General features: G+C 51.6%; 207 protein-coding genes, 3 tRNA genes, 1 other RNA gene, 1 pseudogene and 1 riboswitch (1 of these 213 cut by a window edge). Of the genes and pseudogenes, 101 read left to right on the top strand and 111 right to left on the bottom strand.

The window, feature by feature from the left end:
• The 7 genes from arnT to rpmE all read right to left on the bottom strand — a co-directional run.
• Positions 1-1,330, bottom strand: the 5' portion of a protein-coding gene (gene arnT, locus CLC93_RS04415; protein WP_095504738.1) for a lipid IV(A) 4-amino-4-deoxy-L-arabinosyltransferase. Its footprint begins 341 nt before the window's first position; the window shows 1,330 of its 1,671 coding nt (coding positions 1-1,330); it begins with the start codon at positions 1,328-1,330; the stop codon falls past the left edge of the window.
• Positions 1,331-1,371: 41 nt separating this feature from the next.
• On the bottom strand, positions 1,372-2,292 hold the full coding sequence (gene arnD / locus CLC93_RS04410; protein WP_095504737.1) for a 4-deoxy-4-formamido-L-arabinose-phosphoundecaprenol deformylase: 921 nt from the start codon (positions 2,290-2,292) through the stop codon (positions 1,372-1,374).
• Between the two features lie 27 nt (positions 2,293-2,319).
• Positions 2,320-4,299, bottom strand: a complete 1,980-nt coding sequence (gene arnA / locus CLC93_RS04405) for a bifunctional UDP-4-amino-4-deoxy-L-arabinose formyltransferase/UDP-glucuronic acid oxidase ArnA (protein WP_095504736.1) — start codon at positions 4,297-4,299, stop codon at positions 2,320-2,322.
• An 8-nt stretch (positions 4,300-4,307) separates the two neighbouring features.
• Entirely contained in the window at positions 4,308-5,306 is a 999-nt protein-coding gene (gene arnC / locus CLC93_RS04400; RefSeq protein WP_095504735.1) for an undecaprenyl-phosphate 4-deoxy-4-formamido-L-arabinose transferase, read from the bottom strand.
• Positions 5,307-6,458: a UDP-4-amino-4-deoxy-L-arabinose aminotransferase gene (arnB, locus tag CLC93_RS04395; RefSeq protein ID WP_095504734.1), complete on the bottom strand. Its 1,152-nt coding sequence runs from the start codon at positions 6,456-6,458 to the stop codon at positions 5,307-5,309.
• A gap of 189 nt (positions 6,459-6,647) precedes the next feature.
• A complete protein-coding gene (locus CLC93_RS04390; protein WP_095504733.1) occupies positions 6,648-7,898 on the bottom strand; it encodes a malic enzyme-like NAD(P)-binding protein in 1,251 nt (416 codons plus the stop codon).
• A gap of 175 nt (positions 7,899-8,073) precedes the next feature.
• On the bottom strand, positions 8,074-8,289 hold the full coding sequence (gene rpmE / locus CLC93_RS04385) for a 50S ribosomal protein L31 (protein ID WP_095505016.1): 216 nt from the start codon (positions 8,287-8,289) through the stop codon (positions 8,074-8,076).
• 272 nt (positions 8,290-8,561) lie between these two features.
• Between rpmE and priA the strand changes: the two genes are divergently transcribed.
• From priA to hslU, 5 genes are all read left to right on the top strand, one after another.
• Positions 8,562-10,766: a primosomal protein N' gene (gene priA, locus CLC93_RS04380; RefSeq protein ID WP_095504732.1), complete on the top strand. Its 2,205-nt coding sequence runs from the start codon at positions 8,562-8,564 to the stop codon at positions 10,764-10,766.
• Positions 10,767-10,846: 80 nt separating this feature from the next.
• On the top strand, positions 10,847-12,595 hold the full coding sequence (argS, locus tag CLC93_RS04375; RefSeq protein WP_095504731.1) for an arginine--tRNA ligase: 1,749 nt from the start codon (positions 10,847-10,849) through the stop codon (positions 12,593-12,595).
• A gap of 4 nt (positions 12,596-12,599) precedes the next feature.
• The gene (locus CLC93_RS04370) at positions 12,600-13,178 is read left to right on the top strand and encodes an SPOR domain-containing protein (protein ID WP_095504730.1); all 579 of its coding nucleotides are present in this window, start codon (positions 12,600-12,602) and stop codon (positions 13,176-13,178) included.
• Between the two features lie 210 nt (positions 13,179-13,388).
• Entirely contained in the window at positions 13,389-13,913 is a 525-nt protein-coding gene (gene hslV / locus CLC93_RS04365; protein WP_095504729.1) for an ATP-dependent protease subunit HslV, read from the top strand.
• 28 nt (positions 13,914-13,941) lie between these two features.
• On the top strand, positions 13,942-15,270 hold the full coding sequence (gene hslU, locus CLC93_RS04360) for an ATP-dependent protease ATPase subunit HslU (protein WP_095504728.1): 1,329 nt from the start codon (positions 13,942-13,944) through the stop codon (positions 15,268-15,270).
• A gap of 103 nt (positions 15,271-15,373) precedes the next feature.
• Here the strand turns inward: hslU and CLC93_RS04355 are convergent, their stop codons facing one another.
• Complete coding sequence (locus tag CLC93_RS04355; RefSeq protein ID WP_095504727.1) at positions 15,374-16,765, bottom strand: SLC13 family permease; 1,392 nt, start codon at positions 16,763-16,765, stop codon at positions 15,374-15,376.
• Positions 16,766-17,023: 258 nt separating this feature from the next.
• Here CLC93_RS04355 and CLC93_RS04350 point away from each other — a divergent pair, with 258 nt between their 5' ends.
• The 13 genes from CLC93_RS04350 (at position 17,024) to CLC93_RS04290 (ending at position 27,748) form a co-directional block, all read left to right on the top strand.
• Positions 17,024-17,404 carry a gamma-butyrobetaine hydroxylase family protein gene (locus tag CLC93_RS04350; RefSeq protein ID WP_095504726.1) on the top strand — a complete coding sequence of 127 codons (381 nt, stop codon included), beginning with the start codon at positions 17,024-17,026 and terminating at the stop codon, positions 17,402-17,404.
• Between the two features lie 93 nt (positions 17,405-17,497).
• Positions 17,498-17,983 carry a ribonuclease E activity regulator RraA gene (rraA, locus tag CLC93_RS04345; protein WP_095504725.1) on the top strand — a complete coding sequence of 162 codons (486 nt, stop codon included), beginning with the start codon at positions 17,498-17,500 and terminating at the stop codon, positions 17,981-17,983.
• 60 nt (positions 17,984-18,043) lie between these two features.
• The gene (locus CLC93_RS04340; RefSeq protein WP_095504724.1) at positions 18,044-19,069 is read left to right on the top strand and encodes a formimidoylglutamase; all 1,026 of its coding nucleotides are present in this window, start codon (positions 18,044-18,046) and stop codon (positions 19,067-19,069) included.
• A gap of 119 nt (positions 19,070-19,188) precedes the next feature.
• A complete protein-coding gene (gene ubiE, locus CLC93_RS04335) occupies positions 19,189-19,944 on the top strand; it encodes a bifunctional demethylmenaquinone methyltransferase/2-methoxy-6-polyprenyl-1,4-benzoquinol methylase UbiE (RefSeq protein ID WP_095504723.1) in 756 nt (251 codons plus the stop codon).
• Positions 19,944-20,549, top strand: coding sequence for a ubiquinone biosynthesis accessory factor UbiJ (locus tag CLC93_RS04330; RefSeq protein ID WP_095504722.1), 606 nt, complete (start codon positions 19,944-19,946; stop codon positions 20,547-20,549). The genes ubiE and CLC93_RS04330 overlap by 1 nt, the downstream gene beginning before the upstream one ends.
• A gap of 23 nt (positions 20,550-20,572) precedes the next feature.
• Entirely contained in the window at positions 20,573-22,222 is a 1,650-nt protein-coding gene (ubiB, locus tag CLC93_RS04325) for a ubiquinone biosynthesis regulatory protein kinase UbiB (protein WP_095504721.1), read from the top strand.
• A gap of 48 nt (positions 22,223-22,270) precedes the next feature.
• Positions 22,271-22,498 (top strand): Sec-independent protein translocase subunit TatA, encoded by a 228-nt coding sequence (gene tatA / locus CLC93_RS04320; RefSeq protein ID WP_095504720.1) that lies wholly within the window; start codon positions 22,271-22,273, stop codon positions 22,496-22,498.
• A 6-nt stretch (positions 22,499-22,504) separates the two neighbouring features.
• Positions 22,505-22,924, top strand: a complete 420-nt coding sequence (gene tatB, locus CLC93_RS04315) for a Sec-independent protein translocase protein TatB (protein WP_095504719.1) — start codon at positions 22,505-22,507, stop codon at positions 22,922-22,924.
• A complete protein-coding gene (tatC, locus tag CLC93_RS04310; protein WP_095504718.1) occupies positions 22,925-23,680 on the top strand; it encodes a twin-arginine translocase subunit TatC in 756 nt (251 codons plus the stop codon).
• 37 nt (positions 23,681-23,717) lie between these two features.
• Positions 23,718-24,269, top strand: a complete 552-nt coding sequence (locus CLC93_RS04305) for a hypothetical protein (protein WP_095504717.1) — start codon at positions 23,718-23,720, stop codon at positions 24,267-24,269.
• Between the two features lie 6 nt (positions 24,270-24,275).
• Positions 24,276-26,162: a sensor domain-containing diguanylate cyclase gene (locus tag CLC93_RS04300; protein ID WP_095504716.1), complete on the top strand. Its 1,887-nt coding sequence runs from the start codon at positions 24,276-24,278 to the stop codon at positions 26,160-26,162.
• Positions 26,163-26,192: 30 nt separating this feature from the next.
• Complete coding sequence (gene hemB, locus CLC93_RS04295) at positions 26,193-27,212, top strand: porphobilinogen synthase (RefSeq protein ID WP_095504715.1); 1,020 nt, start codon at positions 26,193-26,195, stop codon at positions 27,210-27,212.
• Positions 27,209-27,748: a thioredoxin family protein gene (locus CLC93_RS04290; RefSeq protein WP_095504714.1), complete on the top strand. Its 540-nt coding sequence runs from the start codon at positions 27,209-27,211 to the stop codon at positions 27,746-27,748. Before hemB ends, CLC93_RS04290 begins: the two co-directional genes overlap by 4 nt.
• A 75-nt stretch (positions 27,749-27,823) precedes the next feature.
• On the opposite strand, the gene CLC93_RS04285 is transcribed toward CLC93_RS04290, so the two are convergent.
• Positions 27,824-28,750: a Ppx/GppA phosphatase family protein gene (locus tag CLC93_RS04285; RefSeq protein WP_095504713.1), complete on the bottom strand. Its 927-nt coding sequence runs from the start codon at positions 28,748-28,750 to the stop codon at positions 27,824-27,826.
• Complete coding sequence (gene rhlB, locus CLC93_RS04280; RefSeq protein ID WP_095505015.1) at positions 28,728-30,011, bottom strand: ATP-dependent RNA helicase RhlB; 1,284 nt, start codon at positions 30,009-30,011, stop codon at positions 28,728-28,730. Before rhlB ends, CLC93_RS04285 begins: the two co-directional genes overlap by 23 nt.
• Before the next feature lie 145 nt (positions 30,012-30,156).
• Here rhlB and trxA point away from each other — a divergent pair, with 145 nt between their 5' ends.
• Both trxA and rho read left to right on the top strand, forming a co-directional pair.
• Positions 30,157-30,483 carry a thioredoxin TrxA gene (trxA, locus tag CLC93_RS04275; RefSeq protein ID WP_095504712.1) on the top strand — a complete coding sequence of 109 codons (327 nt, stop codon included), beginning with the start codon at positions 30,157-30,159 and terminating at the stop codon, positions 30,481-30,483.
• 214 nt (positions 30,484-30,697) lie between these two features.
• Positions 30,698-31,963: a transcription termination factor Rho gene (rho, locus tag CLC93_RS04270; RefSeq protein WP_095504711.1), complete on the top strand. Its 1,266-nt coding sequence runs from the start codon at positions 30,698-30,700 to the stop codon at positions 31,961-31,963.
• Between the two features lie 64 nt (positions 31,964-32,027).
• Here the strand turns inward: rho and CLC93_RS04265 are convergent, their stop codons facing one another.
• On the bottom strand, positions 32,028-32,543 hold the full coding sequence (locus tag CLC93_RS04265) for a hypothetical protein (RefSeq protein ID WP_095504710.1): 516 nt from the start codon (positions 32,541-32,543) through the stop codon (positions 32,028-32,030).
• Between the two features lie 137 nt (positions 32,544-32,680).
• On the opposite strand from CLC93_RS04265, the gene ubiD reads away from it, so the two are divergent.
• Together ubiD and fre are read left to right on the top strand one after the other, a co-directional pair.
• The gene (ubiD, locus tag CLC93_RS04260; protein ID WP_095504709.1) at positions 32,681-34,168 is read left to right on the top strand and encodes a 4-hydroxy-3-polyprenylbenzoate decarboxylase; all 1,488 of its coding nucleotides are present in this window, start codon (positions 32,681-32,683) and stop codon (positions 34,166-34,168) included.
• A gap of 22 nt (positions 34,169-34,190) precedes the next feature.
• Entirely contained in the window at positions 34,191-34,886 is a 696-nt protein-coding gene (fre, locus tag CLC93_RS04255) for an NAD(P)H-flavin reductase (protein ID WP_095504708.1), read from the top strand.
• Between the two features lie 66 nt (positions 34,887-34,952).
• On the opposite strand, the gene hemE is transcribed toward fre, so the two are convergent.
• Positions 34,953-36,017 (bottom strand): uroporphyrinogen decarboxylase, encoded by a 1,065-nt coding sequence (hemE, locus tag CLC93_RS04250; protein ID WP_095504707.1) that lies wholly within the window; start codon positions 36,015-36,017, stop codon positions 34,953-34,955.
• Between the two features lie 428 nt (positions 36,018-36,445).
• Here hemE and rsd point away from each other — a divergent pair, with 428 nt between their 5' ends.
• Positions 36,446-36,913, top strand: a complete 468-nt coding sequence (rsd, locus tag CLC93_RS04245) for a sigma D regulator (RefSeq protein WP_211286806.1) — start codon at positions 36,446-36,448, stop codon at positions 36,911-36,913.
• A gap of 68 nt (positions 36,914-36,981) precedes the next feature.
• Here rsd and acnB read toward each other — a convergent pair whose 3' ends face one another.
• The 9 genes from acnB to ampD form a co-directional block, all read right to left on the bottom strand.
• Positions 36,982-39,579 (bottom strand): bifunctional aconitate hydratase 2/2-methylisocitrate dehydratase, encoded by a 2,598-nt coding sequence (gene acnB / locus CLC93_RS04240; protein ID WP_095504705.1) that lies wholly within the window; start codon positions 39,577-39,579, stop codon positions 36,982-36,984.
• 177 nt (positions 39,580-39,756) lie between these two features.
• A complete protein-coding gene (locus CLC93_RS04235; protein WP_245837080.1) occupies positions 39,757-42,024 on the bottom strand; it encodes a patatin-like phospholipase family protein in 2,268 nt (755 codons plus the stop codon).
• A gap of 91 nt (positions 42,025-42,115) precedes the next feature.
• Positions 42,116-46,600 carry an EAL domain-containing protein gene (locus tag CLC93_RS04230; RefSeq protein WP_095504703.1) on the bottom strand — a complete coding sequence of 1,495 codons (4,485 nt, stop codon included), beginning with the start codon at positions 46,598-46,600 and terminating at the stop codon, positions 42,116-42,118.
• A gap of 178 nt (positions 46,601-46,778) precedes the next feature.
• Positions 46,779-48,209, bottom strand: coding sequence for a dihydrolipoyl dehydrogenase (gene lpdA / locus CLC93_RS04225; protein WP_095504702.1), 1,431 nt, complete (start codon positions 48,207-48,209; stop codon positions 46,779-46,781).
• Between the two features lie 122 nt (positions 48,210-48,331).
• Complete coding sequence (aceF, locus tag CLC93_RS04220; RefSeq protein ID WP_095504701.1) at positions 48,332-49,984, bottom strand: dihydrolipoyllysine-residue acetyltransferase; 1,653 nt, start codon at positions 49,982-49,984, stop codon at positions 48,332-48,334.
• A gap of 11 nt (positions 49,985-49,995) precedes the next feature.
• Positions 49,996-52,659, bottom strand: a complete 2,664-nt coding sequence (aceE, locus tag CLC93_RS04215; protein WP_095504700.1) for a pyruvate dehydrogenase (acetyl-transferring), homodimeric type — start codon at positions 52,657-52,659, stop codon at positions 49,996-49,998.
• Positions 52,660-53,412: a pyruvate dehydrogenase complex transcriptional repressor PdhR gene (gene pdhR / locus CLC93_RS04210; protein WP_095505014.1), complete on the bottom strand. Its 753-nt coding sequence runs from the start codon at positions 53,410-53,412 to the stop codon at positions 52,660-52,662.
• A 242-nt stretch (positions 53,413-53,654) separates the two neighbouring features.
• Positions 53,655-54,518, bottom strand: coding sequence for a beta-lactamase regulator AmpE (ampE, locus tag CLC93_RS04205; RefSeq protein WP_095504699.1), 864 nt, complete (start codon positions 54,516-54,518; stop codon positions 53,655-53,657).
• 23 nt (positions 54,519-54,541) lie between these two features.
• Positions 54,542-55,117, bottom strand: coding sequence for a 1,6-anhydro-N-acetylmuramyl-L-alanine amidase AmpD (gene ampD / locus CLC93_RS04200; RefSeq protein ID WP_095504698.1), 576 nt, complete (start codon positions 55,115-55,117; stop codon positions 54,542-54,544).
• A gap of 245 nt (positions 55,118-55,362) precedes the next feature.
• Between ampD and nadC the strand changes: the two genes are divergently transcribed.
• From nadC to yacG, 8 genes are all read left to right on the top strand, one after another.
• Complete coding sequence (gene nadC, locus CLC93_RS04195) at positions 55,363-56,220, top strand: carboxylating nicotinate-nucleotide diphosphorylase (RefSeq protein ID WP_095504697.1); 858 nt, start codon at positions 55,363-55,365, stop codon at positions 56,218-56,220.
• A 437-nt stretch (positions 56,221-56,657) separates the two neighbouring features.
• Complete coding sequence (locus tag CLC93_RS04190; protein WP_095504696.1) at positions 56,658-57,110, top strand: pilin; 453 nt, start codon at positions 56,658-56,660, stop codon at positions 57,108-57,110.
• 107 nt (positions 57,111-57,217) lie between these two features.
• Positions 57,218-58,921: a type IV-A pilus assembly ATPase PilB gene (pilB, locus tag CLC93_RS04185; RefSeq protein ID WP_095505013.1), complete on the top strand. Its 1,704-nt coding sequence runs from the start codon at positions 57,218-57,220 to the stop codon at positions 58,919-58,921.
• Positions 58,922-59,076: 155 nt separating this feature from the next.
• Complete coding sequence (locus CLC93_RS04180; RefSeq protein WP_095504695.1) at positions 59,077-60,321, top strand: type II secretion system F family protein; 1,245 nt, start codon at positions 59,077-59,079, stop codon at positions 60,319-60,321.
• Between the two features lie 31 nt (positions 60,322-60,352).
• The gene (locus CLC93_RS04175) at positions 60,353-61,228 is read left to right on the top strand and encodes a prepilin peptidase (protein WP_095504694.1); all 876 of its coding nucleotides are present in this window, start codon (positions 60,353-60,355) and stop codon (positions 61,226-61,228) included.
• Between the two features lie 20 nt (positions 61,229-61,248).
• Positions 61,249-61,869: a dephospho-CoA kinase gene (gene coaE / locus CLC93_RS04170; protein ID WP_095504693.1), complete on the top strand. Its 621-nt coding sequence runs from the start codon at positions 61,249-61,251 to the stop codon at positions 61,867-61,869.
• A 3-nt stretch (positions 61,870-61,872) separates the two neighbouring features.
• Entirely contained in the window at positions 61,873-62,616 is a 744-nt protein-coding gene (locus tag CLC93_RS04165) for a cell division protein ZapD (RefSeq protein WP_095504692.1), read from the top strand.
• Positions 62,616-62,831 carry a DNA gyrase inhibitor YacG gene (yacG, locus tag CLC93_RS04160; RefSeq protein WP_095504691.1) on the top strand — a complete coding sequence of 72 codons (216 nt, stop codon included), beginning with the start codon at positions 62,616-62,618 and terminating at the stop codon, positions 62,829-62,831. Before CLC93_RS04165 ends, yacG begins: the two co-directional genes overlap by 1 nt.
• On the opposite strand, the gene ubiA is transcribed toward yacG, so the two are convergent.
• From ubiA to lptM, 8 genes are all read right to left on the bottom strand, one after another.
• Positions 62,828-63,697: a 4-hydroxybenzoate octaprenyltransferase gene (gene ubiA / locus CLC93_RS04155; RefSeq protein ID WP_095504690.1), complete on the bottom strand. Its 870-nt coding sequence runs from the start codon at positions 63,695-63,697 to the stop codon at positions 62,828-62,830. The two genes, yacG and ubiA, sit on opposite strands and share 4 nt — an antisense overlap.
• 73 nt (positions 63,698-63,770) lie before the next feature.
• Complete coding sequence (uvrD, locus tag CLC93_RS04150; RefSeq protein ID WP_095504689.1) at positions 63,771-65,942, bottom strand: DNA helicase II; 2,172 nt, start codon at positions 65,940-65,942, stop codon at positions 63,771-63,773.
• A 66-nt stretch (positions 65,943-66,008) separates the two neighbouring features.
• Complete coding sequence (locus CLC93_RS04145) at positions 66,009-66,725, bottom strand: HAD-IA family hydrolase (protein ID WP_095504688.1); 717 nt, start codon at positions 66,723-66,725, stop codon at positions 66,009-66,011.
• Complete coding sequence (gene xerC, locus CLC93_RS04140) at positions 66,722-67,642, bottom strand: tyrosine recombinase XerC (protein WP_095504687.1); 921 nt, start codon at positions 67,640-67,642, stop codon at positions 66,722-66,724. Before xerC ends, CLC93_RS04145 begins: the two co-directional genes overlap by 4 nt.
• A 2-nt stretch (positions 67,643-67,644) precedes the next feature.
• Positions 67,645-68,328 carry a DUF484 family protein gene (locus tag CLC93_RS04135; protein WP_095504686.1) on the bottom strand — a complete coding sequence of 228 codons (684 nt, stop codon included), beginning with the start codon at positions 68,326-68,328 and terminating at the stop codon, positions 67,645-67,647.
• The gene (dapF, locus tag CLC93_RS04130; RefSeq protein WP_095504685.1) at positions 68,325-69,155 is read right to left on the bottom strand and encodes a diaminopimelate epimerase; all 831 of its coding nucleotides are present in this window, start codon (positions 69,153-69,155) and stop codon (positions 68,325-68,327) included. Before dapF ends, CLC93_RS04135 begins: the two co-directional genes overlap by 4 nt.
• A gap of 32 nt (positions 69,156-69,187) precedes the next feature.
• Positions 69,188-70,432 carry a diaminopimelate decarboxylase gene (lysA, locus tag CLC93_RS04125; protein ID WP_095504684.1) on the bottom strand — a complete coding sequence of 415 codons (1,245 nt, stop codon included), beginning with the start codon at positions 70,430-70,432 and terminating at the stop codon, positions 69,188-69,190.
• Between the two features lie 11 nt (positions 70,433-70,443).
• Positions 70,444-70,614, bottom strand: a complete 171-nt coding sequence (lptM, locus tag CLC93_RS17810) for an LPS translocon maturation chaperone LptM (RefSeq protein WP_245837079.1) — start codon at positions 70,612-70,614, stop codon at positions 70,444-70,446.
• An 83-nt stretch (positions 70,615-70,697) separates the two neighbouring features.
• On the opposite strand from lptM, the gene cyaY reads away from it, so the two are divergent.
• Complete coding sequence (gene cyaY / locus CLC93_RS04120) at positions 70,698-71,018, top strand: iron donor protein CyaY (protein WP_095504683.1); 321 nt, start codon at positions 70,698-70,700, stop codon at positions 71,016-71,018.
• Between the two features lie 45 nt (positions 71,019-71,063).
• On the opposite strand, the gene CLC93_RS04115 is transcribed toward cyaY, so the two are convergent.
• On the bottom strand, positions 71,064-73,112 hold the full coding sequence (locus tag CLC93_RS04115) for a class I adenylate cyclase (RefSeq protein ID WP_095504682.1): 2,049 nt from the start codon (positions 73,110-73,112) through the stop codon (positions 71,064-71,066).
• Positions 73,113-73,319: 207 nt separating this feature from the next.
• Between CLC93_RS04115 and hemC the strand changes: the two genes are divergently transcribed.
• Genes hemC through CLC93_RS04095 form a run of 4 tightly spaced genes read left to right on the top strand, consistent with a single transcriptional unit; the run spans position 73,320 to position 77,501 of the window.
• Positions 73,320-74,249 (top strand): hydroxymethylbilane synthase, encoded by a 930-nt coding sequence (gene hemC / locus CLC93_RS04110; protein ID WP_095504681.1) that lies wholly within the window; start codon positions 73,320-73,322, stop codon positions 74,247-74,249.
• Positions 74,250-75,038 (top strand): uroporphyrinogen-III synthase, encoded by a 789-nt coding sequence (locus tag CLC93_RS04105; protein ID WP_095504680.1) that lies wholly within the window; start codon positions 74,250-74,252, stop codon positions 75,036-75,038.
• Positions 75,001-76,335 carry a uroporphyrinogen-III C-methyltransferase gene (locus CLC93_RS04100; protein WP_095504679.1) on the top strand — a complete coding sequence of 445 codons (1,335 nt, stop codon included), beginning with the start codon at positions 75,001-75,003 and terminating at the stop codon, positions 76,333-76,335. Before CLC93_RS04105 ends, CLC93_RS04100 begins: the two co-directional genes overlap by 38 nt.
• Positions 76,332-77,501, top strand: coding sequence for a heme biosynthesis HemY N-terminal domain-containing protein (locus CLC93_RS04095; RefSeq protein WP_095504678.1), 1,170 nt, complete (start codon positions 76,332-76,334; stop codon positions 77,499-77,501). The genes CLC93_RS04100 and CLC93_RS04095 overlap by 4 nt, the downstream gene beginning before the upstream one ends.
• A 115-nt stretch (positions 77,502-77,616) precedes the next feature.
• On the opposite strand, the gene CLC93_RS04090 is transcribed toward CLC93_RS04095, so the two are convergent.
• The 3 genes from CLC93_RS04090 to CLC93_RS04080 all read right to left on the bottom strand — a co-directional run bounded on the left by CLC93_RS04090 (position 77,617) and on the right by CLC93_RS04080 (position 77,895).
• Positions 77,617-77,693, bottom strand: a tRNA-Pro gene (locus CLC93_RS04090).
• Between the two features lie 20 nt (positions 77,694-77,713).
• Positions 77,714-77,789 (bottom strand) — tRNA-His (locus CLC93_RS04085).
• Between the two features lie 29 nt (positions 77,790-77,818).
• Positions 77,819-77,895: transfer RNA gene (locus CLC93_RS04080), tRNA-Arg, on the bottom strand.
• A gap of 208 nt (positions 77,896-78,103) precedes the next feature.
• Here CLC93_RS04080 and CLC93_RS04075 point away from each other — a divergent pair.
• A complete protein-coding gene (locus CLC93_RS04075) occupies positions 78,104-79,654 on the top strand; it encodes a putative bifunctional diguanylate cyclase/phosphodiesterase (RefSeq protein WP_095504677.1) in 1,551 nt (516 codons plus the stop codon).
• Here CLC93_RS04075 and rep read toward each other — a convergent pair.
• A complete protein-coding gene (gene rep, locus CLC93_RS04070; RefSeq protein WP_095504676.1) occupies positions 79,651-81,669 on the bottom strand; it encodes a DNA helicase Rep in 2,019 nt (672 codons plus the stop codon). The genes CLC93_RS04075 and rep overlap by 4 nt on opposite strands.
• A 207-nt stretch (positions 81,670-81,876) precedes the next feature.
• On the opposite strand from rep, the gene CLC93_RS04065 reads away from it, so the two are divergent.
• The 4 genes from CLC93_RS04065 to ubiK all read left to right on the top strand — a co-directional run bounded on the left by CLC93_RS04065 (position 81,877) and on the right by ubiK (position 87,078).
• Positions 81,877-82,434 carry a TetR/AcrR family transcriptional regulator gene (locus CLC93_RS04065; RefSeq protein WP_169902809.1) on the top strand — a complete coding sequence of 186 codons (558 nt, stop codon included), beginning with the start codon at positions 81,877-81,879 and terminating at the stop codon, positions 82,432-82,434.
• 20 nt (positions 82,435-82,454) lie between these two features.
• On the top strand, positions 82,455-83,564 hold the full coding sequence (locus tag CLC93_RS04060; protein ID WP_095504674.1) for an efflux RND transporter periplasmic adaptor subunit: 1,110 nt from the start codon (positions 82,455-82,457) through the stop codon (positions 83,562-83,564).
• Between the two features lie 10 nt (positions 83,565-83,574).
• Positions 83,575-86,664, top strand: coding sequence for a multidrug efflux RND transporter permease subunit (locus CLC93_RS04055; RefSeq protein ID WP_095504673.1), 3,090 nt, complete (start codon positions 83,575-83,577; stop codon positions 86,662-86,664).
• Positions 86,665-86,829: 165 nt separating this feature from the next.
• Positions 86,830-87,078: a ubiquinone biosynthesis accessory factor UbiK gene (gene ubiK, locus CLC93_RS04050; RefSeq protein ID WP_095504672.1), complete on the top strand. Its 249-nt coding sequence runs from the start codon at positions 86,830-86,832 to the stop codon at positions 87,076-87,078.
• Here the strand turns inward: ubiK and mutT are convergent.
• From mutT to CLC93_RS04035, 3 genes are all read right to left on the bottom strand, one after another.
• Positions 87,075-87,473 carry an 8-oxo-dGTP diphosphatase MutT gene (mutT, locus tag CLC93_RS04045; RefSeq protein WP_095504671.1) on the bottom strand — a complete coding sequence of 133 codons (399 nt, stop codon included), beginning with the start codon at positions 87,471-87,473 and terminating at the stop codon, positions 87,075-87,077. The two genes, ubiK and mutT, sit on opposite strands and share 4 nt — an antisense overlap.
• Positions 87,474-87,543: 70 nt before the next feature.
• Positions 87,544-90,264 (bottom strand): preprotein translocase subunit SecA, encoded by a 2,721-nt coding sequence (gene secA / locus CLC93_RS04040; RefSeq protein WP_095504670.1) that lies wholly within the window; start codon positions 90,262-90,264, stop codon positions 87,544-87,546.
• A gap of 64 nt (positions 90,265-90,328) precedes the next feature.
• The gene (locus CLC93_RS04035; protein WP_095504669.1) at positions 90,329-91,231 is read right to left on the bottom strand and encodes a M23 family metallopeptidase; all 903 of its coding nucleotides are present in this window, start codon (positions 91,229-91,231) and stop codon (positions 90,329-90,331) included.
• Positions 91,232-91,263: 32 nt separating this feature from the next.
• Here CLC93_RS04035 and CLC93_RS04030 point away from each other — a divergent pair, with 32 nt between their 5' ends.
• Positions 91,264-91,707 carry a DUF721 domain-containing protein gene (locus tag CLC93_RS04030; RefSeq protein ID WP_095504668.1) on the top strand — a complete coding sequence of 148 codons (444 nt, stop codon included), beginning with the start codon at positions 91,264-91,266 and terminating at the stop codon, positions 91,705-91,707.
• Positions 91,708-91,722: 15 nt separating this feature from the next.
• On the opposite strand, the gene lpxC is transcribed toward CLC93_RS04030, so the two are convergent.
• The 19 genes from lpxC to rsmI form a co-directional block, all read right to left on the bottom strand.
• Positions 91,723-92,634, bottom strand: a complete 912-nt coding sequence (gene lpxC, locus CLC93_RS04025; RefSeq protein WP_095504667.1) for a UDP-3-O-acyl-N-acetylglucosamine deacetylase — start codon at positions 92,632-92,634, stop codon at positions 91,723-91,725.
• A gap of 112 nt (positions 92,635-92,746) precedes the next feature.
• Positions 92,747-93,916 (bottom strand): cell division protein FtsZ, encoded by a 1,170-nt coding sequence (gene ftsZ, locus CLC93_RS04020; RefSeq protein WP_095504666.1) that lies wholly within the window; start codon positions 93,914-93,916, stop codon positions 92,747-92,749.
• A gap of 60 nt (positions 93,917-93,976) precedes the next feature.
• A complete protein-coding gene (ftsA, locus tag CLC93_RS04015) occupies positions 93,977-95,212 on the bottom strand; it encodes a cell division protein FtsA (protein ID WP_095504665.1) in 1,236 nt (411 codons plus the stop codon).
• 21 nt (positions 95,213-95,233) lie between these two features.
• Positions 95,234-96,028, bottom strand: a complete 795-nt coding sequence (locus CLC93_RS04010; RefSeq protein ID WP_095504664.1) for a cell division protein FtsQ/DivIB — start codon at positions 96,026-96,028, stop codon at positions 95,234-95,236.
• Between the two features lie 8 nt (positions 96,029-96,036).
• A complete protein-coding gene (locus CLC93_RS04005) occupies positions 96,037-96,963 on the bottom strand; it encodes a D-alanine--D-alanine ligase (RefSeq protein WP_095504663.1) in 927 nt (308 codons plus the stop codon).
• Positions 96,960-98,414, bottom strand: a complete 1,455-nt coding sequence (gene murC / locus CLC93_RS04000; protein ID WP_095504662.1) for a UDP-N-acetylmuramate--L-alanine ligase — start codon at positions 98,412-98,414, stop codon at positions 96,960-96,962. Before murC ends, CLC93_RS04005 begins: the two co-directional genes overlap by 4 nt.
• A complete protein-coding gene (murG, locus tag CLC93_RS03995; RefSeq protein ID WP_095504661.1) occupies positions 98,411-99,502 on the bottom strand; it encodes an undecaprenyldiphospho-muramoylpentapeptide beta-N-acetylglucosaminyltransferase in 1,092 nt (363 codons plus the stop codon). The genes murC and murG overlap by 4 nt, the downstream gene beginning before the upstream one ends.
• On the bottom strand, positions 99,499-100,710 hold the full coding sequence (gene ftsW, locus CLC93_RS03990) for a putative lipid II flippase FtsW (protein WP_095504660.1): 1,212 nt from the start codon (positions 100,708-100,710) through the stop codon (positions 99,499-99,501). Before ftsW ends, murG begins: the two co-directional genes overlap by 4 nt.
• Positions 100,703-102,010: a UDP-N-acetylmuramoyl-L-alanine--D-glutamate ligase gene (murD, locus tag CLC93_RS03985; protein ID WP_095504659.1), complete on the bottom strand. Its 1,308-nt coding sequence runs from the start codon at positions 102,008-102,010 to the stop codon at positions 100,703-100,705. Before murD ends, ftsW begins: the two co-directional genes overlap by 8 nt.
• A 7-nt stretch (positions 102,011-102,017) precedes the next feature.
• Positions 102,018-103,103 (bottom strand): phospho-N-acetylmuramoyl-pentapeptide-transferase, encoded by a 1,086-nt coding sequence (gene mraY, locus CLC93_RS03980; RefSeq protein WP_095504658.1) that lies wholly within the window; start codon positions 103,101-103,103, stop codon positions 102,018-102,020.
• On the bottom strand, positions 103,103-104,473 hold the full coding sequence (locus CLC93_RS03975; RefSeq protein ID WP_095504657.1) for a UDP-N-acetylmuramoyl-tripeptide--D-alanyl-D-alanine ligase: 1,371 nt from the start codon (positions 104,471-104,473) through the stop codon (positions 103,103-103,105). Before CLC93_RS03975 ends, mraY begins: the two co-directional genes overlap by 1 nt.
• Positions 104,473-105,951: a UDP-N-acetylmuramoyl-L-alanyl-D-glutamate--2,6-diaminopimelate ligase gene (gene murE, locus CLC93_RS03970; protein ID WP_095504656.1), complete on the bottom strand. Its 1,479-nt coding sequence runs from the start codon at positions 105,949-105,951 to the stop codon at positions 104,473-104,475. Before murE ends, CLC93_RS03975 begins: the two co-directional genes overlap by 1 nt.
• Positions 105,948-107,705 carry a peptidoglycan D,D-transpeptidase FtsI family protein gene (locus tag CLC93_RS03965; protein WP_095504655.1) on the bottom strand — a complete coding sequence of 586 codons (1,758 nt, stop codon included), beginning with the start codon at positions 107,703-107,705 and terminating at the stop codon, positions 105,948-105,950. The genes murE and CLC93_RS03965 overlap by 4 nt, the downstream gene beginning before the upstream one ends.
• Positions 107,702-108,022 carry a cell division protein FtsL gene (gene ftsL, locus CLC93_RS03960; protein ID WP_095504654.1) on the bottom strand — a complete coding sequence of 107 codons (321 nt, stop codon included), beginning with the start codon at positions 108,020-108,022 and terminating at the stop codon, positions 107,702-107,704. The genes CLC93_RS03965 and ftsL overlap by 4 nt, the downstream gene beginning before the upstream one ends.
• Positions 108,022-108,966 carry a 16S rRNA (cytosine(1402)-N(4))-methyltransferase RsmH gene (gene rsmH, locus CLC93_RS03955; RefSeq protein ID WP_095504653.1) on the bottom strand — a complete coding sequence of 315 codons (945 nt, stop codon included), beginning with the start codon at positions 108,964-108,966 and terminating at the stop codon, positions 108,022-108,024. The genes ftsL and rsmH overlap by 1 nt, the downstream gene beginning before the upstream one ends.
• An 8-nt stretch (positions 108,967-108,974) precedes the next feature.
• A complete protein-coding gene (gene mraZ / locus CLC93_RS03950; RefSeq protein ID WP_095505012.1) occupies positions 108,975-109,433 on the bottom strand; it encodes a division/cell wall cluster transcriptional repressor MraZ in 459 nt (152 codons plus the stop codon).
• Between the two features lie 254 nt (positions 109,434-109,687).
• A complete protein-coding gene (locus tag CLC93_RS03945; RefSeq protein ID WP_095504652.1) occupies positions 109,688-110,404 on the bottom strand; it encodes an HDOD domain-containing protein in 717 nt (238 codons plus the stop codon).
• Between the two features lie 223 nt (positions 110,405-110,627).
• An RNA gene (gene rnpB, locus CLC93_RS03940) (RNase P RNA component class A) lies at positions 110,628-110,996 on the bottom strand.
• 42 nt (positions 110,997-111,038) lie between these two features.
• Entirely contained in the window at positions 111,039-111,890 is an 852-nt protein-coding gene (gene rsmI / locus CLC93_RS03935) for a 16S rRNA (cytidine(1402)-2'-O)-methyltransferase (protein ID WP_095504651.1), read from the bottom strand.
• Between the two features lie 80 nt (positions 111,891-111,970).
• Between rsmI and CLC93_RS03930 the strand changes: the two genes are divergently transcribed.
• From CLC93_RS03930 to dolP, 4 genes are read left to right on the top strand one after another with little or no spacing between them, the layout of a single operon-like run.
• The gene (locus CLC93_RS03930) at positions 111,971-113,797 is read left to right on the top strand and encodes a penicillin-binding protein activator (protein WP_095504650.1); all 1,827 of its coding nucleotides are present in this window, start codon (positions 111,971-111,973) and stop codon (positions 113,795-113,797) included.
• On the top strand, positions 113,794-114,129 hold the full coding sequence (locus CLC93_RS03925) for a YraN family protein (protein WP_095504649.1): 336 nt from the start codon (positions 113,794-113,796) through the stop codon (positions 114,127-114,129). Before CLC93_RS03930 ends, CLC93_RS03925 begins: the two co-directional genes overlap by 4 nt.
• A gap of 35 nt (positions 114,130-114,164) precedes the next feature.
• The gene (locus CLC93_RS03920; RefSeq protein WP_095504648.1) at positions 114,165-114,758 is read left to right on the top strand and encodes a phosphoheptose isomerase; all 594 of its coding nucleotides are present in this window, start codon (positions 114,165-114,167) and stop codon (positions 114,756-114,758) included.
• Between the two features lie 12 nt (positions 114,759-114,770).
• Positions 114,771-115,349, top strand: coding sequence for a division/outer membrane stress-associated lipid-binding lipoprotein (dolP, locus tag CLC93_RS03915; protein WP_095504647.1), 579 nt, complete (start codon positions 114,771-114,773; stop codon positions 115,347-115,349).
• An 82-nt stretch (positions 115,350-115,431) separates the two neighbouring features.
• Here dolP and trpS read toward each other — a convergent pair whose 3' ends face one another.
• From trpS to rpe, 3 genes are read right to left on the bottom strand one after another with little or no spacing between them, the layout of a single operon-like run.
• Positions 115,432-116,430, bottom strand: coding sequence for a tryptophan--tRNA ligase (trpS, locus tag CLC93_RS03910; protein WP_095504646.1), 999 nt, complete (start codon positions 116,428-116,430; stop codon positions 115,432-115,434).
• A gap of 9 nt (positions 116,431-116,439) precedes the next feature.
• A complete protein-coding gene (locus tag CLC93_RS03905; RefSeq protein ID WP_095504645.1) occupies positions 116,440-117,114 on the bottom strand; it encodes a phosphoglycolate phosphatase in 675 nt (224 codons plus the stop codon).
• A gap of 1 nt (position 117,115) precedes the next feature.
• Positions 117,116-117,781, bottom strand: a complete 666-nt coding sequence (gene rpe / locus CLC93_RS03900) for a ribulose-phosphate 3-epimerase (RefSeq protein ID WP_095504644.1) — start codon at positions 117,779-117,781, stop codon at positions 117,116-117,118.
• 216 nt (positions 117,782-117,997) lie between these two features.
• On the opposite strand from rpe, the gene CLC93_RS03895 reads away from it, so the two are divergent.
• From CLC93_RS03895 to CLC93_RS03885, 3 genes are all read left to right on the top strand, one after another.
• Positions 117,998-118,642: a TorF family putative porin gene (locus CLC93_RS03895; RefSeq protein WP_095504643.1), complete on the top strand. Its 645-nt coding sequence runs from the start codon at positions 117,998-118,000 to the stop codon at positions 118,640-118,642.
• Positions 118,643-118,729: 87 nt separating this feature from the next.
• Entirely contained in the window at positions 118,730-119,035 is a 306-nt protein-coding gene (locus tag CLC93_RS03890; RefSeq protein WP_245837078.1) for a hypothetical protein, read from the top strand.
• Between the two features lie 3 nt (positions 119,036-119,038).
• Entirely contained in the window at positions 119,039-119,224 is a 186-nt protein-coding gene (locus CLC93_RS03885; protein ID WP_095504641.1) for a DUF2970 domain-containing protein, read from the top strand.
• On the opposite strand, the gene CLC93_RS03880 is transcribed toward CLC93_RS03885, so the two are convergent.
• The 9 genes from CLC93_RS03880 to CLC93_RS03840 all read right to left on the bottom strand — a co-directional run bounded on the left by CLC93_RS03880 (position 119,221) and on the right by CLC93_RS03840 (position 128,250).
• Positions 119,221-120,045, bottom strand: coding sequence for a Dam family site-specific DNA-(adenine-N6)-methyltransferase (locus CLC93_RS03880; RefSeq protein WP_095504640.1), 825 nt, complete (start codon positions 120,043-120,045; stop codon positions 119,221-119,223). The genes CLC93_RS03885 and CLC93_RS03880 overlap by 4 nt on opposite strands.
• 43 nt (positions 120,046-120,088) lie before the next feature.
• Positions 120,089-121,588: an AAA family ATPase gene (locus CLC93_RS03875; RefSeq protein WP_095504639.1), complete on the bottom strand. Its 1,500-nt coding sequence runs from the start codon at positions 121,586-121,588 to the stop codon at positions 120,089-120,091.
• On the bottom strand, positions 121,585-122,670 hold the full coding sequence (gene aroB, locus CLC93_RS03870; RefSeq protein WP_095504638.1) for a 3-dehydroquinate synthase: 1,086 nt from the start codon (positions 122,668-122,670) through the stop codon (positions 121,585-121,587). The genes CLC93_RS03875 and aroB overlap by 4 nt, the downstream gene beginning before the upstream one ends.
• Positions 122,671-122,694: 24 nt before the next feature.
• Positions 122,695-123,210 (bottom strand): shikimate kinase AroK, encoded by a 516-nt coding sequence (gene aroK / locus CLC93_RS03865; RefSeq protein WP_095504637.1) that lies wholly within the window; start codon positions 123,208-123,210, stop codon positions 122,695-122,697.
• 180 nt (positions 123,211-123,390) lie between these two features.
• A complete protein-coding gene (locus CLC93_RS03860; RefSeq protein WP_245837100.1) occupies positions 123,391-125,373 on the bottom strand; it encodes a type IV pilus secretin PilQ in 1,983 nt (660 codons plus the stop codon).
• A gap of 79 nt (positions 125,374-125,452) precedes the next feature.
• Positions 125,453-125,980, bottom strand: coding sequence for a pilus assembly protein PilP (locus tag CLC93_RS03855; RefSeq protein ID WP_095504635.1), 528 nt, complete (start codon positions 125,978-125,980; stop codon positions 125,453-125,455).
• Between the two features lie 7 nt (positions 125,981-125,987).
• Positions 125,988-126,602 (bottom strand): type IV pilus inner membrane component PilO, encoded by a 615-nt coding sequence (locus CLC93_RS03850; RefSeq protein WP_095504634.1) that lies wholly within the window; start codon positions 126,600-126,602, stop codon positions 125,988-125,990.
• Entirely contained in the window at positions 126,599-127,183 is a 585-nt protein-coding gene (locus tag CLC93_RS03845; protein WP_095504633.1) for a PilN domain-containing protein, read from the bottom strand. Before CLC93_RS03845 ends, CLC93_RS03850 begins: the two co-directional genes overlap by 4 nt.
• Positions 127,171-128,250 (bottom strand): pilus assembly protein PilM, encoded by a 1,080-nt coding sequence (locus tag CLC93_RS03840; RefSeq protein ID WP_095505011.1) that lies wholly within the window; start codon positions 128,248-128,250, stop codon positions 127,171-127,173. The genes CLC93_RS03845 and CLC93_RS03840 overlap by 13 nt, the downstream gene beginning before the upstream one ends.
• Positions 128,251-128,493: 243 nt before the next feature.
• Here CLC93_RS03840 and CLC93_RS03835 point away from each other — a divergent pair, with 243 nt between their 5' ends.
• A complete protein-coding gene (locus CLC93_RS03835; protein WP_095504632.1) occupies positions 128,494-131,049 on the top strand; it encodes a penicillin-binding protein 1A in 2,556 nt (851 codons plus the stop codon).
• Between the two features lie 41 nt (positions 131,050-131,090).
• Here the strand turns inward: CLC93_RS03835 and CLC93_RS03830 are convergent, their stop codons facing one another.
• On the bottom strand, positions 131,091-131,735 hold the full coding sequence (locus CLC93_RS03830; RefSeq protein WP_095504631.1) for a TetR/AcrR family transcriptional regulator: 645 nt from the start codon (positions 131,733-131,735) through the stop codon (positions 131,091-131,093).
• A 74-nt stretch (positions 131,736-131,809) separates the two neighbouring features.
• On the opposite strand from CLC93_RS03830, the gene waaA reads away from it, so the two are divergent.
• Positions 131,810-133,084, top strand: a complete 1,275-nt coding sequence (waaA, locus tag CLC93_RS03825) for a lipid IV(A) 3-deoxy-D-manno-octulosonic acid transferase (RefSeq protein ID WP_095504630.1) — start codon at positions 131,810-131,812, stop codon at positions 133,082-133,084.
• Positions 133,085-133,092: 8 nt separating this feature from the next.
• Here the strand turns inward: waaA and CLC93_RS03820 are convergent, their stop codons facing one another.
• Positions 133,093-133,791, bottom strand: a complete 699-nt coding sequence (locus CLC93_RS03820) for a 3-deoxy-D-manno-octulosonic acid kinase (RefSeq protein WP_095504629.1) — start codon at positions 133,789-133,791, stop codon at positions 133,093-133,095.
• Positions 133,792-133,915: 124 nt separating this feature from the next.
• Here CLC93_RS03820 and CLC93_RS03815 point away from each other — a divergent pair, with 124 nt between their 5' ends.
• The gene (locus tag CLC93_RS03815; RefSeq protein ID WP_095504628.1) at positions 133,916-135,004 is read left to right on the top strand and encodes a glycosyltransferase family 9 protein; all 1,089 of its coding nucleotides are present in this window, start codon (positions 133,916-133,918) and stop codon (positions 135,002-135,004) included.
• A gap of 14 nt (positions 135,005-135,018) precedes the next feature.
• Positions 135,019-135,501 (top strand): pantetheine-phosphate adenylyltransferase, encoded by a 483-nt coding sequence (coaD, locus tag CLC93_RS03810; RefSeq protein WP_095504627.1) that lies wholly within the window; start codon positions 135,019-135,021, stop codon positions 135,499-135,501.
• Between the two features lie 38 nt (positions 135,502-135,539).
• Here coaD and mutM read toward each other — a convergent pair whose 3' ends face one another.
• From mutM to CLC93_RS03770, 8 genes are read right to left on the bottom strand one after another with little or no spacing between them, the layout of a single operon-like run.
• Positions 135,540-136,352, bottom strand: a complete 813-nt coding sequence (mutM, locus tag CLC93_RS03805) for a bifunctional DNA-formamidopyrimidine glycosylase/DNA-(apurinic or apyrimidinic site) lyase (protein ID WP_095504626.1) — start codon at positions 136,350-136,352, stop codon at positions 135,540-135,542.
• A gap of 23 nt (positions 136,353-136,375) precedes the next feature.
• Entirely contained in the window at positions 136,376-136,813 is a 438-nt protein-coding gene (locus CLC93_RS03800; protein WP_095504625.1) for a hypothetical protein, read from the bottom strand.
• A gap of 6 nt (positions 136,814-136,819) precedes the next feature.
• Entirely contained in the window at positions 136,820-137,815 is a 996-nt protein-coding gene (gene moaA, locus CLC93_RS03795) for a GTP 3',8-cyclase MoaA (RefSeq protein WP_095504624.1), read from the bottom strand.
• 12 nt (positions 137,816-137,827) lie between these two features.
• Positions 137,828-139,633 (bottom strand): bifunctional molybdopterin-guanine dinucleotide biosynthesis adaptor protein MobB/molybdopterin molybdotransferase MoeA, encoded by a 1,806-nt coding sequence (locus CLC93_RS03790; RefSeq protein ID WP_095504623.1) that lies wholly within the window; start codon positions 139,631-139,633, stop codon positions 137,828-137,830.
• Positions 139,634-139,640: 7 nt separating this feature from the next.
• Positions 139,641-140,237 carry a molybdenum cofactor guanylyltransferase MobA gene (mobA, locus tag CLC93_RS03785; protein WP_095504622.1) on the bottom strand — a complete coding sequence of 199 codons (597 nt, stop codon included), beginning with the start codon at positions 140,235-140,237 and terminating at the stop codon, positions 139,641-139,643.
• Complete coding sequence (locus CLC93_RS03780) at positions 140,230-140,925, bottom strand: ABC transporter ATP-binding protein (RefSeq protein WP_095504621.1); 696 nt, start codon at positions 140,923-140,925, stop codon at positions 140,230-140,232. The genes mobA and CLC93_RS03780 overlap by 8 nt, the downstream gene beginning before the upstream one ends.
• Before the next feature lie 9 nt (positions 140,926-140,934).
• The gene (locus CLC93_RS03775; protein WP_095504620.1) at positions 140,935-141,642 is read right to left on the bottom strand and encodes an ABC transporter permease; all 708 of its coding nucleotides are present in this window, start codon (positions 141,640-141,642) and stop codon (positions 140,935-140,937) included.
• Positions 141,643-141,663: 21 nt separating this feature from the next.
• Positions 141,664-142,491, bottom strand: coding sequence for an ABC transporter substrate-binding protein (locus CLC93_RS03770; protein ID WP_095504619.1), 828 nt, complete (start codon positions 142,489-142,491; stop codon positions 141,664-141,666).
• Between the two features lie 294 nt (positions 142,492-142,785).
• Between CLC93_RS03770 and CLC93_RS03765 the strand changes: the two genes are divergently transcribed.
• On the top strand, positions 142,786-144,156 hold the full coding sequence (locus tag CLC93_RS03765) for a sigma-54-dependent transcriptional regulator (protein WP_095504618.1): 1,371 nt from the start codon (positions 142,786-142,788) through the stop codon (positions 144,154-144,156).
• Between the two features lie 3 nt (positions 144,157-144,159).
• On the top strand, positions 144,160-146,295 hold the full coding sequence (locus tag CLC93_RS03760; RefSeq protein WP_095504617.1) for a sensor histidine kinase: 2,136 nt from the start codon (positions 144,160-144,162) through the stop codon (positions 146,293-146,295).
• Here CLC93_RS03760 and CLC93_RS03755 read toward each other — a convergent pair.
• Positions 146,250-147,149: a helix-turn-helix transcriptional regulator gene (locus CLC93_RS03755; protein ID WP_095504616.1), complete on the bottom strand. Its 900-nt coding sequence runs from the start codon at positions 147,147-147,149 to the stop codon at positions 146,250-146,252. The genes CLC93_RS03760 and CLC93_RS03755 overlap by 46 nt on opposite strands.
• Complete coding sequence (locus CLC93_RS03750) at positions 147,146-147,973, bottom strand: formate dehydrogenase accessory sulfurtransferase FdhD (protein ID WP_245837077.1); 828 nt, start codon at positions 147,971-147,973, stop codon at positions 147,146-147,148. Before CLC93_RS03750 ends, CLC93_RS03755 begins: the two co-directional genes overlap by 4 nt.
• 475 nt (positions 147,974-148,448) lie before the next feature.
• On the opposite strand from CLC93_RS03750, the gene CLC93_RS03745 reads away from it, so the two are divergent.
• From CLC93_RS03745 to CLC93_RS03675, 15 genes are all read left to right on the top strand, one after another.
• Complete coding sequence (locus tag CLC93_RS03745; RefSeq protein WP_095504614.1) at positions 148,449-148,919, top strand: DUF3305 domain-containing protein; 471 nt, start codon at positions 148,449-148,451, stop codon at positions 148,917-148,919.
• Positions 148,916-149,476, top strand: a complete 561-nt coding sequence (locus tag CLC93_RS03740) for a DUF3306 domain-containing protein (RefSeq protein WP_095504613.1) — start codon at positions 148,916-148,918, stop codon at positions 149,474-149,476. Before CLC93_RS03745 ends, CLC93_RS03740 begins: the two co-directional genes overlap by 4 nt.
• Positions 149,477-149,609: 133 nt before the next feature.
• Positions 149,610-151,259 (top strand): 4Fe-4S binding protein, encoded by a 1,650-nt coding sequence (locus CLC93_RS03735; protein WP_095504612.1) that lies wholly within the window; start codon positions 149,610-149,612, stop codon positions 151,257-151,259.
• Positions 151,260-151,271: 12 nt separating this feature from the next.
• The gene (locus CLC93_RS03730) at positions 151,272-151,919 is read left to right on the top strand and encodes a TorD/DmsD family molecular chaperone (RefSeq protein WP_245837075.1); all 648 of its coding nucleotides are present in this window, start codon (positions 151,272-151,274) and stop codon (positions 151,917-151,919) included.
• An 88-nt stretch (positions 151,920-152,007) separates the two neighbouring features.
• A complete protein-coding gene (locus CLC93_RS03725) occupies positions 152,008-152,205 on the top strand; it encodes a formate dehydrogenase (RefSeq protein WP_095504611.1) in 198 nt (65 codons plus the stop codon).
• Between the two features lie 63 nt (positions 152,206-152,268).
• A complete protein-coding gene (locus CLC93_RS03720; protein ID WP_095504610.1) occupies positions 152,269-155,118 on the top strand; it encodes a molybdopterin-dependent oxidoreductase in 2,850 nt (949 codons plus the stop codon).
• Between the two features lie 20 nt (positions 155,119-155,138).
• Positions 155,139-155,726: a formate dehydrogenase FDH3 subunit beta gene (fdh3B, locus tag CLC93_RS03715; protein WP_095504609.1), complete on the top strand. Its 588-nt coding sequence runs from the start codon at positions 155,139-155,141 to the stop codon at positions 155,724-155,726.
• 53 nt (positions 155,727-155,779) lie between these two features.
• A complete protein-coding gene (locus CLC93_RS03710; RefSeq protein ID WP_425439838.1) occupies positions 155,780-156,766 on the top strand; it encodes a formate dehydrogenase subunit gamma in 987 nt (328 codons plus the stop codon).
• A gap of 476 nt (positions 156,767-157,242) precedes the next feature.
• Positions 157,243-157,437: a formate dehydrogenase gene (locus tag CLC93_RS03705; RefSeq protein WP_095504608.1), complete on the top strand. Its 195-nt coding sequence runs from the start codon at positions 157,243-157,245 to the stop codon at positions 157,435-157,437.
• 18 nt (positions 157,438-157,455) lie between these two features.
• Positions 157,456-160,311 carry a formate dehydrogenase subunit alpha gene (locus CLC93_RS03700; protein ID WP_095504607.1) on the top strand — a complete coding sequence of 952 codons (2,856 nt, stop codon included), beginning with the start codon at positions 157,456-157,458 and terminating at the stop codon, positions 160,309-160,311.
• 31 nt (positions 160,312-160,342) lie between these two features.
• Entirely contained in the window at positions 160,343-160,924 is a 582-nt protein-coding gene (gene fdh3B / locus CLC93_RS03695) for a formate dehydrogenase FDH3 subunit beta (RefSeq protein ID WP_095504606.1), read from the top strand.
• A 48-nt stretch (positions 160,925-160,972) separates the two neighbouring features.
• Entirely contained in the window at positions 160,973-161,944 is a 972-nt protein-coding gene (locus CLC93_RS03690) for a formate dehydrogenase subunit gamma (RefSeq protein WP_095504605.1), read from the top strand.
• A 237-nt stretch (positions 161,945-162,181) separates the two neighbouring features.
• Positions 162,182-163,519: a coproporphyrinogen III oxidase family protein gene (locus CLC93_RS03685; protein ID WP_095504604.1), complete on the top strand. Its 1,338-nt coding sequence runs from the start codon at positions 162,182-162,184 to the stop codon at positions 163,517-163,519.
• Positions 163,520-163,542: 23 nt separating this feature from the next.
• Positions 163,543-164,382, top strand: coding sequence for a PfkB family carbohydrate kinase (locus CLC93_RS03680; protein ID WP_095504603.1), 840 nt, complete (start codon positions 163,543-163,545; stop codon positions 164,380-164,382).
• Positions 164,383-164,476: 94 nt separating this feature from the next.
• Positions 164,477-164,887, top strand: coding sequence for a GNAT family N-acetyltransferase (locus tag CLC93_RS03675; protein ID WP_095504602.1), 411 nt, complete (start codon positions 164,477-164,479; stop codon positions 164,885-164,887).
• Positions 164,888-165,058: 171 nt separating this feature from the next.
• On the opposite strand, the gene elbB is transcribed toward CLC93_RS03675, so the two are convergent.
• Positions 165,059-165,709 carry an isoprenoid biosynthesis glyoxalase ElbB gene (gene elbB / locus CLC93_RS03670; protein ID WP_095504601.1) on the bottom strand — a complete coding sequence of 217 codons (651 nt, stop codon included), beginning with the start codon at positions 165,707-165,709 and terminating at the stop codon, positions 165,059-165,061.
• 383 nt (positions 165,710-166,092) lie between these two features.
• On the opposite strand from elbB, the gene polA reads away from it, so the two are divergent.
• Positions 166,093-168,825, top strand: coding sequence for a DNA polymerase I (gene polA / locus CLC93_RS03665; RefSeq protein WP_095504600.1), 2,733 nt, complete (start codon positions 166,093-166,095; stop codon positions 168,823-168,825).
• A gap of 370 nt (positions 168,826-169,195) precedes the next feature.
• On the opposite strand, the gene CLC93_RS03660 is transcribed toward polA, so the two are convergent.
• Both CLC93_RS03660 and CLC93_RS03655 read right to left on the bottom strand, forming a co-directional pair.
• Positions 169,196-169,876 carry a DNA-3-methyladenine glycosylase I gene (locus CLC93_RS03660; protein WP_095504599.1) on the bottom strand — a complete coding sequence of 227 codons (681 nt, stop codon included), beginning with the start codon at positions 169,874-169,876 and terminating at the stop codon, positions 169,196-169,198.
• Positions 169,863-170,321: a MarR family winged helix-turn-helix transcriptional regulator gene (locus tag CLC93_RS03655; protein ID WP_095504598.1), complete on the bottom strand. Its 459-nt coding sequence runs from the start codon at positions 170,319-170,321 to the stop codon at positions 169,863-169,865. Before CLC93_RS03655 ends, CLC93_RS03660 begins: the two co-directional genes overlap by 14 nt.
• Before the next feature lie 101 nt (positions 170,322-170,422).
• On the opposite strand from CLC93_RS03655, the gene hmgA reads away from it, so the two are divergent.
• Positions 170,423-171,718, top strand: coding sequence for a homogentisate 1,2-dioxygenase (gene hmgA, locus CLC93_RS03650; RefSeq protein ID WP_095504597.1), 1,296 nt, complete (start codon positions 170,423-170,425; stop codon positions 171,716-171,718).
• Positions 171,719-171,727: 9 nt separating this feature from the next.
• Positions 171,728-173,038 carry a fumarylacetoacetase gene (gene fahA, locus CLC93_RS03645; RefSeq protein WP_095504596.1) on the top strand — a complete coding sequence of 437 codons (1,311 nt, stop codon included), beginning with the start codon at positions 171,728-171,730 and terminating at the stop codon, positions 173,036-173,038.
• 48 nt (positions 173,039-173,086) lie between these two features.
• Here the strand turns inward: fahA and CLC93_RS03640 are convergent, their stop codons facing one another.
• Positions 173,087-173,545, bottom strand: a complete 459-nt coding sequence (locus tag CLC93_RS03640) for a WbuC family cupin fold metalloprotein (protein ID WP_095504595.1) — start codon at positions 173,543-173,545, stop codon at positions 173,087-173,089.
• 135 nt (positions 173,546-173,680) lie between these two features.
• Between CLC93_RS03640 and CLC93_RS03635 the strand changes: the two genes are divergently transcribed.
• The 8 genes from CLC93_RS03635 to prpF all read left to right on the top strand — a co-directional run bounded on the left by CLC93_RS03635 (position 173,681) and on the right by prpF (position 182,763).
• A complete protein-coding gene (locus CLC93_RS03635; protein ID WP_095504594.1) occupies positions 173,681-173,941 on the top strand; it encodes a hypothetical protein in 261 nt (86 codons plus the stop codon).
• A 132-nt stretch (positions 173,942-174,073) separates the two neighbouring features.
• Positions 174,074-174,979, top strand: a complete 906-nt coding sequence (locus CLC93_RS03630) for an acyltransferase (RefSeq protein WP_095504593.1) — start codon at positions 174,074-174,076, stop codon at positions 174,977-174,979.
• The gene (locus CLC93_RS03625; protein ID WP_095504592.1) at positions 174,973-175,914 is read left to right on the top strand and encodes an acyltransferase; all 942 of its coding nucleotides are present in this window, start codon (positions 174,973-174,975) and stop codon (positions 175,912-175,914) included. Before CLC93_RS03630 ends, CLC93_RS03625 begins: the two co-directional genes overlap by 7 nt.
• A gap of 267 nt (positions 175,915-176,181) precedes the next feature.
• A complete protein-coding gene (locus CLC93_RS03620; RefSeq protein WP_095505008.1) occupies positions 176,182-176,844 on the top strand; it encodes a GntR family transcriptional regulator in 663 nt (220 codons plus the stop codon).
• Positions 176,837-177,727 carry a methylisocitrate lyase gene (gene prpB, locus CLC93_RS03615; RefSeq protein WP_095504591.1) on the top strand — a complete coding sequence of 297 codons (891 nt, stop codon included), beginning with the start codon at positions 176,837-176,839 and terminating at the stop codon, positions 177,725-177,727. The genes CLC93_RS03620 and prpB overlap by 8 nt, the downstream gene beginning before the upstream one ends.
• Positions 177,728-177,737: 10 nt before the next feature.
• Positions 177,738-178,862: a bifunctional 2-methylcitrate synthase/citrate synthase gene (prpC, locus tag CLC93_RS03610; protein ID WP_095504590.1), complete on the top strand. Its 1,125-nt coding sequence runs from the start codon at positions 177,738-177,740 to the stop codon at positions 178,860-178,862.
• Between the two features lie 58 nt (positions 178,863-178,920).
• On the top strand, positions 178,921-181,521 hold the full coding sequence (acnD, locus tag CLC93_RS03605) for a Fe/S-dependent 2-methylisocitrate dehydratase AcnD (RefSeq protein WP_095504589.1): 2,601 nt from the start codon (positions 178,921-178,923) through the stop codon (positions 181,519-181,521).
• Positions 181,522-181,581: 60 nt separating this feature from the next.
• A complete protein-coding gene (gene prpF, locus CLC93_RS03600) occupies positions 181,582-182,763 on the top strand; it encodes a 2-methylaconitate cis-trans isomerase PrpF (protein WP_095504588.1) in 1,182 nt (393 codons plus the stop codon).
• Between the two features lie 77 nt (positions 182,764-182,840).
• Here the strand turns inward: prpF and CLC93_RS03595 are convergent, their stop codons facing one another.
• The gene (locus CLC93_RS03595; protein WP_095504587.1) at positions 182,841-183,386 is read right to left on the bottom strand and encodes a hypothetical protein; all 546 of its coding nucleotides are present in this window, start codon (positions 183,384-183,386) and stop codon (positions 182,841-182,843) included.
• A 203-nt stretch (positions 183,387-183,589) separates the two neighbouring features.
• On the opposite strand from CLC93_RS03595, the gene CLC93_RS03590 reads away from it, so the two are divergent.
• Both CLC93_RS03590 and CLC93_RS03585 read left to right on the top strand, forming a co-directional pair.
• On the top strand, positions 183,590-184,567 hold the full coding sequence (locus tag CLC93_RS03590; RefSeq protein WP_095504586.1) for a phosphotransferase family protein: 978 nt from the start codon (positions 183,590-183,592) through the stop codon (positions 184,565-184,567).
• A 126-nt stretch (positions 184,568-184,693) separates the two neighbouring features.
• The gene (locus tag CLC93_RS03585; protein ID WP_095504585.1) at positions 184,694-184,927 is read left to right on the top strand and encodes a cell division protein ZapB; all 234 of its coding nucleotides are present in this window, start codon (positions 184,694-184,696) and stop codon (positions 184,925-184,927) included.
• Positions 184,928-184,944: 17 nt separating this feature from the next.
• On the opposite strand, the gene CLC93_RS03580 is transcribed toward CLC93_RS03585, so the two are convergent.
• The 4 genes from CLC93_RS03580 to CLC93_RS03565 form a co-directional block, all read right to left on the bottom strand.
• A complete protein-coding gene (locus CLC93_RS03580; protein ID WP_095504584.1) occupies positions 184,945-185,148 on the bottom strand; it encodes a DUF1107 family protein in 204 nt (67 codons plus the stop codon).
• 290 nt (positions 185,149-185,438) lie between these two features.
• The gene (locus CLC93_RS03575; protein WP_095504583.1) at positions 185,439-186,050 is read right to left on the bottom strand and encodes a thiol:disulfide interchange protein DsbA/DsbL; all 612 of its coding nucleotides are present in this window, start codon (positions 186,048-186,050) and stop codon (positions 185,439-185,441) included.
• A 69-nt stretch (positions 186,051-186,119) separates the two neighbouring features.
• Positions 186,120-187,112, bottom strand: coding sequence for a serine/threonine protein kinase (locus CLC93_RS03570; RefSeq protein WP_095504582.1), 993 nt, complete (start codon positions 187,110-187,112; stop codon positions 186,120-186,122).
• On the bottom strand, positions 187,109-187,408 hold the full coding sequence (locus tag CLC93_RS03565; protein ID WP_169902806.1) for a DUF3630 family protein: 300 nt from the start codon (positions 187,406-187,408) through the stop codon (positions 187,109-187,111). The genes CLC93_RS03570 and CLC93_RS03565 overlap by 4 nt, the downstream gene beginning before the upstream one ends.
• A 146-nt stretch (positions 187,409-187,554) precedes the next feature.
• Here CLC93_RS03565 and CLC93_RS03560 point away from each other — a divergent pair, with 146 nt between their 5' ends.
• The 3 genes from CLC93_RS03560 (at position 187,555) to CLC93_RS03550 (ending at position 190,119) form a co-directional block, all read left to right on the top strand.
• The gene (locus tag CLC93_RS03560; protein ID WP_095504580.1) at positions 187,555-189,000 is read left to right on the top strand and encodes a protein adenylyltransferase SelO; all 1,446 of its coding nucleotides are present in this window, start codon (positions 187,555-187,557) and stop codon (positions 188,998-189,000) included.
• 115 nt (positions 189,001-189,115) lie between these two features.
• Positions 189,116-189,490, top strand: a complete 375-nt coding sequence (locus tag CLC93_RS03555; protein ID WP_095504579.1) for a nitrous oxide-stimulated promoter family protein — start codon at positions 189,116-189,118, stop codon at positions 189,488-189,490.
• A gap of 77 nt (positions 189,491-189,567) precedes the next feature.
• Entirely contained in the window at positions 189,568-190,119 is a 552-nt protein-coding gene (locus CLC93_RS03550) for a lipid-binding SYLF domain-containing protein (RefSeq protein ID WP_095504578.1), read from the top strand.
• 54 nt (positions 190,120-190,173) lie between these two features.
• Here CLC93_RS03550 and CLC93_RS03545 read toward each other — a convergent pair whose 3' ends face one another.
• Positions 190,174-190,623: a GNAT family N-acetyltransferase gene (locus CLC93_RS03545; RefSeq protein ID WP_095504577.1), complete on the bottom strand. Its 450-nt coding sequence runs from the start codon at positions 190,621-190,623 to the stop codon at positions 190,174-190,176.
• A gap of 226 nt (positions 190,624-190,849) precedes the next feature.
• On the opposite strand from CLC93_RS03545, the gene CLC93_RS03540 reads away from it, so the two are divergent.
• Complete coding sequence (locus tag CLC93_RS03540; RefSeq protein WP_095504576.1) at positions 190,850-191,164, top strand: YciI family protein; 315 nt, start codon at positions 190,850-190,852, stop codon at positions 191,162-191,164.
• Between the two features lies 1 nt (position 191,165).
• Here the strand turns inward: CLC93_RS03540 and CLC93_RS03535 are convergent, their stop codons facing one another.
• From CLC93_RS03535 to CLC93_RS03525, 3 genes are all read right to left on the bottom strand, one after another.
• Positions 191,166-192,374 carry a Bcr/CflA family multidrug efflux MFS transporter gene (locus CLC93_RS03535; RefSeq protein WP_095504575.1) on the bottom strand — a complete coding sequence of 403 codons (1,209 nt, stop codon included), beginning with the start codon at positions 192,372-192,374 and terminating at the stop codon, positions 191,166-191,168.
• 138 nt (positions 192,375-192,512) lie between these two features.
• On the bottom strand, positions 192,513-194,348 hold the full coding sequence (typA, locus tag CLC93_RS03530; protein ID WP_095505007.1) for a translational GTPase TypA: 1,836 nt from the start codon (positions 194,346-194,348) through the stop codon (positions 192,513-192,515).
• A gap of 201 nt (positions 194,349-194,549) precedes the next feature.
• On the bottom strand, positions 194,550-196,136 hold the full coding sequence (locus CLC93_RS03525) for an AbgT family transporter (protein WP_095504574.1): 1,587 nt from the start codon (positions 196,134-196,136) through the stop codon (positions 194,550-194,552).
• 423 nt (positions 196,137-196,559) lie between these two features.
• Here CLC93_RS03525 and glnA point away from each other — a divergent pair, with 423 nt between their 5' ends.
• The 4 genes from glnA to glnG all read left to right on the top strand — a co-directional run bounded on the left by glnA (position 196,560) and on the right by glnG (position 201,320).
• Positions 196,560-197,969 carry a glutamate--ammonia ligase gene (gene glnA / locus CLC93_RS03520; protein WP_095504573.1) on the top strand — a complete coding sequence of 470 codons (1,410 nt, stop codon included), beginning with the start codon at positions 196,560-196,562 and terminating at the stop codon, positions 197,967-197,969.
• Between the two features lie 228 nt (positions 197,970-198,197).
• Positions 198,198-198,722: a DUF4124 domain-containing protein gene (locus CLC93_RS03515; RefSeq protein ID WP_095504572.1), complete on the top strand. Its 525-nt coding sequence runs from the start codon at positions 198,198-198,200 to the stop codon at positions 198,720-198,722.
• Positions 198,723-198,837: 115 nt separating this feature from the next.
• Positions 198,838-199,905: a nitrogen regulation protein NR(II) gene (gene glnL / locus CLC93_RS03510; RefSeq protein ID WP_095504571.1), complete on the top strand. Its 1,068-nt coding sequence runs from the start codon at positions 198,838-198,840 to the stop codon at positions 199,903-199,905.
• Positions 199,902-201,320, top strand: coding sequence for a nitrogen regulation protein NR(I) (gene glnG / locus CLC93_RS03505; protein WP_169902804.1), 1,419 nt, complete (start codon positions 199,902-199,904; stop codon positions 201,318-201,320). The genes glnL and glnG overlap by 4 nt, the downstream gene beginning before the upstream one ends.
• 9 nt (positions 201,321-201,329) lie before the next feature.
• On the opposite strand, the gene fieF is transcribed toward glnG, so the two are convergent.
• Both fieF and CLC93_RS03495 read right to left on the bottom strand, forming a co-directional pair.
• Positions 201,330-202,289 carry a cation efflux pump FieF gene (fieF, locus tag CLC93_RS03500; protein ID WP_095504569.1) on the bottom strand — a complete coding sequence of 320 codons (960 nt, stop codon included), beginning with the start codon at positions 202,287-202,289 and terminating at the stop codon, positions 201,330-201,332.
• A 47-nt stretch (positions 202,290-202,336) separates the two neighbouring features.
• A complete protein-coding gene (locus CLC93_RS03495; RefSeq protein WP_095504568.1) occupies positions 202,337-202,798 on the bottom strand; it encodes a Spy/CpxP family protein refolding chaperone in 462 nt (153 codons plus the stop codon).
• 163 nt (positions 202,799-202,961) lie between these two features.
• Between CLC93_RS03495 and CLC93_RS03490 the strand changes: the two genes are divergently transcribed.
• Both CLC93_RS03490 and CLC93_RS03485 read left to right on the top strand, forming a co-directional pair.
• Positions 202,962-203,648, top strand: coding sequence for a response regulator (locus tag CLC93_RS03490; RefSeq protein ID WP_095504567.1), 687 nt, complete (start codon positions 202,962-202,964; stop codon positions 203,646-203,648).
• Positions 203,636-205,030 (top strand): ATP-binding protein, encoded by a 1,395-nt coding sequence (locus CLC93_RS03485; RefSeq protein ID WP_245837073.1) that lies wholly within the window; start codon positions 203,636-203,638, stop codon positions 205,028-205,030. The genes CLC93_RS03490 and CLC93_RS03485 overlap by 13 nt, the downstream gene beginning before the upstream one ends.
• On the opposite strand, the gene CLC93_RS03480 is transcribed toward CLC93_RS03485, so the two are convergent.
• A complete protein-coding gene (locus tag CLC93_RS03480; RefSeq protein WP_095504565.1) occupies positions 205,019-205,648 on the bottom strand; it encodes a TMEM175 family protein in 630 nt (209 codons plus the stop codon). The genes CLC93_RS03485 and CLC93_RS03480 overlap by 12 nt on opposite strands.
• Positions 205,649-205,776: 128 nt before the next feature.
• Between CLC93_RS03480 and trmL the strand changes: the two genes are divergently transcribed.
• Entirely contained in the window at positions 205,777-206,241 is a 465-nt protein-coding gene (gene trmL / locus CLC93_RS03475; RefSeq protein ID WP_095505006.1) for a tRNA (uridine(34)/cytosine(34)/5-carboxymethylaminomethyluridine(34)-2'-O)-methyltransferase TrmL, read from the top strand.
• Here trmL and CLC93_RS03470 read toward each other — a convergent pair.
• On the bottom strand, positions 206,238-207,671 hold the full coding sequence (locus CLC93_RS03470) for a cobyric acid synthase (RefSeq protein ID WP_095505005.1): 1,434 nt from the start codon (positions 207,669-207,671) through the stop codon (positions 206,238-206,240). The two genes, trmL and CLC93_RS03470, sit on opposite strands and share 4 nt — an antisense overlap.
• Positions 207,672-207,676: 5 nt before the next feature.
• Positions 207,677-208,069: a DoxX family protein gene (locus tag CLC93_RS03465; protein WP_095504564.1), complete on the bottom strand. Its 393-nt coding sequence runs from the start codon at positions 208,067-208,069 to the stop codon at positions 207,677-207,679.
• A gap of 105 nt (positions 208,070-208,174) precedes the next feature.
• On the opposite strand from CLC93_RS03465, the gene CLC93_RS03460 reads away from it, so the two are divergent.
• A complete protein-coding gene (locus tag CLC93_RS03460) occupies positions 208,175-209,080 on the top strand; it encodes a LysR family transcriptional regulator (protein ID WP_095504563.1) in 906 nt (301 codons plus the stop codon).
• 192 nt (positions 209,081-209,272) lie between these two features.
• On the opposite strand, the gene CLC93_RS03455 is transcribed toward CLC93_RS03460, so the two are convergent.
• The 5 genes from CLC93_RS03455 to yjeH all read right to left on the bottom strand — a co-directional run bounded on the left by CLC93_RS03455 (position 209,273) and on the right by yjeH (position 217,940).
• Positions 209,273-212,083, bottom strand: a complete 2,811-nt coding sequence (locus tag CLC93_RS03455) for a CHAT domain-containing protein (RefSeq protein WP_095504562.1) — start codon at positions 212,081-212,083, stop codon at positions 209,273-209,275.
• A gap of 20 nt (positions 212,084-212,103) precedes the next feature.
• On the bottom strand, positions 212,104-212,889 hold the full coding sequence (locus CLC93_RS03450; RefSeq protein WP_141237339.1) for a hypothetical protein: 786 nt from the start codon (positions 212,887-212,889) through the stop codon (positions 212,104-212,106).
• A complete protein-coding gene (locus CLC93_RS03445; protein WP_095504560.1) occupies positions 212,847-214,196 on the bottom strand; it encodes a CHASE2 domain-containing protein in 1,350 nt (449 codons plus the stop codon). The genes CLC93_RS03450 and CLC93_RS03445 overlap by 43 nt, the downstream gene beginning before the upstream one ends.
• A gap of 329 nt (positions 214,197-214,525) precedes the next feature.
• A complete protein-coding gene (locus CLC93_RS03440; RefSeq protein ID WP_095504559.1) occupies positions 214,526-216,367 on the bottom strand; it encodes a TonB-dependent receptor domain-containing protein in 1,842 nt (613 codons plus the stop codon).
• A 107-nt stretch (positions 216,368-216,474) separates the two neighbouring features.
• A riboswitch (cobalamin riboswitch) is annotated at positions 216,475-216,649 on the bottom strand.
• Positions 216,650-216,689: 40 nt separating this feature from the next.
• Positions 216,690-217,940 carry an L-methionine/branched-chain amino acid transporter gene (gene yjeH / locus CLC93_RS03435; RefSeq protein ID WP_245837072.1) on the bottom strand — a complete coding sequence of 417 codons (1,251 nt, stop codon included), beginning with the start codon at positions 217,938-217,940 and terminating at the stop codon, positions 216,690-216,692.
• A 191-nt stretch (positions 217,941-218,131) separates the two neighbouring features.
• Between yjeH and CLC93_RS03430 the strand changes: the two genes are divergently transcribed.
• Positions 218,132-219,274, top strand: coding sequence for a BamA/TamA family outer membrane protein (locus tag CLC93_RS03430; protein ID WP_095504558.1), 1,143 nt, complete (start codon positions 218,132-218,134; stop codon positions 219,272-219,274).
• Positions 219,275-219,286: 12 nt separating this feature from the next.
• Entirely contained in the window at positions 219,287-219,484 is a 198-nt protein-coding gene (locus tag CLC93_RS17580; RefSeq protein ID WP_141237338.1) for a hypothetical protein, read from the top strand.
• Positions 219,485-219,612: 128 nt separating this feature from the next.
• Here CLC93_RS17580 and tatB (CLC93_RS03425) read toward each other — a convergent pair whose 3' ends face one another.
• Positions 219,613-219,813: a Sec-independent protein translocase protein TatB gene (tatB, locus tag CLC93_RS03425; RefSeq protein WP_095504557.1), complete on the bottom strand. Its 201-nt coding sequence runs from the start codon at positions 219,811-219,813 to the stop codon at positions 219,613-219,615.
• Positions 219,814-219,817: 4 nt separating this feature from the next.
• Positions 219,818-220,030 (bottom strand): annotated as a pseudogene (locus CLC93_RS03420) (twin-arginine translocase subunit TatC); the annotation flags it as partial.
• On the opposite strand from CLC93_RS03420, the gene CLC93_RS03415 reads away from it, so the two are divergent.
• On the top strand, positions 220,015-220,377 hold the full coding sequence (locus tag CLC93_RS03415) for a hypothetical protein (protein ID WP_095504555.1): 363 nt from the start codon (positions 220,015-220,017) through the stop codon (positions 220,375-220,377). The pseudogene CLC93_RS03420 and the gene CLC93_RS03415 sit on opposite strands and share 16 nt — an antisense overlap.
• A 95-nt stretch (positions 220,378-220,472) precedes the next feature.
• Here CLC93_RS03415 and CLC93_RS03410 read toward each other — a convergent pair whose 3' ends face one another.
• Together CLC93_RS03410 and CLC93_RS03405 are read right to left on the bottom strand one after the other, a co-directional pair.
• The gene (locus CLC93_RS03410; RefSeq protein ID WP_095504554.1) at positions 220,473-221,390 is read right to left on the bottom strand and encodes a transporter family protein; all 918 of its coding nucleotides are present in this window, start codon (positions 221,388-221,390) and stop codon (positions 220,473-220,475) included.
• A 237-nt stretch (positions 221,391-221,627) separates the two neighbouring features.
• Positions 221,628-222,503 (bottom strand): LysR family transcriptional regulator, encoded by an 876-nt coding sequence (locus tag CLC93_RS03405; RefSeq protein ID WP_095504553.1) that lies wholly within the window; start codon positions 222,501-222,503, stop codon positions 221,628-221,630.
• Positions 222,504-222,652: 149 nt separating this feature from the next.
• On the opposite strand from CLC93_RS03405, the gene CLC93_RS03400 reads away from it, so the two are divergent.
• Positions 222,653-223,753: a dimethylarginine dimethylaminohydrolase family protein gene (locus tag CLC93_RS03400; RefSeq protein WP_095504552.1), complete on the top strand. Its 1,101-nt coding sequence runs from the start codon at positions 222,653-222,655 to the stop codon at positions 223,751-223,753.
• A gap of 102 nt (positions 223,754-223,855) precedes the next feature.
• Here CLC93_RS03400 and CLC93_RS03395 read toward each other — a convergent pair whose 3' ends face one another.
• Positions 223,856-224,731 (bottom strand): LysR family transcriptional regulator, encoded by an 876-nt coding sequence (locus tag CLC93_RS03395; protein WP_169902802.1) that lies wholly within the window; start codon positions 224,729-224,731, stop codon positions 223,856-223,858.
• A gap of 146 nt (positions 224,732-224,877) precedes the next feature.
• On the opposite strand from CLC93_RS03395, the gene CLC93_RS03390 reads away from it, so the two are divergent.
• Both CLC93_RS03390 and CLC93_RS03385 read left to right on the top strand, forming a co-directional pair.
• Positions 224,878-225,978 carry a dimethylarginine dimethylaminohydrolase family protein gene (locus CLC93_RS03390; RefSeq protein ID WP_095504550.1) on the top strand — a complete coding sequence of 367 codons (1,101 nt, stop codon included), beginning with the start codon at positions 224,878-224,880 and terminating at the stop codon, positions 225,976-225,978.
• A gap of 411 nt (positions 225,979-226,389) precedes the next feature.
• On the top strand, positions 226,390-227,361 hold the full coding sequence (locus CLC93_RS03385) for a linear amide C-N hydrolase (protein ID WP_095504549.1): 972 nt from the start codon (positions 226,390-226,392) through the stop codon (positions 227,359-227,361).
• A gap of 126 nt (positions 227,362-227,487) precedes the next feature.
• Here CLC93_RS03385 and CLC93_RS03380 read toward each other — a convergent pair whose 3' ends face one another.
• The 3 genes from CLC93_RS03380 to CLC93_RS03370 form a co-directional block, all read right to left on the bottom strand.
• Complete coding sequence (locus tag CLC93_RS03380) at positions 227,488-228,387, bottom strand: LysR family transcriptional regulator (protein WP_169902800.1); 900 nt, start codon at positions 228,385-228,387, stop codon at positions 227,488-227,490.
• Positions 228,388-228,541: 154 nt separating this feature from the next.
• Entirely contained in the window at positions 228,542-229,234 is a 693-nt protein-coding gene (locus tag CLC93_RS03375) for a hypothetical protein (protein WP_095504547.1), read from the bottom strand.
• A gap of 63 nt (positions 229,235-229,297) precedes the next feature.
• On the bottom strand, positions 229,298-230,377 hold the full coding sequence (locus CLC93_RS03370) for a linear amide C-N hydrolase (protein WP_095504546.1): 1,080 nt from the start codon (positions 230,375-230,377) through the stop codon (positions 229,298-229,300).
• Positions 230,378-230,686: the final 309 nt, after the last annotated feature.

Genomic DNA, 230,686 nt, shown 5'->3' with positions numbered 1-230,686 from the left:
CACCGGGTGCTTTGGTATCCACCACCGACTGGGGCGCTAAGAAAGGGACGAGCAACATAAACATCACAGGCATTAGGCCCAGCTTGAGCAGGGGCTTGTCTGTTGAGTTTTTGATTAGCGCCAGTGACAACGCCGCCCAGCTGCCAAACACCAACAAGCCCAGCACCATTTTCGGAATTTCAGACAAGCCATAGAGAGGGGCTTTTCCGATAATGCCCAGCATCGCTAGTACCAATGCAACCAACAGCAAACCCGAGAACACCAAGTTGATCCAACCGGCCCACTTAAGCAGCGACTGAGTTTGCTCTTTGATTTGATCAAGATAACGGTTTAGCCCCATCGCCAGCATGATGGCCAGCGGTGCAAAGCAAGGCAGAATGTAAGTCGGCAACTTGCCCTTGGCATAAGAGAACAGCAAAAACGGCATCAAAGCCCAGAACAGCAGGTACCAAGCAAAGTCTTTGTTGATTTGCCAAGGCTTACTCTTAATTGCTGCAATGGCCGCGCCCGTCCAAGGCAAGGCTCCCAACAACAACCAAGGCACATAAAACCAGAACGGCGCTTTGTGCTGAGCATCATCCGCGCTAAAGCGTCGAATGTGCTCTTCCCAGAAGAAGTAGTTCCAGTAATCCGGTTGTTGCAAGTGAACCGCAATCGCCCAAGGCAGGCTCACCAATCCGGCCGCCAATACAGCAATCGGTCCAAATTTAATCAGCTCCAGTAAGCGCCCCTGCACTATCATAAAGGGCACCAACGCCACCACAGGAATGGCTAACGCCACAAAGCCTTTGGTGAGAAAGGCCGCACCGCAAAAGATTCCAAACAAGGCGTAGCGAATTGCCCTAGAGCGCGCATTACTGGCCTCCAACAACCAATAAAAACACACAAAGGCAGCGGTCACCCAGAAGCTCAACATGGAATCGAGCGTCGAGTAGGTGCCAATCATGAACACGATGAAACTGGATAAGAAAATGCCTGACGCTAACAAGGCGGTGCGTCGGCATTGCAATACTCGTAGGGTTAGCCAAAATATCAGCACCGCTGAACCTGCCGCGGCCATCGCCGACATAAAGCGTACCGCAAAGGCATTGTCACCGAAGGTCATCAAGCTTACGGCGTTCATCCAATAGCCCATGATTGGCTTTTCGAAATAGCGAAGCTCTAAAAACTGAGGGGCGACCCAGTTACCGGTTTCCACCATTTCACGACTAATTTCGCCATAGCGAGTTTCGTCGGGCTCCCATAGCGGACGCTGCCCCAATGGAACCAAATACAGCAGAATAAACCCTGCTACTAACAACCAGCCAAAGCGATTTTTTAATGCCTGCATTGTTTTGCCTTGTTATTGCTCTTTGGAGTAATGCTCTTAAGCTATTGTGTTTCAAGGGCGGAGGCTTGCCAACCCACCCAGCCCTCGCGGCCTTCTAGTGGCCCAGTGACCAAACGGTCTTGTCTGAACTCGGTTTGCGCTTCTACCAGCTGCCCTAGGGGTACAAACTGAATATTGCGCGCCTTAGCCTCTTCCAGTAGTTGCTCAAATAGGTCGGCTTTGATACCACCTTCCACTTCAGCATGAATGGTATAGCAGTGAAACTGCCCCGGCACTATGCTATCCAGAATAGTTTGGTTGAATGCCTCTTCTGGGATTTTCTGGCCCACAATCTCATCATAGGTCGGCAGATTCACCGGCACTTGCGGTGCGCCCACGCTGCCATCGCCAAGCACAGGCTCAAACAACTGGTCACCGCGACAATCTGAGTTATAGCGAAAGCCAAATTCTTGCTTGATGTCCAAGGTGCGAGGATCGGCGCGCCAACCGGCGACGGCTGAGCAGTCCACCTTGCGACCGATAATGTCTTCAAGGGTGTCGACGCCCAGTTTAATCTGCTGGCGAAGCTCGTCATCAGACCAACGCTCAATGCGCGCCTGCCAGGCTTGATGATCCCAGGCGTGCAGGCCTATCTCGTGCATCCCCTGAGGTTGTGGTTCAGCCGCCGATTTGATGGTATCGCGCAAGCGCTGACCAATTTGAGGGCCGGGCCAAAAGGTACCGCAAAGCAAAATATCTAACCCGTAGAGACCCACAGCATTCGATCGCAGCATCTTCCACAGGAATTTAGGTTTTAATAAACGCCACACGTGACGGCCCATGTTATCCGGGCCTACCGAAAAGAAAAAACTGGCCTGGATTTGATGCCGGGCCAGTATTTCTAGAAGTTTGGGCACCCCTTCGCGGGTGCCCTTAAACGTATCGACATCAATTCGCAAACCCACCAAAGTCGGTTCGGTCATGCTTGTCCTCCGCTAATAATTGAAAGCCTACTTCTCGTCTACCGCGCTGTCTAAGAAGAAGTTTAGCGTCTTCTCGATGGTAGTTTCCATGCTATGGGTTGGCTCCCAATCGATCAAACGCTTAGCGTTGCGAATGCTTGGCTTGCGGTGTGACACGTCTTGGTAGCCGTCACCGTAAAAGCTGTGGCTTTCCACCACTTTAAAGCCGGCAAACGGAGGGAATTGGTCGCGCAATGGGTGCGCTTCAAATTTCTCCAGCAGCACTTCGGCCATGTGCTTAATTGAGGCTTCGTTTTCAGGGGCACCAATGTTGATGATCTGGCCATCACACAGGTTGTCCTTGTTAGCAACTATGCGGAATAGTGCTTCGATACCGTCTTCGATGTCGGTAAAGCAACGCTTCTGTTCACCACCGTCAACCAGCTTGATAGGCGTACCTTCAACCAGATTCAAAATCAGCTGAGTAATAGCGCGTGAGCTACCAATACGGGCTGAGTTCAAGCTATCTAGGCGGGGGCCCATCCAGTTAAACGGGCGGAACAGAGTGAACTTAAGGCCTTCTTTCTTACCGTAGGCCCAAATCACGCGGTCCAGCAGTTGCTTAGATACCGAGTAGATCCAACGCTGTTTGCTAATAGGACCAACGATCAGCTTAGACTTATCTTCGTCAAAGTCTGGCTCGTCACACATGCCATACACCTCAGAGGTGGATGGGAAGATGATGCGCTTGTTGTACTTCACACAGTAGCGAACGATGCGCAGGTTCTCTTCGAAATCCAACTCGAACACGCGCAGCGGGTTACGGGTGTATTCGATTGGAGTAGCAATCGCCACCAGCGGCAAGATCACGTCGCACTTCTTGATGTGGTACTCAATCCACTCGGTGTGAATCGAAATATCACCTTCAACAAAGTGGAAATCTGGGTGATCCATCAAGCGCTCAATCGCACTTGAGCCAATATCCAAACCGTAAACTTCAAAGTTTCCATCGGCCAACAGGCGCTCGGTTAAGTGGTTACCGATAAAGCCGTTCACACCCAGAATAAGTACCTTGGTCTTGCGATCCAAGTTCAACTGAGATGAGGCTTTCGGGCCAAAGCGCATGCCTTCAACTAGGTTCATTTCACGAGCTAACTGCTCGCCGTTGACGTACAAACCCGATTCGGTTTGACCCGCGTCGATTTGCAGTAAGCCTTCTTTACAGGCCACTTGTAGTGGGGAGGCGTTAACGATAGTCCCTGGTGCTGCGTCCGAGTTTTGCTCGACAACGGTGGATTTCCACACCAGGCTCTTGCGCTCACCGGTAAAGGTAAAGGCACCCGGGTACGGCTTAGTTACCGCGCGCACCAAGTTGTGCAGTTCATTAGCACTCTTGCTCCACTGCAGCTCGCCGTCTTCTGGGCGACGACCGCCGAAATAAGTGGCTTGCGACTCGTCTTGAGCGGTGTAGCTAACCTTGCCAGCGATTAGCTTAGGCAAAGTGTCAGCCAGCAGCTCACCAGCGGCGAGTTTAAGCTTGGCGTGCAAGTCTTTGGCGTTGTCCTGCGGCTCAATGGCCACTTTTTGCTGGGCAGCGATATCACCCGCATCTGGCTTAACCGTCATCTTGTGCAAAGTAACGCCAGTCTCGGTTTCACCGTTAAGGATCGCCCAGTTGGCCGGTACGCGACCGCGGTAGCGCGGAAGCAATGAACCGTGCAGGTTCAGCGCCGCTACTTTGGCACAGTCCAATACCGCCTGTGACAACAAGTTGCGGTAGTAGAATGAGAAAATGAAATCAGGCTCGATTTGAGCGATGCGCTCCACCCAAATTGGGTGGTTCACGTCTTCTGGTGCGTAAACAGTAATACCGCGCTCGGCGGCTAACTCGGCCACCGACTCAAAAAAGCGGTTTTCCGTTGGGTCATCCACGTGAGTGAAGATGGCCTCGACTTGAATGCCAGCGTCTAACAGGCGGCGAATACCTTCGCAGCCAATATCATGATACGCAAATACAATCGCTTTCATGCTTATTCCTATGCTTGTTGTGACTCGCGCTCGCTGTCGGAATCGCTGGATTCCTGAGGCGCTCGAATAATTTGTTGAATAAAGTAACGAGGACGGGCTCGCACATCGCTATAAATACGGCCTATGTATTCCCCTAGCAGTCCCATACCGACGAACTGGGCGCCGATAAACATGAACAAGAAGGCAAACAGGGTGAACACACCATCGCCGGCCCACTCGGCACCAAGAACTAGGCGAAGAAGTAGCAACAGCATGCCAAATAACAGGCCTAAGGCGGCAATCGCGCCTCCGGCTAGTGACAACAAACGAAGCGGCGCTGTGGTCATACAGGTCACCAAATCAAACATCAGGTTGATAAGGCGCATGAAGTTGTACTTAGAATCGCCGTGCTCGCGCTCGTTGTGGCCCACTTGAATTTCCGTGGTGCGGCGGGCAAAGCTGTTGGCCAGAACTGGAATAAAAGTGGAGCGCTCGTGACACTGCAACATGGCATCGATGATGTGACGGCGATAAGCGCGCAACATGCAACCATAATCGGTCATATCCACACCGGTGGCGCGTTGCACCGACTTATTGATAATCCGGCTTGAGTAGCGACGAAACAGCGTATCTTGGCGATTCATACGCTTAGTACCCACCACGTCATAACCTTCGTTGGCAGCAGCCACTAGGCGTGGAATCTCTTCCGGTGGGTTTTGCAGGTCGGCGTCTAGAGTGATGATCAAATCACCCTTGGCTTCTTCAAAGCCCGCCATAATTGCACTGTGCTGGCCGTAGTTGCGGTTAAGCATCAGAGCCACAAACGGACTGCCCGGCTTGTTGGCCGCGTCCACCAGCATTTGCGCTGAGCCGTCACGGCTGCCATCGTCAACCATGATGATTTCATAGCGACAGGTTAACTGAGCACAAGCCTTTTCAGTGCGCTCAAGCAGTTCTGGTAGACAATCCGCTTCGTTGTATACCGGAATAACCACCGACAAATGTTCGATGTCTTTATGTAAAAACACTTAAAGTTCCGCCTTAATCTGTTTAATGGCAGCGATCACACGATCCACATCCGCCAAACTCATGTCCGGAAACAGAGGTAAAGAACAAATCCGCTCTGAATTCCACTGGCTATTTGGCAAGGCTTGCGCCAAATCGCCAAAACGTTCTCGATAATACTTTTGGGTGTGCACTGCTCTAAAGTGAATGCCAGTACCAATATCTTTGGTCTTTAGGGCCGCCATGAATTGGTCGCGGTCCATGCCAAAGGCATCGGCTTCTACTCGAACAATCAGCAGGTGCCACGCGTGCACGAAATCATAACCATTAGGAATCGCTAATGGTGTGACCCCATCGACGTTTGCCAACTTGGATAAATAATATTGCGCCAACTCAGCGCGTTGCTGGTTTATCTCGCTCAAACGCTCAAGCTGACATAGGGCAATGGCCGCGTTGACGTCGGCTAGGTTGTACTTAAAGCCTGGGCTCAATACTTCGGCTTGCGGTGCGCGCCCTTGGGTTTGCCTGTCAAAGGCGTCCACCCCTAACCCATGAAATTTTAGCTGACGCACACGCTGTGCAAGCTCGGCATCATCAGTCACCACCATGCCACCTTCAGCGCAGGTCATGTTCTTAATCGCGTGGAAGGAGAAAATCGCGGTACCAGAGGCGCCAATCGGCTGGCCTTGATAGCTGGTACCAGCACTGTGAGCCGCGTCTTCGATGAGTGCGATTTGATGCTGCTTGGCTAACGCGCGAAGCGGCGCCAAGTCCAGCGCAGAACCGGCGTAGTGCACTGGGATGATGGCTTTGGTGTTGTCGGTAATTTTGCCCGCTATGGTTTCTGCATCCACCATCAAAGTGTCGCGATCCACATCCACAAACACTGGAGTGGCACCCAGCAAACAAATTAAGTTAACCGTGGATACCCAAGTCATACTCGGGGTAATCACTTCATCGCCGGGGCCGATATCCAAGGCCAGCAGAGTGACGTGCATGCCTGCTGTCGCTGAACTAACTGCAATCGCGTGCTCAGCGCCTATGCTTTCGGCGAACGCTTGCTCAAGCTCGGCGTTTTTAGGACCTGTGGTAATCCAACCACTGCGCAGGACTTCTGCCACTGCGTTAATTTCTGCCTCGCCCATGCTCGGACGAGAAAAGGGTAAAAAGCTCATTAGTCTGCCTAGGATCAGCCCTGTCGAAAAAGGCCAATGCTGCAATCAAAATTATCGCGCCTAAGTTTACCCGCAAAGTCGCGCAAACGCACGAAATTACAAGGGTTACTCTTGCGGGGCACAGCCAGATTTAACCTCGCAAAGGAACAAAAAAGGCGCCCCTGCGGCGCCTTAATCTGTGCTAAGCGATTACTCAGCCATGTAGTTCTCTGGCAGCTCTTCGATACCGGCAACGCCAGAGTCGATAGCCGCTTGGGCCACGGCTTTGGCGATACGTGGCAGCAAACGCGGGTCCATAGGTTTTGGCAGCACATAGTCAGCGCCAAACTCTAGTGAGTCCACTTCTGGGTAAGCTTGCAGCACTTGTGGCAATACCGGCTCTTTGGCCAACTGGGCCAAAGCGTGTACGGCCGCGACTTTCATCTCGTCGTTAATCGCGCTAGCGCGAACGTCCAGTGCACCGCGGAAGATAAACGGGAAGCACAATACGTTGTTGACCTGGTTCGGGTAGTCGCTGCGACCGGTACCCATGATCAAGTCTTGACGAGCGGCGTGAGCTACTTCTGGCTTGATCTCTGGATCTGGGTTTGAGCAAGCAAAAATCACTGGCTTTTCGGCCATCAGCTGAATGTCTTCGGCGGTCACCAAATCGGGGCCAGATACACCAACAAAAACATCGGCATCAGCAATCACGTCTTGCAGAGTGCGCTTGTCGGTGTTGTTGGCGAACATCTTCTTGTATTCGTTGATGTCGTCGCGACGAGTGTGAATCACCCCTTTGCGATCCAGCATGTAGATTTTCTCACGCATCGCACCGCATTTGATCAACAGTTCCATACAAGCGGTCGCCGCAGCACCTGCACCCATACAAACGATGATAGCGTCTTCGATGTTTTTACCTTGAATCTCCAGTGCGTTGATCATGCCTGCGGCAGTCACAATCGCGGTACCGTGTTGGTCATCATGAAAAACCGGCACAGCGCAGCGCTCAATCAAGGCTTTTTCAATTTCAAAACACTCTGGCGCCTTGATGTCTTCAAGGTTAATGCCGCCAAAGGTGTCAGCGATATTGGCCACTGTGTCAACAAATTCGTCGATTGTGCGGTGTTTTACTTCGATATCGATGGCATCTAGGTTAGCGAAGCGCTTAAACAGTAGTGCTTTACCTTCCATCACAGGCTTAGAGGCCAATGGGCCCAAATCGCCCAAGCCCAAAATCGCAGTACCGTTAGAAATAACGGCAATCAGGTTGCCTTTGTTGGTGTAACGGTAGGCATCGTTTGGGTTAGCGGCGATTTCGCGAACCGGCTCAGCAACACCAGGACTATAAGCCAATGACAGATCCATTGCGGTTTCAGCGGGCTTGGTTAGCTCAACACTGTACTTACCGGGTACGGGGAACTCGTGATAATCGAGGGCTTTTTGACGAAAATCTGTCATGACTGCAGTCCTGCAAAAAATACTTTGGGGTAATAGGGGGTTATTGCCGCTACGATACGCTTCCTTGAGGGAAATTCAAGGTGAATTAGCGAAAATTGATAAGTAGTCGGATCAGCGGGGATTAGAAACGACAAAGGCGCCAATCGGCGCCTTTGTGAACAAGTCGAAATTCGACTTATTTTTTGCTGCTAAGAGCGCCAAAACGCTTCTTAAAGCGATCAACACGACCGCCAGTGTCAGCAACTTTCTGCTTACCAGTGTAGAAAGGGTGGCAAGCGCTGCACACATCCAAGTGGATGTCTTTGGCGATAGTAGAACGAGTTTCGATTACGTTACCGCAAGAACAAGTTGCCTTGATGTCAACGTAGTTAGGATGGATACCATCTTTCATGGGGGTTACCTCAGTTAAGGCCGTGTCGCCATCTGATCCAAAGCCAGACACCACACGAGGTTACATAATAAATAGGGCGCGAATACTATCCCATTCCCAGCACAGCTTCAAGATAAATCTGTTTAAATTTGCGGCCATTTTCGCCTTAGCATCGGCCATTAGAACTAGGGAATCGCAATTCCAATCTGAATCGCTAGCCCACTCCACCACAAAGCTTTAGACTGGAGACTGATTTTTCAAGCGTTTTCGCACAAATATAACCATAGCAAACCGTGCCAGAGACCAAGCCCTTATACGTTGAAGTCGCACTCGCCGTGCCCTTGCGCCAAGTATTCTGTTACCAAGTGCCAGCAGGCCAAGCTCCTGCGGTGGTTGGGGCACGCGTACTGGTGCGCTTTGGGCCTAGAACTCAAGTCGGCTTGGTCACGCGTCTCGTGGACACGCCAGATTTCGACGTCAGAAAAATCAAACCATACCTCAAGGTGCTCGACGCTGAGCCGCTGTTTCCCGAATCACTTCTAAAGCTCAGCCAATGGGCGGCGCGTTACTACTTTGCGCCACTGGGGCAAATGCTCACTCAAGCGTTACCCGTCGCTCTTCGCCAAGACGCCAGGGCTGAGCTTGCCAGCGAGCGCTTTTGGCAGCTGACTCTCCAAGGCCAAGAATTCGATCTGGGCGAGCTCAATCGCGCCAAGCAACAACAAGCCCTGCTTCGAGCCCTCAGCGAGCGTGAGCACAGCGATGATGAGTTGGGTGAATTGGGTTTCTCCAAGGCGGTTATCAAGGCGCTGCAAGACAAACAGTTAATCCAAGCCGATGACAAGCCTTACCAGCCCGACCTGAGCTGGCGCGAGCAATTGCAAATGGGCGAAGAGCCGCTTGAACTTAATACCGAGCAGGCCATTGCCGTAGCACAGGTCAATCAAGGAAGTGGTTTTCAACCCTATCTGCTCGAAGGGGTCACAGGCTCGGGTAAAACCGAGGTGTATCTTAGCCTGATTCAATCTCAGCTTGAGCAAGGTAAGCAAGTCTTGGTGCTGGTTCCCGAAATTGGACTAACACCGCAAACCTTGGCGCGCTTTCAACGTCGCTTTAAGGTGCCGATTTCGGTGCTGCACTCGGCACTGACACCTCAGCAACGCCTAACCGCTTGGCTGAAAGCCCGTACCGGCGAGTCAGCCATAATTATTGGTACTCGCTCGGCGCTATTCACTCCCATGCGCTGGCCTGGGCTGATTGTGTTAGACGAAGAACACGACCTGTCGTTTAAGCAGCAAGATGGGGTGCGTTATCACGCGCGCGATTTGGCGGTACGCCGTGCCCACCTTGAAGGGGTACCTGTACTGCTTGGCAGCGCTACGCCGAGTTTAGAAACCTTGCACAACGCGCTGAATGGTCGCTACCAACATCTGAGCCTGACCCAAAGGGCTGGTAATGCCAAGCCGCCAAAGAATGGTGTGGTGGATATCACCCATGCGCAACTAGAAGCCGGGCTATCACCTGCGCTAATTGAGCGCATCGAACAAAAGCTCAAAGCCGGCGAACAAGTGCTGCTGTTTTTAAACCGTCGCGGCTATGCGCCGGCGCTAATGTGTCACGAGTGTGGTTATTTGCACGAGTGCCAGCGCTGTGATGCTTTTTATACGGTTCACCGTGCCAACGGCGAAATTCACTGTCATCACTGCGATGATGCTCGGCCTATCCCAATTCAATGCGCCAACTGTTCGTCCACACTGTTATTTGGCCAAGGGGTCGGCACCGAACAGCTCGAAGAGTATTTATCGCAACGCTTTAGCGACTATCCCGCGGTCCGCATAGATCGCGACAGCATACGGCGTAAAGGCGAGTTAGAAAGACGCTTAGAAGGCATTCGCTCGGGCAAGTACCGTTTGCTGATTGGCACCCAAATGTTGGCCAAAGGCCATCACTTCCCTGACGTGACTTTGGTGGCTTTGCTGGATGTTGACGGCGCCTTGTTTAGCGCCGATTTTCGCGCGCCTGAGCGCTTAGCTCAGCTGATTACCCAAGTAGCAGGACGCGCCGGTCGCGCTTCCAAACCGGGCGAAGTGCTACTGCAAACCCATCAAGCCCAGCACCCTTTGATTCAAGGCCTGCTCAGCCAAGGCTACACCGAGCTCAGCCGCGAGTTGCTACAAGAGCGAAGTGCAGCACTACTGCCACCCAAGCAGTTCATGCTGCAAATTCAAGCCGAGGCTCACAATAGCCAAGACGCGCTCAATCTTTTGCAATTTGCCGCCGAGCGCTTGGGCCACTATCAAGACATGGAACTGTTAGGACCCCTGCCCTGCGCCATTGAACGCCGCGCCGGTAAATATCGCTATCAGCTGTTATGCCAAAGCCAAACCCGCAACCAATTACAGGCGATCGTGGAGGCTGAGTTGGCCAACATCGAAGCCTCGCCGTATGCGCGCAAATGTCGCTGGAACCTAGACCGCGACCCACAAGATCTAAGCTAGCCAGATTCCAAAAGATTCTGCTAAAATGGCCGGTTCGTTTTTACGTTCAATTTTCCTGTCAAATATACGGCTGTACACCTATGAAACAACACATCCTGGAATTGCTAGAACAAAGCCTGGCAAAGCTAAAAGATCAGAGCATTATCGCAGCGGACTTCACCCCTCGATTGCAGCTGGATCGAACCAAGGATAAGTCCCATGGGGATTTCGCCACCAACTTGGCGCTAATGACCGCCAAAGCGGCAGGAAAACCACCACGTGATTTGGCGCAACTGCTGATCGACAATCTGCCAGCCTCTGAGCACATTGCCAAAGTGGAGATCGCCGGTCCTGGCTTTATCAACTTCTTCGTTGACGACAATACCCTGGCCAACCAACTGCAAGCGGCCTTGGACGACGAGCACCTAGGCGTGCCACTGCCTGAGTCGCAAACCATAGTGGTGGACTTGTCTTCGCCAAACCTAGCCAAAGAGATGCACGTAGGGCACCTGCGCTCATCCATCATTGGCGATGCAGTTGCCCGCGCCCTTGAGTTCTTGGGACACAAAGTGATTCGCCAAAACCACGTAGGTGATTGGGGTACTCAGTTCGGCATGCTGCTGGCCTACATGGAAGAGATGCGTGCGCAAAACACCGAAATCTCGATGGCACTGTCGGACTTAGAAAGCTTCTATCGCGCTGCCAAGAAGCGCTTTGACGAGAGCGAAGACTTTGCCAAACGCGCTCGCGAATTGGTGGTTGAGCTGCAATCTGGCGATGAAGATTGCTTGGCTTTATGGCGCGAGTTTAACGAAATCTCGCTAGACCACTGTCAGCAGGTGTACGACAAGCTCAACGTAAAACTGACCCGTGATGACGTTCGCGGTGAGTCAAGCTACAACCCGGACTTAGCCCAAGTGGTGGCCGACTTAGAAGCCTCAGGTTTGTTGACCGAAGACCAAGGCGCTAAATGCGTATTCTTGGACGAATTTAAGAACCAAAACGGTGACCCACTGCCGGTTATCGTACAAAAGCAAGGTGGCGGCTTTCTGTACTCCACCACTGACCTAGCCGCAATGCGCTACCGTCAGAATCAGCTAAACGCCGATCGCGCTCTGTACTTTGTTGACCAACGCCAAGGCCTGCACTTTCAGCAAGTATTTAGCGTGGCTCGCAAAGCCGGTTTTGTAAAAGACGGCTTAAGCCTTGAGCACATGGGCTTTGGTACCATGAACGGCGAAGACGGCAAGCCGTTTAAAACCCGTTCTGGTGACACAGTTAAGTTAATTGACCTGCTTAACGAAGCCGAGCAGCGCGCGTTTGAGCTAGTGAAGTCGAAGAACCCAGATTTGAGTGAAGACGAGTTGCGCGAAATCGCGTTAGCGGTTGGTATCGGCTCAGTGAAATACGCCGATTTGTCGAAAAACCGCAGCTCAGATTACATCTTTAGCTTCGAGCAAATGCTGAGCTTTGAGGGTAACACTGCGCCTTACTTGCTATACGCCCTGACCCGCGTGCGCAACATTCTGCGCAAAGCCACCGAAGCTGGCATCGACGCCAGCCAGTCACCAATTGCCCTTGAGCAAGAGAAAGAAGTGGAGCTAGCCAACAAGTTGGCCCAGTTCGCGGAAGTGATTAATCGACTAGCCGAGCGGGGTACCCCTCATGTATTGTGTGGATATCTGTTTGAGCTGGCGGGTGTGTTCTCAAGCTTCTACGAAGCTTGCCCTGTGCTAAGTGCCGAGCAGACCAGCGCGCGCGACAGCCGCCTCAAGCTGGCAAAACTCACCGAACGCACCCTGAAGACCGGACTTGAGCTACTGGGAATCAAAACGCTGGAGCGCATGTAATTCAATGAGCCAAAGGGACTATGCCAATCGCGGCAGACCAAAGAAAAAGAAGCCCTCTACTCGAAACAAACCGGCCCGCGCTGCAGCAAAGCCTGCAGCCTGGCTTAAGATTGCCCCTGCGGTCGTTTTGATCGCAGGTTTTGGCTACTTCCTATATCAGATTAGCGGCAGCGCGGACGACCCAAGCATAGCCACTAAACCTGATCCCATCGTTTTGCCGTCCAAGCCTAAATCCAACGCAGGCAGCGACAACTTACCGCCTAAGCCTCAGGAAAACTGGGATTATCTCGACCAACTGCCACAAAAGTCGGTCGAAGTGGACTTGCCAGAGAAAACCGAACCGGGTCGCCCTTATCAAATGCAGTGCGGCTCCTTTAGAAATAGCGACGACGCCCAAGCCATGCGTGCCACCATCGCCTTCCAAGGCCTAGAAGCCGAAGTCAAACGCACCGAAAGTCAAAAGAACGGCATTTGGTATCGTGTGCGCTTAGGCCCCTACGACAGCAAGCGCCAAGCCGAGCGAGATCGCCACAAGCTGCAACGCGCCGGCATGAACGGCTGCCAAATCTGGTACTGGACCTAAGCGGCTGTTAACGACCAACCCCGCAACTGCCAACCAGGGCAACCGCCACTAATACAAAACACGCCGATGCTAGCCCACAGCTTTGCGACGGCGTGGATCCTCACCAAAACAGCATCAAAATCTGAGCTAGGGTTGAAAAGCCAAAAGTCCTGCCCCATATAGTTATTAAACGCGGCATGCACGTCGCTAACACCATATGAGGATACACACGTGACGACCATAGTTTCAGTACGCCGCAACAACCAAGTGGTTATCGCAGGCGACGGCCAAGTCTCCTTAGGCAACACCGTCATGAAGGGCAACGCCCGCAAAGTTCGACGTCTTTACAACGGCAAAGTGCTGGCGGGATTCGCCGGCGGTACTGCTGATGCCTTCACCCTATTCGAACGCTTTGAAGCCAAACTAGAAATGCACCAAGGTCATCTCACCAAGGCCGCGGTAGAGCTGGCCAAAGACTGGCGCACCGATCGCATGCTACGCAAACTCGAAGCCTTGTTGGCAGTTGCTAACGAAGAAGCCAGCCTAATCATCACAGGTAATGGTGACGTGGTTCAGCCTGAGCACGACTTGATTGCGATTGGCTCTGGCGGCAACTACGCCCAAGCCTCGGCACTGGCTCTGCTTGAAAATACCGAACTCAGCGCTCGTGAAATTGCCGAGAAGTCACTGACCATCGCTGGTGATATCTGCGTATTCACCAATCAGCACAAGACAATCGAACAGCTGGACTACTAGTCCGTCTGTCAGCAAAAGAGAAAGCACTATGTCGCAAATGACACCCAGAGAAATTGTCCACGAGTTGGATAAGCACATCATTGGCCAGCAGGGCGCCAAAAAGGCCGTAGCGATTGCACTGCGCAACCGCTGGCGTCGCATGCAGCTCAACGAAGAGCTGCGCCAAGAAGTGACCCCAAAGAACATTTTGATGATCGGCCCCACCGGTGTCGGTAAAACCGAAATCGCTCGCCGCTTAGCCAAGCTAGCCAACGCGCCTTTTATTAAGGTGGAAGCGACTAAGTTCACTGAAGTGGGCTATGTGGGTAAAGAAGTTGAGCAGATCATTCGCGATCTCACCGATTCAGCGGTCAAGTTGACTCGCGAGCTGCAAATGAAAAAGCATCAGTTCCGCGCCGAAGAAATGGCCGAAGAACGCATTCTCGACGCCCTGCTGCCGCCGCCAAAAGACAACTGGGGCCAAGACGAGCAAGCCAGTAATTCCAGTACTCGCCAAGCGTTTCGCAAAAAGCTGCGCGAGGGCAAGCTAGACGACAAAACCATCGACATCGACATCGCGCAAAAGCCGATGGGTGTGGAGATCATGGCGCCTCCGGGCATGGAAGAGATGACCTCCCAGCTGCAAAACATGTTCTCTAACATGAATCAGCCGGCGGCCAAGCGTCGCAGCATGAAAATCAAAGACGCCTTTAAAGAGTTGGTGGAAGAAGAAGCCGCTAAGCTGGTCAACCAAGATGACTTAAAAGAGCAAGCCATCGAATTGGTTGAGCAAAACGGTATCGTTTTCCTCGATGAAATCGACAAGATTTGTAAGCGTGGCGACACCTCGGGTCCTGACGTGTCACGCGAAGGCGTGCAACGCGACTTGCTGCCACTGGTCGAAGGCTCAACCGTGTCCACCAAGCACGGCATGGTCAAAACCGACCACATTTTGTTTATCGCTTCAGGTGCGTTCCAAATGGCCAAGCCATCGGATTTGATCCCTGAGCTACAGGGTCGTCTGCCGATTAGAGTTGAGTTGGATGCGCTGTCTGCCAACGACTTCAAGCGCATTTTGACCGAGCCCGATGCCTCACTCACCGAGCAACAAGTGGCTCTGATGGGCACTGAAGGGGTGAGTTTGAGCTTCACCGAAGACGGTATCACGCGTATTGCTGAGGCTGCCTGGCAGGTTAACGAAACCACCGAAAACATCGGTGCTCGTCGTTTGCACACTGTCATGGAAAAACTGATGGAAGAGATTTCCTATTCAGCGGGTGATCGCGGTGATGAAAGCATCACAATCGATGCCAACTACGTCAACCAGCACCTAAACAACCTGGTGGAAAACGAAGATTTATCTCGCTTTATTCTGTAACACCTAATTCTGTAACACCTATGCTAGCGTCATCAGCCCTCAGCCAATCTGAGGGCTTTTTTTGGTTCATCGCTGACCAAATGCCGGCGATAAACCCTTCTAGTTAGAGCTCCCAGAACAGATTGGCTATCGCAAAAAGCCCCACCAGAGCCAACAGATTGATCGCCAAACCGACTCGCATCATTTGACTTTGTTTGATGAACCCCGAGCCGTAGACAATGGCATTGGGTGGCGTGGCAACTGGCAACATAAAGGCGCAAGAGGCAGCCATACCAATGATCACAGACAGCATTACCGCCGACACTCCAAGCCCCTCAGCAATAGCTGCAAACACTGGTATTAACAAGGCAGCGCTTGCGGTATTAGAGGCAAACTCGGTCAGCATGATCACAAAGAAGATGAGCACCAAAACAAACAGCGCCACGTGAAATGAGCCAAATAGCTCCATAACGCCATGCGCCAAAAAGACGCTGGTGCCTGTGGCTTTGAGCGCGCCGCTTAGCGTCAGACCACCGCCAAATAGCACCAGCACGCCCCAATCTGTGGTGTTTTCAATTTTCTTCCACTCGACCAGCTTGAGACCACCGAGCAGCACGACAGCCGAAAGCGCGACAATGGTGTCGAATTTAGCGATGCCACCAAGTGCTTGAGCAATCGGTTTGGAGAATATCCAGCAAACTACTGTCGCTAAGAAAATCAGTAGAGTCAGTTTGGCCGATGCGGTTAGTTCTGTGGCCTCTTGCGCAAGCTCGAACCTTTGTTGCAAGTCCGGTTTCACCGCCCAAAATAATGCCAACAACATCAAAGGCAAAAGGATGACGACGGCAATTAAGCCAAACTCAAGCCATTCACTAAAACTGATGCCCGCTTGGGCCGCGGCAATCGCATTAGGCGGCGAGCCAACCAAAGTACCAATGCCACCAATGTTGGCTGAATAGGCGATACCGAGTAATACGAAGACATAGGTGCGGCCTTTGTTCTCTCCCTCTAGCTGATTCAATATGCCTAACGCTAGCGGCAACATCATCGCAGCGGTGGCAGTGTTACTTATCCACATGGAAAGGCCTGCGGTTACGCCGAAAAGTACCAAGCAGGCAGTGGCGAGATTACCCTTTGATAGCGTAAGCACTTTGCGGGCAATCAAGCGGTCAATTCCTTGGCTGTGCAATGCCGCCGCTATCACAAAGCCACCAAAGAACAGGTAAATGATAGGGTTGGCGAAATTACTCAGAGCCTTGGTGGTATCAAAAATTCCCATGAACACTGCAAGTATGGGGATTAAAATAGCGGTCAAACTGATGTGAATGGCTTCGGTGAGCCACAGCAAGGCGGCAAAACTCAATAGCGCTAAACCTTGGTTAATGCCCTGTTCAAAAGGCAAAAAATTGAGTAGAGCAAAAAACAAAACGATAGCAGCCAGCAATATGCTGGGTTTTGGCTCAGCGCTGTTGGTCGCGAGCAGCTGGGTCGAAGACACTGTATTGGTTGCTTCCATAACCATAATTCCTTTGCGTGCTTGTTAAGTGCTTGTTGCGCTTTGGGTGTCACAAAAGTGCCTTAACTGACGCAATTCGACAAACGCTGCTGCAGATTTATGTGAGGTAGTTCACGCTGACTTTTAACCAGAAATGACTAAATTAGCGACTTTTCTGCGCAGAGTTCACACGGTTTTCCGAATCAAGGCACTAGAATTGGCTAACCGAGTGATAGCACCGTACAATTTAAGCCTCAGACAAAAAAATCGAGTGAAACCATGACGGTAAAAGCCACGGCGATTAAGCTCAAACGCCAATCGCGAATTCTGGAAGTTCAATTTGATAACGACGAGCAGCACCAACTCAGCTGTGAGTTCTTGCGAGTCCACTCGCCTTCTGCGGAAGTCCACCAGCACGGTAATCCGATTTTGGTGACCCACAAAAAAATGGTCAACATCGACAAAATCGAGCCGGTTGGCCATTACGCAGTGAAGTTGGTATTTGACGATGGGCACGACTCAGGCATTTATTCTTGGGAATTGCTATTGGATATGGGCCGCAATCAAGCGGATATGTGGCAGGCCTACCTAGCTCGCTTACGCGCCGAAAAGGGCTCGCGCGAGCCGCTGATCGACATTGTTGCTAAGTACACCCCATAACTGGCCAATCGTACTTTCCTTTTTACAAATCAGCGATATACTTGCCATCAGCGACCTTTGACCATGGGTGTTACACCCGCACGGAGCCGTCTTATGCAATACAACACTTCTGAACTTTGCGACATGTACCCAGAGCGCGTCGACGTGGTGGAGCCAATGTTCTCCAACTTCGGTGGTATCACCTCTTTTGGCGGCGCTATTTCAACCATTAAGTGCTTTGAAGACATAAGTTTGATCAGCGAAGTGGTGGCGACTCCTGGCAATGGACGAGTCTTGTTGATCGACGGCGGCGGTTCCTTGCGTCGCGCCATCTTTGACGCCCAACTGGCGGAAGTGGCACTAGAAAATGGCTGGGAAGGCGTCGTAGTTTATGGCTGTGTGCGCGATGTCGACGCCTTGGAAGACCTCGAACTAGGCATTCAGGCGATTGCGTCTATTCCGGTTGGCGCCGAGAGCTTGGGCTTTGGTGAGGGCGATGTACCGGTCAATTTTGGCGGCGTGACTTTTTTACCCGATGACCATTTGTATGCCGATAGTACCGGTATCATTTTGTCACCAGATCCACTAGACATAGAATAAGCTGAATCAAGCAAACAGCAGGCCGTTCTAACGGCCTGTTTTGCGTTGTAGGGAAGCCATATGCAACTAGCCAATAGCCACACACTAGAGCACTTTGTCCAAACTCGAGCGGGCGAAATTCACTTGGGTCAGCGCATGCACACCCCGTCTAACCAATGCCCCGATCTGCAACAGGCTCTAAGCCAGGCGTTGGACTCCGGCGTGCGCTTTGCCCTGATAGGCATCAATGAAGATCACGGCCCGCGCGCCAACCTAGGCCGCGGCGGCGCGGATCAAGCCTGGCAGGCAGCACTGACCCAGTTGGCTAACCTGCAGTCAAATCAGTTCCTCGATGGCAGTGAAATCATGGTACTGGGCAGCATCGACGCTATGAGCTTGCCCGCACAAGCCAGTACCGAACAACTCAGACTGGCAGTGGCCGAACTCGATCGCCGTGTGACTCGTGCGGTTCAACCCGTGATTGAAGCCGGTATCACGCCCATCGTAATTGGTGGCGGTCACAACAACGCACTGCCGTTACTGCAAGCCAGTTCACAAGCCCTAGGTCGCGCGGTTAACAGTGTTAACTTCGACCCCCACTCGGATTTTCGACCGTTAGAGGGGCGCCACAGCGGCAATGGCTTTAGTTACGCCGCAGAAAAGGGTTATCTGGATCAGTATCACGTAGTCGGACTGCACGAATCGAAAAATTCTCAGGCCAGCTTGGAACAATTGAGTGCCCACAATGCCAAATTCTATAGTTATCAATCGATTTGGCAGCGTCGCGAGCAAAGCTTGGAGGCGGCACTTGAGCAGGTCGAAGCTTGTTTAGCGCAATCGGCACCGTTAGCGCTTGAGGTGGATTTGGATGTCATCAATGGTATGCCCTCGTCAGCGAGCACCATTGCCAGTATTCCACTGAACGATGTCTTGTATGGCATCAGCCGCTTAGCACGCCAACCGGATGTCGCTTATTTGCACCTTGCCGAAGGGGCACCGGCTTGCGCACCGGAGGGGTTACAAGCCGGACTGCGCTCGGTTGGACAAGCCTTGGCCGAACTAATTTTGGCCTTTGTGCGTAGTCGAAACATGACCTGTGGCGAATAAGCCGGGCTAAGAGATTTATTCTATTGTGTGCATATGATGTAATGCGCAAAGTTTGAGTCACGAATTTACCGCCACTCTTTGCCTTCGAGTAAAGTGGAAAACCAAAGGATATTTGCCATATGGCAAACGATAAGCAAGACAAAACCCACTTCGGTTACAAAACCGTAGAAAGCGAGAAAAAAGAAGAACTGGTCGCCGATGTATTCCACTCGGTCGCCTCAAAGTACGACATTATGAACGACGTGATGTCCTTTGGCGTACACCGTCTGTGGAAGCGATTCACCATTGAATCCGCCGCAGCGCGCCCTGGGATGAAAATCCTCGACATCGCTGGCGGTACTGGCGACCTGTCCGCTAAGTTCTCTCAAATCGTTGGCGATAGCGGCCAAGTGATTCTGGCTGACATCAACGATTCCATGCTGAAAGTTGGCCGTGACAAACTTCGCAACCAGGGTTTTGTGTCTAATATTCGCTACGTTCAAGCCAACGCGGAAGCACTGCCCTTCCCTGATAACCAATTTGACATCATTACTATCGCCTTTGGACTGCGCAACGTAACCGACAAAGACGCGGCATTGCGCTCTATGCTTCGCGTTCTAAAACCGGGCGGCAAGTTGTTGATCTTGGAATTCTCCAAGCCAACCAATGAGATGATGCGAAAGGCTTACGACTTCTACAGCTTCAAAGTAATCCCCAAAATGGGGTCGATGATCGCCAATGATTCCGGCAGCTACGAGTATCTGTCTGAGTCGATTCGCATGCACCCGGACCAAGACACGCTCAAGCAAATGATGGACGAGGCGGGTTTTGACCAAACCGATTACATCAATATGACCAATGGTGTAGTCGCATTGCACCGAGGCTATAAGTTCTAATGCTAGCTGCCAATTTGGCGTGCGAAGTACTAGAACACGCCATCAACACTGCGCTTGCGCAGCACAGAGGCCAGGGTCCTTTGTTTGAAGGGGCAAGCGGCAAAGTGATCGAGCTCAAGCTCAAAGAGCTGACTTGGCCGCTGTTCGTTATTCCTCGCGCCAATGGAGTGAGTTTGCTGAGCCAATACGGTGATACTCCGGATGTGTCAGTAAGCCTGCCGCTTACCCAAGCGCAGGCCCTTTCCGATGGCAACCGTTTGATGGAACTTATCAAACAAGAGCAAGTGGCTTTGATTGGTGACCTAAACGTATTGCAAAGTTTTGCCAACCAACTCAAACGCTTGGATATCGACTGGCTAGCGCCCATCGCCGCTTTAGTCGGCGACCCAGCAGCGCATAAGCTCGGCGGCTTGTTTGCTGAACTGCGCCACAAAGGCAGTCGCTTCCAAAGCGGTGCCAGCATGCAGCTTAAAAACTGGCTGAGCGACGAAGCCAAGCTTGCACCTGGTAAAGCTGAGTTTTCCGGATTTCGCCAGCAAGTGACTCAACTCGAGCAAGCCACTGCAACACTAGAACAAAAAATAAAACAGCTGGTGTCGCGCTAGACATCAGTTTACAGGGAGTCTCAATGAGCTTAGCCAGCGTCAAACGCGCCTATCAGGTGTTGGCCACCGCTTTGCATCACGGCTTGGACAAGCTTTTACCCGCGCGCTTAAAGCCTTGGTGGTTCTCGCCACTGCGCGCTTGCCTGTTTTGGCTACAAGACCAACACCCCGACAAGCCAGCCGCTGAGAAAGTAAAACTAGCGATGCAGTCCCTTGGCGCGGTCCACATCAAATTCGGACAGATGCTGTCTACCCGTCGCGATCTTCTCGATGACGACTGGGCCGAGCACTTAAGTCAGCTGCAAGACCAAGTCCCACCCTTTGATAGCCAATTGGCCATAGAGGCGATAGAGCAACAACTGGGCGCAGGCATTAACAGCCTATTTGACGAGTTTGACCCAAAGCCGCTCGCCAGCGCCTCTATTTCCCAAGTTCACACCGCCAAACTCAAGCACACCGAAGCGCCCGTGGTACTCAAGATACTGCGCCCCAATGTGGAAAAGAGCGTCAAAGCGGACATTGAGTTGATGCAATCGGTCGCTAAATTAGGCCAGGCCTTGCTACCGGATGCACACCGACTGCGTCTTGTAGAAGTGGTAGAAGATTATCGTCAAACCATCATGGCGGAGCTCGACTTGCGCCTTGAGGCAGTAAACGCCACCAAGCTCAGAAACAACTTCATCGACTCACCTGCGCTCTATATACCGCGCATTTATCCAGAGTTCAGCCGCGAACGTTTGTTGGTAATGGAGCGCATCAATGGCATTCCCGTCACCGACATCCCGCAACTAAAAGCTCAGGGTACTAACTTTAAGTTGCTGGCCGAGCGCGGTGTGGAAGTGTTTTTCACCCAAGTGTTCCGCGACAACTTCTTTCACGCAGACATGCACCCGGGCAACATCTTTGTCAGTCGTGAAACTCCGGAGGACCCTCAGTACATAGGCATAGATTGCGGCATCGTTGGTCAACTCAGTGAAGAGGACAAGCGTTATCTAGCGGGTAACTTTCTGGCGTTTTTCAACCAAGATTATAAGCGCATCGCTCAGCTTTACATTCGCTCTGGCTGGGTATCATCGTCAACTGATATCGGCGCTTTTGAAGCGGCCATTGAAGAGGTGTGCCGACCGCTGGCAGACAAACCTCTGGCGGAAATATCCTTTGGCCAAGTGCTGTTAGACTTGTTCAAAACCGCCAGACGCTTTGATATCGTGGTTCAGCCCCAATTGGTGCTGCTGCAAAAAACCTTATTGTACGTGGAAGGGTTAGGCCGTCAGCTCTACCCTCAGCTCGATTTGTGGGCCACCGCCAAGCCCTTTTTGGAGGAATGGATGAAATCCCAAACCGGTTTAAAAGCCACCGCAGACAAGCTCGGTGAGCGCTTGCCTGAGTTTATGGAAAAGCTTCCAGAGATGCCGGATCTGATATACGACAATCTCAAAATGGGGCAAAACCTGCTCACACAACAGAAACAACTGTTAGCTCGTTACCTAGAATACAAGCGTCAACAACACAAAAGTTACTTTCTGCTGGCAGTGAGCGGCGTTTTAGTGATCTGTGCCAGCGTTTTATCTATACAAGAAGGTACACTAGGCCCTGCTATTGCTCTGGCGGTCATCTCAGGCGTGTTTGCGTTGTGGGGATGGTTTTCCAGACCGTCTAGCGATAAACTTTAGAAAGTAACGATACAAGCATCTTCGATTCGAAGTTAAAGAGGCAATACCATGGGTAATATCGGAATCTGGCAACTACTGATCGTGGCCGTGATCGTCATCCTGCTGTTCGGCACCAAGAAACTTCGCGGCATTGGCGGTGATTTGGGTGGCGCAGTGAAAGGCTTCAAGAAAGCCATGTCTGACGAAGACAAGAAAGAGCCGGAAGCCATTGAAAACGCCAGCGCCAAGAAAGAAAACGCTGACGAGACTGCTACCAAGAACAAAGAACAGGCTTAATCGCATATGTTCGATGGCATAGGTTTCATGGAGCTACTGATCATCGCTGTGTTGGCGCTGATCGTACTTGGCCCCGAGCGTTTGCCCACTGCGGTGCGGTCAATTAGCCGCACTCTAGGCAGTATCAAGCGCATGGCCTCCTCGGTGAAATCTGAACTTGAATCTGAACTCAAGCTCGAACAGCTGCATTCAGATTTGAAGAAGGCGGAAAACAAAGGCCTGAAAGACTTGTCTCCAGACCTACAAAACTCGCTGGACGAACTTAAGTCCGCGGCTCAATCAGTTAACCGCCCCTACCAAGAAAGCTCAGACACCCCTGCATCAGCTAGCCCTGCACCGGCAGGCTCAGCTTCGGTAAGCGACACGCCCGCCGCAAGCGATGCCAAAGCAGAAAGCACTGGTGACGCAAAATCTAAAGAGTCGTAAATGTCAGAACAGCTACCACTGATAAGCCACCTGCTGGAGCTTAGAGATCGCCTACTACGCGCTATCGCCAGCGTGTTTGTCGTGTTCGCTTGTATGGCCTATTGGTCAACTGACATTTATCACTATGTAGCGCAACCCTTACTACAAGTGATGCCCGACGCCAGTAGTATGATTGCCACTGATGTCGCCGCACCTTTTTTCGCCCCCTTTAAACTGACACTGGTACTGGCCTTTTTCATTGCCATTCCCTACGTCCTTTATCAAATGTGGGCTTTCATTGCGCCAGGGCTGTATCGCCACGAGCGCAAGCTATTAGTTCCCCTGCTCGTCTCTTCTACCTTGCTGTTCTATTGCGGCATGGCTTTCGCCTATTACGTGGTATTCCCGGTGATATTCGGATTCTTTACCAGCGTGGCGCCGGAAGGGGTTCAGGTGGCAACCGACATAAGCAGTTACTTAAGCTTTGTATTAAAACTGTTTTTTGCTTTTGGATTGGCTTTCGAAGTTCCAGTTGCAGTAGTATTATTGTGCAAAGCTGGCGTCACCCATCCGGACGACTTGGCCCAAAAGCGCCCTTACATTATTGTCGGTGCCTTTGTGGTTGGCATGCTACTGACTCCTCCAGACGTAATTTCGCAAAGTCTGTTGGCAGTGCCCGTGCTGATATTGTTCGAGGGTGGACTGATTGCTTCGAGAATAATAACGAAAAGCGACGCTCAACGAAAAGCTGCTGAAGGCGCCGAATCCGGCGACTAGTCCAGCCCAGAGCGGAGCCAAAAAGTGAAGGGATTCTATGCGCTCCAACTCTTGCCTGACGATTAGCACAACGCTTTTCTGCCTAGCTATTTCGACCTCAGCTTGGGCTAACTCCGCAGAGCTCAAAGACCAACTTCAAACTTGTTCAATCATCGCCGCCAGTGATGCGCGACTGCAATGCTTCGACGCTCTGGCTCAGTCCCTCAATCCGCCAAGCACGCAACCAGCCCCAACTTCTGTTCAACAAACTCAGCTGACCGAAAGCCCGGCCCCAGTGGCTAGCGCCACTGTGTCGTCAACCACACCGGCAAGCACAGAGTCGTTTGGCGCGGAACAGGTCAAAGTGGATAAGGCTGAAGACAAGCCAAAAGAAGAGTCGATCACCGCGACAATTGTGTCCACCAAGCGCGACGCCTACAAGCGCTATCGAATCACCCTGGACAACGGCCAGGTTTGGAAGCAAAGAGAAACCGTGCGCTTTAGTCTGCGCGAAGGACAAGAGGTGATTATTCGACGCGGTCTTGTGGGCAATTACTACCTCACCAAATCTGGCGGTGGTAAGAAGATCTCTGTGAATCGAGTAAAGTAAGCCGCCATGCAAAACCGACTTGTGCAACTCTTGCTAGCTGTTTGGGCTTTATGCCTGAGCAATTTCGCCATAGCTGCAGTCGAGATTTCTCCAAACGCGAAACAAGCTTTATCGCTAAACAACTATGCACAAGTGCTTGAGCAAAGCCCGAGTATAGACATTCAGCGACTGCTAACCAGTGGAGAGTCGCTTGCGTGGCGCAAAGACCACTCGGTGCTCGAAAGCTATTCTGTTGCCCCGCTTAAAGTTTGGATTAAACTGGACTTCAGCAACGCAAGCGGACAGGACTTGAAGCGAGTACTGCACATCAGCGGAGAGGCCAAAGGCCACGTCGCCGCTTACCTGACCCAAGACAGCCGCATTCTAGAGCAATGGCAAGTAGGAGCTACCCAGTCCTACTATGAGCGTCCCATCGCTCACCCGTCGGTACTAATACCGCTGGATTTTCCCAAACGGTCCAACACTAGCTTATACCTGAAAATCGACTCACGCGGCCTAGTCGAGTTACCTCTGACGCTAATGACCACAGAGCAGGCCATTGAGCACACCACCAATAAGGACATGCTGCAGCTACTGCAAATCGGCGGGTTATTGGCGCTTGGGATTTTCTCTGCCTTCATGAGCGCGTCCACCCGCTCTTATGCCTACGGTTATTTCTCAGCCCAAAACCTAACATTAGCCCTCGTATTAGCGAGCTTATACGGCTATGGGTTCCACTTCTTATGGCCGGACAGCTACACATTCCAGCAAATGTCGATCGGCCTGTTTCTGCCCATGCTGCTGCTATTTGGCACCCTTTTCTGCGAGAAGGTGCTGCAGCTTAAGTATTACAACCCCGGGCTTATTAAAATCACTCGCAGTCTGGCCGGCTTCTTTGCTTTTGTGATCCTCTATCACGCGGTTACGCCAAGTCACTGGCACGTTTGGAGTGAACTGCTGGCTTCCACTTTGTACTGGATGGCGATGTTTGCGATTGGGCTGTCGCAACTGCGCCAAAACAACGAATACGCCAAACCTTACCTGTTGAGCTGGTTGCTAGTGATTTTAGGTTGCTGCGTATCCCTGGCCCAGCGCCAGTTTGAAATGGGCGCTTTGTTGGGTTCGCTTCCCGTGGTGATGGGTATGACTGGGCAGGCGATTATTCAAAGTGCACTTTTGGCTGAGCGCTACCACAAAGAGCGTTTGGACAAACAGCTCGCCCAGCAGCGAGCACTCGAGCGCGAAGCCAGTCAACGTCAAGCCCACGAGGTTAAGCTCAAAGCCCAGGCGATTGCTCAACAGGACTTGGAGCAAAAGGTACAAGAGCGCACACTAGAGCTGGAGTTTGCTCTGCGCGAGCTCAATGACGTCAATCGCCAATTACAGCAGCAAAGCACCATAGATACTCTCACCGGTGTGGCTAATCGCCATGCGTTTGAGCATAAGCTAGAGGCCGAAGGGCGAATCAGTCGACGTCAGCAAAGTCCGATTGCGGTTATCATGTTGGATTTAGATTTCTTTAAGGAAATCAATGACCAGTTCGGCCACCTAGCAGGCGACAAAGCGCTGGTGCGAGTGGCTGAGGCAATTCAGTCACAGCTAAAGCGCCCGACGGATCTCGCCAGTCGCTACGGCGGCGAAGAATTCGCTCTGATTTTGCCGAATACCCCCATTGAAGGTGCGAAGCAGGTCGCAGAATCTGTACGTAAAGCCATCGAATCATTGCCCATCCACTGGGATGGCAATAGGATTAAGTTATCGGTAAGCATCGGCTTAACTAGCGCCGTTATTGATGACGACATCCAGCCAAGAGATTTGCTTCAGCTGGCTGATCAGGCGCTCTACAAAGCCAAGGCAGCGGGAAGAAACCAAGTAGTCATTACATCCCCTCAATCTGCTGTCGCTACGCCCTAGATTTCAAATCCTAATTGCAAGGAGACTAGCGTGAATATAATAACAAGCGCTTATCCACAACGTCGTATGCGCCGCATGCGTCGCGACGATTTCAGCCGCCGTTTGATGGCGGAAAACAGCCTGAGTGTTAACGACCTGATTTACCCTATGTTCGTGCTAGAAGGCAATGCCCGCACCGAACAGGTAGAGTCGATGCCGGGCGTCGAGCGCTACTCTATCGACCTACTTTTGAAAGAAGCCGCCGAGCTTGTCGAACTTGGCGTGCCTATGATTGCCATCTTCCCGGTTACACCTGCCGAGAAGAAATCACTGAATGCCGAAGAAGCCTACAACGCCGACGGTTTGGCTCAACGCGCAGTACGTGCGATTAAAGCCGAGTACCCTGAGCTTGGTGTCATGACCGACGTGGCATTAGACCCGTTCACGACTCACGGTCAAGACGGCATCATTGATGATGAGGGTTACATCCTCAACGACATCACCACCGAAGTGCTAGTAAAACAAGCGCTATCCCACGCCGAAGCCGGTGCCGATGTGATTGGTCCTAGTGACATGATGGACGGCCGTATCGGTGCGATTCGCGAAGCGTTAGAAGCCGCAGGCCACGTTAACGTTCGTATCATGGCCTACTCAGCCAAGTACTCGTCAAACTACTACGGTCCTTTCCGCGACGCGGTCGGCTCAGCGGGTAACATTAAAGGTGGCAACAAGCATAGCTACCAAATGGACCCAGCCAACAGCGATGAAGCCCTTCACGAAGTGGCATTAGACATCGCCGAAGGTGCGGACATGGTAATGGTGAAACCGGGTATGCCGTATCTGGATATCGTTCGTCGCGTCAAAGACGAGCTTGCAGTGCCGACCTTCGCCTATCAAGTGAGTGGTGAGTACGCCATGCACATGGCCGCCATTCAAAATGGCTGGCTGGCAGAGAAGCCAATTGTGATGGAATCACTGCTGTGCTTTAAGCGCGCCGGTGCCGATGGTATCTTGACCTACTTCGCTAAGCGCGTTGCTCAGTGGATCAAAGAGGAGCAACAAGCCAAATGAAGCCTTTGCTAATAGTCGCGTCTTTGGTCGCTGCATTTGGCATGACCCCACCTGCGTTGGCCGAGGGTGGCTGTGGTTTTAGCGATCCAAACAATCCATTTGCCACCTGTGGTAAAGAGGAGAAACAAGAATTGATTTTCACCGGCATTGTCACCGAGCAAAAGCTGCTAAATGAGCATCCCGACTTTGGCCCTGGCTATCAGGACTATCAAGTGGATACTCAACTGGCGAACAAGCTCAAGCAAGTATCAGAGCCGACCGAGGTGGTAGTGATCATTGGTACCTGGTGTCCCGATTGTCATCGCGAAACGCCGCGTTTTATAAAAATCATGGAAGCAGTCAACAACCCCAATATTACTGTTAAGTACATTGGTGTTGACCGTCAGAAAGCCGATCCAGAAATGCTGTCGGCTCAATACGACTTTAAACGCATTCCAACCTTTATCGTCAATCAAAAAGGCGAAGAGATCGGCCGCATCGTTGAGCGTCCAACGGTATCGCTAGAAGCTGACATGGTAGAGATTTTGGTGAATTAACCGATATTCTCAACCATTAAAAAACGCACCTAGAGGTAACTCAAGGTGCGTTTTTTGTTGGGTAGTATTCATTTCCTAGAGCAGGCTGGCTTGCGCCTCAAGTAATACGCCTTCGCGCAAGGCACCACCCGACAATTGCATCCAGTCGAAATTCAGGCGGGCCATTAAATGGCAAAGAATCACCAAGCCGGCGACAAAGGTAGGGCGGCGCTCTTCAAGCAGTCCATCAAGCTTTGGCGCTAACGGCGCTTGCCCGATGCACTCGCTTGCCAAAGCGGCCAGCCACTCACCGCTGAGGTGCTCGCTAACACCTCGGTGCCTCGCAATCTCAATCAGGGTTTGGACTATGCCCGACGCGCCCACCACAGAATCCCAATGCAGGCCTTCTAAATGATGCAATTGCCCGTCGATTTGCAGAGCGACCCAAGCATCGAGCTGAGCAAAATCCTGCTCGCTAAGCAGCGCTATGCTTTGCAATTGGCGATTGGCCACTACACAGCCGAGCGGCAAACTACACAAACTTTGCATCTGGTCATCGAGCCCAGCAATGAACTCAGTGCTAGCACCACCGATATCGATCACCAAGCGCTTTCCAGCACCTGGCGTCGTTGCTGTCATGCCTGCGAAAATTAACTCGGCTTCACGCTCACCGCTGATGATTTCTAACGGGTGACCGAGAATTGTTTCAGCCCGCTGGCAAAATCGCTCGGCGTCCTGGGTTTGACGCAAAGCCGCTGTGGCGAACACTTTGACCGCTTGAATTGAGTGCTTTGCCAGCTCATCAGCAAACCAACGCAAACAATCCAGACCGCGCTCAAATACGCTCTCGGTCAGACGCCCTGAAGCATCAATGCCTTCGGCCAAACGCACTTTACGCTTGTGCTTGGCGACAATTATCGGGAGAGGATCGGCGCTGGCCGCCAACAGCATGTTAAAGCTGTTGGAGCCTAGCGTAATAGCCGCCAGTTGCGGCGAGGGTTTAGCGTCTGCGGCGTCGGTCATTGCCGCGGCGCATGCCAGATTGGCGGTCTTTGAAACCACGGCCGTCGTGGCGTGGTTTGCGGTGCAACTTCACTGGTGGCGGAATGTCATTTAACAGTGCTTGCGGGTCGTACTCGCTCACTGGAATGGCGTGGTCGATGTACTGCTCGATGGCAGGTAGATTCAGCGCGTACTCTTCACAGGCAAAGCTGATTGAGTGACCGGTGGCACCAGCGCGGCCTGTGCGGCCAATGCGGTGTACATAGTCTTCGCAATCGTCTGGCAGGTCGTAGTTAAACACATGGGTCACATCCGAGATGTGCAAACCACGGGCGGCCACATCGGTGGCGACCAAAATGTCCAAATCACCCTTGGTGAATTGCTCGAGAATGCGCAAACGTTTTTTCTGCGGCACATCACCAGTCAGTAAGCCCGCTCGGTGACCGTCGCCTTGCAACCAGCCCCAAATGTCTTCGCAGCGATGCTTGGTATTGGCAAAAACAATGGCTTTGTCTGGCCATTCTTCTTCGATAAGCGACAGCAACAGGCGCATTTTGTCTTCCATCGACGGATAGAAGATTTCTTCTTGAATGCGAACTCCGGTTTTTTGCTCTGGCTCCACTTCGACCTTTTCAGGCTCGTTCATGTGCTCGTAAGCCAGCTCTTGAACTTTCATCGACAAGGTTGCCGAGAACAGTAAATTCAGACGCTCGTTGGGATCCGGCATACGACGGAACAAGTAGCGAATGTCCTTAATGAATCCCAGGTCGAACATTCGATCCGCTTCATCTAACACGACAGCTTGGATCGAGCCCAAGTGAATGGCGCCCTGCTTATAAAAGTCGATCAAACGACCTGTGGTGCCAATCAGGATATCAACGCCTTCGTCCAATACTTTGCGCTGCGCATCGTATCCGTCACCGCCGTAGACCAAGCCCATTTTTAGACCGGTCTGCTTAGATAGCTCCAAGCCGTCTTTGTGGATTTGAATCGCCAGTTCACGAGTTGGCGCCAGCATGATCGCTCGCGGCTGATTAAGCGTACGAGATTCAGAAACTGGAGTGGTCAACAGGTGGTTAAAAGTCGCGGTTAAAAAGGCCAGCGTCTTACCAGTACCGGTTTGGGCCTGGCCTGCCACGTCTTTGCCCTGCAACACAATCGGAAGCGACAATGCCTGAATCGGCGTACAATATTCGAAACCGCTGATTTTCAACGCTTTAGCCACTTGAGGCTGAAGCGAAAAATCTGCGAATTTTTGTTCGGAAAGGTGTGTCTGTTTCATGGCGGCAATCATACCACCAGAACACTCAATTAGATACAAATCCGTCAGAAATTGAACGGCTTTGACGATTGCCCCTTGAATTACAGCAGACCTGTCCCCATATTACAGGCATGGCCTGCTGGGCTATTTATTATTGGAGACGAGAATGAACGACAAAATTATTCAACTGAGCGATGACAGTTTTGAAGCCGATGTATTGCAATCCCAGCAACCGGTCCTAGTAGATTTTTGGGCTGAGTGGTGCGGACCTTGTAAAATGATCGCTCCAATCTTAGACGAAGTAGCCGACGACTACGAAGGCAAAGTCACCGTAGCCAAACTGAATGTTGACCAGCACAACCTGTCAGCTCAAAAGTACGGCGTACGCGGTATCCCAACGCTTCTTTTGTTTAAAAACGGTGAGCTGGTTGCCAATAAAGTTGGCGCGCTTTCTAAGACTCAACTGAAAGAATTCATCGACGCGCAAATCTAACGATTAGCGACTCGGTCAAATAAGCGCAGCAATCTAGGATTGCTGCGCTTTTTATTGACTAAAATCACTGGACGCTATCTGGCTATGGTGCTACTTTAATACTCAATTCAAATCCAAAAACTTTCCTTTTTGGGCTGGACCCTCCACCGGCCTATCCACGGACGTACAGACATCATTCCCACATATGAGCCAGGCAAAAGTAAGACCTTCTAAAATGAATTTAACTGAACTCAAGAAAAAACCCATCTCTGAACTGGTGGCTTTGACTGAGGCAATGGGGCAAGAAAATCACGCTCGTGCCCGTAAACAAGACATCATCTTTGCAATCCTAAAAGCGCACGCCAAAAGCGGCGAAGACATCTTCGGCGACGGCGTGCTGGAAATCTTGCAAGATGGCTTCGGCTTTTTGCGTTCTGCCGATGCGTCTTTCTTAGCCGGTCCTGATGATATTTATGTGTCTCCGAGCCAAATTCGACGCTTTAACTTGCGCACCGGTGATACCATTTCTGGCAAAATTCGCCCACCGAAAGACGGTGAGCGCTACTTCGCGTTGTTGAAAGTTAACCAAGTTAACTACGACCGCCCAGAAAACTCTCGCAACAAGATTCTGTTTGAAAACCTGACCCCACTGCACGCCAACGACCGCTTGCGCATGGAACGTGGTAACGGTTCAACCGAAGACATTACCGCCCGCGTTTTAGACTTGGCCAGCCCAATCGGTAAAGGCCAGCGCGGCTTGATTGTTGCACCGCCAAAAGCCGGTAAGACCTTGCTTTTGCAAAACATCGCGCAGAGCATTGCCTACAACCACCCTGAGTGTGAGTTGATGGTATTGCTTATCGACGAGCGTCCTGAGGAAGTGACCGAAATGCAGCGCCTGGTTAAAGGCGAAGTGGTTGCCTCGACCTTTGACGAGCCAGCCTCGCGTCACGTGCAAGTGGCCGAAATGGTTATCGAAAAAGCCAAGCGCTTGGTTGAGCATAAGAAAGACGTGGTTATCCTGCTGGACTCCATCACTCGTCTGGCGCGTGCCTACAACACAGTAATCCCATCGTCGGGCAAAGTACTGACCGGTGGTGTGGACGCCAACGCTCTGCATCGTCCGAAGCGCTTCTTTGGTGCGGCGCGTAACGTGGAAGAAGGCGGTAGCCTGACCATTATCGCCACGGCACTTATCGACACTGGTTCTAAGATGGACGAAGTGATCTACGAAGAGTTTAAGGGCACGGGTAACATGGAGTTGCACTTGTCGCGTAAGATTGCCGAGAAGCGCGTCTTCCCTGCCATCGACTTCAACCGTTCCGGTACCCGTCGCGAAGAGTTATTGGCCGGCAGCGAAGAGCTTCAGAAGATGTGGATTTTGCGTAAGATTTTGCACCCGATGCAAGAGATTGAAGCAATGGAATTCCTCATCGACAAGTTGGCCATGACCAAAACCAACGATGAGTTCTTTACGGCGATGCGCCGCGCTAAGAGCTAAGCCACAGAGCTATTAAGACAACAAAGCCCAGCGTTAGCTGGGCTTTCTGTTTTGAGCGAGCCTGTTATTGGGCGCGGTTCTTAATGGGCAGGTACCTTTGAGTGTCCCAGTCAAAATAATACAAGGTGCCTTGATGCAAGTATCGCACGCCTTTGTCGTCCTGAATTACACGCGCTTCATCAGGCAAACGAGTTAGCCCAGGCGGCGCAACTTTAAAGCTCTGGGTTGTAACCACCGGTGCTTCAATCACATTTGGCTTGGCTGGTTGACTGCGACGATAACGGTATGGCGAGCGCCAACCGTAACCCCAGCGATCACCCCAATAACTGTCGTAACCGCCCCAAAAGCCATCGTAATAACCCCAACCGACACCGTATTGCCATCGGTTCCAATTGCGCCAGCCGCGAGGGTAATAGCCCTTGGGATAGCGATACTTGTGCTTGGGCTTATAGCTGGGATAAGTAGGTACGCTAGCCTTTGAGTGAGGCTTGTATGAAAGGGCGTTTTTCGGAGGCGGAGTGGCCCAAACCACTGCGCTTAGCAAGCATGCCGATAGACCGGCAAATAGCGCATACTTCATTGATTCCTCCTTAGTATTGTTAGTTAAGTTTAGCCTGATTTAGCAAGGCTTCGCCAGCAGGCCCTGCCGAGGTATTGATGCGAATTTGTGATATAGTGAGCGCCACATCCAGCCAAGAAAAAATAAGCAGAGCAGCTGTGAGTTTTAAAGACCTAAGAAGCTTTATCGATCACTTAGAAGAAAGCGGCGAGTTGGTTCGCGTTTCACATCCGGTCGATACCCACCTGGAAATGACTGAAATTTGTGACCGCTTGGTGCGCAACGGCGGTCCTGCAGTACTGTTTGAGAATCCTAAGAATAGCTCCATGCCCGTGCTGGCTAACTTATTCGCCTCGGCCAAACGAGTGGCTATGGCGCTAGGGGAAACCGACACCAAAGCGCTTCGCGAAATTGGCAAGCTGCTAGCGGCACTAAAAGAACCCGAAATCCCGCGCGGCTTTAAAGATGCCATATCCAAAGTGCCCATGTTCAAGCAAGCGCTTAACATGCCACCCAAGCGAGTGTCTAAAGCGCCTTGCCAAGAAGTGGTACTCGAGGGTGATGATGTTGATTTAACTAAGCTGCCAATTCAGCACTGTTGGCCAGGTGACGTGGCCCCTTTGATGACTTGGGGACTAACCATTACCCGTGGTCCACGCCAACCAAGACAGAATCTGGGTATTTATCGCCAACAGTTGCTGGGTAAGAACAAGCTCATCATGCGCTGGCTCGATCACCGCGGTGGCGCACTGGATTTTAAAGACTTCAAAGAAAAGCACCCGGGTGAGAAATACCCTGTGGTGGTAGCGCTAGGCTCTGATCCTGTCACCATTCTTGGTGCTGTGACGCCGGTGCCAGATGGCATGAGCGAGTACGCCTTTGCCGGGTTGTTAAGAGGCGAGCGCACACAGGTAGCCAAAGCCCTCACCTGCGATTTAGAAGTGCCAGCTACCTCTGAGATGATTCTTGAGGGTTATATCGACCCAGAAGAGATGGCCACCGAAGGCCCTTATGGGGATCACACCGGCTATTACAACGAAACCGAGCGTTTCCCGGTGTTCACCGTGACCCATATCAGCCATCGACGCGATCCGATTTACCACACCACTTATACCGGCCGTCCACCGGATGAGCCCGCTATGCTGGGAGTGGCGTTAAACGAAGTGTTCGTGCCGATTTTGTGCAAGCAATATCCAGAAATTGTCGACTTCTACTTGCCACCGGAAGGCTGCTCCTACCGCATGGCAGTGATCTCGATTCGCAAGCAATACCCGGGACACGCAAAGCGCGTCATGATGGGCGCCTGGTCTTTCTTGCGTCAATTCATGTACACCAAGTTCGTGGTGGTGGTCGACGATGACATCAACTGCCGCGACTGGAACGATGTTATCTGGGCCATGACTACGCGAATGGACCCAGCTCGCGATACCGTGATGATCGAAAACACACCTATCGATTATCTGGACTTCGCTTCACCTGTCGCAGGCCTAGGCTCCAAAATGGGCTTAGACGCCACCAATAAAATGCCCGGCGAGACTGAGCGCGAATGGGGTGAACCCATAATACAAGACCCTGATGTTGAGCAACGCGTTGACGACATCTGGGACAAGCTGGGCTTAGATCCGGCACATAAAAATAAAAGATAATTAGAAAAACCCAAGGATCGAAATGAATACCACCCGCTGCAGTGTCGACTCTATCGTCAAGCTCAACGACTATGTGTATCAAGTCAAATTGACTCCAGCGTCGACAGTGGAATATCGCCCTGGCCAATACGCTAAATTGGTCTTAAGCGAAGACGACAAACGCATTTTCTCTATCGCGTCACACCCAAGCGCCGAGCAAATCGAATTGCACATAGGCGCGGCCGAAGGCGATGAGTACCCGCTACAAGCCATTGCTCATCTGCAAGCCAACCCACAGGTCATTATGGAAATCGGTGAGGGCGATGCCTTTTTACGCGAACAACAGCAGCGCCCTCGCCTCTTGATTGCCGGCGGTACTGGCTTCTCTTACGTACACAGTATCCTTACCCACATGCTTGAACACGGTAACAACCCGCCCACTGAAGTGATCTGGGGCTGTCGTTCTGAAGTCGATATGTACTACTTTGAGCAAGTAAAGGCGTGGGCAGATGCCAATGACTGGTTGAGCTTTACCCCAGTACTAGAAAACGCAGTTGAAAATACTCAGGCCACTCAAGGCTTGCTGCTAGACGTTGTAAAAGCCTTGCATCCAAACTTGGCTGAGTATGATGTGTACCTCGCCGGACGCTTTGAAATGGCCGCGGCAGCCAAAGCTCAGTTTGTTGAGCAGCAAGTGGATCTTAAACACTTGTACGGCGATGCCTTTGGTTATGTGTAACCGCTAGCCTCAAACATCAAAAAAGCCGCTCGATTGAGCGGCTTCTTAGTGTCAGTAAGTAAATGCTTACTTGTGGTATTGAGCAGAGTACTTGTGTACCGCTTCAATGAACGCACCGGCGTGCTCTGGATCCACGTGCTGGTGAATACCATGGCCCAAGTTGAATACGTGGCCAGTACCTTCGCCGTAACCGGCCAAGATTTGCTGCACTTCTTCTTCAATGCGTGGAATTGGCGCATACAGCATAGATGGGTCCATGTTGCCTTGCAGTGCCACTTTATCGCCAACACGAGCGCGAGCGTCTTTGATGTCGATGGTCCAGTCTAGGCCCAGTGCGTCACAACCGGTTTCCGCCATGGCTTCTAGCCACAGACCGCCGCCTTTGGTGAACAGGGTAACTGGTACTTTGCGACCTTCGTTTTCGCGAATCAGACCGTCAACAATCTTCTGCATGTAGCGCAAAGAGAATTCGCGGTAAGCCGAGTGAGACAGAGCGCCACCCCAAGAGTCGAAGATCATCAGAGATTGAGCACCGTTCTTCACCTGAGCGTTCAGGTAAGAAGTTACAGAGTCAGCTAGCTTGTCTAGCAACATGTGCAGAGCTTGTGGCTCAGCGTACATCATGCGCTTAATCTTTTCGAAAGTCTTAGAAGAGCCGCCTTCAACCATGTAGGTCGCCAGCGTCCATGGAGAACCAGAGAAACCAATCAGAGGTACTTCGCCTTTCAGTTCGCGACGGATGGTGCTTACCGCTTTCATCACGTAGCCCAGCTCGTCTTCTGGATCTGGCACAGCCAGCTTCTCGATTTTCTCGATGGTGTCGGTTGGACGCTCGAAACGTGGGCCTTCGCCAGTTTCGAAGTACAAACCACAACCCATGGCATCAGGAATGGTCAGAATGTCAGAGAACAGAATCGCCGCGTCTAGGTCGTAACGACGCAGTGGCTGAAGGGTTACTTCACAAGCCAAATCGTGGTTTTTGCACAAAGACATGAAATCGCCGGCTTCGGCGCGAGTGGCTTTGTACTCTGGTAGGTAGCGACCGGCTTGGCGCATCATCCATACAGGGGTCTTATCAACCGGCTGCTTTAGCAGCGCGCGCAAATAGCGATCATTCTTCAGTTCTGACATGTAAAGCTTCCTAATTCGTTCGAATAACTAATTCAATCTTGTCGTTATGGCGAGCTAGTTTAGCAGATCACCCGATAAAAAAATGATCCGATGGCGGAAATGTGAACCAGTCCCAATAGCGCTTTAAAAATGCGAATTCCAAGGGCGAGCTAGGTCAAATTGTTAGAGCAAACCGGTCGGAGTTGTCAGGCTGCAAAAGCTTTGATATAAAGACATTGCGCTAGCAAAACAATGAAGAATCTCGTCACAACGAGGCCAGTACTTCTTATTCACCCTGTCGTTTACGACAGGGTTTTTTATTTCCTAATTTTCACATCCCGCCCGATATCCCTCTGCCAAATACATGCTCGGATCTGTTAAATAATTGTTGATCCCAACAGTGGTTATTTTCTATTCTGATCCAACAGCAAATGCGAATGGAGATTCCGATGCTAAAGAGTTTGGCTGTTGCGAAAGAAAAGTGGGGTGGCAGTAATTCCCTAATCGATCAGTGGTTGGGTCACCGTAGCCAATTGCTGGCCAGTTATTGTGAACTGGCAAACCTTCCTCCTTACGAAAAAGAACACCGACGACTGCCCGACTTAGGCGAAATCCAAAGCTTTTGTGCATTGGTGGTGGACTATGTTTCCGAAGGTCACTTTGAGGTTTACGACCAAGTGGTATCCGCTTGTGAAAAAACCGGCGAAGAGAATTTGGCTCTCGCGCGCAAACTCATGCCGCAGATCGCCAAGACCACCGACTTCGCACTCGACTTTAATGATAAGTACACCGGCATTCACGACCACGACCAAGTGGTTGAGCTGGACCAAGACTTGTCCAAGCTTGGGCAAATGATGGAAACCCGTTTCGACTTAGAAGATAGGCTTTTAGAGGCCGTGCATCAGGTGCACGCCTAACCTTCCATCTCAATTAGACACGAAAAAGCCCGCGTATTTCTACGCGGGCTTTGTTTTTCAGTAAGCGATTAGACCGCTTGCTGGAATATCACAGTGTCCGCTTTCTTGGTGTAAGACGGTAACTGATCAAAGTTCAGGTAACGGTAGGTATCTGCCGCGGTCGCGTCGATGTTAGCCGCGTACTCTTGATACTCTTGAGTGCTTGGCAAGCGACCGATAATTGCCGACACTGCCGCCAACTCCGCCGAAGCTAGGTAAACGTTAGCACCAGTACCCAGACGGTTCGGGAAGTTACGCGTCGAGGTAGACACTACCGTTGAGTTCTCAGCTACCCGTGCCTGGTTACCCATACACAGCGAGCAACCTGGGATCTCAATGCGAGCACCCACACGGCCAAAGATGCCGTAGTAGCCTTCGTCGGTCAGCTGGTCTCGGTCCATCTTAGTCGGTGGCGCAATCCACAAGCGAGTTGGAATAGCACCCTTTTGCTGATCCAATAGCTTACCAGCGGCACGGAAGTGACCAATGTTGGTCATACAAGAACCGATGAACACTTCATCAATTGCTTGGCCTTCCACCTCGGATAGCAAGCGAGCGTCATCTGGGTCGTTTGGCGCACACAAGATTGGCTCTTTGATCTCGTTCAAATCAATTTCGATGATTTCAGCGTACTCAGCGTCTTTGTCCGCTTCCATCAGCTCGGGGTTGGCAATCCACTCTTCCATACCCTTGATACGACGCTCAATGGTACGACGGTCGCCATAACCTTCGGCAATCATCCACTTAAGCATCACGATGTTGGAGTTCAAGTACTCGATGATTGGCGCTTTATCCAGCTTGATGGTACAACCGGCGGCACTGCGCTCAGCGGACGCATCTGATAATTCAAAGGCTTGCTCAACTTTCAGGTGCTCAAGACCTTCAATTTCTAGTACGCGGCCAGAGAAGATGTTCTTCTTACCCTGCTTCTCAACGGTCAGTAGACCGCGCTGAATTGCTGCGTATGGAATGGCGTGTACCAAGTCACGTAGGGTAATACCTGGCTGCATTTCGCCTTTGAAACGAACCAGCACTGACTCTGGCATATCCAACGGCATAACACCGGTGGCCGCTGCAAAAGCCACCAAACCAGAACCGGCTGGGAAGGAGATACCTAGCGGGAAGCGAGTGTGACTATCACCACCTGTACCTACGGTATCAGGCAGCAACATACGGTTCAGCCAAGAGTGGATGACACCGTCGCCTGGGCGCAGTGATACGCCGCCGCGGTTCATGATGAAATCGGGCAGAGTGTGGTGAGTGTTCACATCCACAGGCTTTGGATAAGCGGCGGTGTGACAGAATGACTGCATGGTCAAGTCAGCGCTAAAGCCCAAGCAGGCCAAGTCTTTAAGCTCATCACGAGTCATAGGACCTGTGGTGTCTTGTGAGCCAACGGTGGTCATCTTAGGTTCGCAATACTGACCTGGGCGAATGCCTTCTACGCCGCACGCCTTGCCAACCATTTTCTGCGCTAAAGTGAAGCCTTTGCTCGAGGCTTCAACCGCTTGTGGGCGACGGAATACATCGCTTGCTGGCAGACCCAATACTTCGCGAGCACGGTCGGTTAGACCTCGACCAATGATTAGCGGAATACGACCACCAGCGCGCACTTCATCAAGCAGCACATCGGTTTTCAGTTTAAATTCAGAGATAACTTCATCGCTGTCGTGACGAGTCACCTTGCCTTGATACGGATAGATATCAATCACATCGCCCATGGCCATGTGCTCGACTGGCAACTCGATTGGCAGTGCACCGGCATCTTCCATGGTGTTAAAGAAGATTGGCGCAATTTTGCCGCCTAGGCAGAAGCCACCGCCGCGCTTGTTTGGCACGTTTGGAATGTCATCGCCCATGAACCACAATACTGAGTTGGTGGCTGACTTACGCGATGAACCTGTACCTACCACGTCACCTACGTAGGCCAATGGGAAACCTTTTTGCTTGAGCTCTTCGATTAGCTTAATTGGGCCAACTTCACCAGCAACATCAGGCACTATACCTTCGCGGGCGTTTTTCAACATGGCCAAAGCGTGCAATGGAATGTCAGGGCGCGACCAAGCGTCCGGCGCTGGCGACAAGTCATCGGTGTTGGTTTCACCCAGCACCTTAAACACGGTCAGGCTAATTTTGTCATCAAGCTTAGGCTTAGAGGTAAACCACTCAGCTTCCGCCCAAGAGTTCACAACCTGCTTAGCAAAGTCGTTACCTGCGTTCATCTTCTCAACCACGTCGTGGAAAGATTCGAACATCAACAGAGTGTGAGACAGGGCTTTTGCTGCCAGAGGTGCCAATTCGGCATCGTCTAACAGGGCAATCAATGGTTCGATGTTGTAACCACCTTGCATGGTGCCTAGTAGTTCAACCGCGTGGGCTTTTGAAACTATGGGTGATTCGGCTTCGCCTTTGGCAACCGCCGCTAAGAAACCGGCTTTTACATAAGCGGCTTCGTCAACACCAGGGGGAATACGGTTTTCTAGCAGGTCTAGGATGAATTCTTGCTCACCAGCAGGAGGATTTTTTACCAACTCAATCAGTTCGGCGACTTGTTGAGCGTCCAATGGCTTTGGCACAATCCCAAGCTCAGCACGTTCGGCAACGTGGGTACGATAGGCTTCTAGCACGACAACTTTCCTCTTTTTTGTAATCGGCAGTGATCACTGCGCGTCCTTCAACAATAAGCCCCGAGTTTTGTTATTTTTTGGCGGCTTAAATGTGGTGCGCATTATATCGCAAAAGAGAAAAATCTTGAACCAAATCACACAAACTTGAAACTTTGTATACCGGATCGCAACCGATTGCTAGAAAACTCGCCCGATAAACAGGTACACAGCCCTGTCTCCGGTTTGGGCTGCACCGAAGCCGAGCGCTGCGGGACCAAGTTGGGTATCGGTGCCAACAAACAGCGAGCCCGAGTAAATGAGCTCTTCCAAATTCACTGTGTCTTGAACTTGCCAAACATTACCCGCTTCCAGCGACGCCCCTAGATACAATGGATACTGGGTCATGTTGAGCACACTGCGGCCCAAATCGTATTGGTAAATTAGAGCGCCAAACACCTTCTTAGGTCCGACGATGGATTCACGTAGGAAGCCCGAAAGGTTCAAAAAGCCGCCCAAGTCCGAACCATAACTGGTGAAATCCGAGTTTTTGTCGGTATAGGCTGCTGACACCTTACCCACCACCGAGCTATTGCCAAGCTTAATAGCCCCTTTCCAATCAAATTCACTGATCATCGCTGTCACATGACTGCCGTCAAAGCCGGCGCCGGTAAAGACTTCATCGACGACAGTGACTGCAAGTCGCACCTGATTGCCTTGTGTGGGAAAACTGACGCTATTCAGGCTGTCATAGCCAAAAGCCAGGTAGCCACCTTTCATCTCGTAGTTCCAACGTTGAGTGACCAGTGAGCGGCTGATGATTTGACCCTGTTCGTACAAAGCGCCGATCTCAAGAATCCCTAAGCGGCTGTAATTGGTCCCAATACCTAACTCAAAGTTGTTGTATCTTTTGTCAAAATCTAATGACAATACGTCCGTGCTTACCAGAGGCCAGCGCCGGTCTTGAAAGCGATATTGCGCACGCGCATAAAAGCGGTCGGTCAGATCAAAGGGCTGATAAAACTCAGTATTGAGTATTCGATTTTCCCCCAGTCTGGCTTGAGTTCGCCAATAGGCTCCCTGATGATTAATGTCCGTCATAGTAAACGAGGCATCGAGCTGCAGTGAGTTTTTGAAATCGAAGTTATCTTCCCAACTAAGGCCAAAGTCTAGATAGTTTGGTCCCCAGGGCTTGGGTTTGACCGCTAGGTGCAACTCGCGCCCTACTTCGGTATCGATAAACTCAGCGTCCACCCGTTCAAATCGATTTAACGCATAGACTCGATTTATCGCATCGTTTAAGTCGTCCGCAGAAATCCGCTGACCGCGCTCTAGATCAAGGGTTTCTCGAATCAAGGTCGTAGAGGCTTGGGTGGAATTATGAATGCGAATGCGAACTACTGGCTTAGCAGATTCTTCCAGCCAATTCTCCGCGTACAACTGTTTCTGCGCCCGTCTTTGCTGATACTCTTCAACCGGCAGGGCTAAGTATTCTAGCCGTTCTATTTGCTCCTCGGCTGCCGTGCGTCCAAGAGGTATCGATTCGCGCATTCGGCTAAAATCTGTTGTGCCAAAGCCATGTAACGCGGGCACTATCAGAACGTCGTCCTCCTCCATTAGTGCGATTTGCTTTTGCAGGCCGCCCTGAGTCAAGAAGTTGGCTAACTGCTCAAGCACCTTAACCGCGCTATTGAGCTCATCATGGTTGAGTAAGGGCGCACCGATATCCACCGCAATCACAATGTCAGCGCCCATGTCCTTAACCAACTGCACTGGCATGTTGTTGACCAAACCACCGTCCACGAGCAAGCGTCCTTCCCGTTCCACGGGATTAAGCACGCCAGGCACTGTCATAGAGGCCAACATGGCCGTCACCAAATCGCCTTTGTCCAATATGACTTCTTCGCGAGTTTCTAAGTCGGTGGCTATCGCGCGATAGGGAATTGCCAAATCATCGAAACTGTCAAATACGGGAAGTTCACCAACCGAATAGCGCACCAATTGCGCCATGGTTTGACCGCGCAAATAACCACTGGGCGCGCGAAACTCCCCGTCTCTGATGCCCAGATCTAACGGTACGTTGTAGATATCTCTTTGAATTTTGTCGCGATAGGGTAGGGATTCGCGAGGCACAGCATCAGAAAAACCCTGATTCCAGTCCGTAGACAGCATCAGCGCTTCGATTTCTGCCGCTGAGTATCCGATGGCATAAAGACCACCGACATAGGAACCAATCGAGGTGCCCGCAATGTAATCCACGGGAATTCGGTGTTCTTCGAGTACTTTAAGCACGCCCACGTGAGCCGCACCTTTGGCGCCACCGCCACTGAGGGCTAAGCCAACTTTTAGACGCTCACGGGGTGCTTCCTGCGCGGCGGGTTGCGAGTTTTCGGCTAGAGCTATCGAAGAAAGTGACATCAACAACAGCGCAAAGGTTATGAGATACCATGTCACGGAACCAAATTTCACACCAAATCCCAGATAAATCAGAGTATTAGACAAGCCTAGCTAACCACGCCACGACTATCCAGCAGATTTTGCCCTGTGAGTCGTGGCGATATTAGGCGTCTTCGGTAGTTTTATGGTCAAGCGAATGGGCTTGAGCGTATTGCTTGAGACGCTTTTCAACCTCAACAACCGCCACAGGCTTAGAGAAATAATAGCCTTGAATCTGATAACAACCACGCTTTGTGACTTCATCGAGCTGAGCCTTGGTCTCAATCCCCTCGGCGATGACCTCAAGGTTCAAGTTGCGAGCCAAATCGATAATACTCGAGGCAATCGCTTGGTCTTCGGCGCGCTCAGCGATGCGCTGAATAAAGCTCTTATCGATTTTAAGCGCGGTCACTTGCAGCTCGCGCAAGTAGGCCAGCGACGAATAACCAGTGCCAAAGTCATCAATCGAAACCCGAACTCCCATGGCCTTTAGCTTGGCAATCTGGCGTTGCGCCACCACCAAGTCTTCCATCAAAACGCCTTCGGTGATCTCAAGATTGAGCTGATCAGCAGCTAGACCAGAGACCTCCAGAGTGTGGCGAACCCACTCCACATAGTCGGGCTGCATAAAGTGAATACCAGACACATTGACCGACATACGCACCGAGCTGTAGCCCTTGGCTTGCCAGCGCGCCGCTTGATTACAGGCGGTCATCAACACCCAGCGGTCGATTTTAACGATGAGGCCACACTGCTCGGCAATTGGTATGAACACGTTCGGGCCAATGTATCCCTGCTCTCTTTGATTCCAACGCAACAAGGCCTCAACGCCAACTAGGCGCTGGCCGTGGCTAACCTCAAACTGAGGCTGGTACACTAGCTCAAACTCGTTGAATTCGATGGCCTTGCGCAAGTCGTTTTCCAGCTTGAGCTGCTGCAAAGCTAACTCGTTGCGTTCTGCAGAGTAGTACTGGAAGTTAGCCCGGCCCAATTCCTTGGCTTGATACATGGCCAAGTCGGCGTTCTTCACAAAACTGTCAGCATCCTCGGCATCTTGTGGGTATTGGCTGATACCAATACTGGTGGAGTTGTAAAACTCGCGGCCGCCAATCTCAAACGGCTCGTTAAAGGCGGAGACTATTTGGCTGCACAATTGATTCAGTTGTCGCATAGACTCAACTTTGCGCAGCAGAATAACAAACTCGTCGCCACCGAAACGACAAATCAGAGTGTCGTCACTGGTGCACTGGTGCAGACGACGTGCCGCCTCCACTAACAGCGCATCACCCACGTTGTGCCCATAGGTGTCGTTGACTTGCTTAAAGCGGTCCAAGTCGAGGAACAACATAGCCATTTTCTCGCCGCTGGCACTGGCTTCGCGAATGGCTTTCGACAAACGCTGAGAGAATAGCGTTCGGTTTGGCAGATGCGTCAAGGCGTCGTAGTTGGCCAAGCGCCACAGCTCGCTCTCGTGGCGTTTGCGCTCGGTAATATCGGAGAACACCACCACCCAGTGATTCTGCTGAGTATGGGTGTCCTTCATATACGTCATATTGATAAGTACTGGCGCCGATTGGCCTTTGGCTCTTTGCAGATAGCGCTCGCCGGTCCAATTAACTTGGTCTTTGAGAATCTTGTGCATAGGCACACCGGTAGAAGCCCGCTCGTCAATCAGTTGAGCCAGATTGCGATTGACCATATCGTCGCGGCTGTAGCCAAGCACCATGCTTACCGCGTTATTGACCACCTGAACTTCGCCTTGCTCATTGAGAATGAGCATGCCCTCAGAGGTATTGGCAAAGGCTTGGGCGAATAGCGAGTAATCACTTTGCAGCTCACGCTGTTTGGTAATGTCCGTGTAGATACCGGCCATTTTGATGACCTGGTTGGTGACCAAGTTACGCTCTACCACCTTGCCGCGCACTCGAATCCAACGCCATGCACTGATGTGGTTAGCTTGAACTCGAATGTCCATATCGATACTGGAGATAAAGCCTTTGAGGTGGCCGTACCAATGATGTCGCGCCGATTGAATATCGTCTGGGTGAATCAACAAGTCTTCGGCGCTGAACAGACTTCCGCCATCGTCTTGTTGCTTGCCCACCATGCCGTTGCGCAGATAGATGCGCTTAGAAACACCGTCCCACTCCCACATTTGCGCACCTGAACCTTTCAGCGCCAGCAGTAAGCGGTCTTTGTTTTGGATGATGGCGCGGTTCATTTGACGCACGGTATCGAGCTGTTGCTGACGCACCACAATCAGCGCCACCACGCCCACGAACACAGTCAGGATAACCAATGCGATAAACCAGGCACTGCGCCACCAATGCTGGTCGATAGTGAAGTCTATGGTAAACGGGATCTTTTCGGATGCGTGACCGTGCAACGGCAAGAATTCCAGCCGATACTCACCCTCATCGAGTCCAGCAACGTTGACACTTGGCACACCCTCCATCACAAAGGGTTTACTCGTCACGCCAGTCCTAAGATTTCGAATCTGATACTGGTATGGAAAGCGAATGCCGAAAATCGGATTAGCCACCGAGAAGTTGAATTTCAACATCAGAGTGTCTGGCCCAAAACTCAACGGACCGCTCGGAGAATACAAAATGCTCTGTCCGGTATTTGAGTAACTTAACACCGAGTCCAACATGGTCTGACTGTCATCGAATGCCGGCTCGAGCTTGTCGGGGTCGACCAGAATCGCTCCCTCTGGGCTGCCGAACATCAAACCCAGATCGGGACGGTACAGATAGGCGCCTTCATTGAGCTCTTTAACCATCAGGCCGTCGTGATCGGTTAGCGCCTCATAGCTTTGCATATCCGGGTCGAATTTTAAGAGGCGATCACTGCAACCGACCAACAAGCCAGCTTGAGTGGGCTGAATAAAGAAAACGGTGCGGCAATCGTTTTCTTGAGTTAAGCGAGAGAGTTGGGGTTCGCTAAGCTCGAGATCGATTGACACCAAACCAATCTCATCGCCGCCAAATAGCATACGGCCCTGGTGTTGCGCCATGTGCCCAATAGCGGTGGACAGCTTGTCCTTCGGCAGCAAATGGCGCATGGAGTTAAATTGGTTGTCAGCGTCTATGTAGCCAAACAAGTCTCTGCCACCAACCCAAAGTCGGTCGAGCGAGTCCTGAAAGGTCGAATAGGGGTAACGACTTTCGCCGCTGGCACGGGTGAGCGACTCTCGCATCGATGTGCCCGAGGCCATGTCTATCTTAAACAAGCCAGAAGACGCGCTTACCCACCAAATATTGGACTGCTTGCGGTCTTGAGCCACGTAAAAAATGGTGGCTTTCTCAAGCCCTTCCACATCCCCTTTGAACAAGGTCCAAGGGTCGACAAACACTCTTTGCTCGGTATCGAAGATCATCAAACCTCGAGTGGTCGCCAATGCCAGCTGTTTTGGCGCAACTCGTTTAATGTCGTAAATCCTATCGGACAAGCCAAACCCAGGCGGTAGCACGTGGTAGCGTTTAACCTCGCCCTCAGCCAAGAAACTCTCTAGTTGGATTAAGCCGTTTTCAGTGCCAAACCAAAGATCGCCCTCGGACTCCAAAATGGACCATATCACCTGATTTTCTAGCTGGTAGCGCCCACCTTTGGTGAAAGTATCTAATACGAAATCTTTGGGTTGGATCATGACAGCAATGCCTTCAGCATCGCCTGCAAGCCACAGCAGTCCATCATGGTCGATCAAAATTGAACGAACGATACCAAGTCCGGCATCCGCTCGAATTACGTCGCCATAGTGTTTCGAATTCTTCAGATCAGGATGCCAACTAATGACACCAACACGAGCACTTAACCACAATCGTCCTGACGAGTCTTCTTTGATGGCGCGAACGTGCGCGTCTACCTGGGTAATTTTGTTGATCGATTGCGATTCGGCATCCAGTTGGAATAATCCTTGGCCACTGGTCAGCCACTGGCGACCTTTACTGTCCACCAGCAGCTCGTTGATCAGCTCATACTTTTGAGGCCATAAGTGATGAAATAACTGCTTGCCCGCCAAGTCATACAAGGCGAGCTCTGAACGGTTAGCCACCCAGACTTTATCATTAGTCGCTTGGTGTAAAGTCCAATGCGTTTTGCCTTCTTCTCTTGGCGCCAGCACAGTGTTGATTTGCCAAGTGTCGACATCAATTTCGACAATGCCCTGCTCAAGCGTGCCAAAACGATACGCGCCCTTGTCGGTTTTTATCGGGCTCAATACCTCGTTAAACTGGAACTCGGGATTCAGCTGGTCAAAGTCAACGAAGGTATTGCTGTCTAAATCGAAGTGGTAAAGGGCTTTGTTGGTGGTAATGAAGTATTGGCGGGGCTTGATTTCGGTAACGCTGGTAAACAGCATTTGATTGACTAAGCGCTCGCCGAATTGAATATCCATGCGCTCGACGAAGCTGGAACTTATTCGATAGACCCCATCCTCGGTGGCAGCCCAAATATAGCCGCTGCTATCTTGGGAGATATGATGCACTTGCGCTTTTTTTAGCCCGTGCTCGTCAACGATTAATCGCTGAACAAATTCGGACGCACTAACACTTGGTTGTGCAACAAATAAAAGCAATCCTGCTAATACCAGCGCGAAAAAGCGAGACAAAAAATCACCTCTGTATTTGAGTTATTATTTGCGGTGAACTCCCTTACCCAACTTTATACTACATTTCATTTACAATCCCACACCAATTCCACACTTTTGTGAGGGAATTTTGTCTTCTTGGACAAAAAATGGGCATAAAAAAGCCGCCCTTAGGCGGCTCCTAATTTAGCTAATTTGCTTACTTTTTCTTCTTAACCGCTTTGGCGTTTGGCAAGTCGGTGATCGAGCCTTCGAACACTTCTGCTGCCAGTCCTACCGACTCGTGCAAGGTTGGGTGGGCGTGCACTGTTAGAGCTAGATCTTCAGCATCACAGCCCATTTCGATGGCTAGGCCAATTTCACCCAACAGCTCACCACCGTTAGAACCAACTACCGCACCACCGATAACGCGGTGAGAGTCTTTGTCAAAGATTAGCTTGGTCATGCCGTCAGAGGCATCCTGAGCAATTGCACGACCGCTGGCCGCCCATGGGAACACAGCAGTTTCGTAGTTGATGCCTTGCTCTTTGGCTTCTTTCTCGGTTAGACCAACCCAAGCGACTTCTGGGTCAGTGTATGCAATTGATGGAATCACTTTCGGGTCGAAGTAGTGCTTCTTACCAGAGATAACTTCAGCGGCTACGTGGCCTTCGTGCACGCCTTTGTGAGCCAACATAGGCTGACCAACGATGTCGCCAATCGCGAAGATGTGGCTAACGTTAGTGCGCATTTGCTTATCAACACCGATAAAGCCGCGCTCGTCGATGTTAACACCGGCTTTTTCAGCGTCGATGTTTTTACCATTAGGCGTACGGCCAATAGATACCAAAACCGCGTCGTAGCGCTGTGGCTCAGCTGGGGCCTTTTTGCCTTCCATGGTCACATAGATGCCATCTTCTTTGGCTTCAACCGTGGTGACCTTGGTAGATAGCATCAGGTTAAACTTGTTCTTAATGCGCTTGGTGAAACCGCGAACCACGTCTTTGTCAGCCGCAGGGATCACTTGGTCTAGCATCTCAACTACGTCGATTTGAGAGCCTAACGCGTGGTATACGGTACCCATTTCAAGACCGATAATACCGCCGCCCATCACTAGCATGCGCTCAGGAATTTCTTTTAATTCCAGCGCATCCGTTGAGTCCCAAATGCGTGGATCTTCGTGCGGGATAAATGGTAATTCGATTGGGCGAGAGCCGGCTGCGATGATGGCGTTATCGAATTCGATAGTAGTTACGCCTTCTGGGCTTTCCACGTCGATGCTGTTGGCACCGGTGAATTTGCCGTAGCCGTTAACTACTTTCACTTTGCGCATCTTAGCCATGCCAGCCAGGCCATTGGTCAACTGACCAATTACCGACTCTTTGTGCTCGCGCAATTTATCTAGGTCGACTTGCGGCTCGCCAAAGCTAATGCCGTGGGCTGAAACCGCTTTGGCTTCGTCCATCACTTTAGCAACGTGAAGCAGGGCTTTTGACGGGATACAACCCACGTTCAAGCACACGCCACCCAAGGTGGAGTAACGCTCAACGATAACAGTATCCAGACCTAAATCTGCCGCACGGAATGCCGCAGAATATCCGGCTGGGCCAGCGCCCAACACGACTACTTGAGTTTTAATAGACTGACTCATTTGTTCCTCTAATTATTTTCATTCCGTTGCGACGATTATTCAGATTTTCGCCTTTTGCTTGCGCGATTGTACTGAGGCAACCATCGAAACTAAAGCCCCGAGTTAACTCGAGGCTAACTGCCTTACAAAATCAGCTTGCGAATATCGGTCAAAATGCTAGCCAGAGCCACACTAAAGCGAGCGGCGACTGCACCGTCGATCACGCGGTGATCGTAGGACAGAGATAGCGGCAGCATCAGCCTTGGCTGGAAGGCCGCGCCGTCCCACTTAGGCTTCATTTCCGACTTGGACACGCCCAAAATGGCCACATCCGGATAGTTAACAATTGGAGTAAACGCCGTCCCACCAATACCACCTAGGCTTGAGATGGTGAAGCAGCTACCCTGCATGTCTTGGGCTTTTAGCTTGCCTTCACGAGCTTTGGCGGAAATCTCCAACAGCTCTTTAGACAGATCGTAAATGCCCTTCTTGTCCACATCGCGAACCACAGGTACCACAAGGCCGTTTGGCGTATCTACCGCGATACCGATATGGAAGTATTTTTTCATGATCAAGCTCTCGCCATCTGGGCTTAAGCTCGAGTTGAATACTGGGTATTGAGCCAGTGCTTTAGCTACTGCCTTCATCATGAACACCAGTGGGGTGATCTTGAAGTCGGCCTTTTGCTTGTTCAGCATCTGGTTCTGTTCTTTGCGGAAAGCTTCTAGCTCTGTGATATCCGCTTCGTCGAACTGAGTCACGTGCGGAATGGTCACCCAGTTGCGGTGCAAGCTAGGACCAGAAATTTTCTGAATGCGGGTCAGCGCGACTTCTTCCACTTCACCGAACTTAGCGAAGTCCACTTTTGGCGCTTCGATAACGTTCAGACCTGAACCGCCTTCAACCGCGCTCGACTTAGGACGAGACAACTCGTACTTAACCCAAGACTGCACGTCTTCTTTTAGAATGCGATTCTTGCGACCAGTGCCGGTGACCTTATTCAGATCCACACCAAACTCGCGGGCTAGGCGGCGAACCGCTGGGCTGGCGTGCGGCATACCGGTTTTCTTGGTGGCGCCGGCACTTGGGTGGTGTGGTACTGGTGGTGCGCTTGGTGCTGGGGCAGCCCTTGGAGCTTCTGCTGGTGCCGGAGCTGGTGCATCAGTCGCTACCGCAGCAGGTGCAGCAGGCGCTGCGCCTTGTACCGACATAGTGCCTATTACTGCACCACTACCAACCTTATCGCCAACAGAGACAGTCAGATTTACCACTTTTCCACCTTGAGAGGCCGGCACTTCCATAGTGGCTTTATCCGTTTCCAGAGTAATCAAGCCCTGATCCGCCTCAACATTGTCGCCAGCGGCAACTAGCACTTCGATGATGTCTACTTCGCCATCTTCGCCAATGTCTGGAACCACGATATCCACGACACTGGATTCCGTTGTAGCAGTTGCAGACTCTACTGGCGCACTCTCTACAGGCGTTGACTCTGCCTCTGGCGCTGGTGCGGCCTCTCCAACCGCTGGTGCTGGCGCTTCTTCCGGTGATTCAGCACCCGCAACAGCTTGGATCATAGCGATCAGAGTGCCTTCTTCCACCTTGTCGCCCACAGCAACTTTTAGCTCTTTGATCACCCCGGCTTCAGGCGCCGGAATGTCCATGGTCGCTTTATCAGATTCAACTGTGATGATTGAGGCTTCGGCTTCAACGGTGTCGCCCACTGCTACACACAGTTCAATCACTTCAACCTGATCACCACCGATATCAGGTACTAGGATTTGCTTTATATCGCTCATGTCCTCTCCCCTTAAGCCAGTAGTGGGTTGATTTTGTTGGTGTCGATACCGTAGTTGCTGATAGCCTTAGTCAGTACCTCAGCTTCCAGCTCACCCTTGTCTACCAGAGACTTCAATGCGCTGATTACGATAAAGCGAGCGTCCACTTCGAAGTGGTGACGCAGGTTAGCACGGCTGTCGGAGCGACCGAAACCGTCGGTGCCCAGTACGCGGTAATCCGCTGGTACCCATGCGCGAACCTGGTCGGCGTAACTCTTCATATAGTCGGTCGCAGCAATCACCGGCGCATCGTCGCCCAATACTTTGGTGATGTAAGGTTTCGCCACATCAGAACCACTGTTTAGCAAGCACTGACGCTCGTATTCCTGACCTTCGCGGGCCAGTTCGTTAAAGCTGGTCACGCTGAACACATCAGAGCTAATGCCAAAGTCTTTGGCCAGTGCTTCTGCGGCTTTGCGAACCTGCAGCAAGATGGAACCAGAACCTAGTAGCTGGACCTTGCCTTTGCCTGAGCCCGCAACAGAATCTAGCTTGTAGATACCCTTGATGATGCCCTCTTCCACGCCCTCTGGCATGGCTGGCTGCTCGTAGTTCTCGTTCAAAGTGGTCAGGTAGTAGAACACGTCTTCTTGGCTCTCGCCGTACATGCGCTCTAGACCGTCTTGAACGATAACCGCTACTTCGTAGCCGTAAGTCGGGTCGTAACTAATGCAATTTGGAATGGTGCCGGCTTGAATGTGGCTGTGACCATCTTGGTGCTGCAAACCTTCGCCGTTTAGCGTAGTACGGCCTGAAGTACCGCCGACTAAGAAACCGCGAGCACGCATATCACCGGCCGCCCATGCCAAGTCACCAATACGTTGGAAACCAAACATAGAGTAGTAGATGTAGAACGGAATCATCGGCTCGTCGTTGTTGGAGTAGCTAGTCGCTGCCGCTACCCAAGAGCTCATGGCACCCAGTTCGTTAATGCCTTCTTGCAGTACCTGACCTTTCTTGTCTTCGCGGTAGTAAGCCACTTGGTCAGCGTCTTGCGGGGTGTATTTTTGGCCTTCGTGAGCGTAAATACCTACTTGGCGGAATAGGCCTTCCATACCGAAGGTACGAGCTTCGTCTGGAATAATTGGCACAATGCGCTTGCCAATGGCTTTGTCTTTTAAGAGAGCGGTCAGCACGCGCACAAACGCCATGGTGGTTGAAATTTCACGACCGTTTGAGCCTTTTAGCACAGCGTCAAAGGCTTTCAGACGCGGAACATCCAACTCGCCGCTAAACTGAGGCAAACGACGCGGCATCATGCCATGCAGCGCTTCACGACGGGCCTTCATGTACTTCACTTCGTCCGAGTCAGGACCCGGGTGGTAGTATGGAATGTCTTCTAGCTGCTCATCGCTAATTGGAATGTTGAAGCGATCGCGATAGTGGCGAACCGCTTCGGCACCCATTTTCTTAACTTGGTGCGCGATGTTCTTACCTTCACCGGCTTCACCCATGCCGTAACCTTTTACGGTTTTAGCCAGAATCACGGTTGGGCGGTTCTTGGTGTTCTTGGCGTGTTGCAGTGCCGCGTACATCTTCACAGGATCGTGACCACCACGGTTTAGACGCCAAATGTCATCGTCTGACATGTTGGCCACCATTTCGGCGGTTTCAGGGTACTTGTTGAAGAAGTGTTTACGAGTGTACTCGCCACCTTTGGCTTTGCAGTTCTGGTACTCGCCATCAACGGTTTCTTCCATCAACTGCAAAAGCTTACCTGAGGTATCTTGAGCGATTAGCGGATCCCAGTAGCGACCCCAAATGACCTTGGTCACTTCCCAGCCCGCGCCGCGGAACTCACCTTCTAGCTCTTGAATAATCTTGCCATTACCGCGAACCGGGCCATCCAGACGCTGCAGGTTACAGTTAACGATGAATACTAGGTTGTCTAGCTCTTCGCGAGCCGCCAGACCAATCGCACCCAGTGATTCTGGCTCGTCCACTTCACCGTCGCCCAAGAAGCAGTACACGGTTTGCTCAGAGCAGTCTTTGATGCCGCGGTCGGTCAGGTACTTAAGGAAGCGCGCCTGATAGATGGCTTGAATTGGACCTAGACCCATAGAAACCGTTGGGAATTGCCAGTAGTCAGGCATCAATTTAGGGTGTGGGTAGGAAGACAGGCCTTTGCCATCCACTTCCTGGCGGAAGTTGTCCATTTGCTCTTCGGTCAAACGACCTTCGAGGTATGAGCGGCTGTAGATACCCGGGGCAATGTGACCTTGGAAGTAAACCAAGTCACCGCCGTCTTTTTCGTTCGGCGCGCGGAAGAAGTAGTTAAAGCACACATCGTAAATGGTGGCAGAAGAGGCGAAGCTTGAGATGTGACCACCCAACTCCAAATCTTTCTTAGACGCGCGCAATACCATGGCTAGCGCATTCCAACGAATGATGGCGCGAATGCGACGCTCCATATCTTGGTCGCCAGGCATGGTCGGCTCTTGACCAACAGGAATGGTGTTCAGATAAGCAGTCGTCGCTTTAAACGGCAGGTGCGTACCGTTGCGACGGGCTTGGTCAATCAGCTTTTCAAGCAGGTAGTGGGCTCTTTCTGGCCCTTCGTTTTCTAATACCGCTTGCAGGGCGTCAAGCCACTCGTTAGTTTCGAGTGGATCAATGTCATGGGGTAGTTGAGTCATTTAGCGATCTCCACGCAATCGACGTAGGCTACGCTGCTGACGCGTGTCTTCTTGGCGAAGGGTCAGCAGCACTTCTTCAATGTAAGCAAGGTGTTCGTTTGAGGCTTGGCGGGCGCGCTCTGGGTCGCGACTGACAATAGCAGTTAGCAATGCGCGACGATGGTCGCCCGCTTGCGCTGCGGTCGAAGGACGACGCTTTAGCAGGACTAAGTTTTGCACCACGTTGGATTGTAGTACCGGGGCTAAACTCAGAACCAAATGTAGCATGGCTGCGTTGTGCGACGCTTCGGCAATGGTGCGATAAAAATGCACGATAGCGTCAGCTTCGGCGTCCAAGTCTTTGGCTTCGTCAATCGCGTTTAGCGCTTTTTGAATGCGCTCGAAATCCGTATCAGTTCCGCGCAGTGCGGCGAAATAGGCCATCATACCTTCAGTGGCATGACGAAACTCCAGTAAGTCAAACTGACTTTCTGGATCTTTAGCCATCAATTCTAAAACGGGATCGGCGAAGCTCTGCCAGAGTTGCTGCTGTACGTAGGTGCCACCGCCTTGGCGGCGAGTCAGCAGGCCCTTGGCCTCAAGTTTCTGAATGGCTTCGCGCAAAGATGGGCGTGAGACGTCAAACTGGACCGCTAACTCTCGCTCCGGCGGCAGCTTTTCACCAGGCTGCAGAGACCCCTCAAGGATCATTTGCTCTAGTTGCTTGACTATTACGTCGGATAATTTGGGTTGGGCGATTTTGCGATAACTCACGATTGCACCTGCCATCAGACACTATTGTTAAACTTGTTATATCTTCTTTTGTCTTTTTTGGGGTCAATTGGTCTTACCAATTGTTTAACATGGCGCACTTTATCAGATCACATTTCGCCTGTCCATAGCGTGATCCAAATCAAAAATCTGGTCGGAAGTGTGATTGTTTGGGGGCTATTTGAGCGAGTGCGCTAACTATATCGCAAATCGCCCAAAAAGCCAGTGTTATTGGAGTGTTGCGCTTAGGCAATCACCCCAAAAATGGTGAGTAAACTGATGAATACCAAAAGTAGGATAAAGTTACGCCGCGCTAACTTCAAAAGCGCCAATGTCGACTCGACACAAATCGGTGGTTTTTCTTCAGAGTCATTTGGCGTATTCGGCAAATGCTCGGCCGCCAAAGCCACCTCACCAATCACGGTTCGAGCTGGTGTTTGCCAGTCCACAGCGTAACGCTGCCATACCGGCATAGCTGAGGTGAAATGGCCGGAGAGCATATAGCCAAGCGCCAATAAACGACTTGGCGCCCAATCGGCGATGGCCAAAAAGTCACTCAACCAGCTTGGGCACTGGTGGGAGAGCTGTAAGCGGTCGGCGTGGTAGCGCAACGACGAATACAGTAGGCCACCCACTGGGCCAAATAGCGCGAAATAGATAACCACGGCTGCAAAGTAGCGGTAGTTCAGCCAAGCCACGGTTTGACCGATATAGCGGCCTAGTTCTGCTGAGTCGATGCTATTGATGTCCGTGTGCGGGTCTAGCTGCTGGGCGTAATGGTAGCAAGCCTGTGAGTCGCCGCGACGCGCCGCTTTTAAGTACCCGGAGAAATGGTTGCGAATTGGCAGATGGTTTAGCAGCGCGACTGCGGCTGCACACCAAATTAGCAAGCCGATAACACCCCATAAGGCGCTTCCGACTAGGCTCAGTAGTAAATACACTACAACGGATGGAGCCAGCACCGCCGCGGCCAGGCGAAACTGAGAACTTGGGTGATCAGCAAGCCACTGTTTTGCGACCCAAGCGTGTATGGGGCGATCGCTCCACTGGGGTTTCACCACCTTAATGCGGTCCAACAACAAAGCCAGTAACAAACTGAAAAGCGCCATAACCTCTTGCTCCTACGATTGGCTTATTTTATTCCTGCAGCGACTAACCTTTGCCGATACCCTGTCCAGTCGAATCCCGGACCTGGGTCTGTCTTGCGCCCTGGCGCGATGTGCTCGTGCCCGACGATCCGATCTAAAGTGATTTTAGGATAGGTTTCAAGTATATACAGCGATACTTTGTGCAAAGCTTGATATTGCTCATCGCTGTAACCCGAATCATCGGTGCCCTCAAGCTCAATCCCAATCGAAAAGTCATTGCAGCGCTCACGCCCTTGGAAACTCGAAACGCCTGCGTGCCAGGCTCTTGAATGCATATCTACGTATTGAGTGATGAGCCCTTCTCGATTGATAAAAAGATGAGCCGATACTCGAAGGCCGATAAGCTCTTCTAACTCTGCAGGACAGTCTTCTTGAATACAGCCCATAAACAGCTTGTCTATGTAGGGCTGACCGAACTGGCCTGCTGGTAAGCTAATGTTGTGCAGCACTAAAAGGCTGATATCGGTAATATCTGGTCGTAAATCAAAATGCGGGGACGGACGCTGCGCCACCGTCTGCCAAGGCAGTACGCCCTTTCCTTTTTGGGCATCACGACTCATACAATTGAAGCTCCTGAGATTTAGGCGCTTTCAGTCTACCGCAAAATAGCGGTTAGCCTATCCTCCAAAACGAAAAATCACTTCAAAAATTCGACAATTATTTCGGCCGATGTTTTTAGCTAACTATTGTCAGCTGATGTTTTCTACTGACTGGGCGAATGGGTTAAACTAATGAGCAATAACAAAGAGCTGGCACCCGATGAGTTTTACAGACAGTGCCGAGCAATGCAGTAAGGACAGCTCAAATGCTACAAAACGACATTCGCACCAGCGTCAAAGCCGCGCTTGACGAAGATCTAGGCCACCAAGATGCCGCTACTGGCGATATCACCGCCGCGCTAATTGACCCCAACAAACACGGCGAAGCCACCTTAATCACTCGCGAAGATGGCGTATTTTGCGGCAAAGCTTGGGCTGAGCAAGTGTTCGCCCAACTAGGTGGAACCGTGGTACTGAAATGGCATGTGGACGATGGCGACTTGGTGGTACCGAATCAAGTCCTTTGCGAATTATCCGGCCCGGCAGCGACCATTTTGACTGGCGAGCGCTCCGCGATGAACTTCATCCAGACCCTGTCTGGCACTGCAAGCTTGGTAAAACGCTACGTCGATGCCCTCAGTCAAAGCAACACTCAACTACTGGATACTCGTAAAACTATCCCGGGACTCCGCACTGCGCAAAAATACGCGGTGGTTTGCGGCGGCGGTAAGAACCACAGAATTGGCTTGTTTGATGCTTATTTGATCAAAGAGAACCACATTATGGCTTGTGGTGGCATTCAACCAGCCATCGCCAAAGCCCGCGCGTTGAATCCAGCCAAGCTGGTCGAAGTGGAAGTGGAGTCACTAGAAGAGCTGCAACAAGCACTCGCCGCTGGCAGCGACTATGTGATGCTGGATAACTTTGACATCAACATGATGCTCGAAGCGGTATCGCTTAATCAGCAACTGACGTCTGGTAAAACCAAGCTGGAAGTGTCTGGTAACGTGACACTAGATACCATCGCAGGCTTTGCTAAGACAGGAATTGACTATATTTCCGTCGGTGCACTAACCAAACATGTTCGCGCTTTGGACCTATCGCTGCGAATGAAACCAGAATAATTAATCAATCCAGTGCAATTCACTGCCAACTAACACTTTTGGCAGTGGATTACATATTTTGCTATGCCTCACATTTTCTTTTTTATCTGCCTGTAAACCTTTGCACTAAGCGAGCAACTATTAACCTTTAAATAACGTCAATAAAGCCAATATTGCGTCAAAAGATCTGACAGCGACAATATATTGACGATCGTAAGTGGCTAATTTATAAGGGTTTTTGCTCACAAAAATGAAAATTTTTTAGACTGTTAAAATTCAGTTAAATCAGGCACTTAACTAATACCTTTAGCTGATCTAAATCATTTCTTGTTCAAAATAGTGAAATCTGCTGTTTTCATTTAAACAACTTTGTACTAACTTGGCAGACAGACCAGTATTGAGCTGGCGCAATCAGACCTTTTATCAATTTGACGTGCAGCTTTCATGGAGAGAACAAAATGAAACAAAGCAAAGGTTTTACCTTAATTGAACTACTAATCGTTGTTGCCATCATCGGTATTCTGGCAGCAGTTGCTATTCCTCAGTATCAGAATTACATCGCAAAAGCAGAGGCTGGAACGGCGTATTCTACTTTGGCAAGCCTTAAATCACCAATGGAGGCTTATGTACTGGAAAAAGGTTCACTTCCGGGTGTGGATGGAGAACTAGCTTGGATTGGCGCCAGTGCAGGTCTAATTGTGAATGGTAGCTTGGAATACACTGCCAGCGGAATCCAAGTTACGATGGGAGCTAATGGCTCGCCAGCAATAAGCGGCGCAGTTATCGCACTTAGTCGTACCGCAGGCGCTACCGCATCTGATCCAGCAACTTGGGCTTGTACCTACACCTATCCTACAGCAGGTAATGCAAACCACGCTCCGAAAGGTTGTACGGCCGCAGCAGGCACCTAAGTTACGCGTTCACGAATAAAAAAGCCGAAGTTTTCAAAACTTCGGCTTTTTTGTTTTTATAAACACGGATACTATCAAAATTACGTCCCTATTGAATGTTTCAAACTATGTCAATTACGAAGGCTGACTACGGAATCGCGTCTATCTTTTTAAACAAAGGCTTGTTTTCAGAACGAGAGCTCAAAAATTCACTGCAGAACGCAGGAAGGGAGCGTTCCAACATTGTAAGTACGTTGGTTGAGAGTAAGCTAGTTGAAGGAGAACAAGCGGCTTTGCTGCTCCACGAGGAATTTGGAACTCCTTGGTTAGATCTTAAAAGCTTTAATGTCGAATCGATCCCTGAGCAAATACTCAATAAAAAACTAATAGAAAAGCACAGATGTTTACCTTTATCAGTCAAACAAGGCCGGGTATACATTGCAACGACCGATCCAAATAATATAGGCGCTTTGGAAGAGTTCCAATTTTCATCAGGATTAACTGTAGAGCCTATTTTAGCGTCTCACTATCAACTCAAATCGGCTATAGAGAGAGTATTGGAAGCCGATTTAGAAGAGCTCGATCTTTCCGGAATTGACGAATCAACGCTCGCAGATATTGACGTCGCCGAAGAGAAAAAAGAAGACGATAACGCGGACGGCAAAGATGATGCCCCAATCGTCATCTATATCAATAAAATTCTCACTGATGCAATTCGCAAAGGTGCCTCCGATTTACACTTCGAGCCTTACGAGAAAGAGTATCGCATCCGTTTCCGAATTGACGGTATTCTCCACACTGTATCAACCCCACCGGTAAACTTATCCTCAAGGATCTCAGCTCGCTTGAAAGTGATGTCCAAACTGGATATTGCCGAACGTCGTTTGCCTCAAGATGGGCGCATTAAACTCAAGCTTTCCAAAACCAAAAGCATCGATTTTCGTGTATCCACGCTGCCAACCCTATTCGGTGAGAAAATCGTAATGCGTATTCTCGATTCCTCCAGCGCCATGCTAGGGATCGATATTCTGGGTTACGAGCCCGAGCAAAAGGCACTTTACGAAGAAAATTTAGCAAAACCTCAAGGGATGATTTTGGTAACCGGCCCTACCGGCTCGGGTAAGACGGTTTCGCTATATACTGGCCTTAACATTCTCAATACCGAAGAGCGCAACATTTCCACCGCGGAAGATCCGGTGGAAATCAACCTTTCAGGTATCAATCAGGTTCATATCAACAATAAGGCCGGATTAACTTTTGCTTCGGCTTTGCGGTCTTTTCTTCGCCAAGATCCAGATATCGTGATGGTCGGTGAGATTCGAGACTTAGAAACAGCAGAAATTGCTATCAAAGCCGCCCAAACCGGTCACTTAGTGTTGAGTACCCTTCACACCAACTCGGCTGCTGAAACCCTGACTCGTTTGATGAACATGGGAGTACCCGCCTATAACATCGCAGGTTCGGTTAACCTGATTATCGCTCAGCGATTGGGCCGAAGGCTGTGTAAAGAGTGTAAGCAGGAAGAGCAAATTCCAGACGAGCAACTCAGAGAGCTAGGCTTTAGCGCGGAAGATATCGCCAAAGGGTTCACCGTGTATAAGCCTGTGGGTTGTGACAACTGTGCCGGCGGCTATAAAGGTCGAGTGGGTATCTATGAAGTGATGCCTATGACCGAAGCTATCGCCAACATTATTATGGAAGGCGGAAACGCTCTGGATATCGGACGACAAATGCAACAAGACGGCGTCAATACACTGCGGCAGTCTGGGCTACGCAAAGTGGTGCAGGGGGTTACCAGTATTGCCGAAGTCAACCGTGTGACCAGCGCCTAAGACAAAGATCTCAGCCCTGACACTTGTCAAAATCTTTACACTAGTCGGTCCTGTCTAACTTGGTTACACTGGTGCATAAACGTGCGCATAGCAATGCTGGATTACGCATTGCCTAGTTTGCAAAAACTAAGAATAACTAAGAGCAAGGAGCCGCTATGGCCACGGCATCTGCAAAGACCAAATCTAAAGCCTTACCGGTTCAAACTTTCGTTTGGAAAGGGTTAAATCGCAACGGCCAAAAAGCCAGTGGTGAAATCAAAGGTACCAGTGCTACCGAAGTGCGCACTATCCTCAAAGGCCAAGGGATTTCTCCCAAGTCAGTTCAGAAAAAGTCTAAGCCGCTATTTAGCTTAGGCGGGCAAAAAATTGTCCCTATGGACATCGCCATGTTGACTCGCCAAGTTGCAACTATGCTGTCCGCCGGGGTCCCCTTAGTTACTGCCATTGAGTTACTCGCCAAAAGCCATGAAAAAGAACCTATGCGCAACCTGTTGAATACGATTTTGGCAGATCTCCAGTCTGGTATTCCCTTTTACGAGTGTTTGAAACCCCACAGAAAATACTTTGATGGACTATACGTTGATTTGGTGAAAGCAGGTGAAGCGTCAGGTTCACTAGATATCGTTTTTGACCGTATCGCTTTGTACCGAGAAAAAGCAGAGGCACTGAAGTCCAAGATCAAAAAAGCGCTATTTTACCCAGCCGCAGTTACCTTGGTGGCAGTTGTTGTAACTGCGATCCTACTAGTTAAGGTTGTACCTCAGTTCCAATCCATTTTCGAAGGGTTTGGTGCGGAGCTTCCAGCATTTACGCAACTCTTAATCACCGCATCCGATTTCATGCAAGCATACTGGTTCATTATGCTCGCAAGCGCTGCAGGAGCGGGATTCGCATTCAAAAAAGCCCACGAACGCTCACAAAATGTTCGAGACAGAACCGATGCGATTCTCCTGAAAGCGCCAGTATTCGGCGACATACTCCACAAAGCAGCCATCGCCCGATTCTCTAGAACCTTAGCCACCACCTTCGCCGCCGGTGTCCCTCTAATCGACGGCATGGAATCCGCCGCTGGTGCCTCGGGCAACGCCGTGTATCGCGACGCCATTATGAATGTGCGCAACGAAGTCATGGCCGGTATGCAGCTCAACGCCGCCATGCACACGGTTAACCTATTTCCAGAGATGCTGATTCAAATGGTGCAAATCGGCGAAGAAGCCGGTTCGCTTGATGACATGCTTAACAAGGTAGCCAGCATCTACGAGATGCAGGTAGACGATGCGGTCGACGGTCTATCCTCGCTGATCGAACCTATCATGATGGTGGTTATTGGTACTATTGTCGGTGGTTTGATTGTTGGTATGTACTTACCAATCTTCCAGATGGGCGACGTCATTGGCTAAGCCAAGAATTAACAAAGAAAAATAATAAAAGATGCAGCAGCTAATTGAATTAATGGCGCAAAACAATGCGCTATGGCTTTCCACCGCTTTAGTATTTGGACTAGTCGTGGGTTCGTTTTTGAACGTGGTAATTCACCGCACCCCAGTATTACTAAAGCGTCAGTGGCGGGAAGACTGCGCCGAACTAGTGCCCGATGCGCCTGCCTATGATGACGGCTACCCCAAGCGCTACAACCTGGTGACCCCAAATAGCACTTGCCCAAAATGCGGACACGCCATCAAAGCCTGGCAAAACATCCCGGTTATCTCTTGGCTACTGCTAAAAGGTAAATGCGCTAACTGCCAAACGCCGATTTCCAAGCGCTACCCAATCGTCGAGACCATCACTGGCTTGATGATTGTGGCCGTCGCTCACGCCTTTGGTCCCACCTGGACCTTCCTATTTGCCGCGCTTTTCACCTTTACTCTAATTGCCCTAACCGGCATCGACTTAGATGAGATGTTGCTGCCAGACAATATGACCTTACCTCTGCTGTGGCTTGGTCTAATAGTTAACGTCTCGGGTACCTTTGTCCCTTTGCAAGATGCCGTCATCGGCGCTGCCGCCGGCTACCTGTCCCTCTGGAGCGTTTTCTGGTTGTTTAAACTAGTCACTGGCAAAGAAGGAATGGGATACGGCGACTTCAAACTGCTAGCAGCGGCCGGTGCCTGGCTGGGTTGGCAAATGCTGCCCATGATAATTTTACTCTCGTCCTTGATTGGTGCTATCGTGGGTATCTCATTGATGGCATTCAAAAAACTACAGCAAGGCAATCCTATTCCGTTCGGCCCTTATATTGCGGGCGCGGCTTGGGTGGCGATGCTCTGGGGCGAGTCTATTTGGCACTGGTACCTGAGCATGCTGTAAACAACAAAAAAGACAGTGCAATGGCAGACTATATTATCGGGCTGACCGGCGGTATTGGCAGCGGCAAGACCACAGTAGCGAATTGCTTCGCTAAAAAAGGCATCGTGCTCGTAGACGCGGATCTCATCGCTCGGGATATGGTTGCACCAGGTAGTCCCGGTTTAGAGGCCATCATTGAACACTTTGGCGCCGAGGTATTGGCCAACGACGGTACGCTCGACAGAGCCAAGCTCAGGCAAAAAGTGTTTGATAACGATGCCGAGCGCACTTGGCTAAACGGCTTGCTGCATCCGATGATCCGCAAGCACATGCTAAGGCAGGCCAGAGAGGCTGAATCAGAGTACGCCATTATGGTAGTGCCTCTGCTTATCGAAAATAGCCTCAACCAGATGGTAAACCGAATTTTGGTGGTGGACGTTAGTCCCGAGACTCAAATTGAGCGCACCATGGCTCGTGATGAGGTATCTCACGAGCACGTTGAAAACATATTAAAAGCGCAGGCTAGTCGCGATGAACGACTCACTTTTGCCGACGATGTCGTCAATAACGAACAAAGCTTGCCCGAGTTACAACAACAAGTAGATCAGCTACACGAGAGCTATTTAAAGCTGGCGAAGCAGTACCAACTAACGCAGGAATAAGCCATGGCCAATATTATGTTCGAGCAGCCGCTTAACGAAAAAGTCCGCAGTTATTTGCGACTCGAACATTTGGCCGAGCAACTGAGCAACCACGCCAATAAAGACACAGGCATGGAGCTGTTCACTCCCCTGTTTGCGCTTTGCGATATCACCGACCGTTGCGACTTTCGCAATGACCTCATCAAAGAACTCGACCGCCATCTCGCCCAAATCAAACGCTGGCGCAACGTCGAAAATGTCGACCAAGAGCAACTCAACGAGTGTATTCGCTCGCTAACAGAAATTCGCCGCGAGCTCTCCTACAGCGGCCGCTTAGGCCTCAATACTCGCAGCGATAAGTTTTTAAGCGCGGTACGCCAACGCTACAACATGCCCGGCGGTTGCTGCAGCTTTGACTTGCCTCAACTGCACTATTGGTTGGCCGGCCCTTGGTCAGTGCGCAAACAACAAATCGCTAAATGGCAAGGCGAGTTCGCTCTATTGTTCAACGCCATCGACGCCATATTGCAGCTGACCCGCCAAAGCGGTGAGTTTGTTACCCAAGAAGCCAAGAGCGGTTTTTACCAATACAGTTCAGATATGCCATTGGCGTTAGTGCGGGTAGAATTGTCGCGAGACAGCTTGTGCTACCCCACGGTTAGCGGCAATAAACAACGTTTCTCGATACAGATGCTAAGATTTGACAATCAGACCCGCGCCAGCAATGATGTCGCCTTTTCTATCGCCTGTTGTCCAGAAACTAAATAATGACCCTGACCGTAAACTGCCCAACCTGTAAAGCCGAAGTCCAATGGGGCGAACAAAGCCCGCACCGTCCATTCTGCAGCGACCGTTGCCGATTGATTGATTTAGGTGAATGGGCTAACGAATCCCACGTGATCCCTGGCCAAACCGATCCCAACGCGAACATTCCGGATGAGTTTGACCTGAGCGACGAGCAGCCATTCTTTAAAGAAGATTAACCAAGTGCGTAGGCGGCGATTACGCTGCCAAACAGCAACAGTCCCGAGTAGTTATTGTTTAAGAAGGCCTGGAAGCAGCGGGCCTTATCGCGCTTGAATATCAAAGCCTGTTGATACACAAAGGTACCAATCACCGCCAGCAGGCCTAGCCAATACCAGCTCGACAAACCTTCAAGACGACCCACTTGCACCAGCGCCACCACAGTAGCTAGTTGGAACATCCCAATCCAGTGGCGGTCGTATCGACCGAACAGAATGGCAGTGGATTTAATCCCGACTTTAAGGTCGTCGTCTCTATCGACCATGGCGTACATGGAGTCGTACGCTACCGTTAAACACCAGTTGGCCAAAAACAACCACCAGGTCGTGGCGTTAACCTCGCCCACTTGTGCCGCGTAAGCCATCGGAATCGACCAGCTCCACACCACCCCGAGCACCATTTGCGGCATATTGGTCACGCGCTTCATGAAGGGGTACAGCATGGTCAGCAATATGCCGCCAAAGCTAAAGTACACCGTCATGGGATTGAGCGTCAGCACTAAGCCAAAGCAAATCAGCCCCATCACCACAAACAGGTACAAGGCTTCATTCTCGCTGATTTCCCCAGTGGCCAGCGGACGCCCTTTGGTGCGTTCAACATGGGCATCAAGCTTGCGGTCGGCAAAATCATTAATGATGCAGCCAACGGCACGCATAAGCGCCACACCCACGACAAATACGAACACCACATAAGGAGTTGGATTGCCTTCACCGGCGATCCACAGCGCGGTTAACGTCGGCCACAATAACAGCAGTGTACCGATAGGACGGTCAATTCGCGTGAGACGGCTATAGCTGGAAAGACGGCTTTTAATTACTGCCAGCATGAAGTACTTCCTGAATGTCTTGTAATGCTTTTGCGCTCAAACTCAGTGTTGGCTCAAGCGCTTATAATCTATTTTAAATCGGTTCCAAACGAGCATAAGCGACCACCAGCCACTTAGCGCCAACCCTATCAAAGTGCACCTGCACTCGGGACTGTGGACCGTGCCCTTCGTAATTTACCACCACACCGGCCCCGAATTTTGGGTGACTGACACGTTGGCCCAAACTCAATCCGGTTTGCTCAAAGGTCTGCTCACTTTGATGAAAACGATTGGCCACTGAGCTGCTTGGTGTGCTCACCTGAGTTTTTAACCGAATTTCGTCTAGGTACTGGCGCGGAATTTCGCGAATGAACCGCGACGGCGCCGAATAATGCTCACGGCCATACAGACGGCGTTGCTCGGCATGACTGATAAACAGCTTTTGCATCGCCCGAGTCATGCCCACGTAGCAAAGGCGGCGCTCCTCGTCTAAACGATCCCCTTCATCGATGGCGCGCTGATTCGGGAATAAGCCTTCTTCTACCCCGGCCAAGAACACCAGTGGGAATTCCAGACCTTTAGCCGAGTGCAAGGTCATTAGCTGCACGGCATCCTCAAAGGCGTCCGCCTGACCTTCACCGGCTTCCAGCGCCGCGTGAGCCAAGAAAGCATCCATCTCGGTTAAGTTCTCTTGAGTCTCGTCGGGCTCAAAACTGCGCGCGGCAGTTACCAGCTCTTCCAAGTTCTCAATTCGAGCTTCGGCTTTCTCACCTTTTTCGGCGCGGTACATGTCCTTAAGGCCTGAGGCAATGATGCAGTGGTCCACTTGCTTGTGCATGGCCAAATCGCTGCACTCATCTTCCAGCTGGGCTATCAAGCTTAGAAAACCATTTACCGCGCTTGAGGCGCGACCCGCCAGCCCTTTTTGCTCAATTAAGAACTGCGCCGCTCGCCATAGCGTACTACTTTGCTCGCGAGCGGTGGCTCTCACTATCTCTAATGTGCGATCGCCAATACCACGAGCAGGGGTGTTAACCACTCGCTCAAACGCCGCGTCATCGTCGCGGTTGGCCACTAAGCGCAAGTAGCTCATAGCATCTTTAATTTCCTGGCGTTCGAAGAAGCGAACGCCACCATAAATGCGATAACTCAGTCGCTGTTGCAGCAGCGCTTCTTCCAACACACGGCTTTGAGCGTTGCCGCGATACAAAATCGCGCACTCGCTTAAGCTGCCGCCCTTATCGGCCCAGTCTTTAATACGACCAACGATAAACCGGGCTTCATCGAGCTCGTTGAACGCCGAGTACAAACCTATTGGCTCGCCATCTTTACCTTCGGTCCACAAGTTCTTACCTAAGCGGTCTGGGTTGTGGGCAATCAGTTGGTTGGCCGCATTCAGAATATTGCCAGTAGAGCGATAATTTTGCTCTAAGCGTATGGTCTTAGCCCCATCAAAGTCGGTCAAAAACTTCGACAAGTTCTCCACTCGAGCCCCGCGCCAGCCGTAAATCGACTGATCGTCATCGCCAACGATCATCACCTTGCCCGAGTCGCCGGCCAACATCCGGATCCACGCGTATTGAATGGCATTGGTATCTTGAAACTCGTCCACCAGAATATGACGGAATCGGTCGCGATAGTGGTTAAGTAGGGTTGGGTTGTTCAACCAGAGTTCGTGGGCGCGCAACAACAGCTCAGCAAAATCCACCAAGCCGGCGCGGTCACAGGCTTCTTGGTACAGCTGATATATCTGCAGCCACTGCTTTTCCATGGGGTGATAGCCAGCGTCCACGTGCTTCGGGCGCAAGCCTTCATCTTTCTTGGCATTGATATAGGACTGAGCCTGACGTGCCGGCCAGCGCTTGTCGTCAAGGCCTAAGCTTTTGATGATGCGTTTAAGCAGTCGGTGCTGATCTTCTGAGTCTAAAATCTGAAAGCTTTGGGGTAACTTGGCTTCTTGATAGTGAGCGCGAAGCAAACGATGCGCTAAGCCGTGGAAAGTACCAATCCACATGCGATTGCTAACTCGACCGGTCACCTGCTCAACTCGGCCCAACATTTCTTTAGCGGCCTTATTGGTAAAGGTCACCGCCAATATGGAGTATGGACTTTGTTGCTCGACTTGAAGCAACCATGCAATGCGATGCACCAACACACGAGTTTTGCCCGAGCCCGCACCCGCTAACACCAGCATCGACGATTGCGGCGCGCTAACCGCTTGACGTTGGTGTTCATTAAGGCCATCGAGTAAGTGGGAAACGTCCATTAGGCGGGCTCCGTGATAATACTTTTTAGGTTGGAGAAACGAACTCGCAGGGTGCTGCAAGTGCGCCTAGTATACCAGCTGGGCTAACTCCTGCAGCTCAGATATTTGCCAGTGAGGTAGGCTTCGATGCAGGGCTCTTGGTTGCTCATGGCCAAAGCCTGGATTCAGCCACACACTCACCGCGCCAAAGTCTCTGGCACCACCCACATCGGTTCGCGGGTGATCACCAATGTGCATCAGTTGCGAGGGCAAAATGGCCAGCTTTTCGCAGGCTTTGGCAAACATACACGAATGCGGTTTAGCCCGCTGGCCAACTTCGGCTTGCAACGTCAAATCAAAGCACTCTGCTAAACCACTAACATCCATATCCAAATTGCCATTGGTGATGGCCACCAGCGAATAGTCTTTTCTCAAGTCACTCAACAACTGCTTGGTAGCCGCGTCTACGTTGAGCTCGGAGCGTTTTTTGATGAACAATGCCATGGCACGCTCGGCCAAAGCCTGCGCATCAGCAATCTGATAGCGCTCAAAGGCCAACAGCAAGGTGGCCAATCGAGTTTGGCTGACCGAATGGTTTAGCTGAGGTGCAGCGCGCTGACAGGCCAGCTTTAAAGCAAACCAGTCTTTGTAGCTCCAACTAGCAAATCGAGCATCCACCCCTTCGAGAAAACCCTGAAGCTCATCAAGGGCAGCTTTCAGCGGCGGCCGGTTGTCGTAAAGACAGTCGTCTAAATCAAAACTAATGGCCTTTATCGGTCCATGTCTGAGGTAGTGTCGAATCATGATTTGGCTTTCTTGTTGGAAGCGCTTGTCTCTATAGCAGCTCGAGGATGCGCTTGATCATACACACTGGCCAAGTGCTGAAAATCCAAATGGGTATACACCTGAGTGGTGGATAAGTTGGCGTGGCCTAACAACTCTTGCACCGAACGAAGATCGGCGCTGCTCTCAAGCATATGAGTCGCAAACGAGTGCCTTAGTTTGTGCGGATGCACCCCGGCAGGCAGTCCTTGTTTTTGCGCCCAATGAGACAAACGCGCCTGAATCGCGCGATGCGACAAACGTCCGCCGCGCTGGCTAACAAACAGGGCGTTCTCACCCACTGTGGCCATATCGGTGCGAACCGCCAACCAAGCTTGCAGCGCTTGAATGGCCTTGCGCCCCATGGGCAGAATTCGTTGCTTGTTACCCTTACCCAAGACACTGACCAATCCCTCATCAAAGTTCAGATCAGCCTCATCCAGCGCCGACAACTCGGCTAAACGCAATCCCGATGAGTAAAACAATTCCATAATGGCCAAATCGCGCAGGGATATTGGGTCCTTGTCGTCAATACTCAACAGCGCATCGATACTGTCGGCATCCAAATTCTTGGGTAAGACTTTACCTACCTTGGGCGCAATCAGATTCTCAGCAGGACTGTCTTCAATCGCGTCACAACGCAGCAGATACTGATAGAGCCCTTTAAGCGCCGATAAGCTCAAGCCGATGGATTTGGCAGACAAACCCTGCTTCTTAAGACCGATCATAGCCCCTTGCAGCTGTGCTGAATTAAGGCGAGTCCAATCGACACGAGTATCCGCATCACCACAGATTAGCGACTGAATACGTTCAAGTTCAAATAGATACAGGCGAACCGTGTGCGCCGAGTACACCCGCTCACTAGCCAGGTGTTGTCGATACTCGGCGAGCCAGTCCATGATTAGGGAAGCAGCGGAAACTGATAGTTCAGCTGTTGGCGCAGTTGGTCTAGCAATAGGCTATCCATGCGCGAGTGAAAGTGTGCCGGGTCGTCGTGAGCAAACGCCAAAATGGCCGGAGTCTCGTCAAAGTCCAATTTCAGTAGGGCAACCGAACCCACAGGCGCGCGGAACAAGCTTTGACTTTCAGCGTCGCTCAACCGGCCAAAGTACTGCCCGGCGATCAGTCGGTGCTGATACACCTTCTGTGCACCGAAGTTATCTTTTTCTACCTCGACAATCTCTACGCGGCGAATGGCAAATTCCGCCTGCAAGCTGTCGCGCATCAAAGTCAAGATCTCATCGCGAGACTTGGCCTTTAGAAGCTCCAGACACAACGCCGAATTAAATCGGAAAATTTGCTCGTTGCGAGTAGCAACTGTCATCAGGTTGGTGATTTCTTCTTCGAGTTGGCGCATGCGTTGGCGCATGGTTTCTTGCTGGCGCTCAATCAAAGACACCGAGCCTTTTTGTTGATGGCTCAAGCGCAAGGTAAGCAGTAGCTCTGGATGATGAGCAAAGAAATCTGGGTGTTCTAGCAAGTAATCGCGCACCATACGCGCATCCAAGCTGGCCACATGCGCCAGTTGCTGTTCTAGTTCCTGCCCTAGCTCTGAGTTGAGTGGATTTGAGTGACTCGAGGTCATAGCTGCATTTGTCCGTCAAAAATGTGCTCGGCCGGGCCTATCATGGTGAGCGGTTTGCCCGCTCCGTCCCAAAGGATATTCAAACGTCCGCCTGTGAGTTCCACTTGCACACGTCGACCGAGTTTTCCCTGCAGTTTGGCGACAGCTACTGCTGCGCACGCACCGCTACCACAAGCCTGAGTTTCCCCAACTCCACGCTCGTAAACTCTTAACTTAACACGATTTTCAGCAAGAATCTGGACAAAGCCCACATTCACACCCTTTGGAAAACGCTCATGGCGAGTGATCGCCGCCCCTATGGTATCTACATCCGTGTTTTCCACATCGTCCACTTCAATCACACAATGCGGGTTGCCCATGCTGACCACACCGGCGAAAAAGGTCTGATCAAGCGCCTGAATCAAATAAGTCTTCTCTGACTTTTTGGCTTTAAATGGCACGCGGTTGGGCTCGAATTCTGGCACACCCATGTTCACTGCGACCAGATTGTCCTTTTCAAAACGCAGGGTCATTTTGCCGGCTGTGGTGCTGACCTTGACCGAGTTCTTGTTGGTCAGACCCTTGTGACGCACAAAGCGGGCAAAACAACGGGCACCATTGCCACACTGCTCCACTTCGCTGCCATCCGAGTTGAAGATACGGTAGTGAAAATCCAAATCTGGGTCGTAGGGTGGTTCAACCATCAACAACTGGTCAAAACCAACCCCTTGGTTGCGATCCGCTAAGCGCTTTATTTGCTCCGGTGAGAAGTAGACATTCTGAGTGACCGCGTCGACCACCATGAAGTCATTGCCCAAACCGTGCATTTTAGAAAATTGAAATAACATTCAATGACTCTTAAATCGTTACTAGCGCCAGTTTACGGTAATTTTTGCTCGCCTTGCCACAGTTGTTGCACGCTTTCGCGAGCCCGCACCACATAATCCTGACTCGAATCCACCATGATCTCGGCAACTCTTGGGCGAGAGTTGTAGTTTGACGCCATCGCAAAGCCATAAGCACCAGCACTGCGCACCGCCAGCAAATCACCGGCTGCTAGGCTAAGCATTCGATTCTTGCCAATGAAATCACCGGTTTCGCAAATCGGCCCAACCACATCGTAACTGTGCTCTTGGCCTTCACGGGGCACCAAAGGAATAATATTTTGCCAAGCCGAGTACAGCGCCGGGCGCAACAAGTCGTTCATGGCCGCGTCAACCACAGCAAAGCGCTTATCGCCGTTGCGTTTGAGGTACTCAATCTTGGTGACTAACACGCCAGCATTGGCCATGATGGCGCGCCCTGGCTCAAAAATCAGCTTAAGCTTTCGATCGCCAAGCTTCTTCAACAAAGCGGCGGCATACTGGTCCGGGTGCGGTGGGTTCTCATCGCCGTAGTTCACCCCAAGGCCACCGCCCACGTCTAGGTGTTCGATTTCAATGCCCATGCCTTGCAACTGATCGATTAAGCCCAATAATCGCTCTAACGCGTCAATAAACGGCGGGATTTCGATGAGCTGAGAGCCAATGTGACAATCCACCCCTTTTACCGCGATACCTGCCAACCCGGCCGCGGTTTTGAACACTTCAACCGCCTGCGACATAGGAATGCCAAATTTATTTTCCGTCAGTCCGGTGGAAATGTAGGGATGGGTACCAGCGTCTACATCTGGGTTTACGCGAACCGACACAGGCGCCACTTTACCAAGGCGTAAGGCCACCTGGTTAAGGCGCTCTAACTCAGCTTCCGATTCTACGTTAAAGCAATAAATGCCCGCATTCAGCGCCTGTTCCATTTCCTCGACGCTCTTGCCTACGCCGGAAAACACCACTTTGGCCGGATCGCCTCCCGCTTCAATAACTCGAGCCAATTCACCACCCGAGACGATATCAAAGCCGCTGCCCATGCGCGCCATCAAGTTGAGCACCGCCAGATTGGAGTTGGCCTTAACCGCGTAACAGATCAAATGCGGATGGTCTTTGACCGCGTTGTTAAAAGCATGCCAGTGACGCTCGATGGTGGCACGAGAGTAGCAATAAAAAGGCGTGCCATGACGCTCAGCCAGCTGGCTCAAGGAGCATTCTTCGGCGAACAATTCACCGTCGCGATACTGAAAGTAATCCATAACCTGCTCCGCTATTCTTGTTGATTAGAAGCACTTGACTCAGACTCTGCTGAGGTCGTTTGCGCTGGGGGTTGATTGGTCTGTTCTGGGTCGGCTTTGTACAGCGGACCCTTTTGCCCGCAACCGGACAGGCCGCCAAGACTCAACAACAGGCACAGGAAAAATATTGATAGAGTGCGCATCAGTGGCTTTCAGCTTCTTGTTTGATAAATGGTATGGGCTCTATAATCGCACTCATCATTCACTTTGCAAAGAGCTTAACTAGATGACCGATAGTGAATTTCATCAAGTCGCTGACGATTTTATGAATCGGGTAGAACACGCCATCGATTCCAACGAACTGGATATCGATGTAGACCGCAGTGGAAATGTGATGACCCTAGAGTTCGACGACGGTGGTCAGCTGGTACTTAACAAGCAAGAGCCGCTGCACGAGCTTTGGCTTGCCAGCAAACTAGGCGCCTCTCATTACCAATACCGCGGCGATAATAAAGATTGGTTCGACGAGCGTAACCAGATAACCCTAGATGTGGTGCTTATCGATATGGTTGACAAGCTTAGCGGCGAAGCTCTGGACTTGAGCTAATTGTTTTGGCCCAGTCGTATAAGCTAGTGGTTTGATTGAGTTGTGTTAGGGGTGTTTGCTAGATGGAGCCTCTTTCCAATGCAAGCGCCCGTTAGCAAACTGAAGCTCATAGGCTTTATCACCAACGCGCCACTCTAGCTCGTTTGGCCCTTCTTGCTGCGCACACTGAGTCAATGATTGCGCCTGTTGTAAGCGGACTCGAGTGGCCTCTATCAAATTGCGACTGGCTTTCGCTGAAGCACTGATAATTTCAATCTGTTCCCAATCCAGCTCAGGTTCATCAATCAGATCGCTGGCCGCCGCCATCAAAGCGTCCGCACCTTGATAATGTTGTACTCGCCAAGCGCCCCAGCTGGAGTAGGTCACCAATGCAACACTACCGAGTAAGTTGGTCTTGCTTTTACCCATGTGAAACACCGAACCGCCTAGCACATTGAGCGCAAAGCTATGGCCTTTTAACTCAGTGGTCGGGTCGATTTCGCTGTTCAACACCAAACTGACTTTCATTAAGCGAGTTGGCGCTTTTAATTGAGCCAAGCTGACCTTTTCAAAGCTGCGCATTGGCGCTCTAAAGTGTTTGGCGACTTGTGCTAACCATTTACAGGACTTTTTGTTGGGTTTTTCGCTGGAATTGGGCGCGCCCAATCGCCACTGAGTCTTGGCTTTACTGGCTTTGTTCAGCACAGCCCAAAGCACTAGATCCAAGCGATGGCGCGAGGTTTTCAATGGGCGTGGCGCACACCTTGGGCCGCTGCCGACTCGATGCGCATTGAGTTGCCAAGCGCCGTCTTTTGGCACAATAGCCAATATCGCTTCGCCAGTTGCCTTGCTCCAAAGCTGGTTAACTCGCTCGACTTGATGAGGGTCGGTGCTGAAACGCGTGTGCAAACGCCGAGTCAACAGCCCCAAATCATCAAGAGTGAGCTCGTGGTCCAAATGATGGTTACCGGCAAATTTCACCAAATGGTTGTAACTGGATAAAAGAATTTCATCCACTCGCTGGTTCATTTGCTGCAACTCGTTCAGGTCCCAGTACTGAGCCTGGTCGAGAAAAGCGATTTGATGCTGGGAGAAACCCCATTCGTTGACCAGTTCTTCCATGTATGGATAGCGCCAATCGCGAGGCTGCTTAGGGTCCGATAAACGCACCCCACTTTTCATGTAAAACCCTTGGCGCACCAGCTTGAGACGATCGTCATCGTAGTGCTGACTCAAATAACGACTGACTCTAGCCAATAATAAAACATAAGGGTCGTTGCTACAGGAGTAATCGCCGTTGCAGGCATTGCGCCAAAGAGTGGTAGACAGCAGTTCACCGCCGGGATATTCCTCTGAGTAGGCTTCTAGCAGCAAGGTCTTCATCAGGGATTTGTGCGGACGGGCCTGACCCTTGTGTAACTGCCAAAGAGTGGCGCCAAAGTATTCACTCGCGGGCAGTTGAGATAAGTCGCCCAGCTCTAACCCAAGCGAGCTCCGCCCGTACGCTCGCGGCCACCACTGAACCGTCAGTCCGGCGAGCTTAATGTGAGTACGATAGAACTCATCGAGCAGTAACCAATGCTGTGCCGACCCACTGGCATCTTCTTGAATCGAGCAGCGCTCACCTTTGACGAACTGATTCGGGTTAACCAGATAACAATTGAGCTCCATGCCAAAGTCGGCGAAATAATCGCTGATGCGATCGCATTTGAGCTTGAGCAGCTCCAGATCCCTGGGCTGCAACTCAGCTCGATAGATAACCCACAGGTCGATATCACTATCAGCGCTAAAGCCAAAGGTGCCGCTGCTGCCCATGACATAGATGCCGAGCAAGTCGGCATGCCCTTGGAAAAAGTGAGATGGACGTAGGAGTTCGTTTTGACGCAACGCAGCGGTGGACAGTTCTTGGTCGAACGCCTCGATACCGTGGGGCACATCACCTTCGATAAATCCGGGTAATGCGGGGTCGTGATAATGAAACAAGCTGGGCAAAAGCGCGAACTTGGCTTCAATGTGGGCTGAGTACAGAGCAACCGCACGCTGCAATCGCAACCGATTGACCCGTTCTGCCGTTTCAAAGGCAAATTCCAAGTCGGGCTCAAGCGCTAAGTTCAATGTTCCAACACTCTAATCGATAAGAAGAAAACTGTGACTATGGTAACAGTTTCCAACACGCCCTTCTAATCTTGTGATCGCGATCACAAAACCTAGGTGATGAAATTCCTGCCTAAGTCAAAGATTAAACAAGCGTCGCTTACATAAGCCTTGGGGCAGTGTTAGCATGACCGCAGATTAAAAGTTAGCAATATTGGAATTAGCAAGATGTCAAACCAACAACTACGGATTGCCACCCGTAAGAGCCCATTGGCCATGTGGCAGGCCGAATTTGTCAAAGCCGAACTGGAAAAAGCGCATCCAGGTTTGGAAGTAATTCTGCTGCCTATGAGCACCAAAGGCGATATCATTTTGGATACTCCATTGGCGAAAGTTGGCGGTAAAGGCCTGTTCGTTAAAGAACTGGAAGTCTGCATGCTAGAAAACACGGCGGACATTGCCGTGCACTCCATGAAAGACGTGCCAGTGGATTTCCCAGAAGGTCTAGGCCTAGAAATCATCTGTGAGCGCGAAGACCCGCGCGACGCATTTGTATCAAACACCTATAAGAGCATCGACGAATTGCCAGAAGGCGCTGTAGTCGGTACTTCCAGTCTGCGCCGTCAGTGCCAGTTGCGCGCTCGCCGTCCAGACCTAGTGATTAAAGATCTTCGCGGCAACGTAGGTACTCGTTTGGGCAAACTGGATAACGGCGATTACGATGCCATTATTCTTGCCGCTGCAGGCCTGATTCGCTTGGAGCTTAAAGAACGCATCGCGAGCTTTATCTCTGCTGAAGAGTCGCTACCAGCCAATGGTCAAGGCGCTGTGGGTATCGAATGTCGTGTCGACGACGAGCGCGTTAAAGCGCTACTTGCGCCACTAGAGCACAAAGAAACTCGCTACCGCGTGTTGGCCGAGCGCGCCATGAACACTCGCCTAGAAGGCGGTTGTCAGGTGCCAATCGGTGCCTACTCTGAAATCGACGGCGACACTTTGCACTTGCGCGGTCTAGTTGGCAGCACCGATGGCAACGAGATCATCGAAGGCGAAATCTCTGGTCCTAAAACTGACTTTGAGCGCCTAGGTGTTGAGTTGGCTGACGAGCTTCTGTCTCGCGGTGCCAAGCGCATTTTGGACGAAGTTTACGGTAACTAAATGACGCCCACCTCGCTTTTGCTAACTCGCCCCAAAGGGCGTAACCAAAGCTTGCAAATGCGACTGAGCGAACTGGGGCTGCGCACCTGTGTAGCCCCTATGATTTCCATTCAAACCACTCCCTTAGCCCAACAATGGTCCGCCACCGAACTCCATCAATGGGCCGATATCATTATCTTCATCTCAACCAATGCAGTTGAATTTGCTGAGGATTTACCTCAACAAATCGCCAATTCCCAGTTACAATGTATTGCAGTTGGTCAGGCCACTCAGGCTGCCTTAAAGCAGCGTGGTGTCGTGGCTTTGTGCGCCCCGGCCGAGTTACAGCAAACTGAAGGCTTGCTGCAACTTCCTCAATTGCAGGCGGTCGAAAACAAGCGCATCGCGATAGTGCGCGGTGTTGGCGGGCGAGAAGACTTAGCCGAAAGCCTATCGGCGCTCGGTGCCGAAGTGCGTTACTGGCAGGTGTATCAGCGCGGTCTGCCAGACTATGATATCGAGCAGACCATCGCCGATTGGCGTGCTTGCGCGATCGATACCATAGTAATAACCAGCGGCGAAGGTCTTACCAACCTCAATCAACTGGCTGGCGAGCGCCATTGGCCCTGGCTAGCCAACAAAACCTTTATAGTGCCAAGTGAGCGTGTGCTGACGTTGGCAAAAGAACTAGGCATTACTAATCTTCACAATGCCCAAGGCGCCAATGACCAAGCAGTGATTGACGCGCTTTCTCAGCTAAAAGGCAATATGGATGAGCGACAACAAACCCAAGGGCACCAGCGACAATAGCCCAGACCAGTCCAAACAAGCGCAGTCTCCCAAAGCGCCGGCCGAATCGAATTCAAATACTGCATCGTCAGACCCAGTAGTACCTTCTAAAACGCCTGACCCCAAGGCAAAACCAGCAGCCGCAGACAAAGCCGACAACAAAGCGAAAAGCGCTCCTGCAAAAGCCACCACTGCCAAGTCGGAAACGGCAACAAAGCCAGCGTCCAAATCTGATAAAACCAAAACCACAGCGCCATCACCCGACAAAACACAACAACAGCCCGCTAAAGCATCTAACGCGTTGGCCTGGTTGTGTTTAGTGCTGATTGTGGCGTTAGGTGCCGGTGGCGCATGGTTGTTCACACAGTTTCAAACGCTGCAACAGCAACAAGCTCAACTCAATGGCAGCATCGACCAGCAACTAAGTTCTCTGCTCGAGCAAAAGCTGCAGCAACCTCTGTCCCAAGTGCAGTCGTTACACTCACAGCAACAGGCGCTAACCGAGCACGCACAAACTCATAGTGACTCGCTGCAGGCCTTAAGCGATGACCAGCAAGAGCTGCAAATTAAGCTTAATCAGTTAGCCGACCGCAACCCCAACCACTGGTTAGCGGCAGAGGCAGACTATTTGGTTCGAATTGCCGGTCGAAAACTCTGGTTGGAGCAAGACATTGCCAGCGCGGTTGCCCTACTTGAAAGCGCCGACGATAGGGTTAAGAGCATGCGCAACCCGTCGCTGATGCAATTGCGCCGTGCCCTAGCCCAAGACATTCAAACCCTCAAACGCATCGAGCAGGTGGATATCAGTGGTACCGCGTTGATCATTGATACCTTGGTCGCCGAGCTCGACCAACTGCCGGTGAACTTTGTCGAACTGCCTGCCATCGAAGATGACGCCGAGTCGGAGCCGGTTTCCAAAGATGCTGCCGAGTGGAAGCAGAACTTCAGCCGAGCCTGGAGTAGCGTGGTGGATCAACTCTTTACCATTCGCCGCCGAGGCGCAGATACCGAGGCCTTGTTGGCACCTGAGCAAGAGTGGTTCTTAAAAGAAAACATTCGCAATCGACTGTTAAGGGCTCAAGTAGCCCTGTATCGAGGCGAGCAAGCCAATTACGTCACCGCCATTGAAACCGCAGCGACTTGGGTCAACCGCTACTTTGACTTAGAAAGCGCCACCACTCAGCAAGCCTTGGCCACGCTGGACGCGCTAAAGCAGGTGCGCTTTAAGCGAGATTATCCACAAACCTTTAAGTCATCCCGTTTACTCGAGCAATTAGTCAACTTTGGCGAGCTGGTTGAGTCGGAGGCTAAGCCATGATCCGCGTACTGGCTTATTTGCTCATCATTCTCGCGGGAATGATGATTGCACCGTATCTGATTGCGAACAAAGGCTATGTATTGGTTGCGGTTGGCGAGTGGACCATTGAAAGCTCATTGCTAGTGACTGCATTGGTTTTGGTGGTGTTTTACACCTTGCTGCAATTGCTTGAGTGGCTCGTGGTGGGGTTTATCAACACTTTGCTACAAAGTCGCTATTGGCCAGAGCGCTGGCGTCGCTCAGCCGCCCGTAAGAACACGCTAACCGGCGCGTTGGCCCTTGCCGAAGAAGACTGGCAAGTGGCCGAAGATGCCATGGCCAAAGGTGCGGCTAAAGGCGAGCTGCCGGCCTTGAACTACCTAGCTGCAGCACGCGCCGCTCAGCAACAAGGCCACATAGAAACCCGTGACAAGTACTTGGCCTTGGCAAAAGCTCAGCCAAATGCCAAGAACGCCGCGACCGTAGCCTCAATTCGCTATTTGTTGCAACAAGGTGAATCTGCACAAGCTCGAGAGCTGTTGGATACCCTCAAAGTCGATGGCCGCGCTAAGCCTTCGCTGTTAAGCCTAGCCAAGGAAGTTTATTTGGCTCAAAGTGACTGGAAGGCCTTACGCCTGATTCTTCCTTTGCTGCGCAAAAAACAACTGCTCGACGGCGAGCAAGCCGAAGCCCTGCTGCTCAAAGTTGACTTAGGCGAGCTCAGTGCTAGTGACAATCGAACCTTAGACGAGCTCCGCAAGCATTGGGCTTGGATGCCGCGAGTTGAGCGTAATAAACCCATCATTAAAGCCGAGTACTGTCGCCAGCTTGCACAGTTTGAATTGGCTGAAGCCCAGCAGTTGTTGATGAAACAACTTAAAAGCCATCAAGACCCCCACACTCTGGCGGCGGTTGCTGAACTGATGCACTGGCAAGACAACGACAAGTTGCAAACGCTGCTCAACAAGTTTCATCAAGCCAACCCAGAATCGGCAGAGCTCAACGATTGCATTGGCCGTTTGATGCTCAAAGACCGACTGTTCAAGCAGGCCAAGCCCTATTGGCAAGCCGCCATCAAAGCCGAGCCCACACGTGAGCGCTATTTGATTCTGGCAGACATTCAGGAAAATCAGGGTGAGCAATTTGCTGCCATCAGCAGCTACAAACACGCCGCTAACTTGAGTTAGCGGCTTTGGTCTTTACGTACCAGCTTGCGCTGATGAGCGTGGACTTTTGCGATTGAATCACTAGCAGTAACAGAAACGAAAAAAGCCTCGCAATGCGAGGCTTTCTTCTTAAAAGTGGTCGGTGATAGAGGATTCGAACCTCTGACCCTCTGGTCCCAAACCAGATGCGCTACCAGGCTGCGCTAATCACCGAATTTTTTCCCCAAAAAGAATGGGGTGAACGATGGGATTTGAACCCACGACAACCGGAATCACAATCCGGGGCTCTACCAACTGAGCTACGCCCACCACAACCGGGAACACACTGGTTATGACAATGGCGCGCCCAGGAGGATTCGAACCTCCGGCCTCACCCTCCGGAGGGGTGCGCTCTATCCAGCTGAGCTATGGGCGCAGTTCCGAAAGGCCGAGTGCCTTACCAGCGGGGCATACTATACGGATTCGCTTAGCCATAGTCCAGCGCTAATACCCTTAGTTTAAACCGATTGGTCAGAAATTAGTAATCTCGAGTAAAGATTAGTCAGCGATTTCTTCTCGCAGTCCCGGAATCATGGTATACATAGGGGCAGCTAAAGCAACGCACGGATTCGATTAAGCAGGCTATGGATAGCACCGCAAAAGACGCGCTCTCTTTAGAGAACCGTCATCTAAAACAACGACTTGAGGAAGCTCAGCAGCAGCTAGAGCAAGCTCGAGAGGAGTTGTTGTCTGCCTCCCAAGCTCAAGCAAAGTTCGAAATTCAGCAACACCAAGCGCTCGAACAGTTAGTTAAAGCTCGTACCGAGAAAATGGAGCAATTAAATCACGCGCTCCAGTGCGAGGTGCAGCAAAGACGCAAAGCCGAACAACAACTCATGTTCGACGCCCGCCATGACAGCCTGACCCAGTTACCCAATCGCGCCCTATTTCACGACCGACTGGCCCAGGCCCTGCGCCACGTCAAACGCCACCCAGGCGACAACCTTGCCTTACTGTTTATCGATTTGGATAAATTCAAATCGATTAACGATAGCTTTGGCCACAACGTGGGTGATGCGCTGCTCATCGAAGTCGCGCAGCGGCTGCTATTGTGCATACGCGATAACGACACACTAGCGCGTTTAAGCGGCGATGAGTTTGTTATTCTGCTCGATAGCATTGATAGTCGCACCGCAGTGCGCGATGTAGCAGAGCGAGTTATCAGCACCATTGCTGAACCCTACCAACTTGAGGGCAATAGCATCTACTGTAGCGCTTCGGTCGGTATTGCACTCTCTGGGCGGCATCAATTCGAGACCAGCGCCAGCTTGCTGAGAGACGCCGATGCCGCCATGTACCAGGCCAAGCATACCGGTCGTGGTAGCTATGTGTTCTTCGACCAAGAGTTGCATCGCAATCAACTGTCGCAAGCACATCTAGAAAATGAGTTAAGGCACGCCCTGAGCCACAAAGAGCTCGATCTCTACTTGATGCCCTTGTACCACTTGGACCAAGCCCAGATCACCGGCTATGAAGTGCTGTTGCGCTGGCAACATCCTACTCGAGGTTTGATTCTGCCACGAGAGTTCTTGCCGGTGGCAAGCCAAAGCGGCTTGATGCTAGAGGTTGACCGCTACGTGCTACAAGCCTTAGAAAAGGCCGCCGATCAACTGCAAAGCTTACCGAGCAATGTTCAGCTGCAAATTAACTTGAGTACCGATCACCTCAAGCACCAAACCAATTTGGGCAAGTTGATGCGAGTAATTCGACGATTGCGAGCACGCTTGTCGAATTTGGCGCTGGAGTTTGACGAGCAGTCCCTCAACCAAGGCTTTAAGCAACACCTTGAGTCAATTCAACGATTGCGTCGTTTGAAGGTACAGATTGGTATTGATGGCTATGGCGCTGGCTATAGTTCGTTCTTAGCGCTCACTGACTTAGACGCGGACTACCTGAAAATGGACCGTCAATTCGTTAACAGCCTGATCGATAGTGACCGCAGCCAGAACCTGGTGAAGTCCTTTGCGGCAATGGCCCGGAATCTCAGTTATCAGTTGATAGCCAGCGGCGTGGAGCATCCAAAGCAGGTGAGCTTATTGCGCCAGCTTGGATGTACTCAAGCTCAAGGGTATTGGCATAGCGAGCCACTGCCGTTAGAGGAAGTTATCGCCCACTATCATCACGTCGACCTTTAAGACTTGTTCTTTAGCATGGCGCGTAGGTTGGCAATGTTGGCCTTGCCCACTTGCTGTCGCTGCTCCGCACTTTGCGGTTTGCGCCGGTCCATCCACTCCAGATCGTCCTGTGGCAACTCCAATAAAAAGCGGCTCGGTTCTGTGGTAATGGTTTCGCCAAACTGACGGCGTTCACGGCACAGAGTAAACCAAAGCTCTTGTTGCGCACGAGTGATGCCCACGTAGGCCAAACGACGCTCCTCTTCGACGTTGTCTTCATCCAAGCTTGATTGATGAGGTAGCAAGCCCTCTTCCATCCCCACCATAAAACAGTAGGGATACTCAAGGCCTTTGGATGAGTGCAGAGTCATCAATTGCACTTGATCGCCGCCCTCTTCCTCACTGTTGCGCTCCATCATGTCACGCAAGGTCAAGCGGGTGACGACCTGGGCCAGCGTCATTGGCTCTTCTAGCTCATCCCCTTCAAGCATCTCGGTGATCCAACGATACAGCTCAGAGATGTTTTTCATGCGCATCTCCGCCGCTTTGGGCGAAGCGCTGGTTTCGTAGAGGAAGTCCTCGTAGTCGATACCCTGAATCAGGCTTCTCAGCGCCGCCACGCTATCACCCCGCTGGGCGTTGTCGGCGGTTTCCACCACAAAACGCACAAACTGCTTAACCGAGTGCAGCGCAGTCCCGGATAGCACGTGACCAAGGCGGTCATCGGCGGCGGTGGCAAACATCGACTGGTCGAGTTCGTTAGCCAGTGCACCTATTTTTTCTAACGACGCAGGGCCAATACCACGCTTAGGGGTATTGATGATCCGCAGCAAAGCGTTGTCGTCATCTGGATTTACCAACAAGCGCAGGTAAGCCATGATGTCCTTGATTTCCGCGCGTGAGAAAAACGAGGTACCTCCCGAGAGTTTGTAGGGAATACGGTTGGTCATCAGCGCTCGCTCAAACAAGCGAGCCTGATGGTTACCGCGATACAAAATGGCGTATTCACCAAACTGGGAGCGCTTCATAAACTTGTGGCGAATGATCTCGGCGACCACTCGCTCGGCTTCTTGCTCTTCGTTATTTGCCTGCAATACTCGCAGCGGTTCACCATAGGCCAATTCGCTAAATAGGGTCTTTTCGAATACGTGGGGGTTGTTGGCAATCAGAATATTGGCCGATTTAAGGATGCGGCCCGACGAGCGATAGTTTTGCTCCAATTTAATCAAGCGCAGCGAAGGAAAGTCCTGACTTAGTAGCACCAGGTTTTGCGGCTTGGCGCCACGCCAAGAGTAAATCGACTGATCGTCATCCCCAACCACGGTAAAACGCGCCCGCTCGCCCACCAGAAGTTTAACCAGCAAGTATTGCGATGTATTGGTGTCTTGGTATTCGTCCACCAGCAAATAGCGAATCCGGTCTTGCCAGCGCTGCCTGACCTCGGCATTACTTTGAAGTAATAAGGTCGGCATCAGAATTAGATCGTCAAAATCCAGCGCGTTGTAGGCCTTAAGGTGCTGTTGGTACAGCTTGTAACTGTTGGCAAACAGAATCTGTTTTGGCTCACGCGCCTGTTTGATGGCCATGTCCGGCAAAATCAGATCGTTTTTCCAATTGGAGATTTGATTGACTAATTGCGATAGCAAATCCTTATCACCGTCGATTTGCTCGGAAGTCAGGTCCTTTAACAACGCCAAACTGTCTTGGTCGTCAAACAGGGAAAAACCGGCTTTAAGCCCGAGGATTTTCACCTCGCGACGAATGATCTCTAAGCCCAAAGTGTGAAAGGTCGACACCCAAAGACCACGACACTGTTTGCGCCCCATGGTTTGGCCAACCCGCTCTTTCATCTCGCGTGCGGCCTTGTTGGTAAAGGTTACCGCGGCGATGTGACGCGCTTGATAGCCACAGTTTTGTACCAAGTGGGCTATCTTGTTAGTAATCACTCGAGTCTTGCCACTACCGGCACCCGCCAACACCAGACAGGGTCCGCTAACGTAGTTTACTGCTTGCTCCTGACCGGGATTGAGTTTCATCGAAGTTTACTTCCTAGCGCGAAATCGAAGGGCGTGCATAATAGCAAATTCGCGCCCATTCAGGCAGCAATCGCCGCCGTTTCTCCGCTGTAATAGTGTCCAAATATCGAGATTATTCTAACTTACCGGAAAAATTTGCATCGATTCATTGAAATTTACGAATCTCTCACTACAATGAATGAACGTTCATTCATTGGCGATCGAATAATGAGCAACAAACAACAACAAATCTTACTGGCAGCCGAGAGCATCATTGCTCAACAGGGTTATCACAAGCTATCGATGCAAAAACTGGCCAAGCAGGCCGGCATCGCCGCAGGTACGATTTATCGCTACTTTGCTGACAAAGAAGCGCTGACTCAGGCATTGCGCGAACACAAAATGCGCCAAGCTGCGAGTCAAGTACTGGCAGGTAGCGAGAGCGGCACTTTACAAGAGCGCTGTCATCGCGTTTGGATGAACATTGCCCAGTTTGAGCTCGAGCGAGACCCTGACCGTTTGAGCTACGACCAAATCAATCAGCTGCCAGGTTCTAACAACCAAGAATCTGTCCAAGCTGCTCGAGAGATTTATCAGCCGCTAATTGAAATGTTCAACCATGGAGTGGCTACTCAACAATTTAAACCCCTGGATACCGAAATCTTAGGTTGCGTCTTTCTCGAGCCCGCCATTGGGCTGGCCCGCCGCCGACGACAAGGTATCGAATTCAACCAAGAACAATTGCAGCAAGCCTATGAGCTTTGCTGGCAATCCATCACAAAGTAAGCACGGGAGCTAGAAACGGGATGAAGAAGTGGATCCTATTGGTAATTGTATTGGCCGCGGTGCTTTTTGGCAGTGTGATTGGCTTTAATTTCTTTGTACAAGGCAAGATGAAAGAGGCCATCGCCAACATGCCGGAGCCGGAGTTTGCGGTTACCGCGCAACCGGTTGAGCTAATGACCTGGTCGCCAACCATAGACGCCATTGGCTTTGTTGAGCCAAATCAGGGCGTCACCCTAGCCACCGAAACCGCTGGTTTAGTCAAGTCTATCGACTTTGAAAACGGTACTAAGGTTGAGCAAGGTCAGTTGCTGTTAACCCAGAACTCTCAGGTCGAGGAGGCTAATCTCAAGAATGCCAAGGTGCGATTACCAGCGGCAGAGTCTGAGTACAAACGATTGAATCGACTTTACAAAGTAGGCTCAGTATCTAAGTCTGACCTAGACCAGGCCGAAGCTGCTTTCATGGCGCTAGAAGCCGATATTGAAAGCTTGAACGCCACCATAGATAAACGTCAGATCAAGGCACCATTTGCTGGCTTGGTGGGCATTCGCTCGGTTAACTTGGGCGAATATCTGCAAGCGGGTACCGATATCGTGCGTTTGGAAGACATCAGCACCATGAAGATCCGCTTTACCATTCCTCAAAATGAGTTGGCCAAGATTGCCGTGGGCACGCCGGTTAAGGTGTACGTAGACGCACACCCAGAGCACAGCTTTGACGGCGCCATTAGCGCCATTGAGCCGGCTGTGTTTTATCAAAGTGGTCTTATTCAAGTGCAAGCCACTATTCCAAACAATGACGGCCGTTTGCGCTCTGGCATGTTCTCTCGAGTGGCCATTCAGCTTCCAGAGCTGGTGGACCAAGTAGTACTGCCTGAAACCGCGATTAACTTCACTCTGTACGGCAACACTGTGTATGTGGTCGAGGAAGACGATCAGGGCCAGCTGCGCGCAAATCAGATCAACGTAGAAGTGCAAGAGCGCAACGGCGAACTTGCGCACGTCACCTCAGGCCTGAAAGGCGGCCAGATGGTGGTGACCAGCGGGCAGTTGCGTTTGAGCAATAACAGTAAGGTTAAGATCATCGAGCGCGATGTATTGACCCCAGCTGACACCATGCCACAGCTGTAAGGGGCCAATGATGCGATTCACAGACATATTCATTCGCCGGCCAGTATTGGCGGCCTCAATCAGCTTGCTGCTGCTGTTATTGGGTATCAACGCGCTTAACGACATGCAAGTGCGCCAGTACCCGGAAATGACCACAACAGTGGTAACAGTGAACACCTCTTATTACGGTGCCGATGCCAATCTGATTCAGGGCTTTATTACTCAGCCGCTTGAGCAAGCCATTGCGCAAGCGGACAACATCGACTTCATGACCTCTCAGAGTTTCCTTGGACGCTCCACCATCACGGTCAATATGAAGCTCAATACCGACCCCAATGGCGCGCTGGCAGAAGTGTTGGCAAAAGTGAACTCGGTTCGCTCACAACTGCCTAACGAAGCACAAGACCCGACAGTAGAGATGTCCACTGGCTCTCAAACTTCGGTGCTGTACATTGCATTCTCCTCTGACAGTATTAACTCGAGCCAAATCACCGACTATCTAGAGCGAGTGGTTCGCCCTCAGCTATTCACGGTGAACGGGGTGGCAAAGGTAAACCTTTACGGCGGTATCAAATACGCCATGCGTATCTGGCTTGACCCGGCGCGAATGGGTGCCTTTGGCATGAGTGCCACTGAGGTCAACCAAGTCCTGCAAGCCAACAACTTCCAGTCGGCAGCCGGACAGGCCAACAGCTTTTTTGGCCTCTACAATGGCACCGCGGATACGCAAGTCGCCACGGTAGAAGAGTTAGAACGACTAGTGGTTGGTAACAACAACGGCATGGTGGTTCGTCTTGGCGATATTGCCAGTATCAGCCTTGAGAAAAGTCACGATACATACCGCGCCCTGGCTGAAGGTCAAGAAGCGGTAATTGTGGGTATCGATGTCACGCCGACCGCTAACCCACTAAATGTGGCCGCCGATGTGCGCGAGTTGATGCCGGAGCTCGACCGCAACCTACCTCCAAGCATCAAGATGCGCACCCTTTACGATTCGTCGTTAGCCATTGAAGAATCCATCAACGAGGTGATTAAAACCATTGCCGAGGCGGCACTGATCGTCATCGTGGTGATCACCCTATTCTTGGGCTCATTCCGCGCTGTACTTATTCCGATTGTCACCATTCCTCTGTCTTTGATTGGGGTGGCGATTTTCATGCAGATGTTTGGTTTCAGTCTCAACCTGATGACTTTGTTAGCCATGGTTCTGGCAATTGGTCTGGTGGTAGATGACGCGATTGTGGTGGTGGAAAATGTTGACCGTCACCTGAAGGCGGGCGAGAGCCCATTCAGAGCAGCAATCCTAGGCACCCGTGAAATCGCAGTACCGGTTATTTCAATGACCATTACCCTTGCCGCGGTGTACGCACCGATTGCGCTAATGGGTGGGGTTACCGGCTCGCTGTTTAAGGAATTTGCGCTCACTTTGGCCGGTGCGGTGTTTGTCTCGGGCATTGTGGCACTAACCCTATCGCCAATGATGTGCTCGCAGTTGCTTAAATCCAACGCAACGCCGAGTCGATTCGAGCAAGGCGTTGAGCGCTTTTTGCACGGCATGACCAGCCGCTACGCACGCATGCTGGGCGCGGTCATGAAGCGTAAACCAGCCATCATAGTGTTCGCTTTGATTGTTATGGCAAGTCTACCGCTTATGTTCCGCTTCATCCCAAGTGAATTGGCGCCGAATGAAGATAAGTCGGTGCTGATGATGATGGGTACCGCTCCGTCGACCGCCAACCTGGATTACATTCAAGCATCGATGACCGACGTCACAGCGCGCTTGCAACAAGAGCCAGAAACCGCCTCATCGATTGCCTTTGTTGGTGTGCCGAACTCTAACCAAGCCTTCGGTATTGCGCCCTTGGTGCCTTGGAGTCAACGTGATCGCTCGCAAGCAGACATGCAGAAGTACTTTGGCGGAGTGGTAAAAGACGTTCCCGAGTTGTCATTGACCACTTTCCAAATGCCAGAGCTACCTGGGGCTTCCAGTGGTCTGCCGATTCAGTTTGTGATTACCACCTCCAACAGCTTTGACAGTCTGTTCCAGATTGGCATGAGCGTGTTAGAGCAAGTGCAGCAGAGCCCGTTGTTTATCTACTCCATGGTGGACCTTAAGTTCGACTCGGCCACCATGAAACTGCACATCAAGCGCGACATGGCCGGCGCCTATGGGGTGACCATGCAAGACATAGGCATGACCCTATCCACCATGATGAGCGATGGGTATGTGAACCGCATTAACATGGACGGTCGCTCATACGAAGTCATCCCGCAGGTGGAACGTCGCTTTAGAGCCGGTCCAGAAGCTTTGAAGAGCTACTATGTCAAAGCTGCGGATGGTCGCTCGATTCCTTTATCGAGCTTAGTTGAGGTCGAAATGAAAGCCGAGCCACGTGCCCTGCCTCACTTTAACCAAATGAACTCTATGACCGTCAGCGCGGTAAACACTCCAGGCGTGGCCATTGGTGACGCGATTGCTTACATGCAGGATATCGGCCAAAACCAGTTGCCAGTGGGCTATAGCTATGACTTCTTGGGCGAAGCTCGCCAGTACGTTACCGAAGGCTCGGCTTTGTATGTCACTTTCTTGCTGGCACTAGCCATCATCTTCTTGGTGCTCGCCAGTCAGTTTGAGAGTATTCGCGACCCTCTCGTGATTTTGGTATCGGTACCGCTAGCCATTAGCGGGGCATTAATTGCCTTGGGCTGGACCCATATCTTTGGTTGGAGCTCGCTGAATATCTACAGCCAGATTGGTTTGATCACTCTGGTGGGGCTTATCACCAAGCACGGTATTTTGATGTGCGAAGTGGCCAAAGAAGAACAGGTGAATTTTGGCAGGGATAAAACCAGTGCCATTATGAAGGCCGCAGAAATTCGCTTGCGCCCAATTCTGATGACCACAGCTGCCATGATTGCCGGCTTGATCCCACTGCTGTTTGCAGTAGGTGCAGGTGCTGCGGCGCGCTTTAACATAGGCTTGGTGATTGTATCGGGTTTGGCAATTGGCACCCTGTTCACCTTGTTCGTGTTGCCGGTAATTTATACCTACCTGGCCACCGACCACAAACCACTCGAAGAGTTTGACGAGTCCAAGCCGGCGCTAGCACAAGCCGAATAATCGTTACACCTAAGCAAAAGCCGCTCGAACGAGCGGTTTTTTTGTTCAGCCCATTTTTGGTAAGGACTTTTTTGGTACAGCCCTTTTTTTGGTACAGCCCTTTTTTTTGGTACAGCTCAGGGCCGTTTGCTACACTGGCGCCAAACCTATATTCAAGGAATGGTTATGATCGACCCGCAAAAACTCGAACAGGTCGCCAAGCAACTCAGCGAAGCGCTGCCACCAGGGCTAAAGCAAGCCGCCGGAGAATTTGAAGAGCGCAGCAAGCAGATATTGCAGCAACAGCTTCTCAAGCTAGACCTAGTTTCACGCGAAGAATTTGACGTGCAGCAAAAGGTATTGGCGAAAACTCGTGCCAAACTTGAAGAGTTAGAAAAACAAGTAGAACAGCTTATTCAAGCGCAAAAGGACTAAGCGCCCAATCGAGCTTCGATAGCCGTCAAAATGGGCAGATTGGCATCGGGAAAGCGGTAGTCTTCAAGCGACTGCCAATCCACCCAGCGCACTTCTTGCCCTTCCATACCGCGCGCTTCACCCTCGAAGTGCTCCGTCCAGCGCACACACAGTCGCACGTGCTTATCCGAGTATTCGTAGTCTAAGGTAATAAGCTCTTCCGACTCGCCCAACTCAAGCGCCAACTCTTCGCGAATCTCTCGCACCATGGCTTGATGAACGCTCTCGCCAGTTTCTATTTTTCCACCTGGGTATTCCCACTTGCCACCTTGGTGCAGATGTTCAGGGCGCTTGGCGATTAGCACTTGGCCGTGTTGATTAACTATTACCGCCACTGCGACTTCAATTCGTTTCACAGGCTTCCCACCTTATAAATTTTTTCCACAAAAAAGCGCACCTAAGTGCGCTTTTTCTCAATGACTCGGTTTAGGTCAACTTACCGTGACACTGCTTGTATTTCTTGCCTGAACCACAAGGACAAGGCTCGTTGCGACCCACTTTGGCGTCTTCGCGAATGAAGGTGCCACCGGCAGTCTCAGGCTTGTCTGCGGTCAGGTTCTCCGCTTGCTCGTGGTTGAACTGACGAGCAGCGGCCAAAGCTTCTTCTTGCTCGCGGCGCTGACGCTCCATGGCTTCCACTTCAGATTCAGCTTGTACGCGAACCTTCGACAGAATTGAGATAACCTCGGTTTTCAGCGATTCCAGCATGGCCTGGAACAGTTCAAACGACTCGCGCTTGTACTCTTGCTTAGGATTCTTCTGCGCATAGCCACGCAAGTGAATGCCCTGACGCAAGTGGTCCATGGCCGCTAAGTGATCTTTCCAAAGCGTATCCAGAGTTTGCAGCATGATGGCTTTTTCGAACTGACGCAGCACCGGCGTACCGACCTGCTCTTCTTTGGCTTTGTAAGCCGCAGCCCATGCATCATAGATACGAACACGCAGAGTCTCTTCGTGCAGGTCGTCTTCGTCGTCCAGCCACTTCTGCACTGGCAGCTCCAACAGGAAGTCTTGCTTCAAGCGAGTTTCCAGACCTTCCACGTCCCACAGTTCTTCTAGAGACTGAGGCGGAATGTACTCAGATATCACACTGTCGATAACATCAACGCTAATGCCTTCGATGGTATCTTCGATGCTTTCGGCATCCATCAGATCGTTACGTTGTCCGTAAACCACTTTACGCTGATCGTTGGCCACGTCATCAAATTCAAGTAGCTGCTTACGAATGTCGAAGTTGCGCGCTTCTACTTTGCGCTGAGCGTTTTCAATGGCACGAGATACCCAAGGATGCTCGATGGCTTCGCCCTTCTCCATACCCAGCTTTTTCATCATGGCCGACACGCGATCTGAAGCAAAGATGCGCATCAGACTGTCTTCCATCGACAAATAGAAACGGCTCGAACCAGCATCACCCTGACGACCCGAACGGCCACGTAGCTGGTTATCGATACGACGAGATTCGTGACGCTCGGTACCAATGATGTGCAAACCACCGGCTTCTAGCACTTGGTCGTGAATCACTTGCCAGTCGTCTTTGATTTTCGCTAGCTGTTCTTCGCTTGGGTTATCTAGCTTAGCTTGCTCGATCATCCAGTTACCGCCCAACATGATGTCGGTACCACGACCGGCCATGTTGGTGGCAATGGTTACCGCACCTGGACGACCCGCTTCGGCAACAATGTCCGCTTCTTTTTCGTGGAACTTAGCATTCAGTACGTTGTGCTTAATCTTGGCTTTCTTAAGCAAACGAGACAGTAATTCCGACATCTCGATAGACACAGTACCTACCAAAGCCGGTTGACCGCGCTCTTGGCAGTCCTTGATGTCTTCGATAATGGCGTCGTACTTCTCTTCCGCTGTCAGGTAAACCAAGTCAGCGCGGTCGTCGCGGATCATTGGCTTGTTAGTTGGGATAACCACAGTATCCAAACCGTAAATGTGCTGGAATTCGAACGCTTCGGTATCTGCAGTACCTGTCATACCTGCAAGGCGCTCGTAAATACGGAAGTAGTTCTGGAAGGTAATGGATGCCAGAGTTTGGTTCTCGTTCTGGATCTTAACCCCTTCTTTGGCCTCTACTGCTTGGTGCAAGCCTTCAGACCAACGACGGCCCGGCATAGTACGGCCGGTGTGCTCATCAACGATAACCACTTCGCCATCGGCGACAATGTAGTCCACGTCTTTTTCGAACAGCTTGTGAGCGCGCAAGGCGGCATTCACGTGGTGCAGCAAAGAGATGTTAGTGGCCGAGTAAAGCGAGTCGCCTTCTTTAAGCAAGCCGCGCTCAACCATCAGAAGTTCGACTTTCTCTTGGCCGCGCTCGGTCAGGTTCACTGACTTGGCTTTCTCATCGACAACGTAATCGCCATCGCCGATTTCTTCTTCGGTGTCTTCTTTGTCTTGTTGAACTAGGTGCGGAATCAGCTTGTTCATCTGTACATAGTTCTCTGAGCTGTCTTCTGCCGCACCAGAGATAATTAGCGGAGTACGAGCTTCGTCGATGAGAATCGAGTCAACCTCATCCACTAGCGCGTAATACAGCGGGCGCTGAACTCGGTCTTGCGGCGAGAAAGCCATGTTGTCGCGCAGGTAATCAAAACCAAATTCGTTGTTGGTACCATAGGTGATGTCCGAGCCGTAAGCTTCGCGCTTTTGCTCTGGGGTCATACCAGATAAGTTGATACCAACGGTTAGACCTAGGAATTCAAATAACGGACGGTTCCACTCGGCGTCACGACGGGCTAGATAGTCGTTGACGGTAATCACGTGAACCCCTTTGCCGGTCAAGCCGTGCAAATAGGCGGGCAAGGTGGCGGTAAGAGTTTTACCTTCACCAGTACGCATCTCAGCAATTTGATTGTCGTGTAGCACCATGCCGCCGATCATCTGTACGTCGAAGTGACGCATCTCGAATACGCGTTTAGAAGCTTCACGAACCGTGGCAAAGGCTTCAGGCAGAACTTGCTCCATCGACTCGCCATCTTGCAAGCGCTGCTTGAACTGGTCGGTCTTAGCCTTTAGCTCCTCATCGGAAAACGCTTCGTATTCCGCTTCCAATGCGTTAATTTTGGCCACGGTTTTACGCAGGCGTTTAAGGGTACGGTCGTTACGACTACCAAAAATTTTCGTTAGTAGATTACCAAACATCTGAGTTCACTTTAGTTGTGTGAAAATTCGGGCAGGGCCCGAGGCTTATCGCCCGAAAGCGTCATTATACTCGCGGTTTGCGATATACGTAATTGTTCGGGTCAACTTGTTTTCCCGAACGCAACACTTCGTAATGAACATGAGGACCGGTGGAGCGGCCAGTGCTACCCATTAGCGCAATTTCTTGCCCCTTGGCTACCACGTCACCCACCTTAACGAGGATTTCTTTGTTGTGGCCATATCGGGTTTTTAAGCCGTTGCCATGGTCGATTTCGACCATTTCACCATAGCCAAACAAGGTCTCTGCCCAGGTAACGACGCCCGCGCCAGTGGCGATCACCGCTTCCCCTTCGCTACCAGCAAAATCCATCCCCTTATGCATTGCTTTGCGCCCAGAAAATGGGTCGTTGCGAATGCCGTAAGGAGATGACATCCAACCTTTTTTGATTGGTCTGCCGGTAATGTATCTCTGTTCATCAACGTGATGATTGTGGGTCACTACACCAAGCAGTGCCAACTCATCATCGTTTTTCTGCAAACGACCCATCAATTGGTCCATTTGCAGCATTAATTCTTGGAGTTCAATCGGTTGCTCCGATAACTCTTCACCGCCCACGCCCACTTCACCACTGAAATCAAACTGATCGGCCAAGCGCGCTTTTTCCGCCACTTGTTCGCCTAGGGCCTCCATTCGCGCCAAGCGCGCCTGAATACTCGCTACTTTGGTAGCCAGCATTTGCAGTTGGGCTTTGGTGGCCTTTTTCAGTTCGGCAACTTCTTCGAGGGATAAATCGGTTTGGTGGGATTCGCGCTCCTCTGCGAGCAATTGCTCCGCTTGAGTCTCGCTTTGGTGAATTGACAGGTAAGCAGTTGCAGCGATAAGCGCCACCGGCAGCAGCAGCCAGGCTTTACCCGGTTGCCAGCGCAGCACGCCTTTTCGTCGCTGAATAAATACTGTTACACTCATACCTGTCTCAATTAGCCAGTGATTAACCTACCGTGAAAAAGCTTAAGCCCAAAGGTCTGGAGAACGTTGCTAAAGGCAACAACCGTCTCCATCAGCTACTGCATCATGCAGAGCATATCAGCACCTTGGATAAGCAAGTTAAGCACTTTGTTGGCAACCCCTTGTCGCAACACCTGCAGGTCATGAACCTGCGCGATGGCGTTTTGGTGGTCGCCGTGGAGAGTGCCAGTTGGCACACTCGCTTGAATTTTGTTAAGCCCGCATTAACCGATTGGTTACGGACGCAATCTTTGCCAATGCTGGCGGCTATTGAAGTCAAAGTCAACCCACAGATGGCGCAGATCACCAAAAAAGAACCGACTCATAGCAACCGCATCTCGCAGACCGCCGCAACCACCATTTGTGAAGCTGCTGAGAGCATTGGTGGTAGCTTGGGCGAGAAACTAAAACGGCTGGCACTCAAGGCCAGCCGTTAATCGTATTTTTCGCGCTTACGCTAGTGCAGGAACACCGTAGTTCACTGGCACCTTGTCTTCCGCATCAAAGCTCACCAACTCCCAAGCTTCTGCATCGGCCAATAGGGCGCGAACCAGCTGGTTGTTGAGATCGTGGCCTGACTTGTAGGCAACAAACTCGGTTAACACCGCGTGTCCCGCCAAGTACAAATCGCCAAAGGCATCCAGAATCTTGTGCTTCACAAACTCGTTATCGCAACGCAGGCCGTTGGGATTCAGAACCTTGTACTCATCCAGCACTACCGCATTTTCCATGCTGCCGCCTAAGGCTAGGTTGTTGGCACGCAAGTATTCGATGTCACGCATGAAACCGAAGGTACGGGCTCGGCTAATCTCTTTCACAAAGGCACCGGCGGAGAAGTCCATTACCATGTGTTGTTGAGAGCGAGCGATTTCTGGGTGGTTAAAATCGATAGCGAAATCGATTTTAAAACCTTTGTATGGGCGGAATTCTGCCCACTTGTCACCATCTTCGACGCGAACCGTCTTCTTGATGCGAAGGTACTTCTTAGGTGCTTGTTGCTCGTGGATACCCGCGCTTTGCAACAAGAACACAAACGGACTCGCACTGCCATCCATAATTGGAATCTCTGGCGCGTCCACTTCGATAACTGCGTTATCGATACCCAAGCCGGCTAGCGCTGAGAACAAATGCTCAACGGTCGCAATTTTTACACCTTCATCGTTGACTAAGGTGGTGCACATGGTGGTTTCACGCACCAGTTCGGCTTTGGCAGGAATACTGACATTTGGAGTAAGGTCTGTGCGAACCAAAGAAATGCCACTATTCACAGGCGCAGGGCTGATAGACAGCTGCACTTTGTTACCCGAGTGTAATCCCACTCCGGTTACTTGCACCTTTTTTTGAACAGTTCTTTGAAAAATCATCCTCTTACCTTAGCTTTTATCAGTTTTGTATCAACTGCTGGTCGGATATCTTAACACAAGCTAGCACCATCGCAAAAAAGCGACTAAGACGCAGCCCACAAAAACGGACAAATTAGTCCGCTTGTTTACGCAAGAACGCCGGGATGTCCAAATAGCCTGGGTCTTTTTGCGCACCCGCATTGGTCTCAGGCTGAGCTTGAGCGTTACCCACTTCAAAAGTCGCAGTTTCAACCACTGGCGCTTCGACTTGCACAGGCTCTGGGCGCTGTACTGGAGCCGGTTGCGGCTTGGCCGTTGGCTGCACTAGCGTGATATCGGGCTTCTTATCAGCGCCAATACCGGTCGCTACCACAGTCACGCGCAACTCTTCGCTCATCTCAGGGTCAATCACAGCACCAACAACCACGGTCGCATTGTCAGAAGCGTACGCTTTGACGTGGTTACCCACGGTTTCAAACTCATCGATGCTGACATCCATACCGGCAGTAATGTTAACCAGTACGCCGCGCGCACCGGCCAAGTCGATGTCTTCAAGCAGTGGGCTGGCCACCGCCGCTTCGGCCGCTTCTTCTGCGCGATCTTCACCGCGAGCCACACCCGTGCCCATCATGGCGTTACCCATTTCTGACATCACGGTCTTTACGTCGGCAAAGTCGACATTGATCAAACCTGGGCGAGTAATCAACTCAGCGATGCCTTGAACCGCACCTAACAGCACGTTGTTGGCAGCAGCAAACGCGTCAAGTAGCGAGGTGCCACGACCCAATACTTTTAATAGCTTCTCGTTTGGAATGGTGATTAACGAGTCAACGTTCTGTGCCAGCATCTCAATGCCTTGGTCCGCAAACGCCATGCGCTTCTTACCTTCAAACGGGAACGGCTTAGTGACCACAGCAACAGTCAAAATACCTTCTTCACGGGCCACTTCAGCTACTACAGGGGCTGCACCGGTTCCCGTACCACCGCCCATACCGGCAGCGATGAATACCATGTCAGCACCTTTTAAGGCCTGACGAATGGCGTCTTTGTCTTCTTCAGCCGACAGACGACCAATTTCCGGGTTGGCACCTGCGCCCAAACCCTTGGTGACGTCTTTACCAATTTGAATGCTGGAATTGGCGTTCGACTTGCGCAGCGCTTGCGCATCTGTGTTAGTTACGATGAACTCGACCCCTTCAATGGTCTGGCTCACCATGTGTTCTACGGCGTTACCGCCACCGCCGCCTACCCCGACGACCTTAATTACCGCGTCATCCGCGTGACTATCCATGATGTCAAACATGGTTCTATTCTCCGTTTTTATTGCCTGCTTTTTTATTCCAGTTGGCCGCGCTGCAGCCCCCTAAAATTCCCCTTTGAACCAGCGCTGGATCTTTGTCCAAGTGCCGGACACTGGATTGGTTTCTTTGTTGTCAGTGCGCTTGTCCATCATTTCGCGGGCGCCATATCTTAGCAGCCCCACCGCGGTGGAAAAACCCGGTTGTTCCACGTATTCGGACAAACCTTTCACTTCCAACGGCTTAGCGACGCGAACTTGAACCCCAAAACAGGCTTCAGCCACATCTACCACACCTTCAATTTGGGCAGTACCGCCGGTAAGGACAATACCTGCCACTACCTGGTCTTCTAGACCGCTTTTGCGCAGTTCATCCTGCACTAATTCGAACAACTCTTGATATCTTGGCTCTACCACTTCCGCCAATGTATGGCGCGACATAGAGCGCGATGGACGCCCTCCCACCGACGGCACTTCAATATTCTCTTCCTGGCTGACCAAGTTGGAACGCGCCGAGGCGTACTGCACCTTAATCTGCTCTGCGTGCGAGAGTGGCGTTTTGAAAATCTTGGCGATGTCGTTGGTCACCTGATTACCGGCGATCGGCAGCACCGCGCTGTGACGCAATGCGCCATGGGTGTAGATGGCAATGTCGGTGGTACCACCGCCCATGTCCACCAGACACACGCCCAAATCTTTTTCATCATCAGTCAGCACAGCATCAGCCGATGCAATTGCTGAGAACACCAAGTCATCTACGTGCAGATTGCAGCGCTCAACACTCTTGGTAATGTTCTTGGCCATGTCATTGGCGCAGGTCACCATGTGCACCTTGGCTTCCATACGCATCCCCGACATACCAATCGGGCTGCGAATACCGTCTTGCACATCAATGGTGAATTCCGATGGCATCACGTGCAAAATTCGACGCTCATTGGGGATCTTCACCGATTTGGCGGTGTGAATCACATTGTCGACGTCTTCCTGAGTCACTTCTTCGTCGTTGATGGACACCATGCCGTTCTCGTTTTGACAAGCGATGTGCTTGCCCGAAATGCTCAAGTAAACCGAGGACACTTGGCAGTCAGCCATGAGTTCGGCCTGATCCATGGCGCGCTGAATTGAGCGCATCACTGAGTCGAGGTCATTCACCCCGCCCTTGTCCATGCCGCGCGACGGGTGGCTACCCACACCCACTACGCTGATCTCACCGTCGGGCAGCACCTCGCCGATGATTACATTGGTCACCGAAGTACCAATGTCTAATCCCACAATCAAATTTCTTTCCATGGTCTTGGTCATTTGTTAACGACTCTCTGCGTTTTAATTTTGCCAGCCCACCGCCAACCCCGTGTCATAGCGCAAATCCACGTAGCCTATGGCGTCAGGCTCATTTTCCAATATCGGGTACACATTGATAAAGCGCTGTACCCGCTCCATTTTCTCTTTTCGCCCTAGCCGCAACTCAATACCGCGCGCTAGGGTCAGCTGCCAAGATTGACGATCGCTTAACGTCATCTCAACCGCTTCAAATCCGTTCTGACGCAGCAGCTCGCTGACTTGCTGATACGCCTCTAGTACTTGTTCGCTGACCTTGTCAGGCCCTGCCAGTTGAGGCAAGTGCTGCACCCCCTCTACCTCTGGTGCGACAAACACCTCACCTTTGTCATTTAACCAGCGCGGCGGTTCGCCCTGCCAGCGCGCCACCGGATGCTGCTCAATCAGGTGGACTTTGAGCTGACGCGGCCACTCTCGTCGCACTGTAGCACGGTACACCCAGGGCAGCTCGGTCAGAGTTTGCCGAACTTGATCCACATCTGCTGTGAAGAAGCTCGAAAGCATCAAATCCTGCAGTGCCTCACGAACCTCTTGGTCCTGAGTGAACCTTCGTTCCCCTTTTAAGCCCACCGCTTCAATCGGAAGCGCATCGGCATCTTGCAACACTATCGCCAATTTCCAAGCGCCACCGCTGAGAAACACAATCACGCTCAACAAGAAGCCAAGCCCTAACCACAAGCTCCAGCGAATTGGCGTTGACGCTTTCGCGCTTGGCTTTTTGGTCGATGCTTTGGGCTGCCCTTTGCCCTTTCCTTTGCCTTCTTTGGCCTTCGTCGCCATGACCGCCGCTAGTGCGCCCCCGCCAAAATCTTCACCGACAATTCAGCGAAACTCATACCTGCTTGCTTGGCGGCCATAGGCACCAAACTCTTTTCTGTCATACCTGGCGAGGTGTTTACCTCGAGCAAGTAAAAGCGGCCATTGCTATCGCGCATAATGTCCACTCGACCCCAGCCGGATACCGATGCCGCTTGATAAGCGCTAAGCGCCAACTTAGCAATCTCGGACTCTTCTTCGGCGTTTAAGCCGCTTGGGCAGAAGTACTGAGTAGTATTGCTCTGATACTTGGCCTGATAGTCATAAAAAGTATTCGGCGTTTGCATGCGAATCGATGGCAAGGGCTGCTGGTCCAAAATTGCCACCGTGTACTCAGCACCTGTGATCCACTGCTCTACCAATACCTGCTGGTCGTACTTAAACGCCAGCGCTAGTGCTTTATCGAGCTCATCGGCATTGGTCACCTTGGCCATGCCAACACTTGAGCCCTCGCAGGCAGGCTTCACCATAGCCACACCGCCAAGCTCAGCGAGCACCTGAGCGCAATCCACGTCACCGTAGTCGGCGCTATCCACTACTCGATAAGGTGCAGTGGATAAACCTAGGTCATGCCAAATCTGCTTACAGCGCACCTTGTCCATCGCCAGCGCCGAGCCCAATACTCGACTGCCGGTGTACTTAATGCCCAAAACCTCTAGAGCACCTTGCATGGTGCCATCTTCCCCACCGCGACCGTGCAAAGCGATAAAGGCGCGCTCAACTTTCATCGCCAGCAAATCGGTAATAGGCGCTTTGGCTGGGTCAAAGCCAATAGCGTCCACGCCAGCGCCTTGCAATGCTGACAGCACAGCCGCGCCAGAATTGAGCGATACTTCTCGCTCGGCGGAATCACCGCCATACAGCACAACCACTTTGCCCAATGTGCTGACATCTATCATTCGCTTTCACCTTTCAAGGCTGAAATCTTTAACTCAGTAGCCGCTAGCGTCTTGGCTAGCTGGCCGATATTGCCCGCACCCTGGGTCATTACCAGATCGCCATCTTTGAGCACGTTGGCCAAAATACTCGGCAATTGCTCCGGCCCGGCCACATAAATCGGCTCCAATTGACCGCGCTGGCGAATTGAACGGCACAGGCTGCGGCTATCCGCCCCTTGAATTGGGGTTTCACCCGCGGCGTACACCTCGAGCAATAACAGTGCATCCACTTCGCTTAGCACGTCGACAAAGTCGTCGTACAAATCGCGAGTACGGGTATAACGGTGCGGCTGATAAGCCATCACCAAACGGCGCTCTGGCCAGCCCTGACGCGCCGCTTTAATGGTGGCGGCCACCTCGCTTGGGTGGTGTCCGTAATCGTCCACCAGCATCACCTCGCCTTGACCGGTGTCAAACTCGCCCAGGTGCTGGAAGCGACGGCCAATGCCTTCAAAGCTTTGCAGCGCGCGCATAATGGCTGGATCTTCAATGTCATCTTCGCTGGCAACAGCAATTGCCGCCAACGCATTTTGCACATTGTGCTTGCCCGGCAAATTGAGCTCGACTTGTAAGTCAGGTTGGCCTTGTCGACGCACGGTAAACTGGCTGGCGTGACCGTTTTGGGTGAAGTTCAGCCCTTGCACATCGGCGTCTTCGCTAAAGCCATAGGTCACGTATTTACGTCCGACCTTTGGCAAAATCTCGCGCACCACTGGGCAGTCGATACACAACACAGCTACCCCGTAGAAAGGCAGATTGTGCAGAAACTCGATAAAGGTGCTTTTGAGCTGCTCAAAATCACCGCCATAAGTGTCCATGTGGTCGGCTTCGATATTGGTCACCACCGCTACCATAGGTTGCAGGTGCAGAAAGCTGGCATCCGACTCATCCGCTTCGGCAATCAAAGTGCGGCTACTGCCCAAGCGAGCATTGGTACCGGCGCTATTTAGAAGACCACCAATCACAAAGGTCGGGTCACGCTGTGCCTCGCCATAGACAGAGGCAATCAAACTGGTCGTGGTGGTTTTTCCGTGAGTACCGGCCACCGCAACACCATGGCGATAGCGCATGAGTTCTGCCAGCATTTCAGCGCGGCGAACAATCGGAATACGCGCATCTCGCGCCGCTTGTAATTCAGGGTTACTCTGGTCAATCGCCGTCGAAACTACTACCACATCAACGCCAGCCACAGACTCGGCCTTATGGCCTATCTCAATACGCGCACCCAGCGCTTGTAAGCGCTCGGTCACAGCATTGGTGGCAATATCACTGCCACTGATGCGATAGCCTTCGTTGGCCAGTACTTCGGCGATACCACCCATACCGGCACCACCGATGCCGACAAAATGTATTTGTTTTACCCGGCGCATTTCCGGGATCATGGCTCTTAATGAGCTACTTGCTTGATTCATGATTGTTCCCTATCCGCCAATTGTTGGCACACTCCAGCAACCACCGTGGTTGCGTCTAGATGTGCCACACTTCGTGCTGCTCGCCCCATTTGCGTCAATGCATCAGGTGAGGCGTGCATTTTCGTAATCTTATCCACCAAGGCTTGCTGGCTGAGGTCCGGCTGAGCTATCAGCTTGGCCGCGCCTGCATTCACCAACACCATGGCATTCTTGGTTTGATGGTCATCCACCGCGTGCGGGTATGGCACCAATAAACTCGGCTTACCCACTGCGGCCAGCTCGCTAACCGTCAGCGCACCACTGCGGCACAAGACCAAATCGGCCCAATCGTAGGCGGCGCGCATGTCATCGACAAAATCCGCCACCTGCGCTAATTCAGCACAGCCTTTTTCGCGGTAGGCCTGCTCAACATCTGCTGAGTTACCCTTGCCCACTTGATGCCAAACCGTCAGACCAATGCCTTGCGCCGTTAGCGCTGCGACAGCACCTGGTACCTCTTGGTTAAACACTCTCGCACCCAAGCTGCCACCGACTACCAACAATTTAAGTGGCAGTTCCACCAAGCGGCTTTGCTCGCCCAGCTCAACCAGCTCTGGACGCACGGGGTTACCCACCACTTGCGCGTCCACTTGATCGAAAGCGCCGTTAAAGGCACAAAGCACCTTGTCAGCAATTCGACTCAACAACTTGTTGGTCAGTCCTGGCAGTGCGTTTTGTTCGTGCAGCACCAAAGGCACTCCGCACCACTTGGCTGCCACACCACCAGGGCCACTGGCAAAACCGCCCATGCCCATGACCACGTCAGGCTTGAAGCTCTTTATCACGCGGCGTGCCTGCAGCATGGCCTTGATAATTTTAAAAGGCGCGGCGAGCTTGCGAACCAAACCATTGCCGCGCACCCCTTGAATATCGATGTAATCGATATCAAACCCGTACTGAGGTACTAAGCGCGCTTCCATGCGATCTGGGGTACCCAGCCAGCGAACCTGCCAACCCTGGCTGCGCAGATGCTGCGCCACGGCAAGGGCTGGGAACACGTGTCCCCCGGTTCCGCCTGCCATCACCAATAGTCGTTTCGCCTGACTCATCGTTTCCCCTGGGTCGCCTGAATTTGCGACCGTCGTAATTCAAAATCTATTCGTATCAGGGCAGCCGCTGCCGCGGTCATTACCCACAGGCTACTGCCGCCGTAACTGATAAAGGGCAGTGTGAGCCCTTTGGTGGGCAACATGCCGATGCTTGCGCCCACATTGACCCCAGTCTGAAAGCAAAACCAGATGCCAATGCCATAGGCCAAGTAGCCGCCAAACGCCTGGTCGTTGGCCAAGCACTGGCTGCCCAGCTTGAGCGCTTTAAACACCAAGCTAAACAGCAGCACTAAAATTGCGATAACTCCGATAAAGCCTAGCTCTTCGCCAATCACAGCAAAGATGAAATCCGTGTGGGCTTCGGGTAAGTATTCCAGCTTTTGAATGCTATTGCCCAAGCCTTGCCCCAACCAATCACCACGGCCAAAGGCCATTAACGATTGAGTCAGCTGATACCCTTCGCCAAAAGGGTTCTCCCAAGGGTCTAGAAACGAGGTCACTCGCTTCCAGCGGTAGGTCGAGGTCACCGCCAGTGTGATGATTAGCACCACGCCCATGGTCAACAGACCGCAAAACTCGATCATGCGCGCACCGGCTAAAAACAACAGGCCAATCACGATAACGAATAACACCACGCTTGAACCCAAGTCCGGCTGTAACAGCAGCAAGAATGAGAACAGTCCAAGCAGAATAATCGGCTTCAAAAAGCCCCAAGCCGCGCCGCGAATTTCTTGGTGACGGCGCACCAAATAACTGGCCATGTAAGCGCAGAACGCCAATTTGGCCAGCTCGGCCACTTGAATGTTAATCGGGCCCAAGGAGAGCCAGCGGGTCGAACCATTCACCGTTTTACCGACAAACAACACGGCCACCAGCATGCTGCCAACTAACAAGAAGCCATAGCCCGAGTACTTTTGCCACTGCTCCACACTGACTTGCAGCATGATAAGGCCAATCACCACACAGCCGGCCAAGTAAAACAAATGGCGTAGAATAAAGTGGTTGGGATTACCGGTCAGCGAGGTGGCCTCTGGCATAGAGGCTGATGCCACCATCACAAAACCAACCGCCATCAGTCCGAGAATGATCGCCAGCAAACTGCGGTCGTACATCACCATGGTTGGTGCTTTCGGACGACTTAGCCAACGCCAGGGTGCAGCGTCACTGACTTTGCCAAATAGGGCTAACTGCTGTTCTTGACTAGCCATTGAGCCCTCCTACTAATTGGCAGAAGTGCTCACCGCGCGCCATGAAGTTAGGATACATATCCAAACTGGCACAGGCCGGCGATAGCAGCACTATGTCGCCATCTTTGGCGGACGCTGCGCAAAGCGATACCGCTTGGTCTAGATTAGCGACGACCTTGGCTCGCTCACTGAGCGTTGCCAGTTTGTCGCCGTCTTTGCCAAAGGCGTACACAGCTTTGGTGTTCGATAGCGCCGGTGCAAGCTCACTGAGATCCGCTTGCTTAGAGTCGCCACCGAGAATCAGATACAAATCACCGTCGATATCAGCCAAACCTTCGAGAGCCGCCAAAGTGGCGCCCACATTGGTGGCCTTGGAATCGTTGACATAGCGCACGCCGTTGACCGTGGCCACAGTCTGACATCTGTGTTCTAGCCCCGGATAAGATTGCATCGCTGCCAGACTGGGCTTCAATTCAAGTCCGCAAGCTTCGATTAGCGCCATCGCGGCTAGCGCATTGGCTTGATTGTGACGGCCCAGCATGGTCAGTGACTCACTGCGAGCAAACACTTGTACGCCGCGGCGCAACTGACCATCAACGCAATTCCAATCGGCACTCGCCGACAAACCAAAACTGACCTGCGAGCTTGCATCATTCGCCCAGGTTTGCGGGTCGTCAAAGTTGGCCACTATCGATTGGGTTTGCTGATACAAACGGCGCTTGGCCGCCAAATAAGCGGCGTAATCTGGGTAGCGGTCAAGATGGTCTTCAGAAACGTTTAGAATCGTCGCCACGGTACAATTCAGGCTGTGACAGGTCTCGAGCTGGAAGCTGGATAATTCAAGCACGTATATATCAGCGTCTTGCTCCAACAAGTCCAGTGCCGGTGTGCCAATGTTGCCACCCACTGCCACTTTAACCCCAGCGCTAGCCAGCATCTCGCCCACTAGGCTGGTGACGGTGGACTTACCGTTGGAGCCGGTGATCCCAATCAACTGGCTGGATGGCTTACGCGCGCGCGCAAACAGCTCAATGTCGCCAATCACTTCAACGCCAGCGTTTTTTGCAGCAGCAATGGCAGGCGTGCTCAGCGCCAAGCCTGGTGACAGAATAATTTGACGCGCCTGGGATAATTGCTGCTGTGGCAAGTCGCCACAAATCAGTGGCACCTTGGGGAAATCTCGAGCCAGCGCTTTTGCACCTGGGGGCGTTAGGCGAGTATCACACACAGCAGGGGTCAAACCTCGGGCGCACAAGTGCTTCACCACAGACAGACCTGTGGTGCCCAAACCGACTACCCAATGCGATACTCTTTGCGTCATCGTCTCCCTACCTGAGTTTGAGCGTGGCTAAGCCAAGCAAGACCAAGAACAGAGAAATAATCCAAAAGCGCACGATCACTCGCGGCTCTGGCCAACCTTTCAACTCATAGTGGTGGTGAATCGGCGCCATACGGAAAATCCGCTTACCGCCGCGCAACTTGTACGAGCCCACCTGCAAGATCACCGACAGAGTTTCGATAACGAACACACCGCCCATGATCACTAATAAAATTTCTTGTCGCGTTAGTACCGCAATTGCGCCCAAAGCCGCACCCAATGCCAGTGAACCCACATCGCCCATAAACACCTGGGCTGGATAGGTGTTAAACCACAAAAAGCCCAAACCCGCACCCATCATGGCGGTACAGACAATCACAAGCTCTGCCGATAGCGGCAGGTAAGGAATATTGAGGTAATTGGCGAACTGCACGTGACCCGAGGCGTAGGCAATAATCGCAAACGCAGCCGCGACCATAACAGTGGGCATGATTGCCAGGCCATCTAAGCCATCGGTCAAGTTCACCGCGTTGCTCGAGCCCACCACGGTAAAGTAAGCCAGTGCAATAAACACCAGTCCCAATTGCGGCATGATGTCTTTGAAGAAAGGCACAATCAGCTGTGTCTCACCATCCACAGAGGCGGTTGCATACAAGCCCACTGCGAACACCAACGCCGCAGCCGATTGCCAAAAGTACTTCCAACGAGCCACCAACCCATCGGTGTTTTTGCGCACCACTTTGCGGTAGTCATCGATAAAACCAATCGCACCAAAGCTACCCAGTACGAATAACACCGCCCAAACGTAACGGTTAGACAGGTCACCCCAAAGCAGCACTGACACGAAAATGCCCGCGAGGATCAGCACACCACCCATGGTTGGAGTACCGCGCTTACTAAAGTGGCTCTCTGGACCCTCGTCGCGAACCATTTGGCCAATTTGCATGCTCTGCAAACGGCGGATCAGGGCAGGACCTGTCCACAAACAAAAAACCAGTGCCGTCAACAACCCCAAAATGGCTCGAAACGAAATGTACGAGAACACGTTAAAACCCGAATAAAACTGGGTCAGGTATTCGGCTAAATAGACCAGCATTACTGCCACTCTCCTTCATCAAAAGCTGTCAGCAAGTACTGCACCACGCGTTCCATGCGCGCACTGCGCGATCCCTTCACTACAATCACCTGCGGCCCTTGGCGCTGGCGTAACATGTCCAATAGTTGTGACTGCAACTCTTGAATGTCGTCGAAGTGTTGACCATCTGCCGCAGCCGAAGCATGCGCACTTAGGCTGCCTAGGCTAAACACTCGGTCAACTTGCCGAGTTTTAGCGTATTCGCCCATTTCGCGGTGCAAAAGGGGAGCATTGTCGCCTAATTCGGCGCAATCGCCCAGTACTAAGCTGGTGCTTGCGCAGTTTTTCGCCAGCCAATCGATAGCGGCTTTGACTGAAGCCGGATTGGCGTTGTAACTGTCATCCACAATACAGACATCGCTGCGCTGATTGAGTTGCATGCGACCAGGGACCCCAGCCAATTGCGATAGGCCACTGGCCACTTGAGACAGAGATAAACCCACTTGAAGAGCCATGGCTGCGGCGGCCAATCCATTGGCTACTTGATGTTCACCCGGCAGATTCACTTGGATGGCCTGAGTCTGACCTTGATAATTCAACACAAAGCTGGCACACCCTAGCTCGTCGAGCTTCACCTCGGTGGCATGCAAATCGGCACTATCATCGTAGACCGAAAAGGTCACTATTTGACGATTGAGGTTGGCCTGCAACATATAATCGGCGTAATCGTCGTCTTGGTTGATTACCGCCACACCGTCACTGGCCAACGCGCCATAAATTTCTGATTTGGCTTGAGCGATACCGTCGCGCGAGCCAAACCCTTCTAGGTGGGCATCGCCGACGTTGTTGACCAAAGCCACCTTGGGTTTAGCCAACGCCGAAGTATAGGCAATCTCACCAATGTGATTCGCACCGAGTTCGAATACACCAAAATCGTAGCTCTCGTCTAAGCGCAACAAGGTCAGCGGCACACCAATCTCGTTGTTGAAATTGCCTTTGGTGGCCAGCACATTGCCTGCTTGGCTCAAAATCGAGGCCAGCATTTCTTTGACTGTGGTTTTGCCGCTACTGCCGGTAATCGCTAGGGCCTGAATCTCAGCCATATCACGTACCAGCTCGCCTATCTTGCCTAGGCCAATTTGGGTGTCTGTGACAATGACCTGAGGGCAGTCTATGGGCAGTTGGCGGCTCACCAAAAGCGCGGCAGCGCCCTGCTCGTAAGCTTGTTCGGCAAATTCGTGGGCATCGAATCGCTCTCCGATCAAGGCTACGAACAGGCCACCGCGAGTCACCTGGTTGCTATTGGTAGTTACCGAATCAATTTGTCGGTCAGCGCCAACTAACTTGCCATTACAGGCAGTGGCGATAGATTGCAGGCTCAAAGGAAACATTATTGGTCTCCTTTGTCGTTATCATTCAGCAGCGAAGCCACATAAGCGCGCTCGTCATAGGGCAGTTTTTTACCCATGACTTCGTGATAGGTCTCATGGCCTTTGCCGGCCACCAAAATCACATCATCCGTATCGGCCTGCGCCAATGCCTCAGCAATGGCTTGGCGACGGTCCTGTACTTCGATTGCGGCTTGCGGATTCGTCAGTCCTTCGCGCATTTGGCGAATGATCTCTGCCACCGACTCGCTGCGAGGGTTGTCCTGGGTTAGCACTAGCTGATCAGCGTGGGCTTCAGCGGCTTGCGCCATCAATGGGCGTTTGCCTTTGTCTCTATCACCGCCGCAACCAAACACGCACCAAAGTTTGCCTTTGGTGTGTGGGCGAAGGGCCGATAAAGCTTGCTCTAATGCATCCGAAGTGTGGGCATAATCCACCACTAAGGTGGCCTTGCCTGGGGCGTGATAGGCTTCCATGCGACCGGCGATCGGTTGCAAGTGGGTGCACACCTGAGTCAGCTGGGTTAGATCGAATCCCAACAAATCGAGAGCGCCCAAGGCCGCTAGCAAATTGGATAAGTTAAAGGGTCCTAGCAGGGGCGAATTGATTTCAAACTCACCCGATGGGCTGTGTAAGGTCGCACTAACACCTGCATCGTGGTAGTTCACCTGAGATACAAAGTAATCGGCGTTCTGGTGACCAGCCACACTGTAGCCGCTGGCCTGCTCGCCAAATTCCTGATGCCAGCTCTGCCCTGTGCTGTCGTCTAAGTTAAACAAACGATGCTTGAGGCGGCGAAATTCAAACAAGCGACGTTTCGCCAAGGCATAGTTTTGCATGTCGCCGTGATAGTCCAGATGGTCACGACTCAAATTGGTAAATACCGCCACGCTAAAGGGTAAGGTCGCAACGCGTCCTTGTACCAAGCCGTGAGACGAGACTTCCATGGCTACCAATTTGGCATTGTGATTTTGACAATCGTGCAGCTGTCGCGCGGTAGTGAGCGCATCCGAGGTGGTATTGATACTATCGCTCAGCGAACCCCATAGGCCATTGCCAATAGTGCCCAGTACCGCAGCTGGTTCACCGGCCAAGCTTACCAATTGGGCCATTAGCTGACTGACCGAGGTTTTACCATTAGTACCAGTGACGCCTGCCAACAAGGTCTGCTTATCATTAAATGGGTATGCCTGACGCGCAAGTGCCGCTAGCTGTCCAGATAACTCAGAAAAATAAATCACGGGAGCGCCGAGATTTTCTACTTGCCCGTGTTGTTTCGCATCGTCGCTATGACACAAGACAGCACTGGCACCAGCCTCAATGGCTTTGGCGATAAATCGACGTCCGTCTAGGGCGTGGCCAGGAATGGCCACAAATAAATCCCCTTGCTGAATTTCACGAGAATCCAACCTCAGATGAGCAAACTGCTCAGGGCCTGAGTAGTGAAACCAAGGGGCCAATAAATCCCGGATATACATCATCGGGCTCGCTCCTGCAGCCCTGCTAGCTGCAATCGTTTTTCTCTATTGGTGACCGGTTCGACGTTGCGCATCTGCAACGCCCCTGACATCACCTTGGCGAACACGGGCGCTGCCGCGTCACCACCGTAATACTGATCGCCTTTCGGCTCGTTAATCACTACCGCGATAGCCAACTCAGGTTGGTTGGCCGGTGCCACACCAACGAAAGAGGCCACGTAATCATCGCCATAGCCACCGGCCACCGCTTTACGGCTGGTGCCGGTTTTACCCGCTACCGGATAACCTTCAATGTGAGCCTTGCGCGCCGTGCCGCCTGGCTCGGTCACGCCAACCAACATGCTGCGTACCGTGCGCGCCACATCAGGGGCAATCACTTGCTCACCTGCGGGCAGCTGAATCTGGCCATCAACTTCGGGCAGTTTCAGAATACTCACCGGCATCTTCAATCCATCGTTGGCCAAAGTGGCGTACAGTTGCGCCATTTGCAGTGCGGTCACACTAAAGCCATAACCAAAGCTTAGCGTAGCCCGTTCGTGCTCAGACCAACGGTTACGCTCGTGAATCACCCCAGAGGACTCTCCCGCAAGATGGATACCAGAGTAATTGCCCAGTCCCATTGAGTAGTAGGTGCCCAGCAGCTGTTGTACCGGCATTGCCAAGGCCACTTTGGAGATACCCACGTTACTGGATTTCACCAGCATTTTAGCCAGGTTCATATCGCCGTAGTTTTGCGAGTCGCGCACCAAAGACCCACCCAAGCGCATGTAGCCTGGCGATGTCGATACGATTTCGTCTTTTTTGATAACGCCCGCTTCTAGGCCTGCCACCACCACGAACGGCTTAATGGTAGAGCCCGGCTCATAGGTGTCGGTGATCGCGCGATTGCGCATTCGATAGCTTTGACGCTGACTGGTGGAGTTAGGGTTAAACGACGGGGTGTTCACCATCGCCAGCACTTCGCCAGTCTTAATATCTAGCACCACCACCGAACCCGAGGTCGCTTGGGTCGACTCGGTGGCGCGCTTGAGCTCGCTGTATGCCAGCGACTGAATCCGTTGGTCCACACTCAAGACAAGATCATTGGGGTGTTCGCCTTGCTGCACCACAGACAAGCGCTCCACCACGTGACCGTTTCTGTCTTTGCGCACCCGTTGCTTTTGCGGTGAGCCGGTAAGCCAGTCGTTGTAGGCCTTTTCAATGCCTTCGATGCCCTTGTCATCGATATTGGTGATACCCACTAGTTGGCTGGCGATCTCACCGGTTGGGTAGTAACGACGGGACTCGGGTTTTAAATAGATACCGCGAATTTTGAGCTGGCGAACGTACTCAGCTACCGCAGGGGTCACCTGGCGGCGCAAATACACAAAGCGCTTTTTGGGATCCCGCTGCACACGCTTGAGTAGAGGGTCGAGTGGCTGGTTGAGCACGTCAGCCAGCGCCTGCCAACGACGCATGTCTTCAAAACCGTTGCGCTCAAACACCACTTTGGGGTCGGCCCACACCGCCTGTACTGGCACGCTCACCGCGAGCATTTCGCCGTTGCGATCGGTAATCAGGCCACGTTGAACCTGTTGTGAGGTGGTACGTAGCGAGCGCATGTCGCTTTGCTTGCGCAGCATCTCAGGCTCGATCACTTGCAAGTATGCCGCGCGCACCGTGAGCCCAAAAAACAGCATGGCGATACAACCGGCCACCGTATACAGGCGCCAGGGGATCACTTGCGGTTTTAGCTTGCTACGTGCTTGCCGGCTCATGGCAGTCGCACCACCTTTTCATCCTTGGGTGCTGGGCGAACCATGCCCAGCTGTTTATCGGCAACCCGACTGACGCGGCTGTGTTCCGCCTGGGTTTGCTCTTCTAACAACAAATGGCGCCATTGAATATCCAAATGGTCGCGCTGTTTTAATAATCTGTCCCACTCGCTGGTGAGATTGCGGTTAGCATGGCTGGTGTAAACCACTACCAATGCATTGCCCACCACAAGGCTTGCCAACAGCAACACCCATTTGTGCTGCCACAAATCGGCACCAATCACACGCCAAAGCTTTATGCCTTCGCGGGCGGCGGCCATTACACTTCACCTTCTAAACGGGTCGCCACGCGCAACACCGAGCTGCGCGCACGAGTATTGGCAGCCACTTCAGCTTCGCTTGGCTTAATCGCTTTGCCCTCGGGACGCAGGCGTTTGCTGCGGTTAATCTGATCTTCGGTCACCGGCAAGCCATCGGGAATTGGATCCCCTTGCGAGTGGCGGCGAATAAAGCGTTTCACCATGCGATCTTCAAGGGAGTGAAAGCTAATCACTGATAAGCGCCCACCAGGCTTTAGAACCCGTAAGGCCCCTTCTAGGGCCTGATCAATTTGTTCCAGCTCGCTGTTGATGTAGATGCGTATGCCTTGAAAGCTTCGCGTGGCTGGATGCTTGTTGCGCTCTTTGGAGCGAATTAAGCGACCAATCAAGTCCGCCAACTGTTTGGTACGAGTAAAGGGTTCTTCGACGCGGTCCTGTACAATGGCGCGCGCAATTTTCTTGGCAAAACGCTCCTCGCCATAGGTCTTTAATACCCAGGCAATATCTTCCGCTTCGGCGCGATTAAGCCAATCGGCCGCAGTCTCGCCCTGACTGTCGTCCATGCGCATGTCCAACGGACCGTCGTTCATAAAGCTAAAGCCGCGCTCGGCGTCATCCAACTGTGGCGAGGACACGCCCAAGTCCAGCAGTACGCCATCGATTTGACCGGTTAGTTCCAGCTCATCGATATAGCGCGCCAACTGGCCAAAGCCACCGTGAACAATTTGAAATCTAGGGTCGTCGGCAAAGGCTTTTGCGGCTTCTATCGCTCGAGGGTCGCGATCAATCGCAATCAGCCGGCCCTTGTCGCCCAAGCGTGACAAAACCTCGCGACTGTGGCCGCCACGGCCAAAGGTACCGTCGATGTAGATGCCGTCGGGTTTGATGTCCAAACCGTCGACCGCTTCGTGAAGTAATACTGTGATGTGCGCTTGTTGAGTCATGGGGCTACCTATAAGGCGAAATCTTGCAGTCTAGGGGACGAAGAGAGATCGGCGTCTTGCAATGCTTGCATGCTGTCGTCCAGCTGCTGCTGCCACGCCTGCTCATTCCACAACTCAAACTTATTCAGCTGACCGATGAGCACAGCGGCCTTGTCTAGGCTGGCGTAGCCACGCAAACTGGCCGGTATTAATAATCGACCATTTTTGTCCATCGCGCACTCTTGCGCATGGCCCAGCAGCAAGCGCTTCATCGCCCGCTCTAAGGGTTGCGTATCAGATAAGCTCATCAGTTTTTCGGCAATGATCTGCCATTGATCTTCGGGGTATAACAACAGACAACGAGATTCAAAATCCACCGTGCACACGAAGCGACCGCAACATTGCTGTTGCAGTCTAGCTCGATAGCGCGTCGGCATTGCCAGCCGTCCTTTGCCATCGATCTGTAAATTACTCGCGCCACTAAACAAGCGAATTCCCTTTTCAGATCGTTGATCCACAAAATACCACTTTTCCCCACATTGCTTAGTTTAGGTAGCGGTTGCAATGCTTGTCAAGTGAGCAAAATAGAAACTAAACCCCATCAGCATGCGGCCTAGACCTATGTTTAGGGAAATGTGAGGTAAGTGGTAGAAAGTGGTGTTTGGTCCCAAAAATCAATCGGATCCCTGTTATGGGATCCGGTGATTTTGATCGAAAAAGGGGCTGAACCCCAAGATGTGGGTTATCGAATGCCTTTTTTACGCAAGATAGGCTTAAGTACCACACCCGGGCTTTGGGCGACTGTGGCAGGCATTTGGTCAAATGCGATAAGCAATTCGATCTGCAAATCGGCGTCTAAACCCACCGAAGACAGAGCCAAAAGGGTCAATTGCTGCTGGTGATTGTCGATAATTTTTTTCAGTGCCGCCGGTGGCACAGTCTCGCCAGTACGACGCGACAGCACAGAAGCGGCCGAAAGGGTCATGATTTGACCGAACAAACTGAACAGACCCAATGTCTGAACTTCGTCCGGAGAGATATCGCTATCGCCGAGCGCCTCAAGAGCGTCTACCGCTTCTGCAGCGATGCTTTCGTTCAACGCCCAATACCCCTTGGCCAGCTTGTCATAGGGCGCTGCCAAGCCTTCTAGGTTAGACTTGAGGTAGAAAGAAAACGCATAGCGATAGATATTCACCTGGCCAAGGCGAATCAGCGCTTCTTTTAGGGAACGTAGCTTCTTGGTGGGGCTCCAGGAACGCAGCACCAAATTGCCGCGCCAAATCAAATTGGCGGCAAGAGCCGGATCAGAAGCGACTAGATCGACCATCTGGCCGATGTCCACTTCGTCCAAAATGGCTTGTTTGAGTTGCAACAGCACTTGCTGTCGACCCAAGATTTGTTCTTCGTGCTTTAGAATCGAGCGTATCTGATGCAGCAACTGCTGCTCGTGGTCACTCATGTTTATTTGAACGCCTGTATTTTTGTCATCGGGCGCATTCTACAAACCGCGCCGTGGAGCATCAGTTCAGCAAAAGATTGAGCATGGGTCAACACCTGAATGGGCAAGCTGTGAACTAATAGTTACAAAGGTCAAAAAGCCGTCGCGGTTCAAAAAGTTGACTGATAAATCTAGGCTAAAACGCGCAAAAATCACACAGCGTAATAAACGCAGTAAAAGAAAAGACCGGAGCTGGCCTGTAAGCCGGGTTCTGTATGCCCTCAAAGAGGGTGACAGCCATTCGTCTAGGCCGTAAATCGCTCTACGGCTCAAGCAACCTACCCGCCCCCAACGCGGACCACGCCATTAGGGGGCCTATTTGGTCTTGCTTCGGGTGGAGTTTACCGTGCCACGGACTATTGCTAGCCGCGCGGTGCGCTCTTACCGCACCCTTTCACCCTTACCTGTGCTTTTTAAAAAAGCCATCGGCGGTATACTCTCTGCTGCACTGGTCGTCGGCTTGCGCCGCCCAGGCGTTACCTGGCACCCTGTCCTGTGAAGCCCGGACTTTCCTCCCCGCTCTTGCGAGCGCAGCGACTGTCCGGCCAGCTCCGGGGCGGCGATTATAGCCTAACCCTCCCAAGGGCGCTAGCGGCTATTGCTGAGCTTGGGCTTCGGCAATCGCGTGCTTGTACAGAGCGTTTTTCTTCACGCCGTGAATTTGCGCGGCTATCGCTGCAGCTTTTTTCAGAGGTAACTCAGTTTGCAACAAGGCCAATGTCGCTAGCGCGTCGGCAGGTAGTTCGTCCTTACTGGCACTGTCGTAACCTCGTACCAACAATACAATCTCGCCTTTTTGCTGATCCGGGTCATTGCTCACCCGCTCAATGATGTCGTCGATACTGCCGTGCAAATAGGTTTCAAAAGTCTTGGTGAGCTCGCGGGCCAGTACCATTTCTCGATCCCCGCCAAAGGCCTGCGCCAAACTCTCCAGAGAATTCAGCACCCGCCGTGGTGACTCGTAAAACATCAAAGTACGAGGGTCTTGCGCTAGGGCCGCTAGTTTGTCCAAGCGCGCTTTCTCTTTGCTGGGAAGAAATCCCTCAAAACTGAAGCGATCGGACGGTAAACCTGAGGCCGACAGCGCCGCAATTGCCGCACAGGCACCAGGGATCGCGCTGACCTTGTATCCCGCCGCGCGCACTTGCTTGACTAGGTGATAACCAGGGTCAGATATCAATGGCGTTCCCGCATCACTGACCAAAGCGCAGCTTTTGCCCTGCTCTAGCTGTTCGATAAGCCATTGCGCCCGTTGTCGCTCATTGTGGTCGTGAATGGCTGTCGTGCGAGTCTTAATTTGGTGATGGGCAAAAAGATGACCAGAGTGACGAGTATCTTCACAGGCAATCCAGTCAACCGAGTTGAGAATTTCCACCGCTCTTGGAGAAAGATCGTCAAATTGACCAATGGGTGTGGCCACAATGTACAAACAAGGGGTGAGTTTCATAGGCTTTCTTCTCGGCGCCATTTACAAGCGGTTTTGGGGCGGTAAACTATTGAGCAGCAATCTTACCAGAGTAAAACACTGTGACCAAAAGCCCTCTGCGACTGAGCGCCAGTTATTTATCCAGCCTGTGTCTGGCGGCCCTGTTGCTGCTCTCCGGTTGTGCCAGCGATCCCAAAACCACTCAGCCAGCCGAAGATGCACCGGTGAACCTGCGCCAGCTTGACCAAAGCGCCGAGGTGTATATACAGCGAGCCGCAGACGCAGACACGCCATATAACCAATACGCCAACTTGTTGCTTGCCGCCGATGCTTACCTAACCCAAGGCAAAGTCAACTCGGCCAGCAACCTATTGCGTCAATTGTCGAGCAAGCCACTGGACTCGGTGGAGCTTAGTGCTCAACTGGCGTATTTAAACGCGCGATTAAAGCGCACTCAAGGCAATGACACCAGCGCACTGGCGGCACTAAACGCGACTGAGGGCATGACCTTACCGCGCTGGCAATCGGTGCAACAGCTGCAATTACAGGCCGAGATATATCAAGACCTGCAACAGAGCATTAATGAACTGCGCGCACTAAGCAGTTTGTCAGCACTGGTATCCGATGAACAAAGAGCCAGCCTGAACGACCGCATCTGGCGCAAATTACGCCCACTGTCCGAGCAAACGGTAAAAGACTTTCAATCGCCACAGGAAGACTGGGTATTTAATGGTTGGTTAGCCTTGGCGTATTTGGTCAAGCACTACGCAGTAGACCCCAGTCAGCTAAGCGGACAACTAACTCGCTGGCAAGGTGCCTACCCCAACCACCCAGGTGCCAAACCACTGCCGCCAAGTTTGCAACAAGCCTTCAATACGAAAGCGTATCAACCCAAGCAAGTGGCGGTGTTACTGCCTCTTTCCGGCAACCTTGCCGCGCAAGCCGAGGCCCTGCGTTACGGCATCGTTAGTCGTACCATGGAAAACCCCAACGCGCCCGAGCTTAAATTCTACGACTCAAGTGAGTCTGCCGAGCAAGCCCGACAGCTCGCCCTTAGCGAAGGTGCCGATTTCGTCATAGGTCCGCTGCGCAAGGCCCAAGTCGAGCAATTGAGCCAAACCGAATCAAGCGTGCCCCAACTGATGTTGAATCTGCCGGATCAACCCATCAATCACAGTGACACCTTCTATTTCGCCTTGTCGCCGGTGCAAGAAGCGCAAAAAGCCGCTGACTACATGTACAAACAAGGCATTCGTCGTCCACTCGCGCTGCACGCCCAAACTGCCTTATCACAGCGCATGGCCAAGGCCTTCGCCGAGCGTTGGTTAGAACTTAGCGACGAAGAAATCGATTTATCGGCCTATGTCGACGGTAAAGAAATGCAAAAGGGCGTGCGCAGCGCCCTCGAAGTGGATGCAAGCCAGGCGCGAATTGCCGCCATCAAAGAGCATGGCAATTCAAAGATAAAAGCCGACTTTCGCTCACGTCGCGACGTGGATGGCATTTACTTGATTGCTTCCGCTGCGCAAGTGAAGTTGGTGAAACCTTTTATCGACGTCAACATCAGTGTGTTTGCCGAGCCCATCCCCGTCTATGCCGCAAGCCGCAGTCACATCAAACCAGTAAAAGGCCGTTATCCGCGCGAGTTAGATGGCTTGATGTTCAGTGACATGCCTTGGCTATTACAGGCCACGCCAATGAAGCAGCGAGTCGAGTCGCTGTGGCCGCAATGGTCGCTGACGCAGCAAAGATTGTTCGTGATGGGCTACGATGCCGCGGCAATGATTGATAAACTGGCGCAAATGCGTGCCTTTCCCGGCTATCAGGTACAGGGCCAATCTGGTGCACTTAGCGCCGATGAAACAGGCGTGATCCAGCGAGACTTGAGTTGGGGTAAATTGAAAAGCGGTCGCGTTCGCAACCCATGAAGCACAGAGGTCAAGCCGCCGAACAAATCGCATGTTGCTATTTGACCGCAAGAGGCTTGACCTTTGAAAGCGCCAATGTGAGATTTGCTGTAGGCGAGATTGACTTGGTGATGCGCGAACAAAACACCTGGGTGTTTGTCGAAGTAAAATACCGACGAGATGACAGTTACGGCGGCGCGCTTGAAGCGTTGCGACCACAACAGGCATACAGATTACAACGAGCCGCAGAGGCCTACTTGCAACGCCACCAGCTAAACGTCGATGCCCGCATTGATTTAGTCGCCATTCAGGGCGAGCAAGTGAACTGGATTAAGAATATTTTGGCGGGCTGACCAATGGCTGCCGCCCTAGAAAACGAAGGAATCCCATGTTAGAGCGAATTAAAGAGAGTTTTAAAGAATCCATTCAAACCAAAATCGACGCCAGCGAAGCGCTACCTGAGGCGCTAGAAAAGGCGTCCATGATGATGGTTAGCTGTCTGCTCAACGGTAACAAAATCCTGACTTGTGGTAACGGCGGTTCTGCCGGTGACGCGCAGCACTTCTCTTCAGAGCTACTCAACCGCTTTGAAACCGAGCGCCCAAGTTTGCCGGCAATCGCGCTGACCACGGACTCATCTACCCTGACCTCTATTGCCAACGACTACAGCTACGATGAAGTCTTCTCCAAGCAGGTTCGCGCTTTGGGCCAACCGGGTGACATTCTGCTAGCGATCTCTACCAGTGGTAACTCAAACAACGTGATTAAGGCGATGGAAGCGGCATTAGGTCGCGATATGACTATCGTTGCCCTTACCGGCAAAGACGGTGGGGCTATGGCTGGCTTCTTAAGCGAATCTGACGTTGAAGTGCGCGTGCCGTCCACTCGCACCGCTCGCATTCAAGAAGTGCACCTGTTGGCCATTCACTGCATGTGCGACAGCATCGACCGTACCCTATTCCCTCAAGACGAGACTCAGTAGGAGTATCACTGCATGAACCAATGGCAACGCTTAGTAGCAGTTGGACTGGTGTTGGCCGGCCTTCAGGGTTGTGCTGGCGCTGTCATGGTTGGCGCTGTGGGCGGCGCTATGATGCTCAATGACGAGCGCAGTATTGGTACTCAGCTGGATGACACCAACATCGAGCGCAAACTCTCTTCCGCGCTGAGCAAACACGATGACTTGGCCAACCAAACCAACATCAGTGCCGTGAGCATCAACCGCTCTGTGCTGTTAATCGGCCAAGCGCCTAACTCCATGCTGCGTGACAAAGCAATAACCACGGTCAAGCAAGCAGGGGTTAGCGATCGAATCCACAGCCAGATTCGCATCGGCAACCCAATCAGCTTTACCACCCGCAGTAACGACACCTGGATTACCACCAAGGTGAAATCTCGAATCATGAACGACCCAGAGATCGACGTGACTCGAATCAAAGTGATTACCGAAAATGGCGAGGTTTTCTTGCTGGGGTTAATCTCTAAACCCGATGCTGAGCGTGCGGTAGAAATTGCTCGCAATACCTCGGGGGTTCGCAAGGTGGTCAAGGTGTTTGAATATACTCAAAGCTAGTGACTAAGGCACCACCACCAAAAAGCCCAATATAAAAAAGCCCCGCATTCGCGGGGCTCTGTGACTGTGCTGGCGGTCAGTTTTATATGACAAAACCCACTTTCTCGTAGACTTTCTGCAAAGTGGCTTCTGCGCGATCTTGCGCTTTTTCCGCACCTTGCTTCATCACTTGCTGCATCAGCGCCTGATCGGCGCGGTACTCGGCGAAGCGGGCTTGTACCGGCTCTAGCATAGCCACCACAGCATCAGCGGTGGCGGTTTTTAAATGACCGTACATCTTGCCTTCAAACTCTTGCTCAAGTTGCGCCACCGGAGTACCAGTCGCGCCAGACAGCAAGGTCAGCAGATTAGACACGCCTGGCTTCTCGGCAATGTCAAAACGCACCACTGGCGGCTCATCGGAGTCAGTCATTGCGCGCTTGATCTTTTTGGCAATCTTTTTCGGATCTTCTAGCAGACCAATGCGGTTATTGGCGTTTTCATCGGACTTAGACATTTTCTTAGTCGGGTCTTGCAGCGACATAATGCGCCCGCCACTTTGCGGAATAAAAGGTTCAGGCACCACAAAGGTGGCACCGTGAGAGTTGTTAAAGCGAGTGGCGATATCGCGAGTCAACTCCAGGTGTTGCTTCTGATCTTCACCCACCGGAATCTCATCCGCCTGGTACAAAAGGATGTCTGCAGCCATTAGCACCGGGTAGCTAAACAAACCCGCATTAATGTTGTTGGCGTGCTTGCTGGACTTGTCTTTGAACTGAGTCATGCGATTGAGTTCGCCCATCTGGGTGTAGCAGTTGAGTACCCAGCTTAGCTGCGAGTGCTGGGGCACATGCGACTGCATAAAGATGGTGCTCTTGTTTGGGTCGATGCCACAAGCTAGGTACAAAGCTAGGGTATCCAAACAGGCGTCGCGCAACGCTTGAGGGTCTTGGCGCACGGTAATCGCGTGCAAATCGACCACGCAATACAAGCAGTCGTGGCTATCTTGCATGTTCACCCACTGGCGTAAGGCGCCCATGTAGTTGCCTATTGTTAATTCACCTGAGGGCTGTGCGCCACTTAATACCACGGGTTTTGCCATGAGTCTGTATTACTCCGCTTGTGCAATAAAATCGAAAATCTGTTGTATGTCCGACGCCACAAAGGTCGGATTGGAAAGGGCTATATCTTCGCCATAGTTGTAACCATAGGTCAAGCCTAGGCTAGCGCAACCGGCGGCTTGCGCCGCCAGAATGTCATTTTTTGAATCACCGACCATCAAAAAGTCAACCGTACTCACACCAAAGCGCGCCATGCAATGCTCAATCGGCATTGGGTCGGGCTTGGCTTTTGCCAGAGTATCTCCGCCTATGACTAAGCTGAAATACTGGGCGATGCCAAAGTGAGTCAAAATCGGTTCAACAAAGGCTTCGGGCTTGTTGGTAATAACCGCCATCGAGTAGCCCTGTTGCTGCAACTGCTTTAGTGTCTCGGCGACGTTTGGGTATAAACTGCCATGGGAGCACAAATCCGCGTGATACGCTGGGTCGAATAAGCCCCGAGCTTGGACCAGCAGGGCCTCACTTGGCGGCTCACCCGTTTGCGCGGTTAAGGCTCGCGTGAGTAGCATGGGTACGCCATTGCCAATCCAACCGCGGACCTGAGCCTCGCTGACCGAGTCCAAACCTAGGCCCGCCAACGCCACGTTAGTGGCGGCATGTATGTCAGGCACGCTATCGACAAGCGTACCGTCCAAATCAAAACCGATCGCGCGATACTGACTCATATTACTTGGCTAACTCGGCGCGCATCTCATCGATAACGGCTTTGTAATCCGCTTGATTAAAGATGGCCGAGCCGGCAACGAACATGTCCGCGCCTGCATCTTTTATCTCAGCGATATTATCAACCTTAACACCACCATCAATTTCCAGACGAATGTCGTACGGGCTCTCATCGATGCGGCGACGAACTTCGCGCAGCTTGTCCAAGGTCGACGGAATGAAAGACTGACCGCCAAAGCCTGGGTTAACCGACATCAACAAAATCACGTCCAACTTGTCCATCACGTAATCTAGGCAAGACAGAGGGGTCGCTGGGTTAAGTACCAAGCCCGCCTGACAGCCAGAATCGCGAATCAGCTGCAAGCTGCGGTCAACATGGTCGCTGGCTTCCGGGTGGAAGGTGATAATCGACGCGCCCGCTTTGGCAAAGTCTGGAATGATTCGATCTACCGGTTTCACCATTAAATGCACATCAATGGGTGCTTTGATGCCGTGATCTCGCAGCGCCTTGCACACCATAGGGCCAATCGTCAGATTCGGCACATAGTGATTGTCCATCACGTCAAAGTGAACCACATCGGCACCGGCGGCCAATACGTTATCAACTTCCTCGCCAAGACGAGCAAAGTCGGCGGAAAGAATGGATGGAGCGATTAGAAAGTCTTTCATATTCAGTACCCTTAGGGCGGGGCTTAAAACTGGCGCACATTCTACTGAATATCAGCCGCACTGGCTACGAGTGCGAGGGGAAACTGAGTATTCAGTCTGAATAAAATTCATACCAGTTTAGCTTGTGCTAATTCGAGTTTCCCGCTTTAATCAGAAATACCCCCAGGTCCTTTAATCCCTGTGTTGACTAAAACAAACCAATTTAAAGGACTTACAATGATGAAATCTTTGTTGTGTGGCAGCGCTGCAGCGCTTGCGCTCGTTGTCGGCTCACCCGCCAGTGCACAAGAAAGCCAACACCAATTCTCTGCCAATGCGACTCTGGCCAGTAACTACATCTTCCGTGGCACCAGTTTGTCAGACGACAAGCCAGCGCTTCAGCTCGGTGGTGACTATGAGCACAGTTCGGGCTTTTACGCTGGAGTGTGGGGCAGTAACTACGACCTAGCCGGCAAAACTGAAATCGAAATTGACTGGTGGGGCGGCTACTACGCTCAAATCAATGACAACCTTGGCATCGATCTCAGCGCGACCCGTTACTACTATTACGACGTGGGTGGCCACACCACAGAGTACAAGATCGGCGCCGACCTATACGACGGTTCGGTTGCCGCGCACTACGACCAACACCTAGAAACTTGGTATTTTGAAGCCGCCTATGGTTTTGGGCTTACCGAGCAGCTATCCCTAACGCCCAGCGCCGGTTTGCTGACCTTTCGTGAGAGCGGCAATAGCAGCGAATACAATTTGGGCTTAGTGTTGGACTACAGCATTAACGATTACTTCAACGCCTTTGCTGGCGCGGCCTATCAGGAAGTTACCAAATCCGCTTACGTTGTCGGCGTCACCGTGGCCTTCTAAGCTAACCAGTCGCTTAGGCCGTGATTTGGCGGCTTAAGCGGCGCTCTGCTATACTCTGCGGTGGAACAGGACTTCTAAGGATGGCGCGTGACACTTCGAAGAACAGTATTTGCCAGTATGGCGCTCGTTTGCGCTGCTCTGCTCACCATGGGGTACCAATACACCTATAGTGATGTTTCTGCGCGTGCCGCCTGTGTGTGTTCCACTCCTAACCAACACGATGCCAGCTTGCCCGCAAGCCACCCGCAAAATCGCTGTGCCGATGTGTCTTGGACCGCTTGGGTGTCAGGCCGCTCTCAATCCAATCAAATGCATTTCATGGACTTGCTCGAGTTGCTCTACGGGCATGCACCTGCGCCTGAAATTGCACCGACACAACCGGTTGAGCCTTAATCTTTGAAGCGTTTACTAAGCACGGTAACAAGCGTGTTAGCGGCGTTTTTTGGTGTCCAAAGCGAAGCCAATCGACGCGACGATTTTCAACGCCAAAGCCCACTCCCCTTTATCGTTACCGGCCTTGTACTGGCGGCACTTATGGTAGTGGGGTTAGTGCTACTGGTAGATTGGGTTTTGGCGAGTTAGTTATCTGGCGTGTACAGCGCCATCAACTCTGGCACTTTGCCGCGAGTACGGCCATTTTGGCTAATATTGCGCTGTACTTGAATCGAGTCCAGCTTAGCACCGTGATACAACTCCCGCGTTAACGGCGTATCGTGATTGCTAATAAGTACGCTCACCCCTTGATTCGCCGCGCAGTGTCTTGCTCTGCGCGCCAATAGCGCCTGATCATCCAAACTAAAACCCGCGCTAGCGTAGCTGGTGAAGTTGGCGGTGTGAGACAAGGGCGCATAGGGTGGATCGCAATACACCACATCCCCTTTATCAACCATATCAAAACCTTGCTGATAGGAAACGCAGCGGAATTCCGCCAAATGGGCTTTGGCCGCAAACGCCAGCAACTCTTTCTCTGGGAAATACGGTTTTTTATAGCTACCGAAAGGTACGTTAAAGCCACCTTTCTTGTTGTAGCGGCACAGGCCATTGTAGCCGTGGCGGTTGAGGTACAAAAACATCACAGCACGTTCAAAGGGCTCAGTGGTTTGATTGAACTCAGCACGCATATCCAAGTACACCTGCTTGTCATTGTACTTGGGAGTAAATAGCGCCTGGGCGCGCTTAATGTACTCCTGGGGTCGATGCTGCAAGCACTGGTACAAATCAATCAAATCGGAGTTGATATCGCAAAGCAGATAGCGCTTGAAATCACTGTTCAAAAACACAGAGCCAGCGCCAACAAAGGGCTCAACCAGCCGCTCTCCTTGGGGAAGTCGCTCACAGATAGCTTCGGAAAGCTTGTACTTGCCGCCGGCCCATTTTAGAAACGCTCTTGTTTTTGTTGTCATTGATCGCTGTTATCTATTGGGGCGCTAACGCCGCGTTGATTCATCACTGTCTTGCGGCGGCATCCGCGAGTTTAGCGCCTTGATAGGCAGACCAAGGGCGCACCCAAGTACCTGACTTGAGGTTTAACTCAGCGGCAGTGGTGTTCGCTAATTCTTTGCTATCAAAACGGCCATAGGTCAGCACCAAGCGCTCCCCCTGAGCCAACAAATAGCTCTGGTCTGCATGCGGTAATTTTTTCAAAATTGGCCCAAGTGAACTGGCCTTTCCAACCACCGCCAGCTGAATGGTGTAGCCTTGTACTGGTATTGATTGGGCCTGTTGAGAATCGTCAGCAGAGCTCGATTTGACTGGGGTCGAAGTGGCTGGGGCCGGTTTTACCTCAGCTACTACGGTTTTTTCCTCAACCGCTACCCCTGCCTCACTCGGTTGCTCTAGCTCGATCGAAGCGGCTATCGCATCTTGCTGTGCAGTAGTTTGCGCAGACATAGGCTCGCCTGGGCTTGTAGCTGCAACAGCTTCCCCCTCAGCGGCGGCTAACTGGCTAGATTGCGAAACAATCGCCTGTTGTTCTGGCTCGGCTGGACTGACTTCTGGTTCGCTAATCACAATCCAAGAGTCGTCTCCAAGCTCTGGCTCAGGCGCTTCGACCACTTCCACCGCAACCGGGCTATCTTCTGAAAAAGTCTCTTCAGAAAAAGTCTCAATAGCGATTTCTTGGCGAGAGGCAGGCTTGGCCGCTTCAACCGACACTACATCAGACTCTGGCTTAGCGTCTTGTTGTAAAAACCAACCCGCGCCTAGCAATGCCAAAACAACAGTGGCAGCTGCAGCACCTAAGCCTAAGGCCAACTTACCTTTGTTTTGCGCGATAGCCGCAGGAGTATGAATGGCGGTTTGCACCAGTTCCACCACATCTGCTGCTACTCCGGGAAGGCTGGCCAATTTTTGCTTGGCTTGCTCGCGAGAGAATTCTGGGGTGCGTCCAGTGCGAGCGTAAAGCCCAAAGAACAATTGCTGGCGCTCTGCATGGTTCAATGCTTGAACGCTCATCGACAGACACCATCCGGTCAAGTGTTCAGGCAGCGCTGACATTAACGCCTGATGGCCGCGCGTGTCACTGACCATGACTAGGCGGATCCCCACGCCGCGCTCGCTCAATCGCGCCGCTTCTATCAACTCAAGTTGCAGTTCAATCGGCAAGTGCTGGGCATCATCTATGACCAGCAAGGCCGTGCCAGAAGCATCGCCGAGTAGTTCAACTAATGTTTCAGCCAGCGGGCGTTCATCATCGAACATCGCCGAGGCAAACAGCTGAAGAATGATCTTTTGACGAAGTTCAGCGGCGCCCATGTATTCGGGGCAACGCACGAAAGCCTGATTATAGTGCTCGCAAGACTCCAGCAACTGGGTCGCAATCAGCGACTTGCCTGAGCCTTGTGGGCCAACCAGGAGCAGCGCTTCGTTGCAATACTGAACACCGTGGAGCAGGCGCGACAGTATATCGCTTTGACTTGGCAGTAAGCTTTCACCCGCCGTCATCATAAGGCCTGAGACTCCGCTATCGCTTGAATAATCTGATTTGCGGGCACGTCGTTGACCAATTCGGCGCTACCCAAGCCTTTGGGCAGTACCAATCGAATCTTGCCCTGCTGAGATTTCTTATCCCGACGCATGTGCGGTAGATAAGACTCTGCCGCCATACTCTCGGGCCCTTGAACTGGCAAGCCACAGCGACGTGTCAGCGCAATAATGCGCTCTAACTCGCTTTGGCTAAGGTCACCATTGGCTTTTGCAGCGAAACCCGCCTGCACCATGCCCGCCGCCACGGCTTCACCGTGAAGCCACTGACCGTACCCCATTTCTGCTTCTATCGCGTGACCAAAGGTATGGCCCAGATTGAGCAGGGCTCGCACTCCTTGCTCGGTTTCATCCGCAGCAACCACTTCGGCTTTGATTTCACAGCAGCGTTTAATCGCATAGGTAATTGCACCAGGCTCAAGTGTCATCAAGGCGTCCGCATTGGCTTCTAGCCATTCGAAAAAGGCCAGATCCCAAATAATGCCGTACTTGATCACCTCGGCAAGCCCAGCAGAGAGTTCGCGCGGGGGAAGCGTGGAAAGCGTTTCGGTGCCGATAAACACAGCCTGAGGCTGGTAAAAAGCACCAATCATGTTCTTGCCCAGGGGATGGTTTACCGCGGTCTTACCGCCCACAGACGAGTCTACCTGTGACAGCAGCGTAGTGGGCATTTGCACAAAATCGATTCCGCGTTGATAGCACGCGGCTGCAAACCCAGCCATATCACCAATAACGCCGCCGCCAAGGGCAATGATTAAACTGTCCCGGCTGTACTCGTGCTCAAGCAGGTGAGCAAAAATCCGCTCTAACTGTTGAAGAGATTTGTATTGTTCACCGTCGGGGAGCACCAAAGCATCGCTGTCGGCAATGCCGGCCAGCTTTTGCTGTAAAGCATCTAAGTACAGAGGTGCTATGGTTTCATTAGTAACGATAAGAATTCGCCGATCGGCAAGATGGCGAGCCAAAAGCTCGCCATCGGACAAGGCCTGATTACCAATATAGATAGGGTAGCTGCGCTCACCTAGCTCGACCCGAATCCGTTCCATTGGTGGTCTCTCCAACCTGAGGGGTTAAAAGCCCAGTTTTTCGATGATTTGGTGGGCGACAACTTTTGCGCTTTGATCGTCAGTACGGATCACCACATCAGCGATCTCTTCGTACATAGGATTGCGCTTGTCCGACAGGTCTACCAGCACCTGACGTGGGTCGTCCACTTGCAACAAGGGGCGACGCTTGTCTCTTTGAGTGCGCGCCACTTGCTTGTCGATGGTAGTCTCCAAATAAACGACGATACCACGGGCAGACAAGCGATTACGCACGTCTTTGCTTTCAACCGAACCACCACCTGTGGCTAGGACAATACCTTGCTTTTCGCTTAAGTCTTCAATGACTTTAGCTTCACGGACGCGAAAGCCCTCTTCGCCTTCAACGTCAAATACCCAAGCGATATCCGCTCCGGTACGTTGTTCAATTTCTTGGTCGGAGTCAAAGAACTCCAAATGCAGCATCTGTGCTAAATGACGGCCAATGGTGCTCTTTCCGGCACCCATAGGACCAACGAGGAAGATATTACGTTTCTCAGCCATTTTACGTCTGAATCTCTAATACGATGTAATTCGAAGTCGCCGGTAGAACACCGGCCCAAGTACCCACTCTATTTTTTGTGCGACAGCGAATTATCTCAGTTTCCTCTTAGCCTTGGCAATAGTGGTCGCTAAATAAAAAGGCCGCGGACTAAATAGCGCGGCCTTTTTGAGCAGGATCGATTAGTTGACGCTGGTTTCTGAAATCCGCGGTGTCACAAACACCAAGACTTCGCGACGCTCATTGCCCGCCGAAGTATTTCTAAACAGCGCACCCATCAAAGGAATGTCTCCAAGTACCGGTACCTTGCTGACGCGATTGACGCTGGTCTGCTGGTAAATCCCCCCCAGAACCACGGTCTCGCCGTTTTCCACCAAGACTTGGGTTTCAATGCGCTGAGTATCGATAGACACCGCAGGCCCAGTTGGCGTATCTACCGTGGCGCCTTGCGAATCCTGGCGAATCTCTAGGTCCAAAATAATCCGATTGTCTGGAGTAATGTGTGGCGTCACCTTAAGACCTAATACCGCTTTCTTAAAGGTTACCGAAGTCGCACCGGACGATGCCGATTGCACATACGGAATTTCCACACCTTGCTCGATATAAGCTTCTTTTTGGTTGGCCGTAGTAATACGCGGACTCGCTACCACTTCACCTTTACTTTCTTGTTCTAGCGCCGAAAGCTCTAAATCAAGTACTGTGCCGTCGGCCAATTTAGCCACGTGGAAAGCGATACTCGCCGGCGTACCACCGGAAGGAGCCGCAGGTAAGTTAACGTTTAAACGGTCGCCCAGTGGTGGCACACTGCCACCGGCAACAGACTCGGCACCGTCTAGGTTACCCGAAGTACCCAAATCGCCAGATTTGTTGGTAATACCCCAACGAATGCCTAAGTCTTCAGCGAAGTCATCGCGAACCGTTACCATGCGCGACTCGATGACCACCTGTGTCACAGGCACATCCAGTACTTCAATCAAGCGAGCAACGTCTTCTAGTTTTTCGGAGGTGTCTTGTACTAGCAAGGTGTTGGTACGCTCGTCCACCGCTACCGAACCACGGTCAGACAGCAGGCTAGATTCAGTGCCTTTTAACAGATTGGCGATGTCCGCCGCCTTGGCGTAGTTGACCTGCATGTATTCAGAGTACAAAGGCGCTAATTCTTCGGCTTTCTTTTGCGCTTCCATGTCCAGGCTCTCACGAATGTTGAGCTCTTCTTTTGGCGCCACCATCAGAATGTTGCCTTCGATGCGCTTGTCCAGACCTTTCACCTGCAGAATCAAATCCAGCGCTTGATCCCATGGCACGTCGTCTAGGCGTAGAGTGATGTTGCCGTCGACTGTGTCACTGGTGACCAGATTGAAGTTGTTGTAATCGGCGATGATCTGCAGCACGGTGCGCACTGAGATATTCTGGAAGTTTAACGACAGTTCGCGACCTTCATAGGTCGGTTTTTGCTGCTCGGCCAAGGACAACTGTTCGCGCTCTTTGACCAACACACGCAGCATGCGCCCTTGTTGGCGCTGAGAGAACTCGTAAGGGCCATTCACATTCATTACGATGCGAGTATTGAGGTCGTCGCGAAAGGTTTCAAAACCGCTAACCACGGTGGCAAAGTCCTGTACATCCATCACGTACAGCAGCTCTTCCTGAATGTCCGTGTTGTACAGTTGTAGCTCGAGTTTGGCGCCCACTTGCTGCAAATTGGCGGCGATGACATCAGTAGCTAGCTTAATCAGTAGTTCGCCTTCGCCGTCCATGCCACGACGAAAATCGATTTCTTCGATGGCGTTGTTGTTGGTGTTGGCCACATTGGCGCGATTGTCTTGATTGAGGATCAAGCGGTAGGCATTACCCACCACCTCGCCCGTGTATGGGCCGACTCGCTCCAACTCTACCATGACACGCAAGGTTTGCAGCGACTGATCGGTTGTCAGCCCAACCACACCCTTGGAATCAATAGCGATGTCATTGAGCTCTAGGGCGGAACTGGCGTCGTCAAAACTCATGGCCAGTATTGCCGGGTTGGTAGCCAGTTCGATTTGTGGCTCTAAAATTGGTTTGTCGAAAATCAACTCAACTTGCAGCTGATTGCCAACGGTGGAGTGATACTGAACATCGATGAGCTTATTGGCCGCGTGGGATAGCGGAGACAGCAACACAAGCATGGTCAACCAAGCGGCACGTTGCCACTGCCCTTTGACGCATCCTATCAATGCAGAGGTGTTAACTAATTTCATCCTTGGACTATCCTTGTGCGTTCGCAATTAACTCTAAAGTGGTTTGGCGCTCGTTCCAGCACCCGGCTCCGTCGGGAATCAACTCCAGCACCACAATCTGCTTGCGGTCAACTTGAGTGACCTGACCGTGATACAAGCCTAAGTGCTCGCCAATACCCACGCGGTACACACTGGCTTCGGAAGTTTCCACCAGTGCCCATAAATCTTCGCCATCACCTAACGTGCCACGCATGGTCAGGTTATCAATAGCAAAGGTTTCCAAGCGTCCTTTTCGACGGCTCAAATCTGGCTGCAGACAGTTCTTGCTGGTGTCGATGACGTCTTCGGTTAATTCTCTTTGTGGCGGCTGAAACGGGCTGCGCAAATGCTCCGCTTGATACGCGTAATGCTCGAACTCTGGTGGCTCCTTGAGCTTTGGAATACCCGGCACATGATTGGCTTTAGTGCTGGTCACAAACTCTTCCAGATCGGCGCGATCGCCGCTACAACCGCTTAACATTATCACAGCTGCACTAAGAAGTAATAGTTTTAACATCAGTTAGTTACCCCTTCTTAGCCGGAGTTTTTGGCAACTCCGCCCCTTCCTTGAATCGGTAGGTTTTGGCCAACACTTCCACGTCAACACCACCGCTGGCAGACTTAGTGACTTTGAAATCGTGCAAGCTAACAATACGTGGCAAGCGAGCCACACCGGAGACAAACTCACCGTACTCGTGATAGCTGCCACTGGCGGACATGCGAATTGGGAACTCGACATAAAAATCGCGTTCGATCTCTTGCTCCCACTCCAGACTGTCGATGCGCAGACCAGCGTCGGCAGCAACAAAGCTCATGTCGTCAATCAGCCCTGGCATTTCGTTTTCTGATGGCAGCATTTTTAAGAGCTCGCTGAATCGGGATTCCATTTCTTTTAGCTGAGCACGATAAAGCATCAAGTTAGCGGCCAAGCGATATTTCATTTGAAAGTCTTCGCGCAGCTCTTGCTCTTTCACCTCGGCGCGCTCAAGGCTGTCGAGGCGATCACTGATGAACAAATAGTTCCCGCCAAACAGCACGCCGACGAGCAAAATAACCGCAAACGCAATTTTGATTTGGATAGGCCAGCCGCCCATGTTCTCCAAATCGATGTCATTGAGGTCGATCTCTTTCCAGTTCATCGAACCCCTCCTTTCGCTTCCGCGCTTTCCGCCAGGTCGCTCTTGTCGTCGATGGCGACGCGCAAACTGAAGCGTTGCATTTGACGTAAATCACTTTGTTGAGCGTGAATCGATTTCATCGATGGGTCGTGCATCCACTGAGACGCCTTAACCTTACGCATCATATTGGTCACGTGATTGTTGGACTCACTGCGCCCTTCAATCCAAATCAGACTGCCTTTCTTATCCAGATTGCTGATGTAAATTCCCGGTGGCACGATACGCACTAACTCGTCCATCACATGGGTTGGCAAGTTACGAGCTTCTTGCAGACTTAGGATAATTTCGGTGCGACGTTCAATGTCGCGCTTGCGCTCTTTGATTTCGCGAATTTCTTTGATTTGCTTGTCGAGCAGCACGATTTCGTCTTGTAAATACTTGTTGCGCGCTTGCTGGTCTTGAATCCAGCCATCCACCACCAGCATGCTGACGTAAACCAATAACACGCCGACAAAACTGGTCAGTACAAGTGCGAGATAGTAGTCGCGCTTTTTCTGTTCGCGCGCTTCTTCACGCCAAGGTAATAGGTTTATGTTCGCCATTGACCGTAGCTCCTTAGCGCCAAGCCAGCCGCAATCATGTATTTGGTAATGCTGCCGCTTAAACGTTCACTGTCCGCTGAACTGGCGTGCAATCGTCCTTGGAATGGATTGGCCACCAAAGTATTGATGCCCAAATCATTGGTTAGCAACTTAGCTAAACCTTCAAGACGAGCGGTACCACCCGAAAGGACGATATGGTCGATTTGTTCGCGCCCCGAAGAAGTGCAGTAAATTTGTAGGGTGCGTTTGATTTGTTGAAGTAGTTGAGTCTGGAATGGCGACAGTACTTCAAACTCGTAGTTTTCTGGTAACTCGCCCGACTGTTTGGCCTGTTCGGCTTGCTCATAACTCATACCGTAGAAAGAGATAATGGCTTGGGTGAACTCTTCGCCACCAAACGCCTGCTCGCGCACAAACTGGGTTTCGCCGTTGGCAACAATCGCGATAGTGGTCATACTCGCGCCCACATCCACCATGGCCACCACTTGGTTATCGCCCTGTTCTGGCAGTTGCTCGCGAATCAGTTCAAAACTGCGCCCGAGCACATAACCTTCAACGTCCACCACCTTGGCTTCTAGGTCCACATCCGCAAGCGCATCGACACGGGTGTCCACGTTCTCGGTACGGCAAGCGCTGAGTAGCACGTCAACTTTGGTTGGATCGGAGGAGTTGGGCCCCAAGACTTCAAAGTCGATATTCACTTCGTCGAGCGGGTAAGGAATTAGGTTATCGGCTTCAATTTCGATATGAGCTTCGCGCTCGTCTTCTGACAACGCCGCATCCATGTAGATGACCTTGGTCATCACTGCAGAACCAGATACCGCCACTGCAGCGTGCTTAATGGAATTGGGGAGACGACGTTTGACCTGCTGTAGTGCTTCAACCACAGCTGCAACGTCCTTGATTTCATGGTTAACTACCACGCCTTTGCGCAAGGGCGCACAAGCGTGACCGCTGATCTTATATCCGTCTGCCGTACTCGAAAGCATGATGGCTTTAACTTCATGGGAACCAATGTCGATTCCAACCATCTGAGGAGCAGTACGCTTCCACATTTTTAATAGCATATCCATAGCCAAAATATTGTCAGTAGACGAGTTTTTGTTATGAGTTTTATTATTTAAATAGGTATTTACGCCACCTTGACCTACGATACCACATTAACAAACGCGTGCCATTTTTGTGAGGACAAAAGTGGGATTTTTTAAATTATTTTCTACATTCCACAAAATTAATTAAGAAAGACGATCTTCAACAAGCTTTGCTGCGCTTATATAATGTCGAACACTCAAGTAACTAGGATTTTCTCTTTGAAGTGGATTAAACGGCTTTTGCTGTCGATGGCCGCGATGGCCCTGCTCGGAGTTTTAGCAATCTCCGCCGCCTATTGGTACGTCAGCCCAGAGCTTCCTGATGTCACTACCTTAAAAACGGTAAAACTGCAGACCCCGCTGCGCATCTATAGCTCAGACGGGCAGCTGATCTCTCAGTTCGGCGAAAAGCGCCGAATTCCGTTGCAGTTTGAGCAAATCCCTCAACCCTTGATCGACGCGGTGCTCGCGACTGAGGATGCGCGCTTTTACGAGCACAAAGGGGTAGACCCCATAGGCATACTGCGCGCTGCGTTTATTGTAGCGACGACCGGGAAGAAGAGTCAGGGTGCGAGTACCATCACCATGCAGGTGGCTCGAAACTTCTTTTTAACGCGAGAAAAAACCTACATTCGCAAGGTCAAAGAAATCTTTTTGGCCTGGCACATTGAACAACTGCTCAGCAAAGACGAGATTCTGGAGCTGTATCTAAACCGCAGTTTCTTTGGCAATCGCGCTTACGGTGTGGGAGCGGCAGCTCAGGTCTACTACGGCAAAGACATTCAAGACCTGAATCTGGCGCAGTACGCCATGATTGCCGGTATGCCTCAAAGCCCGTCGGCGGCTAACCCGATTCGCAACCCGCAGCGAGGCAAAACCCGTCGCAACGTCGTGCTTGGGCGCATGTTAGAGCTGGACCTAATCACTCAGCAAGAATATCAACAAGCGCGTAATGCTGAGGTATCCGCCAAATACCACGGCGCTGAAATTGACCTGTACGCCCCTTATATCTCTGAAATGGTGCGCGACGAGATGGTGGCCAAATACGGTGAAGAACTGGCTTACACTGGCGGTTTCTCGGTATACACCACGGTGGACTCGCGATTGCAACGCTTGGCCCAACAGAGCTTGCGTCAAAACCTTTACGACTACGACGAGCGCCACGGCTATCGCGGTCCAAAAGCTCAGTTGTGGCAAGAGGAAGCCTGGCCGCAAGAGCAGATCATCGAGTATCTGGCCAAGCAACGCCGCGAACAAGACCTGACTCCGGCGGTGGTCACTCAGATAGAAGAGAAAAGCGCGACTGTGCTACTTCGAGGTGGTGAGTCTATCGAGTTGGACTGGGATGGTATCAAGTGGGCTCGAGCTTACGTATCGGATACTCGCCAAGGTGCCGCGCCGAAAACCGTCGCCGATGTGCTCACTAGCGGCGATCTAATTTGGGTTCGTCAGCAAGCGGGGGCGTGGCGCTTGTCGCAAGTGCCGGATGCCAGTAGCGCGATTGTGTCAATGGACCCCTACAGTGGTGCGCTTAAAGCGTTAGTGGGTGGTTACTCGTTTAACCAAAGCCAGTACAACCGAGTAACTCAAGCCAAGCGCCAGTTGGGCTCAAACATCAAGCCTTTCATTTATGCCGCGGCGATAGAGCGCGACTATACCCTGGCGACTTTGGTCAACAACGCCCCGATTAACCAGTGGGACCGTCGTCAAGGTGTGGCTTGGCGTCCGAAAAACTCACCGGATGTTTACGGTGGCCCAACTCGCCTGCGGGTTGGTCTGGCTCAGTCAATTAACGTAATGGCAGTGCGCGCACTGCGACACGTGGGTATCGATGCCGCCATTGACTCGCTGGTTCGCTTTGGCTTTGATCGCAGCGATATGCCGCGCAACGAATCCTTAGCGCTGGGCTCTGCCTCGGCAACCCCGCTGGACGTAGTCACTGGCTACTCAGTATTCGCCAACGGTGGTTTTTTGGTGAAACCCTACTTTATCGAGCGGATCATCGATGCGGATCAGCAAATGGTGTTTATCGCCGAGCCTAAAGTGGCCTGTAGCGACTGCGAGACCCTACTGGCTGAGCAACAAGTCGAGCCGACGAATTTGACCGCCTCCACCGAGCTTGGATTTGCGCTGGCTGTTGATGAAGCCATTGACGATAGTGAAGTAACCAAGGTATGCCCATTGCCAAAAGAGCGACTCGCTGATCGAGTGATGTCACAACAGCACGCCTTTCTCCTCACCGAGGCCATGAAAAGTGCGGTCTGGGGTGGCGGCAATTGGAGCAAGAAAACCGGCTGGAACGGCACCGCTTGGCGTGCTGCACAAACCGTCAAACGCCGAGATATCGCCGGCAAAACCGGAACCACCAACGAGGCCCGTGATACTTGGTTTAGCGGCTTTAACCCTAAACTGGTGACCACAGTATGGGTTGGCTTTGACGACCACAACCGTCAATTGGGACGCACCAGTTGGAACAACAACCTTGGCCAGGGCCAAACCATGGGTGCGGAAGCCGGTGCGAAAACCGCAGGTCCCGGTTGGAACTTGTTTATGCGCGACGCTCTTAAAGGCACCCCACAAGTTTCGGCTCAAGTGCCCGAGCAAGTGGTATCGGTTCGCATTGACCGAGAGACTGGCCTGCTAAGTCGCAATACTGACCACACCTCGCGATTTGAGTACTTTATTCAGGGCACCGAGCCACAAGAATACGTGCAAAGTGGCGAGCCTGAGCAAACCTTATTTGATCAGGAAGAAGAGCAGGAATTATTCGAATAACGGGTAAATAAAAACGCGAGCTAAGCTCGCGTTTTTTAATTCTAGGCTGGCATCAGTGTTTTAACAGCATAATGTCGTTGCAGTGCTTCGATATCCGCTTGCGCCGCCGGACTGGCATAGGCTTTAAACACCATCAACACCCGTTGTAAACCTTCGTACACTTGAGGCTGGGTAATCTCAGTTTCGCTGGACTGAGATAGGCGATAGCTAATCCAGCACGACACTGTGAGCTTGATAGTATCCGCCAGAATTGGCAGCTGCGACTGGCTCAGTGTCAACAAACCTTCTTGATGCAGTTGATTGAAAATTAAAACAATCCTATCTAACACCTGACTTTGCACTTCAATATATTCCGATTGCAGCTTTGCGTCTCGGTTTAAAATATCCACCATGTTGGCGTACAAAAACCTAAATCGCCACATCAGATTAAAAATGCTGTCAAAATAACTGGTTAGCAAAGCTAAATCGACTTGCTGGGCTTCGTAAGGTTGAATATTCGCTTCTAAATGGGCTCGATATTCCTGAAATATCGAACGAATAATGTCTTCCTTATTTCGAAAGTGATAATACAAATTGCCCGGGCTCATATTTAGATGAGCGGCAATATGATTGGTTGTGACGTTTCGTTCACCTTGTTGATTAAATAGTTCCAGGCTGGCCTGGACAATTCGATCCTTTGTTTTCATTGCTAACAAGGTCTCTGTGACTGCTGGGGCATTATGTTAGCATTGCATTTATCCGCCACTTAACACAAGCCCCAATGACTCGACATTTGTACGCAGCCCTGCTGTTTCTGCTCACGCCCTTGCTGGCTTTGTACCTGAAACTTCGTGCCCGTAAGGACCCAGAATACAATCGTCGTTGGCGCGAGCGCTTTGGGCTGCGCGATTGGCAGGCTTGTGATGTGTTGATTCACTGCGTATCCATAGGTGAGACTCTGGCAGCGCTTCCCTTGATTGCCAAAATCGAGGAAGACTATCCAAAGCTCAAGTTGCTTATTACCTGCTCCAGTCCCACCGGCTCGCGCTTGATTCGCCAACGCTTAAGCCAGCATCAACACAGCTATCTGCCACTGGACATCAACTGGGCGGTCACTCGCTTTGTCAAACGCGCCAAGCCGCGTTTGTGTGTGATCATGGAAACCGAACTTTGGCCTAATCTGGTTTACCAACTCAAACAACACAAGTGCGCTGTGTGTCTGGCCAACGTTCGCCTGTCACAAAAGTCGTTTGAGCAATACGCCAAATGGCCTAGATTGACTCGCCCTATGCTGACAGCGCTGGATAAGTTAATGATCCAAACGCCAACCGAAGCCCAACGCTTTGCTCAGCTTGGTGTAGACTCGGAACAGTTGCACTCAGTGGGCAGCCTTAAATTCGACTTGGTGCTCTCATCTGAACAAATTGCTGCGGCTAGCGCCCTCGCCGAGCAGTGGCAACGACCGAGCTGGGTAGCAGGCAGTGTTCACCCCAATGAGTTTGATGCGCTTATCCGTGCCCATCAACAGGTGTTAAAACAACACGCCGATGCCTTGATGGTGATGGTGCCGCGACACCCAGAGAAGTTCGACACTGCGAAAGCTGCGCTGAGCGAGGCGGATTTGCGTTGGCAAGCCTGGTCCGAAGGCCAAAGTATCGAACCAGAGACTCAGGTGTTGGTAGGCGACACCATGGGACAATTGCTGACCTTTTACGGTGCGACCCAAATGGCCTTTGTAGGTGGTTCTCTGATGGAGCGCGGCGGTCATAATCCGCTGGAGCCAGCGGCGTTTTCCAAACCTGTGATGATGGGGCCAAGTCGCTATAACTTTGCGGAAATTTCCGACGCTCTCGAGGGTGCCGGGAATCTGGTTTTGGTTGACTCGGCACAAGCTTTGGCCAATCGCATTGTCAGCTTTATCGATAACCCAGCTCAAGCCGCCAAGGCGGGTAAGGCCGGTGCCGAGATAGTCGCCGCCAACCAAGGCGCGCTAAATCGGCATTTTGCTTTGTTAACGCCCTATTTGGACGCCATTTCCTCGGACGTACTTCCCTAGGACGCCATTCACTTAGGAATCATTGCCTCGCGATAGCCTGACTCTAGCGCTTGCCAGTCCGACTCGCTCCAGTGCAGCGGCGCGTGCCGTTGCGCCTCTTTGCGAAACGAGCGCAACAAGCGTTTTAGGTTGGACTGACACCAGCTGCCGGTATTTTCGCGAAACTCGCCTCTATCAAAGTCAATCAAGTAGAACTGGTCGCCGTCGAACAGAATGTTCTTGATGTTGAGATCGGCATGGTACAGCTTGTGCTGGTGAAACTGAGCAATCACCTGGCCCAGTTGCTGATACTGCGCCTTGGTCAAAGGCTTAGCCGCCAGCACCGCCAATAAGTCTTTAGCGTCCAAACGCTCAATCAGAATATCATTGCGATACCAAAGCCCATTGCGACAAATTCGCGCCGCCACAACCTTGGGAACCGGCAACCCCAGTTTGTGCATGCGGGTTAGCAAATCGAACTCGGCAAATGCGCGAGTGCGTTGGCGACCGGTATACAAAAACTGATCGCGATTAACCTTGCCCACCAGACCGCCGCGGTAATAATGGCGCAACACCCATTTGTTCTCTTGGTAATCGATGAAATACGCTTTGTTACGACCACTGGAGTACCCCACCAGATGCTTGGTGTGTAACCAATGTTCGGCATCCAACCAGTCCACGTCTAGTGACTGGGGAGCGCGTGCGTGACATTTGAGAATGCAGGCCATAAGACTCAACAAAGACGAATAAAATCAAGCAGCGAGTGTACCTTAGGGCTGGTATAGCGTCTATTGCGCGTTTGCGAAAAACTCACATACAATAAGCGCCAATTTCAGAATTTTGGATCTCAGCATGGCCACTCAGCCACAATCCATTTGCGTGTTACGCCTCAGTGCGATTGGCGATGTTGTTCACGCCAACGCCATGGTCAGTCAGTTGCGTCAGCGCTACCCTCAGGCTCAGATCACCTGGATTATTGGCAAAGTTGAGTATCAACTGATGCGCCACTGCCCAGGCATAGAGTTTGTGGTGTTCGACAAGTCACAAGGCTGGCGTGCCTACTTAAATCTAGCTAAAGCGTTGAAAGGTAAACGCTTTGACGTACTACTGCACATGCAACTCGCTCTGCGAGCCAGTATTGCCAGTCTGGTCATCAAAGCCAATCGGCGTATCGGCTTTGACAAAGCCCGAGTTAAAGAGGGCCAGCAGTGGGTCACCAATGAGTCGGTGAAACCCTTGCAAAATGCCCATGTTGCCGATGGCTTTATGGGCTTTTTACAGGCCATCGAAAACGACCCTGAGCCGCTGCCCGCGACCCACTGGAACATTCCCATTCCCAGTGAGGACCAAAATGTCGCAATTGGTTTAATCCCAAATGAGGCGCCGGTTTTTGTGATTTGCCCAGCGGCCAGCAAAGCTGAGCGCAACTGGCTGGCCGAGCGCTATGCGGCGATGGCGGACTACGCGGTCGAACAGGGTTATCAGGTGCTGCTTTGCGGCGGCCCGGCGCCAGCTGAAAAAGTACTCGCCGCGGAGATTGAAAGCGCCAGCCGACACTCGCTTACCAACCTAGTTGGCCAAACCAATCTCCCGCAGCTACTCGAACTGTTAAAGCGCGCTCAACTAGTGCTGGCACCTGATACCGGCCCGCTGCACATGGCCGTCAGCCAAGGCACGCCAGTGATTGGCCTATACGCCCACTCCAATCCGCGGCGTACCGGCCCCTATCGCTATCGCGAACTCACGGTGAGCGTATACGAGCAATGCATCGAGGCGCAAACCGGTAAGCCCTGGCAAGCCCAGCGTTTTGGTAAGCGCGCCAAAGGCGAACACCTGATGGCTCAAATCACTGTCGAGCGAGTTAAGCAAGCCTTTGATAAAGCACAGGCTTTACTGGATAGCCCAGAAAAACCTGCTAATATCGACCATTCACCAAACTAACTAGGCTCAACCTCATGCATAACCGAGCAATATATCCTGGCACCTTTGACCCCATTACCAATGGTCACGCGGACCTGATTGAGCGCGCCTCGCAACTGTTCAAGCACGTGGTAATTGGCATTGCTGCGAGCCCCTCAAAGCAACCTAAGTTCAGTTTGGAAGAGCGTGTTGCCCTGGTTAATGAAATCGTAAGCCCGTACGCCAATGTGGAAGTGCAGGGCTTTTCGGGACTCTTGGTAGATTTTGCCAAGCAGCAAAATGCCAGTGTGTTAATTCGAGGCTTACGTGCGGTATCGGATTTTGAGTACGAATTCCAATTGGCCAACATGAATCGTCGCCTTAACCCAAATTTGGAAAGCGTGTTTTTAACCCCAGCCGAAGAGAACTCGTTTATCTCCTCGACTCTGGTAAAAGAAGTGGCGCTGCACGGTGGTGATGTCAGCCAGTTCGTTCACCCAAGCGTAGAAAAGGCCCTGCTCGCCAAGCTTAGTCGCTAATTCTGGGTCGCTAATTCTGGGCTGGAAACTCTAAACCACTAGCTCTGACAGGCGCGGCAGTAGAAACTTGCGCGCTGACCTAAAACAATCTTGCTGATCGGCCGACCACAACTGGGGCAAGGCTCCTCCGCCTTACCATAGACCAGCAGTTGCTGGGCAAAGTACCCCGGCTTACCATCGCTTTGAGTGAAGTCTTGCAGGCTGGTACCTCCCCGAGCGATGGCCTGAGTGAGTACCCACTTAACTTTTTCCACCAGCACTACTAAACGCTTCCGGCTGACTCGACCGGCTTCGCGCCTAGGATCGATCCCCGCCATAAACAGTGCTTCATTGGCGTAGATGTTGCCCACTCCAACCACTAAATGATTGTCCATCAGCGCCAGCTTGATGGCCTTGGTGCGGCCTTTTAACTGAGCCTGCAGGTAATCGACATTAAACTCATCGCTTAGAGGCTCGGGGCCTAATTTACTCAACAGCGGGTGAGCTTCATACGGCAACTCGCTAAACAGCCAAGCGCCAAAACGACGGGGATCGCGGTAACGTAAAAGCATGCCATTGCTCAAGAGTAAATCAACGTGATCGTGTTTTTGTGGCGGCTCGTCTTGGGAGAGTACCCGCAGACTGCCTGACATACCTAAATGGACAATGGCGCTGCCGGCCAGAGTATCAATAAACAGGTACTTAGCGCGCCGGCGCACCCCTTGGATCACCTGTCCTTCCAGCTGTGACAGAGCGTCACTCACCGGCCAACGCAGTTGCTTTTGGCGAACCGTTACGGCTTTGATGGTCTGCTGTTTTATGTGTGGCTCAATACCAAGTCGAGTAACTTCGACTTCCGGTAACTCGGGCATCCTTCACCTCTGGGCAACAAGGCTTATTGAGAGTCTGCCAACAGGTTACGATATCGCATGGGTAATTGATACCAGTTGTCGCTATGGCTGCGCAACACGCCGGCTTGGGCGAACCACTGCCATTGCAAACTAGCGCCGGATTGAGTCTGAATCACAAGGGTTTGTGAGGTTTCATCGGGAATGGGGTGAGCGACCAAGGGCAACAGAGCTAGCTCGGCCCAAAGCGCTCCTTGCTTTTGGCAATCTGTGCTCTCGGGCACGCATTGCCACTGGCCTTGTGGGCTTAGGTGCCACTGTCGCAAGCCAAGGCTGACGCTTTGCAGCGCATTGGAATCATCGAACACGGGCACGGCGTCGGCCATGCTGTCGTCAAAACGCTGCATCAAGCTAAATAGGCCAATGAAAAATACGCATCCTATGATGGTGACGTTATTCCATTGGCGTCGAGTCAGACGCAGCACTGCGGCTTAGCCTCCGGTGTGACTCATAAAGCGCAAAATCTGCACGTCAGCGTTGTGGCTGAAGATGTGTTGCTCGGGCTTACGCATTATCGCTTCGCGGATCACCTGCTTCAAGTGCTCGATATCACCTGGATTCGCGCGCAATACTGACTTCAAATCCACCGAGTTTTCGTTGCCTAGACAAAGCAGCAGTCGCCCTTCCACGGTCAAGCGAACCCGGTTGCACTCATGGCAGAAGTTGTGCGAGTGAGGTGAGATAAAGCCAATCCGAATGGGCGAATCCGTCATTTGGTAGTATCGACTTGGACCCGCGGTTTTGGCCACCGAGGCGGTCAAAGGGTAATGCTCTTCGATTAGTGCGCGCACCTCATCGCTCGAACAAAAACGCTCTTCCGAACGTCCAGCGGCATGGCCAAGAGGCATTTCTTCGATAAAACTGATATCCAGCTCGCGCTCGCGGCAGAAATTAACTAGGTCCACCACTTCGTGATCGTTCTGGCCCTTTAGAATCACCGCGTTGATCTTGATTCGCTCAAAGCCCTGTTCACGCGCGGTATCTATGCTCTTTAGCACTCGCTCTAATTTCCCGGTGCGAGTCAGCGCCGTAAAACGCTCAGGGTCCAGAGTATCTAGGCTGATGTTTAAGCGCTTAAGACCGGCCTCTTTGAGCGCTGGTGCCAGCTTGCTCAAACGCGAACCGTTGGTGGTCATTGCCAAATCGGTAATCCCAGGCAGTGCGCCTAGCTGGCGAACCAGCTCGCTACAGTCGGTTCGCACCAAGGGCTCACCGCCAGTCAGGCGAATTTTGCTGACACCCAACTCGCTGAAGGCTCGGCCGATACAGGCCATTTCTTCCAGGGTCAGCACCTGCTCCCTGCGCAAGAATTCCGGGTCTTCACTCATGCAATACACACAGCGAAAATCACAGCGGTCGGTCACCGACATGCGTAGATATTCCACTTTGCGACCAAACTTATCGATGAGAGCGTTCTGAGCCTGCATCTTTATTATCTCCTAGAGCAAATCAGCGAAAGGCTGCACTAACACAGTGTCGCCTTTGGCCACTTGCGCTACCGATTCAGGGATAACCACTAAGCAGTTACCGCGAACCATTGAACTTAAAATACCCGAACCTTGGGAGCCGGTGGACGATACTTGCCACTGACCTTGTTGGTTCATTTGTACCAAACCGCGACTGAACTCGGTACGGCCCAAGCGCGAGCGAAAATCTTGGGCGGCGATTGCCGGCACTAATACGGGCTCGTAGTTCACTTCACCAGCGAGCTTGCGCAGCGCTGGCTGCACAAATTGAAGGAATGAAACCATCACCGCCACCGGGTTACCCGGCAAGCCAAAGAACAGCGCATCGCCCACCTGACCAAAGGCCAACGGACGACCAGGGCGCATGGCGATCTTCCAGAAATTGATTTGACCCACCTGCTTAAGGGCGAGTTTTACAAAATCCGCATCACCCACGGAAACACCGCCAGAGCTGATGATCACATCGGCATTGGTACTGGCTTGAGTAAGCGCGTCAGCCAATGACTGTTGGCTGTCTTCGATAATGCCAAGGTCAATCACCTCACAGTCCAGCTTGGCCAGCATGGCCATGATGGTGTAGCGATTAGAGTCATAGATGCCGGCACCGGTTAACGGCTCGCCTGGCTGACACACCTCATCACCGGTGGAGAAAACCGCTACTTTGGGGCGACGAACGGCATTAATCTCACCAAAGCCTAGCGACGCCAGTAAGCCTTGCTCGGCGGCACCCACACGAGTGTGTTTCGCCAGAGCCACTTGGCCTTGAGCGATATCTTCGCCGGCCTGACGCACGTGCTGGCCCGCTTTGGTTGGCTTGCTAAAGCGAACCTGGCCATCGGCTTCGCTGGCCAGCTCGCGCAGTTCAACGGTATCGGCGCCGGCGGGCATCGCCGCGCCTGTCATGATTTTTACCGCTTGTCCTGACTGCAAAGTGTCAGAGTAGACATGGCCCGCCAGCACTTCGCCAACCACTTGATAAGGACCTTGACCCTCGTCGCTGTGGGCAAAGGCGTAGCCATCCATTGCCGAGTTGGTGTTTTGCGGAACGTTGATCGGGCTGACAGCATCGTCCGCCAGCACTCGATTAAGCGCCTGGTGTATCGGGCAGGTTTCTGTCTCAGTAATCGGCGTGACTTGAGCTGTGATATGGGCGACACCCTGTCCCACAGACATGGGTTTGCTTGGGTCGGTATCACAACCACACTCGGCTTCAATCGGGTTGCGACGGGCGGCAATCGCTCGTTGTTCTCGCTTGGCATAAGCGCAGACATAATCGGCGATCTGCTCGACGTTGTTTAAATCGAGGCGCTCGATATCGACTTGAAGCTCGGTTTCATCGTCGCAAGCAATCGCTTGCACGTACTCATCCACCTCGTGAATCAGTGGCTTGCCATGACTGGCTCTGTGCAACTCGATTTTAGGCAAGGCCAGCTTTTTAAAGCCTTCAACCAGTACGATATCGACCTGGTCCTGCTCAATCTGACGCAGTAGGTGGGGTAATGAAGGCGCTTCGTCGACCTTGTCTTCGGTCATCAAAGCCCAGCGAATATGCGAAGCCACCAGCATCTGGCGCGCACCCGCATGACGCATTTCATAACTGTCTTTGCCTGGGGTGTCCACGTCGAAATTGTGATGAGCGTGTTTGACACACGCCAGACGCAAACCACGGCGATTCAACTCGGGAATCAGCTTTTTCAGCAAAGTGGTTTTGCCTGTGCCGCTGTAGGCACAGAATCCAATCACAGGAATGTTCAACGGGTTTTGAAATGGCGTCGCCATAAACACCTCAAGAATTCGGCTTGAGCAAGGCTTCAACTTCAGCGCATTGCTCAGGCGTATTAACGTTAACAAAAGCACTCGCGCAATCGGAAAAGTCCACTTCCACGTAGGGGTGTTGACGATACCAAAGAACGATCTTGCGATCGCCGCGAGCCAAAAATTCGTTTATCGATTGATACAAACTGGTGTGAACCAGCAGCACCACGTGCTGTGGGCGCTCACCATCGTGAGCTACCGCGACCAAGGCATTCTCTTGCTGAGCTTTGGCCAACATGCGCTCGACCAAATCGCTTGGTAACAAGGGGCAATCGCACGGCGCCGATACCAGCCACTGACTATTCACAGCGGTCATTGCTGCAGCCACCCCTGCAAGGGGGCCCGCGAAGTCGTTCGACTCATCTGAGACCAAAGGCAAACCAAATTGGGCGTACTTCTCCAAATTGCGGTTGGCGTTTATCACTACCTGCTCGACTTGCGCCGATAAGCAGTCGATGGCGTACTCAATCATGGAGCGCTGGCCAAGTTGCACCAGGCCTTTGTCGTTACCGCCCATGCGGCGCGCCAAACCACCGGCTAACACCACAGCTGCGACTTGCTCAGCCATAATAATTTTTCCCCAAGCTATGGACTTTAGCCGTGGGACTGTCACCGCGGCGCAATTCTCGATTATCTATGTGCCAGTGACTCTGGCAAAGCTCAGACACACCTTGTGGCTGATGGCTGGTGATGATCATGCCACATCCATTGGCCTGTAACTGTGCCACCGCTTGCAAAATTAGCCTTTGCGAGTGGGTATCCAAGTTAGCCAGAGGCTCATCGAGCAGCATCAATCGTGGCTGTACCACCCATAGCCGTGCCAGCGCTAAGCGTTTTCTCTCGCCGCCAGATAGGCTATTGGCCGACTCCAGTTCGCGCCCCCCTAAGCCGACTAAATCCAAGGCTTGAGTAAAGGCTTGCTCACGAGTGTGCGGCTGCGCTTGGCGCAAACGCCAGGCAAATTGAAGATTGTCGCGAACATTGCCCTCAAATAAGTAGGGCGACTGATGCAAATACACCACTTGTCCCAGACTCGGGTTGCGGCGGTACCAAGGGGTTGGCCAATCAGTCTGCAGTTGTACTTGCCCCGTTAGCGGTTTTTGTAAGCCCGCTAAGCATTTCAGTAACGAGGTTTTGCCACTGCCATTCGCCCCTTGCAGGTGAATGCTATCCCCCTCAGCCAAGCTCAGATGGTCCACATTGAGTAACAGGGTTTGTTGGTAGCCGACCTGAAGATCGCTTGCAATCAACTTCATCTGAACGTCCTATTGACTGCGAGGCTCGGCGTTGCCGCGCAAGCTGCCCAAACTAAAGGTCAGTGCCAAACTTAAAAACAGCAGCACCATGCCAAGCGCAATGGCTTGAGAGAAGTCCCCTTTGCTGGTTTCTAGAGCGATAGCCGTGGGTATGTTTCGAGTGTAGTTGGCAATGTTACCGCCAACCATCATAGAACAACCCACTTCGGTGAGAATTCGACTGAATGCCGCTAATACCGCGACAAGGATGGCCACTCTTAGCTCTTTCACTAAGGTAAACAAAGCGCTAAACCAGTTGGCGCCAAGCGTACGAGCGGTTTCCCAGGCACGACGGTCTAAGCTGGTAAAGGCCGCTTGACTCATGGCCACTAGAATCGGCGCACAAATCAGCATCTGCCCCAAGATCATACCTTTTTGAGTGAACAACCAGCGCAGGTCTCCCCAGGCACCTTGATTTGAGAGCAGCAAATACACCAACAAACCTATCACCACAGTGGGAATGGTTTGCATGGTGTGAATAAGGTTAGAGACCAGCCAACGCCCGGGAAAGCGGCTGTAAGCCAGCACAAACCCCAGCACCACACATGGCACTAGGGTTATCACTAAAGCCGCGATGGAGACACTAAAGGACACGCTGATAATCGACCACAGGTCCTTGTCGAAGCTCACTAGCAAAGCCAGCGACTGCGACATTATCTCCCACCAAGATTCCGTCATTAATTGCTTCTATTTCTACTACTATCTCTGAGCCAAGTAAGTGGCCTTAAACAGCTGCTCACCATTGACTAAGAATTCATTGATCATTGCTTGTGTTGTCGCGGATACAAAGAAATCAGATAGGGCTTTGGCACCCGCGTGATTCAAGTGTGGATACTTGCTTTCAGAAATCAGCATCACTTGATATGGGTTGGCCAGTTGTGGCCCGCCTTCAAAGACTATCCCGATTTTTAGATTGCCTTTATACGCTAAGTAGGTACCGCGATCTGCTAATACGTAGCCTTCCAACTCGTTGGCCATTTGCAGGGTTTTACCCATGCCTTGGCCCACTTCTAAATAGCCATCAAAGCCTTTGCCAAAGCCGCTGGCCTCCCAGATAGCCCGCTCTTTCATGTGGGTCCCTGAGTTGTCACCGCGAGACAAAAAGCTACCTTTAGCTTCAGCGATTCGAGAAAACGCCTGTTGCACGTTCTCGGCTCCCACCACATTGGCTGGGTCGCGTTTCGGACCAAGCACCACGAAGTCGTTTTCCATGAACTGTCGAGGCAGGCGTCCATAGCCTTCAGAAACGAATTTGGCTTCGGCAGCCGGCGCGTGTGTCATCACAATGTCCACATCACCCGCTCGGGCCAAGTTGAGCGCTTTGCCGGTACCTGTGGCGATGACTTGTACTTCATAGCCGCTTTGTTGTTCAAATTTAGGAAGCAAATGTTTGAGCAAGCCCGTATTTTCTGTACTGGTTGTGGTGGCTAAACGAATGACCTTAGACTCTTGCGCTTGAGCGAGACTGAAAGGTAGAGCAATAACTAGCGCGATGGCCGCTAACGCGATGCGACGACTAAACAGCATGTGGTTCTCCTTTTGCTTCTAAATAAATCTTTTGTCGAAAAGCGGACAAAAGAAAAAAGGTAACAGAGGTCCCTTTCGGCAATAACGTAGCAATCCCGATGCCAACTCGAAAATGCCCATAAAAGTATGATCCGTTTCTCGTTTCCTAAGTTAAGCATGATATTAATAATGCGTCGTGGGTCGCAAAACCTCGACAAAATGTCACAGTTAGACCCATGGAGTGGTCAAACTGTCCCTACCCTTTGGATATAATGCTAGTATCTTTGAGACTATTTCACCTTACAGAGCCAAAATATGAATCAAACCAGTCAGGCCGAATTGCCTAGCGTTGCCTTATCCGTGCTCATCGTCGATGACGAGCCAGGCATGCGCAGTTTTCTCACCAAGGCGTTGGCCAGTCGATTCGCTCTGATAGAAACCGCGGCTAGCGTCGAGGACGCAGAGCAGATTCGCCGCCGCGCCCACTTTGACTTGCTGATTGTGGATATACGCCTGCCCGGTCGCAGCGGTATCGAGTGGCACGAGGCGCTAGCGGATCAAGAGCGTCGTTCCGACATCATCTTTATGACTGGATACGCTGAGTTGGACGTGGCGATCACCGCCTTACGCGCCGGCGCCAGCGATTTCATTCTCAAGCCCTTCCATTTAGACCAAATGCTGCAGTCGGTAGACCGTTGTATCGAACGTCGCCTGCTCAAACGCCAAAACCTAATGCTCAAACGCGAGCTGTCTATGGTACAAACCTCCACCATCATAGGCACCAGCGACTCTATGATGGAGCTCAAGCAGATAATTGAACGAGTGGCCCCCACCCCAAGCGCAGTTTTAGTGCAAGGTGAGTCCGGTACCGGTAAAGAATTAGTCGCTCGAGCCCTGCATCAACACTCTGGCCGCCAAGGGGCTTTTGTACCAGTCAACTGTGGCTCTATTGCCTCGGATCTCATCGAAAGCGAATTGTTTGGCCATGTAGCCGGTGCCTTTACCGGTGCTAAAGGCAGTCGTGAGGGGCTGTTTTCGTTTGCTTCAGGCGGTACGATTTTCTTGGACGAAATTGGTGAGATGCCACTGTCCATGCAGACCGCTTTACTGCGTGTGTTAGAGCAGCGCTCGATCCGTCCCGTGGGCAGCGAGAAAGAAATCGCTGTGGATGTTCGTATTATTGCCGCGACTAACCGCGAGCTAAAGGCCGAGGTCGAGGCGGGTAATTTCCGCCGTGATTTATACTATCGCTTGAACGTGCTTGAGTTGATCATTCCGCCATTGCGCGAACGGGTCGAAGACATTGTCGACCTGACCTATTTTTTCACCCGCCAATTAGCGACAGAGCTGGGTACTCAAGAGGTGGTCTGGACCCATGAAGACCTGATGCAACTGCAGTCACAACCTTGGCCGGGTAATATTCGCGAACTGCGCAACACCATCGAGCGCTGTTTGCTGTTGGGCAAACCTCCGGCCGAGTATTGGCGCGCCGAGTCTCAAGACAGCGACATACAAACCGGCCAGGGCTACCCAGACACTTGGCCTTTGAAAGCGGTGGAGCGACAGCACGTGCAGCAAGTCGTAGCGGCTCATGACGGAAACAAGTCCGCCGCCGCTCGAGTGCTTGGCGTCAGTCGCAAGACGCTGGATCGAAAATACAAAGAATGGCAGCAAGAGGACGAGTAATCCATGCGCCAAAATTTGCGTTCAGGCATCCCCCTAAGTTGGGCTGAAATTCAGTCCAAGGTGCGCTATCGTCTGATTCTGCTAACGTCATTGCCGATTATATTGACCCTGTTATCGCTTGTGGTCATTACCATCTACTGGAACGTAAGTTACACCGGCAAACAGCTGTTCATGAAGGTTAAGGCCGACTTAGCTGTGGCCTCCAATACCCTCAATGCACAACAACAGACCCAAACCCAGCAGCTCAATGCCCTGCGCAATTCTTATGACTTTCACCGCTATTTCTCAGCCCTAGAAGAAGGTGACAACTCACAGCTAACCGCCATTGCAGCCCATTTAAGCCAGCAAAAAGACCGCTTGGGTCTGGACTTTGTGCGCTTGCTACCGGTAGATCAGGCCGCCGCCGATCATTACTTAAGGCAAATGCTAGAGCTAGGTTCGCTGCAAGCGCCGGCATCGGGCCTTCAAGTGCTGCCCAACGACGATTTGAGACGAATTGATGGACGCCTAGCACAGAGGGCGGTCATACCATTACTCGCCACTGAAAAAGCGCAACGTCCGGATTTAGCCTCTGAACAGCGCGGGCTGGTATCGCGTACCTTACTCCCCATCACGGATACCCGTGGCGAAGTTTCATGGTTGCTCGACGGTGGCGTACTAATCAATCGCAACGAAACCATAGTCGATAGCATTCGTGACTTGGTATACAACAGCGACACTCTGCCTCAACAGTCCATTGGGGCTGTGACCATCTTTTTGGACACAGTGCGAGTGGCCACCAATGTACCGCTGAATTTCGACGGTACGGCTCAAGCTGAGCGAGGCCGCGCGCTTGGCTCACTGGTTTCCGATGAGGTGCAGCAGCAAGTCCTTCGCGAAGGACAGCCTTGGGTGGATCGAGCCTTTGTGTTCGACGATTGGTTCATTTCAGCCTATGCTCCGATTTACGACATCGAGGGCGATAGAGTCGGCATGATTTACGCCGGTTTCTCCGAAGCGCCGTTTATCAAAGACTACCTGTACAACATTGTCGAATTGGGTTCGATTTTGGTGCTAGTAATGCTGGTTTCCGGTTATCTGGTTTATCGAGCGGCCACCACCTTGCTCAACCCCATTGAGCGCATTCACCACGTGGTGCAAGCGGTACAAAGAGGCCACAACGTGCGCATTGGCGAGCTAGGATTACGCCAGCAAAACGAACTGTCTGGATTGGCTCAGCAATTTGACCGCATGTTGGACCAACTGCAAGAGCGCAATCGTCAAATTCAGCAAGCGGCCGAGCAACTGGAAGCCAAAGTGGACGAGCGCACCCAGACCTTGCGAGAAAAAACCGCCGAGCTCGAGCGCAACGTCAAATTGCTCAACGATACTCGAGCGCAAATGGTCACCAACGAGAAGCTCACCGCCTTGGGTGAGCTGACCGCGGGTATTGCCCATGAAATCAACAACCCGACCGCGGTGATCCTTGGCAACATGGAGCTGTTGAAGCTCACCTTGGGCGAAAAGGTCGCGCCGGTGAGCGAGGAAGTGGACACAGTGATTGAGCAGGTAAGTCGAATATCCGCCATCATTCGCAACCTGCTGCAATACAGTCGCCCCGGGGAATTTAACGCACCGCTGCAACGCTCCGAGGTCAATCCCATCATAGAGCAAACTCTGACGCTGGCTCGACACTCGATTCAGTCCAAACGCCTAGAGTTAGTGCCTGAACTGGACGCCAGCCATACGGTGCAAATCAACTCATCGCAGCTGCAACAGGTACTGATTAACCTAGTAGTTAACGCCGCACACGCCTCTGATGATCACTCACGCATTTGGATACGCAGTCGCGACTGGCAAGACGAAATGGGGGCGAAGGGAGTGCAAATTGAAGTGGAAGATGAGGGCTGTGGTATGAGCCAAACCACTATGAAGCGGATTTTTGACCCTTTCTTTACCACGCGCAACGAAGGTACGGGTCTCGGCCTATCACTGAGCTTTGGTTTGATTCGCCGAATCGGCGGTTTGATAGACGTAGATTCACAAGTGGGCCGCGGCTCCAAGTTCACCATCAATCTTTATAGCGATGCCAACGAAGGGGCTTTGGCCCATCCTTACGACGGGCTCCAAATCACCTTGCCTGCCTCTGACAGGTCGTAGCCGCCTAGCTGCGCGGCTTTGTCCAAAGTTTCTGCTTCGAGCAATAAGCCAAACAGTTGTTGTACCAACTGTCGAAAGTAGAAGCTTTGTGGCAGCACCAAGTCAAAGCTCTCTTCAAACAGGGGAATAAAGGCTAAACCAGCCTGCTCCGCTGCGGCTTGGCAGGCAAAGCCGATATCGGCTCGGCCTGATGCAATCGCGCCGGTCAGCTGTTGTTCTGTGTAGGCCATCTCAACAAAGTTAAGCGCTACACTGGTGTCTGAGCGCAGCTGCAGCCAATGGGCCAAATGCTGCTGACTGCCAGACCCAGGTTGGCGCTCTACCCAGCGCCAGTTAAGCTCAAGCAAACTTTCCAAATTTTGTGCTGCGGCGTGCTTTTGCGGTGCCAGCGCCAAACCGTATTGACGCTTGTAGGCGTGTAACAACACCCATTGCTGATGATTCTGATAATTGGCCAGCAAGGCTGGATGACGCACATCCCGCTCTTCCGACAACCCCCAGTGAAAGCAACAGATGTCGGCAAAGTGTCGCGACAACAAGGCTAAGCCTTGGCGCGAGCCCGTGCCCGAATAACTGACTAGTCCCGAATGACCCACTTTGTCCATTAGCCGCGAGACTAAGTGCTCCATCAGTGGGTCGGAGGACCCGGTTATCAACAATCGGTCCGACAGCAGGCCGCTGTGGCAAGAATCCAGCAGCCAGCGGTCAATCAGTACTTTGGGGAACATCCACTTGCCGGTCACCTTGGTGCCGGGCAAGACGCCGTCATTGGCCAAGGCGTAGACCTTTTTCTCATTGAGGTCTAAGTAGTCTGCCAGCGCTCGCGCGCTCAAATACTGGGAGGCTTGAGTCATGGCGTCTCCTGGTCAAACTCGATAGTGTCAGCGCCGTGGTACACCAAGAAATGACGCCCCTTGGCTCGAGCAATCATAGTAATCCCCAGTTGCTCGGCAAGTTCCAAACCCATTTGGGTCACACCGCTGCGGGATAAGAGCACAGGAATACCCATTTTGGCCACCTTGATAACCATTTCCGAAGTGAGTCGTCCTGTGGTGTAAAACACCTTATCGGCGCCGCCTTGATTGTCCAACCACATATCGCCCGCTAAGGTGTCCACCGCATTGTGACGCCCAACATCTTCGACAAAGGACAGGATCTGGTCCCCTTGGCACACAGCGCATCCGTGTACCCCGCCCGCACTTTTGTAGGTCTCGTTATAAGCGTTTAGGTTCTTGAGTAAGGCGTAGATCCCCGTTTGCTTTAATTTCGGGGCCTTGAGTTTGATATCTTCAATACCATCCATGAAGCCGCCATATACCGTGCCTTGACCGCAGCCTGAAGTCACTGTCTTTTGTTGTAGGCGCTCATTGAGCCCGTCGGTATCTTCTTTAGTGGTCACCGCCGCCGAGTTGACCTCCCAATCGACAATTACCGATTCCAAAAGCCCAACATCGCTAATAAAGCCTTGGTTTTTGAGATAACCCAAGGCCAGAGATTCTGGCTTAGCGCCTAAAGTCATCAGAGTAACGATCGGCTGCCAATTGAGGTACAAGGTCAGCGGGCGCTCACAAGCCACTTGCTTATCGACCACCTCACCGCGCTCATTAACCGCTTTGACCGGCTGAGTGAGTGGGTTCTCGCTTCGCGTTTTAATCAGTGAAATCGTCGATGTTGGCACGCTAATGTCTCTCTATTTATTCGCCTCGACGCCGACCGTCGAGACCTAATGCTGTTGCTAGTAAAGTTACTTAAGCAATTATTATTCCCGCTCGCGAACGCCAGCATTCGACCAAGTCACAATTTTTCCAAATTACCGCCATCATTCTCAGTTCTGCCGCTTAGATCTCGTTTTCTGCGCCCCATCCAAGCAGAATTTGCCCAGCTTTTGTCCACCAAATAACAAAGGCTGATGTTTAGGAGTTGAGAAATCCGACAAAAGGAATCAACTCGTATCCTTTTGTCGCATCTTTTCGAACGACATGGACAAAATGTCGCAAATATTAGCCTGAGCGGTGATCGAGTTCACCAAAGCAATGACTTAGGTTTGGCACGCAATTTGCGATAACTCTGGGTAGTCGGTCGCGAATTTGCGACTAGTATTAAGCTTCGAGAGCGCTGTAAACGCGTTCAAACCCCAAAAACACAGGGTGACTATGAAACAGACTGAATCCGTTTGGCCGCTGATGGTGAAATTGAAAGCGGTTGAAAAGCAAGTCGGCCAATGGAGCGCGATTGACTGGCAAATCGATTACCTTGGGCCTGCCAGCCAACCGGCACCAGAAGGCTCAAAGATGATTTTATTGGAGCTACACAAAGACGAGCGCGCCAGTTATCGGTTGAATTTGGACATGGACAATCCCGCTTTGTATATCGTTTGCGATGATCTTGGCAATGACCAATGGGAGCCCCTCTCAGCCAGCGCTGATCAAAACGTTGCCGCAGGTTGCCTAGAGAGCGATATGCCACTGCTTAACGTTCCTATGCCCGCCGCTATCGCGGTTTGGATGGAAGCGTTTATTACTCGCCACGGGGAAGTCGAAATTCGCGCGCACCGCCGCAAGCACGTTAACCGTCGCAAAGAGTTTGCCGGTGAGCAAGATCGCAAACGAGGATCTAAGGCATGAGCGAAGGTTTTCTGTCCCGCTGGAGCAAACGCCGCGAGCTAGTTGAGCAAGAAGAGCAAGAGCTAGAACAGGCAAAAGCCGCAGAGGAAGCGGCTGCAGAGGCGCAAAGCGAACAAGCCGAAACCCCAGAAGAAGCAGAAGGCGCAGTCGAGTTACCTGACCCAGATAGTATTGAAGAGGGCGGCTCCTTTGCGGCCTTCATGGGGGCGGATGTGGACCAAGAAACTCGCAACCAAGCACTTCGAAAGCTTTGGCAACAGCCTCAGTACCAAGAAATCGACAACATGGCCGAGTACGCCTTGGACTACTCCAACCAGCCACTACTCAGTGCCGAGGAATCGCTAGAGCTAGTAGAAAAGGTCTATCGCCATGTGGTCAAAGACGAAGAGCCTGAGGAAGAAATGCTAGCGGACGCCGAGGGTGAAGCGTCAGACGAGCCAACGGCCTCATTGGAAGACAACAGCGATGCAATCGCGTCAAATCAGGACAGCTCGACCCCATTGAATGACGATGTGGGTCAAATTGAACCAGATTCTAAACATTCGCAAGAAAGTTAGTAGTTATAACGGAGTTATCGGGAATATAGCGCTCTAATAAGTGGTATGACACTTGCTATATTAGTGGTAGCTGAATCCATCTTCCGAGCCATATTATAAAAGCCAAGGCTCGGTTGCATTCAGGAACGCATTTGTGAGCATAAATATTGAAGCGCAACAAAGCGCCAAACAAGCGGCACTGACTCAGGTCCAGTTGTTGCAAAACCTGATTCCACCGACAGTGAGTTACACCACTGAGGGGAACGTGCTGATCATTGGTGCTGAAGACTTAGCTCGCCTCGCGGCCGAGCGTTTGTCTGCCATGAACCAACTGACCATTCTGGCGACTGAGTCCATCAGTTGCCAAGACGACGATCATCTAGAAAAAGTAATGAACGCCGCCGAGGGTGTGCCAACCTATTACGCCAAGCTAGAGAACGTCAAAGGTTTTCTCGGTCAATTCCAAGCGCAAGTGATTCTCGAAGACGGCCAGCACGCCGAGCTGAGCAAGGTATCCATTCGCAAACCCCATTTCGATTTGATTTTGGACCTGTCGATTGAGCCAGTTATCAATCTCGAAATGCTTCCACCCGGCTACCTGTATGTCGGTCAAGATGCCGCCAAACTCGATGACGCCATCGAGCAGTTGCCAAACTTGATTGGTGAGTTTTCAAAGCCGAGATACATCAAGGTCAACGCCGAAATTTGCGCGCACTATCGCAATGGAAACAACGGCTGTAATCGCTGCGTTAATTTCTGCCCGGCCGACGCCATTAGCTCAAAAGATCAGGTCATCGAAATCGACCCATATCTGTGTCACGGCGCAGGCAGTTGCTCAAACGCGTGCCCAACCGGTGCCTTGGCCTACGATTCACCAAGCCCAGAGTCATTGCACAAGTACATCGCAGGCTTGATTGCTAAGTACCGCGAAATCAGCGGTGGCGCACCCAATATCTTGTTCTACGACCTGTCACAGCAAGAGGCCTTAGCGGAAAGCCTACCGGCCAATGTGATTCCTGTTGCACTAGAAGAAGTCACGGTAGCGGGTATTGACCACTGGTTTGCGGCACTGGCGGGCGGTGCTCAATCGGTTGGTCTGTTGACCACCAGCGCCACTCCGGACACTTTGCTGCAATATCTTCAAGGCGAAGTAAGCTTGGCTCAGCAACTGCTGCAAGCCACCAACGACAGCTATCAAATCAGCTTGATTGCTCAAAGCGAGCTCGAGCAGCACCAGTGGCCAGAAGCGAAAGCCATTGAGCCAGCGCTACAACAGCCAGTGCAAGACAACAAACGCAGCCGCTTCTATCAAGCCTTGGATGCGCTCAACGCGCAAGGCAAAGCCAGCGCCGATGCATTGAGCATAGCTAACCTGCCTTACGGCAAAATTAGCGTGAAAGCCGCCGACTGTACCTTGTGCCTATCGTGCGTATCCACCTGCCCTACCGCCGCGCTGCAAGACGGTGGCGACCAGCCGCTGCTAAGTTTCCGCGAGCAAGACTGCATTCAGTGTGGATTGTGTGAACAAGCCTGTCCGGAAAAAGTCATCAGCTTGGCGTCTCAAGTGCATCTCGACGCCGAGGCTCGCCAGGCCAGACAAGTAATGAAAGAAGAAAAACCTTTCGAATGCATTACCTGCGGCAAACCGTTTGCCACCCAGTCCATGGTAAACAAGATGATGGAAATGGTAGGCGCCCATAGCGCATTTGCCGGCCATACTAACCGACTTCAAATGTGCGAAGACTGTCGAACGAAGGACCTGTTCCAAGACATTTTGAAAGATCCTGAGCGCCAACTGAGATAACGAGAACAGACAATGACAGTACAAGCACAACCTATGATTTCTGAAAACGACCAACTGCGCGCAGACATTTATCAGATTATTGCAGCGCTATTTCGCCAGCACCCTAGCCAAGAGCTGCTAAATTTCTTGGCTGAAATCGAAGTCGAACAAGACGGTACCGATATCGCTGAGTCTTGGAACGCACTAAAACTGGCGGCCCAAACTGCCCAGACCGATACCCTCGAAGACGAGTATTTCGATCTATTCATCGGTGTTGGCCGCGGTGAGTTACTGCCTTATGGCAGCTACTACATCACAGGCTCGCTAATGGACAAGCCACTGGCGCTGCTGCGCCAAGACCTGTCGCAACTGGGTTTCGAGCGTCAAGAAGAAGTGAAAGAGCCGGAAGACCATGTCGCCGCTCTGTGCGAGGTGATGAGCGCCCTGCTACTCGAAGCGCCTAAGCACCAGCAACTGGGTTTTTACCAGCGCCACCTATCCGGTTGGATTGCGCGTTTTTGCCAAGATGTAGCCAAAGCCAAAAACGCCTCGTTTTACGCCATTGTTGGCCAGCTCGCCGACCAGTTTTTTGCGCGAGAAGCCATTATTTATGAGGAACTGAGTCTTGCGACGCCAGTGACTCAAAACGCGGGGGTTGCCCAGCAACCTGAGGCGAGTTAGCCCCCGGACCTGGGTGGCAGCGGAGTCTGCCACCCGTCACCCAGCCCCGTCGCCTCTACCAGGGCAAGACGGGAAAACAGGAGGAACTATGGATAAGAAGCCATCCCTCGACAAGGCCAAACGCACTACTTTGCGCGCGTTGGCCACTGGTAGCGCCTTAGGAGCCCTTGCCGGGGCCAGCAGTCAAGTCCACGCCGGTGAAGCAACACCAACTGACCCCAGTGTCAAATCCAACGGCTATCGGGAAACCGAGCACGTCCGCCGTTACTACGACTCATTAAAATAAAAAATTCGTCCGACTTATCTTTGATAAGCGGAGGCGAAGCGACAACACACCAAGGAGTTTATGATGCGACTAACCCGCACATCGAACCAGGTGAGCAATGCTGACAGTAAGGGCCTAGGACTGAACCGTCGTCAATTCCTAAAATCAGCCGGTGTCACCACCGGGGGAATTGCCGCCGCGTCCATGATAGGCGCTGGCATGATGCGCAAAGCGGAGGCGAAATCCGTTCCGCATGACGCACCCACCGAAGTAGTAAGAACCATTTGTACCCACTGTTCCGTAGGCTGCGGCATTTACGCCGAAGTCCAAAACGGCGTGTGGACCGGACAAGAGCCTGCTCTTGATCACCCATTCAACCGCGGTGGCCACTGCGCGAAAGGCGCTTCAGTGCGCGAGCACGGCCATGGCGAGAAACGTTCAAAATATCCAATGAAATTGGTTGGCGGCAAGTGGAAGCGTCTCAGCTGGGACGAGGCCATTAACGAGCTTGGCGATCAAATGCTGAAAATCCGCGAAGAATCCGGGCCAGACTCGCTGTTCTTCATGGGCTCAGCCAAGTTCAATAACGAGCAAGCCTACCTTTACCGTAAGTTTGCCGCTATGTGGGGCACCAACAACATTGACCACTCAGCGCGTATCTGTCACTCAACCACAGTGGCCGGTGTAGCGAACACTTGGGGTTATGGTGCTCAAACCAATTCATTTAACGACATGCACAAGTCCAAGTGCATCATGTTCATCGGCTCTAACCCAGCAGAAGCGCACCCTGTAGCAATGCAGCACATTCTGACCGGTAAAGAGCGCGGCGCAAAAGTGGTGGTGGTTGACCCACGCTTCACTCGCACCGCGGCCCACGCCGACGAGTACGTTCACATTCGTCCGGGTACCGATATTCCATTCATTTATGGTTTGCTGTGGCACATCTTTGAGAATGGCTGGGAAGATCCCGAGTTCATTCGTCAACGCGTGTACGGCATGGACGCCATTCGCGAAGAAGTTAAAAAGTATGACCCCGCCGAGGTCACCAACATCATTGGTGTATCTGAAGCACAAATGAAACGCACCGCTAAGATGATGGCAACGGTGAAGCCCGCCACTATCGTATGGTGTATGGGTGGTACTCAGCACACTATTGGTAACGCCAACACCCGCGCCTACTGTATTTTGCAGCTAGCTACCGGCAACATGGGTATTGAAGGTGGTGGTACTAACATCTTCCGCGGACACGATAACGTACAGGGCGCTACAGACTTTGGTTTGCTGTTTGACAGCTTGCCAGGTTATTACGGTTTGAAAACCGGTTCGTGGCAACACTGGGCACGCGTCTGGGATCTGGATATGGGCTGGATCGAAAGCCGCTTTGACCAAGGCGAATACCTAGGTCAAAAACCTATGACCAGCGCCGGTATTCCATGTTCTCGTTGGCACGATGGTGTACTGAAAGACAAAGAAACCATTGCTCAGCGCGATAACATTCGCATGGCCTTCTTCTGGGGCCAATCAGTACACACCGAGTCTCGTGGCCGCGTTGTTCGCGAAGCGCTAGACGCGATGGATACTGTGGTGTGTGTGGATCCCCATCCAAACATGGCGGGTGTGATGCACACTCGTACTGACGGCGTATACCTACTGCCCGCTTGTACTCAGTTCGAAACCTATGGTTCGGTAACTGCGTCAAACCGTTCGCTGCAGTGGCGTGATCGCGTGGTAGAGCCTTTGTTTGAAACCAAGCCAGACCATGAAATCATGTACATGTTGGCCAAGAAGCTTGGGTTTGCCGACCAGATGTTCAAAAACATCAAGGTAGAAGGCAACGAGCCAAACATCGAAGACGTTACACGCGAGTTTAACTCTGGTATGTGGACCATTGGTTACACCGGCCAGTCGCCAGAGCGAATTAAACTTCACCAACAAAACTGGGGCACTTTCGACTTCGATTCGCTCGAAGCGCCTGGTGGTCCAGCCAAGGGCGAGACCTTCGGTCTGCCATGGCCGTGTTGGGGTACCGCCGAGATGAAGCACCCAGGCACTCAAATCTTGTATCGCACCGATCGCGAGGTGAAAGACGGTGGTGGTAACTTCCGTGCTCGCTTTGGTGTAGAACACGAAGGTAACAATCTCCTAGCCGAAGGCTCTTGGTCGAAAGGCTCTGAAATTCAAGACGGTTACCCCGAGTTCACCGACGTGATGCTCAAACAATTGGGTTGGTGGGATGACCTCACCGAAGCCGAGAAGCAAGCAGCCGAAGGACGCAACTGGAAAACCGACCTATCAGGCGGTATTCAACGGGTAGCCATTGCCCACGGTTGTATTCCATACGGTAACGCTAAAGCGCGCTGTATTGTGTGGAACTTCCCAGACAAGATCCCTGTGCACCGCGAGCCTCTGTATACCCCTCGTCGCGACTTGGTGGCTAAGTATCCAACCTACGACGACCGTATGGTGGCGCGTTTGCCAACCTTGTATCGCTCGATTCAAGAGCAAGATTTCTCAGTCGATTACCCGTTAATCGTAACCACAGGACGCTTGGTGGAATACGAGGGTGGTGGTGAGGAAACTCGCTCGAATCCATGGCTGGCGGAATTACAACAAGAGATGTTCATCGAGATGAACCCAGGTGACGCGGCGGATCGCGGCGTTCGAGACGGGGACATGGTGAAAGTTCACTCGCCAGAAGGGGCGGTGATCGAAGTGAAAACCATGCTTACCGGACGAGTGAAAAAAGGCGAGTGTTTCATGCCTTATCACTTTGCCGGCATCTTTGAAGGTGAAGATCTGACCCCGCGCTACCCAGAAGGCACAGTGCCTTATGTGCTAGGTGAAAGCGCGAACACAGTCATGACCTATGGCTACGACGTGGTGACCCAAATGCAGGAAACCAAAACGTCGCTATGCCAAGTGTCTAAAGCCTAACACTAAGGAGGATACGCATTATGGCAGTCATGAAATTTATGTGTGACAGCAAGCGTTGCATCGAGTGTAACGGCTGTGTCACCGCTTGTAAGAACGACAACGATGAGGCTTTGAAGTGGGGCATTAACCGCCGCCGCGTGGTTACCCTCAACGACGGTAAACCCGGCGAAGCATCATTATCCGTGGCTTGTATGCACTGTACCGACGCTCCGTGCGCGGCCGTGTGTCCTGCCGATTGCTTCTACACCACAGACGACGGCATTGTGCTGCACAACAAAGATACTTGTATCGGTTGTGGCTATTGCTTGTACGCCTGTCCGTTTGGCGCGCCTCAGTTTGAGAAAGATGGTGCCTTTGGCGCTCGCGGCAAAATGGACAAATGTACTTTCTGCGCAGGCGGTCCTGAAGAGGATCATTCCGAAGCCGAGCGCAAGAAGTACGGTGCCAACCGTATCGCCGAAGGTAAGTTGCCTATGTGTGCCGAGTTGTGTGCCACCAAAGCGCTACTGGCTGGTGATGCTGATGTGGTGTCAGCAATTTACCGTGAACGCATAACGGGTCGAGGTCTCAGTGATGCCATGTGGGGCATAGACGTCGGCGGCAGCTAACCTAGAGGAGCAGATTTATGAAATCATTCGCTTCTATGCTGTTTTCCGCTGCAATGGTATGTGCGGTGTTGTTTGGCTCTGGCTTGGCGATGGTCCACATCGCCCAAGCCGATGAGGCGCAAACCAGCATCCAGCAAGCAGTGGCAAGCCAGCAGACAGGGATTGCCGATATGTGGCGTGCGGCCAAGTCAGGCCAAGCGGGCTATACGACTTCTAACTCGCCCTTCCACGGAGCGCTGATCAATCAGTACCCGGCCGAGCGACTGACTTATCGCAGCGACTATCTAGCGCCTGCGATTATGTTGAGTGTGTTTGGAGTGATACTGATATTCGCCGCTTTCGTGGCAGTCAACGGGCCTTCTCGATTAGAGAAGGGCTTCTCCGGCGTTGAAATCAAGCGTTGGAGCAAGTTCGACGTTTGGTTGCACTGGATTGGTGCCATCCCTTGCTTGCTGTTGATCCTCACCGGATTGACCTTGCTCGGTGGGCGCTACTTCATTCAACCTTGGGTTGGCGAAGCGGGCTGGGCAGCCATAGTCAACTTCAGTAAACAGACCCACGATGTGATGGCCATTCCATTCATTGTCGGTTGGTTTTTGATGACCATTCTATGGATGAAGAACCAGTTCTTGGCGTCTTATGACTTCAAGTGGTTCCTGGTAGTCGGTGGTTACCTCAACTTTGGCCCCTTCAAAGGCAAGCACCCTGATGCGGGCTTTGCCAATGCCGGTGAGAAGTTGTGGTTCTGGACCTTCGCCTTTGCCGGCGGTGCGATTGTGGTCAGTGGTATCATCATGCTCTTCCCCAACTGGGTCGAACCCAGCCGGAGTCTGAGTATGTTGGCCATTATAATCCACGGCGCCAGCTCGGTGCTGATCGCCGCCTTTACCGTCGTCCATATCTTCATGGCAACAGTTATGTCTGAAGGTGGTATGGAATGTATGGTGTCGGGCTATTGTGACGAGAACTGGGCCAAGCAACACCACAACGTTTGGTACGACGATCTCAAACGCGACAACAAACTGGAATACCGCGCGTAGCGGTTAATCAATTCCTAATCAAAATGCCAGCCTTTGAGGCTGGCATTTTTTTGAGTGCTCTTGCAAACCAGCTTCTCGATAACAAGCTAGCAACAAGTCTAATTAAGAGCCATTCTCAATACCAAAATCATATAATAATCAACATCTTAAGTCCTTATTCATTTTGACCCATCGATTTTTCAAATTGGACATTTTGTCCACTTTCGAGTTCGCCACCTATACCCAACCCCACGCTTCTGTGACAGCCGTCACAATAGCCACCACCCTTGTTTGTGTCGGTGAAAAATAGGGGTCTAGGTCAAAGTTTTGGGGGTTGATTTCCTGATAATAGGCCTCGCTATCTAGTTGATAGAGCTGCCAAGTTGGACGGTGGCTTCACTTGAAAACCGGTTCTGTCGTCGATTGAAAGCAGAAACCCATTTAAGCCAAGTGGGCGGAGGGAGACTCCAACTTCACTTGGATTCGAAGGAGTAAATATGAAAAACCAACAGCCAGACGCCTCTCGTCGCTCTTTGCTAAAAGCAGTGACCCTAGGCTCAGCCGCTGGCGCTGCAATTGTAGCAAGCGGTACTGCAAGCGCTGCTGCCCCAGCCCAAACGAAAAAAGCTAAAGCCGAAGGCTATCGTGAGACTGATCACGTGAAAAGCTACTACCAAAGTTTACGCGGCTAATTTTAGGAGCTATTACACATGCAACTTACTCGCAAAGCGACGTCTGTCAGCACTGACAGCAAGCCGACGTTAGGTATCAACCGTCGTCAATTTATCAAGGGCGCTGCTGGCGCTACCGGTGGTATCGCAGCCGCAACCGTTCTTGGCGGTGGCATGATGCGCAAAGCCGAAGCCGCTGACTTCATTCCTCACAACACTCCAACCGAAATCAAGCGTACCGTTTGTTCGGCTTGTGCTGTTGGTTGTGGTCTGTACGCAGAAGTACAAAACGGCGTTTGGACTGGTCAAGAGCCAGCTTTCGATCACCCATTCAACGCTGGAGGTCACTGTGCCAAAGGTGCAGCCCTGCGTGAGCACGGCCACGGTGAAAAACGCGTTAAGTACCCACTGAAGCTAGAAAACGGCAAGTGGAAGAAAATCTCTTGGGATCAAGCCATCAACGAAGTTGGTGACAAAATGCTTGAGAGCCGCGAGAAGTCTGGCCCAGATTCATTGTACTTCATGGGTTCAGCGAAATTCTCTAACCAAGGTTGCTACATGTACCGTAAATTTGCGGCCGTGTGGGGAACCAACAACGTCGATCACTCGGCGCGTATTTGTCACTCTACCACTGTAGCCGGTGTTGCTAACACTTGGGGCTATGGTGCGCAAACCAACTCTTTCAACGACATTCAGAACGCCAACGCGATCTTCTTCATCGGTTCAAACCCTGCAGAAGCTCACCCGGTTGCGATGCAGCACATTCTGATTGCCAAAGAGCGCAACAACGCCAAAGTTATTGTTGTTGACCCACGCTTCTCTCGCACCGCAGCTCACTCTGACCTGCACTGCGCGATCCGCCCAGGTACCGACATTCCTTTCATCTACGGTATGTTGTGGCACATCTTCGAAAACGGCTGGGAAGACAAAGCCTTCATCCAACAGCGTGTATACGCGATGGACGAAATCCGCCGTGAAGCCAAGAAGTTCCCACCAAAAGAAGTGGAAGACGTAACTGGCGTTAAAGAAGAAGACGTATACATGGCTGCCAAAATGATGGCAGAAAACCGTCCAGGCACCGTTGTATGGTGTATGGGTGGTACTCAGCACCACGTTGGTAACGCCAACACCCGTGCTTACTGCTTGCTTCAGCTAGCCCTTGGTAACATGGGTAAGCAAGGTGGTGGTACTAACATCTTCCGTGGTCACGATAACGTACAGGGCGCAACTGACTTGGGTCTGTTGTTCGATACCCTACCTGGCTACTACGGCCTAAGCACCGGCGCTTGGAAGCACTGGTCAAACGTTTGGGAACTGGACTACGAGTGGGTCAAAGGCCGCTTCGACAACAACGAATACCTAGGTCGCGTTCCAATGAACACTCCTGGTATCCCATGTTCTCGCTGGCACGACGGTGTACTAGAGTCTGCTGAAAAACTGGCTCAGAAAGACCAAGTTAAGATGGCTTTCTTCTGGGGTCAGTCGGTGAACACCGAGTCTCGTCAGAACGACGTACGCGAAGCGCTAGACAAGCTAGAAACTGTTGTTGTGGTTGACCCATTCCCAACCATGGCAGGTGTTATGCACCGTCGTAAGGAAGGCGTATACATCCTTCCTGCATGTACTCAGTTCGAAGCCGAAGGTGCGGTATCTAACTCTGGCCGTTCACAACAGTGGCGTCAGCAGGTAGTTAAGCCTCTATTCGAATCTAAGAACGACCTAGAAATCATGTACCTACTGGCTAAGAAAGTAGGTATCGCTGAACAGTTCACCAAGCGCATGCGCATTGTTGATAACATGCCTCACGTTGATGACGTGATGGACGAAATCAACCGTGGTATGTGGACTATCGGTATGACCGGTCAGTCGGCCGACCGTATCCGTGCACACACCAACAACTGGGGCAACTTCGATGCCAAGACCCTAGAAGCACCAGGTGGCGAGCTGAAAGGCGAAACCTATGGTCTACCTTGGCCAGCATGGGGTACTCCAGAGCAGAAGCACCCAGGTACTCAAATTCTGTACCGCACCGACCGTCACGTATTGAACGGTGGTGGTAACTTCCGCGCGCGTTATGGTGTTGAGCACAATGGCAACAACATCCTAGCTGAAGGCTCTTACTCGAAAGGTGCTGAGATTCAAGACGGTTACCCAGAGTTCACCGACAAAATGCTTAAGCAATTGGGTTGGTGGGACGACCTGACTGCAGAAGAGAAGAAGCACGCTGAAGGTAAGAACTGGAAGACCGACATCTCTGGTGGTATTCAACGCGTTGCGATGAAGCACGGTTGTATCCCATTTGGTAACGCCAAAGCGCGTGCCATCGTATGGACCTTCCCGGATGCATACCCAGTACACCGCGAGCCTATCTACACCACTCGTCGTGACCTGATCGCTAAGTACCCAACTTACGAAGATCGCCAAGTACACCGTCTACCGACTCTGTACAAGTCACTGCAAGACAAAGACTTGTCTGGCAAGTACCCACTGGCTCTGACCTCTGGTCGTCTGGTTGAGTACGAAGGTGGTGGTGAAGAATCGCGTTCTAACCCATGGTTGGCAGAACTTCAGCAAGAAATGTTTGTTGAAATTAACCCAGCTGACGCTGCCGAGCGCTCTATCCGCAACGGCGACGACGTATGGCTAGAAGGCGCCGAAGGCGGCCGCGTTAAGGTCAAAGCAATGGTTACTCCACGCGTTCAGCCTGGCGTTACCTTTATGCCTTACCACTTCGCTGGTGTGATGAGCGGTGAAAGCCTAGAAGCGAACTACCCAGAAGGTACTGTTCCTTACGTTATCGGTGAATCTGCCAATACCGCGCTGACCTATGGCTATGACCCTGTGACTCAAATGCAGGAAACCAAAGCGTCCATCTGTCAGATCGTGAAAGCGTAATCGAGCAACGTAAGTTAGGAGAATTGCCAATATGGCTACTATGAAATTTTTGTGTGATAGCAAGCGTTGTATCGAATGTAACGGCTGTGTCACTGCGTGTAAAAACGAAAACGAAGCTGCGCTAGAGTGGGGCATTAACCGCCGCCGCGTAGTTACCATCAACGACGGTGAGCGTGGCGAAGCCAGCTTGTCTGTAGCGTGTATGCACTGTGCGGATGCACCTTGTATGGCGGTTTGCCCAGCGAACTGTTTCTACAAGACTGAAGACGGCATCGTGCTACACAGCAAAGACACCTGTATTGGTTGTGGCTACTGCTTGTACGCCTGCCCATTCGGTGCCCCTCAGTTCCCGAAAAACGGCGCCTTTGGTGCTCGCGGAACTATGGACAAGTGTACTTTCTGTGCCGGTGGCCCAGAAGCCGACCACTCAGAAGCTGAGAAAATGAAGTACGGTGCTAACCGTATCGCTGAAGGCAAGCTGCCTATGTGTGCTGAGCTATGTGCGACCAAGTCGCTACTGGCCGGTGACGCGGACGTAGTATCTGCCATCTTCCGCGAGCGCGTAGCGTACCGCGGTTCAGTGAAAGCTCAGTTCGGTGCAACGAGCGCCTAGTACTAGAGCCTAGGGAGGGTTCGCCCTCCCTATTTCCAAGGGGTTTTTATGAACAAACTGTTCAATATGCTGGTCATGAGCGCCATGCTATTGGTGAGCGGCTTTGCTATCGCAAACGGCGATGCAGAAACGACCCAATCGCAAGCGCATATGTGGCAAGCGATTCAAGAAGGTCAGCAAGGTGTTACCACCTCGCAGTCGACCTTCCACGATCAACTGATCAATGTAAACGATGAGCGTTTGATCCCTGCCCGTGAAACTTACCTAGCCCCAGGCATTATGCTAGCGGTATTCGGTATGATTGCGGCGTTTGCAGTGTTTATCGCCGTCAACGGTATTTCCAAATTGCACGGTGGTTTCAGCGGCAAAATGGTGTATCGCTGGAGTAAATTCGACGTCTTCATCCACTGGTTGGGTGCGATTCCATGCTTGCTGCTGATCCTAACCGGTATCGCGCTGCTCGCTGGTCGCTTCTTCATTCAGCCTTATCTGGGCGATGGCGCTTGGTCTAGCTTGGTCTACTTGTCCAAGGAAATCCACGATGTAATGGCGATTCCATTCATCATTGGTTGGGCTGTTATGGTCGTTCTTTGGGCCAAGAACCAAATGCCTGCCAAGTACGACTTGGGTTGGATTCTGGTAGTTGGTGGTTACATCAACTTCGGTCCTTTCAAAGGCAAGCACCCTGACGCTGGTTTTGCTAACGCCGGTGAGAAGATGTGGTTCTGGACCTTCGCCTTCGTTGGTGCACTGGTTGTCGCTTCTGGCGTAGTGCTACTATTCCCGAACCTGATCGAACCTAGCCGCTCATTGAGCATGCTAGCGGTTGTGGTTCACGGTGCCGGCGCGATTATCATCGCCGCCTTCTCTATCATTCACATCTTCATGGCGACGGTTATGTCTGAAGGTGGTATGGAGTGTATGGTTTCCGGTTACTGTGATGAGAACTGGGCCAAGCAACACCACAATGTTTGGTACGACGAAATCAAAGCTGACGGCACCTTGAAGTACAAGGACTAAGCCAAACGCACGATTAACAATACCCCGCACAAGCGGGGTATTTTTTTGTTCCACCTATTTCGAACTAAATCACACAAACATCCCTTCCACGCCGTCTATATTATGATCGCCTTAACATTCTGGCTTACGGTACGGTGCAACCGAATAACAATCGCCCCATACTGTCGAACCAATTTGAAGGTGCAGTTGTCATAACTGCATCAATACGCTCATCAGCATGACTCTTAGGGAGACTCGATGACAGCTTCTATCTCTGAACGCCACCTAAACTTTGATGCCTACAAGGCCGATATCACACTGCCACAGTGGAGCATTGGCGCGATGGAACGCATCATGGGCTTTTACGTGGGACAAAACTTGAAGCTGGACACTCAAGGGGCTGACGCCATGCCGGCACCTCAGCCGGGTAAGAAGTACATGCTGTACGCCCACATTCCCTTTTGCCATACCCTGTGCAACTTCTGCACCTTTCACCGCTTCATATTTAAAGAAGACAAAGCACGCCAGTACTTTATCTCTCTGCGCAAAGAAATGGAGATGGCCAAAGCCCTAGGCTATGACTTTGAGTCCATGTATATAGGTGGCGGCACCACCACAGTTCTCGAAGATGAGCTAGCGCGCACTATTGAGCATGCTAAAAATCTGTTCCCAAGCATCAAAGAAGTATCATGTGAGACCGACCCACAACACTTGGGCGATGAGCCAATTAAGCAACTAAAAGGCTTGGTGGATCGCATGTCTGTGGGCGTGCAAAGCTTTGACGACGGCATTCTAACCATGACCGACCGCATCGAAAAATTCGGTAGTGGTGCTGAAACTTTTGACAAGATTGCCGCCGCGAAAGAGTTGTTCCCAATTCTTAACGTGGATTTGATTTTCGGTTTTCGCGGTCAGAACGAAGAAGTGATTCAGCGCGATTTAGAGCTGGCGTCTCAGCTAAAACCTCGCCAGATCACCACTTATCCTTTGATGATCACCCATCAAACTCGCAAGAGCATGAAGGGCAAGCTAGCGGCACCGCAAAGCGATATGGTGCGCCAGTACAGTCAGATTCTGACCTCCCTAAACGGCCAGTATAACCAGCTATCGGCTTGGGCTTTTGGCGAAGCCAAGAACGAAGGCTTTGACGAGTATGTCATCGACTACGACGAGTACTTAGGGGTTGGCTCGGGTAGCTTTAGTTTCCTTGACGATACTCTGTATGTGAACAGTTTTTCCCTGCGCGATTACAACCAGAAAATCGCTCAGGACCGCATGGGGGTTTCGCAAAAGAAAACCTACAACAAGAAAGCGATTATGCAATATCGCTTCTTGCTTGGTATGTTTAGTGGACGCTTGTCGCGCCGTTATTTCAAAGAACAATTTGGCGTCAATCTGGACACCGCACTGTTCAAGGAAATGATGAGCATGCGCGCTTTAGGCGCTTTGAAGAACGACCCTAATGACCCAGAGCAATTGATTGTTACCGACAATGGTAAGATGATGGGTCTATTGATGATGAAAGAATTCTATTCCGGTATGGACAACGTGCGCGCCCAGTTACGAAAAGGTCTCTCGGCAAAGGACGGCGTTTAACCGCGAACACGCGGAGACACACCATGAAGCCAGTGCTGTTGGTCGCTAATCTCAACTGCGACCATGCGTTAAGCCTACAGCAAGCGCTCGCCTCTGGAGGGCGCCACCAGTATCAGGACAGCGGTCGGCGTCTTGGCGGTGGTGCCGCCAACACCGGCCTTGGGCTGGTGTGGGCCGGATACAAGGTGGAGCTGGTCACTCAATTGGGCAGCGATGCCACCGCTGACTGGCTACTCGAACAAGCGCAAGCCAATCAACTCAGCCCTTATCAATTGATTCGCCACCCAGGCGCCCATGGTGAGTTGCTGCTATTACTTGAGCCCAACGGCGAGCGCAGTATTATTCGCCCTCAACGCCCAGAATTTACCCTGCCTAGTCCACCAGACTTCTCGCGCTGGGGCGCAGTGTATTTTAACTCGTTGGCGGTTAACCAGCGTCATTGGAGCGAAGCGGCCCTCACTCAAACTCAAGTGGTTTGCCAATACATCGCCCATAAAAGCCCCTCGCCTTGCCATTACCTCATAGCTTCGGCCAGCGATTTGCCAGAGATGGCCGAAGACGAGCTTTGGTCTTTTGCTCGCCAATACGCCGGCGAACACCTCAAGGGGTTTGTATTAACCTGTGGCAGCAAAGGCGCTATTTGGTTCGACGGCAACACTCAGGTTTGCCAACCGGCACTGGCTTGCGACGTACTAGACACTACGGGTGCGGGTGACGCTTTTGTGGGTGGTTTTATCCACGCGCTGTTAGCCGAAAAGAACCGCCAACAAATTCTGCTTGAAGCCTGCCAATGGGCCTGCTGTGCGCTGCAAACTGCCAGTTCGATCCCCGGCGACGCCTTGCGAAATCACCTCAAGCTTTAACCCGTCAAACCAATGACTGGGATCTGCACCTCTTCCTAGAGCTGGTATGACCTGTTAGAATGCTGGTCATACCAGATAAGAATAGAGGTGTGTCATGTACCAAGTCGAGACTCAAATTCACTCTGTAGAGCAGGCTCTACAAGGCTTTCCACAGCTTGAACAGCAATTTCAGCTAAACCCACAAGACCACTTAGCCATTGTACTGGTGGAAGGTGAACTCGCTGGTGCTCAAGTGATTAGCCAAACCGCACCAGCGCAAAAACAGTTGCACAGTCCTTGGGTTGACGGTGAGTTCGCTGGGTTGGGGTTAAAACAGGTATTATTAGCGGCACTTGAGCAATGGGCGTTCGCTCAATCGACTCAAGAAGTCAGCATTCTCGCCAGCAACCAAGAGTCTAATTGGCTGGCGCTACTCATAGAGCAAGGCTATCTAATTGAAGCCGTCACAGCGAACAAGGGTGGAGCGTTAGACAATCAGCTGACCCTTAGTAAAACGCTGAATTAAGTGATTAAAATAAGTGCTTGCAAACGCAAATGATAATTACTATTATTTAGGTGCGTTCCAAAAATCCTCATTGGGCTGACAAGCCAACCCCTGCAGGTTTTGAGGACCTTTTAGCACTTTGCTCACAAAAATAGGTGTTACGCCGGGCTAACTGCCCGGCTTTTTTTTGACCTAAATCCAGTCGACCACTTGAGCTACTAATTTCTCAATACCATCAGCGGCTTCGGTAATATTTCCTGCCAACATATAGGCCGGTGTAGATACCACCTTGTAACGCTCATCAACCACAATGGCATCGACGCACGCCGACTGATGCTCTCCGCCCATGGCGTTAAAGGCCGCCGCAGTATCCGCGTCAGTCCCTATGGTACCGCGAACCCCGGCCGGCAATAGCTTAGGCATCATGACAGGCGAAATGCACACAAAGCCCACAGGTTTGTTAGCACTAATAAAGGCTTCGACAAACTCTTGCACGTCTTGGTGCAATTCGTTGTCAGCACCAACTAGGGCGAAGTTACACAAATTCTTCGCCGCACCAAAGCCACCAGGAAGTATCAAGGCATCGCAATCGCCTTGATAGTCCTCAAGGGGCTTGACCTCACCTCGCGCAATGCGCGCCGCTTCCACTAATATATTGCGTCCCTGTCCAGCTTCAACCTCACCGGTTAAGTGATTGACCACGTGCAATTGCTCTCGGTTAGGCGCATAGCACTGCACTGCCACACCGGCACGCGCCAAACTCAATAAAGTAATCACTGATTCGTGGATCTCGGCTCCGTCAAACACACCACAACCACTCAGTAAAACCGCGACTTTTTTCATACTTATCTCCCTGGTGAAACTAATTTAACAAAATGTCCACAAAAGCACTTTACAGCATTTTTTTTTATGCTAGTTTAGTTGATTCGAAATTGCGCAATTGTTCAAGGATTTCTCAGCGCCTCTCGTTGAACCACGGACGGAAATCCACAGTCTTCGCGCATATATTTGATTTGGATCAGGATCTTACTTGCTCACGGCAAACCCAGTGATAGCAAGGGTTGATCTGTGCCGATCCGGATCTTATCCCTGATTATTCCCCGGTTGATCCACATTAACTCACAGACTTATCCACAGCCTGTGCAGAATTCCGTCGCGGCTGAAATTCCCGCTTTTGTGTGGCATGCTATGACACACTTTCCCTTTAGCAACTGGTTGATTCGACTATGGTCACAGTACCGAATAATCCGCTGATCCTTGTGGATGGCTCTTCCTATTTATTTCGCGCCTATCACGCGCCACCGCACCTAACCAATTCTAAAGGCGAAGCCACTGGCGCAGTATTCGGCGTAGTCAATATGTTGCGCAGTCTTTTGAAAACTTACCAGCCAACCCATATGGCGGTGATTTTCGATGCTAAAGGGCCGACTTTCCGCAACGAAATGTTCAGCGAGTACAAGGCTCACCGTCCACCGATGCCTGACGACTTGCGCAGTCAAATCGAGCCGCTTCACCAGGTGATCAAGGCCATGGGTTTGCCCTTGATCTCAATTCCCGGTGTCGAAGCGGATGACGTGATCGGTACTTTGGCCAAGCAAGCCAGCGAACAAGGCATTGCCACACTTATCTCCACTGGCGATAAGGACATGGCGCAACTGGTAAACGAGCACACCACTCTGATCAACACCATGACCGACACCCTTTTGGGGCCAGAGGAAGTGGTTACTAAGTTTGGTGTAAAACCGGAGCTCATCATCGATTATTTGGCGCTAATGGGTGACAAGTCGGATAACATTCCAGGCCTACCAGGGGTCGGCGAGAAGACTGCCACGGCCTTGATTCAAGGACTGGGTAGCATAGATAACATCTACCAAAATCTGGACGCCATCGCCCCCTTGGGATTCCGAGGCTCCAAGACCATGGCCAAAAAGTTCACCGAGCACGAGCAAATGCTGCGTCTGAGCTATGAGCTTGCGACCATCAAACTCGACGTCGAACTGGAAACCGAGCCCAATGCGCTAACCCTTAACGAGCCAAACCGTGACGAGCTGGTGAAGCTCTACGGCCAACTCGAGTTTCGTCGGCTACTCGCCGAGCAACTCGACGATGGTGGCGAGGTAGCTGCCGAAGAAGCTCCGGCCAAAATAGAGGCTAACTACACCACTATCCTAAATCAGGCTCAGCTAGACGAATGGTTAGATAAACTGGCCAAAGCAGAGCTGATAGCAGTGGATACCGAGACCACCAGCATCGACTACATGCAGGCCAAATTGGTGGGGCTGAGCTTTGCGGTTGAGGCCGGCGAAGCCGCCTATTTGCCGTTGGCGCACGATTACCCCGGCGCACCGGCACAATTGGACTTCGACCAAGCCTTGGCTCAGCTAAAACCTTTACTAGAAGACGCCGATAAAGCCAAAGTGGGCCAAAACCTCAAGTACGACATGAGTGTACTCGCTCGCCACGGAATCGAGCTCAAAGGCGTGGCTTATGACACCATGCTCGAGTCCTACGTATTTAATTCGGTGGCCTCGCGCCACAACATGGACGACTTGGCGCTTAAGTATCTGGGCCACAAAACCATTAGCTTTGAAAGCATTGCCGGCAAAGGCGCGAAGCAACTGACCTTTAACCAAATTGCGCTAGAGCAAGCGGGCCCATACGCCGCGGAAGACGCCGACATTACCCTGCGTCTGCATCAGAAGCTGTGGCCACAGATAGAAAAGGAAGCGGGACTCAAGCGAGTCTTTGAAGAGCTGGAGTTGCCGCTGTTATCTATCTTATCCAAGGTAGAGCGCCACGGTGTGCTGATCGACAGCCTAATGCTTTCTAGCCAAAGTCAGGAAATGGCGCAAACTCTAGACTCGCTCCAGCAGCAAGCCTATGAAATTGCTGGTGAGACCTTCAACCTAAGCTCCACCAAGCAACTGCAACAGATCTTCTTTGAAAAGCTGGGATATCCCATTTTGAAGAAGACCCCCAAAGGCGCGCCTTCCACCGCCGAAGAGGTGCTGGTTGAATTGGCATTGGACTACCCCCTGCCGAAAATCATTCTCGAGCACCGCAGTCTGAGTAAGCTAAAGAGCACCTACACAGATAAGCTGCCCTTGATGGTTCACGGCGAAACCGGTCGAGTGCACACCAGCTATCATCAAGCAGTCGCCGCTACCGGACGCCTATCGAGCACAGATCCCAACCTGCAAAATATTCCGATTCGCACTGAAATGGGCCGTCGCATTCGCCACGCCTTTGTGGCACCTGAAGGTCACAAAATTATGGCGGCGGATTACTCGCAGGTGGAACTGCGCATCATGGCGCACTTGTCGCAAGACAAAGGCCTGCTGGATGCCTTTGCCCAAGGCAAAGACATTCACCGCGCTACCGCGGCCGAAGTGTTTGGCGTAGCTTTTGACGAGGTAACCAGCGAGCAACGTCGCCGCGCCAAAGCGGTTAACTTTGGTCTGATCTATGGCATGAGCGCCTTTGGTCTCGCTCGCCAATTAGACATTCCGCGCTACGAGGCGCAGCAGTACATAGATACCTACTTTGAGCGCTATCCCGGTGTACAAGACTACATGGAGCGCACTCGCAAGAAAGCCGCAGAAGACGGCTATGTTGAGACTCTGTTTGGTCGTCGCTTGTATCTACCTGAGATTAATGCGCGCAATGGTATGCGCCGACAGGCGGCCGAGCGTGCGGCGATCAATGCGCCGATGCAAGGCACCGCGGCAGATATCATCAAACGCGCCATGATTCAGGTACAAGGATGGATTGATAGTCTGGACGACGACTCGATCAGCATCATAATGCAGGTTCACGATGAACTGGTGTTTGAGGTTCGTGAAGAGAAACTTCAAGAATACACCGCCAAGGTCACCGAGATAATGGCGGATGCAGCGGATCTGGATGTTCCACTGTTAGCTGACGCCGACGCTGGTGACAGCTGGGACGAAGCGCACTAGATTTAAGTTGCTGATATTGTTGATCAAATAAAAAGATCGGATTTTTTTGAAAAAATTCGGAACTATCTGGCAGGGGCTAGCTCTAACTGTTAACAGTGAACTTCATTAGTTTGAATTTCTCTCCCTGCATAGTTTCATCATTGTGAGCCAGCCTTCCTAGAAAGCTGGCTTTTTTTTGCCTGTTTTTTAGAGACTTAAGCGCGAGTTTAAATTGGTTTAATTTTCGCCGATATCGTTCAGCATGGGTTCAGCCAGATTGAGCTAAATTAGACAGCAAGAAGCCATTACTGAATAGTTTGACTTCCTACTACCCTTTTTAAAGGCTCGGTCTTAATGACTCGAGCCTATTTTTTTGCCCGCTCTTCAGGGTTTATATTCGATTCTCCCCCAAGCTACAGGCCAGAATGCGCGACAAGTGCGCGTAGGGAAGACCTGTCTCCTGGTGCCACTGATTAAAGGCGGCCTGCATCTGCTTTAGCGCCTTTTGAGTGCCCGGCTTGGTATCCAGCATGTTGCGCGAAATAAAATAATCGGACGCATCTTGGTTGACCAAAAAGCTGTCTTTGCCCAGCGCCCGCAAAGCGTATGGCCCAGTATTGCCTCCCAAACGACTGCCTTGCTTTTTCAGCACAGACCAAAGCCCGATGATGTCGCCGTTGGGCCATTGAGCAATCCACTGCGCCGCGCTTTGATGTTGGCGCTGTATGTCCAACAAGAACACCGCATTGTCGTAAACCGCTTGCATCTTTTTAGCGTGGCGAATCAGGTTTTTATCGCTGGCACGGGCCGCTAACTGCTCGGGACTTAGCATGGCCACCTTGTGCGGCTCAAAACCAAAGAAAGCTTCTTCAAAGGCTGGCCATTTGTTCTCAACCACCCGCCATACAAAGCCAGACTGAAAGATTTTTTTGGCGAACTCGCTGAGCACCTGAGCATCCGTATGCTCGGCTATCTCTTCGTTGCTCAGGACAGTGGGCAGCAAGTCTTGCAAAGCCGCCTCACCGCCCTTGCGCTCTGCCGCTCGCGCCATAATTTCACTAAAGACTTCCATGCGAATTTTCCACTCCCAGCTGTACTTTGTTCAACAACTCTAGCAAGTCTTGTTGCTCTTGTTCACTCAATCCACTCAAGCGCTGTTTCTCCCAAGCTTTCGCTCGCTTAGCAATTTTGGCGTAGACCTGCCAACCCTCCTCAGACAAACAGTGGCGATTGGCCCGCGAGTCTTGGGCGTCGCGTACTCGCGCCACCAAACCTCGCTCAAGCAGTTCTCTTAACGCTCGGCTGACTTTGGATTTATCCAGTTGGGCACGCTCGCACAAGTGCTGCGCACTCAAGTCCGCTTCTACCGCCAAATTAGCCAGAATCCGCCACTGGGCTACCGATAGCTGCTCTGACGCTTGATAGAGCAAGGCGAAGTCCTGACTTACCAATTGAGACAACTGGGCCAGGCGATAGGGCAAAAACTGGTTTAAATCCAGCGGGGTGACCTTCGACATTAACTCTCCTTTGAAGGCTGACCGCGATTGTGCTTGTTATTTGGCCAGCTCACTTCTAATATAGTTGCAAATGAGAACAAATAAAACCCACGAGGTCTGTGATGTCCTTCCAATATTTGAGTGGCTTTGATAACGAACACCAAACCGAGGCCTTACCCGGTGCCCTGCCTCAAGGGCAATTCTCACCACAGACCTTAAAGTACGGCTTGTACGCCGAACAAATTAACTCGACGGCCTTTACTGCGCCGCGCGCCGACAATCGTCGCAGCTGGCTATATCGCATTCGACCCTCAGTCGTCATGGGCAAATTCCGCCACCTAGAGCAAGACAAATGGCAAACCGCGCCTATCGACTCTGAGCGCTTTCCACCAGACCCAATGCGCTGGGACCCACTGCCAACCATAGATGACGATGTACACTTTATTGAAGGGATGACCACAATCGCAGGCAATGGTGACGCCGCCTCACAAACCGGCTTTGGCATTCACTATTACCAAGCCAACGTCGCCATGGGTGACGAGTATTTTTACAACGCCGATGGCGAGCTGTTGATCGTGCCCCAGCAAAATTCGCTACTGGCACTGACCGAGATGGGACGATTACAAGTGGCCCCCGGTGAGATTCTGGTGATCCCGCGCGGCGTTAAGTTTCAGATTAATCCGGTGGAGGGCCCCATTCGCGGCTATATCGCCGAAAATTACGGCGCGCCTCTGCAACTGCCTGAACGCGGCCCTGTGGGGGCCAACGGCTATGCCAACGACCGTGACTTTCTCTACCCCACCGCCTGGTATCAAGACGTCGAGGGAGACTTTACCCTCACCGCGAAATTCGCCGGCGAGCTGTATCAAGCCGATATGAGCCACTGCCCGCTGGACGTGGTGGCTTGGACCGGCAACAGTGCGCCGTACAAATACGACTTAAGCCGCTTTAATGCCATGAATACGGTGACCTTTGATCACCCAGACCCGTCGATTTTTACTGTATTAACCTCGCCTACCAACACCCCGGGTACCGCCAGTTTGGACTTTGTGATTTTCCCTCCGCGCTGGATGGTAGCCGAGAATACCTTCCGCCCGCCTTGGTACCATCGCAATATGATGAGCGAATTCATGGGGCTGATTCACGGGGTCTACGATGCCAAGGAAACCGGCTTTGTTCCTGGCGGTATGAGCTTGCACAACTGCATGACCCCACATGGCCCTGATGCCGAGGTATTCGCCAAAGCCTCCAGCGCCGAGCTAGCGCCACAGCGTTACCAAGATACTCTGGCTTTCATGTTTGAAAGCTGCTTCCCCATTCGTCCAACCGACTATGCCTTGGCCAGTCCCTCGCTACAGCGCGATTACTCTGACTGTTGGCAGACTCTGGGCAAACACTTTGATGCAAACGAGCAGTAAGGAAATCCAATGACTCGAATCAACCAAACACACGACGCCAGCCTGACCAGTTGGGTAGAAAGCGCCAACGGCCACTCGGACTTTCCGATTCAAAACCTGCCATTCGCCAGTTTCCGCCGAAAAGGCCAAAGCGAGTTTCGCGGAGGTGTTGCGATTGGCGATGCCATTGTCGACTTGGCAGCCCTAGCCCAACTCAGTATCGCTGAGGCGCCAGTTCAGCAGGCGCTAGAACAAGCGGCCAAGCCACAGCTTAACGACTTTATGGCCATGGGTTTTAGCGCCTGGTCAGGGTTGCGCTTGGCCTTAAGCCAATGGCTTAGAGAAGGGGCCGCCCAGCAAGCACAGCTAGCCACATGCCTAGTCAGCCAAGCAGACGTCGAGTATCAAATGCCTGCGCAAGTGGGTGATTACACCGACTTCTACACCTCGATTCACCACGCCACCGCGGTCGGTAAACTGTTCCGTCCCGATAATCCATTGCTACCCAACTACAAATGGGTGCCGATTGGCTATCACGGCCGCGCCTCATCGCTGGATGTCAGTGGTCAGGAATTCCACCGCCCTTGCGGGCAAACCAAAGCGCCGGATGCCGCCGAGCCAAGCTTTGGCCCTTGTAAGCGCCTAGACTACGAGTTGGAGATGGGCATATTTGTGGGTAAAGGCAACGATTTGGGCAGCCCTATCGCGCTGGATGACAGCGACGAGCACTTGTTTGGTATGTGCTTGTTTAACGACTGGTCGGCCCGTGATATTCAAGCCTGGGAATACCAGCCATTAGGACCATTCCTGTCTAAGAGCTTTGCCTCAACCATTAGCCCTTGGATTGTCACCATGGAGGCCTTGGCGCCTTATCGAGTGGCTTATCAGCGCCCTGAATCCGACCCAACCCCACTGCCTTATTTGTGCAGTGCGGATAACGACGAGTTCGGCTCCATGGACATCGAGCTCGAGTGCTTCTTGCAAACCGATGCCATGCGCGAAACCGAACAGGCACCGCAGCGCCTGTCGCGTTCCAACTTCCGACACAGCTACTGGACTATGGCGCAAATGCTTGCACACCACAGCGTTAACGGCTGTAACATGCGTCCTGGTGACTTATTAGGCTCAGGCACTCAGTCAGGCCCAGAGCGCGAAGAAGCCGGCTCACTGTTGGAGCTTAGCCAAGGCGGCAAGGTGCCTTTGACTTTGGCGAACGGCGAACAGCGTACCTTCTTGGCCGATGGCGATACGGTGATCTTTAAAGGTCATTGCCAACGTGCGGGTTATGCGCGCATTGGCTTTGGCGAGGTGGTTAGCACTGTGCTACCAGCCAAGAGCTAGCCGAAACAAGCCTTCAAAGCAGGGCTCAAGCTTGAGCGAACCTAACGCTTAAGCTTGGGCGGCTTCCATTTTGGCAAGATACTCTTGCCAGCCTTCTTCCCCTTCTGCCGGTGCCCAAGGCGCAAAGTCCGCCGGTGCATCTGGGTCATACGGCCCTTGTTTCACTTCTATTGCCAGAGTGCCACTCTCTCGTACCGCGTAGCTGTGCCATGTGTCCGCCGCGATCTCCACCGCGCGCAAAGCCTCTGCGCCCATCGGGTGCACAGCAGTAACTTCGCCTTGCTCATCGAACAGCAATAAGTCGATGGCACCATCAAGCACCACAAACAACTCCCACTTGTTGTGCTTGTGCGGACGAATGTAAGTACCAGGTTCGGTGGTGATAAACAGCTTTTGCACGGTTGCGCCCAAGCTGTCGTGAATATTGAGGTTGGCGCGTTTGCGCGGGGCTTCAGCCGCTTGCAGTTTTAGCGCTTGTAAACGCTCGGCGGTATAGAATTTGGTCATGATAATGCCCTGTTCAATTGATGGCGGCAGTGTAGCAAGCGGATTTGCCCTTGCCCAGCTCTCAGAAAGCCACAAAAGCCCTAGGCAGTACTTTAAAAACCAAGTAAATTGCTAAATAAAAAAAAGAGTTACCCCATGCCAGAGCTGTTAGCCAAGTCCCTATTCGCTGCCGTAATCGCCGATGACTACGCCCTTCAGGCGAGCAAGGTCATGGACGCCATTATGGCCCACTGCGATGAGCAAATCGGTGCCACCTATTGTCACGCCCTAACGCGCACCCTTGAAGATCCAAACTACCCGGCACTGGAAAAGGCCAGTAGAAGCTGCCTGATTTTCTCCGAAGCGCTTGATGCGGGACGAATTGGCAAAGGCACTGGATTTGATCAGCGCGGCTAGTCAACAAGGCCTAATTTAGCGCTCTCGGCTCACAAATCCACAACGCCTTTAGGCTAGTCAGACCTCCCCCCTCTTGTGAGTGCAGTGCGCTGTCATTAAAATGAGCGCTGATTATTTTTTGCGGAGAGAATTATGACCGCGCTGTTGCGGCCTTTAATCGCCCTATTTTCCTTTAGCTTGTACACGCTTAACACGCTTTTTTGGGTAGTACCGATTCTGCTGTTCGGACTGATTAAGCTGATCCCAATTCGTCTGCTTCGCAAAGGTTGCACTCTGATTATCGATGCAGCGGCGGCTTCTTGGGTCAAAGTGAATGGTTGGATCCAAGACCTAAGTCATCCGTACAAGGTACAAGTCAGTGGCGACGTCAATCTCTCTAAGTCCGACTGGTATATGGTGATAGCCAACCACCAAACTTGGGTCGACATTCTGGTATTGCAGCGAATACTGGGCGGCAAAGTGCCGTTTCTCAAATTCTTTCTAAAAAAAGAACTGCTTTACGTGCCGGTTTTGGGTTTGGCTTGGTGGGCACTAGATTTCCCATTCATGCGTCGCTACACCGCCGCACAGTTGCGCAAAAACCCCAAGTTGCGCGGCAAGGATATCGAAACCACCAAAGCGTCTTGTGCTCAGTTCCAACACCAGCCGGTGAGCATTATGAATTTCGTTGAGGGCACGCGCTTTACCGAAGACAAGTACCGCAAACAGGCACCTCAGTATCAGCATCTATTGCGTCCTCGCGCTGGCGGGCTAGCGTTTGCGCTTGCGGCTATGGATGAGCGCATCAATCACTTGTTGGATGTCACTATTGTTTACCCCAATGGACGCCCTACTTTTTGGGAGTTTTTGAGCGGCCAATTCAGCGAGGCCAAAGTCGACATTAAACTTCGCAGTGTCGATGCGAGCCTACGTGGCGACTACACGTCTGACCGTGCCTTTAAGCAATCTTTCCAGCAATGGTTGAATGGCGTTTGGCAGGAAAAAGACAATACCATCGCCCGATTAAAACAACCCGTGAGTGACACCCAGGCATGCTAAATTTTTTACCTGCTCCGATTCTTTATGTGCTGAATACCACTTTGGTTATCCTCAGCACGATTGTGTTTGCAACACTTATCATTATCGGCGGCCTAGTGAAGCTCATTCTACCCGGGCAGACCCTAAACAACCTGATGTCCCATTGGCTGACTGAGCTGATGCGCGGCTGGGCAATTACCAATGGTCTGATCCTCAAGCTCACCTGCAAGCTCGAATGGAAAGTCACTGGTGATACCGAATTGTCGCGCCAATCTTGGTACTTGGTGGTGTCCAATCACCTCAGTGGCTTTGACATCGCCGCCCTTTGCTATGTGTTCCGCCACCGCATTCCCATGCTGAAGTTCTTCTTGAAGCGCTCATTGATCTATGTGCCATTCTTGGGGTTGGGCTGTTGGGCGCTGAATATGCCCTTTATGCGTCGCCACACACCTGCGCAAATCAAAAAGAACCCTAATCTCAAAGGCAAGGACATGGAAAGCACTCGCAAAGCCTGCGAGCACTTTAAGCACTTGCCCACCAGCATCATGAATTTTGTTGAGGGCTCGCGCTACGAAGCCAAAAAACACCAGCGTCAAAATTCGCCTTATCAATATTTACTTAAGCCAAAAGCCGGCGGTATCGCATTCGCCTTGGCCACCTTGGGCAGCCAGTTCGATAAGATGCTGGACGTGACTTTGATTTACCCCGACTCGGCGCCAGACATTCTCGCCGCCATTCTGCGTGGCGAAGTGACCCAGGTACAAGTGCATATTCGCTCGATGCCCGCGCCGAAAATCGACGCACAGCGCTATTTAGAAGAGGCCAGTTACCGAGCCGAGTTCCAACAGTGGCTCAACAAACTTTGGGCGGAAAAAGACGCGCTGATTGCCGAACGCTTGCGCGAGTCTAGCCTTGAGCAAAAGGTGTACCCTGAGGTGAAATCCCAATCGGCTTAGTCAACACTGATTCCTACCAAGGCCGGCATTCGCCGGCTTTTTTGTCGACAAAACCTGGATTGTTGACAATGTGCGCATAAATTGATCTAGCTCAAAGAATAAGCAAAACGCCGCCTTAAAGGGGCTACAAGCCAGATCGGCTCGAATATAACTCGAATCCTTCCACTTAAGTATTGTTGACAAAATAACCAAAACCACCTAATTTGTGTGACAGCTCTCGCAATAACCCTAAAAACCGCGAAGGAATCACACTTGATTGTCGACAAAATGCCAACCACTCTGGCCGACAAAGCGACACTGGCCATTCAACAAGCCATCATCACTGGTGAGCTTGAGGCTGGCTCTAAGATCAATGAACAAGCCTTGGCCGCCAAATACGGCATTTCCCGCGGCCCCCTTCGCGAGGCCCTGCAGACCCTAGAACAACAACGTCTGGTCGTGCGCCAACCCAATGTCGGCGCGCGAGTCGCCGCTTTAAGCCTTGATGAGCTCCACCAGCTTTACGAGTTGCGCGCCGTGCTTGAGAGCATGGCCTGCCAGTTAGCCGCACAGCACATCACCACAGACTTAAAACAACAACTCACTCGTCTCATCGAGCAACAAAGCCAAGCCTTTCAAAACGGTCGCGACTTTCACATGAGCGACGACGTCGACTTTCATCATTGCATCATTCAAGCCAGCCAAAACCGCTACCTGCAAGACAGCCTGACCGGCGGCTTGTACCACCTGGTGCGCATGTATCGCTACCAGTGCACTGGAGAGTCGCGTCCAACTCGCGCCATCGAAGAACATGCCGCGATTGCCAAAGCCATTATCAAGGGCGATGGCGAGTTGGCTAGCTTACTGATGAAACGCCACATTCAAACCGGGCTGAAAAACACCGCCCGCAAATTACAGCAAAAAATGGAACAGGAACTTCACAATGACTAAATTGACTCCGGGCGCTCGTTTTCGCCAAGCGGTAGAAAACAGCAATCCACTACAGATCGTGGGTACCGTAAACGCCTACTTTGCACTGATGGCCGAGAAAACCGGCTTTGACGCTCTGTACCTATCGGGCGCCGGTGTAGCCAACGCCTCTTTTGGTATGCCGGATCTTGGCATGACCTCTATGAACGACGTGGTCACCGACGCCAGCCGCATTACTTCCGTCACTGATTTACCTTTGCTGGTCGACATCGACACCGGCTGGGGTGGCGCGTTTAACATCGCGCGCACCATTCGCGAGTTTGAGCGCGCGCAAGTGGCGGCGGTTCATATGGAAGACCAAGTCGCCCAAAAGCGTTGCGGCCACCGTCCAAATAAAGAAGTGGTTTCTATCGAAGAGATGGTCGACCGCATCAAGGCCGCGGTTGACGCCCGCCAAGACGACAGCTTTGTAATCATGGCTCGCACCGACGCGGTTGCTGGCGAAGGCATACAAGCGGGTATCGACCGCGCCAACGCTTATCTTGAAGCCGGTGCTGACATGATTTTTGCCGAAGCTCTGACCGAGTTAGACCACTACCGCAAGTTCCGCGCTCAGGTTAACGCACCGATTCTGGCCAACATGACCGAGTTTGGTAAAACCGAGCTATTTAGCACAGAGCAGTTAGCCGAAGCCGGTGCCGACATGGTGCTATACCCGTTAACCACTTTCCGCGCCGCTAACGCAGCCGTACTTAAGACCCTTGAAGCGCTTAAGAACGACGGCCACCAGCGCGCCATGGTAGATAGCATGCAAACTCGTGCCGAGCTGTATGATTTCTTGGGCTATCACGCCTACGAAGACAAGCTAGACACCCTATTCCAACAACAAAAAAACGAAAAGTAAGGACACTCCCATGGTTGATAAGAAACTCAGCGGCGCCGGCCTTCGTGGCCAGAGCGCAGGTGAAACTGCCCTAAGTACCGTTGGTCAATCAGGCACCGGCCTGACCTACCGCGGCTATGACATTTCGGATTTGGCCGAAAGCGTGAGCTTTGAAGAAGTGGCTTACTTGTTGTTCTACGGTGAGCTGCCAAACAGCGAACAACTTACCGCTTACCGCGAGCGCCTAAAGTCCATGCGCAGCCTGCCGCGCCCGCTCAAAGAAGTGCTTGAGCGCATTCCTGCCGACGCCCACCCAATGGATGTCATGCGTACCGGCGTGAGCATGCTAGGTAACCTAGAAACCGAAGCGGACTTCTCGGAACAGCAAGACGTAGCGGATCGCTTGTTGGCCACTTTCCCGGCCATCATTTGCTACTGGTACCGCTATAGCCACTTTGGCGATCGCATCATCACGGAAACCGACGACGATCAGTTGGGCGCCTACTTCCTGCACTTGCTGCACGGTAAAAAGCCATCTGAGTTGCACGCTCGCGTGATGGACGTGTCACTGATTTTGTACGCTGAGCACGAGTTTAACGCCTCAACCTTTACCGCTCGCGTATGTGCCTCAACCTTGAGCGACATGCACTCTTGTATCGCGGGTGCGATTGGCTCGCTGCGCGGTCCACTGCACGGTGGTGCTAACGAAGCGGCGATGGAGCTGATTGAAGATCTGAAAGACGAAGACCACGCTCGCGAAGTACTGGCGCAAAAACTGGCCAACAAAGACAAGATCATGGGCTTTGGCCACGCCATTTACCGCGAGTCAGACCCGCGCAATGGCATCATCAAAGCCTGGTCTGAAAAGCTGTCAAAAGAGTTTGGCGACGAGCGTCTGTACAAAGTTTCAGAGGCTTGTGAGAGCTTTATGTGGGAGCAGAAGAAGCTGTTCTGTAACGCTGACTTCTTCCACGCCTCGGCCTATCACTTCATGGGCATTCCGACCAAGCTGTTCACTCCGATTTTCGTATGCTCGCGTTTGACCGGTTGGGCTGCGCACGTGTTTGAGCAACGTGCCAACAACCGCATCATTCGCCCAAGCGCCGACTACGTTGGTGTCGAGCCGCGTAACGTGGTTCCTTTGAGCGAACGCTAACAGCTAGCGGCCAACACCTGTTGGCCGCTGTTTTTCACCCAGTTTTATTGGTGAGCCCATGAATAATAAGAATTTCCGCAAGTCGCTACCTGGATTTCAGGTAGACTTTTACGACACCCAAGAGGCCGTTGAGCAACTCTCCCCAGGGGCTTACGCCAAACTGCCGTACACCTCCAAAGTACTCGCCGAGCAATTGGTGCGCCGCGCCGAGCCCGCGAGCCTTAACGATTACCTAGACCAACTGATTTCCCGCAAGCGCACCCTGGACTTCCCTTGGTACCCAGCGCGAGTGGTGTGTCACGACATTCTTGGCCAAACTGCGCTCGTTGACCTAGCAGGCCTTCGCGATGCAATTGCCGACAAAGGCGGCGACCCAGCCCAAGTCAACCCTGTGGTACCTACCCAACTGATTGTTGACCACTCACTAGCGGTAGAACACGCCGGTTTCGACCCAGAGGCCTTTGAGAAAAACCGCGCCATTGAAGATCGCCGCAACGAAGACAGATTCCACTTCATCGAGTGGACCAAAACCGCCTTTGAAAACGTTGACGTTATTCCTGCGGGTAACGGCATCATGCACCAAATTAATTTGGAAAAGATGTCGCCGGTGATCCAAAACCGCGATGGTATTGCCTTCCCAGATACCTGTGTAGGTACCGACAGCCATACCCCACACGTGGACGCTTTGGGCGTTATCGCCATTGGTGTGGGAGGTTTAGAAGCGGAAAGCGTGATGCTAGGCCGCGCCTCTATGATGCGCCTGCCGGACATCGTCGGCGTTAAGCTGGTTGGCGAGCGCAAACCCGGGATCACTGCTACCGATATGGTGCTGGCAATCACCGAGTTCCTGCGCGAACAACGCGTGGTGTCTAGCTACCTAGAGTTCTTTGGTGAAGGCACTAACAACCTTACCATTGGCGATCGCGCTACCATTGCCAACATGACCCCAGAGTACGGTGCCAGTGCGGGTATGTTCTACATCGACCAGCAAACCATCGACTATCTCAAACTCACCGGTCGTGAGCCTGAGCAAGTACAACTGGTAGAAGCCTACGCCAAGCAAACCGGTTTGTGGGCCGATGCCATGGTGGAAGCCGAGTACGAGCGCGTGTTGGAGTTTGACCTGTCTACGGTTGAACGCAACCTAGCCGGCCCCTCTAACCCGCACCGTCGTCTGCCTACCGCCGAGTTGGCCGAGCGCGGGATTGCCAACGACACCGACTTGTCAGAAGCGACTCGCGATAACATGCCTGATGGCGCCGTTATCATCGCTGCTATCACCAGCTGCACCAATACCTCAAACCCGCGCAACGTGATTGCTGCAGGTTTGGTGGCCAAGAAAGCCAATCAGTTAGGTCTGGCGCGCAAGCCTTGGGTGAAAACTTCATTCGCTCCAGGTTCAAAGGTAGCCAAGCTGTATCTTGAGCACGCGGACTTACTGGGCGAGCTTGAGCAGCTCGGTTTTGGGATCGTAGCGTATGCCTGTACCACCTGTAACGGCATGAGCGGTGCGCTAGAGCCTGACATTCAGCAGCAGATCATCGACCGCGACCTGTACTCTACTGCCGTGTTGTCTGGTAACCGTAACTTCGATGGTCGTATTCACCCATACGCCAAGCAGGCGTTCTTGGCCTCACCGCCGCTAGTCGTGGCTTATGCCATCGCTGGTAGCGTGCGCTTTGACATCGAAAAAGACGTGCTCGGACACGACAGCCAAGGCAATCCGATTCGCTTGATGGACCTTTGGCCAAGTGACGCCGAAATCGATGCCATCATCGACCAAGCGGTGAAGCCTGAGCAGTTTAAGCAGGTGTACCAGCCGATGTTTGACCTTAAAGTCGACTACGGCCAAGCCACCTCGCCCCTGTACGACTGGCGCGAGATGAGTACCTATATTCGTCGTCCTCCTTACTGGGAAGGCGCGCTGGCAGGGGTTCGTACCCTTAAGGGCATGCGTCCATTGGCGATTCTGGGTGACAACATCACCACGGATCACCTATCGCCGTCGAACGCAATTTTGGCCAGTTCCGCCGCCGGTGAATACTTGGCGAAAATGGGACTGCCAGAAGAAGACTTTAACTCTTACGCCACCCACCGCGGCGATCACTTAACCGCCCAACGTGCGACCTTTGCCAACCCCAAACTGTTTAACGAAATGGTGCGGGAAAACGGTGAAGTCAAGCAAGGTTCGCTAGCGCGAATTGAGCCAGAGGGTAAAGTGACTCGCATGTGGGAAGCGATTGAAACCTACATGGAGCGCGGCCAAAACCTGATTATTGTGGCCGGTGCTGACTATGGTCAGGGTTCTTCCCGTGACTGGGCCGCTAAAGGCGTGCGCCTAGCTGGTGTCGAAGTGATTCTGGCGGAAGGTTTTGAGCGTATTCACCGCACTAACTTGGTGGGCATGGGTGTACTACCGCTGCAGTTTCAGGCGGGCACCAACCGCAAGACGCTGGCGCTTGACGGTCGTGAAACCTATGACGTTGTCGGTGAGCCAACCCCAGGTGCCACCCTAAAAGTCATCATCACTCGCGACAATGGCGAAGTGGTGGAAGTACCTGCGACTTGTCGCTTGGATACCGCCGAAGAGGTGGCGATCTACTCGGCCGGTGGTGTACTGCAGCGCTTCGCGCAGGACTTTTTAGCCCAACACCAGTAGTTAAAAGCGCGCGTCGGCTAACACTGACGCGCTTTTTTTCGCTTTTAAAAAGGACAACTCATGGCTTTTCCCGCCCAAATCAAAATTCCCGCCACCTATATGCGCGGCGGCACCAGTAAAGGCGTGTTCTTTAATCTGACCGACTTACCCGAGGCGGCGCAACAGCCCGGGCCTGTACGAGACGCGTTATTGTTGCGAGTGATTGGCAGCCCAGATCCTTACGCCAAGCACACCGACGGCATGGGTGGCGCCACCTCTTCCACCAGCAAGACAGTGATTCTCTCGAAGACCACACAAGCCAATCACGACGTGGATTATCTGTTTGGCCAAGTGGCTATCAATAAGCCCTTCGTCGACTGGAGTGGCAACTGCGGCAACTTAACCGCTGCGGTGGGAGCGTTTGCGATACAGTCTGGCTTGGTGGACCCGACCCGCATTCCAGAAAATGGCATTGCCGAGGTACGCATCTGGCAGGTGAATATCCAAAAAACCATCATCGCCAAGGTGCCCATTCGCAACGGACGAGTACAAGAGACCGGCGACTTTGAACTCGACGGGGTGACCTTCCCCGCCGCTGAGGTGGAAGTGGCCTTTGTCGACCCATCAGCACCGGGTGAATCCGTATTCCCCACGGGCAATCTGGTAGACATGCTCGAAGTCCCTGGAGTGGGTAGCTTTAAAGCCACCTTCATCAATGCCGGTATTCCTACCATTTTCGTCAATGCGGCAGACATAGGCTATCGCGGGGACGAAATGCAAAGTGACATTAACTCTGACTCAGCGGCCCTTGAGCGCTTTGAGACCATTCGCGCCCATGGCGCTGTGGCCATGGGGTTAATTGAGCACCCAGACCAAGCCCAGTCTCGGGCCCATACCCCAAAAATCGCCTTTGTAGCGCCGCCAAGTAGCTACACAGCGTCAAGCGGCAAAGCCATCGACGCCAGTGACATCGATCTCCAAGTACGCGCCATGTCCATGGGACAATTGCACCACGCCATGATGGGCACCGCCGCTGTGGCCATTGCTGCGGCCGCCTGTATTCCGGGTACTCTGGTGAATCTGGCCGCCGGTGGTGGCGAGCGCCAGTCAGTGGTGTTTGGTCATCCTTCAGGCACGCTTAAGGTTGGAGCGCAAACCGAGTCGGTGGATGGTCAGTGGCAAGTGCGTCAGGCGATCATGAGCCGCAGCGCACGAGTGCTGATGGAAGGCTGGGTACGAGTACCGCCGGTAGAAGGCTTGTAAGCAAGAGGCGCTGGCAACCGAGCTAGCGCCTTTGAGTTAACGCTTATTGATTGGCGCCGATGTTCAGCGCCAATCGGTTAGCGCCAATCAGTCAGAGCTATGCGAGACTCGCCCACCAGCTCGAATTCCAAGTCCACCACGGTTTGGGTGGCTTCTAGGTTAGCAAGACCACGGCAAAGGTGCTCATCAGGGCAGTCGATGGGCTGACCAAAGAAATAATACTCGCCAGCCTTCTTCACCAAACTTTGCTCGCCCATCACCACTCTTGGGTAGTTGTAAACTTGGGCTAGTGGCTCTAGCTCGATTTCTTGGTCGCGAATAAAGCGATACTGGCCGAATTCGCCAGACTCAGGCTCATCGATGACTTCTACTAAAATGCGACGACGCTTACCCCACTCAAAGCTAAAATCTTCAATCTCACCCTGACATTGAGGGTCTTGCGCTGGCTCTTGTTGCAAGGGGTAGCAGAGTTGCCACTGTGCCCCATGCTCGGCATCGCTGTTCAGCTGTAACTGCAGCGCAGGCGCAATCACCAACTCTTTGGTGTTGCTATCGACAGACGCCTCGTCGCAACCACTAATTAGTAGCAAGCTGGCAACGGCAAGCGACAGATGAAAACGCATGTTATCGACTCTCTAACTTTGGGGGATACAAGCCTAACAACTCGTTTCGCAAATCCTATCAAATGGCGCAAAAAACGCGATCCAGCTAACACAAATAATAGGAAGCTTAGTGCCTTTAGTTAAAAATTAACCCGAATGGAGTAACTAGAGAGACATAGCCGCCTGTGGCACAATAACCAAAAATTAATACTCTTGTTATTCAAATGTACCTCTCTTCCGCCAACCAGAGCTATTTGCTCGAGCAGTGTCAGGCTGACGCCATCTTTTCTGAACAATTGATCCAGCCCCTATGGAGCGACTACGGCCAGCTCGTCAGGGTCAACTTGATAGGCGGTGAGCATGGCTCGGTCATCGTTAAGCAAATCGATTGGGCCAAACGACGCAGCAACGTTCGCGGCTGGGGTAACGACCTATCCCATCAACGCAAACTGCGGTCCTATCAAGTAGAGTCGAGCTGGTATCAGGGACTGGCCAAGGACTCGCCTGTAACAGTCCCCAAAGTGATTGCCAGCCACCAAGACGACACTCAATTACTGCTGATTCTGGAGGATTTGGCGCCTTTGGGTTTTACCCAAGTGCTACGCCAAGCCAAAGGAGAGACCATTACCAGTGTCATCGACTGGTTGGCTGAATTTCACGGATTTTACTTAGGCCAAACACCGACGGGATTGTGGGAGCAAGGCTGCTATTGGCACCTGCAGACTCGCCCGGACGAATGGCAAGCCATGGCCGAGGGTAAGTTAAAGCAGGCCGCCAGTGATATCGATGCAGCGCTGCGCTCCTGTCAGTATCAGACCATAGTCCACGGCGATGCCAAGCTGGCGAATTTCTGCTTTAGCAAAGACCACACGCAAGTTGCGGCGGTGGATTTCCAGTACATAGGCGCCGGCGTTGGCGTGCAGGATCTGGCTTACTTCATTAGCAGCGTGTTCAATGAGTACGAAGCCGAGCAATACGAGGAGCAGATTCTCAGCCGCTACTTCGAACGGCTAAACCAGGCAATTGAGCAATATCACCCGAATATCAACGCCGCTGAAGTTGAACGCGAATGGCGGCAACTCTATTGTGTGGCTTGGGCAGACTTTTGTCGTTTCTTGCAAGGTTGGAGCCCACAGCACTGGAAATTGACCCCGTACAGCCAAGCACAAACCCAACGAGCGCTTGAGTTACTGGGTTGGTAAGCCTTTACTGGCGATTAAATCAGCGAACGCGAAACAAAGTCAGTAATAACCTGATTTTACGCTTTCGCTTAGAACCACACTTGCTAGAATGACAGGCAAGCGAACACCGCATTTGCAAGGATATTTATGAGTCTAGAATTATTAAGCCAGCTGGAAAGCAAGGTACAAGTCGCCCTCGAAACCATTGAGCTTTTGAAAATGGAACTGGACGAAGAACGCGCTAACAATCGCACGCTGCAACAACAACAGCAAACACTGCAAAGCGAGAATCAAGAACTTCAGAGTCAGCTGCAGCAGTGGAACGACAAAGTGAATGGGATGCTCGACCGCATCAATCAGGAAGTCAAAGAGGCGCTATAAAGCGCCTCTTTCGTTTGCTATGCATTAACCTGTGAGGTCTGCATTTCTTGGTTGAGTAGCTTGACCGCCTCTTTCACCTTGATTGGATCTGCGGCTTTGGCCAAGAATCGCCCTTGCTTAAAGCGAAGCCAGCCCAGATGCTTTACCCAAATCACTCCGTTGACAAGAATCCGAGCGTGTTTCGCAATTAGCTTTGGCGCAAAAACGGGAAATCTTCTCATACGCCCTCCGTGCAAATCGATCCCGATGACACTAGTGTCCCATATTCAGACAGCGAAACTGGTCCAATGCTCCCCACTGTATTTAAAACTTTTTGTTTTAAACGGGGGATTTTTTATTACCAGTTCCGGATCGACACAAGGCGTCAAAATCCCATAAATTGCCAAAAATTTGACAAACTGCTAGAGTAAATACGTTACTCAAGGCCGACAGGTCGAAGCCAGTTTGTACTGACTTCAAAACCAAAAACGCACCCGTTAAGGTGCGTTTTTTTTTGTCGCTAAACAATTGCTTAGTCTTTTTGAGTCAAATACAGAATCAACTCACTTAGCTCGTCGAAACTCTTCACCGATTGAGTGTTCACGCGGTACTTGTCATTAACCACAAAGGTAGGAACGCCGGTCAGTTTGGCGTTTTGAGTACTGCGAGCCATTTGCGACGCCATGGTTTTAACCATAAAGGACTCAGCAGCCTTGTCGTAATCTGCAGGATTCACACCAGTGGCGATGAAGACATCGCGAATTTCTTTTGGCGTGCGCGGTGCTTTTTTCTCATCGTGAATACGTGAGAACAGCACTGGCTTCACTTTTTCGGTAACGCCAAGCTGAATGGCAATCGCGTAAGCCTTGGTCATGGCAACGCCCATCTCACGCCCGATGAAGTCAACGTGGTTTTGCTTGAATACCACGTCAGCATCTTTCAATTCGCCTTTCAAACGAGGCACATAGCCTTTTTCAAAGGTATTACAGTGGCCACAGAAGAAAGAAAAGTACTCGGTAACGGTTGGCTTTGCCGAACCTTCACCCTGGTTAATCACCTCGTAGTTAACGCCTTCTTTAAAATCAGCCAACGCGGCCAGTGGAGTTAACATCAGCGCCAACGCGCACGCCATTAGCTTTTTCATTTGCTTTCCTTTTGAAATTTTTTTAAGCCATCAGTGTCTAGGCGCCAGCCTAGCACAAAGCCGCCCCAGTTAGAATTGCCCGGGTAAGCGAATGGGAGCCTCGTCTAATGCTGCCAATTGCTCTTTGAGGGCAAGAATTTGCTGTTCCCAGTATTTGTCCTCTGCATACCAAGGAAAGTTCCGAGGAAATGCAGGGTCTTGCCAACGACGCCCTATCCAAGCGCAATAATGAATCATACGCATCGCTCGCAATGGCTCAATTAGCGGCAGTTGTTTAGCCGGAAACTCACAGAATTCGTCGTAGCTTTCCGCCAACATGTCCAGTTGCGCCAGTTGTTGCTGCCGGTCACCACTGAGCATCATCCACAGGTCTTGCACCGCAGGGCCTTGGCGCGCATCGTCTAAATCCACAAAGCCCGGGCCATCCTCCATCCACAAAATGTTGCTTGGGTGCAAGTCACCGTGCAGGCGAATGAACTCTGATGAGTCGACCTGCTGCCAGGCCTTCATTACACGCTCAGCCACTAACTCCAACACGGTAAAGTATGGGGTCTCCAGACTACGCGGCACCAACTCACTGTTTTTCAGAAACGCCAGCGGCTTCTCAACGAACTCGCTGACACTCAGCACCGGTCTGTGTTTGAAAGGCTCAGCGGCGGCCAGTTGATGAATACGACCGAGAAAACGGCCGACCACTTCTAGCTGATCCCAGTTGTCCACCTCAAAGGTGCGCCCACCCATAGAGTGAAACAGGGCAAAGCTAAAACCGCCAAATTCAAACAGGTTAGCGCCGTCTTGTCGGTAGGCGGTGGCCACCGGCACTTCGTGGGCCGCCAATAGATCGGCAAAATCCAGCTCTTCTTGAATCTGCGCTCGGCTCCAGCGCTGTGGGCGATAGAACTTCACCACGTAGCGATTGCCGCGGTCACAGCGAAATTGGTAAACGCGGTTTTCGTAGCTGTTTAGCGGCAAAAGTCCGGTTTCGGGATACACTCCAATCGATTCGATCGCCTGAATGATCAAATCAGGCGTGAGTTGTTGATAATCAAAACTCGCGCTCATAGCGATAGCCCACCTTCTATGCGTCGACCTAAGTAGCTCAACAACTCAGTTTCACTGCGGTCCTCGAGCTCAAACCACACCGCACTAGAGTAGCCCTCAAAATGCAGGCGTAACCGCGAGCCTTCAAAGTCCAAGCTCCACTGATGGCGGTCGGCTCCGGACTGGCGTTCAACAACGCGAATCTCTAACGCTTGGGTCAAACGCTCGCCGAAGTCGCTAAAATCGTCGTAGTCGGGCAAGTCGCCCGCTAGACTCAAAGTGCCTTGTTGTTGGTCGAGTTGACAGGTGAGTTTCATTGCATCCCCGCGGGCTATCCTCAATACTCGAGCTCTGATTAGAATCATTAAGTATTGGATCTCAATAAGATTTGGCATCATAAGGTGAGCCATTTCCTGCGTGCAAGCGTTTTCAGCCACGACAAATCTGTAAATACGAGGTCAGCATGTCGCTTCACCCTCCCAGTTTCATCCAGCTCGGCAGTGAATTTTTTGAGCGCACTGAACCAACCCCGGTCCGACAGCCTGAATTGTTACTGTTTAACGAGGCGTGGGCTAAGGCCAACCTAGCGCCTGAGTCTTTGCCAAGTTCAGCCCTCGAGTTGGCAAAGGTTTTTTGCGGCAATCAGACCTTACCCGGCAGTGAACCCATCGCCTGCGCCTATGCCGGTCATCAGTTCGGTCATTACAACCCTCGCTTAGGGGATGGTCGCGCTCATCTGCTGGGTGAGCTAAAAGGGCTAGATGGAAGCGATTGGGAAGTGCAGCTCAAAGGCTCAGGGATCACCGATTTCTCAAGAGGCGGTGATGGCCGCTGTGCACTAGCCCCGGCTTTGCGCGAATATTTAATGAGCGAGGCCATGTACGCCTTAGGTGTGCCAACCGGCCGCTGCCTAGCCGTCGTCAGCACTGGTGAGACAGTTTACCGCCAAGGCGCCGAGCCCGGCGCAATTGTCACTCGACTGATGGCCAGTCACTTGCGGGTTGGTAGCTTTCAGTACGCCGCCAATCAACTGGGCCCTGAGGCCACCAAACGCCTACTCGATTACGCCATTGCACGTCATTACCCGCACATAGACCCAAATGACGCTCAAGCGCCATTGCTCTTCTTGCAAGCGGTGGCAGAGAAACAGCGCCAGTTAATTAAAGCCTGGATGCGAGTGGGCTTTATTCACGGGGTGATGAATACCGACAACTGCGCTATCAGTGGTGACACCATAGACTATGGTCCTTGCGCCATGCTCGGCACCTTTGACCTCAATCAGGTGTATTCGTCCATCGACCAACAAGGTCGTTACGCCTTTGGCCGCCAGCCCCATATCGCCCAGTGGAATCTGGCTAGATTAACTGAGACCTTGCTGCCATTAATGCCGGGTGAAAAACAGGAAGTCCTTGCGAAGCTGCAGGACTTTGTCGACGGCTTGGGCGAATCCTTTGAGCGAGATTTTGGCGAGGTGCTAGCGCAAAAATTAGGGCTAAGCGATGCTGACAAGCACCAGGAGTTGATAGCCACTTTGGTAGAGCGCATGCAACAACAGGGGCTGGATTACACCCAAACCTTTGATAGGCTCACGGAAAGCCAACAAGACTCAAGTTTGCTAGCGCCCTTGCAAGCAGTGCTGGGGGACTGGTTGCCGCTTTGGCACGAAGCGCTAGCGAGCGAGCCCAATGGTGCGTACCAGCTTATGCGCGCGGCAAACCCTAGGGTCATCCCGCGCAACCATTGGGTGGAAGCGGTACTTGAGGCGGCGGTTGAGCATGGCGATTTAGCCCCCTTTAAACGCTTTCTCAAAGTGCTACAGCAACCCTATCAACAGCTTGACGAGACGTCGGACTTTCAAAGCGCTAAGCCCGAGTACGACTTGAGCTACCAAACTTTCTGCGGAACCTAGCCAAGCTCGCCGAAAACTGTGGCACAGGTCTAATTCCTGCCAGCACAAGTTGGCAGTTGCGTTTTGCTGTGGTGCAATCTCAACCAATACCCGAGTTGTTTAATAGGATTTAGCAATGGCAACTGAGCCGAGCTTAACTGGCAGTCTGGCTTACGAGTTTCGCACCATCACTGCCATGGTACGGATTTACTGCCAACACCATCATCAAGGGACGCACCCTTGCGAGGAGTGCCGCGACTTTCTGCAGTTCGCCCACAAAAAGCTGGTGCGCTGCCCCTACGGCCAAGACAAACCCACCTGCGCTAAATGCCCAATTCACTGCTATAAGCCAGAAATGCGCGAGCGTGCCAAGACCATCATGCGCTATGCAGGCCCACGCATGCTGATGCGCCACCCAGTAATGGCGATAAAGCACTTGTTGGCCGAGCGTCGGCCGGTTCCCGACAAACCGCCAAAGGGCGCCTCCGCTCGCCACCAATCTCGTCGATGACCGCTAAAACCGCGCACTACCCAGCGCGTTTTTTTCTGTTAAGCTATTGAGAATATAGAGACTAGGAGTCCAAAACCATGACACGCATAATTTCAGCCCTATTGATGGTGCTCGGCCTATCCCTTTCAACCAATGCGATGGCAGACGACTATCAACGCGCCATTGATACCTTCAAAGAAGCCGAAGAAACTCGCCACTTCTTCGACACCGCGTACGGCTTCGCTATTTTCCCAACCGTAGGTAAAGGTGGCATAGGTCTTGGCGGCGCATATGGTAAAGGCAAGGTGTATCGAGGTGGTGCCGTCACCGGCAAAACCAGCCTGACGCAAGTGTCTTTTGGCTTTCAGCTCGGCGGTCAGGCCTACTCAGAAGTGATTTTCTTTAAAGACAAAGCCGCTTATGACGACTTCACCTCGGGCAGCTTTGAATTTGGCGCGCAGGCCTCAGCCGTTGCGATTACCGTTGGCGCTAACGCCAAAGCCGGTACCACGGGTAACAGCGCCAGTGCAGGCCACTCTTCAGCAACTGGCAGCTACATCGAAGGCATGGCGGTATTTACCGTGGCAAAAGGCGGTTTGATGTACGAAGCGGCGCTGGCCGGACAAACCTTCTCGTTTGACCCTCTGTAACGTCGAGATTGAGTGGAGAAAAGGAGCCTTTGGGCTCCTTTTTTTGTGTCGAACTTACACAGGCACGTACGTCATGGCGACCAAATCTATGCCTTTAGCAAAGCCATCCGCTTCTACTCGAGTCACATGAAAGCCCATCTTTTGATAGAAGCCTTGGCTGTGTTGCGAGGTTTCGATTTGTACTTCTTTCTCGGGAAACTGCTGTTGAGCTTGTACTAACCGTTGCTCGGTTAGACTACGGCCATAGCCTTTGCCATGACGCTTCGAGTCAATCATGCCCCACGCCAGCACCACATAATCCTGCTTTGCGGCAATACCACCACAACCGATAAGCTGCTCATCATTCCACAAAGTCAGATAGCCATCGGGCTCGGCGAATCGCTTTAAGAAATCTTCAAACTCGTCACGTTCTTCTGGCGCAAAGTACTTGGGCATGTTGCTATCAAACAGCGCCATGCAACCGGCTAGTTGAGCTTGGGTGTAGGGCTTAAAGGTGAGACTCATGGAGTATCCGCTCAGACTGAATTGGGAGCGCTAGTATAAGATTCTAACAATGTAACGCCAACCTAAGTGCTGCGTTGCACATGGCCACAAGGCAAATCGAAATCGAGCAAATCTGTCAGCCAGCAAAGTTATCGGATGCACTGATAGCTGCTAGCTCAGCCGATTAAACCCCGAAATGCTTGGCGTTGGCTATGCTTATGGGCAACTTTTGCCCTAGGAGAGCGACATGGCCAAGTATCTGTTTGTTTACCACGGTGGTACTTCCCCAAACACTCAGGCGGAAATCGATGAGGTAATGGACCAATGGGGGGCTTGGTTTGCCTCCATGGGCGGTGCGGTGATTGACGGCGGTGCGCCAGTGGGACTGTCAACCACAGTGAATAGTGATGGCTCGGTAGTCAACAATGGTGGCGCCAACCCAGCCAGTGGTTACAGCCTAATTGATGCCGCTGATGATCAAGACGCGGTCAACAAGGCCAAGGCTTGCCCCATTTTAGCCGCGGGCGGCTCTATCGAACTGGCGCCAATTCATGAAATGTAAGCTAACTTTTGGGCGTTAGCCGGCAAGAAAGCGCGTACAAACTTGCTGCGCTAACGCTGCATAAAGCCATTACCAAAATCATTGGCCAAGCGGCTTGAGGTAGTAACGCCACCAAAGCGCTGATCACTGCCGCGGTGCCAAAGCGCAGGGTGCCGGTAATCGACGATGCGGTGCCGGCCATGGTCGGAAATTCGCTTAAGATGATCCCCATGGAGTTACTGCCGATCACCGAAATAGTGCCTATGTAGAGAGTCACAAAGGGCGCCACGCCCCACAAACCCCAGTCCAGCAGCCAAGCGCAAAACAGACCGATACCCGCCACGATTTTTAGTGCCAGTGCACCGCGCAGCATACTGTGAATGCCCACCCGTTTTACCCACTTGCCATTAAGGCTAGTGATTAAAATCATGCAGCCAATATTGGCGCCAAAGAAGTAACCAAAGTTTTGTGGCTCAACCCCATATAGCTCGATGTAGACAAAAGGCCCGGCGGTTAGAAAGGTAAACATGCCACTAAAGGACAACGCACCGGCAAGCACCAGTGCCATCGCACCTGGGTGAGTGAGCAAACGGGCGTAGTTCTTAAGCGCTGCGCGCAGTTGCAGCGGTTGGCGTTTTTCTTCGGCTAAGGTTTCTGGGATTTGCCAATAGGCGATGAGCATGACTATCGCGGCGACCATGGCCAACAGCCAAAACAGCGAGCGCCAGCCAAGCCAAACGCTCAAGTAGCCTCCGATAATTGGGGCCACCAGCGGGGCAACCGTCACCACCAAAGTAATAAAGGACATGGTTCGAGCAAAGTCTTCTCGCTCAAACAAATCGCGCACCAATGCCATGATCACCACAGAAGTGGCAGCACCAGCAAGCCCCTGCAAGGCACGACTCAAAACCAGCATGTCCGCAGACACGGCTAACGCGCACATAGCCGACAACAGCATAAAGGCGATAAGCCCGGCCATTAGCACAGGCCTTCGTCCCAGCGCATCGCTTATCGGCCCGTACACCAGCTGACCCGCGGCAAAGCCTGCCACATAGGCGGTCAAGGTCATTTGAATAGTGCCTGCACTGGCGCCCAGCGCATCGCCAATCATGGGCATGGCGGGTAAATAAATATCGATGGCCAGCGGTGTTAGCGCACCGAGCGCGCCTAGCACTAAAATCAGGCTTAAACTGGCCTGACGCTTAAGCGTGTCTGTCATCGATTGAGTCATGGATTTACTGCACCACAGGAGTCGAGGGCGCAAAGGCTACACGCTCCCCCCAATTGGGTCAATTGCTTATTTTACTGCCACTTAAAACAAAAAAGGCCGTCATATGACGGCCCTTTGGTAGTTAACTTCCGCTTACGCTTAAGCTTTTTTCGCTTCGCGGCTAGCGCGCTTACGCTCGTTTTCAGCTAGAAGCTTCTTGCGAATACGGATGCTCTCAGGAGTTACTTCAACCAACTCATCGTCATCGATGAACTCAAGGGCTTGCTCAAGGGTCATCTTGATTGGCGGCGTCAGTACCTGCGCATCGTCAGTACCTGATGCACGTACGTTGGTCAGCTGCTTACCCTTAAGTGCGTTAACCGTCAGGTCGTTGTCGCGGCTGTGGATACCGATAACCATACCTTCGTAAACTTCAACACCGTGGCCGATCATCAGACGACCGCGCTCTTGCAGGTTAAACAGGGCGTTAGTCAGAGCTTTACCAGCCGCGTTGGCAATCAGTACACCATTGATACGTTGACCAATCTCGCCACCTTTGTGCGGACCATAGCGCAAGAAAGTGTGATAAATCAGACCAGAGCCTGACGTCAGAGTCATGAACTCGGTTTGGAAGCCAATCAGTCCACGGCTAGGCATGATGAAGTCCATGCGAATACGGCCTTTGCCGTCTGGTGCCATGTCAGTTAGCTCAGCTTTGCGAAGACCCATTTTCTCCATGATGGAGCCCTGGTGCTCTTCTTCAACGTCTACAGTCACGGTTTCGTACGGTTCTTGTAGCTCGCCGTCGATTTCACGCATGATAACTTCTGGACGCGATACCGCTAGCTCGTAACCTTCACGACGCATGTTCTCAATCAAAATACCTAGGTGTAATTCACCACGGCCCGATACGCGGAACTTGTCCGGATCGTCGGTCTCTTCAACACGCAGTGCTACGTTGTGTACCAGCTCTTGTTGCAAGCGCTCAAGGATGTTGCGCGAAGTAACGTACTTACCTTCTTGGCCAGAGAACGGAGAAGTGTTCACCTGGAAAGTCATGGTTACGGTTGGCTCGTCTACAGACAGTGCTGGTAGCGGCTCAATTTCAGTTGGGCAGCAAACCGTGTCAGAGATTTTCAGCTCACCCAGACCGGTAATTGCAATCAGGTCGCCCGCTTGCGCTTTGTCGATCTCGTGACGCTCAAGGCCAAGGTAGCCCAGAACCGTACCCACTTTACCGGTACGGGTGTGGCCATCAGCACAGTTGATGGTCACTTGCTGGTTCGGCTTAACGCTACCACGAGTTACACGACCTACGCCGATAACCCCAACGTAAGAGTTGTAGTCCAGCTGCGAGATTTGCATCTGGAAAGGACCATCAACGTCGCCGGTTGGGGCAGGTACTTGCTCCAAAATGGTTTCGAACAGCGGGTTCATGTTGTCGCCCTGCTCGCCTTCTTCTAGCGACGCCCAACCATTGATGGCTGATGCGTAAACCACTTGGAAGTCCAACTGTTCGTCGGTAGCGCCTAGATTGTCGAACAAGTCGAAGACTTGGTCCATTACCCAGTCAGGACGCGCGCCTGGCTTGTCGATTTTGTTGATAACTACGATTGGCTTCAAACCCTGCGCAAAGGCTTTCTGGGTAACGAAGCGAGTCTGAGGCATTGGGCCTTCTTGGGCGTCAACAATCAGCAGTACCGAGTCAACCATAGACATAACGCGCTCAACCTCACCACCGAAGTCGGCGTGTCCTGGGGTGTCTACGATATTAATGCGGTAGTCGTTCCAGTTGATGGCGGTGTTCTTGGCCAGAATGGTAATACCACGCTCTTTTTCCAGATCGTTGGAGTCCATCACACGCTCGTCCATGTCGGCGCGGCTGTCCAAAGTACCGGATTGCTGTAGCAATTTATCTACCAGGGTAGTCTTACCGTGGTCAACGTGGGCAATGATCGCGATGTTACGTAACTTACTGATATCGCTAGTTTGAATACTGCTCAAAATGGCCTCTGTACTGAGTAATTGTACTTGGGTTCACACCCAAGTTAGCGGACGCTTAATAAAATGTGCGCGAAGTATAGCCGATTCGCTTTCAAAAAGATAACCAAAGCCCGCAACCTAAGTGGCTGCGGGCTTTGAGGATTTTCTGACTAGATACTGACAGCAAGATGACGACTGTCAGTTAGGCAGTGATTAAGGTTGGTAGTAAATCGGCGAGTTTGGACCCACTGGCAGGCCAAAACCAAATACCCAAATGTAGAACAGGGCAACCCATCCGACGAAGAACACCATGGAGTACGGCAGCATGGTCGCCACCAAAGTCCCAATGCCCATGTTTTTCTTGTACTTAGTCGCCACCGCCAAAATCAGGCCAAAGTAGCTCATCATAGGCGTTATAAGGTTGGTCACCGAATCACCAATACGGTATGCCGCCTGAATGGTCTCAGGGGCGTAGCCCACCAGCATCAACATAGGCACAAAGATAGGCGCGGTTACCGCCCACTGTGCTGACGATGAGCCTAAGCTCAAGTTCACCAAGGCACACAGGAAGATAAAGCCGATAAAGACTTCAGGTCCGGTCAGATTCAGCGCTTCCAACAAAGCCGCACCGTTAATCGCCAAAATGGTGCCAAGGTTGGTCCAGCTAAAGAAAGCAACGAATTGAGCGGCAAAGAATACCAAGACAATGTACATGCCCATCGAGCTCATGCTCTTAGACATAGCGTCGATAACGTCGCGATCGGTTTTCATGGTACCAACCACACGACCGTACACGTAACCTGGAATCGCAAAGGTCACGAAGATAAATACCACGATACCTTTTAAGAAAGGTGAGCCTGCTACGGCACCGGTCTCTGGGTGACGCAGTACACCGTTCTCTGGAACGATAGTCAGCGCTAGCAGTGCACAAGTGGCTAAGAAAGCGATACCTGCGTAGCGCAGACCTTTGCGCTCGGTGTCGCTTAAGTGCTGTACCTGATTGTTGCTCAAGTCTTCCGCCGCTTCTGACGGGTCGTATTTGCCCAAGCGCGGCTCAACGATTTTCTCAGTCACCCAAGTACCCAAAATGGCCACTAAGAACACCGAGATCATCATGAAGTACCAGTTGGCTTCTGGGCCAACTTCGTAACCTGGGTCAATCATTTGCGCCGCAGGAGTGGTAATGCCCGCCAACAGTGGGTCAATGGTACCCAATAATAAGTTGGCGCTATAACCGCCGGATACACCGGCAAATGCTGCGGCCAAACCGGCCAGCGGGTGACGGCCTAGGCTGTGGAAAATCATCGCTGCCAGCGGAATCAGCACCACATAGCCCAGCTCTGAGGCGGTATTAGAAAGAATGGCGGCGAATACCACCATGAAAGTCACGAGACGCTTAGATGCGCCCATCACCATGCCGCGCATCGCAGCCGATAGCATGCCCGAGTGCTCGGCCACGCTCACACCCAACAGGGCCACCAATACGGTGCCTAGTGGTGCAAAGCCTGTGAAGTTGGTTACCAGTCCTGTGACAATTTTTTGCAGACCTTCAGCGCTCATCAGGCTGACCACTTCGATCACCCCATCAGGGTCGCGACCAGCAGCGCCTTCCGGGCGTGGGTCGATGGCCGACAAGCCAAAGAAGTCGGCAATGCCACTAAATAACACCACGCCCAAAGCGAACATGGCAAACAAAGTAATTGGGTGGGGTAGTAGATTCCCTAAGAATTCGACACCCGCTAAAAAGCGGTTAAACCATCCTTTGTTATTGTCAGTCGAAGAGGTAACAGCGTTCGACATTATGTCCTCATTTTTTATAGTGATTGGTCTTGTTGTTGCGCAGGCACCTTAGCACAGCTTTTACGCGATTGGCTAATTTACTCAACGCCTAATAGGCCTGCTATTCGCCCGCACCAAAGCAGAACAAAACTTCCGATGTTCGCCGTCTGGCGGGGAAACCAAACTATCTTAGCTAAGACTGATAAAGATCATGGCAAGCTCACATCTTTGCACCATAATGGAACATGCAATGCACCATTTGCGTGCAAGGCGCGCTTGTGCCTGCACCGAAATGGCCCGCAAACCCTAATAAACAGTGCCTTACAATGTTGGCACGAGTTTCGCTTAGTGTTTCGCATCCATATGGCATTGCGCTAGTGCCGACCCAATTCGATGCGGTCGAAGTATTCGACTGCACCAATTTAATCATTCTGGAGAAACAATATGTCTGTAGAAAGTGTACTGAGTCTGATTGAAGAGCATGAAGTTAAGTTCGTAGACCTGCGCTTCACCGATACCAAAGGTAAAGAGCAACACGTATCTATTCCAACTCATCAAATCGACGCCGACTTCTTTGAAGAAGGTAAAATGTTCGATGGCTCTTCAATCCAAGGCTGGAAAGGCATTAACGAATCAGACATGGTATTGATGCCAGACCCAGCGACTGCGGTTCTAGACCCGTTCACTGAAGAAGCGACTCTAAACCTGCGTTGTGACATTCTTGAGCCGTCTACCATGCAAGGTTACGACCGCGACCCACGCTCTGTAGCTCGCCGCGCCGAAGAGTACATGCGCGCTTCTGGTATCGCTGACACCGTATTGTTTGGTCCTGAGCCAGAGTTCTTCCTATTTGACGACGTTAAGTACAAGACCGACATGTCTGGTTCTATGTACAAGATCGACAGCGAAGAAGCTTGCTGGAACTCTGACAAAGACTACGAAGATGGCAACATGGGCCACCGCCCAGGCGTTAAAGGTGGTTACTTCCCAGTATCACCAGTTGACTCTTCACAAGACCTGCGTAGCGCCATGTGCCTAGTAATGGAAGAGATGGGCCTAGTTGTTGAAGCTCACCACCACGAAGTAGCAACCGCTGGTCAAAACGAAATCGCATGTCGTTTCAACACCATGGTTGAAAAGGCTGACGAAATTCAAATCTACAAGTACGTTGTTCACAACGTAGCGCACGCATACGGCCGCACCGCGACCTTTATGCCTAAGCCAGTAGTTGGCGACAACGGTTCTGGTATGCACTGTCACCAGTCTCTAGCTAAAGACGGCGTTAACCTGTTCGCTGGCGACAAGTACGGCGGCCTATCTGAGACTGCTCTGTACTACATCGGCGGTATCATCAAGCACGCTCGCGCGATTAACGCATTTGCTAACGCTTCTACCAACTCGTACAAGCGTCTGGTTCCAGGCTTTGAAGCACCAGTAATGCTGGCCTACTCTGCCCGTAACCGTTCAGCGTCTATCCGTATCCCAGTGGTACCAAGCGCTAAAGCCCGTCGCATCGAAGTTCGTTTCCCTGATCCAACGGCTAACCCATACTTGGCCTTCTCTGCCATGTTGATGGCTGGCCTTGACGGTATTAAGAACAAGATCCACCCTGGCGATGCTATGGACAAAGACTTGTACGACCTACCAGCAGAAGAAGCCGCTGAGATCCCAACTGTAGCTGAGAGCTTCGAGCAAGCACTGGCTGCCCTTGACGCTGACCGTGCCTTCCTGACCGAAGGTGGCGTATTCTCTGATGACTTCATCGACAGCTACATCAACCTGAAGAGCGCTGACGTTGAGAAGCTGAACATGACCACTCACCCAGTTGAGTTCGAAATGTACTACAGCGTTTAAGCTAACCCGCTTAAAAAGAAAACCCGCCAAACGGCGGGTTTTTTATTACTGGTTACAAAGTTATCCACACGGTTACACACAGGGGACAGTCCCCTCCCCCAAATACCTGCGGTTTTATCCACATAGCCTGTTTAATTTGCCTCAAAAAAGCCGGAATGTTTTTGTTGATGATTTTTTAACAATTAGTGGTTAATCTATACTCAACAGTGAAATTTGAGGGTAGTCGAGATGCGTCACCTCCTTGTTTTGTTTGCAGTTATTAGCTTTGCTTCGAGTGCGGCGGTTTATCGCTGGGTGGACGAGAACGGTAAGGTTCACTATTCGGATGAGCCCGAGAAAGGGGTCAAGGCCGAGCAGATAGAAGTTAAAGAAGCGAGCTCAATCTCTGTAAGCCTGCCCAAGGTGGCGGACGTTAAAGAGCAGCAACCCCAAGCTGAGCCCATCGACTACAAGCTGTCTATTCGTTCTCCCAACAATGAAGAGACCATTCGCAACAACAACGGCAACTTCGAAGTTCACGTAGACATCGCTCCAAAGCTTTCCCCAAGCCATCGGTTGGCCCTGTACTTGAACGGTAAAGCCTACTCGGTGCCTCAGCGTAACGGTATGTTTCGACTGGTAAATATCGATCGTGGCGAGCACAACCTTTCTGCCAAGCTGATCGACAAAAACGGCAAAGTACTTGCATCATCAGCAGAAACCAAAGTGTTTTTGCATCGAGCCAGCGTTATTTCTCGCCAAGGCGCCGGATAATACGGAATTAATTCGAATTTTCTGGGCCGTATAAGCCTAGGCCTCTTGTTCGATGCACCATTTTGGTGCAGCATGGTAACGAGCTTTTATTTGCGCTCGAACACAGGAACAAGGGATGCAAACCGAACTGGTGCTCGATTCACTGTCTACCGCCGTCATTCTGGTAGACCCACAGCTAAAACCTCTGTACGCCAACAGTGCCGCCGAGCAACTGTTTGGTTTTAGCCGGGCGCGCCTTACCGAACACCCGCTATCCCATCATTACTTGTCGCTAGGCATCGAAGAGTCTGTACTGCGCGATCGAGTGCAACAACAAGCCAGTCTCAGCGTCAGCCAAATCAACTTGGTGACTTTGGAAAAGCAAGCTCATGTGGTTGATCTCACCGTATCGCCTTACGAAACCGACAGTGCTGGCGCTTCGGCACTGATTGAGCTGCGAACCTTAGACCAGCGACTCAAAATCCATCAGGCACTGGTCAGCGAAAACCAACAACAAGCCGCGCAGTTATTGGTGCGCGGTCTGGCCCACGAAATCAAGAATCCACTGGGTGGCCTGCGCGGCGCGGCGCAGTTGCTTGAGCGCGAGCTCGACGACCCGGATCTACAAGAATTTACCGGGATGATTATCGAGCAAGCCGATCGGCTGCGCGGTATCGTCGACAAACTACTCGGCCCGCAAAAGCCCACCGAGCGGGTTGAGATAAACCTGCACCGAATACTTGAAAAAGTGTTGCGCTTAGTGGAGATGACCCTGCCAGACTCGGTGCAGCTCGACCGGGATTACGACCCCTCGATCCCAGACTTAACTCTAGAGCCAGACCAGATGCAGCAAGCACTGCTCAACATAGTACAGAACGCCCAACAAGCACTGAGCAAAACCGGTGGGCGTATCACTATTCGCACCCGCACCCACCACCAGGTCAGCATAGGCCAGCACACTCACAAACTGGTGGCGGCAATTAGCATTATCGACGATGGCCCGGGCGTAGCCCCTGAACTGGTGGACACCCTGTTTTACCCCATGGTGACCAATAAGGCGCAAGGCTCTGGCTTGGGTCTTTCCATCGCCCACACCATAGTGAGCCAGCACCAAGGCCGAATCGAATGCCAAAGTGGTCAAGGCCAAACCGAATTCACCGTATGGCTGCCAATCAAGCCTCTGATTAAGGACAAGTGTCGATGAGCGAGCAAATTTGGATTTTGGACGATGACAGCTCAATCCGTTGGGTACTGGAGCGCGCGCTCACTTCCGCCGGTTTGAGCTGCTCGAGTTTTGCCGCTGCCGACTCTTTATGGCAAGCGCTAGAAAGCTCGCCACCACAAGTCATCATCTCTGACATTCGCATGCCGGACATCGACGGGCTGACCTTGCTGGAGAAATTACAGCAACATTATCCCCAGATCCCGGTGATCATCATTACTGCCCATTCCGACCTCGACAGTGCGGTTAACGCCTACCAATCCGGTGCATTTGAATATCTGCCCAAGCCGTTTGATATCGACGAAGCAGTGGCCTTAGCCCAGCGCGCGCTGAATCACTGCCAGGAGCAAGCCCAGCAAGCGGCCGCCGAAGAGGCCACCACTGTCTCCGAAATCATTGGTGAAGCGCCGGCGATGCAAGAGGTGTTTCGCGCCATTGGTCGATTATCTAAGTCCAGTATCAGTGTACTGATCAACGGCCAATCCGGTACGGGTAAAGAGTTGGTTGCCAACGCGCTGCACAAGCACAGTCCGCGCTCGCAAAAGCCATTCATCGCACTGAACATGGCGGCCATTCCCCACGATTTGATCGAGTCTGAGCTATTTGGCCACGAGAAAGGCGCTTTTACCGGTGCCGGCGGGATGCGCAAGGGCCGCTTTGAGCAAGCGGACGGCGGTACCCTGTTTCTCGATGAGATTGGCGACATGCCGTTGGCAGTGCAAACCCGCTTGCTGCGGGTGTTAGCCGATGGCCAGTTCTATCGAGTGGGCGGGCACACGCCGGTCAGTGTCGATGTGCGCATTATTGCCGCCACTCACCAGGACTTAGAAACTCGAGTGGCCAAAGGCGAGTTTCGCGAAGACTTATTCCACCGACTCAACGTGATTCGTATCCATCTGCCTAGTCTGTCGCAACGCCGCGAAGATATCGCCAAGTTAGCGCAGCACTTTCTGCAACAGGCCGCGGCCGAGTTGGCGGTAGAGCCTAAAAGCTTGAGCCTAGAAGCGCAGCATTTTATGAGCGAGCTACCTTGGCCGGGCAACGTGCGTCAATTGGAAAACACCTGTCGTTGGCTAACCGTGATGGCCAGCGGCCAAGAGATTTTGGTGAGCGACATGCCGCCCGAGTTGGTCAACGAACCGAGAGATTCGGCAACCGGCAGTGGCGATACCGTCGCCAGTGGCAGTTGGCAGGCGCAGTTGCAGTCCTGGGTACGCCAGCGCCTGCAAGCCGGCGACGAGTCCTTGCTGCAACAAGCGCAGCCAGAGTTCGAACGGATTTTGCTAACCACAGCGCTTGAGCACACAAAAGGCCACAAGCAAGCCGCGGCTAAGCTGCTGGGGTGGGGGCGCAACACCCTCACCCGCAAGCTCAAAGATCTAGGTATGAATCCTTAACCAAGCCAATTAGCTCGGCTTTGGCTCGGTTGAACTCGCCTGAGTAGGCGGTACTTCGGTCGTTGCCGCATCCACAGCTTCATCCTGTGCCGACGGCATTTCGGAAGGGTCTAAGTGAACCAATAGCTCGGTATCCGGAAACGCCTTTTGCACGCGGAACATAGCCGCGTCACCAATCGCATGGGCTTCAGCCAGCGATAATTTGGCATCTAAGGTAATGTGCACCTGAGCAAAGCAATACTTACCCGCCTCACGAGTGCGCAAGTCGTGGCTGTTGATAATTCTGGGGTCTTGTTCAATTAAACGCTGCATGCGCTGGCGAGTTTCGCTGTCGAGCTCGCGGTCTAACAGACCTTGTACCGAGCGATAGCCCAGGCCAATTGACTGGCCGCCAATATAAAGCGCAATACCAATTGCAAACAAACCATCAGCCCACCACAAACCGTATTGAGCCAACACCAAGGCCAGCAGTACCGAGCCATTGAGCAATAAATCGGAGCGGTAGTGCATGGCATCGGCTTCGATAACCGTACTGTTGGTAGCCTCAACCGCTTTGGCTTGCAGCTTAACCAAAGCAAAAGTCAGCACAATTGCCAGAATAGAAACGGCAATGCCCCACTCGCTGTAGCGAATCTCACTAGGGTCAGCTAAGCGTTGAGCGCCATAAACCGCCAAGAACACACAGGCGCCGCTGATAAACACGGATTGCGCTAAGGCTGCCAAAGGCTCGGCTTTACCATGACCAAATTTGTGGTCTTCGTCGGGGGGAATAATGGCGTAGCGGATCGCTAAGAAGTTGATTAATGACACCATGCCGTCGGCAAAAGAGTCAGTGAGTGAGCCCAGCATACTGGCCGAGCCAGATACCATCCAGGCAATCAATTTAGCTACTATCAGAATAGCCGCCGTCGCCATTGCGGCGCGGCTGGCCAGTTTTACCCAAAAATCGTAGTCGCGAGAGTCAGACATAAAAGCCGTCAGTTCAATAAGATATGACGGCTATTATAGCGGCTCACCTAGCGATTTCTGCTGCGCTGTTTGGAATTATTCAAACTCTCTTTAAACTTCTCTTGCTGCTCTGGAGTGAGAATTTGATAAATCTCGCTCTGCATGGCCAGCATACGCACCGCCGCTTCCACACGCTCGCTTTGCTGAGCTTCGATCAGACTGCGCGCTGCATTCTCATCAAAGCTCTCTGCGGTGACCACGGCCTGCAACTCAGCTCGATAATCCTGACGCTCTTCAGAGCGGTCCTTAGCTTGCTCGGCATAGCCCGCCATGATGTCTTTCACCGAAGTTTTTTGCTCTTCGGTTAAATCCAAACCGCGTAGTAAATGACGGTGGGAACCAAAACCGCGCTTCTTATCCATGCTATGGTAACCGCGCTCACTGCTAGGCTCTTCTGCCAGCGCTTGAGGAGCTAAGGCGCTAACGCCAACAATCGATAGGGCCAAAATAGTTTTTTGAATGGCTTTCATGGAAAATCTCCTTTGTGAAAAACGAATTGCCAACCTTGGTACCCAGTCTAATTCGGTCTATGTAAACCGCCGTCATCGCAAGGTAAATCTTTGTAAAGCCAGCTTAACCCCAACCGGCATAGTCGCTATTATGTAAACCAAGTTACCGCCAGATTGAGCCTATATGTCCCACTTACTACTAGTCGATGATGACGCTGGATTGTCCGAGCTATTGGCCGAGCTGCTACAGCTTGAAGGCTACCAGTTGACCTTAGCAGCCGATGGCCCCAGCGGTCTAGCGCAGGCTATGGAGCAAGACTTTGACGTCATTCTGCTCGATGTCATGTTACCCGGACTCAACGGCTTTGAAGTGCTAAAGGCCCTGCGAGAGAGCAAACAAACCCCAGTATTGATGCTCACCGCCAAGGGTGACCCCATCGACAAAGTGCTCGGGCTCGAGATCGGTGCCGACGATTATCTGGCTAAGCCGTTTAACGAGCATGAGCTCCTCGCCCGCATTAAGGCGCTCCTGCGCCGCGCCAAACTCACTCAAGCCGATGCCGACACCAGTCAGTCGATTAAAGAACACGACATAGAGTTATTTCCAGGCCGCCAAGAGGCGCACTGCAACGAACACTTGCTCGAACTCACCTCTACCGAATTTGCGATTCTAGCCCAACTTATCGATAGCAAAGGCGAGCTGGTCACCAAAGAAACCTTGTCGTTAGAAGTCTTGGGCAAACGCTTGGCACCATTTGATCGCAGTATTGACATGCACCTATCTAATCTGCGTAAAAAATTACCCGAACGGGATGACGGCCGCCCGCGCATCAAGACTCTTCGAGGTAAGGGGTACCTGTGGCTGGTTTAATGGCCAAGTGGCGTCTTAACAACCTGTTCGTCAAGCTGATGATTTGCTTTTGGCTGGTCAGCGGCTTGAGCATTGGCGGGCTGTTGATAGCACAGAAGTTATCCAGCCAAGAACCGCTGCAGGCGATTGACCCAATTGAGTTGCGCATTCTTAATCGCATCGCAGAACGAGTTGAGCGAATGCCGCTGCGCGCGCTGCACAAGTTCGACATCTCCCGTGAGGTCGAAGCGCGCTTTCCCAACATGCCAGAGGGCTTCAAACCGCCGCGATTTGTGCTGCTGGACTCCCAAGGGGAAACGCTAACCGGTCGTCGTGCGCCTCGCAGCGTGTCGTTTTTTCGAGTGGTTCGCGAAGAGAACCAGCTCGCAGAGCCCGCCAGCTACCAATTTCGCCGAGAGCGCGTATTCGGCCCGCAGATAGTGACCATTTCCGGCCAAGACTACGAGCTTTACGGTCGAATTGACCGCCCACCACCTAAACCCAAGCTGTATCAATGGCTCGACCGGACCGAGTTACTACTGGGATTAGCTCTGTTGCTGTCCGGTCTGATTTATGGCGCACTGGCCTGGCATTTGTCTCGCGGCTTGCGCAGCTTACGTCACTCGGCCGAGCGCATTGCCGCCGGTGAGCTGGCCCATCGCTCAGAAGCCTCGGTACGAGCTCGCGGCGACGAGATTGGCCAACTCGCTCAAGCCTTTGATCAGATGGGCGACTCGGTTCAGGCCATGATGCAAAGCCAGCAACGCTTGATGAGCGACATTTCTCACGAGTTGCGCACACCGCTGACTCGATTGCAGCTGGCTCTCGCCATCGCTAAGAAAAAAGGCCAAGAGTCGAAAGAGCTGGCACGCATGGGCTATGAAACCGAGCAAATTGAACAGATGATTCAAGAGCTATTGCAACTCTCGCGTACCAGCTTACAAGCCAGCGAAGACAAGCAGCGCTGTCGCTTAAGCGACACACTGGCAGGCGTGTTGGACGACGCTGTGTTTGAAGCTGAGCAGCAAAAAATCTCTCTGCAACACAGCGTCGACGCGGATCCCGAATTAGCGCATTCGCCCAAGCTCATCGGTCGCGCGGTGGAAAACCTATTACGCAACGCCATTCGCTACGCCAACTCAGCGGTTTATCTGCGCCAATACATTGAGGATGAGTCGTTGGTCATCGAGGTAAGCGACGATGGTCCTGGGGTCGAGCCAGACCAGCTAGAGCAAATATTTCAGCCCTTCTATCGACCGAGTGACGCTCGCGAGCGAGAGAGCGGCGGTGCCGGTCTTGGTTTGGCGATATGCGCCGCGGCGGTTAAAGGCCACGGCGGTCAAATCAAGGCTGACCGCGGTGAGCACGGTGGCTTGCGAGTAAGGCTTGAACTACCGCTTTAGAATGCGTTTTTTTAGCGGCTCCAATCGGTGCCGCTGAGAGAACAGAATAGGTACTAGCAAGAAGCTGAGCTCCCACGCCAGCGAGCTGTGAAAGGCCGCCGCAATACTCAAAGCCGCCACCAGTGGCTCAGACAATGAATCAGCGCTGCGAGCTCTAAGCTTGTCCATCGACAAACCCTCGATCAGCAACTCCTCATGGGCCGCTAAACGTCGCCACCCCAGCCACAGCATCACTCCCACCGCCAACAGGTTTACGCTGTACACCACCAGAATCAGGGTCTGACTGTCATCCACGCTAATAAACTGATTTGTCACAGGAACTAGCATCAAAAAGGCAAGCAGCCACAGCTGTTGCATCATCAAAGTGCGATCCAGCTTTTTGATGACCGAGAACAGCTCAACGTGCTTGACCCAGTTCGCGGCAATCACGGTAAAGGTCAGTAAATAAACCCCGATTTCCGGCAGGTTGTCGATCAGTATGTCTTGTAGCTCGCTAGCACTAGCAGTGGTAGTTATCGCCGGCAGCTCGACGTTACTGATCAGCAATATCAAACTCAGGGCAAACACTGTGTCTGCCAATCGTTGAAGACGATTTTTTGCCAATACCGGGTCTAACATGTACTACCTCACCTTGAATCTTTGAAAGTTAAGCTTTTGCTGTATCAGCCTAACCCATGAATCAGCAAGATGGCAGCTTTAGGGCAAAATCACTATACTGGCAGCCCTTATGTGCTATCGGTGATCTCATGTTCCACATCGCTCTCTACGAACCAGAAATTGCTCCCAATACGGGCAACATCATTCGCCTGTGCGCCAATAACGGCTGCCAGCTACATCTTATTGAGCCGCTAGGGTTTGATTTGGAAGAGAAAAAACTTCGTCGAGCCGGTTTGGATTACAGCGACTTGGCCAAAGTCCAGCGCCACGCCAACTTTGAAGCCTTTGCCGAGGCGATGGCTGGCAAGCGCATTTTCGCCTGCACCACCAAGGGTTCACGCCCCCATTCAGAGCTTAGCTTTGCCCCCGGTGACGTGCTGCTGTTTGGCCCAGAAACTCGCGGACTGCCGGATGACATCATTCAGGCCACGCCACTTGAGCAACGCCTGCGCATTCCCATGCAAGCCAACAGTCGCAGTCTTAACCTGAGCAACGCGGTGGCCATCATCAGCTACGAGGCCTGGCGTCAAAACGGCTACGACGGCGCGGTCTAACCCGCTTTTAGTATTTGTTGCAGTGCCTCTAGGTCGATAGCCTCTTCAAACGCATCCGCTAGACGGTCGAGCTCAGTTTGTAAATGCGCTTGCTGGTCGAGCTGGCGCTGAGCGTCCAATCCTGCCCAGTTGAGCAGAGTTTGGCAGGCCTCTGCCTTATCGAAGATTCCGTGCACATAGGTGGCTATCACCTGGTTGTCTGCACTGACTGCACCTTCGTTTTTACCATTGGTAAGAAATGGTTGGTGTTCGCTGATGTCACTGCTTCCGGCGTGAATTTCATATCCTTCAAACTCGGCGCGACGCTCGCCAATAGTCAGGTGACCACTGACTTGCTCTAAGGCTTTGTCAGCTTGTAATTTGGTCCGTATCGACAGGTATCCCAAACCTTTTGAGCTACCTGGCTGACCTTCGACGCCTTGTGGGTCATCAATGCTATTGCCCAAGATTTGCAGTCCACCACAAATCCCCATCAACTTACCGCCGTATCTCAAATGCTTGGCAATTTGTGCATCCCAACCCCATTTTCTGAGCGAGGCCAAATCGGCGCGAACACTTTTCGAGCCAGGAATAATAATCAGGTCAGCGGGCGGCAAAGGCTGCTCTGGAGCGGCGAACACCAACTCGACTTGCGGGTGGCGGCGCAGCGGATCAAAGTCGGTGTGATTGGAAATTCGTGGCAAGGTGGCCACCACCACTCGAAACAAGCCCTGATTGGCGTTGGTTTGCTCGATGGCATCTTCAGCAGACACTTGCAGTCCTTGCACGTAAGGCACTACGCCCAGAACCGGCACGCCGGTCTGCTCGGTTAGCCAGTCTAAGCCGGACTCTAGCAAGCTAGGGTCGCCGCGAAATCGATTGATGATAAAGCCTTTGACCAGGGCCTGCTCTTCAGTGCTTAGCAACTGATAAGTACCAAGCAATTGAGCAAACACCCCACCCTTATCAATGTCAGCAATGATCACTACCGGGCAATTGGCCGCAAGGGCAAAGCCCATATTAGCGATATCCCCTTCGCGCAGATTAATTTCCGCGGGAGAGCCGGCACCTTCGGCCAGTACCAACTGATGTGAGTCACACAAACTCTCAAAACTCTCTACCACTTGTTTGAGAAGCTTCGGCTTTAAAGCCTGATACTCTTGTGCCTGATAATTACCAATAGCCTTACCCTGCACTATCACCTGCGCGCCCACATCTGAGTTGGGCTTAAGCAATACAGGATTCATGTCCACCAAAGGCTCGACGCCACAAGCCATGGCTTGCAGCGCCTGCGAGCGGCCAATCTCGCCGCCATCTTTGGTAACCGCGCTATTTAGCGCCATGTTTTGCGGTTTAAAGGGAGCAACCCTTAACCCTTTGCGAGCAAACGCTCGTCCTAATGCAGCCACTGCGACGCTTTTACCCGCGTCGCTTGCGGTGCCTTGAATCATGAGTTTCAAGCGTTTTTTCCAATCATTGAATCAGTTGCGGGCGTTAGCCACAGCGCTTGTTTGCGCATCCATGCCACAACATAACTAGCAATCCCGATGAACACCAGCGCAGGAGTAGCCGATGGAATCTCAAAGGCTATGTGGAAGTATGCCGCGCCAATCATAATAGGCACCAGACCCGCTGCCGCCCAAGCACTTAAGCGTGGGATCCACAGGCCAATTGCAGCGGCCACCTCTGCAGCACCAATAAAGTAGCCGAACCAACTCGGTAAGCCCATCATGGCAAAGCTTTGATGCATTTCTGGCACGCCTACCACCTTAGCGCCACCGCCGTATAGCATGACAGCCGAAAGCAGTACCAAAGGTAGATACTTTAGAATCGTTTTTACTGTGTTCATGGTTTTGATGTCCCGTTCGTAATTATCAACGGGTTCATTATTTCGTGACCTAAACTTAATTAATATTTATTATTTTCAATCAAAATCATAATCAAGAGTTATAAAGTGGCTAGCATCGACCAACTGAAAATTCTAAAAGCCGTCAGCGAGTGCACCTCATTGGCTCAAGCCGCCGAGGTGGTACACAAGTCGCAACCGGCGCTGACTAACGCCTTAAAACAGTTGGAAACTCAGCTGGGTATCGAGTTATTTGACCGTAGTGGTTATCGGCTGCAGCTAAGTGATTCAGGCCAAGCTATCGCTCGGAAAGCTCGCCAACTGTTAGAGCATCACGCACAGCTAATCGACGCCGCCCGCGCCTTTGGCCAAGGCGAAGAGAAACAGGTGACCATAGCCATCGAAGCGTCGTTTCCGATTCACACCATCGCCAAACAACTACAGACAGTGCAGCATCAACATCCGCACACTCGCGTGGTGTTACACCAGGAGTATTTATCTGGGGCCTTTGAACGCTTGTCGAATCAATCGGTGGATCTGGCGATTACCCCCGTGCACCCACAGTTAACTCACCAAGTGCCCGTCTCTAGTCACTGTATAGGGCAAGGCCGCATGGTCAACGTCGCCTCACCAGATTTACTAGCACGTCACCCAAAGCTTGAGAGCGTGCGCCAGCTAATCAACGATAATCAAATCGTGGTGCAGGATTCTGGCTCGATGACCGCCGGTCACGAGCTAGACGTTTCCAGCGATCAAAGGCGTTGGTACGTCAATGATTTTGCTAGCAAGTTGTCGCTAATTCTGGCGGGTGCAGGCTGGGGGCGGTTGCCCATGCACTTGATAAATTCCCACCTCGATGGCGGCCAATTGCAGGTGATTGAGACTCAGGATATGGCCAGCGAAATCCAGCTTGATTATCAGTTGGTTAGGTTGAGTCGACACACACCTGGGCCGGTGGCCAAAAAGTTGTGGCAGTTGTTAACAGAGATCCCGTCCAAACATCAGTCTGATTAACAAGAACTCTCATCCTCGCTCTTAAGCTATTGTTGCAATTCAAATTATGCGGTTGCAGTCCAACAAATGCTGCCCTCGACATTCAGATTTGCGTTGATGGGGTTTCTACTTTTCCTTTAGCGAGAAACTAAGAACTGAGAGCAGTGAATACGCTGATCCAGCTGCTCTCGAATATGCGTTCCTTACTCGAAGTTAGTTGAGGGTAGACTCAGTTAGAATAAAAGCTCCCCAGTAGTAAGGGCTGCTATTCGTTTCTATCAGTTTCAACTTAGCATTCCTCAAAGACTCAGCAAAACTTTGAACTTTGACGCCAACGTCGTAGAAATCGACCACTAAATCAATCGTTTCCTCGTTAGGTATTGACCAAAGCGTCGTGACAGACGAAGCGGCGCCAGATACTTCGATGGCTCGTCGTAGTCCTGAGGTAGCTTGCCCATTCAACTGGTCGCCGATAGCAGTATCACACGCAGATAGCACAACTAACTCGGTATCTTTCAAATCCATTGAGGCCAGTTCATGCCAGTACAGAATACCATCAAGGCTGAACGATTCTTTGCCACTGATATTCGCTCCCGCAAGCGCGACACCCGTACTCATAGTGCTACTGCCGTAGCTAACAGAGACAGTGTTAGGATCGACCTTTACAACATTATCAACGGCTTCATTTGCAAACCCGTGAGAGGCTATGTGTAGGAAACGAGGAGACTTCAATGCACGAACGTTCTTTTCAGAAGCATCAAGCCCTTGCAAGACTCTGACTTCTATATCAGATTTTTCCAGAGCACCTTTGACGAAGTCTCTTTCTAACTCAATTCCTGGTAAGGGTAAAAACGAACCTCTGCTCCTCGTAGCAACTTTCTCTCCGGTGTGAATTGTAGACTGGGGGCTGCCATAATCAGGGCCAGCTACAACAGCTGCAGTATTATTGGTGTTACGAGTATTCGGGTCCGCAGCTAAGGCTCTAGATGAGGTGACATAGCGAATGAGGTGGGTGGATATCAGAAGATTCTGCCCACTATTCAATGTCTCAAACGGCAAACCACCGAGTTCACTATCAGGAGAGACAATAATCTGGCCTTTAGCTAACTCGTTGCTCGGGAATAAGGGAGCAAGCAGCAGGCGATAAAGCGCATGAGCTTGTTCTTCAATCTTTGATTGTTCCGCGCGGGTCGATGGCTGTTTAATACTCGCTACATATGTCGCGACTTCAGTATCAATTTCGTTAGCTTGCCCAATATCTACGAACTTAATTTCGTTCTGCTGAACTATAAATACCCCGTAGTGCTGTTGTCCCCGAGCCAGCATCGGATACAAAGGTTCAGCTTCAATATTCGTATATTTAACAAAGTCTAAGAAGACTGTGCCTGATTCAATGGCTTTCGCGCGCTTGCTAGAAACGTCTATTGGAGCAGTATCTTTATAAAATTGAGCTTGAATATCGCTTGCAAACTTTTCTTTTACACGGCGCGTCAGGGCGAGCTGTGTTTCCTTCTTATCCATGTAATCTTGTGAGACCCCTCCGCCATTGCCGGAAAGGTTCTTCAGCTCGAGCTCTAGTGCCATGAGTTCTTGATACTCTCGAATATCGCTCGCGTCCCCTCGCTTATATACCGCCGACGATAAGTAAGTACTCAAATTTGTTTCAATGTTTTTGGTTTTACCTACAGCTGCGAATGCAAGCTCAGTCAATTCAGGGTTTGTCGGAGCTCGAGCTAGTTCTGAAAGCAAAAAGTCTATGGATTTCCTTCTGGTCTCCAACAAAACGCCTAAATTGTCGTTACTCAGGGTCGCTGACCACTCCAATAACCTTTTGTCAGAGGCGTCCATGGCTTTGTTGAAGTAATCGACTGTAGATTTTTTGTCAGATTGGCTGAGATAATACGTTGCCAACTTCTGGTAGTTGATTTCATCAGTTGCCGACGACAGCATCCCATCGTTTTCGCCCTTAGCCAGCTGAAACTCAGGGTTTTGAACTCTAAATGCCTTTTGATCAAATAACTCAAGTAGCCCATTCAAAGATTCATCTCTTTGAGCGCTACTTGAATCAGACATTATCACCGCCAACAGCGAGTTACCGTAGAGTTCACGGACGTCGACAGGTTGCAGTCGAAGTCTTAGCTCATAAAGTGGTCTGTCATTTTCAGGAATATTGTAAGAAACTTCACTGAAAGTAGCTTTTCCTACTGTTTTTGCTTCGCGTACAACGGCTGACAACATGCCAGCAAACTGTTCGAAGCCAGCTTTACCTTTGGATGTTCGTGTTTCTGCCAAGTCTTTGAGAACATAATCGCTAGTTACCGCAAACATCTCAGTCGACAGTTCTTTGTCACCAAGCTTGTAAAGCATGTCTGCACAGTTAATTAATGCATGTGCTTTCAGAAGGTTAGTTCTCCAATTTTTGAAGTCATCGCTAGAACTACTATGCATCTCGATGCTTTGCTTTACGTGTGGAGAAAGTGCTTGGCAAGTGGTTCTTAGGCCCTCTAAATCATTACCGGCGAATTGGACTCGAGCCAATAAATTAACGAGGTTCGGGTCAAAACCCTTTTTGATTAAGGTTTTGGAATTGGAATCAGCTGAGATCTGCTCATAAATGATGTCTTTTGCGCGCTGCAGATTGCCAAAAAAAGCATTCGCCTCAGCAGTTTTTAGCGCAATCTCACCTTCCCGAGATTCACTCTTACGAGGATCATTATTCAACATAAAGTACCCGCCACCCACTGACACATTTCGCTCAGTTTCTTGCTGGTCCATTGACTTTACCAAACTGTAGGCTTCTTCCCATTTGGCGACGCGAGTCTCATCATGTGCTCTCACATCAAGGTTTTTAGCTTCAATTTCCAATTGTGCGAGTTTTCCAGCAGGAGTACTCTGATCAATATTCGGCATCCCAAATTGACTGGGCATTTGATATTTAGAAACATCAACCAGAGCTGATGCACATCCTGACAAATTCAGAGTCAATGCTAGGCTTATCCCTGTAGCCAATAACTTTTTTTTCATCGCCCTAAAGGCTCCTTTTTTTAGCGTTTATTTTTGTAATTCAGTATTTGGTAAGCGTTAAACTTAAATCCATGATCGTATAGCTCCAGCGATAAGGAGAGAATTTGAGCTTGAGATAGTTCGCCCCGCCGATAGGTGTTAATTAGATTAAGCAGCTCTTCGTTCAATCCCTGTTCGGATGCCAAAAAGAAGTCACCCGAATACAAAGCAAGACCGTCGTTGTAGATCTTCCATTGATAGGAGCGATTATTTTCCAAATTGGAAGTGTTTATTTTGATCACCTGAGAGTCGAAAGGCAGAGAGTCTAGCTCTACCCCTTCTTCGGAAAACAAAACAAATCTAGAGGCACCTTCCAAGGACAGTGGTTTGAACAAGGTAAAGCGGTTGGTAGCTAGCACGTCGTTATACGGATAGCCAGTTAACCGCTTCGGCTCATCGCTTCTTTGCAGAGCTAAAGTTTCTCCTGGCGTGGCTTTAAGGGCACTAAGTAACCAAGAGAGCTTTCCAAGCCTAGGACGCTCTTCACAGGCTTGCAGCTTCTTCAACTCGCTCTGAGAGTCAACTTCATAGCACTTATTGCCGCTAGTAAAGCAAAGGACAACTGAAGCCGAGAGGCTCGAAATAGAGCAGCAATCCTTACTAATAAACGGCAACTCCACTAACTCTCCGGAGACTTCAATTTCCTTAATTTTTTGCGCCGAATCAACGACACACGCGGATGCCGAAGCTTCACCAGTTACGAGTAAAAAAAACAGTAGAATTACTAGGAAAAAAGGACGATCCACAGTCCCATAAACCCGAAACATAACTTCACTCCTGTAGAAATTGATTTAACGATCTTATTGATACCAAAATAATTGGTCCGTCCCTTTTGCTCGCTAGTTTGATTTACTGTGTGGGATAAGAAATCAAACACTAATGCTGCCACGATAGGAGCAGGATTCAGCCAAACGGCGTAAGTGAGAAAGTAAGGAGTAATTAAGACTGCGATAAGGAGGATGTAAAAAAGGGTATATCCGATTATCAAGACATCCAAAAAGACGCGAGTTGCATATTGGCCCGCTCCGATAGATAAGCATCGTTGTCTGTTTTTCCAGAGTGCCTGAAAAAAGAAGATGAAAATTACCCCAACAATTACTTCCAATAACAGTGCTACTAAATTGCTTGTCTCGACTGGGTAAATAATATTGAGATACTCTACCGCCTGAAGACGGACCCCTGGGATATTCTGGTCAGCAATATAGAAAAAATCCTCGTTCCCATACGCTCCACCGAGAAAAACTGTATCCCATTTTGAACTCTCTACTACTTTCCGTAAGCCATCAAGAGTTTCAACAGATATGATCTGAAGCTGCCTAAGCAGGTTTACATTGAGTACTTGCAACGTGCGATGATCAACCATAGCTGAGGCTGAACTAGAGGACTCAAATAGACGAGACTTTATACTAATTGGCGAAGTTAGATCATCCAGAGACCAGGAACATATAGTTCGCTTATCGAGCTGCTTATTCGCGATAGCAGTCTGCTCATAAAGCGTAGTTGGCATGGCTTCAGACACCTTCGCCATTTTTAAAACGGTTCGATTGTTGTGAAGAACAACTGGCTCAGCGAACTCTATTCCTCTGGAGCACATATCATCGACCCAGCTCAAATTGGCTAGATATTTTTGACGAGTATTCACCCCAAATGGCAGAGCTAGATTGATGCTCACACCATCGTCAATCAAACTGCCAAGTTGTCGATAAAGAAGTTGGCTCTGCTCTTGAGAATTAAGCTGCGGTGATAGGTCTAGGTCGATAGTTAGAGTGGAAGGGTTCGCCAATGAGATTAGCTGGATTATCTCGGCTAATTTCGCACGACTCAAAGGAGACTGATACTCAAAGTACTCCTCATACATCTCTTGGCTAATTTCAATTACTGTAACCGGTAATTTTTTCTTATCTGGCGACGACTGATGATAAGCATCGAACTGGCCGAGCCTTAGGATAGTAGCGTCCAGCCAGCCTAGGTAGCCATAGTAGTCTAGAGGTATCAATATGGTGCCGATAAGAATTGTTCGAGCAAACCATTTAACTAAAACGTTCCGCTCTAGCCACCTTGCTAAGCGATTCACTTGTAATCCATTACCTTCATAAACAAAACGCTTGCGTCATCCTATTGACTTTAGCTCGCCTCCAAACTGTACATTGACTTAGGCGAATAGCTTTAGAGCGTGAAACAGACGTACAGGTCGTACATCAGAAAAAAGTACCCTCACATCTAACAATACAAACTAATACTGTGTAGCACACCCAGGAATTAAACATCCTATGAGAGGAGCCTCATTATTAAATACCTACGAAGCAGGTTCTTTGACAACTCTCAAGTGCCCTCTGTGAAACTAAAATATGAAAAAAACGGAACCGGCAGTTAGTTCCGTTTTTTATTGACCTCCAGAGCTCTCTATAGAGCGCGATAACTGAAGGTCATAAACCACTGCTGCCCAGGACTGTTATAGCCCGCCGCTGACACAATTTTCTCATTGAGCAAATTGGTTAGCTTAAGGCGTACTTGCCAGTTATCGGCAAAGGCATAACCCGCGGACAAGCCCAACAAGTGATAGCTTGGCAAGAAACCGCGATAAGCCCCGCCCCAACGTTTTCCTTGGTAGTGGTAATCGGCCTGAGCATCGAAGTCGGCCCAACGATAACCAATACGATAGTCCACTTCGTGACGAGAGCGACCGGTTAGTAGCTGACCGTTGCCGTCTTTGGCATCCAGATAGTGGTAACCCAGTTGTTGGCTTAGATTGCCGTATTGCCAGCTCAGCCGAGATTCCACACCCTTTAAGGTTGCCTTGGCAATGTTATCTGGTGCCCAGATATCCCAACCGTTAGCATCTTTCTCGCCGGTCGGTGCCCATTGAATTAAGTCGTCGACCTGATTGTTGTAGCCGCTGACGTACGCGGTCCAATCACCCGACTGCCAATGCAGACTCAAATCCGTGCTTTTGGAGCGCTCGGACTTAAGATTCGGGTTACCCGAAAATGGATAGTACAGATCGTTAAAGCTTGGTGCCTTAAAGCCTGTGCCATGGGTGGCCACCACTCGCCATGCATCGCTTAGCTGATAGCTAGCACTCAGGTTATAGGTGGTCTCATTGTCAATTTTCTCGACCTGGTCGTGACGGACCACACCTTCTAGCATCAAAGCGTCCCGCTGGCCTCTAGCTAAACCGTACACGCCAAGCGTATCGCGCTGATTGACCGCGTAATCACCTTTCACCGACTCACGTTGATAGTCAGCACCACCAATCAGAGTCACCGTATCGCTGGCTTGGATTTGGTTAACCCAGCTCAGTTGGTCGCGATCGGTTTGGAACAGCTGCTTGCGCGTTTGCAGTTCACGGCGGAAGTTTTGGTTTTTGTCGCGAGCTTGACCGAGGTTTAGGCGCGACTGCCAGATATCGCCTTGATACTGACCACCTAGATTCCAGAAGTAAGTGTCGTAGTCGGTTTCGTTGGCGTAGGGCGCGGCGTTATCAAACTCAAAGCTGCCGCGATTGTATTGGCCGACCCAGTTTAGCGAGAAAGCATCGTTAAGGGTTTGCTCACCGCTGGCACCGACACTGGCGCGTTTGTAGCCGTCTTTGTCGGTTTCGTCGTCCTGACGCACATCAAAGCCATCGCTTCTATCCAGGCTCACGCTAACGCCGGTATGCCCTTGGCCATGACTAAAGCCAACGCCCGCCGAACCGCGACCATAGTTACTGCTGCCACCTTCAAGTACTGCGTAACCTTCGCCTTGATTGAGCTTGCGAGTAAAAATTTGAATCACACCGCCAATGGCATCGCTACCCCAAAGGGCAGCGCGCGGGCCTTTAACCACTTCTACACGCTCGATTTGCTCTGGCATTAGCGCGCCAAAGTTGGCTAGCCCAAGCGTTGCCGAGCTGACTCGCATACCGTCGACTAATACCAATGTGTGGTTCGAGTTGGCACCGCGAATGCTCACGGTAGCCGCATTGGCGGCGTTGCCGTTGCGAATAACGCTGACCGCTGGCAGGGTTTCTAGAATATCCACCACAGACTCTGGATTAAGACGCTCAATCTCTTCGCGCTCAATCAGGTTGGTGATTTGAAGTTGCTGCTCGGGTGCCGAGCCGAAGCGATCACCGGTAACTACCAGGATTTCGTCGACTTCGCCCTTGGCGGTTTGCGCCAACGCATTAGAGCCGGTTTGCGCCACAGTGGCGGTGCTGGTTAGCGCCAGCACTAATAGGGGATAACGCATTTTAAAACACATATACAACTGTCCTTTGGTTGTGTTTAAAACGCGGGAAAATTAAACAACACAAGGCGCCAGCTTAGCGAGCTGACGCGACTGTCTGATCAAGTAAACCCGCTTGTTTCAGAGACAAATTCAACAAGGCAGGTATCCTGACTTTCAGCGTCTAAAGCGTACCCTTCCCAGCTTTCGCCAGTGGTTTTGTACGCTCGCTCTGATTACAGTTGCGAGTACAGTTGCGGATTCTCACCGCATTCCCTATTAAGCCGAGCTAACGGCACCTTATCGGGCTGGGAGTATACCTGAAACCTACTGTTAACACAGCGAATTAAGCTGAGGGCTATTCAGTTTCACGAGACTTGCGACGAGCCAGTTGTACCAAGGCAAAGGCCAACGCCAGCGCGACCAACGCATAAGCCAACTGTAACCCCAGCGCCCAGCCAATTGCCAAACAGGGAATACAGCCCGCCCAAGCCAAGCTTTGATAGCGTCGGGAGAGAAGACGAGTCGCTGCCAGCATAGTGGCCAAGTAAATCAGTACGAACACACCGTTGGCCCACTCAATAAGCTGGTGAAGCGGCAGTGCCAGCCAACTCACCAGCGCTAATACCAGGGCAATCACACTCAGCAAGGCCGTTAGCGCGCGAAGCGGTGCTCCTTGCGGATTGGTCTTGGCCAAAGACTTTGGTAATACACCTTGCTCGGCAAAGCTAGCAATCAAACGCGAGGTACCGGCAGCGTAGACATTCACTGTCGCCAAGCCCGAAGCGCTACCCAGAACGCCAATGACCCAAGCACCACTGACACCGCTCCAGCTGGCAATTTGTGCATCAAAGGCATGCACCATGGCCAGCCCAGAATCCAGCGGGTATCCCAAGAGTAAATAACAGCAAGCCAGATAGATAAGCCCCACCAGCACCACGCCCATTAGCATGGCTGGTAGCATATCGCGTTCAGGTTGGCGGAATTCTTTGGAAAGGTGACTCATAGCCTCAATGCCTAAGAAGCTCCAAAAGGCGATGCCGGCGGCCGCCAGCATAGGCGAGTAGCTATCGGCATTCAGTAAGCTTTGAGCACTGACCGGTTGCGCATTGCCACCAAGGGTCGTAAGCAGCAGTACCACCACGGTGACGATGACCAGAGTTAAGCCGAATTGCAGTCGAGCTGACACCACGATGCCGCGAGCGTTGATCAACCACAACAACACGAGTGCCAGTAGTTGGCCTGCCAGCAAACTAAGCCCAGTCAGTGGAATTAGCGAGGTGACAAATTCAAAGGTCATCAGAAGTGCTGCCGGCGCGCCTATCGGTACCACCAGCAAGAACACCAGACCTATTGCACGACCTAAGCTCACCCCAAAGGCACGTTCGACGAAATACGCAGGGCCCGCTGCATGGGGTAGTACGCCGCTTAGGCGACCGAAGACTAAAGTCACTGGAATCAACAGCATAGTTAGCAGACCCCAGGCCAAAAGTGCCTGTTCGCCAGCAGCCGTTAAGGTCATTTGCGGCAGAATGAAAACACCGGTTCCCAGTAATGTGGTAGCCATTAGTCCAGCGCCTTGCCAGCGCCCTAAGCCAAGCTTGCTCATTATATTTTTCTTGAATTGTCGAGATGGCAGGCAGTGTACTTCAGCGCCGTTATTAGGCAAATCCGAACAGCCAAAAGCTTGTAAAAAATTGTGTTAACTCAGTCTTTTACACATTCAGCGGTGACACTTCACACAGACAGCATCCAAGCATTAATTAAAGTAGCCAAACTTTCCCAAAGAAACCGAAGCCGATGAATTTTCGCAATAAAATTAGCGTGTTAACCCTTAGCACCTTGGTCAGCTTTGGCGCCAATGCCAATGCGTTCAATCGATTGTTTATCGACCCGACCGATGGCCATTTCGATGCTAGCCAGTTCTTGCTTGAGCACGATTTGGGCTTTTTGCCGACTGTCATGCTGCTCACCGAACCTGCGTTGGGGCCTGGGCTGGGTGCGGCTGTTGCCATTATGCACGAGTCCGAAGAGCAAAAAGCGCTGCGAAAATCCGGTGCCAAAGACGCACTGCTGCCACCTAGCATGACTGGGGTTATGCTGGCAGGCACCGAGAATGGTTCGAAGTTCGGCGGTGCGGTGCACTACGGCCACTACAAAAACGACACCATTCGCTACCGAGCCATGGCGGGTTATGGGGATATCAATATCAATCTGTACGGCCTTGTTGGTGATAACCCCAATGAAAAGTTTGCGGTCAAAAGCCGCGCCGTGCTGACCACCCATGAGTTAAGCCATCGCTTAGGCGATAGTCCTTGGTTTGTCGGTGTTAACGCCAGTTACATGGACATGCAAACCCGTTTGCGCAGCGGCGAGTCAATCCTAGACGACTTGCCACTAGACGCCACCAACTCGTCATACGGCGCGCAAATTCAATACGACTCGCTGGACAATATTTTTACCCCGCGCAAAGGCCTGAATGCTCAACTTAAATGGCAGCAATTCGGCAAGGGCCTAGGCGGGAACTTCGATTATCAACAAGTAACCAGTAACAACCGCTATTACGCTCGCTTAAGCGACACAGTATCAGCGGCGGTGCGCCTAGATGTCACCAGCACCAAGGGTGACGTGCCCTTCTTTGCCCGTCCTCACGTGCAAATGCGTGGTATCCCCATGATGCGCTACCAGGGCGACCATGTGGCCGTGCTAGAAACTCAAGTCGATTGGCAATTCCACCCCCGCTGGAGCGTGTTGGGCTTTGTCGGCTCTGGCCGCGCTGCCAACAACTTCGGTGATTTGGCCAACGCCAAAGATCGCGTGGCCTACGGCACGGGTTTTCGCTACTTACTGGTGCGTCAGTTGCGTTTGAGCTTAGGTGTGGATATCGCTCAGGGGCCTGAGGATACAGCGGTGTATATTGGGTTTGGTAGCCGGTTTAACTAGGGGCTGGCTCCGTTGTCATTCTCGCGAAAGCGGGAATCTAGCCAACTGCGAACAGCGGCAAACGGCCAATACCCACGCCCGTCATTTCCGCGAAGTCCCGACCGTCATTACCGCGCAGGCGGTAATCTACCCAACCGCGAACAGCAGCAAACGGCCAACACCCGCGCCCGTCATTACCGCGAAGGCGGTAATCTAGCCAACTGCGAATAGCAGCAAACGGCCAAAAGCGGACATTAATTCTAGTTCCACATAGTCGCCCAAACCTCTACTTTTAACTTCGGCTAGCAATGGGAGGGGCACCACATAAACAACCCGATCAACTAGACACCTCATCAACTTTAGTTTGGTTTTTCTTCGACGCTCGTCTCAATGTTCTTAAGCTCACGATTTAGCTGTTGGCTCAGTTGAGTCGACATTTGACGAGCCTTGTTGACTCCTGTTATTACTGCTTTAATCATCGCTGTCATCTGCTGTGGACCTAGGATAACCAACCCCACAATAGCTATCATAACTAGCTCAAACATACCGATATCAAACATGTCTCTATACCTCTTGTTGTTGCATTGAACTAAGCTGATCTTTCGAACCCAGCGGTTTGTAAAGTTTTGCCATCAATAATCCAGCTTCAAAGAGTAACCACATAGGCAATGCCAACAGGGTTTGCGAAATCACATCCGGTGGTGTGAGCAACATACCAACAATAAAAACCCCGACGAGTACATGCGAACGTTTACTCGCCAGTGAATGTGGTGTATTTCGACACCCAATATACGTACCACATTGATGTCCTATTGGGCGTATACAGTGACAAGGTTATCGGTTTACCTGATGTGCCCAATGGCGGGTTGTTCACACCACTGCCTCAGCGCTATTACGACGATTATACGGTACTCAAGATCCCTGCAGAAGAGCAGAAAAAGGGAGTATGCAACGCGATTCCAACCCGCAACGGTGGGGTGATCATCATCGACGAAACACCAAAAACCCAAAAACTATCAAAAGAGGTGGGGCTGAAACCACGCCCCATCCCATTTAAGACGGTTTATGGGATGACAGGCTCAGGCCCGCACTGTTCTTGTACTGCTTTTTGGCGAGAAACATAGTCACAAATCAGTTAATGTCTGAGTACAAAATAGCCCGCTTTTTAGCGGGCTATTTTGTTTTTTTACAATGGATATTGCACAAATGGATGCAAGCCTTAAAATTTTCGCGCCACGCTGATAAACGCCCTTACACCGTGCATATGGTTGGTTCGCGAAGGCTCGGTGAATAATCGCACACTCAGGGTTGAATCAATCGCTTCAATCGGGGTTGTGTACTCCAGACCAACACCGGTGAGCTGCGAACGATAGCGGCCCAGCTGTTGTCCGAGATCGTTTAGCCCTTTATCGTCGGTCAAGTGGCGAACGTGGTAAGCATACCCACCCAGGCTCATTCCATTGTCAAACTTATGATGCAGTGAGCCTTCAAAATAGCCAATTGTGCCCGGTTTCATATCACGCCCTGTGCGCAAATCTTTGGTGCGATATTCCAGGCTAGACGCAAAGTTTGCCTGCCAATGGTCGTTGATATTCCACGTCGCCTGACCACCGAGTTGATGGATATCATAGGTTTTGTCGGTATTGGTATTGCCAGCGGTTTGACCTAAGCGGAAGGTGTAGTTTGCAGCGATGTGCCAGTCCTCGCCCAATGTCCAGTTCAGTTTGATTGGCGTCACCCAAGGGTTACGGCTCACATCCAGTAGCCTGTCGTTCATGTCTCGCTCAGAGCCTCCGGGGTATAAACCACCTGATACCAGTGTCGCGCCGAAGCTATAATGACCGCCGAACAATTTTAGATCGGTGTTGTAATGCAGGGTGCCCAGCAACACTTGCAGGGTTAAATCACTCGGCACGTTCTGTCCGTTCGCATCGACACCTCTGATGTGGTAGTTGCCGTAGGTGACAACACCAATCATCCCTCTACCGGCATACATCGCGGCATTGGCGGCAGCATTAAAGCCCGGTTGATTGGCGGTCATTTCGGGGGCGGTAAAATCACTGGCCAGTACTGTGCCAGATAACGAAAACGCCACCACACCAAACGCTAACTTGCGTGCTGAAAACTTCAATTTCATATAGATACCTGTTGGAACACGAGTACAGCCAGCTACTAGGCTGCGAGAATGACCGTATTGTGATTGAACAGATAGGTTTACCTAAGTCAGTAACTATAAGAAATATTGAAAGGTCGGCCATTGACGCAGTGTTACACGAGGGCTGTCGCTACATCCAGTCCCGCTTCGTTGGGGCTGGTTTGAATCGGGGAGGATGTACTCTGTTGCTAACTCTGTCGGGGAGCAGAGCTCATACTGCTAATCCGACAACAGGTCTTTTAGCATGTTGGTGACCGGGCCACTAGCCATAGGTTTGAGCAGCAGGTCGACATCGATCCCCGAAAGCTCTCCACTGATGAGAAAATCAGGCTGAAATGTTTGCAATGTGCCGAGTTGGAGTCTTTTGGAGGCAAACGCGTGGGGAAGATAGGCCCACCCCAAGTCCTGCTCAACCAGATTCATTAAGTCGTGCATTGAGGAAGCGGTAAGAATGTCATTAGACATGGTTCCGCCAACACTCAGCAGATCATTATCCAACATGCTAGCGCAACATATTTGCCGCAGCCCAATCAAATCGCTTGATTTAACAATAGCTTGATCAGCGAGCTCAGAATCAGGAGAACAGATACACACGACCGGTAAAGACTTAAACTGAAAAAAGTCGGCATCCGTGTCCGTGGCTGCTGAGCGAGCTCTGATTAATGCGTCAATGTGCCCCTCCTTAAAGCGCCTTTCCAACTCCTGTCGACTATCTCGTAGTATCTCAAACTCAGTATTTGCAAACTTGCGAATGACTTTTGCCAGTGGCTCCTCAATCAACTCAAAAGGGATGAGTTCACCGATCCCTATGGTCAGTTTTTCTTCCACCTCTTCGATAACAGACAAGGCTAGTAACTCAATTCGGTTAGCTTGACGAAGCAAAGTTTGCGCATGGTCGTATAGGCGCGTACCCGCTGGAGTCAAAACAGGATGTTTCTTACTTCGGTCAAACAAGGTAATCCCTAGTTGGTCTTCCAAAGTCGAAATAATCATGCTTACGCTACTGGCGCTGCGCCTTAGGTGACGGGCCGCGGCGCTAAATGAGCCTTTATCTGCGGCTAACACAAAGGTTTGTATGTGTTCAATATTTACCATTAAAGACAACCTTTCCGGACACTGGAAAAACCAACTAAAAGGATATCACCTTTCAATCATCCTGATACATCCTGACTTAATCATAGCTGAATAATCACACATAATGCGCCTCGTTCCCCGAACATTAATCCAAGTAAGAGGTATGCATTATGGTTAAATCATTAAATCGTCGAGACTTTTTCAAGCTTTCTGGTGGTGCGGCAGCGGTTGCCGGTGTTGCAGCGATTGCGCCGTCAGCACTGGCTAGCCCAATGTCAAAAAATCTATCGTCGGCTACCGAAACAATGCCAAATGAGTGGGCTCCGCTGAAAAAAATGTTTGTCGGCCACACCAACAAACTGACCTTGCCTAAGCTGGATTGGGTTATTAATAACTATGTAGGCACTTCAGACGAAATCAAAGAGTCGTTGAAAGCCAATGCCGGAAAGCTGGGCACCGACATCGCTCCGGACTTTTACCCTATCGCAGCAGCGCAACAAGATGCGCTAGCCGAGTTGTTAACCCAACACGGTGTCGAAGTGGTTCGTCCTGATTTGATGGATGAGGTGGACCGACAGTTTAATCCGGTCGGGTATCACGATACCTACCCACGTGACCCGGTACTCGCGGTTGATGATGAGCTGATCAATTTAACCGTGCGCTCTCCGTTCCGTCGCAAGTCGCACATTACGATGGCGGGTCCCATCAGAGCCCAGGCTGAGCGCACTGGTCAGCGTTGGACATCGATGCCGGTACTGTCATTCAATGCGGATTTAAGTGATGAGAGTGTTCCTATGCTGGAAGGCGGTGACATCTTTGTACTGGGCAAAGACATTCTGATTGGTCACTCCGGCCTGGCGTCGAGTTATGCTGGTATCGAGTGGCTGCAAAAACACCTGAAGCCGAAAGGATACCGTGTTCATACCATTGAACTTACCGGTGAATGGTTGCACCTAGACTGTGTGTTCTCAACCCCTCGCGAGGGTCTGGCTATGTGTTGCCTGGAAGGCGTAAAAGGTGGCGTTAAAGCGTTCCCAGAGTTTATGCACAACTGGACCTGGCTGACCGCGACCAAAAAAGAAGCAAAAGCCCTTGGCTGTAACGGTGTGTGTCTGGCTCCAAACAAAATTGTGATGGACTCAGCGCATACTCGAATCAACAAAATGCTCCGTGACTATGGCGTAGAAGTCATTGAGACCGACTTCGCGGTTTGTTCACAAATTGGAGGAGGAATTCGCTGCGCGACTCACCCGTTAGCTCGCCAAGCTTAACCTTTGTAAGCTTTTATAACCGTTGCTAGCCCCGCTTCATAGGGGCTGGCGTTGTATCATGGGGGAGAATTGTCCTACACAATATTAAGCTGGCTCAGAGCGCTAACGCGACAACAACTGCTTGAGCATTTCAGTGACTGAGCCTTTCACCATAGGTTTAAGTAGCAGGTCGACATCGAGCCCAGACAGCTCTCCATTAATCAGAAAATCAGGCTGAAACGTTTGCAGTGTGCCGAGTTGGATTCTTTCAGAGGCAAAAGAATAGGGAAGATAGGCCCATCCCAGATCTTGCTCCACTAAATTCATCAAGTCATGCATTGAAGAAGCCTTGATCACATCGTTGGACAAGGTGCCACAGAGATTGAGCAAATCATTGTCTAGCATGCTGGTGCAACATATCTGGCGCAGCTCAATCAGCTCGCTCGAGTTTACATTGGTTTTATCGGCAAGTTCAGAATCAGGAGAACAGATACACACAACTGGCAAGGATTTAAACTGAAAAAAGTCGGCATCCGTGTCCGCTGCTGCGGAGCGGGATCGAATTAAAGCGTCAATATCCCCAGCGACAAAGCGCTTTTCCAGCTCTTGGCGGCTACCGCGAACTATCTCAAACTCCGTATCTGGGAACTTTCGAACGATTTTTGCCAATGGCTCCTCAATCAACTCAAAAGGAATCATCTCCCCGATCCCTATCGTCAGCTTCTCTTCCACCTCTTCAATTACCGACAAGGCTAACAACTCAATTCGACTTGCCTGGCGAAGCAGAGTTTGCGCCTGGTCGTATAGACGCGCGCCCGCTGAGGTTAAAACTGGATGATTCGCGCTTCGGTCAAACAAGGTAATCCCCAGTTGGTCTTCCAAAGTCGAAATTATCATGCTCACGCTACTGGCGCTTCGTCCTAAATGACGGGCCGCAGCGCTAAACGAGCCTTTGTCTGCGGCTAAGACAAAGGTTTGAATATGTTCAATGTTTACCATCCACAACCACCTTCGGAGCACTGAAAGCTCCACACAAGGATAGCACCTTTCAAAATTTCTGATAGCCCCTGATTTAGCCATTCATTAAATATCACACATAATGCACCTCGTTCCCCAAACATGAATCTAAGCAAGAGGTAATTAATATGACTAACTCACTAAATCGTCGTGACTTTTTCAAGCTTTCAGGTGGCGCAGCTGCGGTTGCAGGTGTTGCGGCGATTGCGCCAACAGCACTGGCTAACCCGACGACAAAGAGTCTATCGTCGGCGACCGAAACAATGCCAAATGAGTGGGCTCCGCTGAAAAAGATATTTGTCGGCCACACCAATAAACTGACCTTGCCTAAGCCAGATTGGGTGTTTAACAACTACGCCGGTACTTCTGATGAGATCAAAGCGATGCTTGTGGAGCATGCCGGAAAACTCGGCTCTGATGTTGCTCCGGAGATTTTCAATGTCGCAGCAGAGCAGCAAGATGCGTTAGCCGAGTTACTGACGCAACACGGTATCGAAGTGGTCCGCCCTGACTTGATGGATGAAGTAGATCGTCAATTTAATCCGGTCGGTTATGTCGATACTTACCCTCGGGATCCAGTGTTAGCCGTCGATGACGAACTGATCAATCTAACCTTACGCAAACCTATCATGCGCAAGTGTCACATAACGATGGCTGGCCCTATCAGAGCGCAAGCCGATCGCACCGGTCAACGCTGGACATCAATGCCGGTACTATCATTTAATGCCGACTTGAGTGATGAGACCATCCCAATGCTGGAAGGTGGTGACATCTTTGTGCTGGGCAAAGACATTCTGGTTGGTCGCTCCGGTTTGGGCTCAAGTTATGCTGGTATCGAGTGGCTGCAAAAACACCTGGAGCCTAAAGGATACCGTGTCCATACCATTGAACTGACTAGTGAGTGGGTGCACCTGGACTGTGTATTCTCAACCCCACGTGAAGGATTGGCCATGTGCTGTCTTGAAGGTGTAAAAGGTGGTATCAAAGGTTTCCCAGAATTTATGCACAACTGGACCTGGCTGACCGCGACCAAAAAAGAAGCAAAAGCCCTTGGCTGTAACGGTGTGTGCTTGGCTCCAAGTAAGGTTGTAATGGACTCCTCACATACCCGAATCAACAAAATGCTCCGCGACAATGGCGTTGAAGTGATTGAAATCGACTTTTCGGTTTGTTCACAAATGGGCGGCGGGATCCGCTGTTCGACGCATCCATTAGCGCGCCAAGCCTAACCTAGAGACAACAACAGCCTGCCCCGATTCGTTGGGGCTGGCTTAACTTCACCGTATGGAAACCGAAGTGGCTGATGCAGCCTAGGACTTACGAGTAAGTGTCAAGAAGGAACGCGTACTTCGCACTGTGTCACCTCTTTCTTGGCAGGGAATGCACGGCCACTCTTTGAGCTAGGCAGCAGCTCTATTCACACTAACGAGCCGTAGCTAAGGGCCAAGTTAAGTCTCAAGTGGAATCTCATCGTCGACTAGAAAGGACTGGAAAGACAATCAGTTGCCGTTCTAATTGACCTGTCGTCACTTGATTAGCGTAGACAAAAGTATACATTTAGTAGTAGGGAATAAAGCGGCATCCTGAGTTTGTTGGAAAAATTGTTATCTAAAATTGCGCAATTAATTAGGACAAAAACAATGAAATTCGTTCCAGCCATCGTAGTAGCTAGTGTTCTACTCTCTGTCTCTATCACTGTATCAGCATGTACATTTTTTGTTTTCAAAAACGACCTTGGAAATCATTTCGCCGGACGAACACTTGAGTGGCCAGGAACTCCACCTGCGGCTGTGGCGCTTGTTCCTAGGGGGCATAAGCTTGGGGCGGTTACCACTAAATTTGGATTTGTGGGTATGCATCATCATGGCATGTTCACCGACGGCATGAATGAGCATGGTCTGCTCGTAAATGCGCTTTGGCTCGACGCAAGCGAGTATGGTGGGAATAAGGAAGAAGACGTAAAAATCACCGATGCGGTCGCACACATTCTTGGTAACGCCAAAACAGTCAGCGACGCTGTTGCTTACTTAAATCGCACGACTTTCTACACGTTCTCGTCGAAAGTTACTTCTGGCCTCGATATCAAGTTTCACTTTGCTATAACACAACCAGACGGTCAGTCGGCAGTTGTAGAGTTCATCGACGGCAAACCAATTACGTATACTAATGAGCTGAAAGTCCTCACTAACGATCCGACTTACGACAAACATATCGCTGCGTGGAATAAACGCAGCCCCTCTGAACTTGATGAGGAAGCCTTTGTCGCTTTCGACTATTCACCTGAAGATCGCTTTATCAAAATGGCAGCGTTTAATTTTACCCAGACATCAGTGCCTACAGATGAGGACGGGGTGAACCGAGCATGGTCTATGGTCAATACGGTCGACATTCCACAAGGAGCGACATATTGGAAGTTCGTCAATGACTTGCCGATGACGACGACCTTTTCAACGGTTGCAGACTTAACTAACCTCTCCTATTACTTCCGTACCTACGACAACTACGATATTCGAAAGATCGACTTAGCAAAGATCGATTTTGGTAGCCGCTCATATGCGTCCGTAGACCTCTTCAAAGGCGCTGACTATGGGGAGTTCAACTTCAAAAAGTAGTTTTCGTAGCTTAGTAACTGGCGTCGCCCGACGTCGGCCACGCGCTGGATTCTTTTAGCCATAGAAAATATAAGAACTGTAACTTAGGCGCAAATGCCTCCCCCCGCTTGTCTAATATCTAGGAGCCTATATTATCCCTTGACCCTTACTATATTTGTTCGCTCCTTCAATCAAACTATATACAAGCCACTCGGCTGCCGGCCCGACTGATTCAGACCAGCTAATATCCAACGGCCAACTCGTTTTTTCTAGCCCCAAATCCAAGTTCAAAGCACACAGTTGACCGTTATCAATTAATGGTTGTGCTAATGCCTTTGGGTATAAACCAAAGGCCAGTCCAGATTTTAGAGCTCCCAAATACTGCTCAAAATTCTCGCACCTTATCTCGTTGCTACTGTATCTAGTAGATTCGATCACGATTGACGGCAGTAGTTCGCTGGTAAAGAGGTTAGCTTGTGCATGTTCTAGCAAATCCGCTCTAGCCAAAACCGAAGGAATTCTTGCCAAGGGGTGCTTGGTTGACACAACTGCAGTCCACACAAATGAAAAAAGTGTGCGAGATAGGCGACCGCGCTCAATCTCCATGGGAGTAAGAGAGACTCGAATATCTGACCGGCTAACACTATCAGGATTGGCCGCATCTAATAGTTCGATTGCAACACTGGGGTATTCTTTTCTGAATAGCTGCAAAGAAGCATCAATAAACGGAAAGTGAGAGATTCCATGCAAAGCGATTCTGACTGTAGATTCAACACCTTGCCGCAGAGCGACTGCTTTTTGTTCCAACGCCTCTATCTGGGGGATTATCTCCATAGCTTGGAGGTAGAAGCTCTTTCCCTCTCCTGTTAAGGAAACCCCTTTCCCTCGAGTTCTCTCAAACAGCGTAATACCTAAATCTATTTCCAAGGCATCAATGACTTGTTGGATACCAGCGGTAGACTTGCCGAGGACTTTTGCAGCAGAACTAAACGAGCCTTTATCTACTACCGTTTTCAAGTACAACAACCGATCTAGTGTGATTTGCATGCCAGTATCCATCCTTTGTCTAGACAACCTGAAAGCTCACTTTAGCCTTCTTGTTGTCCAATATAATGCAGGCCTAGCGGCGGATATAAAAGTTAGAGTAATAATACGCATGGGATTTCCCTGAAGGCTCTTAACCTTCAGGGAAAAAGCCAAACTAGAAGCTCAATGATAGATAGGCGCCACCCCAGAGTTGATCTCTCCCTTTATCAAGTAATACACCCTTCTGTGCAATAGAGTAGTTTAAATCGAACGATACATTGAGATTAGTAGTTACTGGGCGGGATAATTCAGCACCAAAACGAATGTTATTTAATCCGCTGAACCCTGCTCTCGAATAACCGTGATCAATCTCCTGCTTTGCGTACGGCGAGAATACCCATTGGCAATCGTTTGCTAATCGAAACTTCCCATTAATACCCACTAGTAAGTATTGAGAATTGTTCTTTGGTACATAGATGTGGCGTGCTGTCACATCCAAGTATCTACTTGGAGAGATAGAAAAATTATTTATTATCTCATCGCTTGCATCTCTTTCACCTTTAGCATTTTGGTCGAATCGATAGTATTGCGGAGTCCACTTTAATACTTCGAATAAATTAAAGGTATAACCTAGGGTAAAGCCAGTCTCCCAGCTTTGATTGTTGGTTGCTTTTGCTGACCAGACGTCAATGGCGAAGCCTTTAAGATTCATGCCAAAACCTATCTCAGCAATGGGGCTATCAAAATTGTTTCTCCCTTCGGTAACATGCGCGGACTTCACTCCAGACATTGCATACCAATCGACCGAGCTTACCTGAGCGTTAGCCACAAATGGGCATAACAGCAATACTATAAATAACTGTTTCATCTTGATGAATTAACTCTGAAAGAAAGCCCGCCGAATGGCGGGCTAGGAAATGGATTGGACGTTTTATTTACTAGAACGAGTTAAAGCGCCCGTGCTTTCTATGTATGAGACACCATTAAACGGGTCGAGAGAGGTACGTCCACTACTCTCACCAAAATCGACTTTGTTCATGTCTATTTTATAAAGAGTCATGTTTTCAGCTGTTCGATAGTAGTAATCCATATTTTCTAGATCGGCGATGTGACTCGAAGTGGTTTCTTGCGAGCCGCCAGCAGAACCACGCCCTTCAAATTCGACAACCCCTCGCACATAGTCGGTATTATTCATAATGTGGACTACCTGATTAACCGCCTGTGAGGAGCTAGTAGGCTCAGGAGTTAAGTCTCGTAGGACTCGCGTACGCGTGTAACGATCTTTGGCGCTGTATGAACCTGGAAGATTCGGCAGCTCCATGTTTGTCTCATTTTTTGAGGAATCTAACTTAGGGTTTGCAGCAATAAAGTCTGAGAAGTGTTGAGTATGTTCGCTAATTTTTGGCGAATTGGTCATGACACCGCTTTCGGAGGTGTTAGTGACGATTGCCTCCCCATCTATGTGCTCAATTACAAACGATTGTCCCGTTTTATCAACGACCATCCAATGGGCAGGGATCTCAATTCCAAGTCCCGTATCCGCCGTTTGATAAACATTAATGTTTTTGAGCGCAGTCGCAGCATCGCTGGCTTTATTAAAGTTACCGAGCATCCACTCGACCGCTTCATAGGTGGCTAAATTGTTGCCTCCAGCGACTCGCGCTTGCCACTCGCCATCTATGAACCAAAGAAGCGCTACATAAAGTCCAGCTTCGTTGATACCCTCTGCTGCAACATCATGCGCATGTGTTTTGATGTAACCGTATTTTGCAACCCAAGTCATAGACTTATCGGCAGACACTACTTCAGTGCCTCTAGGAAATTTTTCGATTTCCAAGTCAATTGACTGCATTTTTGACTGATCAGCAAATCCGAATTCAATAGTGCGCCCGATAACTGGAGCATCACCAGCCGGCGTTTTGCCGACAAAAACAGTACATGCTTGAGTAGATTCTACAATTCCGAAGGTGGCTACAGCAGTGAGTGCTAGCGATAAAATGGTCTTTCTCATGTCAATTACCTCTTAATTAATAAGGGGTGAGGTAACTCCATTTACTTCACTAAAATCTCTTCGAAAAAAGGACATATCAATCGTTGAAGTATTATCAATTGATGTCTTTTGCGATGCAGGCAATTAAACAAGAAAAGTGGCATTTGAGCCAAAAAAGCCTATTAAGTTGAGCTTAATAAGGGAGAAGTGTTCACCAGCGTTGACTCACAAAAAGTGAGATTGCTCAACGTCTGCTTAGGGCCAAGGGTAGTCTTCGCACTCTAAGAAAAGCGGCTACTCAAAGTAATCGTCCAATGCAGACTTGAGCTT

This window comes from Paraferrimonas sedimenticola (assembly GCF_002282855.1).
Classification (GTDB): domain Bacteria; phylum Pseudomonadota; class Gammaproteobacteria; order Enterobacterales; family Shewanellaceae; genus Paraferrimonas; species Paraferrimonas sedimenticola.
The sequence above is the reverse complement of the archived record's forward strand: the minus strand, read 5'-3'. Positions and strand labels throughout refer to the sequence as shown.

Coding starts and splice junctions, on each gene's coding strand:
- fahA (WP_095504596.1), top strand. CDS start 171,728: ATGACTCGAATCAACCAAACACACGACGCCAGCCTGACCAGTTGGGTA.
- CLC93_RS03585 (WP_095504585.1), top strand. CDS start 184,694: ATGAGTCTAGAATTATTAAGCCAGCTGGAAAGCAAGGTACAAGTCGCC.
- CLC93_RS04305 (WP_095504717.1), top strand. CDS start 23,718: ATGCGCTCCAACTCTTGCCTGACGATTAGCACAACGCTTTTCTGCCTA.
- ubiE (WP_095504723.1), top strand. CDS start 19,189: ATGGCAAACGATAAGCAAGACAAAACCCACTTCGGTTACAAAACCGTA.
- CLC93_RS03780 (WP_095504621.1), bottom strand. CDS start 140,925: ATGAAGTTGATTGCAAGCGATCTTCAGGTCGGCTACCAACAAACCCTG.
- CLC93_RS03565 (WP_169902806.1), bottom strand. CDS start 187,408: ATGAAACTCACCTGTCAACTCGACCAACAACAAGGCACTTTGAGTCTA.
- ftsZ (WP_095504666.1), bottom strand. CDS start 93,916: ATGTTTGACATCATGGATAGTCACGCGGATGACGCGGTAATTAAGGTC.
- ubiK (WP_095504672.1), top strand. CDS start 86,830: ATGATCGACCCGCAAAAACTCGAACAGGTCGCCAAGCAACTCAGCGAA.
- rho (WP_095504711.1), top strand. CDS start 30,698: ATGAATTTAACTGAACTCAAGAAAAAACCCATCTCTGAACTGGTGGCT.
- acnD (WP_095504589.1), top strand. CDS start 178,921: ATGAATAATAAGAATTTCCGCAAGTCGCTACCTGGATTTCAGGTAGAC.
- aceF (WP_095504701.1), bottom strand. CDS start 49,984: ATGAGCGATATAAAGCAAATCCTAGTACCTGATATCGGTGGTGATCAG.
- CLC93_RS04100 (WP_095504679.1), top strand. CDS start 75,001: ATGAGCGACAACAAACCCAAGGGCACCAGCGACAATAGCCCAGACCAG.
- nadC (WP_095504697.1), top strand. CDS start 55,363: ATGCTACAAAACGACATTCGCACCAGCGTCAAAGCCGCGCTTGACGAA.
- CLC93_RS03740 (WP_095504613.1), top strand. CDS start 148,916: ATGAGCGAAGGTTTTCTGTCCCGCTGGAGCAAACGCCGCGAGCTAGTT.
- arnD (WP_095504737.1), bottom strand. CDS start 2,292: ATGACCGAACCGACTTTGGTGGGTTTGCGAATTGATGTCGATACGTTT.
- arnA (WP_095504736.1), bottom strand. CDS start 4,299: ATGAAAGCGATTGTATTTGCGTATCATGATATTGGCTGCGAAGGTATT.
- aceE (WP_095504700.1), bottom strand. CDS start 52,659: ATGACTCAACTACCCCATGACATTGATCCACTCGAAACTAACGAGTGG.
- pilB (WP_095505013.1), top strand. CDS start 57,218: ATGTCAATTACGAAGGCTGACTACGGAATCGCGTCTATCTTTTTAAAC.
- rpe (WP_095504644.1), bottom strand. CDS start 117,781: ATGAAAGACTTTCTAATCGCTCCATCCATTCTTTCCGCCGACTTTGCT.
- CLC93_RS03770 (WP_095504619.1), bottom strand. CDS start 142,491: ATGCTGTTTAGTCGTCGCATCGCGTTAGCGGCCATCGCGCTAGTTATT.
- CLC93_RS03625 (WP_095504592.1), top strand. CDS start 174,973: ATGCTAAATTTTTTACCTGCTCCGATTCTTTATGTGCTGAATACCACT.
- ubiA (WP_095504690.1), bottom strand. CDS start 63,697: ATGCTGGCAGTAATTAAAAGCCGTCTTTCCAGCTATAGCCGTCTCACG.
- mobA (WP_095504622.1), bottom strand. CDS start 140,237: ATGGCTGAGCAAGTCGCAGCTGTGGTGTTAGCCGGTGGTTTGGCGCGC.
- mutM (WP_095504626.1), bottom strand. CDS start 136,352: ATGCCCGAGTTACCGGAAGTCGAAGTTACTCGACTTGGTATTGAGCCA.
- rhlB (WP_095505015.1), bottom strand. CDS start 30,011: ATGAAACAGACACACCTTTCCGAACAAAAATTCGCAGATTTTTCGCTT.
- CLC93_RS03830 (WP_095504631.1), bottom strand. CDS start 131,735: ATGAAAACAAAGGATCGAATTGTCCAGGCCAGCCTGGAACTATTTAAT.
- ampD (WP_095504698.1), bottom strand. CDS start 55,117: ATGAGTCGTGATGCCCAAAAAGGAAAGGGCGTACTGCCTTGGCAGACG.
- argS (WP_095504731.1), top strand. CDS start 10,847: ATGAAACAACACATCCTGGAATTGCTAGAACAAAGCCTGGCAAAGCTA.
- CLC93_RS03845 (WP_095504633.1), bottom strand. CDS start 127,183: ATGGCGAACATAAACCTATTACCTTGGCGTGAAGAAGCGCGCGAACAG.
- aroB (WP_095504638.1), bottom strand. CDS start 122,670: ATGGAACGGATTCGGGTCGAGCTAGGTGAGCGCAGCTACCCTATCTAT.
- hslU (WP_095504728.1), top strand. CDS start 13,942: ATGTCGCAAATGACACCCAGAGAAATTGTCCACGAGTTGGATAAGCAC.
- hemC (WP_095504681.1), top strand. CDS start 73,320: ATGTCAAACCAACAACTACGGATTGCCACCCGTAAGAGCCCATTGGCC.
- CLC93_RS03390 (WP_095504550.1), top strand. CDS start 224,878: ATGACTAACTCACTAAATCGTCGTGACTTTTTCAAGCTTTCAGGTGGC.
- CLC93_RS03725 (WP_095504611.1), top strand. CDS start 152,008: ATGGATAAGAAGCCATCCCTCGACAAGGCCAAACGCACTACTTTGCGC.
- murC (WP_095504662.1), bottom strand. CDS start 98,414: ATGAATCAAGCAAGTAGCTCATTAAGAGCCATGATCCCGGAAATGCGC.
- CLC93_RS03820 (WP_095504629.1), bottom strand. CDS start 133,791: ATGGCCTGCATTCTCAAATGTCACGCACGCGCTCCCCAGTCACTAGAC.
- CLC93_RS03965 (WP_095504655.1), bottom strand. CDS start 107,705: ATGAGCCGGCAAGCACGTAGCAAGCTAAAACCGCAAGTGATCCCCTGG.
- CLC93_RS03975 (WP_095504657.1), bottom strand. CDS start 104,473: ATGTTTCCTTTGAGCCTGCAATCTATCGCCACTGCCTGTAATGGCAAG.
- CLC93_RS03380 (WP_169902800.1), bottom strand. CDS start 228,387: ATGCAAATCACACTAGATCGGTTGTTGTACTTGAAAACGGTAGTAGAT.
- CLC93_RS03515 (WP_095504572.1), top strand. CDS start 198,198: ATGCGTCACCTCCTTGTTTTGTTTGCAGTTATTAGCTTTGCTTCGAGT.
- CLC93_RS04340 (WP_095504724.1), top strand. CDS start 18,044: ATGCAACTAGCCAATAGCCACACACTAGAGCACTTTGTCCAAACTCGA.
- CLC93_RS03660 (WP_095504599.1), bottom strand. CDS start 169,876: ATGGAAGTCTTTAGTGAAATTATGGCGCGAGCGGCAGAGCGCAAGGGC.
- CLC93_RS03855 (WP_095504635.1), bottom strand. CDS start 125,980: ATGTTAAAACTATTACTTCTTAGTGCAGCTGTGATAATGTTAAGCGGT.
- ampE (WP_095504699.1), bottom strand. CDS start 54,518: ATGGCGCTTTTCAGTTTGTTACTGGCTTTGTTGTTGGACCGCATTAAG.
- fdh3B (WP_095504606.1), top strand. CDS start 160,343: ATGGCTACTATGAAATTTTTGTGTGATAGCAAGCGTTGTATCGAATGT.
- CLC93_RS03540 (WP_095504576.1), top strand. CDS start 190,850: ATGGCCAAGTATCTGTTTGTTTACCACGGTGGTACTTCCCCAAACACT.
- CLC93_RS03405 (WP_095504553.1), bottom strand. CDS start 222,503: ATGGTAAATATTGAACACATACAAACCTTTGTGTTAGCCGCAGATAAA.
- CLC93_RS03925 (WP_095504649.1), top strand. CDS start 113,794: ATGAAGCACAGAGGTCAAGCCGCCGAACAAATCGCATGTTGCTATTTG.
- CLC93_RS04105 (WP_095504680.1), top strand. CDS start 74,250: ATGACGCCCACCTCGCTTTTGCTAACTCGCCCCAAAGGGCGTAACCAA.
- rraA (WP_095504725.1), top strand. CDS start 17,498: ATGCAATACAACACTTCTGAACTTTGCGACATGTACCCAGAGCGCGTC.
- CLC93_RS04055 (WP_095504673.1), top strand. CDS start 83,575: ATGCGATTCACAGACATATTCATTCGCCGGCCAGTATTGGCGGCCTCA.
- waaA (WP_095504630.1), top strand. CDS start 131,810: ATGACTCGACATTTGTACGCAGCCCTGCTGTTTCTGCTCACGCCCTTG.
- CLC93_RS03385 (WP_095504549.1), top strand. CDS start 226,390: ATGAAATTCGTTCCAGCCATCGTAGTAGCTAGTGTTCTACTCTCTGTC.
- CLC93_RS03535 (WP_095504575.1), bottom strand. CDS start 192,374: ATGACTCAATCGATGACAGACACGCTTAAGCGTCAGGCCAGTTTAAGC.
- CLC93_RS04135 (WP_095504686.1), bottom strand. CDS start 68,328: ATGACCTCGAGTCACTCAAATCCACTCAACTCAGAGCTAGGGCAGGAA.
- moaA (WP_095504624.1), bottom strand. CDS start 137,815: ATGCAGGCTCAGAACGCTCTCATCGATAAGTTTGGTCGCAAAGTGGAA.
- CLC93_RS04075 (WP_095504677.1), top strand. CDS start 78,104: ATGGATAGCACCGCAAAAGACGCGCTCTCTTTAGAGAACCGTCATCTA.
- CLC93_RS04330 (WP_095504722.1), top strand. CDS start 19,944: ATGCTAGCTGCCAATTTGGCGTGCGAAGTACTAGAACACGCCATCAAC.
- ftsW (WP_095504660.1), bottom strand. CDS start 100,710: ATGGCTAGTCAAGAACAGCAGTTAGCCCTATTTGGCAAAGTCAGTGAC.
- CLC93_RS03860 (WP_245837100.1), bottom strand. CDS start 125,373: ATGCTTGTGTTGCTGTCTCCGCTATCCCACGCGGCCAATAAGCTCATC.
- lptM (WP_245837079.1), bottom strand. CDS start 70,614: ATGCGCACTCTATCAATATTTTTCCTGTGCCTGTTGTTGAGTCTTGGC.
- cyaY (WP_095504683.1), top strand. CDS start 70,698: ATGACCGATAGTGAATTTCATCAAGTCGCTGACGATTTTATGAATCGG.
- CLC93_RS04265 (WP_095504710.1), bottom strand. CDS start 32,543: ATGAAGTATGCGCTATTTGCCGGTCTATCGGCATGCTTGCTAAGCGCA.
- CLC93_RS04300 (WP_095504716.1), top strand. CDS start 24,276: ATGCAAAACCGACTTGTGCAACTCTTGCTAGCTGTTTGGGCTTTATGC.
- CLC93_RS03945 (WP_095504652.1), bottom strand. CDS start 110,404: ATGAGTGACCACGAGCAGCAGTTGCTGCATCAGATACGCTCGATTCTA.
- rsmH (WP_095504653.1), bottom strand. CDS start 108,966: ATGACTCAACAAGCGCACATCACAGTATTACTTCACGAAGCGGTCGAC.
- CLC93_RS04355 (WP_095504727.1), bottom strand. CDS start 16,765: ATGGAAGCAACCAATACAGTGTCTTCGACCCAGCTGCTCGCGACCAAC.
- CLC93_RS03395 (WP_169902802.1), bottom strand. CDS start 224,731: ATGGTAAACATTGAACATATTCAAACCTTTGTCTTAGCCGCAGACAAA.
- CLC93_RS03755 (WP_095504616.1), bottom strand. CDS start 147,149: ATGACTCAAGCCTCCCAGTATTTGAGCGCGCGAGCGCTGGCAGACTAC.
- CLC93_RS03775 (WP_095504620.1), bottom strand. CDS start 141,642: ATGACGGAATCTTGGTGGGAGATAATGTCGCAGTCGCTGGCTTTGCTA.
- CLC93_RS03495 (WP_095504568.1), bottom strand. CDS start 202,798: ATGAAAGCCATTCAAAAAACTATTTTGGCCCTATCGATTGTTGGCGTT.
- CLC93_RS03765 (WP_095504618.1), top strand. CDS start 142,786: ATGAATCAAACCAGTCAGGCCGAATTGCCTAGCGTTGCCTTATCCGTG.
- CLC93_RS03680 (WP_095504603.1), top strand. CDS start 163,543: ATGAAGCCAGTGCTGTTGGTCGCTAATCTCAACTGCGACCATGCGTTA.
- tatC (WP_095504718.1), top strand. CDS start 22,925: ATGTCAGAACAGCTACCACTGATAAGCCACCTGCTGGAGCTTAGAGAT.
- CLC93_RS04390 (WP_095504733.1), bottom strand. CDS start 7,898: ATGACAGATTTTCGTCAAAAAGCCCTCGATTATCACGAGTTCCCCGTA.
- CLC93_RS04175 (WP_095504694.1), top strand. CDS start 60,353: ATGCAGCAGCTAATTGAATTAATGGCGCAAAACAATGCGCTATGGCTT.
- hemE (WP_095504707.1), bottom strand. CDS start 36,017: ATGTCAGAACTGAAGAATGATCGCTATTTGCGCGCGCTGCTAAAGCAG.
- rep (WP_095504676.1), bottom strand. CDS start 81,669: ATGAAACTCAATCCCGGTCAGGAGCAAGCAGTAAACTACGTTAGCGGA.
- CLC93_RS03450 (WP_141237339.1), bottom strand. CDS start 212,889: ATGTTTCGGGTTTATGGGACTGTGGATCGTCCTTTTTTCCTAGTAATT.
- CLC93_RS03575 (WP_095504583.1), bottom strand. CDS start 186,050: ATGAAAAAGCTAATGGCGTGCGCGTTGGCGCTGATGTTAACTCCACTG.
- CLC93_RS03790 (WP_095504623.1), bottom strand. CDS start 139,633: ATGGCGACGCCATTTCAAAACCCGTTGAACATTCCTGTGATTGGATTC.
- prpF (WP_095504588.1), top strand. CDS start 181,582: ATGGCTTTTCCCGCCCAAATCAAAATTCCCGCCACCTATATGCGCGGC.
- CLC93_RS03815 (WP_095504628.1), top strand. CDS start 133,916: ATGGCCACTCAGCCACAATCCATTTGCGTGTTACGCCTCAGTGCGATT.
- elbB (WP_095504601.1), bottom strand. CDS start 165,709: ATGAAAAAAGTCGCGGTTTTACTGAGTGGTTGTGGTGTGTTTGACGGA.
- trpS (WP_095504646.1), bottom strand. CDS start 116,430: ATGGCAAAACCCGTGGTATTAAGTGGCGCACAGCCCTCAGGTGAATTA.
- CLC93_RS03545 (WP_095504577.1), bottom strand. CDS start 190,623: ATGAGTCTCACCTTTAAGCCCTACACCCAAGCTCAACTAGCCGGTTGC.
- CLC93_RS03700 (WP_095504607.1), top strand. CDS start 157,456: ATGCAACTTACTCGCAAAGCGACGTCTGTCAGCACTGACAGCAAGCCG.
- CLC93_RS03745 (WP_095504614.1), top strand. CDS start 148,449: ATGAAACAGACTGAATCCGTTTGGCCGCTGATGGTGAAATTGAAAGCG.
- ftsA (WP_095504665.1), bottom strand. CDS start 95,212: ATGACCAAGACCATGGAAAGAAATTTGATTGTGGGATTAGACATTGGT.
- CLC93_RS03675 (WP_095504602.1), top strand. CDS start 164,477: ATGTACCAAGTCGAGACTCAAATTCACTCTGTAGAGCAGGCTCTACAA.
- CLC93_RS03580 (WP_095504584.1), bottom strand. CDS start 185,148: ATGAGAAGATTTCCCGTTTTTGCGCCAAAGCTAATTGCGAAACACGCT.
- mraY (WP_095504658.1), bottom strand. CDS start 103,103: ATGCTGGTCTATTTAGCCGAATACCTGACCCAGTTTTATTCGGGTTTT.
- CLC93_RS04060 (WP_095504674.1), top strand. CDS start 82,455: ATGAAGAAGTGGATCCTATTGGTAATTGTATTGGCCGCGGTGCTTTTT.
- yjeH (WP_245837072.1), bottom strand. CDS start 217,940: ATGAGCAAGCTTGGCTTAGGGCGCTGGCAAGGCGCTGGACTAATGGCT.
- lysA (WP_095504684.1), bottom strand. CDS start 70,432: ATGGATTACTTTCAGTATCGCGACGGTGAATTGTTCGCCGAAGAATGC.
- CLC93_RS03455 (WP_095504562.1), bottom strand. CDS start 212,083: ATGAAAAAAAAGTTATTGGCTACAGGGATAAGCCTAGCATTGACTCTG.
- CLC93_RS04005 (WP_095504663.1), bottom strand. CDS start 96,963: ATGATAGATGTCAGCACATTGGGCAAAGTGGTTGTGCTGTATGGCGGT.
- CLC93_RS04010 (WP_095504664.1), bottom strand. CDS start 96,028: ATGGCGACGAAGGCCAAAGAAGGCAAAGGAAAGGGCAAAGGGCAGCCC.
- fieF (WP_095504569.1), bottom strand. CDS start 202,289: ATGTCTGACTCTCGCGACTACGATTTTTGGGTAAAACTGGCCAGCCGC.
- CLC93_RS03555 (WP_095504579.1), top strand. CDS start 189,116: ATGGCAACTGAGCCGAGCTTAACTGGCAGTCTGGCTTACGAGTTTCGC.
- CLC93_RS03905 (WP_095504645.1), bottom strand. CDS start 117,114: ATGAGTCAGTATCGCGCGATCGGTTTTGATTTGGACGGTACGCTTGTC.
- CLC93_RS03410 (WP_095504554.1), bottom strand. CDS start 221,390: ATGAAATTGAAGTTTTCAGCACGCAAGTTAGCGTTTGGTGTGGTGGCG.
- glnA (WP_095504573.1), top strand. CDS start 196,560: ATGTCTGTAGAAAGTGTACTGAGTCTGATTGAAGAGCATGAAGTTAAG.
- arnB (WP_095504734.1), bottom strand. CDS start 6,458: ATGAGCTTTTTACCCTTTTCTCGTCCGAGCATGGGCGAGGCAGAAATT.
- CLC93_RS03470 (WP_095505005.1), bottom strand. CDS start 207,671: ATGATTCAAGGCACCGCAAGCGACGCGGGTAAAAGCGTCGCAGTGGCT.
- CLC93_RS04035 (WP_095504669.1), bottom strand. CDS start 91,231: ATGAGTGTAACAGTATTTATTCAGCGACGAAAAGGCGTGCTGCGCTGG.
- CLC93_RS03705 (WP_095504608.1), top strand. CDS start 157,243: ATGAAAAACCAACAGCCAGACGCCTCTCGTCGCTCTTTGCTAAAAGCA.
- CLC93_RS04290 (WP_095504714.1), top strand. CDS start 27,209: ATGAAGCCTTTGCTAATAGTCGCGTCTTTGGTCGCTGCATTTGGCATG.
- rsmI (WP_095504651.1), bottom strand. CDS start 111,890: ATGAAACTCACCCCTTGTTTGTACATTGTGGCCACACCCATTGGTCAA.
- coaE (WP_095504693.1), top strand. CDS start 61,249: ATGGCAGACTATATTATCGGGCTGACCGGCGGTATTGGCAGCGGCAAG.
- prpC (WP_095504590.1), top strand. CDS start 177,738: ATGGTTGATAAGAAACTCAGCGGCGCCGGCCTTCGTGGCCAGAGCGCA.
- CLC93_RS03430 (WP_095504558.1), top strand. CDS start 218,132: ATGAATTTTCGCAATAAAATTAGCGTGTTAACCCTTAGCACCTTGGTC.
- murE (WP_095504656.1), bottom strand. CDS start 105,951: ATGATGTATATCCGGGATTTATTGGCCCCTTGGTTTCACTACTCAGGC.
- CLC93_RS03920 (WP_095504648.1), top strand. CDS start 114,165: ATGTTAGAGCGAATTAAAGAGAGTTTTAAAGAATCCATTCAAACCAAA.
- CLC93_RS03375 (WP_095504547.1), bottom strand. CDS start 229,234: ATGAAACAGTTATTTATAGTATTGCTGTTATGCCCATTTGTGGCTAAC.
- CLC93_RS03720 (WP_095504610.1), top strand. CDS start 152,269: ATGCGACTAACCCGCACATCGAACCAGGTGAGCAATGCTGACAGTAAG.
- coaD (WP_095504627.1), top strand. CDS start 135,019: ATGCATAACCGAGCAATATATCCTGGCACCTTTGACCCCATTACCAAT.
- CLC93_RS04095 (WP_095504678.1), top strand. CDS start 76,332: ATGATCCGCGTACTGGCTTATTTGCTCATCATTCTCGCGGGAATGATG.
- CLC93_RS03590 (WP_095504586.1), top strand. CDS start 183,590: ATGTACCTCTCTTCCGCCAACCAGAGCTATTTGCTCGAGCAGTGTCAG.
- ftsL (WP_095504654.1), bottom strand. CDS start 108,022: ATGGCCGCCGCCCGCGAAGGCATAAAGCTTTGGCGTGTGATTGGTGCC.
- CLC93_RS03710 (WP_425439838.1), top strand. CDS start 155,780: ATGGTATGTGCGGTGTTGTTTGGCTCTGGCTTGGCGATGGTCCACATC.
- aroK (WP_095504637.1), bottom strand. CDS start 123,210: ATGGCTGAGAAACGTAATATCTTCCTCGTTGGTCCTATGGGTGCCGGA.
- CLC93_RS04165 (WP_095504692.1), top strand. CDS start 61,873: ATGGCCAATATTATGTTCGAGCAGCCGCTTAACGAAAAAGTCCGCAGT.
- CLC93_RS03550 (WP_095504578.1), top strand. CDS start 189,568: ATGACACGCATAATTTCAGCCCTATTGATGGTGCTCGGCCTATCCCTT.
- glnL (WP_095504571.1), top strand. CDS start 198,838: ATGCAAACCGAACTGGTGCTCGATTCACTGTCTACCGCCGTCATTCTG.
- trxA (WP_095504712.1), top strand. CDS start 30,157: ATGAACGACAAAATTATTCAACTGAGCGATGACAGTTTTGAAGCCGAT.
- rsd (WP_211286806.1), top strand. CDS start 36,446: ATGCTAAAGAGTTTGGCTGTTGCGAAAGAAAAGTGGGGTGGCAGTAAT.
- CLC93_RS03760 (WP_095504617.1), top strand. CDS start 144,160: ATGCGCCAAAATTTGCGTTCAGGCATCCCCCTAAGTTGGGCTGAAATT.
- CLC93_RS03840 (WP_095505011.1), bottom strand. CDS start 128,250: ATGCTATTAAAAATGTGGAAGCGTACTGCTCCTCAGATGGTTGGAATC.
- CLC93_RS04285 (WP_095504713.1), bottom strand. CDS start 28,750: ATGACCGACGCCGCAGACGCTAAACCCTCGCCGCAACTGGCGGCTATT.
- fre (WP_095504708.1), top strand. CDS start 34,191: ATGAATACCACCCGCTGCAGTGTCGACTCTATCGTCAAGCTCAACGAC.
- uvrD (WP_095504689.1), bottom strand. CDS start 65,942: ATGGACGTTTCCCACTTACTCGATGGCCTTAATGAACACCAACGTCAA.
- CLC93_RS03850 (WP_095504634.1), bottom strand. CDS start 126,602: ATGAACTGGAAAGAGATCGACCTCAATGACATCGATTTGGAGAACATG.
- secA (WP_095504670.1), bottom strand. CDS start 90,264: ATGTTTGGTAATCTACTAACGAAAATTTTTGGTAGTCGTAACGACCGT.
- CLC93_RS04065 (WP_169902809.1), top strand. CDS start 81,877: ATGAGCAACAAACAACAACAAATCTTACTGGCAGCCGAGAGCATCATT.
- CLC93_RS03685 (WP_095504604.1), top strand. CDS start 162,182: ATGACAGCTTCTATCTCTGAACGCCACCTAAACTTTGATGCCTACAAG.
- hmgA (WP_095504597.1), top strand. CDS start 170,423: ATGTCCTTCCAATATTTGAGTGGCTTTGATAACGAACACCAAACCGAG.
- CLC93_RS03465 (WP_095504564.1), bottom strand. CDS start 208,069: ATGAACACAGTAAAAACGATTCTAAAGTATCTACCTTTGGTACTGCTT.
- CLC93_RS04370 (WP_095504730.1), top strand. CDS start 12,600: ATGAGCCAAAGGGACTATGCCAATCGCGGCAGACCAAAGAAAAAGAAG.
- lpdA (WP_095504702.1), bottom strand. CDS start 48,209: ATGAGTCAGTCTATTAAAACTCAAGTAGTCGTGTTGGGCGCTGGCCCA.
- CLC93_RS03880 (WP_095504640.1), bottom strand. CDS start 120,045: ATGACAACAAAAACAAGAGCGTTTCTAAAATGGGCCGGCGGCAAGTAC.
- xerC (WP_095504687.1), bottom strand. CDS start 67,642: ATGGACTGGCTCGCCGAGTATCGACAACACCTGGCTAGTGAGCGGGTG.
- CLC93_RS03525 (WP_095504574.1), bottom strand. CDS start 196,136: ATGTCGAACGCTGTTACCTCTTCGACTGACAATAACAAAGGATGGTTT.
- CLC93_RS04190 (WP_095504696.1), top strand. CDS start 56,658: ATGAAACAAAGCAAAGGTTTTACCTTAATTGAACTACTAATCGTTGTT.
- lpxC (WP_095504667.1), bottom strand. CDS start 92,634: ATGATTTTTCAAAGAACTGTTCAAAAAAAGGTGCAAGTAACCGGAGTG.
- CLC93_RS03875 (WP_095504639.1), bottom strand. CDS start 121,588: ATGATGACGGCGGGTGAAAGCTTACTGCCAAGTCAAAGCGATATACTG.
- trmL (WP_095505006.1), top strand. CDS start 205,777: ATGTTCCACATCGCTCTCTACGAACCAGAAATTGCTCCCAATACGGGC.
- CLC93_RS03655 (WP_095504598.1), bottom strand. CDS start 170,321: ATGTCGAAGGTCACCCCGCTGGATTTAAACCAGTTTTTGCCCTATCGC.
- CLC93_RS03895 (WP_095504643.1), top strand. CDS start 117,998: ATGATGAAATCTTTGTTGTGTGGCAGCGCTGCAGCGCTTGCGCTCGTT.
- yacG (WP_095504691.1), top strand. CDS start 62,616: ATGACCCTGACCGTAAACTGCCCAACCTGTAAAGCCGAAGTCCAATGG.
- CLC93_RS03480 (WP_095504565.1), bottom strand. CDS start 205,648: ATGTTAGACCCGGTATTGGCAAAAAATCGTCTTCAACGATTGGCAGAC.
- murD (WP_095504659.1), bottom strand. CDS start 102,010: ATGACGCAAAGAGTATCGCATTGGGTAGTCGGTTTGGGCACCACAGGT.
- glnG (WP_169902804.1), top strand. CDS start 199,902: ATGAGCGAGCAAATTTGGATTTTGGACGATGACAGCTCAATCCGTTGG.
- CLC93_RS03620 (WP_095505008.1), top strand. CDS start 176,182: ATGCCAACCACTCTGGCCGACAAAGCGACACTGGCCATTCAACAAGCC.
- CLC93_RS04180 (WP_095504695.1), top strand. CDS start 59,077: ATGGCCACGGCATCTGCAAAGACCAAATCTAAAGCCTTACCGGTTCAA.
- fdh3B (WP_095504609.1), top strand. CDS start 155,139: ATGGCAGTCATGAAATTTATGTGTGACAGCAAGCGTTGCATCGAGTGT.
- CLC93_RS03370 (WP_095504546.1), bottom strand. CDS start 230,377: ATGAGAAAGACCATTTTATCGCTAGCACTCACTGCTGTAGCCACCTTC.
- rpmE (WP_095505016.1), bottom strand. CDS start 8,289: ATGAAAGATGGTATCCATCCTAACTACGTTGACATCAAGGCAACTTGT.
- CLC93_RS04145 (WP_095504688.1), bottom strand. CDS start 66,725: ATGATTCGACACTACCTCAGACATGGACCGATAAAGGCCATTAGTTTT.
- CLC93_RS04350 (WP_095504726.1), top strand. CDS start 17,024: ATGACGGTAAAAGCCACGGCGATTAAGCTCAAACGCCAATCGCGAATT.
- CLC93_RS03595 (WP_095504587.1), bottom strand. CDS start 183,386: ATGCGTTTTCATCTGTCGCTTGCCGTTGCCAGCTTGCTACTAATTAGT.
- ubiB (WP_095504721.1), top strand. CDS start 20,573: ATGAGCTTAGCCAGCGTCAAACGCGCCTATCAGGTGTTGGCCACCGCT.
- CLC93_RS03400 (WP_095504552.1), top strand. CDS start 222,653: ATGGTTAAATCATTAAATCGTCGAGACTTTTTCAAGCTTTCTGGTGGT.
- CLC93_RS03570 (WP_095504582.1), bottom strand. CDS start 187,112: ATGAGCGCGAGTTTTGATTATCAACAACTCACGCCTGATTTGATCATT.
- dapF (WP_095504685.1), bottom strand. CDS start 69,155: ATGTTATTTCAATTTTCTAAAATGCACGGTTTGGGCAATGACTTCATG.
- tatB (WP_095504719.1), top strand. CDS start 22,505: ATGTTCGATGGCATAGGTTTCATGGAGCTACTGATCATCGCTGTGTTG.
- CLC93_RS03690 (WP_095504605.1), top strand. CDS start 160,973: ATGAACAAACTGTTCAATATGCTGGTCATGAGCGCCATGCTATTGGTG.
- CLC93_RS03630 (WP_095504593.1), top strand. CDS start 174,074: ATGACCGCGCTGTTGCGGCCTTTAATCGCCCTATTTTCCTTTAGCTTG.
- CLC93_RS03635 (WP_095504594.1), top strand. CDS start 173,681: ATGCCAGAGCTGTTAGCCAAGTCCCTATTCGCTGCCGTAATCGCCGAT.
- prpB (WP_095504591.1), top strand. CDS start 176,837: ATGACTAAATTGACTCCGGGCGCTCGTTTTCGCCAAGCGGTAGAAAAC.
- CLC93_RS03640 (WP_095504595.1), bottom strand. CDS start 173,545: ATGACCAAATTCTATACCGCCGAGCGTTTACAAGCGCTAAAACTGCAA.
- dolP (WP_095504647.1), top strand. CDS start 114,771: ATGAACCAATGGCAACGCTTAGTAGCAGTTGGACTGGTGTTGGCCGGC.
- CLC93_RS03560 (WP_095504580.1), top strand. CDS start 187,555: ATGTCGCTTCACCCTCCCAGTTTCATCCAGCTCGGCAGTGAATTTTTT.
- tatA (WP_095504720.1), top strand. CDS start 22,271: ATGGGTAATATCGGAATCTGGCAACTACTGATCGTGGCCGTGATCGTC.
- CLC93_RS03440 (WP_095504559.1), bottom strand. CDS start 216,367: ATGTGTTTTAAAATGCGTTATCCCCTATTAGTGCTGGCGCTAACCAGC.
- CLC93_RS03490 (WP_095504567.1), top strand. CDS start 202,962: ATGTCCCACTTACTACTAGTCGATGATGACGCTGGATTGTCCGAGCTA.
- tatB (WP_095504557.1), bottom strand. CDS start 219,813: ATGTTTGATATCGGTATGTTTGAGCTAGTTATGATAGCTATTGTGGGG.
- CLC93_RS03730 (WP_245837075.1), top strand. CDS start 151,272: ATGACAGTACAAGCACAACCTATGATTTCTGAAAACGACCAACTGCGC.
- polA (WP_095504600.1), top strand. CDS start 166,093: ATGGTCACAGTACCGAATAATCCGCTGATCCTTGTGGATGGCTCTTCC.
- murG (WP_095504661.1), bottom strand. CDS start 99,502: ATGAGTCAGGCGAAACGACTATTGGTGATGGCAGGCGGAACCGGGGGA.